This window comes from Paenibacillus sp. FSL R5-0887 (assembly GCF_038002305.1).
GTDB classification, from domain to species: Bacteria; Bacillota; Bacilli; order Paenibacillales; family Paenibacillaceae; genus Paenibacillus_AQ; species Paenibacillus_AQ odorifer.
Genome location: NZ_JBBOCE010000001.1, coordinates 3,112,784 through 3,343,469, shown reverse-complemented (window position 1 = coordinate 3,343,469; position 230,686 = coordinate 3,112,784). Strand labels below are relative to the sequence as shown.

General features: G+C 45.5%; 190 protein-coding genes, 2 tRNA genes, 1 other RNA gene, 2 pseudogenes and 1 other annotated feature (2 of these 196 cut by a window edge). Of the genes and pseudogenes, 171 read left to right on the top strand and 24 right to left on the bottom strand.

Annotated features, from left to right (window positions below):
- The 9 genes from dtd to MKY14_RS14860 form a co-directional block, all read left to right on the top strand.
- Window positions 1-393, top strand: the 3' portion of a protein-coding gene (gene dtd, locus MKY14_RS14900) for a D-aminoacyl-tRNA deacylase (protein WP_036677641.1). The gene continues 51 nt to the left of window position 1, outside the view; only the last 393 of its 444 coding nucleotides appear in the window; its start codon lies off the left edge, out of view; it ends in the stop codon at window positions 391-393.
- Window positions 394-526: 133 nt separating this feature from the next.
- Complete coding sequence (locus MKY14_RS14895) at window positions 527-682, top strand: hypothetical protein (protein ID WP_175617366.1); 156 nt, start codon at window positions 527-529, stop codon at window positions 680-682.
- Between the two features lie 150 nt (window positions 683-832).
- The gene (locus MKY14_RS14890) at window positions 833-1,342 is read left to right on the top strand and encodes a type 1 glutamine amidotransferase domain-containing protein (protein WP_076105448.1); all 510 of its coding nucleotides are present in this window, start codon (window positions 833-835) and stop codon (window positions 1,340-1,342) included.
- Between the two features lie 48 nt (window positions 1,343-1,390).
- Window positions 1,391-1,840: a hypothetical protein gene (locus MKY14_RS14885; RefSeq protein ID WP_036677637.1), complete on the top strand. Its 450-nt coding sequence runs from the start codon at window positions 1,391-1,393 to the stop codon at window positions 1,838-1,840.
- Between the two features lie 367 nt (window positions 1,841-2,207).
- Window positions 2,208-2,345, top strand: coding sequence for a hypothetical protein (locus tag MKY14_RS14880; protein ID WP_175617365.1), 138 nt, complete (start codon window positions 2,208-2,210; stop codon window positions 2,343-2,345).
- A 192-nt stretch (window positions 2,346-2,537) separates the two neighbouring features.
- On the top strand, window positions 2,538-3,791 hold the full coding sequence (gene hisS / locus MKY14_RS14875; RefSeq protein ID WP_076304246.1) for a histidine--tRNA ligase: 1,254 nt from the start codon (window positions 2,538-2,540) through the stop codon (window positions 3,789-3,791).
- Between the two features lie 55 nt (window positions 3,792-3,846).
- Window positions 3,847-5,631 (top strand): aspartate--tRNA ligase, encoded by a 1,785-nt coding sequence (gene aspS, locus MKY14_RS14870; protein WP_340976739.1) that lies wholly within the window; start codon window positions 3,847-3,849, stop codon window positions 5,629-5,631.
- Between the two features lie 61 nt (window positions 5,632-5,692).
- Window positions 5,693-6,448 carry a tRNA threonylcarbamoyladenosine dehydratase gene (locus tag MKY14_RS14865; protein WP_340976738.1) on the top strand — a complete coding sequence of 252 codons (756 nt, stop codon included), beginning with the start codon at window positions 5,693-5,695 and terminating at the stop codon, window positions 6,446-6,448.
- Window positions 6,449-6,687: 239 nt separating this feature from the next.
- Window positions 6,688-7,986, top strand: coding sequence for an NCS2 family permease (locus MKY14_RS14860; RefSeq protein WP_036677630.1), 1,299 nt, complete (start codon window positions 6,688-6,690; stop codon window positions 7,984-7,986).
- A 55-nt stretch (window positions 7,987-8,041) separates the two neighbouring features.
- Here the strand turns inward: MKY14_RS14860 and MKY14_RS14855 are convergent, their stop codons facing one another.
- Window positions 8,042-8,554 carry a hypothetical protein gene (locus MKY14_RS14855; protein WP_139330071.1) on the bottom strand — a complete coding sequence of 171 codons (513 nt, stop codon included), beginning with the start codon at window positions 8,552-8,554 and terminating at the stop codon, window positions 8,042-8,044.
- Window positions 8,555-9,101: 547 nt separating this feature from the next.
- On the opposite strand from MKY14_RS14855, the gene MKY14_RS14850 reads away from it, so the two are divergent.
- The 10 genes from MKY14_RS14850 to MKY14_RS14805 all read left to right on the top strand — a co-directional run bounded on the left by MKY14_RS14850 (window position 9,102) and on the right by MKY14_RS14805 (window position 25,684).
- Window positions 9,102-11,285: a HelD family protein gene (locus MKY14_RS14850; protein WP_076129666.1), complete on the top strand. Its 2,184-nt coding sequence runs from the start codon at window positions 9,102-9,104 to the stop codon at window positions 11,283-11,285.
- A 391-nt stretch (window positions 11,286-11,676) separates the two neighbouring features.
- A complete protein-coding gene (locus MKY14_RS14845) occupies window positions 11,677-11,958 on the top strand; it encodes a CD3324 family protein (protein ID WP_076129667.1) in 282 nt (93 codons plus the stop codon).
- 294 nt (window positions 11,959-12,252) lie between these two features.
- On the top strand, window positions 12,253-13,557 hold the full coding sequence (locus tag MKY14_RS14840) for a replication-associated recombination protein A (protein WP_076129668.1): 1,305 nt from the start codon (window positions 12,253-12,255) through the stop codon (window positions 13,555-13,557).
- 379 nt (window positions 13,558-13,936) lie between these two features.
- Window positions 13,937-14,953 (top strand): ABC transporter ATP-binding protein, encoded by a 1,017-nt coding sequence (locus MKY14_RS14835; protein ID WP_076129669.1) that lies wholly within the window; start codon window positions 13,937-13,939, stop codon window positions 14,951-14,953.
- Window positions 14,940-15,875: an ABC transporter ATP-binding protein gene (locus tag MKY14_RS14830; protein ID WP_036677615.1), complete on the top strand. Its 936-nt coding sequence runs from the start codon at window positions 14,940-14,942 to the stop codon at window positions 15,873-15,875. The genes MKY14_RS14835 and MKY14_RS14830 overlap by 14 nt, the downstream gene beginning before the upstream one ends.
- A gap of 4 nt (window positions 15,876-15,879) precedes the next feature.
- A complete protein-coding gene (opp4B, locus tag MKY14_RS14825; RefSeq protein WP_036677612.1) occupies window positions 15,880-16,842 on the top strand; it encodes an oligopeptide ABC transporter permease in 963 nt (320 codons plus the stop codon).
- A 27-nt stretch (window positions 16,843-16,869) separates the two neighbouring features.
- Window positions 16,870-17,775 carry an ABC transporter permease gene (locus MKY14_RS14820; RefSeq protein WP_076129671.1) on the top strand — a complete coding sequence of 302 codons (906 nt, stop codon included), beginning with the start codon at window positions 16,870-16,872 and terminating at the stop codon, window positions 17,773-17,775.
- Between the two features lie 19 nt (window positions 17,776-17,794).
- Window positions 17,795-19,642, top strand: coding sequence for an oligopeptide ABC transporter substrate-binding protein (locus MKY14_RS14815; RefSeq protein ID WP_076218485.1), 1,848 nt, complete (start codon window positions 17,795-17,797; stop codon window positions 19,640-19,642).
- A 292-nt stretch (window positions 19,643-19,934) separates the two neighbouring features.
- Window positions 19,935-22,667: a glycoside hydrolase family 9 protein gene (locus MKY14_RS14810; RefSeq protein WP_340976734.1), complete on the top strand. Its 2,733-nt coding sequence runs from the start codon at window positions 19,935-19,937 to the stop codon at window positions 22,665-22,667.
- Between the two features lie 32 nt (window positions 22,668-22,699).
- On the top strand, window positions 22,700-25,684 hold the full coding sequence (locus MKY14_RS14805; RefSeq protein WP_340977054.1) for a glycoside hydrolase family 48 protein: 2,985 nt from the start codon (window positions 22,700-22,702) through the stop codon (window positions 25,682-25,684).
- Between the two features lie 368 nt (window positions 25,685-26,052).
- Here the strand turns inward: MKY14_RS14805 and mnmA are convergent, their stop codons facing one another.
- Complete coding sequence (gene mnmA, locus MKY14_RS14800) at window positions 26,053-27,174, bottom strand: tRNA 2-thiouridine(34) synthase MnmA (protein ID WP_076193287.1); 1,122 nt, start codon at window positions 27,172-27,174, stop codon at window positions 26,053-26,055.
- A 294-nt stretch (window positions 27,175-27,468) separates the two neighbouring features.
- Between mnmA and cymR the strand changes: the two genes are divergently transcribed.
- Window positions 27,469-27,888 (top strand): cysteine metabolism transcriptional regulator CymR, encoded by a 420-nt coding sequence (gene cymR, locus MKY14_RS14795; protein WP_036677599.1) that lies wholly within the window; start codon window positions 27,469-27,471, stop codon window positions 27,886-27,888.
- Window positions 27,889-28,090: 202 nt separating this feature from the next.
- Here the strand turns inward: cymR and MKY14_RS14790 are convergent, their stop codons facing one another.
- The 3 genes from MKY14_RS14790 to MKY14_RS14780 are packed head-to-tail and all read right to left on the bottom strand — an operon-like array spanning window position 28,091 to window position 29,676.
- The gene (locus MKY14_RS14790; RefSeq protein WP_076179368.1) at window positions 28,091-28,546 is read right to left on the bottom strand and encodes a GNAT family N-acetyltransferase; all 456 of its coding nucleotides are present in this window, start codon (window positions 28,544-28,546) and stop codon (window positions 28,091-28,093) included.
- Window positions 28,547-28,588: 42 nt separating this feature from the next.
- On the bottom strand, window positions 28,589-29,233 hold the full coding sequence (locus MKY14_RS14785) for a YczE/YyaS/YitT family protein (RefSeq protein WP_340976732.1): 645 nt from the start codon (window positions 29,231-29,233) through the stop codon (window positions 28,589-28,591).
- Window positions 29,230-29,676: a GNAT family N-acetyltransferase gene (locus MKY14_RS14780; protein WP_076185499.1), complete on the bottom strand. Its 447-nt coding sequence runs from the start codon at window positions 29,674-29,676 to the stop codon at window positions 29,230-29,232. The genes MKY14_RS14785 and MKY14_RS14780 overlap by 4 nt, the downstream gene beginning before the upstream one ends.
- A 128-nt stretch (window positions 29,677-29,804) precedes the next feature.
- On the opposite strand from MKY14_RS14780, the gene MKY14_RS14775 reads away from it, so the two are divergent.
- Entirely contained in the window at window positions 29,805-30,257 is a 453-nt protein-coding gene (locus MKY14_RS14775) for a MarR family winged helix-turn-helix transcriptional regulator (protein WP_076105880.1), read from the top strand.
- Window positions 30,258-30,422: 165 nt separating this feature from the next.
- Here the strand turns inward: MKY14_RS14775 and MKY14_RS14770 are convergent, their stop codons facing one another.
- The gene (locus tag MKY14_RS14770) at window positions 30,423-30,866 is read right to left on the bottom strand and encodes a carboxymuconolactone decarboxylase family protein (RefSeq protein ID WP_340976730.1); all 444 of its coding nucleotides are present in this window, start codon (window positions 30,864-30,866) and stop codon (window positions 30,423-30,425) included.
- A 271-nt stretch (window positions 30,867-31,137) separates the two neighbouring features.
- Here MKY14_RS14770 and MKY14_RS14765 point away from each other — a divergent pair, with 271 nt between their 5' ends.
- The 3 genes from MKY14_RS14765 to MKY14_RS14755 all read left to right on the top strand — a co-directional run bounded on the left by MKY14_RS14765 (window position 31,138) and on the right by MKY14_RS14755 (window position 34,002).
- Window positions 31,138-31,512 carry a hypothetical protein gene (locus tag MKY14_RS14765; RefSeq protein WP_076129677.1) on the top strand — a complete coding sequence of 125 codons (375 nt, stop codon included), beginning with the start codon at window positions 31,138-31,140 and terminating at the stop codon, window positions 31,510-31,512.
- Window positions 31,513-31,670: 158 nt separating this feature from the next.
- Window positions 31,671-32,879 (top strand): glycosyltransferase family 2 protein, encoded by a 1,209-nt coding sequence (locus MKY14_RS14760; RefSeq protein WP_076185497.1) that lies wholly within the window; start codon window positions 31,671-31,673, stop codon window positions 32,877-32,879.
- Between the two features lie 64 nt (window positions 32,880-32,943).
- Window positions 32,944-34,002, top strand: coding sequence for a glycosyltransferase family 4 protein (locus tag MKY14_RS14755; protein WP_254849017.1), 1,059 nt, complete (start codon window positions 32,944-32,946; stop codon window positions 34,000-34,002).
- Between the two features lie 113 nt (window positions 34,003-34,115).
- On the opposite strand, the gene MKY14_RS14750 is transcribed toward MKY14_RS14755, so the two are convergent.
- A complete protein-coding gene (locus tag MKY14_RS14750; protein WP_076129680.1) occupies window positions 34,116-34,784 on the bottom strand; it encodes an SOS response-associated peptidase in 669 nt (222 codons plus the stop codon).
- Window positions 34,785-34,940: 156 nt separating this feature from the next.
- On the opposite strand from MKY14_RS14750, the gene MKY14_RS14745 reads away from it, so the two are divergent.
- The 6 genes from MKY14_RS14745 (at window position 34,941) to leuS (ending at window position 41,729) form a co-directional block, all read left to right on the top strand.
- The gene (locus MKY14_RS14745; RefSeq protein ID WP_076129681.1) at window positions 34,941-35,396 is read left to right on the top strand and encodes a DUF523 domain-containing protein; all 456 of its coding nucleotides are present in this window, start codon (window positions 34,941-34,943) and stop codon (window positions 35,394-35,396) included.
- A 128-nt stretch (window positions 35,397-35,524) separates the two neighbouring features.
- Entirely contained in the window at window positions 35,525-36,676 is a 1,152-nt protein-coding gene (locus MKY14_RS14740; RefSeq protein WP_076129682.1) for a cysteine desulfurase family protein, read from the top strand.
- Window positions 36,677-36,768: 92 nt separating this feature from the next.
- A complete protein-coding gene (locus MKY14_RS14735) occupies window positions 36,769-37,290 on the top strand; it encodes a PRC-barrel domain-containing protein (protein ID WP_036677560.1) in 522 nt (173 codons plus the stop codon).
- 14 nt (window positions 37,291-37,304) lie between these two features.
- Entirely contained in the window at window positions 37,305-37,514 is a 210-nt protein-coding gene (locus MKY14_RS14730) for a hypothetical protein (protein WP_036677557.1), read from the top strand.
- Between the two features lie 179 nt (window positions 37,515-37,693).
- Entirely contained in the window at window positions 37,694-38,761 is a 1,068-nt protein-coding gene (locus MKY14_RS14725) for an AI-2E family transporter (RefSeq protein ID WP_036677553.1), read from the top strand.
- 517 nt (window positions 38,762-39,278) lie between these two features.
- The gene (leuS, locus tag MKY14_RS14720) at window positions 39,279-41,729 is read left to right on the top strand and encodes a leucine--tRNA ligase (RefSeq protein ID WP_076303081.1); all 2,451 of its coding nucleotides are present in this window, start codon (window positions 39,279-39,281) and stop codon (window positions 41,727-41,729) included.
- A gap of 61 nt (window positions 41,730-41,790) precedes the next feature.
- Here leuS and comER read toward each other — a convergent pair whose 3' ends face one another.
- Window positions 41,791-42,642 (bottom strand): late competence protein ComER, encoded by an 852-nt coding sequence (gene comER / locus MKY14_RS14715; RefSeq protein WP_036677548.1) that lies wholly within the window; start codon window positions 42,640-42,642, stop codon window positions 41,791-41,793.
- Window positions 42,643-42,829: 187 nt separating this feature from the next.
- Between comER and MKY14_RS14710 the strand changes: the two genes are divergently transcribed.
- The 7 genes from MKY14_RS14710 to MKY14_RS14680 all read left to right on the top strand — a co-directional run bounded on the left by MKY14_RS14710 (window position 42,830) and on the right by MKY14_RS14680 (window position 52,831).
- Entirely contained in the window at window positions 42,830-43,531 is a 702-nt protein-coding gene (locus tag MKY14_RS14710) for a ComEA family DNA-binding protein (RefSeq protein WP_340976728.1), read from the top strand.
- Window positions 43,532-43,644: 113 nt separating this feature from the next.
- Entirely contained in the window at window positions 43,645-44,163 is a 519-nt protein-coding gene (locus tag MKY14_RS14705) for a deoxycytidylate deaminase (RefSeq protein ID WP_076137388.1), read from the top strand.
- 115 nt (window positions 44,164-44,278) lie between these two features.
- Window positions 44,279-46,954: a ComEC/Rec2 family competence protein gene (locus MKY14_RS14700; protein ID WP_340976726.1), complete on the top strand. Its 2,676-nt coding sequence runs from the start codon at window positions 44,279-44,281 to the stop codon at window positions 46,952-46,954.
- 936 nt (window positions 46,955-47,890) lie between these two features.
- A complete protein-coding gene (locus tag MKY14_RS14695) occupies window positions 47,891-49,954 on the top strand; it encodes a glycosyl hydrolase 115 family protein (protein WP_339169378.1) in 2,064 nt (687 codons plus the stop codon).
- Between the two features lie 133 nt (window positions 49,955-50,087).
- Window positions 50,088-50,627 carry an RNA polymerase sigma factor gene (locus tag MKY14_RS14690; RefSeq protein WP_340976724.1) on the top strand — a complete coding sequence of 180 codons (540 nt, stop codon included), beginning with the start codon at window positions 50,088-50,090 and terminating at the stop codon, window positions 50,625-50,627.
- Window positions 50,624-51,742, top strand: coding sequence for a hypothetical protein (locus tag MKY14_RS14685; RefSeq protein ID WP_076185491.1), 1,119 nt, complete (start codon window positions 50,624-50,626; stop codon window positions 51,740-51,742). The genes MKY14_RS14690 and MKY14_RS14685 overlap by 4 nt, the downstream gene beginning before the upstream one ends.
- Window positions 51,743-51,814: 72 nt before the next feature.
- On the top strand, window positions 51,815-52,831 hold the full coding sequence (locus MKY14_RS14680) for a LacI family DNA-binding transcriptional regulator (protein ID WP_076179378.1): 1,017 nt from the start codon (window positions 51,815-51,817) through the stop codon (window positions 52,829-52,831).
- Window positions 52,832-53,343: 512 nt separating this feature from the next.
- Here MKY14_RS14680 and MKY14_RS14675 read toward each other — a convergent pair.
- Complete coding sequence (locus MKY14_RS14675; protein WP_340976722.1) at window positions 53,344-54,294, bottom strand: sugar kinase; 951 nt, start codon at window positions 54,292-54,294, stop codon at window positions 53,344-53,346.
- A gap of 346 nt (window positions 54,295-54,640) precedes the next feature.
- Here MKY14_RS14675 and MKY14_RS14670 point away from each other — a divergent pair, with 346 nt between their 5' ends.
- From MKY14_RS14670 to MKY14_RS14645, 6 genes are all read left to right on the top strand, one after another.
- A complete protein-coding gene (locus MKY14_RS14670; RefSeq protein ID WP_038572952.1) occupies window positions 54,641-55,282 on the top strand; it encodes a bifunctional 2-keto-4-hydroxyglutarate aldolase/2-keto-3-deoxy-6-phosphogluconate aldolase in 642 nt (213 codons plus the stop codon).
- Window positions 55,283-55,520: 238 nt separating this feature from the next.
- Window positions 55,521-55,757: a hypothetical protein gene (locus MKY14_RS14665; protein ID WP_038572950.1), complete on the top strand. Its 237-nt coding sequence runs from the start codon at window positions 55,521-55,523 to the stop codon at window positions 55,755-55,757.
- 308 nt (window positions 55,758-56,065) lie between these two features.
- Window positions 56,066-56,614: an RNA polymerase sigma factor gene (locus MKY14_RS14660; RefSeq protein ID WP_036677530.1), complete on the top strand. Its 549-nt coding sequence runs from the start codon at window positions 56,066-56,068 to the stop codon at window positions 56,612-56,614.
- Window positions 56,611-57,867 (top strand): anti-sigma factor family protein, encoded by a 1,257-nt coding sequence (locus tag MKY14_RS14655; protein ID WP_340976720.1) that lies wholly within the window; start codon window positions 56,611-56,613, stop codon window positions 57,865-57,867. Before MKY14_RS14660 ends, MKY14_RS14655 begins: the two co-directional genes overlap by 4 nt.
- Window positions 57,868-58,143: 276 nt before the next feature.
- The gene (holA, locus tag MKY14_RS14650; RefSeq protein WP_036677525.1) at window positions 58,144-59,163 is read left to right on the top strand and encodes a DNA polymerase III subunit delta; all 1,020 of its coding nucleotides are present in this window, start codon (window positions 58,144-58,146) and stop codon (window positions 59,161-59,163) included.
- A gap of 37 nt (window positions 59,164-59,200) precedes the next feature.
- Window positions 59,201-59,689, top strand: a complete 489-nt coding sequence (locus tag MKY14_RS14645; RefSeq protein ID WP_076185489.1) for a hypothetical protein — start codon at window positions 59,201-59,203, stop codon at window positions 59,687-59,689.
- A gap of 149 nt (window positions 59,690-59,838) precedes the next feature.
- Here MKY14_RS14645 and rpsT read toward each other — a convergent pair whose 3' ends face one another.
- On the bottom strand, window positions 59,839-60,111 hold the full coding sequence (rpsT, locus tag MKY14_RS14640) for a 30S ribosomal protein S20 (protein ID WP_036677521.1): 273 nt from the start codon (window positions 60,109-60,111) through the stop codon (window positions 59,839-59,841).
- Window positions 60,112-60,351: 240 nt separating this feature from the next.
- Here rpsT and gpr point away from each other — a divergent pair, with 240 nt between their 5' ends.
- From gpr to dnaJ, 16 genes are all read left to right on the top strand, one after another.
- Window positions 60,352-61,353 (top strand): GPR endopeptidase, encoded by a 1,002-nt coding sequence (gene gpr / locus MKY14_RS14635; RefSeq protein ID WP_036677518.1) that lies wholly within the window; start codon window positions 60,352-60,354, stop codon window positions 61,351-61,353.
- A 156-nt stretch (window positions 61,354-61,509) separates the two neighbouring features.
- On the top strand, window positions 61,510-62,847 hold the full coding sequence (locus tag MKY14_RS14630; RefSeq protein WP_076129693.1) for a stage II sporulation protein P: 1,338 nt from the start codon (window positions 61,510-61,512) through the stop codon (window positions 62,845-62,847).
- Between the two features lie 35 nt (window positions 62,848-62,882).
- Entirely contained in the window at window positions 62,883-63,368 is a 486-nt protein-coding gene (locus MKY14_RS14625; protein WP_340976718.1) for a hypothetical protein, read from the top strand.
- Between the two features lie 140 nt (window positions 63,369-63,508).
- On the top strand, window positions 63,509-65,323 hold the full coding sequence (gene lepA, locus MKY14_RS14620; RefSeq protein ID WP_036677511.1) for a translation elongation factor 4: 1,815 nt from the start codon (window positions 63,509-63,511) through the stop codon (window positions 65,321-65,323).
- A gap of 105 nt (window positions 65,324-65,428) precedes the next feature.
- The gene (locus tag MKY14_RS14615) at window positions 65,429-67,234 is read left to right on the top strand and encodes a sensor histidine kinase (RefSeq protein ID WP_248549491.1); all 1,806 of its coding nucleotides are present in this window, start codon (window positions 65,429-65,431) and stop codon (window positions 67,232-67,234) included.
- A complete protein-coding gene (locus MKY14_RS14610) occupies window positions 67,219-67,986 on the top strand; it encodes a response regulator transcription factor (RefSeq protein ID WP_076141556.1) in 768 nt (255 codons plus the stop codon). The genes MKY14_RS14615 and MKY14_RS14610 overlap by 16 nt, the downstream gene beginning before the upstream one ends.
- Before the next feature lie 95 nt (window positions 67,987-68,081).
- Entirely contained in the window at window positions 68,082-69,386 is a 1,305-nt protein-coding gene (locus MKY14_RS14605; RefSeq protein ID WP_076185485.1) for an ABC transporter substrate-binding protein, read from the top strand.
- Window positions 69,387-69,477: 91 nt separating this feature from the next.
- Window positions 69,478-70,362 (top strand): carbohydrate ABC transporter permease, encoded by an 885-nt coding sequence (locus tag MKY14_RS14600; RefSeq protein ID WP_249267723.1) that lies wholly within the window; start codon window positions 69,478-69,480, stop codon window positions 70,360-70,362.
- Between the two features lie 63 nt (window positions 70,363-70,425).
- On the top strand, window positions 70,426-71,253 hold the full coding sequence (locus MKY14_RS14595) for a carbohydrate ABC transporter permease (protein WP_076129699.1): 828 nt from the start codon (window positions 70,426-70,428) through the stop codon (window positions 71,251-71,253).
- A 19-nt stretch (window positions 71,254-71,272) separates the two neighbouring features.
- Window positions 71,273-73,549: an FAD-dependent oxidoreductase gene (locus MKY14_RS14590; protein WP_340976715.1), complete on the top strand. Its 2,277-nt coding sequence runs from the start codon at window positions 71,273-71,275 to the stop codon at window positions 73,547-73,549.
- Between the two features lie 185 nt (window positions 73,550-73,734).
- Window positions 73,735-74,907, top strand: a complete 1,173-nt coding sequence (gene hemW, locus MKY14_RS14585) for a radical SAM family heme chaperone HemW (protein ID WP_076141559.1) — start codon at window positions 73,735-73,737, stop codon at window positions 74,905-74,907.
- A 93-nt stretch (window positions 74,908-75,000) separates the two neighbouring features.
- Window positions 75,001-75,492, top strand: coding sequence for an N-acetyltransferase (locus MKY14_RS14580; RefSeq protein ID WP_051490987.1), 492 nt, complete (start codon window positions 75,001-75,003; stop codon window positions 75,490-75,492).
- 103 nt (window positions 75,493-75,595) lie between these two features.
- Window positions 75,596-76,627, top strand: a complete 1,032-nt coding sequence (gene hrcA / locus MKY14_RS14575; RefSeq protein ID WP_036677493.1) for a heat-inducible transcriptional repressor HrcA — start codon at window positions 75,596-75,598, stop codon at window positions 76,625-76,627.
- A gap of 48 nt (window positions 76,628-76,675) precedes the next feature.
- On the top strand, window positions 76,676-77,257 hold the full coding sequence (gene grpE / locus MKY14_RS14570; RefSeq protein WP_036677491.1) for a nucleotide exchange factor GrpE: 582 nt from the start codon (window positions 76,676-76,678) through the stop codon (window positions 77,255-77,257).
- Window positions 77,258-77,432: 175 nt separating this feature from the next.
- Window positions 77,433-79,280 (top strand): molecular chaperone DnaK, encoded by a 1,848-nt coding sequence (gene dnaK, locus MKY14_RS14565; RefSeq protein ID WP_339244538.1) that lies wholly within the window; start codon window positions 77,433-77,435, stop codon window positions 79,278-79,280.
- A gap of 253 nt (window positions 79,281-79,533) precedes the next feature.
- A complete protein-coding gene (dnaJ, locus tag MKY14_RS14560; protein ID WP_036677487.1) occupies window positions 79,534-80,658 on the top strand; it encodes a molecular chaperone DnaJ in 1,125 nt (374 codons plus the stop codon).
- A gap of 1,810 nt (window positions 80,659-82,468) precedes the next feature.
- Here the strand turns inward: dnaJ and MKY14_RS14555 are convergent.
- Window positions 82,469-87,031 carry a S8 family serine peptidase gene (locus MKY14_RS14555; protein WP_340976713.1) on the bottom strand — a complete coding sequence of 1,521 codons (4,563 nt, stop codon included), beginning with the start codon at window positions 87,029-87,031 and terminating at the stop codon, window positions 82,469-82,471.
- Between the two features lie 283 nt (window positions 87,032-87,314).
- On the opposite strand from MKY14_RS14555, the gene MKY14_RS14550 reads away from it, so the two are divergent.
- The 4 genes from MKY14_RS14550 to MKY14_RS14535 all read left to right on the top strand — a co-directional run bounded on the left by MKY14_RS14550 (window position 87,315) and on the right by MKY14_RS14535 (window position 89,966).
- Window positions 87,315-87,674, top strand: a complete 360-nt coding sequence (locus MKY14_RS14550; protein ID WP_036683926.1) for a hypothetical protein — start codon at window positions 87,315-87,317, stop codon at window positions 87,672-87,674.
- Between the two features lie 38 nt (window positions 87,675-87,712).
- Window positions 87,713-87,892 (top strand): YfhD family protein, encoded by a 180-nt coding sequence (locus tag MKY14_RS14545; protein ID WP_036683923.1) that lies wholly within the window; start codon window positions 87,713-87,715, stop codon window positions 87,890-87,892.
- 97 nt (window positions 87,893-87,989) lie between these two features.
- Window positions 87,990-88,364 carry a hypothetical protein gene (locus tag MKY14_RS14540; protein ID WP_076128956.1) on the top strand — a complete coding sequence of 125 codons (375 nt, stop codon included), beginning with the start codon at window positions 87,990-87,992 and terminating at the stop codon, window positions 88,362-88,364.
- A gap of 690 nt (window positions 88,365-89,054) precedes the next feature.
- Entirely contained in the window at window positions 89,055-89,966 is a 912-nt protein-coding gene (locus tag MKY14_RS14535) for a methyl-accepting chemotaxis protein (RefSeq protein ID WP_312151002.1), read from the top strand.
- Between the two features lie 286 nt (window positions 89,967-90,252).
- Here the strand turns inward: MKY14_RS14535 and MKY14_RS14530 are convergent, their stop codons facing one another.
- Window positions 90,253-90,585 carry a hypothetical protein gene (locus MKY14_RS14530; protein WP_340976709.1) on the bottom strand — a complete coding sequence of 111 codons (333 nt, stop codon included), beginning with the start codon at window positions 90,583-90,585 and terminating at the stop codon, window positions 90,253-90,255.
- 154 nt (window positions 90,586-90,739) lie between these two features.
- Between MKY14_RS14530 and MKY14_RS14525 the strand changes: the two genes are divergently transcribed.
- The 7 genes from MKY14_RS14525 (at window position 90,740) to mtaB (ending at window position 97,794) form a co-directional block, all read left to right on the top strand.
- Window positions 90,740-91,300 (top strand): RNA polymerase sigma factor, encoded by a 561-nt coding sequence (locus tag MKY14_RS14525; RefSeq protein ID WP_076192119.1) that lies wholly within the window; start codon window positions 90,740-90,742, stop codon window positions 91,298-91,300.
- Window positions 91,260-92,936, top strand: coding sequence for a DUF4179 domain-containing protein (locus MKY14_RS14520; RefSeq protein WP_340976707.1), 1,677 nt, complete (start codon window positions 91,260-91,262; stop codon window positions 92,934-92,936). The genes MKY14_RS14525 and MKY14_RS14520 overlap by 41 nt, the downstream gene beginning before the upstream one ends.
- Before the next feature lie 104 nt (window positions 92,937-93,040).
- A complete protein-coding gene (locus MKY14_RS14515; RefSeq protein WP_340976705.1) occupies window positions 93,041-93,619 on the top strand; it encodes a DNA-3-methyladenine glycosylase I in 579 nt (192 codons plus the stop codon).
- A gap of 145 nt (window positions 93,620-93,764) precedes the next feature.
- Window positions 93,765-94,817, top strand: a complete 1,053-nt coding sequence (gene prmA, locus MKY14_RS14510; protein ID WP_036683907.1) for a 50S ribosomal protein L11 methyltransferase — start codon at window positions 93,765-93,767, stop codon at window positions 94,815-94,817.
- A 2-nt stretch (window positions 94,818-94,819) separates the two neighbouring features.
- Complete coding sequence (locus tag MKY14_RS14505; RefSeq protein ID WP_076128966.1) at window positions 94,820-95,503, top strand: site-2 protease family protein; 684 nt, start codon at window positions 94,820-94,822, stop codon at window positions 95,501-95,503.
- Window positions 95,504-95,682: 179 nt separating this feature from the next.
- Entirely contained in the window at window positions 95,683-96,447 is a 765-nt protein-coding gene (locus MKY14_RS14500; protein ID WP_076185272.1) for an RsmE family RNA methyltransferase, read from the top strand.
- A 3-nt stretch (window positions 96,448-96,450) separates the two neighbouring features.
- Window positions 96,451-97,794, top strand: coding sequence for a tRNA (N(6)-L-threonylcarbamoyladenosine(37)-C(2))-methylthiotransferase MtaB (gene mtaB, locus MKY14_RS14495; RefSeq protein WP_076302452.1), 1,344 nt, complete (start codon window positions 96,451-96,453; stop codon window positions 97,792-97,794).
- A 342-nt stretch (window positions 97,795-98,136) separates the two neighbouring features.
- Here the strand turns inward: mtaB and MKY14_RS14490 are convergent, their stop codons facing one another.
- On the bottom strand, window positions 98,137-98,463 hold the full coding sequence (locus MKY14_RS14490; RefSeq protein WP_076304270.1) for an AzlD domain-containing protein: 327 nt from the start codon (window positions 98,461-98,463) through the stop codon (window positions 98,137-98,139).
- Window positions 98,454-99,189: pseudogene (locus MKY14_RS14485) on the bottom strand (AzlC family ABC transporter permease). Before MKY14_RS14485 ends, MKY14_RS14490 begins: the two are co-directional and overlap by 10 nt.
- A gap of 209 nt (window positions 99,190-99,398) precedes the next feature.
- Between MKY14_RS14485 and MKY14_RS14480 the strand changes: the two are divergent.
- The 4 genes from MKY14_RS14480 to MKY14_RS14465 all read left to right on the top strand — a co-directional run bounded on the left by MKY14_RS14480 (window position 99,399) and on the right by MKY14_RS14465 (window position 104,951).
- On the top strand, window positions 99,399-101,624 hold the full coding sequence (locus MKY14_RS14480) for an Ig-like domain-containing protein (RefSeq protein WP_340976702.1): 2,226 nt from the start codon (window positions 99,399-99,401) through the stop codon (window positions 101,622-101,624).
- Window positions 101,625-101,775: 151 nt separating this feature from the next.
- The gene (locus tag MKY14_RS14475; RefSeq protein ID WP_076128974.1) at window positions 101,776-102,336 is read left to right on the top strand and encodes an ECF-type riboflavin transporter substrate-binding protein; all 561 of its coding nucleotides are present in this window, start codon (window positions 101,776-101,778) and stop codon (window positions 102,334-102,336) included.
- 81 nt (window positions 102,337-102,417) lie between these two features.
- Window positions 102,418-104,124: an ABC transporter ATP-binding protein gene (locus MKY14_RS14470; RefSeq protein ID WP_076281217.1), complete on the top strand. Its 1,707-nt coding sequence runs from the start codon at window positions 102,418-102,420 to the stop codon at window positions 104,122-104,124.
- Window positions 104,121-104,951: an energy-coupling factor transporter transmembrane component T family protein gene (locus tag MKY14_RS14465; RefSeq protein WP_076128979.1), complete on the top strand. Its 831-nt coding sequence runs from the start codon at window positions 104,121-104,123 to the stop codon at window positions 104,949-104,951. Before MKY14_RS14470 ends, MKY14_RS14465 begins: the two co-directional genes overlap by 4 nt.
- 54 nt (window positions 104,952-105,005) lie before the next feature.
- Here the strand turns inward: MKY14_RS14465 and MKY14_RS14460 are convergent, their stop codons facing one another.
- Window positions 105,006-105,992, bottom strand: coding sequence for a Na/Pi cotransporter family protein (locus tag MKY14_RS14460; RefSeq protein WP_076218327.1), 987 nt, complete (start codon window positions 105,990-105,992; stop codon window positions 105,006-105,008).
- A gap of 99 nt (window positions 105,993-106,091) precedes the next feature.
- On the opposite strand from MKY14_RS14460, the gene MKY14_RS14455 reads away from it, so the two are divergent.
- The 30 genes from MKY14_RS14455 (at window position 106,092) to rnpB (ending at window position 144,523) form a co-directional block, all read left to right on the top strand.
- Complete coding sequence (locus MKY14_RS14455; protein WP_076281218.1) at window positions 106,092-107,516, top strand: class I SAM-dependent rRNA methyltransferase; 1,425 nt, start codon at window positions 106,092-106,094, stop codon at window positions 107,514-107,516.
- A gap of 780 nt (window positions 107,517-108,296) precedes the next feature.
- Window positions 108,297-111,809, top strand: a complete 3,513-nt coding sequence (gene addB, locus MKY14_RS14450) for a helicase-exonuclease AddAB subunit AddB (protein WP_340976695.1) — start codon at window positions 108,297-108,299, stop codon at window positions 111,807-111,809.
- Window positions 111,810-111,811: 2 nt separating this feature from the next.
- Window positions 111,812-115,855: a helicase-exonuclease AddAB subunit AddA gene (addA, locus tag MKY14_RS14445; protein ID WP_340977051.1), complete on the top strand. Its 4,044-nt coding sequence runs from the start codon at window positions 111,812-111,814 to the stop codon at window positions 115,853-115,855.
- A 40-nt stretch (window positions 115,856-115,895) separates the two neighbouring features.
- Window positions 115,896-117,077, top strand: a complete 1,182-nt coding sequence (locus tag MKY14_RS14440) for an exonuclease SbcCD subunit D (RefSeq protein WP_076136581.1) — start codon at window positions 115,896-115,898, stop codon at window positions 117,075-117,077.
- Window position 117,078: 1 nt separating this feature from the next.
- Window positions 117,079-120,495 (top strand): AAA family ATPase, encoded by a 3,417-nt coding sequence (locus MKY14_RS14435; RefSeq protein WP_340920311.1) that lies wholly within the window; start codon window positions 117,079-117,081, stop codon window positions 120,493-120,495.
- Between the two features lie 354 nt (window positions 120,496-120,849).
- Complete coding sequence (locus tag MKY14_RS14430; RefSeq protein ID WP_036683863.1) at window positions 120,850-121,209, top strand: histidine triad nucleotide-binding protein; 360 nt, start codon at window positions 120,850-120,852, stop codon at window positions 121,207-121,209.
- A 139-nt stretch (window positions 121,210-121,348) separates the two neighbouring features.
- Window positions 121,349-121,522, top strand: coding sequence for a 30S ribosomal protein S21 (gene rpsU / locus MKY14_RS14425; protein WP_036657994.1), 174 nt, complete (start codon window positions 121,349-121,351; stop codon window positions 121,520-121,522).
- A gap of 15 nt (window positions 121,523-121,537) precedes the next feature.
- Window positions 121,538-121,981, top strand: coding sequence for a GatB/YqeY domain-containing protein (locus tag MKY14_RS14420; RefSeq protein WP_036683862.1), 444 nt, complete (start codon window positions 121,538-121,540; stop codon window positions 121,979-121,981).
- Between the two features lie 118 nt (window positions 121,982-122,099).
- Window positions 122,100-123,485 (top strand): NfeD family protein, encoded by a 1,386-nt coding sequence (locus tag MKY14_RS14415; protein ID WP_076185264.1) that lies wholly within the window; start codon window positions 122,100-122,102, stop codon window positions 123,483-123,485.
- A gap of 55 nt (window positions 123,486-123,540) precedes the next feature.
- Entirely contained in the window at window positions 123,541-124,545 is a 1,005-nt protein-coding gene (gene floA, locus MKY14_RS14410) for a flotillin-like protein FloA (RefSeq protein ID WP_036683849.1), read from the top strand.
- 18 nt (window positions 124,546-124,563) lie between these two features.
- Window positions 124,564-125,142 carry a hypothetical protein gene (locus tag MKY14_RS14405; protein ID WP_076304276.1) on the top strand — a complete coding sequence of 193 codons (579 nt, stop codon included), beginning with the start codon at window positions 124,564-124,566 and terminating at the stop codon, window positions 125,140-125,142.
- 170 nt (window positions 125,143-125,312) lie between these two features.
- Complete coding sequence (gene yqfC / locus MKY14_RS14400; protein WP_036683844.1) at window positions 125,313-125,606, top strand: sporulation protein YqfC; 294 nt, start codon at window positions 125,313-125,315, stop codon at window positions 125,604-125,606.
- Entirely contained in the window at window positions 125,603-126,784 is a 1,182-nt protein-coding gene (gene yqfD / locus MKY14_RS14395) for a sporulation protein YqfD (RefSeq protein WP_076128997.1), read from the top strand. Before yqfC ends, yqfD begins: the two co-directional genes overlap by 4 nt.
- A gap of 15 nt (window positions 126,785-126,799) precedes the next feature.
- The gene (locus MKY14_RS14390; RefSeq protein ID WP_036683834.1) at window positions 126,800-127,771 is read left to right on the top strand and encodes a PhoH family protein; all 972 of its coding nucleotides are present in this window, start codon (window positions 126,800-126,802) and stop codon (window positions 127,769-127,771) included.
- A 14-nt stretch (window positions 127,772-127,785) separates the two neighbouring features.
- Window positions 127,786-130,041 (top strand): HD family phosphohydrolase, encoded by a 2,256-nt coding sequence (locus tag MKY14_RS14385; RefSeq protein ID WP_076185262.1) that lies wholly within the window; start codon window positions 127,786-127,788, stop codon window positions 130,039-130,041.
- Window positions 130,038-130,535 (top strand): rRNA maturation RNase YbeY, encoded by a 498-nt coding sequence (ybeY, locus tag MKY14_RS14380; RefSeq protein ID WP_076129001.1) that lies wholly within the window; start codon window positions 130,038-130,040, stop codon window positions 130,533-130,535. The genes MKY14_RS14385 and ybeY overlap by 4 nt, the downstream gene beginning before the upstream one ends.
- A complete protein-coding gene (locus tag MKY14_RS14375; protein ID WP_076129003.1) occupies window positions 130,535-130,930 on the top strand; it encodes a diacylglycerol kinase family protein in 396 nt (131 codons plus the stop codon). Before ybeY ends, MKY14_RS14375 begins: the two co-directional genes overlap by 1 nt.
- 241 nt (window positions 130,931-131,171) lie before the next feature.
- The gene (locus MKY14_RS14370; protein WP_076129005.1) at window positions 131,172-131,591 is read left to right on the top strand and encodes a cytidine deaminase; all 420 of its coding nucleotides are present in this window, start codon (window positions 131,172-131,174) and stop codon (window positions 131,589-131,591) included.
- Between the two features lie 668 nt (window positions 131,592-132,259).
- On the top strand, window positions 132,260-133,153 hold the full coding sequence (era, locus tag MKY14_RS14365) for a GTPase Era (RefSeq protein ID WP_036683823.1): 894 nt from the start codon (window positions 132,260-132,262) through the stop codon (window positions 133,151-133,153).
- Window positions 133,154-133,266: 113 nt separating this feature from the next.
- Window positions 133,267-133,410, top strand: coding sequence for a YqzL family protein (locus MKY14_RS14360; RefSeq protein WP_076098533.1), 144 nt, complete (start codon window positions 133,267-133,269; stop codon window positions 133,408-133,410).
- A 36-nt stretch (window positions 133,411-133,446) separates the two neighbouring features.
- Window positions 133,447-134,202: a DNA repair protein RecO gene (recO, locus tag MKY14_RS14355; RefSeq protein ID WP_036683821.1), complete on the top strand. Its 756-nt coding sequence runs from the start codon at window positions 133,447-133,449 to the stop codon at window positions 134,200-134,202.
- Between the two features lie 420 nt (window positions 134,203-134,622).
- Window positions 134,623-135,510: a glycine--tRNA ligase subunit alpha gene (gene glyQ, locus MKY14_RS14350; RefSeq protein ID WP_036683820.1), complete on the top strand. Its 888-nt coding sequence runs from the start codon at window positions 134,623-134,625 to the stop codon at window positions 135,508-135,510.
- Window positions 135,503-137,578: a glycine--tRNA ligase subunit beta gene (gene glyS, locus MKY14_RS14345; protein ID WP_312151246.1), complete on the top strand. Its 2,076-nt coding sequence runs from the start codon at window positions 135,503-135,505 to the stop codon at window positions 137,576-137,578. Before glyQ ends, glyS begins: the two co-directional genes overlap by 8 nt.
- A 162-nt stretch (window positions 137,579-137,740) precedes the next feature.
- Complete coding sequence (locus tag MKY14_RS14340; RefSeq protein WP_076103766.1) at window positions 137,741-138,220, top strand: YaiI/YqxD family protein; 480 nt, start codon at window positions 137,741-137,743, stop codon at window positions 138,218-138,220.
- Window positions 138,221-138,259: 39 nt separating this feature from the next.
- Complete coding sequence (gene dnaG / locus MKY14_RS14335) at window positions 138,260-140,080, top strand: DNA primase (RefSeq protein ID WP_036683805.1); 1,821 nt, start codon at window positions 138,260-138,262, stop codon at window positions 140,078-140,080.
- Window positions 140,081-140,120: 40 nt separating this feature from the next.
- Window positions 140,121-141,254 (top strand): RNA polymerase sigma factor RpoD, encoded by a 1,134-nt coding sequence (gene rpoD, locus MKY14_RS14330; protein WP_036683799.1) that lies wholly within the window; start codon window positions 140,121-140,123, stop codon window positions 141,252-141,254.
- 110 nt (window positions 141,255-141,364) lie between these two features.
- Window positions 141,365-142,189, top strand: coding sequence for a hypothetical protein (locus MKY14_RS14325; protein ID WP_036683797.1), 825 nt, complete (start codon window positions 141,365-141,367; stop codon window positions 142,187-142,189).
- 5 nt (window positions 142,190-142,194) lie between these two features.
- Window positions 142,195-142,965, top strand: coding sequence for a tRNA (adenine(22)-N(1))-methyltransferase (locus MKY14_RS14320; protein ID WP_340921549.1), 771 nt, complete (start codon window positions 142,195-142,197; stop codon window positions 142,963-142,965).
- Window positions 142,941-144,056 carry a Nif3-like dinuclear metal center hexameric protein gene (locus MKY14_RS14315; protein ID WP_076098536.1) on the top strand — a complete coding sequence of 372 codons (1,116 nt, stop codon included), beginning with the start codon at window positions 142,941-142,943 and terminating at the stop codon, window positions 144,054-144,056. Before MKY14_RS14320 ends, MKY14_RS14315 begins: the two co-directional genes overlap by 25 nt.
- 64 nt (window positions 144,057-144,120) lie before the next feature.
- Window positions 144,121-144,523: RNase P RNA component class A (rnpB, locus tag MKY14_RS14310), an RNA gene on the top strand.
- Window positions 144,524-145,801: 1,278 nt separating this feature from the next.
- On the opposite strand, the gene MKY14_RS14305 is transcribed toward rnpB, so the two are convergent.
- Window positions 145,802-147,022 carry an aminotransferase-like domain-containing protein gene (locus tag MKY14_RS14305; protein ID WP_340976692.1) on the bottom strand — a complete coding sequence of 407 codons (1,221 nt, stop codon included), beginning with the start codon at window positions 147,020-147,022 and terminating at the stop codon, window positions 145,802-145,804.
- A 93-nt stretch (window positions 147,023-147,115) separates the two neighbouring features.
- On the opposite strand from MKY14_RS14305, the gene pdxR reads away from it, so the two are divergent.
- On the top strand, window positions 147,116-148,546 hold the full coding sequence (pdxR, locus tag MKY14_RS14300; RefSeq protein WP_340976690.1) for a MocR-like pyridoxine biosynthesis transcription factor PdxR: 1,431 nt from the start codon (window positions 147,116-147,118) through the stop codon (window positions 148,544-148,546).
- Window positions 148,547-148,551: 5 nt separating this feature from the next.
- On the opposite strand, the gene MKY14_RS14295 is transcribed toward pdxR, so the two are convergent.
- Window positions 148,552-150,486 carry a S8 family peptidase gene (locus MKY14_RS14295; protein ID WP_076129017.1) on the bottom strand — a complete coding sequence of 645 codons (1,935 nt, stop codon included), beginning with the start codon at window positions 150,484-150,486 and terminating at the stop codon, window positions 148,552-148,554.
- 316 nt (window positions 150,487-150,802) lie between these two features.
- Here MKY14_RS14295 and MKY14_RS14290 point away from each other — a divergent pair, with 316 nt between their 5' ends.
- The 6 genes from MKY14_RS14290 (at window position 150,803) to thiI (ending at window position 155,526) form a co-directional block, all read left to right on the top strand.
- Complete coding sequence (locus MKY14_RS14290; RefSeq protein ID WP_340976688.1) at window positions 150,803-151,300, top strand: YpuI family protein; 498 nt, start codon at window positions 150,803-150,805, stop codon at window positions 151,298-151,300.
- A 46-nt stretch (window positions 151,301-151,346) separates the two neighbouring features.
- The gene (locus tag MKY14_RS30840; RefSeq protein ID WP_370510774.1) at window positions 151,347-151,688 is read left to right on the top strand and encodes a DUF1540 domain-containing protein; all 342 of its coding nucleotides are present in this window, start codon (window positions 151,347-151,349) and stop codon (window positions 151,686-151,688) included.
- A 12-nt stretch (window positions 151,689-151,700) separates the two neighbouring features.
- The gene (locus MKY14_RS14280; RefSeq protein ID WP_038572882.1) at window positions 151,701-152,111 is read left to right on the top strand and encodes a hypothetical protein; all 411 of its coding nucleotides are present in this window, start codon (window positions 151,701-151,703) and stop codon (window positions 152,109-152,111) included.
- Between the two features lie 186 nt (window positions 152,112-152,297).
- The gene (locus MKY14_RS14275; RefSeq protein ID WP_076129019.1) at window positions 152,298-153,002 is read left to right on the top strand and encodes a lytic transglycosylase domain-containing protein; all 705 of its coding nucleotides are present in this window, start codon (window positions 152,298-152,300) and stop codon (window positions 153,000-153,002) included.
- A gap of 82 nt (window positions 153,003-153,084) precedes the next feature.
- Window positions 153,085-154,236 (top strand): cysteine desulfurase family protein, encoded by a 1,152-nt coding sequence (locus tag MKY14_RS14270; RefSeq protein WP_076129021.1) that lies wholly within the window; start codon window positions 153,085-153,087, stop codon window positions 154,234-154,236.
- A 3-nt stretch (window positions 154,237-154,239) separates the two neighbouring features.
- Window positions 154,240-155,526, top strand: coding sequence for a tRNA uracil 4-sulfurtransferase ThiI (gene thiI, locus MKY14_RS14265; RefSeq protein WP_081386858.1), 1,287 nt, complete (start codon window positions 154,240-154,242; stop codon window positions 155,524-155,526).
- 67 nt (window positions 155,527-155,593) lie between these two features.
- Here the strand turns inward: thiI and MKY14_RS14260 are convergent, their stop codons facing one another.
- Window positions 155,594-156,286 carry a TerC family protein gene (locus MKY14_RS14260; RefSeq protein ID WP_076129023.1) on the bottom strand — a complete coding sequence of 231 codons (693 nt, stop codon included), beginning with the start codon at window positions 156,284-156,286 and terminating at the stop codon, window positions 155,594-155,596.
- A 171-nt stretch (window positions 156,287-156,457) separates the two neighbouring features.
- Here MKY14_RS14260 and MKY14_RS14255 point away from each other — a divergent pair, with 171 nt between their 5' ends.
- The 6 genes from MKY14_RS14255 to MKY14_RS14230 all read left to right on the top strand — a co-directional run bounded on the left by MKY14_RS14255 (window position 156,458) and on the right by MKY14_RS14230 (window position 162,057).
- Window positions 156,458-157,117 carry a TerC family protein gene (locus MKY14_RS14255; protein ID WP_076129025.1) on the top strand — a complete coding sequence of 220 codons (660 nt, stop codon included), beginning with the start codon at window positions 156,458-156,460 and terminating at the stop codon, window positions 157,115-157,117.
- Window positions 157,118-157,337: 220 nt separating this feature from the next.
- Complete coding sequence (locus MKY14_RS14250; protein ID WP_340976687.1) at window positions 157,338-157,847, top strand: hypothetical protein; 510 nt, start codon at window positions 157,338-157,340, stop codon at window positions 157,845-157,847.
- Between the two features lie 205 nt (window positions 157,848-158,052).
- Window positions 158,053-159,894, top strand: a complete 1,842-nt coding sequence (gene typA, locus MKY14_RS14245) for a translational GTPase TypA (RefSeq protein ID WP_076129029.1) — start codon at window positions 158,053-158,055, stop codon at window positions 159,892-159,894.
- A gap of 129 nt (window positions 159,895-160,023) precedes the next feature.
- Complete coding sequence (locus tag MKY14_RS14240; RefSeq protein WP_076179286.1) at window positions 160,024-160,320, top strand: YlaH-like family protein; 297 nt, start codon at window positions 160,024-160,026, stop codon at window positions 160,318-160,320.
- Between the two features lie 82 nt (window positions 160,321-160,402).
- Entirely contained in the window at window positions 160,403-161,503 is a 1,101-nt protein-coding gene (locus MKY14_RS14235) for an LCP family protein (protein ID WP_076129031.1), read from the top strand.
- Window positions 161,504-161,604: 101 nt separating this feature from the next.
- Entirely contained in the window at window positions 161,605-162,057 is a 453-nt protein-coding gene (locus MKY14_RS14230) for a pyridoxamine 5'-phosphate oxidase family protein (protein ID WP_076129033.1), read from the top strand.
- A 55-nt stretch (window positions 162,058-162,112) separates the two neighbouring features.
- Here the strand turns inward: MKY14_RS14230 and MKY14_RS14225 are convergent, their stop codons facing one another.
- Window positions 162,113-162,688, bottom strand: a complete 576-nt coding sequence (locus MKY14_RS14225) for a YhcN/YlaJ family sporulation lipoprotein (protein WP_076129034.1) — start codon at window positions 162,686-162,688, stop codon at window positions 162,113-162,115.
- Between the two features lie 107 nt (window positions 162,689-162,795).
- Here MKY14_RS14225 and MKY14_RS14220 point away from each other — a divergent pair, with 107 nt between their 5' ends.
- Both MKY14_RS14220 and MKY14_RS14215 read left to right on the top strand, forming a co-directional pair.
- A complete protein-coding gene (locus MKY14_RS14220; protein ID WP_036683710.1) occupies window positions 162,796-164,127 on the top strand; it encodes a PhoH family protein in 1,332 nt (443 codons plus the stop codon).
- A gap of 380 nt (window positions 164,128-164,507) precedes the next feature.
- A complete protein-coding gene (locus MKY14_RS14215) occupies window positions 164,508-165,734 on the top strand; it encodes an extracellular solute-binding protein (protein WP_340976686.1) in 1,227 nt (408 codons plus the stop codon).
- On the opposite strand, the gene MKY14_RS14210 is transcribed toward MKY14_RS14215, so the two are convergent.
- On the bottom strand, window positions 165,726-166,853 hold the full coding sequence (locus MKY14_RS14210) for a coiled-coil domain-containing protein (RefSeq protein ID WP_254857085.1): 1,128 nt from the start codon (window positions 166,851-166,853) through the stop codon (window positions 165,726-165,728). The two genes, MKY14_RS14215 and MKY14_RS14210, sit on opposite strands and share 9 nt — an antisense overlap.
- A 140-nt stretch (window positions 166,854-166,993) precedes the next feature.
- A complete protein-coding gene (locus MKY14_RS14205) occupies window positions 166,994-167,230 on the bottom strand; it encodes a DUF2626 family protein (RefSeq protein ID WP_036683705.1) in 237 nt (78 codons plus the stop codon).
- 344 nt (window positions 167,231-167,574) lie between these two features.
- Here MKY14_RS14205 and MKY14_RS14200 point away from each other — a divergent pair, with 344 nt between their 5' ends.
- The 37 genes from MKY14_RS14200 (at window position 167,575) to MKY14_RS14020 (ending at window position 210,193) form a co-directional block, all read left to right on the top strand.
- Complete coding sequence (locus MKY14_RS14200; RefSeq protein WP_036683702.1) at window positions 167,575-168,225, top strand: RsfA family transcriptional regulator; 651 nt, start codon at window positions 167,575-167,577, stop codon at window positions 168,223-168,225.
- Window positions 168,226-168,332: 107 nt separating this feature from the next.
- Entirely contained in the window at window positions 168,333-169,295 is a 963-nt protein-coding gene (locus MKY14_RS14195; protein WP_340976685.1) for a ketopantoate reductase family protein, read from the top strand.
- A 21-nt stretch (window positions 169,296-169,316) separates the two neighbouring features.
- Window positions 169,317-169,703 (top strand): DUF3397 domain-containing protein, encoded by a 387-nt coding sequence (locus MKY14_RS14190; protein ID WP_076129040.1) that lies wholly within the window; start codon window positions 169,317-169,319, stop codon window positions 169,701-169,703.
- Between the two features lie 150 nt (window positions 169,704-169,853).
- Window positions 169,854-171,563, top strand: coding sequence for a peptide ABC transporter substrate-binding protein (locus tag MKY14_RS14185; protein ID WP_076129042.1), 1,710 nt, complete (start codon window positions 169,854-169,856; stop codon window positions 171,561-171,563).
- A 221-nt stretch (window positions 171,564-171,784) separates the two neighbouring features.
- Window positions 171,785-172,717: an ABC transporter permease gene (locus MKY14_RS14180; RefSeq protein ID WP_036683691.1), complete on the top strand. Its 933-nt coding sequence runs from the start codon at window positions 171,785-171,787 to the stop codon at window positions 172,715-172,717.
- A gap of 3 nt (window positions 172,718-172,720) precedes the next feature.
- Window positions 172,721-173,656 carry an ABC transporter permease gene (locus MKY14_RS14175; RefSeq protein WP_036683689.1) on the top strand — a complete coding sequence of 312 codons (936 nt, stop codon included), beginning with the start codon at window positions 172,721-172,723 and terminating at the stop codon, window positions 173,654-173,656.
- Window positions 173,657-173,667: 11 nt separating this feature from the next.
- Window positions 173,668-174,663, top strand: a complete 996-nt coding sequence (locus MKY14_RS14170; protein ID WP_036683686.1) for an ABC transporter ATP-binding protein — start codon at window positions 173,668-173,670, stop codon at window positions 174,661-174,663.
- The gene (locus tag MKY14_RS14165) at window positions 174,660-175,580 is read left to right on the top strand and encodes an ABC transporter ATP-binding protein (RefSeq protein ID WP_036683682.1); all 921 of its coding nucleotides are present in this window, start codon (window positions 174,660-174,662) and stop codon (window positions 175,578-175,580) included. Before MKY14_RS14170 ends, MKY14_RS14165 begins: the two co-directional genes overlap by 4 nt.
- Window positions 175,581-175,810: 230 nt before the next feature.
- On the top strand, window positions 175,811-177,442 hold the full coding sequence (gene bshC, locus MKY14_RS14160) for a bacillithiol biosynthesis cysteine-adding enzyme BshC (RefSeq protein WP_340976684.1): 1,632 nt from the start codon (window positions 175,811-175,813) through the stop codon (window positions 177,440-177,442).
- 166 nt (window positions 177,443-177,608) lie between these two features.
- A complete protein-coding gene (locus tag MKY14_RS14155; protein WP_170914265.1) occupies window positions 177,609-178,880 on the top strand; it encodes an adenosylhomocysteinase in 1,272 nt (423 codons plus the stop codon).
- Between the two features lie 263 nt (window positions 178,881-179,143).
- The gene (gene mraZ / locus MKY14_RS14150) at window positions 179,144-179,581 is read left to right on the top strand and encodes a division/cell wall cluster transcriptional repressor MraZ (protein ID WP_036683674.1); all 438 of its coding nucleotides are present in this window, start codon (window positions 179,144-179,146) and stop codon (window positions 179,579-179,581) included.
- 36 nt (window positions 179,582-179,617) lie between these two features.
- Complete coding sequence (gene rsmH / locus MKY14_RS14145; RefSeq protein WP_036683671.1) at window positions 179,618-180,571, top strand: 16S rRNA (cytosine(1402)-N(4))-methyltransferase RsmH; 954 nt, start codon at window positions 179,618-179,620, stop codon at window positions 180,569-180,571.
- Between the two features lie 23 nt (window positions 180,572-180,594).
- Window positions 180,595-180,987 (top strand): septum formation initiator family protein, encoded by a 393-nt coding sequence (locus MKY14_RS14140; RefSeq protein WP_036683668.1) that lies wholly within the window; start codon window positions 180,595-180,597, stop codon window positions 180,985-180,987.
- A gap of 46 nt (window positions 180,988-181,033) precedes the next feature.
- Window positions 181,034-183,268, top strand: a complete 2,235-nt coding sequence (locus tag MKY14_RS14135; protein ID WP_076217859.1) for a penicillin-binding transpeptidase domain-containing protein — start codon at window positions 181,034-181,036, stop codon at window positions 183,266-183,268.
- A gap of 79 nt (window positions 183,269-183,347) precedes the next feature.
- On the top strand, window positions 183,348-185,273 hold the full coding sequence (locus tag MKY14_RS14130) for a stage V sporulation protein D (RefSeq protein WP_076136530.1): 1,926 nt from the start codon (window positions 183,348-183,350) through the stop codon (window positions 185,271-185,273).
- Between the two features lie 55 nt (window positions 185,274-185,328).
- On the top strand, window positions 185,329-186,816 hold the full coding sequence (locus tag MKY14_RS14125; RefSeq protein ID WP_038572864.1) for a UDP-N-acetylmuramoyl-L-alanyl-D-glutamate--2,6-diaminopimelate ligase: 1,488 nt from the start codon (window positions 185,329-185,331) through the stop codon (window positions 186,814-186,816).
- Window positions 186,813-188,219 (top strand): UDP-N-acetylmuramoyl-tripeptide--D-alanyl-D-alanine ligase, encoded by a 1,407-nt coding sequence (locus MKY14_RS14120; RefSeq protein WP_076306391.1) that lies wholly within the window; start codon window positions 186,813-186,815, stop codon window positions 188,217-188,219. Before MKY14_RS14125 ends, MKY14_RS14120 begins: the two co-directional genes overlap by 4 nt.
- 21 nt (window positions 188,220-188,240) lie before the next feature.
- Window positions 188,241-189,206 carry a phospho-N-acetylmuramoyl-pentapeptide-transferase gene (mraY, locus tag MKY14_RS14115; protein ID WP_036683653.1) on the top strand — a complete coding sequence of 322 codons (966 nt, stop codon included), beginning with the start codon at window positions 188,241-188,243 and terminating at the stop codon, window positions 189,204-189,206.
- A gap of 3 nt (window positions 189,207-189,209) precedes the next feature.
- Window positions 189,210-190,631, top strand: coding sequence for a UDP-N-acetylmuramoyl-L-alanine--D-glutamate ligase (gene murD, locus MKY14_RS14110; protein WP_340976682.1), 1,422 nt, complete (start codon window positions 189,210-189,212; stop codon window positions 190,629-190,631).
- A 49-nt stretch (window positions 190,632-190,680) separates the two neighbouring features.
- The gene (gene spoVE, locus MKY14_RS14105) at window positions 190,681-191,778 is read left to right on the top strand and encodes a stage V sporulation protein E (RefSeq protein ID WP_036683647.1); all 1,098 of its coding nucleotides are present in this window, start codon (window positions 190,681-190,683) and stop codon (window positions 191,776-191,778) included.
- A 5-nt stretch (window positions 191,779-191,783) separates the two neighbouring features.
- Window positions 191,784-192,896 (top strand): undecaprenyldiphospho-muramoylpentapeptide beta-N-acetylglucosaminyltransferase, encoded by a 1,113-nt coding sequence (gene murG, locus MKY14_RS14100; RefSeq protein WP_076136524.1) that lies wholly within the window; start codon window positions 191,784-191,786, stop codon window positions 192,894-192,896.
- A 205-nt stretch (window positions 192,897-193,101) separates the two neighbouring features.
- Window positions 193,102-194,385: a UDP-N-acetylglucosamine 1-carboxyvinyltransferase gene (gene murA, locus MKY14_RS14095; RefSeq protein ID WP_036683642.1), complete on the top strand. Its 1,284-nt coding sequence runs from the start codon at window positions 193,102-193,104 to the stop codon at window positions 194,383-194,385.
- 65 nt (window positions 194,386-194,450) lie between these two features.
- Window positions 194,451-195,206: a cell division protein FtsQ/DivIB gene (locus tag MKY14_RS14090; protein ID WP_076192056.1), complete on the top strand. Its 756-nt coding sequence runs from the start codon at window positions 194,451-194,453 to the stop codon at window positions 195,204-195,206.
- 343 nt (window positions 195,207-195,549) lie between these two features.
- The gene (ftsA, locus tag MKY14_RS14085) at window positions 195,550-196,812 is read left to right on the top strand and encodes a cell division protein FtsA (RefSeq protein WP_340976680.1); all 1,263 of its coding nucleotides are present in this window, start codon (window positions 195,550-195,552) and stop codon (window positions 196,810-196,812) included.
- A gap of 61 nt (window positions 196,813-196,873) precedes the next feature.
- Window positions 196,874-197,995, top strand: a complete 1,122-nt coding sequence (ftsZ, locus tag MKY14_RS14080; protein ID WP_076129065.1) for a cell division protein FtsZ — start codon at window positions 196,874-196,876, stop codon at window positions 197,993-197,995.
- A gap of 269 nt (window positions 197,996-198,264) precedes the next feature.
- A complete protein-coding gene (gene spoIIGA / locus MKY14_RS14075; RefSeq protein ID WP_076129086.1) occupies window positions 198,265-199,212 on the top strand; it encodes a sigma-E processing peptidase SpoIIGA in 948 nt (315 codons plus the stop codon).
- A 92-nt stretch (window positions 199,213-199,304) separates the two neighbouring features.
- The gene (gene sigE, locus MKY14_RS14070; protein ID WP_036683937.1) at window positions 199,305-200,027 is read left to right on the top strand and encodes an RNA polymerase sporulation sigma factor SigE; all 723 of its coding nucleotides are present in this window, start codon (window positions 199,305-199,307) and stop codon (window positions 200,025-200,027) included.
- Window positions 200,028-200,105: 78 nt separating this feature from the next.
- A complete protein-coding gene (gene sigG / locus MKY14_RS14065; RefSeq protein ID WP_036683631.1) occupies window positions 200,106-200,888 on the top strand; it encodes an RNA polymerase sporulation sigma factor SigG in 783 nt (260 codons plus the stop codon).
- 130 nt (window positions 200,889-201,018) lie between these two features.
- Complete coding sequence (locus tag MKY14_RS14060; RefSeq protein WP_036683628.1) at window positions 201,019-201,363, top strand: YlmC/YmxH family sporulation protein; 345 nt, start codon at window positions 201,019-201,021, stop codon at window positions 201,361-201,363.
- A 104-nt stretch (window positions 201,364-201,467) separates the two neighbouring features.
- Entirely contained in the window at window positions 201,468-202,325 is an 858-nt protein-coding gene (pgeF, locus tag MKY14_RS14055; protein ID WP_340976679.1) for a peptidoglycan editing factor PgeF, read from the top strand.
- 3 nt (window positions 202,326-202,328) lie between these two features.
- The gene (locus tag MKY14_RS14050; protein WP_036683622.1) at window positions 202,329-203,015 is read left to right on the top strand and encodes a YggS family pyridoxal phosphate-dependent enzyme; all 687 of its coding nucleotides are present in this window, start codon (window positions 202,329-202,331) and stop codon (window positions 203,013-203,015) included.
- A gap of 11 nt (window positions 203,016-203,026) precedes the next feature.
- Complete coding sequence (locus tag MKY14_RS14045) at window positions 203,027-203,467, top strand: cell division protein SepF (RefSeq protein WP_036683619.1); 441 nt, start codon at window positions 203,027-203,029, stop codon at window positions 203,465-203,467.
- A gap of 7 nt (window positions 203,468-203,474) precedes the next feature.
- Window positions 203,475-203,741: a YggT family protein gene (locus tag MKY14_RS14040; protein WP_036683616.1), complete on the top strand. Its 267-nt coding sequence runs from the start codon at window positions 203,475-203,477 to the stop codon at window positions 203,739-203,741.
- A gap of 9 nt (window positions 203,742-203,750) precedes the next feature.
- The gene (locus tag MKY14_RS14035) at window positions 203,751-204,533 is read left to right on the top strand and encodes a YlmH family RNA-binding protein (protein WP_340976677.1); all 783 of its coding nucleotides are present in this window, start codon (window positions 203,751-203,753) and stop codon (window positions 204,531-204,533) included.
- Window positions 204,534-204,760: 227 nt separating this feature from the next.
- Window positions 204,761-205,273 carry a DivIVA domain-containing protein gene (locus tag MKY14_RS14030; RefSeq protein ID WP_051491297.1) on the top strand — a complete coding sequence of 171 codons (513 nt, stop codon included), beginning with the start codon at window positions 204,761-204,763 and terminating at the stop codon, window positions 205,271-205,273.
- Between the two features lie 185 nt (window positions 205,274-205,458).
- Window positions 205,459-205,733, top strand: a binding site (T-box leader).
- 741 nt (window positions 205,734-206,474) lie between these two features.
- Complete coding sequence (gene ileS / locus MKY14_RS14025) at window positions 206,475-209,567, top strand: isoleucine--tRNA ligase (RefSeq protein WP_340976676.1); 3,093 nt, start codon at window positions 206,475-206,477, stop codon at window positions 209,565-209,567.
- 335 nt (window positions 209,568-209,902) lie between these two features.
- Window positions 209,903-210,193: a DUF5665 domain-containing protein gene (locus tag MKY14_RS14020; protein WP_282579970.1), complete on the top strand. Its 291-nt coding sequence runs from the start codon at window positions 209,903-209,905 to the stop codon at window positions 210,191-210,193.
- A 92-nt stretch (window positions 210,194-210,285) separates the two neighbouring features.
- On the opposite strand, the gene MKY14_RS14015 is transcribed toward MKY14_RS14020, so the two are convergent.
- Window positions 210,286-211,008, bottom strand: a complete 723-nt coding sequence (locus tag MKY14_RS14015; RefSeq protein WP_076098553.1) for a TraR/DksA C4-type zinc finger protein — start codon at window positions 211,006-211,008, stop codon at window positions 210,286-210,288.
- 245 nt (window positions 211,009-211,253) lie between these two features.
- On the opposite strand from MKY14_RS14015, the gene lspA reads away from it, so the two are divergent.
- The 15 genes and pseudogenes from lspA to MKY14_RS13940 all read left to right on the top strand — a co-directional run bounded on the left by lspA (window position 211,254) and on the right by MKY14_RS13940 (window position 228,588).
- Window positions 211,254-211,766 (top strand): signal peptidase II, encoded by a 513-nt coding sequence (gene lspA / locus MKY14_RS14010; RefSeq protein ID WP_036683603.1) that lies wholly within the window; start codon window positions 211,254-211,256, stop codon window positions 211,764-211,766.
- Window positions 211,759-212,730 (top strand): RluA family pseudouridine synthase, encoded by a 972-nt coding sequence (locus MKY14_RS14005; RefSeq protein WP_076192046.1) that lies wholly within the window; start codon window positions 211,759-211,761, stop codon window positions 212,728-212,730. Before lspA ends, MKY14_RS14005 begins: the two co-directional genes overlap by 8 nt.
- A 205-nt stretch (window positions 212,731-212,935) precedes the next feature.
- Window positions 212,936-214,189, top strand: a complete 1,254-nt coding sequence (locus MKY14_RS14000) for an LL-diaminopimelate aminotransferase (RefSeq protein ID WP_076098555.1) — start codon at window positions 212,936-212,938, stop codon at window positions 214,187-214,189.
- Between the two features lie 1,005 nt (window positions 214,190-215,194).
- A complete protein-coding gene (gene pyrR, locus MKY14_RS13995) occupies window positions 215,195-215,758 on the top strand; it encodes a bifunctional pyr operon transcriptional regulator/uracil phosphoribosyltransferase PyrR (protein ID WP_036683379.1) in 564 nt (187 codons plus the stop codon).
- Window positions 215,759-215,762: 4 nt separating this feature from the next.
- Window positions 215,763-216,668 (top strand): aspartate carbamoyltransferase catalytic subunit, encoded by a 906-nt coding sequence (locus MKY14_RS13990; protein WP_036683376.1) that lies wholly within the window; start codon window positions 215,763-215,765, stop codon window positions 216,666-216,668.
- 109 nt (window positions 216,669-216,777) lie between these two features.
- Entirely contained in the window at window positions 216,778-218,061 is a 1,284-nt protein-coding gene (locus MKY14_RS13985; protein ID WP_076128828.1) for a dihydroorotase, read from the top strand.
- 115 nt (window positions 218,062-218,176) lie between these two features.
- Window positions 218,177-219,358, top strand: a complete 1,182-nt coding sequence (carA, locus tag MKY14_RS13980; RefSeq protein ID WP_051491286.1) for a glutamine-hydrolyzing carbamoyl-phosphate synthase small subunit — start codon at window positions 218,177-218,179, stop codon at window positions 219,356-219,358.
- Window position 219,359: 1 nt separating this feature from the next.
- Complete coding sequence (carB, locus tag MKY14_RS13975) at window positions 219,360-222,587, top strand: carbamoyl-phosphate synthase large subunit (protein WP_339188125.1); 3,228 nt, start codon at window positions 219,360-219,362, stop codon at window positions 222,585-222,587.
- Between the two features lie 111 nt (window positions 222,588-222,698).
- Window positions 222,699-223,445, top strand: a complete 747-nt coding sequence (gene pyrF / locus MKY14_RS13970; protein ID WP_076185241.1) for an orotidine-5'-phosphate decarboxylase — start codon at window positions 222,699-222,701, stop codon at window positions 223,443-223,445.
- Window positions 223,442-224,080 carry an orotate phosphoribosyltransferase gene (pyrE, locus tag MKY14_RS13965; RefSeq protein ID WP_076128834.1) on the top strand — a complete coding sequence of 213 codons (639 nt, stop codon included), beginning with the start codon at window positions 223,442-223,444 and terminating at the stop codon, window positions 224,078-224,080. Before pyrF ends, pyrE begins: the two co-directional genes overlap by 4 nt.
- 1,478 nt (window positions 224,081-225,558) lie before the next feature.
- Window positions 225,559-227,046, top strand: a complete 1,488-nt coding sequence (locus tag MKY14_RS13960; RefSeq protein ID WP_340976675.1) for an ABC transporter substrate-binding protein — start codon at window positions 225,559-225,561, stop codon at window positions 227,044-227,046.
- Window positions 227,047-227,158: 112 nt separating this feature from the next.
- Entirely contained in the window at window positions 227,159-227,323 is a 165-nt protein-coding gene (locus tag MKY14_RS13955) for a hypothetical protein (RefSeq protein ID WP_167347621.1), read from the top strand.
- Between the two features lie 82 nt (window positions 227,324-227,405).
- A tRNA-Met gene (locus MKY14_RS13950) sits at window positions 227,406-227,482 on the top strand.
- Between the two features lie 44 nt (window positions 227,483-227,526).
- Window positions 227,527-227,600: transfer RNA gene (locus MKY14_RS13945), tRNA-Ile, on the top strand.
- A 476-nt stretch (window positions 227,601-228,076) separates the two neighbouring features.
- Window positions 228,077-228,588 (top strand): annotated as a pseudogene (locus MKY14_RS13940) (DUF3189 family protein).
- Window positions 228,589-229,224: 636 nt separating this feature from the next.
- Here the strand turns inward: MKY14_RS13940 and MKY14_RS13935 are convergent.
- Window positions 229,225-230,361, bottom strand: coding sequence for a sialidase family protein (locus MKY14_RS13935; protein WP_254847654.1), 1,137 nt, complete (start codon window positions 230,359-230,361; stop codon window positions 229,225-229,227).
- Window positions 230,362-230,475: 114 nt separating this feature from the next.
- Window positions 230,476-230,686: the 3' portion of a hypothetical protein gene (locus MKY14_RS13930; RefSeq protein WP_339244497.1), read on the bottom strand. Its footprint extends 155 nt past the window's final position; 211 of the gene's 366 nt are visible here — the last part of the coding sequence; its start codon lies off the right edge, out of view — the gene reads right to left on this strand; the stop codon is at window positions 230,476-230,478.

The following is a 230,686-nucleotide window of genomic DNA, read 5'->3' as shown; positions in this document are numbered from 1 at the left end:
ACAGTGACCGGAGCGATTGGCAATGGCCTGATGCTGCTTGTCGGCGTTACCCATGAAGATACAGAGAAGGATGCCAAATATTTAGCGGATAAAATAGCTGGACTGCGTATTTTTGAAGATGATGCTGGCAAAATGAACTATAGTGTCACGGATACTAACGGAGCTATTCTTTCAGTGTCCCAGTTTACTTTATACGGAGATTGCCGTAAGGGAAGACGGCCGAATTTCATGGGAGCTGCAGCTCCTGCGGAGGCCGAGCGTCTTTATGATTATTTTAATCAAGAGCTTAGAGCTGGAGGTCTTCAGGTGGAGACGGGCATATTTGGAGCGATGATGGATGTGTCGCTGACCAATTGGGGCCCAGTTACTCTCATTCTGGATAGCCGCAGCTAACGAAATAGAGGATGTCGAAGATTGCTTCTGGCCGGAGCTAACTTTCGACATCTTTTTTTTATGCGGATAGAGCTTCTTTGGGCTGGATAAACTAAATGCAGGCAGATATCACGCATAAGGCAGGAGTTTAAGAATGAGACAATCACAGAAGGCATGGGTATGGAGAAGTATCCCGGCACTACCGACTGGGAGTCCTATGGAAGCCTGTGCATTAGCCAAAAAGCTAGACGGCGAGACCGAACCACTAGTGATGAAAGGAAGAAGCCGCAATCTCTTGCCGCGTACCTGAAGCGGGTGGAAAATGCGGCTTTTTCGGTGTTGTGAAGGAAGCCTTTTTTCCGATTAAAGGTTAGAAAGCATCCTCATAAGGGTAATAGACCACAAGAAAGAATAATTAGAACATCATTAATTGCTAAAGACAGAGAGGAGAAACTATTACATGAGTAACGTTGCTTTCTTACTGGCTAATGATTTTGAAGATTCTGAAATGAAGGTTCCTTATGATGAAATTATAAAGGCAGGACATCAAGCTGACATTATTGGTTTGAAAAAAGGGGAGACCTTGCTAGGTAAAAAGAAAGAAGTCTCCTACGCAGCAGACAAGGCGATCGCCGATGTTCAAGCAAGTGATTATGACGCGATTGTCATCCCGGGTGGTTCTTCCCCCGAGAATTTACGGCAAAATGCTGATATTTTGAAGTTTGTAAAAGAAGCAAATGAAGCAGGCAAGCCTATCGCCTCTATTTGCCACGGACCGCAAATTCTGATCAGTGCAGACTTGCTTAAGGGACGCACCATTACCTCTTATCCTCCGCTGAAGGATGATGTTGTGAATGCCGGCGCGGAGTTTAAGGATGAGGAAGTAGTGGTTGATCGCAATTACATTACTTCGCGTACACCAAAAGATGAGCCTGCATTTGTTCGTGAAATATTGAAGGTCCTGAAATAAATAAGCATTTTTTATTTTAGAGTCTTATAATCCAAGGAGGTAATGGCAATGAGCAGAAAAATCCAAGCGTATTTCAGAACTGAAAATGAAGCAGAAGGCGCAAAAACAGCATTGATTAGCTATAAGGTGGATGGCTTGGAGGTTTGGCCACTCACAGACCCTATCGGCAATGATCGTAATATTCTGTTTCCAATCATTCCACTGGATAGTGCATCTGTAGTCGCAGGCACAACTGGAACGCTTGGAACGGCTAGCACACCTGCAGCTGGAGCTATGCTGGTTCCTGGCATTGCCGCTTCCGACACTCGGGCTGACCCTGAAACACATTATAGTGTGAATGAAGATCAGGTTAGTGCGAACGTGGCAGAAGGAGATCTCGAAGATGGGGATTTAAGTGAACTTCGTTATGTGATGGAGCTAAGTATAGCAGAAGAAAATTATAATGAAGTTGTGGAAATCCTTCGGGGCAAAGGGGCCTATGTTGAACAATTCGAATAGTATTCTATTAAAAATAAACCGCTTTCATGGAATGTAATATAATCGTAATATTACGTACATGATTCCTTAATATAGCGTGTTTATAATAAAGGCATGACCCCCTTTTTAATAATATATGATGATGGACCTGCAGCATTCGGCTGCAGGTCATTTTTTTTGTTACAATATAATTGCTGAATAAAAAACTCGGAAGCTGTCAAAATTTATACTAGGCATCCTTTTTACTACCTTGACTTTAATGCAGTAGTTCAGTAGAATGTTAACAATATACGATTTTATCATATGGTTTTGATGACGGGACCAAGTAATTCGAGAACCCACAACTCCAGAGAAGAATCCCTTGTCGATTCGGATGACATCTACTTAAGTGGATGATGAACCGGTATCGCTTGGCTGCAAGGATTCTGTTGATGAGCGAATGAATGACCTCCCCGAGAACGTACGGCGAAAGTGGGCAATGTTGATTGCCGCGATCAGTAGCCGTTTACGCGTAGGCGGGCGTTAACCGCTTTGAGCGGCTTCAGTATATTTTTACTGATCCGGAATGTGGGTGGTACCACGTGGTGTATTATTGGTTATGATAATCCCTCGTCCCTGTTTTTTTATAAAACAGGGCGAGGGATTTTTTGCTTTTTCTGCAATAGAAACAGATGAAGAGAACAGCTTTAGAGGGGTTATTTTTTAGGAGGGATAGACTGTGGCTAAAGAAAGATTCGAGAAACCAACAGGAACGCAGGACGTGCTTCCGGGTGCTGTGGAGAAATGGCAGTATATTGAGGGGAAGGCCAGAGATTTATGCCGCCGTTTTAACTACCGGGAAATTCGCACACCTATGTTTGAGCACACAGGGTTATTCGAACGTGGAGTAGGCGAAACAACGGATATTGTGGAAGGCGAAATGTATACGTTCAAGGACAAAGGCGACCGTGATTTGGCTCTTCGTCCAGAAGGAACGGCTGGTGTCGTGCGGGCTTACGTTCAGAACAAGCTATACGGTGAACCTGATGTAAGCAAGCTGTATTATATCGGACCTATGTTCCGTTATGAGCGTCCGCAGGCCGGAAGATATCGCCAGTTCCATCAGTTTGGGATTGAGGCGTTTGGGGCCGTGGATCCGGCTATTGATGCAGAAGTAATCTCTATGGGCTATCAATTCTATAAGGATCTAGGTCTTAAGGATGTAAGAGTGGAGCTTAATTCCGTGGGTAATGCACCAAGCCGTGCGGCTTACCGGGAGAAGCTGCTGGGATTCCTTAGACCGATGAAGGATAACCTCTGCAGTGACTGTCAGCGTCGAATCGAGCGTAATCCGCTTCGTGTGCTGGATTGCAAGGTGGATCAGGATAAATTTACAGATGCGCCTTCCATTTTGGACAGTTTGGATGATGAATGCATAACTCATTTTGAGAAGGTTAAGATGCATCTCGACATTATGGGTGTGGAGTTCACGATTAATCCTCGTCTTGTACGTGGTTTGGATTATTACACGCATACTGCGTTTGAATATAAAGCAGCTGGCATTGGCTCTATTGATACCGTAGGCGGCGGAGGCCGTTACAACGGTTTGGTTGAAGAAATCGGTGGACCGGATCAACCGGGTATTGGTTTTGGGATCGGGCTGGAGCGTATTCTTCTTATTCTGGAAGATCAGAAGGTAGCACTGGAGACTGCAAAGCCACTGGATGTGTATTTTGTAGCTCTTGGCGAAGAGGCTGACATTGAAATTTCCAAGCAGCTATACTTTCTGCGAAGCCAAGGGTTCTCGGCAGAACGCGACTACCTCGGCAGGAAGATGAAGGCACAGATGAAGTCAGCTGACCGTATGTCGGCACGTTATACTGCGATTCTTGGCGAAGACGAGCTGAAGAATGGTGTAATTGCGCTGAAGTCGATGAGCACAGGGGAACAGCAGACTGTGAAGCTCGAAGAGCTGGCTCAGGCGTTGGTATAGAAGAAGACTTTTTAAGTAGAAATGTATTTTTAAATAAAAAGGGGAATGGTGAATTATGCAAAGAAGTCATAACTGTGGGCAATTAACACCAGAACATATTGGACAAACGGTAACCTTGAACGGATGGGTCCAGACCCGCCGCGACCTTGGGGGCGTACTTTTTATTGACCTGCGTGACAGAAGCGGTATTGTGCAAGTTGTATTCAACCCGGACTACTCCGGCGAAGCACTGCAAATTGCGGATAAGGTTCGCAGTGAGTATGTTTTGGCTGTCAAAGGAAAAGTGGTTAAACGTGATGAAGAAACCATTAACCGCAATCTGCCAACAGGTGAGATTGAAGTTCAAATTACAGATATCGAAGTGCTGAACGCTGCTAAGACCCCTCCATTCTTCATCGAAGATGGAGTGGAAGTAGACGAATCTCTTCGCCTGAAATATCGTTACCTGGATCTGCGTCGTCCAGAAATGCAAAAAACGCTGTTGCTACGCTCGAAAGCTTCTAAGATTTTCCGCGATTTCCTTGACAGTGAAGGATTTATTGACGTAGAGACGCCAATCCTAACTAAGAGCTCACCGGAAGGTGCGCGTGATTATTTGGTGCCAAGCCGTGTGCATGAAGGCGAATTTTTCGCATTGCCACAATCTCCACAAATCTACAAGCAGTTATTGATGGTGGGTGGCATTGAACGTTATTATCAAATTGCTCGTTGTTTCCGTGATGAAGATTTGCGTGCTGACCGTCAGCCGGAATTTACACAAGTGGACATCGAGACTTCATTCCTGTCTCAGGATGAGCTGCTTGGCATGATGGAGAACCTGATGCAACGTCTGTTTAAAGAAACTGTAGGAGCGGATATTCAACTTCCATTCCAACGTTTGACTTATGCTGAGGCTATGGGCAAATACGGTTCAGACAAACCTGACCTGCGTTTTGGATTAGAGCTTGTGGAAATGAACGATATTGTTGCCACAAGTGGCGTAAAGGTATTCGCTTCCGTGATCGAAAAAGGCGGAGAAGTGAAATGTCTAAATGCTAAAGGCTGTGGGACTTGGACTCGTAAAGAAATCGATGATCTCGGACCTTATGCTGCGCGTTATGGAGCGAAAGGTTTGGCTTGGATTCAAGTGAAAGACGGCGAGTTCAAAGGGCCGATTGTCAAATTCTTCACTGAAGAAGAAATTGCCGCTGTGAAGGAGCGTACAGGCGCTGAAGAAGGCGACCTACTGTTGTTCTCCGCTGATACCAAAAAGGTTGTAGCGGACGTTCTAGGTGCCCTTCGTGTCAAAATCGGACGTCAGCTGGGTCTGATCGACGATAACGTGTTCAAGTTCGCTTGGGTGACTGACTTCCCATTGCTTGGTTATGATGAAGATCAGAAACGTTATGTAGCAGAACACCATCCGTTCACTCGTCCACGTGAAGAGGATCTGCATCTGTTCGACACAGATCCAGGTGCAATTCGTGCACAAGCCTACGATATCGTTCTGAACGGTTATGAAGTAGGCGGCGGCTCCATGCGGATTTACAAACGTGAAGTACAGGAAAAAATGTTCCAAGCTCTCGGCTTCTCAAATGAGGTTGCTTACGAGAAATTTGGTTACCTGATGGATGCGTTCGAATATGGTACACCTCCACATGGTGGTATTGCCTTCGGTTTAGATCGTCTAATTATGCTGCTGGCGGGTCGTACAAATCTACGCGAAACCATCGCATTCCCGAAAACGGCAAGTGCAACGGACCTGCTTATGGATGCACCTGCACCAGTAGACGGTTCACAATTGGAGCAACTGCATATTAAGCTGGCTCTTAAACCAAAGAAAGAAAAAGAAAAAGAATAATTAAATAAAGCGGGCGAGGCAGATTTCTGCTTCGCCATAGCTTTTGAAGGAGGCTGACCTCATGCTGCATCAGTTCTCACGTACGGAACTGGCGATCGGACCGGAAGGTCTGGAGATTATGAAGAACAGCACAGTAGCGGTACTTGGTATCGGCGGTGTTGGCGGTATGGCTGTTGAGGCATTGGCTCGTAGCGGGATCGGCAGACTGATTCTGATTGATAAGGATTCCGTCGACATTACCAATGTGAATCGGCAGATCCACGCACTTACTACAACGGTTGGGCAAAAGAAGGCCGAACTGATGGTAGACCGTGTGAAGCTGATTAATCCGGAATGTGAAGCAATTGCGCTGAACATGTTCTATACGGAAGAAACCTATGAGGAACTGTTCAAGCTGAAACCGGATTATGTGATCGATGCCTCGGATACGATTATCTACAAGGTCCATTTGATTAAAGAATGTCTGGCACGTGGAATTCCTATGATTTCAAGCATGGGCGCTGCCAACAAAATGGATCCTACAAGATTCCAGGTAGCGGACATTTCCAAAACAACGTATGATCCGATTGCCCGGGTCATTCGCCAGAAGCTGCGTAAGGATGGGATTAAGAAAGGCGTGAAGGTGGTTTTCTCTACGGAGCCGCCAATGAAGCCACGTCAGGATGTTACGGACAAGATTGTTCCGGATAATGCGCCGGATCGACGTAAAGCGAAACAACCGCCAGCCAGCAATTCATTTGTTCCACCGGTAGCCGGCCTAATTATGGTCAGCGTTGCCGTGCGTGATTTGCTTGAGGCTGGAGGCGTCAGCTTGTAAGTGAATCGCTGAGCTGAGGCTGTTTCAATTATAGTTATAGGATTAGAGTAATGGACAAAAGGGCGAGTAGCTGGAATCCGGCTGCGTACGCCCTTTTGTTGTCGTTAAACAGGCGGGGTCTGCAAGAAGCAGGCCACAAATAGGCATAATAGCTGAACCGGGATCAACGGCTGATTATTAGATTTATAATCCGGGTAATATCCGCCTGCGGAACTTAATATCAGTGGAGGTTTTTATACATGAAATCGAATTTTTGGCGAAATAGTGTGGGGCTTGCGCCTGAGAATGACTGGAAACGGGAATGGGCTGCAGGGATTCTCTCCTATTTTGCTTCAGTTTATATTGTTATGGTGAATGCGACGATTCTCCATGATGCGGGGATGCCGCTTAGACCGGCAATGGTGGCTACACTGTTGACCGCAATTACCGGCTGTCTGCTGATGGCTTTTGGCGGGAAGACGCCTATCATCGTGGTTCCCGGGATGGGGATTAACGCATTTTTCACTTATACGCTTGTTCATTCCATGAAGCTGGACTGGAGAGAGGCGCTTACTGTAGTTGTTATAACAGGCGTGTTATTCGCTATCGTGGCCTTTACATCACTTTATCGTATTCTTAGTGAGGCAATTCCCCAAAACCTGCAGCATGCCATTACAGTCGGTATAGGGCTGTTTCTGACCTTTATAGGGCTGCAAAAGAGTGGGATAGTGATTGCCCATCAGACTACTTTTGTTGCCATAGGACATTTTAGTGATCCTGCAGTTATTACATCCTGTGTGACTTTATTGCTGGCTTTAGTGTTATTTATCCGGGGAACTAACGGAGGCCTGCTGATAAGTATGCTGGTCGGTACAGGACTTGCCTACCTGCTGGGAGCTGCACATGCACCGGAAAAACAGGCCTCAGGGCATGTATTCTCAGGTTATGGCGGCCTATTTTTCGGAATGGACTGGAGCGGCATTGTGAGCCTGGTGTTCTGGATTGCTGTATTCCTGTTATTGTTAATCGTTGTATTTGAAAATATCGGTCTTGTAGCCTCGCAGACGATGATGGCAGGCCGTCCAGAACGCTTCAAAAGCAGCCTGCGTGCGCTCTCGCTTGCTAATATCGCCGCAGGTCTTTTCGGAAGCAGTCCGGTCGTGGCCGCTGCAGAATCTAATGCAGGAATAGCTGCGGGCGGGCGTTCGGGTCTCACCTCGCTGGTAACAGGGCTTCTATTTGGGGCGACCTTTTTATTCCTACCGCTGTTATCCTATATTCCCGACAGTGCGATCGCACCGATCCTGATTGTGATCGGCGGACTAATGGTACAAAATGTGCGTGAGATGGACTTGAGTGATTTGACCGAGCTGTTCCCGTCTTTTCTAATCATGGTTATGATTCCATTCACCTATAGCATCGTGGACGGTATGGCTTTTGGTTTTATTACCTACCCAATTGTGAAGCTGGCGCTGGGCAAAGGGAAGGAAGTGCCACCTGCGTTGTATGGAATTGCTGGTTTGTTTGTGGCTAACTTTATTTTGCAGGCTGTGCTATAGTGCGGCATCCGGTTTCTTTGATTGCGAGGGACCTGTTACACACTTATTAGCTCTATTAGCCCGCGTTGAAATCAAAGAGGTAAATGCGTGTGCCGCTGATTGGAGTCAAATGTGCGTAGACGTCGAAAACAGAGGGATAAATGCGGCTGATTGGAGCTAAATGCGTGTAGACGACGAAATCTACGGGATAAATACCGTTGAATGGGGCTAAATGTGTGGAAGCCTCGAAAACAAAGGGAAAAATACCGTAGATGGAAGCTAAATGTGCCTGGACGTCGAAATTAAAGGCAAAAATGCCTCTGATTGGAGCAAAATGCGAGCGAACGCCGAAAACAGAGGCGAAAATGCCTCTGATGCGAGCTAAATGTGCCTGGACGTCGAAATCAAAGGCAAAAATGCCTTTGATCGGAGCTAAATGTGTGCGAACGCCGAAAACAGAGGCGAAAATGCCTCTGATGCGAGCTAAATGTGCCTGGACGTCGAAATCAAAGACAAAAATGCCTTTGATCGGAGCGAAATGCGAGCGAACGCCGAAAACAGAGGCGAAAATGCCTCTGATGCGAGCCAAATGTGAGCGAACGCTGAAATTAAAGGCAAAAATGCCTCAGATTCGAACTAAACGTGTGCGAACGTCGAAAACAGAGGCAAAAATGCCGTTGATTCGAGCCGAACGTGTGCGAACGCCAAAACCAAAGGCAAAATGCCTCAGATGCGAGCCAAATGTGAGCGAACGCTGAAATTAAAGGCAAAAATGCCTCAGATTCGAGCTAAACGTGTGCGAACGCCAAAACCAAAGGCAAAAAAGCCTCAGATTCGAGCCGAACGTGTGCGAACGCCGAAACCAAAGGCAAAAAAGCCTCTGCTCGGAGCTAAATGCGTGCGAACGCTGAAACCAAAGGCAAAAAAGCCTTTGGTTTGTCCCAAACATTCGACGCTTGTGCGAGCTAAGGAGCACCAAAGTGCTTTAGGTTGGAGAACTTATAAGTTTAGTCAAATCATTTGAAAGATTTGGTATTTAAGTGCTGATTGTGCTACAATGGGTATCCTTTTGCGTGAGAAATGGGCGTAGGAGCATGAAAATTTAAGCTCGATAAACTTTTAGGAGGTAACTGAAATTGGAAGACAACTTTCAAAGTGCCTATCAAGAGGAAGAAGACAGGCTGAATCAAGCGCTTACTGAAATTGACACTTTGCTGGAGAAGCTCCAGCAGACACCAGTGTACACGGGACATGACTATACGGAACAGGTGCTGGAAGCGAACCGTGATCAGAAGCGCAAAGATCTTGCCAAGCTTAGGCAGGAGCCTTATTTCGGACGGCTTGATTTTCAAGGCAATGATGAGAATGAACGGAAGGCACTCTATATAGGCAAAATCGGCGTAGACCGCGAGCAGGTAAGCGACCGTCCGCTAGTCATCGACTGGCGCGCACCGGTAGCAAGCCTGTTTTATTCGTTTACCGGCGGTACCGAGCCAGCCTCCTATGAAGCTCCTGAGGGATTAATAGAGGGGCTGGTATACCTCAAACGCAACGTGGTGATTCGGAAGCAAATTCTGGAGCGGGTCGCGGATACGTACAATCGGGAAAGCGATGCACCGATTGTATCAGATGAGTTTCTCGTCTATCGACTTGGGGAGAACAAGGATAATCGTCTACGGGATATCGTATCGACCATTCAAGAGGAGCAGGACAAGATTATCCGTGCTGCCAAAAATACAGCGCTAATCATTCAGGGCGTGGCAGGAAGCGGTAAAACAACCGTTGCACTGCACAGGCTTGCTTTTCTGCTGTATCAATACAAGGATCAGGTTTCTGCGGAAAAAATGATCATTTTTGCACCAAACCGGATGTTTTTGGATTACATCTCGGACGTATTGCCTGAGCTCGGGGTAGGTAATATTGCTCAAAGTACATTTCCGGATTGGGCGGCTAATGTACTAGGACTGGAATTGCCGGAACAGGATGCGACAGAGACGATGAACCGCTGGTTCGAAACCCCTGGCGGCATGCCGGTAATTACAGAAGAGACACCAGGGCGCTTCAAGGGTTCCACGGTGCTGATGGGAATCATAGATTCCAGCATCGAGCTATTAGAAAGCAGCTCTGTACCTGAGGGTGATTTTAGCCCGTGGGAGGGTGCGGTGCTACGCCGTTCTATGATTTTGCGCTGGCATAATGAGGAGTATGCTCCCTATCCTCCAGCCAAGCGCAAGGAACGGGTAATGGCGCGGATTCATCGCTGGATTGAGATGGAACTGAAGAAGAGTCCTTCAGCTGCTGCTATGAAGGATCGCAAGAAAAAAGGCGCGCAGCGAGAGAAGGCTTATAGTGCCAAATGGCCTAAATATGATCCATTAACGATCTATAAGCAAATTTTCCGAGCAGCTAAACTTCCTGAGGATTGGCCGGTTGAACCGCCAGAGGAAATTCCGGCAGCTGTGTTGAAGGAAACGGCAAAAGAGCTGAAAAAAGGCATCATACGTGAAGAGGATTTACCTCCGCTGCTGTATATCCATTATCTTTTGAATGGTGATGAGGGCGTTACTCGCTTTGACCATGTAGTAATCGATGAGGCTCAGGATTTTTCACCTTTCCAAATTGCCGTTCTGGATTTATATGTGCGAGGCCATTCCTTTACGATCCTGGGTGATCTCTCGCAGGGCATACATGCCTATAAAGGCGTACACGCGTGGGAAGAGATGCAGACGTTGTTTGCCCCTGAGAACACGGCTTATCACGCGCTGACACGCAGCTATCGTTCTACTATGGAAATTATAGACTTCGCTAATGGAATTCTATCTTCAGGTGTGGAGAGCTCATTGCTGGCTGTTCCTGTGTTTCGTAGTGGAGATCCCGTGCGTATGATCGCCTATGGCGAGGATGCCGGGGAACTGGTGGCTGATGAGCAAGCTCGCTTGCGGACAATAACCTCTGCACTGAAGTCTCTGTCAGGAAGGGAATACCGTACGGTGGCTGTCCTAACAAGAAATCTTCATGAGGCTGCAGAACTATATGCGGAGCTGGCACAGCATTTTGAAGATATTCATCTGATTGATGGCAGTATGACGCAATATCAGGGCGGGTTATCGGTGCTGCCTGTCTATTTATCAAAAGGTTTGGAGTTCGATGCGGTGATCTTAGCAGATGCCGATCAAGACCATTATGGAGCGACGGCTTGGGACGCGAAGCTGATGTATGTCGGCTGTACACGTGCTCTCCATGAGCTGTGGCTGCTCCATAATGGGGAAGTTCCTTCCTATGTGCAAACGGCGGCTGGAAGCGATTCTGAGGGAGAGTAAGACTGGTGGAGAATGGTTATAACTGTTCTTGGTCTTGTAACTCCCCCATAGGTATGGCTTAATAATAAGTGTCCGGCCGGGCAAGAACACTTCTGGAAGGAGGCTGATTGAAATGATTTCAGTATACGAGGTGGTTTCCGTTTAAGACGGAAACCTGCTTAAAGCGAGGAGGCCTTACGGCCTCCTTATTACTAACATAAGAAGTACCACACTTATCCATAAGAACGAAATTTATGAAATCGAATGTAGACGCTACCAAAAGGTTTTTATATAATGAAATTACGGATTTTTCCAAATATGAGGAGAAGAAAGGAGGCAGGTGACGTGATTATAACTAAAAACTTAGTTGACCGACGCATAGGGACACACCTGTTGAAGGAGGAAATGCAAGTTGAGTTATGTAAATGGGAAGGATGTGCTCCCCCCTGGCTTGCTCGAAGAGCTTCAGGGATACATCCAAGGTGAACTGCTCTACATCCCAAAGAAGACGGAAGAGCGGGTTCGATGGGGCGAGAACAGCGGTTCGAGGAAAGAAATAGCGAACCGGAACAAGGAAATTTTCAGTTGTCATCGAAGCGGTGATTCCGTAGCGGAACTTCAGAAGAAGTACCATCTATCGGAAGAAAGCATTCGTAAAATCATATCAAAAATGCGGCTGGCAGTAAATTGCTAGCTTGCAATTCAAGCATAAACGCCTCTGGTGTCCTTAGAAGGACGGTAAGCGTTATGCGAGAAATCATAAGGATAAAGTATAGCGTGAAACCTATACTTTCTTATATTTTGAAAAAAGAGCATGGCTCCCGCCTTTCTAAGACGAGATCATGCTCTTTTTATTTTGGCGTAAAATAAGTCTATGCTGATACTGTTACCTTGACCCGGCAGGGCATCCTAATCCTTCCCTGTGATATGGTATGATAGAGAGGATTTACATTGAGCTTTTACAAGAATATAGCAAGGAAGTGGAGTTATGGATTTATTTTCTTTCGGAGAGGACACCGGGGGCGGACGGCTGCTTGCGGACCGGATGAGACCGGAGAATCTTGATGAATATATTGGTCAAGAGCATATCATAGGTCGGGGGAAGCTGCTGCGAAGAGCGATTGAGGCGGATCAAGTCTCTTCGATTTTGCTCTATGGCCCCCCGGGATGCGGCAAGACGACACTCGCGCATATTATTTCTCATCACACGCAAGGAGAGTTCGTACGTCTGAATGCGGTGGAAGCTACCGTGAAGGATGTACGGGAGGTTATTGAGCGAGCTCAGAACAATCAAACATTGTACGGCACTAAGACGATCCTGTTCCTGGACGAGGTGCATCGATTTAATAGCTCACGCCAGGATGCGCTTTTGCCAGCAGTAGAAAAAGGGACTATTACCTTCATTGGAGCGACTACAGAGAACCCGTTCCATTATGTTAATGGGGCGCTTATGAGCCGCTCCACCTTATTTCAGCTGGAGGCATTAACGAGTGAACACAGCTTGATCGCGATGCGCAGAGCCTTGGCGGACAAAGAGAAAGGTCTTGGATTTATGGAGCTTCAGGTCGATGAGGAGGCTTTGTTGCATATTGCAACAATGGCTAATGGAGACATCCGGCGGGCACTAAATGCACTGGAGCTGGCAGCCCTGACTACCGCACCACAAGTTGATGGAAGTGTTCATATCACGCTGGAGGTGGCGGAGGAATCCATTCGGCGCCCCATTGTGAAGGCTGATGAATCTACGCAGTATGATGTGCTATCCGCTTTTCATAAAAGTATTCGCGGTTCCAGCGACGCCGCGTTGTTTTGGTTTCTGTATGCGGTAGAAAAGCTTGGAATGGACCCTATGACTTTTATTCGGCGCCTGATTGCAGCCAGCAGTGAGGATATCGGCTTGGCTAATCCCCAAGCTATGGTTCAAGCGGTGAGTGCGCTGGATGCGTATCGAAACAATGGTTGGCCAGAGGCGAAGCTGAACATTGCCCAAGCTATTCTTTTTGCAGTGGAAAGTCCGAAGTCTAATGCTGTGGTTATGGCTATTTCCAATGCAATGGCAAGTATGGATGAGATCAAATCAGCGGAGGTACCGCTGCATCTGCGTGATACGCACTATAAAGGTGCAACTGCGTTAGGGCATGAAGGATATCAATATCCGCACAATTTTCCGGGGCATTATGTGAAGCAAGAGTATTTGCCTAAGGAGATTTCTCAGCGTGTTTTTTATCAAGCTACTGAGCAAGGCAATGAGATTAAGATTCGTCATAATCAAAAGCTTCGGCGGGAGCAGTGAGCCGCTAGCGACTGTAATACCTTCCAATTTCATGCTGGAAAGCCAAAGATTTTAACTTTCAGTCGAACTAAATAATTCCCAAAAAAAGGCGGCCTAGAGCCGTTTTTTTGTTGCCTACGTTACTTTTAATCACATCGATTGAAAATTTTTTATAGGAAAAGATTGATAATTTACCATAAGTTAATTAAAATGAACTACAAAGTTACGAGATGTTCATTTTTATTTCCGATTGAACTACTGGTAGTATTCTTAACAGTGTTAATTATCATCACATTGGTTATTTCAAAATGTTTCATGAAAATCAACACTATTTATATCAAAATTTACATAATATTTTCATTGTGTTAATTTTGAAATCCTTGTCGTTAGGGTGATGAATATGGGCGAAGAACTACTAGAAATCAAAAATTTGTCGACATCGTTCAGAATTGCAGACGACTATTATGCTGCGGTTGATGATGTTACCCTGTCTGTTCGCAAAAATGAAATTCTGGCTATCGTTGGAGAATCTGGTTCAGGAAAAAGTGCGCTCGCCTTTTCCATTATGGGGCTGCATACCAGAGCCAGAATTGACGGACAAATCAAATACAAGGGCCAGGACATCGTTACTATGTCTCCTGCTGCACTAAACAAGCTGCGCGGCCAAGAAATGTCTATGATTTTTCAAGATCCTTTATCCGCTTTAAACCCGCTAATGATCATCGGTTCACAGATTGAAGAAGTACTTATCCTACATGATTCCAAGCTTTCTAAGAAACAGCGAAAAGAGAAGGTCATTGATCTTTTGACCAAGGTTGGAATTTCCCGTCCAGAGCATACATATCAGCAGTACCCCCACGAATTATCCGGTGGCATGAGGCAGCGGGTGGTTATCGCCATTGCGATAGCCAATGGACCCAAGCTTTTGATCGCCGACGAGCCTACCACAGCACTAGATGTGACTATCCAATTACAAATCCTTGAACTTATTAAAAAATTAAAAAACGATATGGAAGCAGGCATTATCTTAATCACTCATGACTTAGGGGTTGTAAGCGAAATGGCTGACCGTGTTGCGGTGATGTATGCCGGACAAATCGTCGAAATCGCAGATATTTTTACGTTGACGTCTAATCCGAAACATCCATATACGAGATCCTTATTAAACTCCATTCCAACGGCAAAAGAAGAAAAATCCAGGTTGCATGTGATTCAGGGGATTGTTCCACCACTGCAAAACCTTCCGCGTAAGGGCTGCCGTTTCTCGGCACGGACGCCTTGGATTCCTGAATCGGAGCATGAGGAGAACCCACAGCTGCATGAAGTCGCACCCGGACATTTCGTTCGCTGCACCTGTTATAACAATTTCCATTTCCCTGATACTAACGAGGAGGCAATCCACAATGGGACTTCTTGAGGTTAAAAATTTAGCAGTACATTTTCCGATCCACGGCGGTGTTTTTCGAAGGGAAGTTGGCGTAGTTAAGGCTGTCGATAATGTTAATTTTACCATTGAAGCTGGGCAAACCTATGGTCTGGTTGGTGAATCTGGTTCCGGAAAGACGACAACGGGTCGCGCGATTATAGGTCTTAATTCTATTACTAGCGGCAGCGTGATTTTTGAAGGGCAAGATTTGGCCTTGAGGGGTGTACGAAAGCAAAGAAATGTCCGCAAAGACATTCAGATGATCTTTCAGGATCCGTACTCTTCCTTAAATCCTAAGAAGCGTGTACTCGATATTATTGCAGAACCGTTGCGTAATTTCGAAAAAATGTCTCCAGGGGAAGAAAAACGCCGGGTGCAGGAATTGCTTTTACAAGTAGGCTTAAGTCCTGAGAACATCCTGAAATATCCGCATGAATTTTCTGGCGGCCAGCGGCAGCGGATCGGAATTGCCAGAGCAATTGCACTCAAGCCAAAACTTATTATTGCTGACGAGCCGGTATCTGCGCTAGATGTCTCAGTACAGGCACAGGTGCTTAACTTCATGCAGGACATTCAAAAAGAGCTGAATCTTACTTTTCTATTTATCAGTCATGATCTCGGGATCATCAGGCATATGTGCGATCACATAGGGATTATGTATAAAGGACGACATGTGGAGCAAGGGACTGCTAAAGATATTTTTGACAATCCTCAGCATATTTATACCAAACGACTCATTGCCGCCATTCCTGATATTGATCCGAAACAGAGAGAAAAGCAGACGGAATTCAGAAAATCAGTAAGCAAGGAATATGAACAAGCGCACCGGAATTATTTTGATGAAGAAGGCATGGCTTATCCATTAAAATCAATTTCCGAGACTCATCTGGTAGCCTTGCCTGAGAAAGGTTGAGAATATGTGGAAGATTATCGTTCGTAGAATTCTTATAATGATCCCTCAAGTAGTTCTATTAAGTATTCTTGTTTTTCTTATGGCGAAGGCGATGCCTGGTGACGCACTCTCAGGAATGCTCGATCCGAATATTGATCCGGCGGCCATTGATGCGATGAGAGAAAAGCTCGGTCTAAATGATCCATGGTACATCCAGTACTGGGATTGGATCACTAAAGCGATACAAGGGGATTTCGGCCAGTCCTTCCGTTTCAAAATGCCGGTCTCAGAGCTAATCGGACAACGCCTGATGAATACACTTTGGCTGGCCATTGTTACGCTGATTCTTACATACCTTATTGCTATCCCGCTTGGTATTACCAGCGGACGTTATAACGATTCGTGGCTGGATCGCTTGATAACTGGCTATACCTATATTGGATTTGCTGCACCGTTGTTTATTTTTGCACTTTTAATGGTATGGGTTTTCGGATTTCATTTTCATTGGTTTCCTACCAGCGGCAGTGTCAGTCCCGGGGAAGTTCCAGGTACACTAAGTCACTTCTGGAGTAAATTCTATCATCTGCTTCTGCCTGCGCTATCTATGGCGCTAATTGCAACGGTTGGGACCGTACAATATCTGAGAAATGAGATCATTGATACGAAGCAAAAAGATTTCATTCTCACTGCTAGAGCTAAAGGGGCTTCGGAGTCACGCGTATACAATCGTCATATTTTGAGAAACTCCTTGCTGCCGATCGCTGCATTTTTTGGATATGAGATCACTGGGTTAATCGGTGGTACGGTGTTCGTTGAAACGATCTTCAGCTATCCAGGAATGGGTTTGCTGTTTCTAAGTTCGATAACGATTCGGGATTTCAGCGTGGTAACAGCCCTCGTTCTTCTGTATGGGGTTGCTTCCATCGTCGGTGCGTTGTTATCAGACATTATTTTAAGTATCGTAGATCCTCGTATCCGGATTAAATAAGAAGATGAACACTTTGGGGTGAATGAAATGGCAAAGACGAGCGCAGAGATAGCTCTGCTGCAGGAAACTGATAAAAGTCCATCGGGCTTCAAAATTGTTTGGCGGGAGATGGTGCGGGATAAGCTGGCACTGGTCTCGTTGATTTTCCTATTTACGATTATTGCTGCTGTATATGGGATCTCCTTATTTTTAGATCAGAAAGAAATTGTCACGGTTGACTTGTTCGCCCTATATGAGAAGCCTTCGGCTGTGCATTGGCTGGGGACTGATTATGGAGGACGGGATGTATTCGGTCAATTAATTATAGGAACACGAAATTCCATGTCTATTGCCTTTATGGTTACATTTTTTACGGGAATTATCGGTATTCTGGTAGGTTTAGTCTCAGGTTACTTTGGGGGAACGGTAGATAATGTCGCGATGCGTATTGTAGATTTCTTCATGATTCTACCTTTTCTAATGATTGTTATAGCTTTTGTCAGCGCAGTTCCTAAATACAATACGTTGACCTTCTCCTTTATCATGACAGCATTTCTTTGGATGGGGATTGCCAGGCTCATTCGTTCCAAGACATTACAAGAGAAGGAATTGGATTATGTTCAGGCATCTAAGACCCTAGGCTCCTCCAATCTAAAAATTATGTTTACGCAAGTTCTGCCGAACTTAAGCTCAATCATTATCGTAACAATGACCTTGAATCTGGCAGCTAATATTGGATTGGAATCAGGCCTATCCTTTCTAGGTTTTGGTTTTCCAGAAAGTACACCCAGTCTGGGTACTCTAGTAAGCTATGCGAGAAATCCGCAGACTCTTGAGTTCAGATGGTGGATCTGGTTACCCGCATCATTGCTGATCCTGGTATTGATGTTGAGTATAAATAATGTGGGTCAAGCGCTAAAACGTGCGACCGACGCAAGACAAAGAAAAGGATAATAAGGGAGGAAATGATTAAATGAGAAAAGCCATTCGTTCAAAAGCTTTACTAGTTTCATTAATGTTTGTAATGTTGTTCGCTCTTGCGGCTTGCGGCTCCAAGAACAACAACGAAGCGGCTGAATCAACAGCAGCTCCTAACGCCAGCGCACCTGCGGCAACCGCAGAAGCAACGGCCGCGCCTGAGGCAGAAGACGGACTTTATAACATTAAAGATTTCAGTAACGTTAAGACTAACCAAGGTGAAGCTATTGACGGAGGGACAATTACATTTGGACTTGTTTCCGATAGTCCATTTGAAGGCACTTTGAACTGGAACTTCTATTCTGGAGATCCAGACGCTCAAGTTCTGAACTGGTTTGATGAAGGTTTGTTAACTTGGGATAAAGACTATGTTTATACTAATGATGGTGCGGCTACTTATGAAGTTGCAGAAGATGGACGTACCTTTACCTTTACGATTCGCGACAATGTAAACTGGCAGGATGGTAAGCCAGTAACGGCTGAAGACTGGTTGTTCGCCCATGAAGTTATTGGTAATCCTGCTTATGATGGTCCTCGTTACGGTTCTGACTTCACTAATATTGAAGGCATGGATGAGTACCATTCCGGTAAGGCCAAGACCATATCCGGGATTAAAGTGCTGGGTGATAAGAAACTGCAAATTACTTATAAGCAATCTACACCTTCCTTGTTAACGGGTAGCGTATGGATTTATCCATTAGCCAAACATATCTTTGGCGGCATGGATGTTGCCAAAATCTCCTCTTCCCCTGAAGTCCGCCAAAAGCCAATTGGCTTCGGAGCTTTTAAAGTAGAGAGTATCGTTCCTGGTGAGTCTGTAGTATTTGTTAAGAATGAAGATTACTGGCGTGGAGCCCCTAAACTGGATAAAGTAATTTTGAAGGTTATCAACCCAACAACGATTGTACAAGAACTGAAATCTGGTGGAGTTGACTTGGTGGATTCCTTCCCTATTGATCAATTCCCTGATAATGCGAAGCTATCAAATGTTGAGTATCTCGGGGCGGTTGACCGTGCGTATACGTATATTGGATTTAAGCTTGGCAAATGGGATGCAACGAAAAAAGAGGTTGTTACCGATCCTAAAGCTAAAATGGCGGATGTGAATCTTCGTAAAGCAATGTGGGCTGCGGTTGACAATGATACTGTTGGTAAAAAGTTCTATAATGGTCTGCGTTGGAATGCGACTACCTTGATTCCACCATCCCATCCAGAATTCCATGATACTACCAATCCGGGCGTAGCTTTTGATCCAGAAGCAGCTAAAAAGATCTTGGATGACGCTGGTTACAAATTAAACGGTGAATTTAGAACGAATCCAGATGGCAGCGAGCTGAAGATTAATTTCATTTCGATGACTGGTGGAGACATTGCTGAGCCGCTGGCTCAATATTATGTACAATCCTGGAAAGCGATTGGTCTGAATGTAACTTTGGAAATGGTAGAGTTTAATACCTTCTATGATCGCATAGGTCAAAATGGTGAGGATGATCCTACTGTTGATGTGTACCAAGGTGCTTGGGGGGTAGGGATTGACGTTGACCCATCAGGCCTGTACGGTAAAGATGCAATCTATAACTTCCCACGTTACTCCAGTGCAGAGAACGATCGTTTGCTCGCCGAAGGGATCTCTGAGGCTGCATTTGATGTAGACAAACGTAAAGAAATCTATAAAGAGTGGCAACAATTTATGGTTGATGAGATTCCAGTATTCCCAACACTTTATCGTGCTGTGATTGTGCCGGTTAATAACCGTGTTCTAAACTTTGCAATTGGTGATGGAACCGGACTCTATTATAACGACATTGCGGTTTCTGCAGATAAAGCTGCGGTGGCTCAGTAAGAGGGGATTAATGAACAGCAGTTCAAGGAGAAATCCTGAGCTGCTGTTTTTTATTTTCCGTTAAATTAACAATTATTCCTATATTTTGTGCATTATTTACTGTAAAAATATAGTGTTTTAATGAAAGATATGGTATATTTTGGGTGAGAGCGAAACTTTCGCTTAAATATAGCTCTTAGAGTGAGGTGAGTGGATGATCGCAATGACAGGTACCTGATTCGAGTGAGGGAGGTGTTACGGGACTGAGGTGTAATCTTTCTTGTGGCATTCACTGAAGAGAGGGGCAGTAGAAATGATCAAGAGGTATAGGAAACAAGGACTGGTGTTCAGTTTGTTGTTTACGCTTACATTTTGTTCAAATGCTGCATTTCAACCGGCGATAGCAGAGGCAGCGGCCGGAGACTACAACTATGCGGAGGTTCTACAAAAATCTATTTATTTCTACGAAACCCAGCGGTCTGGTGAATTGCCAGATAACAATCGGGTGGAATGGCGGGGCGATTCCGGTCTTTTGGACGGGGCGGATGTGGGACATGATCTGACTGGTGGTTGGTACGATGCCGGTGATCACGTTAAATTCGGTTTGCCTATGGCTTATTCTACAACGATGCTGGCGTGGTCGGTTTATGAGTACAAGCAAGGATATGAGGGGTCTGGGCAGCTGGAGGAAATTTTAGACAATATTCGCTGGGCAACCGATTATTTTGTGAAAGCTCATACCGCTCCTAACGAGCTGTGGGGACAAGTTGGTAACGGAACAACCGATCATAATTGGTGGGGACCCGCAGAAGTCATGCAGATGCAGAGACCTTCCTACAAAATTGATGCCACTCATCCCGGATCAGATCTTGCCGCAGAAACAGCTGCAGCGTTAGCTTCAGCATCCATTATTTTCAGGGATACGGATGCCGTATACGCGGACAAGCTGCTGCTGCATGCTAAACAGCTTTACAATTTTGCAGACACTTATCGCGGCTCCTATTCCGACAGCATTACCGACGTCAAACAATATTATAATTCTTGGAGCGGTTACGCGGATGAATTGAGCTGGGGGGCTGTCTGGTTGTATTTGGCGACTAACGATCAGCAGTATCTCAATAAGGCTATTGCAGCAAGCGATCAATGGGGAACGAATCAGGCTGGAAACTGGGGGTATCAGTGGACACAGTCTTGGGACGACAAGCATTATGGCGCTCAATTACTGTTGGCACGAATCACCGGGCAGACCAAGTTCATTCAATCCACTGAACGGAATATGCAGTATTGGACGACTGGAGTGGGTGGAACAAGTGACCGTGTTGCCTATACACCTGGCGGACTAGCCCATCTCGATCAATGGGGCGCATTGCGTTATGCAGCCAATCAGGCTTTTATGGCCTTCGTTTACTCAGACTGGGTGAGCGATCCGGTGAAGAAAGATACGGCGCGCTCTTTCGCGGAGAGACAAATTACGTATATGCTTGGTGACAATCCACGAAACAGCAGTTATGTTATCGGTTTTGGTAACAATTCTCCTCAGCATCCCCATCATCGAACCTCACATGGATCATGGAATGATAGTCAGAGCGTTCCGGTAAATCATCGCCATGTCTTGTACGGAGCGCTAGTTGGAGGTCCGTCCAAAACAGACAGCTACACCGACTCCATTAACGATTATGTCTCGAATGAAGTTGCAACCGATTACAATGCAGCTTTTACAGGAGCTATTGCAAAAATGGTGCTGCTGCATGGACAAGGGCAACAGCCGCTTGCACAATTTCCACCTGCAGAGACACGTGAAGATGAGATGTTTGTCGAAGCCTCTGTGAATGCTAGTGGCAGCAATTTCGTAGAGATTCGAGCATTGCTGAATAACCGTACGGGCTGGCCGGCAAGGGCCAGTAAAGAGATGTCTTTTAACTATTATGTGGATCTTAGTGAAGCGATAGCGGCTGGTTATGGTCCTGAGGATATTACGGTTACAGCGGGAGGCTACAATCAGGGTGGAACGGTGTCTGCACTTCAGCCTTACGATGCAGCTAACCATATCTACTATACTAAGATCGATTTTACAGGTACTTTGATTTATCCGGGTGGACAATCTGCTCATCGTAAGGAGATTCAATTCCGAATTGCAGCTCCGCTGAACACTAACTTCTGGAATAATGCTAATGATTTTTCATTCCAAGGGGTGGCAGCTCAAGGAGTAACTCCTGTAAAAACAGCGAACATTCCGGTGTTTGATGCAGGTGTACACATGTATGGAGAACTTCCAGCGGGTGGCGGACAACCTGGAGAACCTCAAGTCCCTGCACGTCCGACTAATGTTCAGGCTGTAGCAGGTAATGGGACTGTCCATTTGACTTGGAATGCGATTAGCGGGGTCAGTGAATATACCGTTAAACGCAGTGAAGTGAGTGGAGGCCCGTATACGGTGCTTGAGAATGTCACGGGAACGGATTACATGGATAGTGGACGGGTGAACGGAACCACTTATTATTATGTGATCACTGCCACGAATAGTGTAGGGGAGAGCTTGCCATCTATACAGGTTAGTGCTAAACCCCAAGAACCGACACAGCCCACAACGGGAAATTTGAAGGTGCAATATCGTACGAATGATACGAATGCCAGTGATGGACAGTTGCGCCCTCAGTTCCGAATTATGAATACAGGAACCGAGTTTGTGGCACTTAGCGGCTTGAAGCTGCGTTATTATTTCACTGTGGATGGGGATAAACCACAACAGTTTCATTGTGATTATGCTGTAGTGGGCAGTGGTAATTTAAGCGGCAGTTTTGTTAAGCTGAATCCCGCCAGTACGGGCGCGGATTATTATCTGGAGATTTCTTTTGGTGCAGGGGCTGGAAGTATAGCGCCTGGTGGAGATAGCGGCGAGATTCAGGCTCGCACCAATAAGACGGACTGGACGGCTTATAATGAAACGGATGATTATTCCTACAGCGCGGTTCAGCAGACATTTGCCGATTGGAATAAGGTTACACTTTATCAAGGTGAAACACTTGTATGGGGCTTAGAACCATAAATATATCCAAGAGAGGGAGCTTGCCTAAGATGATGAAATTGAGCTTAATAAAGAAGCCTGTTTCTGTAATAATGGCCGCAGTCCTGTTTCTCTCACTCATGACCGGTCTATTTAATTTTAGACCTCAGACTGCTCACGCTTCAACTACGGAGCAGACGCGATTTCTGCAATTATATGCGCAGCTAAAAGACCCCGCAAATGGTTATTTCTCTGCCGAAGGAGTACCTTATCATGCGGTAGAGACCTTGATGAGTGAAGCCCCTGATTACGGACATATGACGACCTCAGAAGCTTACAGTTATTGGATGTGGCTTGAGGTACTCTATGGTTATCACACAGGGGACTGGACTAAGCTGGAATCAGCTTGGGACAACATGGAGAAATATATCATTCCTATTAACGAAGGTGATGGCAAGGAAGAACAGCCAACCATGAGTTATTACAATCCGAACAGCCCGGCTACGTATGCAGCGGAGCATGCTCAGCCGGATCAGTATCCAAGTCAGCTAGGTGGCCAGTATACAGCAGGTAAAGATCCGCTAGATGCTGAATTGAAGGCGACGTATGGCAACAACCAGACCTACTTGATGCACTGGCTGGTAGACGTGGACAACTGGTACGGCTTCGGCAACTTGCTGAATCCTACGCATACAGCCGCTTATGTGAATACATTCCAACGGGGTGAACAAGAGTCCGTTTGGGAGGCGGTCCCTCACCCGTCTCAAGATGACAAAACGTTCGGAAAAGCAAACGAAGGCTTCATGAGCCTGTTCACAAAAGAAGCTAACGTGCCTTCCGCTCAATGGCGTTACACGAATGCTACAGATGCCGATGCACGGGCAGTGCAAGCAATGTACTGGGCTAAAGAGCTCGGCTACAACAATACAGTGTATTTGAATAAAGCTAAGAAAATGGGCGATTTCCTGCGGTACGGTATGTATGATAAATACTTCCAAAAAGTAGGAAGTGCAGCTACTGACGGCACCCCTGATGCCGGGACTGGCAAAGATTCCAATCAATATCTTCTGGCTTGGTATACCGCATGGGGCGGTGGACTTGGAGCAACAGGAAACTGGGCTTGGAGAATCGGTGCGAGCCATGCCCACCAAGGGTATCAGAATGTCGTGGCTGCCTACGCACTTTCTGATTCGGATGGTGGTCTGATTCCGTCATCAGCTACAGCTGGGCAGGATTGGGAAAACTCTCTGAAACGTCAATTGGAATTTTATACTTGGCTGCAGTCCTCTGAAGGGGCAATTGCCGGTGGAGCGACCAATAGTTATCAAGGCGTCTACAAGGCTTATCCAGCTGGAACCAGTACTTTTTATGGCATGGCCTATGACGAAGCTCCAGTCTACCACGATCCTCCATCCAATAACTGGTTCGGAATGCAGGCATGGAGTGTGGAGCGGGTAGCGGAGCTGTACTATATCCTTGCTTCTAACGGAGACACTACATCTGAAAACTTCCAAATGGCAAAACAAGTTATAGAAAATTGGGTAGATTGGTCTAAAGATTATGCCTTTGCCAACAAACGTCCAGTTACGGATGCAGAAGGTTACTATCTGAACAGCCAAGGAAATCGAATTCTTGGAGGCGCCAATCCACAAGTGGCTACAGTCTCTGCACCAGGAGAATTCTGGATTCCAGGTAATGTGGAATGGACAGGACAACCTAATACGTGGAATGGCTTCAGTGGTTCTGCCGCAAACAGTAACCTGAAAGCCGTAACTAAGAGTCCAAGCCAAGATACAGGTGTACTGGGCAGCTATATTAAGGCACTTACCTTCTATGCGGCTGGCACCAAAGCTGAACATGGCAGCTACAGTACTCTGGGAGGAGAAGCTCAGGTACTGGCTAAATCTTTGTTAGACACGGCATGGGGTTATAACGATGGAATTGGTATTGCAACTACCGAAAGCCGTGCAGATTATTCTCGCTATTTCACTAAAGAAGTCTATTTCCCAAGCGGCTGGACAGGTACATTCGGCCAAGGAAATACGATCCCTGGTACATCAACAGTGCCTTCCGATCCTGCTAAAGGCGGAAATGGGGTATATGCAAGCTATACCGATATCCGTCCAAATATCGTAAATGACTCCAAGTGGCAATATCTGCTGGACAAATACAATACTTCTTTTAATAAAGTGACTAAAACTTGGGACAATGGAGCCCCTGAATTTACCTACCATCGCTTCTGGTCGCAAGTAGATATGGCAACTGCTTATGCAGAATACGATCGACTGATCAACAGCAGCGTGCCTACTGAGCCAGTAGCTCCAAAAGCACCTTCTAAACCAAGTGCGGTCGCTGGTAACCAAGTTGTAGATCTTAGTTGGAACAACGTAACTGGAGCTACAAGCTATACTGTGAAAAGAGCTGCAACAACTGGCGGTCCTTATAGCGATGTGGCTGTTGTCACTCAAGCTACTTACAGTGATGCTTCCGTGGTTAACGGTACGGATTATTACTATGTAGTTAGTGCTTCCAACGTGGTTGGGGAGAGTCCGAATTCCCCTGAGGCACACGCCAAGCCTATGGATGTACCGATTCCGGCACAAGGAGATTTGGTGGTGAAGTATCGGACAAGTGATACCAATCCGGGAGATAATCAGTTCCGCCCGCAGCTGCAAATTGTTAACAATGGGGATACGGCTGTAGCGCTTAGCGATGTAAAGCTGCGGTATTATTACACGATTGATGGCGATAAACCTCAACAATTTAATGTTGACTATGCTAACATCGGTGGAAGTAATATACAGGGAACATTCGTGAAGGTAGACCCTGCCAAAACTGGAGCGGACTATTATTTAGAAATCTCCTTCGGCGCAGGTGCAGGCAGTCTTGCACCGGGAGCCAACACGGGTGATATCCAGATCCGGGTCAACAAAACGGACTGGAGTAATTACAACGAGGTTGGAGACTACTCTTATGACCCTACCAAAACATCGTACACGGAATGGAATCATGTGCCGTTGTACTTGAATGGTGCTCTAGCATGGGGACTTGAGCCTTAAAGTCTAAATGAGGGAAGCCCTAGCCATTTGGCTGGGGCTTTTTTTGTTATTGGCTGGTTAGCGACTGCACTGCGACTAATTGTGGCTTCATGTCCATTTTAATTGTATTTCCTACAACTAAAATAGGCTCTAGCCGCGCCAACGTAATTTAATTGCACTTCATACAACTATTTATCAGTATATGGATACTTATTGAGATATAAGCTCAGTTTAACTGTACAATGTGCAACTAAAACCCAAAAAGAAATAAAAAAGCACGAAATAGCTGTATTAAATACAACTATTTCGTGCTTTTGGTATGTTAGTTAGATATTGTGAGTTACTACGAATACTTGTAGATCAAGCTTTTATAGAAGCTTGGTTTACATTCACACTTGTGCTGAAGGAACAACCTTCTCCGCGTATTCTATCGTTCCGCCGCCGAGACATTGCTCACCGAGATAGAAGACAACGGCTTGACCAGGGGTGATCGCTTTTTGTGGAACATCAAAGGTTACATTAATCGTTCCATCTTCACGCGCTGTAAGGGTCACGCCTTGATCTGGCTGGCGATACCGGAATTTGGCGGTGCATTTCAGCGGCTCTTGCCCAAGCGCTTGACCGTCAATCCAGTTAACACCGGAAGCAATCAGGCTAGTGGAGTACAGGCTGTGGTGCTTGTCTCCTTGTACTACATAAAGAATGTTGCGGCTAAGATCTTTTTCAGCTACAAACCACGGTTCGCCGTTGCCAGAGCCACCAATACCAAGGCCTTGGCGTTGGCCTAACGTGTAATACATAAGTCCGTCATGGCGGCCTTTGATCTCTCCAGTTACTATGTCAACCATATCGCCAGCTTGTGCCGGGAGATATTGGCTGAGGAATTCGCGGAAGTTGCGCTCGCCGATAAAGCAGACGCCTGTGCTATCTTTTTTCTTGGCAGTGTAAAGTCCTGCTTCTTCAGCAATTCTCCGCACTTCAGGTTTCGGCAGATGTCCAATAGGGAACATTGTTTTAGAGAGTTGATGTTGCCCCAGTGCATTCAGGAAATAGGTTTGATCCTTATTGTTGTCTACGCCGCGGAGCAGCTTGTACACACCATCTTCTTCTATAACACGTGCGTAATGTCCAGTTGCGACATAATCGGCACCAAGCTGAAGAGCTTTGTTCAAAAATTCTCCAAACTTAATCTCGCGGTTGCACATGACGTCAGGATTTGGCGTCCGGCCGGCCTTATATTCATCGAGAAAATAAGAAAATACCTTATCAAAGTATTCCTTCTCGAAATTAACGGTATAGTAAGGAATATCAATCTGCTCGCATACGCGGCGAACATCCTCTGCATCGCTTTCGGCCGTACATACTCCGAATTCGTCGGTATCGTCCCAGTTCTTCATGAAGATGCCGATGACGTCATAGCCCTGCTGCTTGAGCAGAAGCGCCGTGACGGAGGAATCGACCCCTCCGGACATGCCGACGACGACACGGGTGTCTTGTTTTGCTTTTGTCATCGTAATCACCATTTCTGTACCCAAAATACCGGTCATTCATGGAACACCCGGCTCAAAATGTATTATAACATACCTGTCTACTCTAAACCTCTGAAATAAGAGACTGGAAACAACAAAATGTCCACCTGGGGTGAACATTCTCGTAAAATGTTTTGTTTTCCATTTCATTTGTGACTTCGGATATGATAACATAAACTGAGAGTAATTATCGGAATACCTTGATATGACAATCCAAATGACTTGCCGAATCAATAGTATACAATAATCAGACATTAAACTGAAAGAGGTGCCCCTTTGAAAATATCAACCAAAGGTCGTTACGGACTAACAATTATGATGGAGCTTGCACTGAAATTTGGTGAAGGACCAACTTCACTTAAGAGTATCGCTGAGAAAAATGGTCTTTCCGAGCATTATCTGGAGCAACTAATTGCTCCTCTGCGCAATGCAGGACTTGTAAAAAGTATTCGTGGAGCATATGGCGGATACATTTTGTCGCGTGAGGCGAATGCTATCACTGCCGGTGATATCATCCGTGTGCTGGAGGGTCCTATCTCTCCTGTAGACTTCACGGAAGAGGACGATGCAGCGAAACGGGATTTATGGTTGCGTATTCGCGACAGTATTGCCGATGTGCTGGATTCCACAACACTTTATGATTTGATTAACTACAAAGAAGAAAGTTTGGCTGACAATTACATGTTTTATATTTAGATCTCCAATGAAAGATAACTCAACAGTATTATGAATCAACCTTTAGGCTCCCATTTGGGAGTCTTTTTTTATCTTTTATTATCTGTGATTCTATTTGTTCTTACGTTTATTAAGGAGCGCAATCCAGCAGCAAAAGGCTCCGATGAACGCTGCGAGAATCGGTATCCATTGATTAGAAGTCAAGTTAGCACCTCCACAGTACTTATAATTCTTTCGTCATAAAAACACTATAGGGGTCTTCAATGTAATCTGCAAACGGACTACAGTATTCAAACCCATATTGTTCATATAGTTTTCTAGCCGCTTCGAACCCTTCAGTGGATCCGGTTTCCAAGCTCAGCCTCCGATAGCCTTGTTGCTTAGCTTCTTTAATAATATGGGCAAGCATTTTAGATGCAATGCCCTTCCTAAGATGCTTGGTAGAAGTACGCATGGATTTGATTTCACCATGATGGCTACCCATGTCTTTAAGAGCACCGCAACCTAAGAGTTCGCCCTGCTCCCAGGCACTCCAGAAGGTGATTTCTGGTGTTTTTAATTTATCTAAATTTAACGCATGTACACTCTCTGGGGGAGATTGCTCAAACATGCTCTGAAGATGTTCACTGATCAATGCTATGATTTCGGTTCCGGTTAAGTTATCGATTCTAATCTCCAAATTATTCACTCCCAATGATAAGATTATGGTTTGTTGTATACATCAAGTTTCTTTAGCGGAGTTCGCTATTATATGTTGTAGCAATCGGTCCAAGGCTTTCTGTGTAAGTGGCATAAAGTAATTAAGAATTAAGCCGCCTAAACTAATGGTAAGTAGAGTGCCAATCCCAATAGGCCCATTGAAAATAATGGCGGCAAATAAGAAAACAAGATAAATGATTGTTCTAGTAAATAGTATACTAAGCCTAGTTATCGTTTGCAGTACTAATGTTAGCCGGTCCACTGGAATCGGTGCGAAATTTGCGTATAAATAAATGGATGTACCTAATCCAATTGCGATTAAGCCTAAACCATAAAAAGCAATTTTACTGATCCACAGATTAGGCTCGATCAGATGGTTAAACAAAAAAAGCCACATATCAATACCTAAGCCTGCTATGAATGCAGTTACCAGCCCTAATAATTCCGGTCTTTGCTTGGATAAACATGAATTACATCCAATCAATAGGCATGCGATCAGCACTTCCCAACTGCCTACTGTAAGACCGACATTTTTGGATAGACCCACTAAAAGTGCATCAAAAGGTGACGCTCCAAGGTCAGAGATTATTGTTAGTGAAACGCCTAGGGTTAAGATGAAAATCCCGCAAGTGAAAATGGAAAACGTAGTTACACTAAACTTCTTCATTCTTTTGAAGCAGAAAGATCTTTAGTCATTAAAAGATGAGGGATGCCATCCTCCATAAATTCAGTAGATGAAGCCCGATAACCAAGTTTTTTATAGAAGCCCTCCGCCTGAGTTTGCCCGTGCAATTTAACTTTTTGATGTCCCTTTTCAACCACGATCTCTTCTAATGCAGAAATGATTTTTTTCCCAATTCCAAATTTACGATAAGGTTCTAGGATGCAAATACGCTCTAACTTACCTATACCATCAAGAACGCGGATCCTTCCTGTGGCAACTGGTTGCCCATCATAATAGGCCAGGACATGTTCACATTCTCCATTCAGTGTATCGAATTCATCAAATTCATCATTAAGGGGAACGCCTTGTTCCTCAACAAATACTTTTTTTCTGATTGAAAATGCAGCTTCAAGTTCCTCGATTATTGTAATTCTTTTAAGATTCATTCTTGCTTACTCCATTCTGTATTTGTTTTTTTTAGGAAAAACGTCATAATGAATTAACGACAATTATAAGTATATATACAATCAATATTGTTGTAAATACAACAATATTGGAACTGGTAGGTGATTGAATGAAAGAGATCCTTCGTGAAGTTGGAATGATAGCGAGGGCATTAGATTCCATAAGTAATATAGAGTTCAAGGAATTAGAGCTTACAAAGGGGCAGTATTTATATCTGGTCCGGATATATGAGAATCCGGGCATTATTCAAGAAAAGCTGTCGGAAATGATAAAGGTGGACCGAACAACAGCAGCGCGTGCGATTCAGAAGCTTGAAATCCAAGGTTTTATTGAAAAGAAAGACGATGAAACAAACAAAAAAATAAAAAGGTTATTCACAACTGAAAAAGGTAAACAAGCCTACTCTTTTCTGAAGAGAGAAGGGGACCATACCGACTTGGTTGCGTTAGCAGGATTATCTGAAAAAGAAACGGAAGTCTTGTTTCAACTTTTGCAAAGAGTTAGGAAAAATGTTGAGGTTGAGTGGGAATACGTAAAGAAGGGAAATAAAAGAGAGTACTAAAATCAGCAATTGTTATTGAACTAACCCAACACGATTGCATAAAAAAATGCCTTGCTAGTGATATACTGGCAGGGCATTTTAATAAGATGATTCATATATCAACGGAGCCGTGGAACGTACGGAGCGGAGAAAAAAAGAACACCCTAAGGAGTTCTTTGGGGGTAATTATTGTGCTGCAGGGGTATTTCCCATTGCAATAGAAATTCTGTTCCAACTGTTGATTTGATTAATAATCAGCACAAGATCAACATATTGTTTCTCATCGTAATGTTCACGTACTTGTTTATATAGCTCATCCGGAACTCTTTTGGAAGGGATTAGCGTAATATGCTCAGCTAGTTCTAGAGCAACCTTCTCTTCAGATGTATAAAAAGTACATTCCTCCCAAACATTTAAACAATAAATTCGTTGTTCAGTTTCACCCATTTTACGAGCTTCGGATGTATGCATATCTATACAGAAAGCACATCCGTTAATTTGAGAAACTCTGATTTTGATAAGTTCTCTTGTAGTCCGATTAATCGTAGATTTTTTGGTGTACATCTCCATATCCATCATGATTTTCATACCCTCAGGTGCAACTTCATTGTAAGCAACTCTTTGACTCATTAGGCAAGACTCCTTAGGCTTTAGTTTAGGATTAGTATAACTTTATTTTAACACTATTATTCTTTATATGCGAACATTTGTACTTATTTTTGTTTATAAGAAGGCAGAAATCACCCGCCGACATATCCTCAAAGCGGAACGGAAATGATATCAATATAATCTTCTACCTGTCTAATTGGCTGTTATTCCACGAGTTTCCCCTTCCTCTTGCCTCACAACTATCGGCTTCCTGGTGAATAAGTTGATAGAAACCAAGAAGAGGAGTGAGGAAATGCCTTATACAACAGGTCTTATTACAAATACAAGAGCAACTGGTACTGCAGCAAGTAATGTAGTAGTCAGTGTTCGTAACACAAGTAATGCGAGTGCAATGATGATCGTCGAAGTTTTTGGTGTTCCATATTCGATGCCAGCTCTTACTCCGCTTTATGTCACAGGGTATTACGTTCCTGCAAAGAGTTCTGATATTAGAGAGTTTTTCATTGGGGGCAATTTGGCTTACGAGGTACAAATTAGTAGTCCTTTTCCTTTGGCAGAAGTAGTTACCTCCGTGTATGGGCTGGACGAGTTCGGAAATCTAGTTACTGATCAGCGAGTGCTTCAATCTGAATTGACGCAGATTACCGCATTATCTATCCCTATATAATAGTAACGTTTAGACCATTAAGCAGCAGTCGCTGAAAGAAATAGGGCGATTGCTGCTTTTTTAGGCGCAATAAAGTATTTTAGGGGCATTCACACAATCATATGAGAGGAATCAAAATATACTGATTTTATACTCCAATGTAGAGAGAGGTAAAAATCATGGCGGATGTAGGAGTAGTTATGCCTGTGTATACCCAAAAGCCGGAGTTTCTGCGGCAAGCTCTGCAGTCTGTTCTACACCAATCTTTTACCAATTTTCGGCTGGTTGTTGTGATCGATGGAGCACCAGATATGGAACCGCTCGTGAGATCCATTATTGTCGAAGATCCGAGGGTAACGGTTATTTCTTACGCACAGAACAGGGGTATAGCACATGCACTGAATACTGGCTTTGATCTTTTGTTTAGTGAGCCCAGTATTCAATATTTGAGTTGGGTTTCCAGCGACAATGTTTATGAACCCCGTTTCCTCGAAATCCTTCGGGGGGCGCTAGTTAGAGGTCCACAGGAGTTAGGCATCGTGTTCAGTTCTTTTCAAAGCATCGATAACGAGGGAAAGTTTCTTCACAACGAACATCAATTGGCTACGCAGCGTAATTATCAGTCACAGCCCAAAGAACGATTGCTGGATTATTCGCTCATTGGCGTATCTTTTATGTACAAAACACAGATTGCGAAGCTTGTTGGAGCTTATGGAATGGAACCGGTGGAAGATTATGATTACTGGCTGAGACTGGCTGAACATTGTGAGATTCGCTTTATACCGGTGGAACTGGTGAATTATCGTGTAGATTCTACCTTTAGTGTATCTGCCCAGTTACATTCGGTTGAAAATCATCGTAGATGGAGATATGCCTATCATTTGACCCGCCATCAGGCGCGGTTTCGCAGAGGGATTCCGGCGATGATTACCGTTTTATATCCTGTAGTGAATGCTTGTGCGGATGAAATAACGAGGATAGAGAATCTGTACGAACAAACGTATAGCAATTATGAATGCCGGGTGCTGGATTTATCAACTACACGTCAGCCATCAGCTCTATTGGAAACCATACCTCATCCTGCGACAGCGTTCGCTTGGCTGCCTGGGGCTGTGGAGTCACACGCGATTTGCAGTGCTATTGAGCAGCTATCCACCCCATTTACGATAGTTTTAGGTCCAAAGGTTTTTATAGGAGCGCTCGATATTGAGTACATGCTGGAAGCTTTGATTACTACGGGTGGCGATACGATCTCCAACTACTACACGGATGATCATAGCTTGATTGGATTTCGACACAGACATGTCCCCTCGACCAAAAGCCACTATTATAATGAGCTGTTTCGCAGCGCAGATTTGTATGATTTGTTGAAGACCTCTTTTACCTAAAATAATTTGCGAATGAGTGATCATGATGAAGATTTTGTTCACTTTTTATAACCCGAGTGGAGGTATGCAAACTCTGAACCGAGTTCGCTGCCAAGCGTTATATGCTCGCGGTGTAGAGTGCCATTTACTGTATACACACCATGGAAAAGGACAGCAGAATATCCGTAACATTCAAACGCATATTACCAATAGTGATGACGAGATCAGGGCAATGCTTGCTCGTGAAGCATTTGACTTAATTGTAGTGTGTACGGATATTAACTTAGCAGAGCGGATTCGAGGGTTTGGGTATAAAGGGCCGCTTGTTTTTGAAGTGCAGGGTTTAGGTACCTTAGATGAAGCTGAGCAGGTCGTTAATAATTTTACAGAGCGCATTTACAGGCTCACCGATGCACTGCTGTATCCGGAAACAACCCATTTGCAGGCGCTTTTCAAAGGCGGATTTCCAACCATTCCACAATATTGTTTTGATGATCCGATCGATTGCGATCAGTTTGGATATACCAATTATCCCGCGAAAAGTTTCCCTATCCTCGGTTGGGTAGGACGCATTCAAACGAATAAGAATTGGCGGGAATTTCTGCAAATCGGGCAAAGGCTGCTGACGATCCATCCCGAGCTTTATTTATGGATTTTTCAGGATGATACGTTGTTTGATCCAGAGCAAAAAGAAAGCTTTGATCAATTTGTAGCTGAGACAGGGATTTCTTCACGGTTAATTTCGTATTCCAATATTCCTCATGAGCAAATGGCAGATTATATGAGCATTATTGGTGATTCGGGAGGTTTGCTCCTTTCGACCTCAATTTTGGAAGGATTTGGATACGCGGTTGCTGAGGCGATGTTATGCCGTTGTCCTGTACTTACTACAGATTCAGACGGCGTTCGAAGACTTGTCATTAATAATCACACTGGAAAAATATACACGAGAGGGCAGCTGGATGAAGCTGTGAATGCTGCTCTATCCTTAATGGATGATCCGGCACTGCGGGCCAGAATCAGGATGAATGGAGAATGGCATATCCGGACTAACCTGTCCTCCGAGCTGTATGCAGACAGATTTCTACAGATGTATCATCAATTGATGGGACGTAGAATTCAAATTGAGCGGCGCTGGTCTTAACTCTGCGGTTAATCTGCAGGGTTAAGATGTTTTTTCATGGATTAACAACGAGGTCAGAATTAGTGTCAATAAAAGGGTTACAATCATTCCCACCATTTGAATAATATTGTTTTCTATATCTCATTGATTAATTCCTTCGTATTATTCCGGACATTTCCCACTGCAGTGGAAACCGGATAGGCTCTCATTTGATGCTGATCATAGGGTTTAAGAAGCTTTATTAACGAAGTTGCGTCCTGATTGCTCCGGCTTAGCCATTCAGGCTCATCCTCAGGCTTCAAAATAACTGGCATACGGTTGTGGATTTCAGCCATAAGTTCATTTGGGGTAGTCGTTATAATCGTGCAGGTACTTAATTTATTACCTTCAGGGTCCATCCAAATATCATACAATCCGGCCATTGAAAAAATACCCCCATCGCGCATCACGATTCGCATGGGTTGTTTGCTGCTGCCCTGTGCCTTCCATTCATAGAAACCATCAGAAGGGATGATGCAGCGGCGGGAGCTTACTAATCGCTTGAAAGAAGGCTTCTCAAGGAGTGACTCTGCCCGGGCATTGATCATTTTACTGCCGATTTTATCATCTTTGGCCCAAGAAGGAACCAGACCCCAGCGCAGTTCCCCAAGTTTATTGCTGGACCCTGTGTTAATGACTGCCGGAATTTGCTGCATGGGTGCTGCGTTATATGTTGGAGCATAGTGGATAATGGTAGAATCATTGGCAAAATATCTGACCATCAGCTCTTCCATGGTGACTGTTATTGTATATCGTCCGCACATTTTATACACTTCCCATTCGGTCGTTTTTGAGGCTAGATTTGTTTACAGCTTGTAATCAGCATGTTATGCTCGAAATATTTCTTAGCTTGAACGGCTGTTGAGGGTTGTATCTTATTATAAACGAAGCACAATGAATGAAGAAAGCGGTGCATATAGGTGATTTTGGTAAGCTCTTGTTTAGCTGGCATGAAGGTAAGATATAATGGTACGGATTGTTTGGATGAGAAAATTCAGAAGCTATTGAATGAGAATCAGGCTATTGCTGTGTGTCCGGAATTATTAGGGGGATTCTCTACGCCTAGAGAGCCAGCTGAAATTGTCGGCGGGGATGGTGAGGATGTGCTTGCAGGAACGGCAAAAGTAGTGGACCGGTCGGGAACAGATGTAACAGAACTATATTTAAAAGGGGCCTATATTACGCTTGAAAAAGCTCAAGAGGTTTCAGCCACGATGGTAGTCCTCAAGGAAAACAGTCCTTCTTGCGGCAGCACCATGATTTATAACGGAGAGTTCAAAGGGAAGAAGATCGCTGGCAACGGCGTGACTGCGGCTTTACTTAGAAAAAACGGCATAGAAGTTACCTCTGAAGAGAATTGGCTGTCATTATCCTAGCCTATATAGGGAATTGATTACAATATTGTGTTCTTTAGTTTGTGGAAAACTAACTTCTCGCGCGGTATAATTTAATAGTTCTTAAAAACGAACTATTGTACTATACCCTAGAAGTGGAGAAATGAATGATGAAAACCATCTATTTGGACCACGCCGCATCAACTCCGGTTCATCCCGAGGTGGCCAAGGTCATGCTGAATATAATGACAGAACAATATGGAAATGCGTCCAGTGTACATCAGTTCGGACGTTCAGCCAAGAAAATATTAAATGGGGCGCGCGATACTATCGCCGCCTTTTTAGGCTGCTCGCCGGAAGAGTGGGTGTTCACTGGCGGCGGAACCGAAAGCGACAATCTAGCCCTCTATGGAGCTGTCGCTGCTGTTGCCCAGAAAGGCAATCATATTATCACCTCTGCGATAGAGCATCATGCAGTGCTACATACCTGCGAAGAGCTGGAGAAGGAAGGCTTTAAGGTTACTTATCTTCCTGTGGATTCTACAGGCCGAGTATCCGTTGCAGACGTAGAAGCAGCGGTGCAGGAAGACACGGTGCTAATCAGTGTAATGTATGCCAATAATGAGGTAGGAACCGTTCAGCCGATTCAGGAAATTGGCCAGCTTGCCAGAGAGCGGGGAATTCTGTTCCATGTTGATGCTGTACAAGCTCTTGGTGCCTTACCGATCACACTGCGGGAGCTTCCGGTAGATTACATGAGCTTTACAGCTCACAAAATCAATGGACCTGGGGGGATCGGTGGCCTTTATGTGCGGAGTGGAGCACCGCTGCATCCAAGACTCCACGGTGGCCTTCAGGAGCGCGGCAGACGAGCCGGAACAGAAAATCTAGCAGGTACTGCTGGATTTGCCAAGGCTGTTGAGATAGCAGTTACAGGTCTATCAGAACGTCGACAAAAAGTGCAGCTCCTGCGCAATAGACTACTTGAAGAGCTGGATACGCTGATTGGACGGGAAAGTTATTCGATTAACGGCAATACCGAGCATTTTTTGCCAAGTATACTGAATTTGAGCTTCCCGGGAGCTAGAACAGATGTTATGCTGATGAACCTGGATATGGACGGGATTGCGGCGGCAAGCGGTTCAGCCTGCACGTCAGGATCACTGGAAATATCCCATGTTCTGAGAGCAATGGAGCTTCCAGAAAATATTTTAGGGTCCGCGATTCGATTTAGCATGGGTTTGGGTAATACTACTGAAGAAATTGAGTACGTTGCTCGAAAAGTTGAAACCATTCTGAATCGGCTGCGTATCAGAGACTAGTTACTTCTAGGCTATGATAGGTATCCTGATCATTCGGGCTTTCACTTTTTGAGAACTCGTAATTACACTCAAAGTGAGGAGACCGAGCAGCCATGAAACTTCAAGATCTGATCGGCTTGGCTGTATATGAAGTTGAAGAGGGTAACGCAATCGGCAAAATTGTCGATATTTTGCTCGATTCAAACTGGAATATTACGGGTATTGAACTGGAAAGCAAATCTTTTTTTGGTGGCCATGTGAAATTTGTGGCATGGGAAGATATTGTGGCCTACGGCGAGGATGCTGTCATGATTCGTAGTAAAGAGTCGATTGATAAGATAGATGCCGATCATATACCTTGTACTTTTCTACTTGGAAAGAACAAACTTAAGGATTTAAAAGTGCTAACTACAACTGGAACTATACTCGGACGAATATCTGATGTTTATTTTGACCAAAAGTTGGGAAACACAATAGGAGCGCTGGAAATTAGTGACGGGCTTGTCACTGATTTGATCGAAGGCCGCAAATGGCTGCCTTGTTCTGACGAGATGTCCATTGGTGAGAATGCATTAATGGTTCCTGCGATGAGCGAAGAACGGCTACAAAAAGCCATTAATATTGTTAACGGATAGGTGGAATGTATTATATGAAGTGTCCAAACTGCAACTCCAAAGATATCGGAAAGATCGGTTCCCACCAGTTTTATTGCTGGGGCTGTTTCATCGAATTGACGGTAAATGGCGAGAAAATGTCGGTTTATCAAGTTGAAGAAGACGGCACACTAAGCTCACTGGACGACCTGTTCTCCGGGGATGATATGACTCAGGATTTCCCGCAAATTCATGCGTCGTCTTAACTATGAATCTTGCTTTGTAAGCAAGACTGCTCTATGTACTTAAGCGTCAATTTCCTTTCAGCTGAAATCAGTTGCAAGGTTATTGACGCTTTTTTGTGTGTTTGATGGTTATTTTGCTGCGGCCATACATATACTTATTTACGAAGCTAGTCCAGGCTCTACCGCAGGAGGGTACTCTCATGGAACAATGGTCCCAAAGTAAATGGTTCCGCTGGATGATCGGAGTGCTGCTATCCCTGATCATTTTGTATTTTGTTTGGTTGCTTCGTCCGATGCTGCAGGGGATTTTTGTATTCTTAAAGGCAATCCTCGCTCCATTTCTGGCAGCTATGATTATTTCCTATGTGCTGAATCCCGTGGTTAGTATGCTGGCCGGACGGAAGATGCCGCGTAGCGTAGCTGTTCTACTTATATATGCAGTGTTTCTAACGGCGATTACCGTGATCGCCATCAACCTTATCCCGATGTTTATTGAGCAGCTTGAAGAGTTAAATGAACATCTGCCTGAGATCACACTGCAAGCCCAAGGCCTGATGAGCCATATGAATACAAGGCTAATACCACCTGGGGTTGAAATGGGGATGAACAACTGGTTTTTTCAACTGGAGAATCGTCTGGCCGAAGGGATTTCTCATTTTCTCGATAACATAGGGACAACGATTAACTTGCTGTTCAATGCTTTTATCGTGCCGTTTCTGGTGTTCTATATTCTGAAGGATTTTGACGTATTTGAACGGACGGTGGTCTCTTGTCTGCCCCGCGCACGCCGCAAGTCTATTGTTACTTTGTTAAAAGATATTGATGCCGCGCTCGGCAATTACATTCGCGGACAATTTCTGGTCTGCATCATTATAGGTGTGCTCGCCTATATCGGCTATGCTATCGTCGGAATGCCTTATGCCTTACTGTTCGCCAGTGTGGTGGCAGTATTTAATATTGTTCCGTATATGGGTCCTTTTCTAGGGGCTGCACCTGCTATTGTGATGGCTTCGACCGTCTCTTTTCGATTAGTTCTACTGGTTGCTGTGGTAAACACTTTATGCCAAATTGTGGAGAGCAATATTATTTCTCCACAGGTAGTAGGCAGGACGCTACATTTGCATCCGCTGCTTATTATCTTTGCATTGCTGGTAGGTGGTGAGCTGGCAGGGATGATTGGACTGATCCTTGCTGTACCGTTCTTTGCAGCTGCAAAAGTCGTTATTCAACACTTTATGGCGTTTTTAATCAAACGAAAGCCTGTATAAAGGGATAATCATTGACTATTGATAACAGTTTTGTATATAATGTTGGGGAATATTACTGATGACTCAGTATATAGTTGTTCGATGATGAGGATTATTAATTCTATACCGTTATTGCAGAGAGCCGGCACTAAGGTGCGAGTCGGTTAACGGAACAGAGTGAACTCACCTCGGAGTAACGGTGCAAGTTTACAGGATATCCATAAGAGATAATGGATGTCATGAATGAACCGCCGTCGCCTCACCCCCGCTAAAGGGTGCAAAGTGAGTGGCAGAATAAAGTATATTCAGCCGCTAACTAGGGTGGTACCACGGGAATTATAACCTCTCGTCCCTAGCGATAATACGCTAGGGATGGGAGGTTTTTTTGTAAATATAAGAGAGTATACGTTTCACGCAATACTTCATGTCTTATATTTCCCGCATAAATGCTTACTGTCCTTATAAGGACACCGAGGGCGTATATGCTTGGTTAAGAAATAAGAAATCTAAGAAGTAACACTCCAAGGAGGAGCAGACAATGAGCGACAATCAAACAAATAGCATACCCGCTACTGGTTACCGGGCGCAGGCTATTGAGCCGAAATGGCAAAAGTTCTGGGATGAGAACAAAAGCTTTAAGACAGGAGAAGATCCTGAAAAACCCAATTTTTATGCACTGGATATGTTTCCGTATCCTTCAGGTGCAGGACTGCACGTAGGTCATCCAGAGGGTTACACAGCGACGGATATCGTTTCTCGCTACAAACGGATGCGCGGTTTCAACGTATTGCATCCGATGGGCTGGGATGCTTTTGGACTTCCGGCAGAGCAGTATGCGATGGATACCGGCCAGCATCCACGTGATTTTACCGATAAGAACATCGATAATTTCCGTCGTCAGATCAAATCGCTGGGTTTCTCCTACGATTGGGACCGCGAGATCAGTACGACAGATCCGGATTATTATAAATGGACACAATGGATTTTTATCCAGTTGTATAACAAAGGCCTGGCTTATGTAGCAGAAGTACCTGTTAACTGGTGTGAGGCACTGGGTACGGTACTTGCCAACGAAGAGGTTATCGATGGTAAAAGTGAGCGCGGAGGTCACCCTGTCGTGCGCAAACCGATGCGTCAATGGATTCTGAGAATTACAGAGTACGCTGAGCGTTTGCTGGAGGATCTGGAAGAGCTGGATTGGTCCGAAAGCATCAAGGATATGCAGCGCAACTGGATCGGGAAATCAACAGGTGCAGAAGTGAACTTTAACATTGAAGGTCACGAAGCTAACCTGACCGTGTTTACTACACGTCCAGATACACTGTTCGGAGCAAGTTACTGCGTATTGGCACCAGAGCATGAGCTTGTTGATGTGATTACAACTGAAGCACAGCTTGCTGCTGTGGCAGAATATCGTGAAAAAGCTTCACGTAAGAGCGATCTGGAGCGTACGGATTTGGCGAAAGAGAAGAGCGGTGTCTTCACAGGCGCATATGCAATTAATCCTGTGAATGGTGCGAAGGTGCCAATCTGGATTGCAGATTATGTGCTTGCTGGTTACGGAACGGGAGCAATTATGGCAGTTCCGGGTCACGATACTCGCGACTGGGAATTTGCTAAACAATTCGGCCTGAATATCGTGGAAGTCGTTCAAGGCGGCAACGTTGAAGAAGAGGTTTATTCCGGAGATGGTCCGCATGTCAATTCTGATTTCCTGAATGGACTCAAGAATGAAGAAGCGATTGCTAAGATGATTGCTTGGTTGGAAGAGAAGGGCGTAGGTAAAGGCAAAGTAACCTATCGTCTGCGTGACTGGCTGTTCAGCCGTCAACGCTACTGGGGAGAGCCCATTCCAATTCTGCATTTGGAAGACGGCACAATGAAGACTGTTCCGGTGGATCAGCTGCCGCTGGTACTGCCAGATGTAGAGGCAATCAAACCTTCGGGTACAGGGGAATCTCCACTTGCGAATGTAACAGAGTGGGTGGAAACTATCGATCCTGAGACTGGCATGAAGGCTCGCCGTGAGACGAACACCATGCCGCAATGGGCGGGCAGCTGCTGGTATTACCTGCGTTATATTGATCCGAAAAACGATCAAGAGCTTTGCTCCCCTGAGAAGCAAAAAGCATGGCTTCCAGTAGATCTGTATATTGGTGGAGCAGAGCATGCCGTGCTTCACTTGCTCTATGCACGTTTCTGGCACAAGGTGCTTTATGATCTCGGCGTAGTTGAAACAAAAGAACCTTTCCATAAGCTGGTTAACCAAGGTATGATTCTTGGAAATAATAATGAAAAAATGAGTAAATCACGCGGAAATGTCATCAACCCTGATGAGATTGTAGAAGCATTTGGTGCAGATACGCTGCGTGTGTATGAAATGTTTATGGGCCCTCTGGAAGCAACCAAACCTTGGAATGAAAAGGGTGTAGAAGGAGTTCACCGTTTCTTGTCCCGTGTATGGCGCCTGTTCGTGAGTGAAGATGGTAAGCTGAGCACCAAAATCACAGCAGACGGTGGCACTGACGAGTTCAAACGCACTTGGCACAAGACCATTAAGAAGGTCACTGATGATTTCGAGCATCTGCGTTTCAATACCTCAATTAGCCAATTGATGATTTTTATTAACGATGCTTATAAGCAAGAAACTTTGTCCCAAGAAGCTGCTGAACACTTCGTACAAATGTTGTCACCACTGGCGCCTCACATCGCTGAAGAGCTGTGGCAGCTGCTCGGTCACGAAGGAAGTATCAGCTACGTGGCTTGGCCAACGTATGATGAAGCATGGACGGTGGATGCTGAGGTTGAAATCGTTATTCAGGTAAATGGTAAAATCGTACAACGCGCATTGATCCCGCAGGATATGGGTCAAGAAGAGATGCAAGCTCATGCGTTGTCACTCCCGAATGTGAGTGCAGCAGTAGAAGGTAAAACCGTACGCAAGATCATTGCGGTTCCTGGCAAGCTTGTAAATATCGTAGTGGGTTAAGCGAAGAACGCAATATTGCCCGCAGCAACGGAGAATTCCGTGCTGCGGGTTTTATTGTTTTCTAACGGTCTACGGGACTTTGAATAATACCGTCATGCCCAAATAACGCATCCAGCTTGGTAACATCCTCATCGTATTTATCATGGGTAGTCATGATGAGACGTTCGAATACGCCCTCAAGGCTAATGCGAAGATGGTTCAGTGCCTCTGCGGTAATCCCACCACGGACAGCTACACGTTCTTGAAGCTCTTGCGGGGTGAATTCTCCTTCTGTTAGCAGCTTGCCTGTTCCAAGCAGCATTTCACCTGCAAGCCGGCTGATTAACGTCTCTTCAATCCCGGTAACTTCCACCGCAGCTTCAATCCAGCGTTCAATGAAATAGCTCAAGAACGCAGGTCCGCAGCTGGAGAAATCAGAAGCGATTCGGGTATGGGCCTCTTGAATTTCCAAAGGAACACCTATGAAAGACAACAGCTGCAGCAGCACGAGCCTGTCTTCTTTATTAAGCCTGCTGCCAAATATGCACAGTGATGTCCCACTTTTGACACAGTGTGTAATGCTGGGGATGATCTTGGCTATTTTGGACGGCAAAGCGGATTCCAGATGTTGCAATTGAACGGGACTTGTAATGGATACGACGATTTGATCGCTACGGAGATAAGGGCCGATCTCATCTGTTAAGGTTTTGAATTCCAGCGGTTTTACACATAAAAAAACAATGTCACTTCCAGTCGCTGTTTCACTATTGCTTCCGCATAAGTTTATGCCGGGATGACGATCTTCTAGCTCCAGCAGTTTATTCAGACTGCGGTTGCTGGCGAGTACATCGCACGGATTCAGGGCTCCGGAAGAAAGAAAGGCGTCAATCAGCAGGCTGCCCATGCTGCCTGTTCCGATAAATCCAACTTTCACCTGTGGTTCCTCCTTTCTAGCGTTGCTTATTTACTAACTGACATGAATGCTCTTCGTTATATGTATGCAGGATAGACTTGGACAGATGACAGGTTTTGTATGAATAATTAAAGGAGTTTCCAGCCGCAGGAATGTATGAAGATTCACAAAAAGGCATAAGAAGAATTTTTGTGAGGAGGAAAGTAATATGAATAAAGGAAGTATCGTACTCGGAGTGGCTGCTGCTGTAATAGGAAGTGGGCTTTTATGGGCGGCAGGGAGCAAGGGCGATTCCGGGATTGCCGGGTGGGAGACTTTGAATGTTGGTATGGAGCAAGCGGTTGGAATCGCTGAGTCTGGTGCCGCTCCAGCTGCTGGGGGCAGTGAGGGAGGTCATCAGACGAAGGGAAATAAGCTACATTTAGAGAAAGATGCAGGGCAGGCTGAAGCTGCTGGGAATGCTGAAGAAGGTGAGAAGGTTAAGGAGGCAGCGCGAGCAGAACAAGCTGATCAAACTTCGGCAGCTGAAAAAGCTTCGACAGCAGTTGCGGGGGAGAGAGCAGAAGGAGCGGGCCAAACGCCAATGGCAGAAGGCCAAACACCAGCAGGGGCAGAAGTTCAAATGCCAAACATTGCAGGGAAGCAAACGCCGGCAGGGGATAAAGTTGTTGCGGCTAAGGAGACAACTGAGCTTTCCATATCAGCAGCTTCACAGGAAGGTAAAGTAAATGTGAATACTGCGGGTGTTAAGGAGCTGATGGATCTTCCGGGCATCGGAGAAAAGAAGGCTCAGGCAATTATGGATTACCGCAACCGTGCAGGGACCTTTCGCAGCCTGTCTGATCTGGGGAAGGTAAAGGGGATAGGACCTAAAATGCTGGAGAAGTTAAAAGCTTTAGTAATATTTTGAAGATAAATAAGAAATGAAGATCGTTGGAAGTGCCACAACCGTTGTCCTAGTGAAAACTTGCGGGGATGTGCTACAATAGTTAACAACTATTTAGAAGGATATGGAGATTGATTATGACTACTGCCTATCGTAAAGACTGGGATACTTATTTCATGGACATTGCCTGTATGGTCTCAACTCGTTCACGCTGCTCACGACGACATGTAGGTGCTGTACTGGTGCAAGGCAAGAAGCTGCTTGGTACCGCGTACAACGGGGCGCCAATGGGCGTACCTGATTGCTCAGAGGCAGGTTGTATGCTCTCGGAGCAATATGAGATGGAGATCGTGGATGGCGTAGAGACTATGGTGAAGAAACAGCGCTGCATTCGCACGATTCATGCCGAACAGAATCTTTTGCTATTCACAGACCGGATTGACCGGGAAGGCAGTACCGTCTACGTGACGGATGAGCCTTGCTGGACCTGTGCAAATATGCTGGCTAATAGCGGTATTGTGGAGATTGTGTATTATCGTCCTTACCGTAAGGATATGGAAAAGGTAGAAGCAATGATGGCTGCCAAAGGCATCGTATTTCGCCAATTGGAGAACTATGAGCCGCCAAGTGAAACGATGATTAAAGTAGCGGAGTAGCTGTATTGTACAACCCTAATTGAATAAGATGGCTTGAGGAAGAACCTCTCGTGCGCTTTTATGGCGTATGCAGAGGTTCTTTTTTTTTATCTTGCGAAAGGAGGAGAATGGAGGCTTGAAGGAGAGACCCTTATTAGGTTTTACAGTGTGCTGGATTGCTGGAAGCGCAGCAGCGTGTTTAGGTTCAGGGTTTAGAACGTGGTTGGCGTGGGCTGGTTTATTAATTTTACTGGTGAGTATGAGGGTTTGGGTGAACATGAGCTGGAAACAGCTGGCGATATTTTGTTTGGCGATTAGTTTATCCGCTGGATATTGGGAATGGAATGAAGGCCGTAATTTAAGTCACCTGCCTGAAGCGCTAGGGAGATTATTGTCGGAGTTGAATGAGACTGCCGTGGAGGCTAAGGGGACGATAGTTTCCGTGGTGGAACGGGACGGGGACCGGGTTGATTTTACGATGAAGCTCTCAGAGTTATCATTGATTACAGAGGAAGATGCCGCTTCACCTGATCCGCGGGACGAACAAGATAAAAGAGTGCATGGGGAGTTAATTATGGTGCAGATCAAACTACTTGCCGAGCAAGAAATCGCTATTGCTGCGGAGTGGCGCAGAGGGGATCAGGTGTCGCTAAACGGTGTACTTGAAGAGCCAGCAACAGCGCGGAATTACGGAGGGTTTGATTATCGGGCCTATTTGCATACGCAGAAGATTCACTGGCTTCTAAAGAGTCAAGGTGCAGAAAATGTACAAGCAACTGCTCCAGATTCATGGAATCCGTTAATGATCTTACGCTGGAATGATAAAGCGCGGGCAGTTCTTGGAGCGGAGACGGATCGGCTGTTTCAAGCGCGCCACTCTGGATATATGAAGGGTTTGGTGATTGGGATGCAGGATGATCTCGATCCGGATACCTTTAAGCAGTTCTCACAACTTGGTTTGACACATATCCTCGCCATTTCAGGTATGCATGTTGCGGTGTATGTTGGTGTTCTTTTATTTATATTCAGGCGCTTACGGATGACAAAAGAAACCACGCTAACAGTCACCTTAGTGCTCGTTCCTGTATACGTCCTGTTGACAGGTGCGGGTCCGTCTATCGTGCGTGCGGGATTAATGAGTATGATTGCATTGCTCGCTGCACGAGTTGGCATGCTGAAGGATGGACTGAATATTTTGGCTGCAGCGGCACTGGTTATGCTGATTTGGAATCCTTACATGCTGCTCAGTGTCAGTTTCCAGTTGTCGTTTCTGGTGACCTTAGGATTAATGGTCTACGTTCCGCTTATGGACCCTCTGCTGAGCGCACTGCCACGCTGGCTTAAAAGCGCCGTCTCTGTGACTCTAGTTGCCCAGTTGGTCTCATTTCCATTGACGATTTATTATTTTAATCAATTTTCTCTGCTGTCTTTAGTGGCTAATCTGGTTTTTGTGCCCTTTATTACTTTTATCGTATTGCCGTTAGGAACGCTTGCGCTACTGCTTGGACGATTGTGGGGAGATGCCGCGATTTTTTTGGCACATATTACGGAGCTGCTGAATAACGTTACTTTTTATGCGGTTGAATGGATTAATGGTTTTGCTGGCGGAGTTCTGATTTGGCGCTCGCCTTCACTGCTGTGGATCGGAGTGTATTATGTCTTATTGTATGGGCTGTTGTATGCTGCCAAGCTAAGAGTAGAAGCCCGCGCAACACCTCAGTATATGGAGGATGAGACGAGGCCGTTAGCTGAGATTGGTTTATCTGTGAACAAGCACGGCGGGTTTGGGAGAACGGGGAGCGCACAGTATTTTTTGGATGAACCTAAGATTGTACGTTGGAGCGGAGCGATTGTTCTACTATCTGCGGTTGGACTGGGCCTAATGCTGTACAAGGGTTATCAGTCAGAACGTCAGGCGGGTAAAGGGACGATTAGTTACCTGGATATCGGGCAAGGCGACAGTATCCTCATCACTACACCAAAAGGAGCTCATATTCTTGTAGATGGTGGAGGAACGTTAAATTTTGGGCAAAAAGAAGAATGGCGCATTCGCCGCAGCCCGTTCGAGGTAGGGGCTAAAGTGTTGGTGCCTTTGCTTAAAAAACGTGGGATCCACCGTCTGGACGCGATTATTTTGACTCATGGGGATCAGGATCATGCCGGGGGACTCCAAGCCGTTATGGAGGCAATTCCGGTTTCGGCACTGCTTTTTAATGGCACACTCGCTGACCGTGAATCTTATATGGAGATGATGCGGACTGCGCTGGAGAACAATGTTCAACTGTATGCCGTACATCAGGGAATGAGGCTTTCCCCGGATGATAAGACGGAGCTGTCCTTTTTATGGCCGGAAGAACAAGATAGAGAGGGAGCAGCGTCAGGTTCTTCTATGCTGAATAGCATCCCACTGTTGGAGGATCAGAACCACGATTCTGTAGTTTTTCGTCTAGAGATGAACGGAAGAAATTTTCTATTTACCGGAGATATGGATCTGGAAGCCGAGGAGGAGATTGTGCAGCAAGCCCTGCAAAAGGGCATTAACGCAGGACCTGCCATTGACGTTTTAAAAGTAGCTCACCATGGGAGCAAAACTTCAACAGGCGAGTCTTGGCTGCAGTTTTGGCAACCAGCTGCTGCGGTGATTTCTGCGGGAGTAAATAATCTATATGGTCATCCGAAAGCTGAGGTATTGGAACGTTTGGAAGTTAATCAAGCTGCTGTTTTTAGAACGGATCGGCAAGGGGAGATCCAGATGCGTGTGCGGGCCGACGGGATTATTGTGCGTCATAAGTTGGCGGAGGGAGCGGATTAGGGAGGTAGTCGAGTAATGTGATTTAGTGCTGGTGGTGTATGTTAATTTTCGCAGACTCTATAAAGTCCCTTTAAAGCTCCTTTAAAGCTCCTTTCGTGGTCTTTTACACCACTATAAAACTAAAACCTTGTTTAGTTGCACTTTGTGCAATAGATCGCAATTTAAAGTAGCTGGTTCTTCATTTAGTTGCACTTTGTACACTTAAAATCTGGAAAAACGCCTATTTTCTAATTTTGAGCAGAAATAGTTGCATGAAGTGCAACTAAATCACTTTATGAGCTGGAAAGATCTTTTTTAGTTGCACAAAGTGCAACTAAACGCTCCATATGAACATATCAAAGCACCTCAGTTACATATTATCGTTGTAGCGATACTAACTTTCACATAAGTTCCTGTTACTTGCTGATGATCCCAGTTTATTTGTTCTAGCACCAGCTGCTCTAGTAATGCAGATGATATCCTGTTTAGCACCTGCTGTTCTAGCGCAGTAGCTACTGTCCCTGTTCTAGCACCAACTACTCTAATACTGTAACTGTTGTCCTGTCTAGCACCAACTGCTCTAATACTGTAACTGTTGTCCTGTTTAGCACCAGCTGCTCTAATACTGTAACTGTTGTCCTTTCTAGCACCTGCTGCTCTAACGCAGTAACTCCTTTCCCTATCTAGTGGCTGGTGCTCTAACACAGTAACTGCAGTCTCTGTCTAGTATCTGTTGTCCTATCTAGCACCAGCTGCTCTAATCCAGTAGCTCCAGTAGCTCCAGTAGCCGTCGTCCTCCTCCAGTAATTATTACGCATGCACAATCTATGTAAACGCTTTATAATAGAGATGAAAGATTCTGGTAAACTCTATGCTTACTTAAACTATGTTGCAAAGTGCGGTGGTGAGAAGCTTGTGTCCTCCGTGTTTTGTAGCGAATTAGGAGATGAAGCGATAGTGAATACATATGCAGAATTTAGAGTAACAGCGGAAAGTGTATATGATGTTCAAGTAGAACGCAGTAATCCAATTGGATATGCTTGGCGGATGATCGCCAGGGATCATGAGCAGGTGTTCGGAAAAGCTCCGGTACAAGGAGCGGCAGCTACTGTAATTATTCGTTATGCGACAGAGGATGATGGCTGCCCGGAATGGGCGGAGGGTTTTTGTTTGCGTTTTACAGGTAGTGAAGAGGATCGGATCTTGCATATTATCGGCCGCGATGAATTGGGCATTATTTATGGGATGCTTCATTATAGCCGCCACGTGCTTGGTGTCGATCCCTTCTGGTTCTGGGCGGAGCTTCCTCCTGTTAAGAAAGATGCGATCAATTTACCTATTTCTGATTACAACAGCATTCAGCCAAAGGTGCGTTACCGAGGTTGGTTCGTGAATGATGAAGTGTGTCTTATCGGCTGGAAGGAGGATTATCCTCCGACGGCGGAGGTATGGAAGCCTGTTTTTGAAGCGCTGCTGCGCTGTGGTGGAAATATGGTAATCCCCGGGACGGATTTGCCGAGAAACGGAATTCATCATCAGCTTGCGGTGGATATGGGACTGTGGATCACACATCATCATGCGGAGCCGCTTGGCGCGCAAATGTTCCTGCGTGCTTTTCCGGGCAAGCAGGCCAGCTATAAAGAATATCCAGAATTGTTTGAACAGCTGTGGAGAGAAGCTATCGAGCGGCAAAAAGATGAAAAAACACTCTGGGTGCTTTCCTTCCGCGGACAGGGTGATAAACCTTTTTGGGAGAATGATCCCTCTTTTGATACTCCGGAGAAACGGGGTGATTTGATCTCATTTGTAGTTCGCAAGCAATACGATATGATCTGTGAATATGTGGACCAGCCTGTGTGCTGTATGGCGATGTACGGAGAAATTGCAGAGCTGTATAAACAAGGAAAGATCGAAGTGCCAGAAGGTGTTATTAAAATATGGGCGGATAACGGATACGGTAAAATGGTGTCGCGACGACATGGCCATCTGAATCTGCGCGTGCCTGCTCTACCCGAGGCAGGAGATCAAGGCAAAAACGGGGTATATTACCACGTCACCTTCCACGACTTGCAGGCCTCCAATCATCTAACACAATTCCCAACGGATCCGTCCTTTATAGTGGAGGAATTACAGGGGGCATTTGCGGCAGGGGCTAGTGAATATCTGCTAGTGAATTCAGGGAATATTTTGCCTCATCTCTATACATTAGATCTGACAGCAAAGTTGTGGATGGATGGAACAGCAGATGCTGATGAACAGCTTCAGACCTTCGTTAACCGTTTCTACACAGCGCAGCAGGGGCGAATTGCACAATTGTACAAAAGCTACTTCAAAAACACCATAGTATATGGTCCTAATGCTGACGACCGCGCAGGCGATGAATTCTATCATCATCCGGCAAGGCAGATTATAGGGCATTGGCTGCAAAATAAGACGGAGAGCGATGAGCGACTGCGCTGGGCCGCAGGGGATGTTCCTTTTGTAGAGCAGGTTCGATGGTTCAGGGATCGAGCTGAGCGAGTTGTACTAGTTTGGTATCTGCTGCGAAAGCAGTGCCAAGAGGTGATGGAACTTTTACCCGAAAAAGAGAGAAACAGGCTGCATGTTCAACTGCTAGTTCAAATTGAGCTGCATTGGAGCGGGTGCAGCGGGTTATCCTCTCTTTGCCAGGCGTATATGTGTTACCAAGAAGAGCGATTTCCAGAGGCATTTATCGAAGCTTCTCATGCGGTTTGGGATTATAAGGAGGGCCAGCAGGCTCTTTTACGGGCAGAGATCGGCCAGTGGAAGCATTTTTATCGGGCTGATTGGTTGACCAATATTGCCAACACTATAGATCATGTAGAAACGGCCCGTAAATTTTTGCGGATTCAGGGGGATAGTCCGGATATGTTTCTATGGTATAAGGAATATTTGATGCCCGAGACCGAAAAGCATATCTATCTGGAAAATACGCATCGTAATCCGTTACCGGACGATGAGCTTGCACGGCGGCTGGAGGAGAAATTCAGCTCTCTTTAAAAAATATCCACACACCACTAGTGAACGCTTAAACGTTCATCGGTGGTGTTTTTTTATGAATGACCTATTTTTTATTTTACAGGGAACTTTTTCAAGTTTGGAAAGTCTTATTAGGCAAGGGGTGAGGCGAAAAATGCTAAGCGAAGATATACCATATACAGCAGCGTACGCGCCCGCAATGAGTTTGCGGGAAATGATGGAGGCGTATGGCTCGGATGTGTGGAATTATGCTTTTTTCTTAACTAGAAGTCGAGAGCAGGCAAATGATATCAGCCAAGAAGTGTTTTTGAAGGCGTACAAGAATGTTGGAAAATACCGGGGGCAATCTTCGATGAAAACCTGGCTGCTTACGATTACCAGAAATACGGCCTTCAGTTGGAGCAAAAATAGCTTTTGGCGCAGATTCATAGCTTTGGGTGATCAACCTACTGCTGTTAATGCACCTTCTGCGGAAAAAGAAGCCCTTGGCAATCAGTATGCGAACCGGATCTGGGAAATTATTATGACCCTTCCAGAGAAGAACAGAGAGGTGCTTGTGCTAGATATTCAACATGGATTATCCATTGCCGAAATGTCAGATTTGCTGAATTTAGCACAAGGAACCGTGAAATCTCGGCTCGCGCGGGCGAGAGAGAAGGTTAAAGAGGCTATCCAGAAGGAGGAGAGGGAATGAAACGCAACACGGATGATAGTAATCCAGTGATGATCGGGCAGACGGATTGGTATGCGCAAGCAGGCAAAAATCCTTTCATTGAAGATGGTTTTACGCCTGAGTTAATGATGCGGATCGAACAGGCTGCTGCGAATAAAAGTTCAGCTTACAAACGTTATTGGATAAATAAAAATGTGGTGTTGACCAGTCTGGCTACGATTTTGTTGATAGGTGCGCTTACCTTCCCTATGGGCATATGGAAAAACACAGGGCCAATTCATTCGTCATCCGTTCAGTCACAAGGCGCAGGCATACTGCCTTCTTCTAGTCCTGCAACTAATGATAAAGCAATAGAGCCTCCGACAAGTCCAGTAGAATTTGAGATTAGCGGTAAGAAATACTACATGCCTTTGCCAATGAACAGAGATAAGAGTAAAGCGTATGCCGTTGAGACAACAGCGGGAATCCTTTGGTCGCCGCCACCCCCGATGGTGGACTACAAGAAGCCAAAGTACACACATCCTACAGAACCGTTCACTCTTTACCTGAGCTCGAAGGACCAGACGGAATTATCGGCTTCTTCAGCTACTAGGATTTATACTTTACCTCTTTATGCAGGAGGGGCAAGTACTTATCAATATTTGAGTGGATTTTTTGGAGCGGGCGATTACGCTCTGCTATTTACCTATACGAAGACTATAGGTTCAGGCATTATGGAGAATGGTAGATTTTTTATTCTAAATGTTAAAAAAGCAGCGACAGGAGAATCTGTGGTACCGAAAGAGCTTACGTCCTTTGATTGGGAGCTATTAGAATATAAGTCAATAATCGCAGTGGATAAGGAGCATGACCAGATCGTATTTAGTTACCTAGAATACCCGGTAGATAAGACATACCAAGATAAAACAGTGCTTTATGATATGGAGACCTTAAGCATTCAAACACCTGCATCGACCATTGGATTTAGAGACATTAATGGACAATCGTTAACCATGGAATATGAGATGAATGGGGAACTTTGTAAAGCGGATATTCTTACGAAAGGTGGACCAGGGTGGATAGATGAAGATTGGGCATTTTTATCAGAAGAGCGACAAAATGAGCTGTATCAGGAATTTTACAGTCAGACTCCCTAGTAGATAATTCACTAAATAAAAGCTATACTTTTTGATAAAGTATTTTCTTTTGAGAAGAGTGGAGCCGAAGCGATGAAGAAGTTAACGATTGATGATGTGGCTCAAAAAGCGGGAGTTTCGAAAAGTACGGTCTCCCAATTTTTGAACAAACGTTTTAAATATATGAGCGAAGCGACGAAAAACCGGATTGAGGCCGTAATTGAAGAGCTTAATTATCAGCCAAATGGTCTGGCGCGCAGTCTGAAGCAGAACCGGACGCATATGGTCGGGATCATCGTAGCTAATATTGACTACACGCTGTCAATCCAATGTATCCGGGCGATTGAGAATGAGCTGCAGCATCACGGAATCCAAGTGATCATATGCAACGCAGATGAGAATGCGGAGAAAGAAAGCAAATATGTAGAAACCTTAATCGCTCGTCAGGTGGATGGGCTGATTATTTTTCCTACAGGGAATAACCCGTCTGCCTATAGCAAGCTGGTAGAGGCTGATTTCCCGCTAGTCTTTATGGATCGTCTAGTAGATGGAATCACCACGCAGAGTCTATTGCTGGATAATGAAATGGCGGCAAAGATAGGCGTAGGGCAGCTAATTCAGCAAGGCCATGAGCGGATTGCTCTGGTGTCCCTTCCAATTGGGGAGCATGCGATTACCCCTCGGAAAGAGCGGATTAGTGGCTACAAAAAAGCGATGGAAGAAGCGGGCATAACGCTGCGTGAGGAGTATATTTGCAGTGTATCCAAAGAGGAATTAGCTTCGGGGCTGGAACACTTATTAGCACTGCCGGAGCCGCCAACTGCACTGCTGGCTACGAACGACATCACACTAGCGGAAATTCTGAAATATGCGAATCGAAATGCCATCTCTATTCCAGAACAGTTGTCGGTCATCGGGATAGATGATGCGGAATTCGCGCAAATTTATAATCCGGTCATTACGACAATCCGTCAGCCTGCTTACGAGATGGGGATGCAGGCTGCCAAGATTATACTCTCTTGTATCGAGGATAAGGGAGCTTCTGTTCCAATTACATATCGTTTCCCGCCGACCTTGCAGCAAGGGCAGTCGGTGAAGTCTTACAAATAAGTTTGAACTATAAAAAGGGGAGTGCCCAGCAGCTATTTCTTAGCTTGCTGGGCACTCCCCTTTTATTGGACCTAACTTTATCTAAACACTAAACTTGGGTTTGATTGGTAATATTTTCGCGTAAGAAGTCGCTATCGGACTCAGCTGACCTTATATGCACTATAATCCCATATTTGGAGTGCTATCGGACCCCATCGCAGCTATCGGCATGGAAAACATGCTAAATGCCCTTTTTCATAAGGAATAGTGTCACTGGAGTCCGAAACTACGCCGCAAAGGTGAAAAAATTGCAAATAGCGTCTTCTGGGTCCGAAAGCCCTGAGGTACGTGATTACACTGCTGAAGCATAGCAATAGCAATAGCAATAGCAATAGCAATAGCAATAGCAATAGCAATAGCATAGCCATAGCAAATAGCATAGCCATAGCAATAGCAGCCAATCAGCGACCCAAAAAGCAGAGCAGCGCTCCTCCAATAACGGAGAATCGCTGCTCTGTGTCTTTTTGCAATTATTAGACTTCTTGTTGCATAAACTTCGCAAGTTCCTCACGGGTGGGAAGTCCGTCCATATCGCCTGGCGACATGACGGCTAACGCACCGATCGCATTGCCGCGTTTGACGGCCTCAGCAATCGGATGCTTTTCCAGCATCGCACTGATTACGCCAACCGCAAATCCATCACCTGCACCCACCGTATCAACAACCTGCTCCACCTTGAATCCGTCCACGTAACCTTCCCCAGCAGAGGATTTATAGTAAGCGCCTTCAGGGCCAAGCTTGATGACGACTAAGCTTATGCCACGCTCCAGGTAATAGTCTGCAATCTCTTCGGGTGTGCTCAGTCCGGTAAGGATTTTACCTTCACCGAGTCCCGGCAGGAACCAGTCGCAGCGTGGAGCCAGATCATTGATGGTACTCACCATTGTTTCTGTATCCGGCCATAAGCTGGGACGCAGATTAGGATCCAGAGAGATCGTCTTTCCTTTACTCTTCATAAATTCCATAGCGTGAATAGAAAATTCATGACAGCTCTTGGACAAAGCGGCGGAGATACTTGTAACATGCAGATGTCCTGCGGAATTGAAGTAGGCCTCGTCGAAATCCTCCAGACTAAGCGTGGAGGCCGCGGAGTTTTTGCGGAAGTATTCGACCTTTGGATCGCCGGTAACCACTTTCGATTTGATAAGCATACCTGTTGAATACTCTTTAGTAAAAGTAATATTGTCCGTATTAATGTTCTCGTTCTTCATCGCCTGTGCAATGAATGTGCCAAAGTTATCTTCGCCAAGCTTCGTAACATAACCTGTAGGATGATTCAAACGCGACAAGCCTGTAGCCACGTTGCTTTCTGCACCTGCTAATGCTTTGGAGAACGAAAATACTTCATGCAGAGGACCGGCCTCATTCGCATAAAACATCGCCATCGGCTCCCCGAAAGTGACGGCATCCAGCTGTTTACTCATTTTTAGTTCCTCCTAGGGTAATGATTTTATCCCAGTATAATGATTTGTAATTTGAAATTATCACATAAATCGGTTTTGTACAATAAAAGAATAATTGTTAACCAAAAAACTTTTTTCGTAAAAAGAAAATAATGTTTCCATAAACCCTTGTTTTATAAAGGTTTTTCTTAAATTTTATTACTTATTTTCACCTGATGTAATAAAAATGTATTGACTGTTAATCGTATTGTTATTACTATTTCCTTATAGAACAAAACGCAATAATTAGTAAATTTAATAAAAAAGTTTATCTAAAAAAGTATTTCCTGTTTATCTATGATCGTACCAAGAGAAAGGGAGTCTACTGATGAAGAAAATGAAAGTATTGCAGAATGTGGCATCCGTCGGGGTTGTAGCGGTTATTCGAGCAGATAGTGCTGAGGAAGCTTTTAAGATGTCCGTTGCTTGTATAGAAGGCGGTCTAAATAATATTGAGGTAACTTTTACTACACCAGACGCGGATGTGGCGATTAAGAGATTGGTTGCTGAGTACGGAAGTCGTGCGGTGATTGGCGCCGGAACTGTCTTGGACCCCTTAACAGCTAGAATAGCCATTCTTGCAGGTTCAGAGTTTGTGGTTAGTCCCTCTTTTGAAGTGGAGACAGCTAAGATGTGTAATCTTTATGGCATTCCCTATATGCCTGGTTGCATGACATTAAATGAAATGAAGGAAGCGCTGAAGTACGGCGTGGATGTGCTTAAATTGTTCCCTGGCAGTGCTTTCGGGCCGGATTATGTAAAAGCGGTTAAAGGTCCTATGCCACATGTAAATATTATGCCGACCGGTGGCGTGGATTTGAACAATATGGAGAAGTGGATTGCAAACGGCTGCATGGCTGTGGGCATTGGGGGGAATTTGACTGCACCGGCGAAGAATGGCCGATACGATCAGATTACTGATCTTGCTGCCCAATATGTGGCGAAGTTTAAAGAGATAAAAGGGATTTAATGTATAGTTTGAACGGAGATTGAAATCCTGATTTGCGTTTTTATTTATAGGCTGTGTGGCTGACAGACGTTGGCCATGCAGCCTTTTTATGTTGATTTTCTTTGAGCTGTCAATATTCCTTTTATTCTATGCTTTTTAGAAAGTATAGAATCGGGATAAAGATAATAAACTATATAATAGAAGAGTAGTGATACATGGACTGAACGTCAGGATTTATTATCCAGCCGGGAGTGAGTATATGCCTGCTTATAATGATAAAAAGCTGTATCAAGCAGCGGATGAAGATGATGCTGAGTACGTAGAAATTGAGTCGGCATTCCATGGTTGTAAGGTGACGGAAGGGCAGATCTACAGATTAGAGCGCAATTACAATAACCCTCAATTATTTGAGAATGGAGAAGCCTATGTGGTGGATGATGAGACTAGGGAAAACTACGCGGTCTTCATGCTCTGCAAAATTGCGCTCTATAAATAGAGTTTCTTGCTCGATACCGGAGGGTAATATTTAAGACAGACGGCTTCATTTCCGACAAGGGGATAGGCCGTTTCTTTTGATGTCATTTTTGTTACTAAGATAGTGAAAAAGAGTATTTGAATGATTGTTGTTTCCCCTGTATGCTTAGTAGGAATTATTGGCTGTGCAATGCGGGATAGCGCGTTGTAACGGCTGGCTTAACATGACGTTCTAAGAAAAGTTTGGTATTCTAAAAATATTAATTACACGGTTGCAACAAATTCGCAGTCTTGCGCGTCAGTAAGATTGCATAGAGAGGGGGAACCTTCGTGGTGGAGCAGGGACTCATCAGAGCCGCTCAAGCGGGCGATCGCGACGCTCTAATCACCCTATTGCGAGAAATTGAAGGACATGTATATAAAACGGCCTTCTACATTTTGCATAATGAACAAGATGCGCTAGATGCATCTCAGGAAGCCTTGATCCGGGTTTATACAAAAATCGGCTCATATGAGGAGAAGGCCCAGTTCAAAACGTGGGTTCAGCGAATCGTCACTAACATTTGCATTGATAAATTCAGAAGAACTAAACCTACAGTTTCTATTGATGAACATGAAATGGTGTTTCAGGATAAACACAATGTGGAACGTGAGGTTCTATCCTCTTATTTAGCTGAGGATATACGCGAAGCGATTGATCAATTGCCCGAGCATCATCGGACAGTCATCGTCCTGCGCTATTTACAGGATTTTTCTTACAACGAGATTGCAGATTGTCTGGATTTGCCCTTGAATACAGTGAAATCATACTTATTTCGGGCTAGACAGCAACTGCAGAATAGACTTCAGGAGTACCAGAAAGGTGGTGTATCGGGATGAAATGCGCGGAGGTGATGGAATGGATGCACCGCTATTTAGACAAAGATTTGAGTCAAGATGAGATTGTTGAGATGTTCCGTCATATCGATAATTGTCCTTCCTGCGCGGAAGTCTTTGAGCGCCTGACACTTCTCTCCAATGAATTGGAGCAGTTGCCAGACGTGAAACCCCCGTTTAGTCTGGTTGACTCTATTTTACCTCAGCTTGCAGAATTGGATCGAAGCAGTCGTGAACAGAGTGCTGTGAGATCTGAGGAGCCGGTTGTTGTCCCATTTTCACGTGAAAGCTCCCGCGGTAAACCTTCCAAGGGAACCTCTATAGCAACACGGACAGGCATTGGAGCTATTGCAGCTGCCGTTCTATTAGGGATCGCAATATTTAATATGCCCGATAAAATGCCTGGGGCAGAAGTAGAACAAAGGATGCAGGATAGTGCTAAAACAGCCAGCGATGATACTAAGGATACAGCAATGGAATCACAAGCTTCTATTACTGCTAACTCTGATGGAGCTTCTCCTGCCGCTGGTGGAGAGAACGAGGGCGCTGCGCAGTATAAGACGGATGCACCGGTAATGAACGAAGATAACGCCGCTTTAGATAGAGCGACAGGACCAGTGGACCCTACCTCGATGCCAAGTGCACCGGCGGATGCAGCTGATGCGGGAGCTGGAGCTGGAGGGCGGTCGATCACCGAACCGCCTCAAAGCGCAGATCCTAAGCCTACAGAGAAAATTGTTTCGCCAAAGCAGGATATCGCCACGAAATCTCATAATTCAGATTCTAGCAACGCCAGTAGCAATCAGCTAAAGGTGGATAATAAGGAGCAAACTGCTGATATGAATTTAGACAGCGCAGCCGATTCTGCTCCGCTGATGGAGGATTCTTTAGAGATTCCTTATGACTATGGACGGGAAGTTATGAGCTTAAGCAGTTCTGATGAATCTAATGTGCAGACCTGGACTTCCCCTGATGGTCAGTATGCTATAGAATTTATTGGATTGCAGCTTGTGATTTATAAGAAGTCGCCAGCGGGCTCAACGGAAGAACGGTTAGCCGTAAACTCTTATCCGCTGGAAGGAAATTGGATTTCTGGTGAATGGTCTGCGGACAGCTCGAAGTTTACGTACGTGACTGAAAAAGATGGTGTGAATGTAACCAAGGTGTACACTGTACAGGAAGCAGTTTCTTCAAGTCCGGCTGCATCCCCTGGGGCGACACCAACGAACACTCCAACCTCATCTTCAACAAATTAAAGTGGGGTTGGAACTTTTTTCGAAGTTTCTGAATATACTATATCAACAGGACAGGAACTAGAAAGTATAGGTTTTGCAGAACATCGGTATGACCGCCGGATGCGGAGTTTCTAGAGCTTCGCACTCCGTCGTTTATATAGATGCGCCGCTTAAACGGAGAGGCTTTGGCCATGGCTGCCAGAGTTTCTCCGTTTTTGCATGCATTTTTGTAGTTTTTTTTGCTACAATAGAACTCTGGACAAAATGGGCTAGATGAATGGAAAAGGAAGTGGCGGGATGGATGCCAAAACGGCGATAAAAGAAATCAAACAAGGGAAGATCTCACCGTTATATGTTTTATATGGCAGTGAGAAATTTCGAATGAATGAATTCACGGCACTGCTGGAAGAACAGCTGATTGCTAAAGAGGATCGTGATTTCGCAGTTATTCCCTTTGATCTCTCTGAGACGCCGGTGCAGGCTGTGGTAGAAGAAGCGGAGACTGTGCCATTTATGGTAGAACGTAAATTATTGCTGGTGCGGGATGCCTCGTTATTTACAGCGGGCAAAGAAAATGCCAAACTGGAGCATCGTATAGATCTTTTAAGTGACTATTTGCAGCATCCTGTAGACTTCAGTGTAATCGTCTTTATGGTGAATAATGATAAGCTGGATGAGCGTAAAAAAATTGTGAAGACTGTCAAATCAGTGGGCACAGTATTAGCCTTTAATCCGCTGGGAGCAGAAGAGCTGCTGCGCTGGGTGGAAAAAGGAATTCGTGAGCGGGGTTGTGTAATGGCACCTGGCACGGCAGAAATTCTTATAACGAATGCAGGCACAGGCTTGCAAGGTTTATCTGCAGAGATGGACAAGCTTTGTTTATTCGCTGGTAAGGGCGGCACTGTGGATGCGGGGGCCGTAGAGAGTCTGGTACACCGTGGAACAGAACAAAATGTGTTTACGCTTGTTGAGGATATCGCTAATCTGCGTCTTGATAAGGCGCTTGATACATTATATGAGCTGCTGAAGCAGCGTGAGGAACCGATCAAGATCGCAGCGCTGGTTGCGCGGCAGTTCCGCATTATTTTGCAGGTTAAGGATTTATCAGCACATAGTTATTCGCAGGGACAGATTGCGTCACAGATCGGATTGCATCCATATGCGGTTAAGCTTGCTGGGGAGCAGGCCCATAAGTTCTCCAGTGAACGATTGCGGCAAATCTTAAGTGCATTGGCGGATCTGGATTATAAAATGAAAACAGGGGCTATAGACAAAGTGCTAGGGCTGGAGCTGTTCATGCTGCGTTTAGGTGTCTGAGCTAAGAAGGGGAAAAAGTATTGGAGATGATCTGACTATGAAAAGAATATTTCAATATTCGGCACTGCTGTTACTCGTTCTATTAATTAGTTCCTGTGGCAAAACGGATACTAATTCACCGTCAGATTCAGCTTCTGAGTCGCCTGCGAATACGAATACCTCTGCAGATGCACCTTCTTATTTTGGGGAATGGAGTGTACAAGGTCTAGTAGGTTCTACACCTGTCTCGGCAGCGGAGGATGAAAAGCTTATTGGAATGCGGGTAACTTATTCGCAAGAAAAGGCATCTTTTGATAAAGATGAAATTATGAACCCTGAATATAAGGAAGAGAACATAACAAAGGATGACTTTTTTAACGAATACAGAAATGAATTAAGCGACCTTGGCATCGAGACGGAATCGGTTATGACGGTATCTATAAATAATTGGACGAATCCCGGTAGCAGTTTTATTGTTAAAGACGATCAAACGATGATTTTTTTATGGGATGGTAACTATTATGAAATGAAAAAAGAGAATAAATAAATGAAAGAAGACCGCCTCTCTGAGGGGGTCTTCTTTCATTTAATAAACATCTCTTAAACACTACTTATTATTAATTAATAGACACAAAAAAACCTAACCGTATGAAGCATAGCGGTCAGGTTCTTCAATTGCTCATTATGAATGTCGTCTTAGGCTTGAGCCGTAAGAGCGTTCAATTTCTTCGCCAAGCGGGATTTTTTGCGGGCAGCCGCATTTTTATGAACCAGACCTTTACTTACGGCCTTGTCCAGCTTTTTGGAAGCAGCTAGGAAAGCAGCTTGAGCAGTTTCTACTTCCGTACCAGTCAGAGCTACATCAGCAGTTTTCACAGCTGTACGAAGCGCGGATTTTTGGGAAGCATTCAGTGCACGGCGTTTTTCGTTCGTGTTTACGCGTTTAACCGCGGATTTAATATTTGGCATTGCATTCACCTCCTGTAAGACATTCGAAATCATTATCAAATGATTCACAACTTAAAATAGTTTAGCATGACCGGTAGCAAAAAGCAATACTTAAAGCTTTCAAATTAAACCTCCGTATCCTGCATAAACATTGGCTTTCTCTCGCACACTATCGACAAAAGAGCATAGGCAGAAGCTTGCCAAATGAGGATGAACTCATGGAAGTGTATGCTTACAAAACTTTTAGGAGGCTGGTACACAATGGAACCGGATCTGCAGCTATATTCTGTGCGCACCGATTTGGCATTAGAGGCAAAGGAAATGGCTCAAGGCCCACAAAGAACGCCGATCCCTGGTGTGAACGAAGAAGTGGAAGAGTCTGATGGGATTAAAGTGACCCGTCTTGGTGTAGCTAATGCTGCCGGATCACAGGCAATAGGACGCGCAATTGGCAACTATGTAACCCTTGAGGTACCCGCTCTGCGTGGCGGAGATACAGGCTTGCAGCAAAAGGTGGCAGAAGTTTTTGCCCGCGAATTTGAGGACTTTTTGATCAGAATTGGGATTGGCAAGGATGCATCTGTGTTGATTGTTGGTCTTGGTAACTGGAATGTTACACCGGATTCACTGGGTCCTTTAGTGGTGGAGAACTCACTCATTACGCGGCAGTTCTATGAGCTGGTTCCGGATCAGATCTCCCCTGGTTATCGTAAGGTGAGCGCTATTGCTCCTGGAGTGCTTGGGCTGACTGGGATTGAGTCGAGTGAAGTCGTGCAGGGAATCGTGGATCGAACGAAACCTGAGCTCATTATCGCCATAGATGCGTTGGCATCCCGGTCACTGGAGCGTATCAATACGACGATTCAAATTGCCGACATTGGGATCCATCCCGGTTCGGGAATTGGCAACAAGCGACGTGGATTAACCCAAGAAATTCTGGGTGTTCCTTGTATCGCAATCGGAGTGCCCACTGTCTGCTATGCCTCAACTATTGTGAATAATGTGCTGGAGATGATGAAAAATCACTTCGGGCAAGGAGCAAACCATACGAAGGAAATCATGGGGATGCTGGACGATATCTCTGAGCAGGAACGCTTGTCATTAGTGAAGGAAGTGCTTGAACCTCTGGGGCACGATTTGATCGTCACTCCCAAGGAAATCGATGAATTTATTGAAGGGATCGCGAATATTGTGGCCAGTGGTCTGAATGCGGCTTTACATGATGCGGTTGATCCTGAGAATGTTGGCGCGTATACCCACTAACTGAATTATGGTTTGTTTAGCCCGGCGGGATGCTGAATTAAGGTATCCTGTACGGGCTTTATGTCTATTCTCTCATTTTCGGTTCTAGTATTGCTCTTGCACTCATAGATTTGGAGTATAAGAGATTACAGAGGGCTGGAGGAGGACATAACTACAATGAATAAAAAATGGTTTCAGCTTTGGAACATCGGCCGTTTAAGGGGAAAAATGCTGGATGTTTTATCGCTGGGGAGAACGATGCTGCTGTTGGCCGGAGGTTCACTAGTATTTTTTATGCTGCTTGGAGCCGGTGGATTGGCCGGACAGAAGCTTAGCTCTTCACCCATTCCTTCAATGAAGGGGCTTGCCGCCTCCCTGTCCAGTGGTTTTTTCATGGAGCTGCTGGGGATGGAGGTGCCGCATTTACCGCAGGGTAAAGAGCCTTCCGCTTTTTCAGGTGAAAAGGTAACTTCTTTCGTATTTCAGTTGCTAACCAGTGTGAATCCAGGTGACCCTAAGAGTCTAGTCTCTCGTGAAGTGCCGGGGATGGCGGCGGATGATCCATTTCTTTTGCGGAAAGGTTCGGGTGGATCTACAGGAGCACCAGTGGATTATCATCCTGGGACTGATGAACTGGCTGAGGGTGGTGAAGATGCAGAAACTTCTGTTCCGGACGAAGGGGACAAGCATGGAGATACTACAACACAGCAGCCTGAAGCGACGGTTGCACCATCCCCTGAACCATCAGCGGAGGAAGGGACGGATAAGAGTGATCCGCAAAGCGGCACAGACAGCACTAAGGATACCTCCATCAAACGGATTCTAATCTATCATTCACATCCTAGAGAGGCCTACAATCCTCTGTTAGGGGCAGCAAATGAAAATCCCAGCTCCGGAGTTTCAACTAAAAATGTAATGCTGGTAGGATCATATATTACGAAAAGACTGGAACAGCTCGGGATTGGTACGGTTCATGCCAAAGAAGATTTTCCAACCAAAATCACCGACTATAACTGGAACTTTTCCTATAAATATTCCCGGATCTTGGTTAAATCAGCACTCAGCGCAAATGAGGAAATGGATAGTTTTATCGACATTCACCGCGATTCGCAGCGTCATAGCAAAACAACAGCTGTTATTGACGGGAAAAGCTACGCACAGGTCTATTTTATTATTGGACATGCAAATAAAGACTGGAAGAAGAACGAAGAGTTTGCCAATAAGATTCATCAACAGCTTGAAAAGAATTACCCGGGAATATCTCGTGGGATATGGGGAAAAGCTGCGGGTAAAGGCAACAACGGAGAGTACAATCAGACCCTGTCTCCCAATAGTGTTTTGATTGAAGTGGGCGGAATTGATAACTCGGCTGAGGAATTAAAGCGTACGGCTGATATTTTGGCGGATGCTATCGCTGATGTTTACTGGAGCAGTCATGACGCTGAGAAGGTGAACGCACCTGAAAAAGTGGCGAATCCCACTACAACACCAAAGAAATCAAACGGAGCTTCTTAAAATAAATTACCAAGGATTAAAAAGGAGTGGTGTACATGTCGCGTTTCGGAAAAAAACTGGTTATGGTCGGGATTTGGGCAGGGATTGGCATCCTCTTAGGGATACAGTTCGGCGGAAGCGGTGGTTCAACAGTCTCTAAGATTCTGCCCGGCTGGAATGCCAGCCCGACTACACCCACCAGTCAAGTAACAGGCATGCAGCCACAGCCACAACTGCAAAAGAATGGTGTGACACAGGGTGGGCAGACTTATGTATATGTGCCAATGGTGATCGATCCTGTCACAGGTGCTTATACGGCCGTCTCTCCTTTGCCTCAAAATAGCAATACAACGCCAGCCGCAGATCCTCCTCAACAAGTTGTGGATGATTATAGTACGAAATCTCCGGAGCAAATTCTAATTCCTGAGGAGCAAAAGCCTACAGTCGATGTTCTGGCAGATAAGACGGCAGGTCTCTTGCAGCAGGCTTCCCAGAAGGGAATCCGCTGGGTAGTTTCATTGTTCGCTTCGGCAGAAAATTAACAGCAAATTTAGAAGAAACGGTTATTTCACGGGATCGTGTATAGCTGTTTCTTTTGTTTTGGGCCAGCGCGGGATTGATGGAGTAAGCTTGTACTGTTATAATAAGTGGATTAATATCAGGCTGTCTGTGGGGGTAAGGAATGACTGACGTTCAGAAAAGACAACAACAAATTCGCAATTTCTCGATTATTGCACATATAGACCATGGTAAATCGACACTAGCTGACCGCATTTTGGAATACACGGGGGCACTAACCACGCGTGAAATGCAGGAACAGGTACTCGATCAGATGGATCTGGAGCGCGAACGTGGTATCACAATAAAGCTGCAAGCCGTGCGTTTAACCTATCGTGCAGACGATGGTGTAGAGTATTATCTCAACTTGATTGATACACCGGGGCACGTCGATTTCACCTATGAAGTTTCCCGCAGTCTTGCAGCATGTGAAGGCGCACTGCTGGTTGTGGATGCGGCTCAAGGAATTGAAGCACAGACGCTGGCCAATGTGTATTTAGCACTGGATAATAACCTGGAAATCCTACCTGTGCTCAACAAAATTGATTTGCCAAACGCTGACCCTGACCGGGTAAAGCAGGAGATTGAGGATGTTATCGGGCTGGATACCAGTGAAGCGGTTATGGCATCTGCCAAAGCCGGTATCGGAATCAAGGAAATTCTGGAGCAGGTGGTGAAGCAGGTTCCTGCGCCATCCGGTAATTCAGAAGAGCCGCTTAAAGCATTGATCTTTGACTCTCACTACGATCCATACAAAGGCGTTATCGTCTATGTGCGCGTAATGGACGGGAAGATCCGTGCGGGTTCGAAGATTAAGATGATGGCAACTGAGAAGACCTTCGAGGTCATTGAAGTTGGCGCATTTATGCCACGTATGACCATTGTCGATGAATTGAACATCGGTGATGTTGGCTTTATCGTAGCTGGGATCAAGCATGTTGGAGATACCCGTGTCGGTGATACTGTCACTGACGCAAAGAATCCTACTGCTGAGCCGCTTCCGGGTTACCGTAAGATCAATCCGATGGTATATTGCGGGTTGTATCCGATTGAGACTTCCGATTATAACGATCTTCGTGAGGCACTGGAGAAGCTCCAGCTAAATGATGCTTCGCTAAGCTTTGAGCCGGAAAGCTCAAGCGCACTTGGATTTGGTTTCCGTTGCGGTTTCCTTGGACTCTTGCATATGGAGATTATTCAAGAGCGGATTGAGCGCGAGTTCAATTTGCCGCTAATCACAACAGCGCCGAGTGTTATTTACCGAATTATGCTGACCAATGGCGAAATGATCCAAATCGACAACCCGTCACATTATCCGGAGATCGGTACGATTGACTACATTGAAGAGCCGTATGTTAAAGCAGCGATCATTGTGCCTAACGACTTCGTGGGTACTGTAATGGAACTGTGCCAGAACAAACGCGGCGAGTTCGTAAATATGGAATATCTAGATACTAATCGTGTAACGATTACGTACGAGATTCCGCTGTCAGAGATCGTTTATGATTTCTTTGATCAGTTGAAATCCGGTACGAAAGGATATGCTTCTTACGACTATGAAATTTGCGGATACCGTCGTTCGAATCTGGTCAAGATGGATATCTTGCTTAACAATGAGCAGGTCGATGCCTTGTCCTTTATCGTTCACCGCGATCGTGCCTACAACCGCGGACGTATCATTTGTGAGAAGCTGCGGGGGATTATCCCACGTCAAATGTTCGAAGTGCCGATTCAAGCCTCTGTGGGTACGAAGGTGGTTGCGCGTGAAACCGTTAAGGCGATGCGCAAAAACGTACTTGCTAAATGTTACGGCGGCGATATTTCCCGTAAACGGAAGCTGCTGGAGAAGCAAAAAGAAGGTAAGAAACGCATGAAGCAAGTGGGTAGTGTAGAAGTACCACAAGAAGCGTTTATGGCAGTACTGAAGATCGACGAGTAGAAAATAGGTAGAGCCGGGAGAATATCCCGGCTCTATTTTTTTAAGCAGGAGCAGATTACAATAGGGGGAAGGATTGTAAGCACATACAAAGTGAGGGGAGTCCTCGTGAAGCGATTATATTTGAAACTTACGCCAAGTACCTTTAAGAATCGGATTTTGTTAGCTTTCTTGCTGTTGGTACTAACACCCATTGCCATACTCGTTCTATATAACTTTAAAGAGACAGAACAAATGCTGCAGGATAATGCGGAAACGAAGAATATAGAGCAGCTTATTGGTATTAAGAATGGTTTTGTTGATCTCATGAGTCTCGTGATGAAAACAGGGTCATTACTCGAACAAGATACGACGATTTTATCGATAATGAAGAATCCCGAGCAATCTGATGAAATCACGAGAAAAAAACTCGTTGAAAACAAGTTTGGAGCGATTGAAAATACATTCTTTATGAGTGGAGCGACGGTGTACTATACATTAATCGACCTTCATGGAAACGCATACACTTCCTTTATGCCAAAGGAAACCTTAAGCTACGACGAAATTCAATCGGAGGATTGGGTTCAAGCCTTGAAGCGAGAAGGAACGAATCGATATATATGGAATCCGAATGACAAGAATAATGTGGTCCGGGAAAGTACAACAAGTAAGAAAATGCTTAGTCTCTATGAGGTTATGCGTGATAATGGTTTGAATATTTATGCCTATGCAAGATTAAGTATCGATTATGAGGAGTGGTTTACCAGATCAACGTTAGGGAGTAAACAGGAAGGGGCTTTATTTCTACTCGATGCCTTGGGGGGTGTGATGCTTAATCCGCTTAAGGATGAGACTTTTTCCCCTGATATTGCGCAGAGTATTGTGAAGAGCGCCAACCAGCGGCAGACGGGGCGTGCTGCATCCATTGTCGACCCGAAGGAGGAAAGTTTATACACATACAGCTACATCGAGGAGTTAAATGGCTATGTTGTTAAAAAGGTGCAGCTAGCACAGCTATTTCTTGAGGTAGACAAGCAGAAACGACGTTTTTTTGGTGGATTTGGAATCATTCTGCTGCTATTTGTTCTATTAACTTATTTCATATCATCGACGATTACAGTACCGCTTAAGAAGCTACAGAAGAAGATGGAAATGACCGCTAAGACGAATCTCAAAATGAAATTACCCGAGCAAGGGCGGGGAGAGATTCTTGCCCTGACTCAGAGTTTCAATATCATGATCCATGATTTAAATGAGCTGTTGCAGCGACTTCAGCTTGAAGAAAAACAGAAGCAATTCGTTCGATTTCAGGTATTACTTTCGCAGATGAACCCGCATTTTCTACTAAATACATTGAATACGATAAAGAGCATTGCCTTAGATAAAGATGATGATGAAATTTATGGAATTTGTGTTGCACTAGGAAAAATATTGGAGACAACCTTAAATACTGAAGTCGATTTGATCCTGTTAAAGGATGAAATCGTACTAATAGAATCTTACATGGAGATACAGCGGCAACGTTTTGGACATGGGATTGAAATTCAATATGATATCAACGAGGAACTGCAATACGCATTAATCCCTAAATTTTGTCTGCAGCCCTTAATTGAAAATAGCTTGATTCACGGCTTCGGTCAGTCTGTAAAACAAGGGAGAATTGATATCTCCGCTAAAGTGACTGAGCAACAGCTGTATCTAAAGGTTAGAGATAACGGCATGGGGATAGAAAGAGCACAGCTGAATAAGGCTATACGGAAACGTAAAGGAATCGGTGTTCAGAATATTAGGGAGAGCTTAGAACTGTTGTTCAAGAATCAACGGACAGGTATGGACATTGTGTCATCAGACACAGGAACTGAAGTGATCATCCATTTTCCATTCCTTATTTCAAAACCTTACGATGGAGGTAAGCTCACATGTGGAGAACGTTAATTGTGGATGATGAACAACCTGCGGTTAAAAGTATACGGAAGCTATTCTTAAAGGCTGGAATCCCGTTTGAAATTATAGGTGAGGCGGAGAATGGAGAAGTAGGCTTGCAAATGATTCGTGAGCTGCAGCCTGATGTGGTAGTGACGGATATCAATATGCCAGTGATGGATGGGGTGAAGCTTCTTCAAATTGCGCGAGAGGAAGGCTTCGACTGCCGGTTTGTAATGTTAACTGCATTGAGTGAATTTGAATACGCCCGGCAGGCGCTCGTATTTGGGGCTTCGGACTACATTTTGAAGTTATCTTTAGATCTCCAAGGTTTGAAGCAGACGATGGGTAAGGTTCAGGCCGAGCTGGAGCGAATGGTGAAGATGAAGAAAGCCGATAAATGGTTTCCTGAGAAGCAACAAACGGGACCGACAGATCATGTGGAGATGAACAAAATTATAGCTTATATTGAAGAACATTATGCTGAGGACATCTCGCTCAAATCCATGTCAGAGTTGATCCGGATGGATGCCAGCTATATAAGTGACTTATTCAAGAAAAAGACAGGGAAAACGTTGACCAATTATATTCAAGAGCGTCGGATTCAGGCTGGGAAAATGCTGCTTGCAGAAACGAAGCTAACAATTAGCGAGATTGGGCAGCAAGTAGGCTTTGAGAACGATAATTATTTTATAAAAATCTTCAAAAAGTGGTGTGGTGTCACGCCAAATGAATTCCGTAAAGAACCAAAAAACGTTCTATAAGTTCCCAAATGTAGTTCATCCCCCAGAATCCGCTCTGATGATAAAGTTATAGATGTAGAGCACAACACATAATCCTTCCAAGGGGGAAGCTATCTATGAAGAAAAAGTGGTATCCTGCATTGCTTTCTGTCTTATTAGCAGGTACGATGCTGGCTGGTTGTGGGAGTGGTGGAAGTAATGAATCGCAGGGCAGTGCAAATGGAGAAACAGCAAAGGAGAAAATAAAGCTTACGATGTGGGGGGCAGTTCCTGCAGAAGCCGGGCCTCAAGCTGTAGTTGATAACTGGAATAAAGATCATCCAGATATTCAAGTCGAGTATATCCGTAATGTAAATGACGATGCAGGCAACTTAAAGCTGGACACTGCTTTGATGACCAATCAAAACATAGACCTTTTCATGAACTACGATCTTGCTCATTTACAGAAACGTATGGATGCAGGCGTTGCCTTGGATCTAAGCACGAAAACAGATTATGATATCGACAGCCAGATCGGCGAGGACGCAGCGATGTGGAAAATCAATGATAAATACTATGGGATTCCTACAAAGAAAAACATGGCGTTTGTATGGTTGAACAAAGATATGCTGGATGCAGCAGGATTACCAATTCCTGCGGTGGACTGGACTTGGTCAGATCTTGAGGAGTATGCGAAGAAGCTAACGAAACCTGGTGTGTACGGATTATTGCAGGCAGATTCCTCCTTCGCAACAACGATGGACGGTACGCTTGCTGGAATGGGTGTGAAACAGGCGGATGGTACTTCAAACTTTGGAAATGATCTCTGGAAACAGCAACTGGAAATATTGCATAACATGATGTTCGTGGACAAATCCACACCGGAATATGGGGAGCAGCTGACCAGTAAAATGCCGGTTGATACCATGTTCCTGCAAGGCAAAGCGGCAATGCTGGCAGCCGGTGAGTTTATTTTCCGCAATGCGAACAACTTGAAGGACTATCCGCATGATTTCAAAACCGCGTTCGCCGCTATTCCAAAAGTGAATAAAGATCAAAAGGATTATAAATATTCGGGCGGTGTGGGCGACATGCTTGCTCTTAATGCAAAGTCCAAGAACCTGGATGCGGCTTGGGAGTTCGCAAAATGGTATGCGGATGGCGGTATGCTGCCAATGGCAAGCGGGGGGCGTATTCCAGCCTCTAAGAGTGTAGACAGTAAGGAAGCGATGAGCCTTCTCTTGAATGGTGTAGAAGACAAATATGATACAGATTCAATGAATAATATTGTATTCGGCAAATTCCCATCCTTCCAGCTAAATGTACCTCAACAAGCCATTGATGCACGTAAAGAAGAGTATGAAAAATACTTCTTAAATAAGCAAGATATTGATACCACGATGAAAAATATGCAAACCCGTTCGCAAGAGTTAATGAAATAAAGAAATAGCTGGCACAAAAGAGAAGGAGGAAGAATTCTTCGTTCTTCTCTTTCGTGTACCCATTTTTCAGCATACGAAAGGCGGCGATACCGTGAAGCGGAGAAGCTGGATGGACAGACAAGGCTGGATCGGCATGACTTTTATTCTCCCGAATATGATTGGTATTCTCTTATTCTTTGTGATTCCTGCAATCTTTTCCTTTGTCCTGATGTTTACGAATTATCAATTTTCAAATCCGAATTGGCAATTTACCGGGCTGGATAATCTCAAACGGTTGTTCCATGACGATAATTTCTATGCCTCGATCAAATATACGGTGATATTCCTGATATCGGTTCCAGTATCGATGGTGCTCGCTTTTATTGTGGCGCTATTTCTAAACCGCAGTGTGTATCTTAAAGGATTATTGCGTGGAATGTTTTTCCTGCCGTATATCTCTAGTGGAGTAGCCGTTGCATTTGTCTGGATGCTGCTATTTCAGCCTTCACAGGGGCCCATCAATGAACTGCTTCGCTGGATTGGCATAACATCGCCGCCAGGGTGGTTTGCGGATACGGAAACCGCAATGTATGCCATTGATATCGTACAGATCTGGCTGATGCTTGGCTACAATATGATCATATATTTAGCAGCACTACAGGAAATTTCGACAGAACAGCTGGAAGCTGCCCGGATCGATGGTGCAAGCACATTCAAAACAACATGGAAAATTGTATGGCCTCTTGTTAGTCCAACAACTTTTTTATTAATGATTACCGGATTAATTATGACGATGAAATCGTTCTCGATTATTCAAGCCATTACGGCTGGAGGACCTAGCGGAAGTACGACGGTCTTATCACTATTCGTTTATAAAACAGCATTCAGTTATTACGATATGGGATATGCTTCAGTCATTTCATGGTTCTTGTTCGCCGTCATTCTCGTCATTACAGTCATTCAGTGGATCGGCCAAAAGCGCTGGGTTCATTACTAAATAACCCTACAAAGTGGTGCTTTGCGGGAGACCCCGAAACCATAAATTAAAGGAGCAGGCGGTATGAATGAAAAAGCAGGAAACATGAAGGTGAAGCTGCCAGTAACGATCATCATGTTTGTTCTAGGACTATTTATGATTGTGCCTTTTCTATGGATGCTCAGCACATCTTTCCAGACACCTGCCGAGGTGTTTAACGAATGGCTGCCTTCATCTCTCAACTGGAGCAATCATATTCGGGTGTGGACAGGAAGTTATGATTTTGTTCCGTATTATTTAAATTCACTTAAGATATCGATTATTGGAACTGCGGGAGCTGTGTTTCTATCTGCCCTTGCCGCTTACGGATTTTCACGTACTTCGTTTAAAGGGCGGGATGGCCTATTTGTCATATATCTATCCATGATGATGGTTCCACCGCAGGTGCTTTTTGTTCCTAAGTTTATCATGTTTAACTGGGTTGGGATTTACAATACGCATTTGGCCCTAATCCTTCCAGCCATGTTCTCGATCTTCGGTGTATTTATGCTTCGGCAGTTCTTTATGGGCATTCCTAAGGAAATTACGGAATCTGCTTTTCTGGATGGAGCCGGTCATTACAAAATATTTTTCCGCTTAATTCTGCCATTAGCGAAGCCGGCAATCGCTACGTTTGCTATTCTTGATTTCTCCTGGCAATGGAATGATTATGAGAATGCGCTTGTATTTTTGCAGAGCCCTAAGCTATATACCATTCCGCTTGGATTGCAGAATTTTATTCTTGAGAACAATGTGGATTACAACGGGATGATGGCCGCTTCGTCGGCTGCGATCATTCCAATGATTGTTATCTTCTTCATAGGTCAGAAATATATTATTCAAGGAATTTCTAGCTCGGCTGTGAAAGGCTAACTATAGGAGGGATACTGACATGAGAACAGAAACGGTTAAATCCGATGTGACAGTGGTCGGGGGTGGACTTGCAGGGATGAACGCGGCGATTGCTGCAGCACGTCTTGGGTTAAAGGTAGCACTGGTACAGAATCGTCCTGTACTTGGTGGTAACTCGAGTTCAGAGGTTCGGGTATGGGTATGTGGTGCAACAGGACATGGTGTAAATCGCTATGCACGTGAGACAGGCATTATGGGTGAGCTGTTCATCGAGAATCAATACCGGAACCCGGAAGGGAATCCATATCTATGGGATCTAACCTTGCTCGAAGCGGTGAAGGTAGAATCGAATATCAGCTTGTTCCTAAATACCGATGTACGTGAAGTGGAAGCGGAAGGTGAGGCAGAGGAGCGTACGATTCAGAGTGTGACCGGCTGGATGATGGGATCTGAGCGTTTAATCACGTTCGAGAGCGATGCTTTCATCGATTGTACGGGTGATGGTTTAGTGGGCTTCCTAGCAGGAGCGGATTTCCGATTAGGACGTGAAGCCCGTCATGAATTTAATGAGGAATGGGCACCAGAAGTGCCTGATAATATTACATTAGGCAGTACATTATTATTCTATACACAGGATACTGGAAAACCGGTACGTTATGTTGCACCCTCATTCGCGAAGGATATTACAACAACGTCTATCCCGATCCGCCGGGTCATTCGGAGTGGGGATTCAGGCTGTCACTATTGGTGGATTGAGTGGGGCGGCGAGCTTGATACGGTGGATGAGAATGAACGTATACGTGATGAACTATCCTCTGTTATTTATGGGATTTGGGATTACATTAAAAACTCAGGTCATTTTGATGCCGAAAATATGACGCTGGAGTGGGTTGGCTCAATTCCGGGTAAACGTGAATACAGACGGTTTGTTGGCGATACGATCTTAACGCAAAATGATATTCTTGCGCAGCGTGAATTTGCAGACCGGATTGGATTCGGAGGATGGTCGATTGATCTGCATCCACCGCAAGGGATGTACGCAGAAGAGAGTGGCTCCAAGCATCTGCATGCGGACGGGATCTACCATATTCCATTTGGTTCGCTATATTCGAAGAATGTGCGGAATCTATTCTTCGCGGGTCGTAATATCAGTGCATCTCATGTGGCTTTTGGAACCACACGTGTTATGGCAACCTGTGCGATCATGGGTGAAGCAGCTGGAGCAGGTGCAGCTTTATCCGTCATCAAAGGTGTGACCCCACGTGTAATTCGCGAGCATCATATGCATGAATTACAACAGGTGATGTTAAAGCAAGATGCTTCGATTATTGGATTACGTAACGAAGATCCACTGGACCTCGCCAGAAAAAGCGAGATTCATGCATCCAGCACGTTGAATGGTATCCTGCTGGATCGTCCAGCCGAAGCTTATGAGCTTTCTCATGATGTAGGGATTTTGTTTCCGGTTGAAGGAAGTATCCGTGGGTTAAGGCTGCTTGTGTCAGCAACTATTCAGACGCAGCTGACCGTGGAGATATGGACGACTGGACGCGCGGAAAATTACGTGCCGGCGGAGTGCAAACAGGTTGATGTTATACCAGTACAGGCTGGAGAGCAGCAATGGATTGAAGTACCGATACAAGAGGAGAAATGTAGTCTTATCGGTGAATGTAATATCTTCGCTATTATTCGAGCTAATGAACACCTTCAATTGCATATTTCACAAACCCCAATCACAGGTGTCATTACATTTGAGCGCGGTGCTAAATCCGTTGTTGATTCAGCGCTGGAGGATCATCAGCCAGATCAGCCGGTGATAGAGTGGAGCATGAAACAACTTGTACGCAGGCATTTCTGCTTTGCAGTAGAAACATCGGCATATGCTGCATCTAAAGTCATTGATGGATATGTTCGACCTTTCGCGGGGCCGCATAGCTGGGTTTCTGAGCCGATGACCGCGGGTAGATCGGAGTGGGTAGAGGTGCGTCTCCCGGATGCTGCTCCAGTCTCCGAAATCCACTTCACCTTTAATGATGATGTCAATGAAGATCTCATCAACTTACATCACCATGAAACGCCATTTCTAGTGATTCCTGAACTGGTAAAGAACTATGATGTAGAGCTGCTCATTGATGGCGCGTGGCAAGTCATGCTCCGTGTCAAAGATAACCATCGCCGGAAGAATGTTCATCGATTAGAGACGCCTGTCCTTACAGATGCTGTCCGGATCGTTATTCATGAAACTAACGGTGGAGTACATGCCGAACTTGTGGAAATGCGGATTTATCAAGAAGCAACGGCTTTGCCGTCCTTATAGGGACGGTATCCGTTTCTGCGGGAAATACAAAATATATAGGATAACGTAAAACTTATACTTTCTTATATTATAAAATAGAGTTCATTTATAAATGAACGCCCTCGGAGGGAAGCCGTCAGGCTTCCCTTTTCTTGTTTTTTAGATTACACTATTCAAACGATATTTTTATATAAAGGAGACAGCTAATGACAACGAAGACTAATGGCCGTCCCCCTGAGGCTGTATACATTCATATCCCTTTTTGTACCAATAAGTGCTTTTATTGTGATTTCAATTCCTATGTACTCAAGGATCAGCCAGTTATGGATTATCTCGAAGCTTTGGATCGAGAGATGGAGCAGACCGTCAAGAACACCCCTCCGGGTGTTATCAAAACGATCTTCGTCGGCGGAGGCACACCCACTGTTTTAAAACCTGATGAAATGGCTTATTTCTTAAAGTCTGTTCGCACGCATTTCCCAAACTGGGATAAAGATATTGAGTTCTCTATGGAAGCTAACCCTGGAACAACGGATCTGGACAAGCTGACGGTTATGAAAGAAGGCGGCGTGAACCGGGTGAGCTTTGGTGTTCAAGCATTTCAGAACGAGCTGCTCACAGGCATCGGCCGGATTCATAATGTAGATGATGTATACCGGAGCCTAGAGAATGCACGTGCAGTTGGACTAAATAATCTTTCGGTTGACCTGATGTTTGGGCTGCCTAATCAAACTGTTGAGATGTTGGGCGAAAGTATCACCAAGGCGTTGGAGCTGGATCTACCCCACTATTCTATTTACAGCTTGAAGGTGGAGGAGAATACTCTTTTTCACACGCTGTTTAATAAGAACAAACTTCCTCTTCCTAATGAAGAAGATGAATTGCAAATGTACCTCCTGTTGATGTCCTCTATGAAGGAAGCGGGTTACAATCAATACGAGATCAGTAACTTCGCGAAACCAGGAATGGAGAGCCGCCATAATATCACCTACTGGCGTAATGAAGATTATTATGGTCTAGGAGCAGGAGCGCATGGATATGTGGGACGTCAGCGGCATATTAATGTTAAGGGCGTAAATCCATATGTAGAAGCCACACGTAAAGGGCTGCCACGACTGGATGCATACCCAATCTCAGAAGCAGAAGCGATGGAAGACTTTATGATGGTCGGCTTGCGTATGCATGAGGGCGTCTCTAATGAAGCTTTTCAGGCGCAATTCGGGCGTTCAATAGAGGAAGTATTCGAGAAATCCTTGCATAAAATGCTGCATGCAGGGCTGTTGGAACAAGAAGCAGGGGTTTACCGACTCAGCAAGCAAGGAATCTTGTTTGGGAACGATGTTTTTGCTGAATTTGTAGGCGCCCTGACAGAAGTTTAATTTTAAAATACCCCTTGAATTGTAATTCACTCTGTTGTATATTTATTCATATTATCAACAGAGGGGTGAACCAAAGTGCTTGCCAAGACGGAAATGATTCGCCATTCGTCTCCAGCGGGAGACGCACAGGTGATTTGTAGAAATGCTGTGGTAGAAGACGTTGAGCCATTGTATCTAATGATAGAAGAGTATGCCCAGCGCGGCATCATGTTGCCCCGTTCCCGGCAGGCGCTGACACGCCAGATCGATCAATTCGTAGTTGCCGAAATCGAAGGCAGATTCGTAGGCTGTGGTTCACTTTTCAAGCTCGGGAATGATCTCGTAGAGATTCGTTCAATTGGATTGAATGATGAAGGCAAGGGTAAAGGCGTAGGCTCCATGATATTGGCGAAGCTGGTCGAGGAAGCTAGGAACCAGAAAATCCCAAAGGTTATGGCACTAACCTATGCTGTTGATTTTTTTCTTAGAAATGGATTTGAAGTTGTCCAGAAAGAGATTTTCCCTGAAAAAGTATGGACAGATTGCGTGAATTGTAAAAAGCAGCATGCCTGCGATGAAATAGCAGTGCTTAAGATACTGAACTGACTTGACAATGTCAATGTCAGTTTGGTATTTTTGTATTAGTGGTTAGCACTCATCTGAGTCGAGTGCTAACGAATCGGAGCCACAGCCGATAGGAGGGAATAACATGTTAACTGATCGCCAGAGAATGATACTAAATGCAATTGTGGATGATTATATTTCATCGGCAGAGCCAGTAGGATCTCGCAGCATTTCTAAACGGGGAGATGTAGGATACAGTCCGGCTACGATTCGAAATGAAATGGCTGACCTAGAGGATTTAGGTTATCTCGAGCAGCCTCATACATCGGCGGGAAGAATTCCTTCCCATAAAGGATACCGATATTATGTGGATCATTTGGTACCGTGGAATTCCGCCGAAACGGCAGAAATGGGCACGATCCGCGCTTTTTTTGCCGAGAAGCTAAATGCAATGGAGCAGGTAATCCAACATGCGGCGATGATTCTTTCCAATATGACGAATTATACTTCCATCCTGCTGGGACCGGAGGTTTTTCATACTTCATTGCGTCATTTTCAGTTGTTACCACTAGATGATACAACCGCTGTGGCCATTATCGTCACAAGTACGGGGCAAGTTGAGAATCGTACGGTGAACATTCCGCCGGAGATTTCTGTTTCCGAGATGGAGAAAGTGGTTAACCTACTGAATAGTAAACTGGTCAATGTACCACTCTATAAGCTGAAGACTCGGCTCTATTCCGAGCTTGGCGAAGAAATGCAGCGTCACATCTCACATTATGAAGAATTAATGCAGGTGCTGGACACCGCGCTGGAAAGCGATCAAGAGCAGCGCATCTATCTCAGCGGAGCAACGAATATGCTGACACAGCCTGAGTTCAAAGACGTAGACAAGGTGAAGAGTATTCTTGATCTGCTGGAAGAGACACCGACACTGCTCAAAATGCTGGCCCCTACAGTGGGTGGCACAGGTATTCAAGTACGAATAGGAACAGAAAACAATCACGAAGCGTTCGCTAACTGTAGTCTGATCACCGCCACTTATTCACTTGATGGGCAGGCACTAGGAAGCATTGGGATCCTTGGGCCGACCCGTATGGAATATGCAAGAGTGATGGGGATCTTGGGCATTTTATCCCGAGATTTGACAGCGATGCTGGCGCACTGGTATAAGTGAACAGAGTCAACATGATTTCGTGAATGATTTTAAGGAGGTGAAGACAACTTGAAAAAGGAACAAGTTCAAGATTCTAATGAATTCAAAGAGGAATTGATCAATGAGGAGCCTGTGGCTGAAGTAGTCTCAGATGCCGACTCATTTACAGCTGAAAACGTTAGTGAAGGTGCTTCAGATACAGGTGCTGAGGTGAAACGCCTACAGGATCTTGCTGATGAATATCAAGGTCGTGCACTGCGTGCACAAGCTGATTTTGATAACTTCCGTCGTCGTACCCAGAAGGAAAAAGAAGAGTTGGCTCAATATGCTACCTCCAAGCTCCTGACGGAATTGCTTTCCGTGCTGGACAATTTCGAGCGTGCGTTAGTCACTACTCCAGCTAATCCTGAATCCGAAGCTTTCGCGAAGGGCGTTAATATGATTTTCCGTCAGCTGGATGGGGTATTGAAGGCTGAGGGGCTTACAGCTATGGAAACAGTAGGACAGCCTTTTAATCCTGAATACCATCAGGCTATTATGCAGGTTGAGAGCGAGGAGTACGAAGAGGGTATCGTTACAGAAGAGGTTCAAAAGGGATATCTTCTGAAAGATAGAGTTCTTCGTCCGGCCATGGTCAAAGTCAGCATGTAGTCTGTCTATATAGGACGGGCAGTTTCTGCTCGCCATAAAGCAGCAGTGCTTTTGCCTACTATTTATCCGATTGCAGGCTGTTGCCCGGATAGTTTATTATCAATCGAATTTTTTTGATATTTTTATAAATTTATTGAGCTTAGGCTCCATATAACTTTAGAGGAGGCAAATTATTGTGAGTAAAGTTATCGGTATTGACTTAGGAACCACGAACTCTTGCGTTGCCGTTATGGAAGGCGGCGAAGCCGTAGTAATTCCAAACCCAGAAGGCGCGCGTACAACCCCTTCGGTTGTAGGCTTTAAGAAAGACGGCGAGCGTATCGTCGGTGAAACGGCTAAACGCCAAGCAATTACTAACCCTGATCGTACGATCAGCTCTGTTAAACGTCACATGGGTACTAACCACAAAGAAAGCATTGATGGTAAAGACTACTCCCCACAAGAAATTTCGGCAATGATTCTGCAAAAGCTGAAATCCGATGCAGAGGCTTATCTTGGCCAAACTGTTACTCAAGCAGTTATCACTGTTCCTGCTTATTTTAATGACAGCCAACGTCAAGCTACCAAAGATGCAGGTAAAATTGCAGGTTTGGAAGTTCTGCGTATTGTGAACGAGCCAACAGCAGCAGCTTTGGCATATGGTCTGGAGAAATCCGAAGATCAAACCATTCTAGTCTATGACCTTGGTGGCGGTACTTTTGACGTATCCATCCTTGAACTTGGTGATGGCTTCTTCGAAGTAAAAGCTACAAGCGGCGACAACAAGCTGGGTGGCGACGACTTTGACCAAGTGGTTATGGATTACCTGGTATCCGAATTCAAAAAAGAGCAAGGCATTGATCTGAGCAAAGATAAATCTGCTGTGCAACGTTTGAAAGATGCAGCTGAAAAAGCGAAAAAAGAATTGTCAGGCGTACTGACAACAACTGTATCGCTTCCGTTCATCACTGTGGTTGACGGCGTACCTCAGCACTTAGAGATCAACTTGACTCGTGCGAAATTTGATGAACTGACTGCTGGTCTGGTAGAACGTACATTGGGACCAACTCGTCAAGCATTGTCTGATGCTGGCATGACCCCTGCAGACCTTACTAGAATCGTTCTGGTTGGTGGTTCTACACGTATCCCAGCTGTACAAGATGCTATCAAAAAGCTTACTGGCAAAGAACCACACAAAGGTGTGAATCCGGATGAAGTAGTAGCTCTTGGTGCTGCTGTTCAAGCGGGTGTATTGACTGGTGATGTTAAAGACGTTGTATTGCTTGACGTAACTCCGCTTTCCCTGGGTATTGAAACTGCAGGTGGCGTGTTCACGAAGATGATCGAGCGTAATACTACGATTCCTACAAGCAAATCCCAAGTATTCTCAACCTTTGCTGACAACCAACCTAGCGTAGAGATTCACGTGCTGCAAGGTGAGCGTCAAATGGCAAATGGCAACAAGACACTGGGACGCTTCATGCTGAACGAGATTCCACCAGCACCACGTGGCGTGCCACAAATCGAAGTTTCTTTCGATATTGATGCCAACGGTATCGTAAATGTATCTGCAACAGATAAAGGCACGAACAAGAGCCAAAAAATCACTATCACTTCTTCCAGCGGCCTGAGCGACGCAGAAGTAGAACAAATGATGAAGGATGCCGAGCTTCACGCTGAGGAAGACCGTAAGCGTAAAGAACTGGTGGAAGCGAAGAACGGTGCTGACCAACTCGTGTATTCTACTGAAAAAGTAATTAAAGACCTTGGCGATAAAGCTGATGCTTCTGATGTTGAAAAAGCAAATGAAGCTAAAGATAAAGTTAAAACAGCACTTGAAACTGACAATCTTGAAGAAATCAATGCAGCTACAGAAGCATTGACTGAGATTGTACAACAGTTGTCCATGAAGCTGTACGAACAAGCTGCTCAAGCTGAGCAAGGTGCTGAAGGTGGCGCTGGAGCCGCTGAAGGCGCTCCTAAAAAAGATAATGTAGTTGACGCTGACTATGAGGTTGTTGACGAAGATAAGAATCAAGGGTAACCTTATACGATAAGTGTAATAGGAAACTGATAAATTCTTATATAGTTAAGAAGGGAAGGTCAAAACCGGGTCATCCCGTGTTTTGACTTTCCTTTTGTAATATCAGATTGCACACTCTTTGCGAATGCGCCTTCTGATATTGTAAGAATAAACATCGCTGAATCTGGATGGTCAGATCCTGAGGTTTTATCGTATAATGGTTTGTTTGACAGGTAATAAGGAATTTGAGTATGTATGCACGGAGGTGAAAGCAGTGGCAGATAAACGCGATTATTATGAAGTGCTTGGCCTTAGTAGAGATGCTTCAGACGATGAGGTGAAAAAAGCGTACCGGAAATTGGCGCGCCAATATCACCCAGACGTGAATAAAGCAGATGACGCTGAAGCTAAGTTTAAGGAAGTAAAAGAAGCTTATGATGTTCTTAGTGATGGACAACAGCGAGCTAGATATGACCAATATGGCCATATTGACCCTAACCAAGGTATGGGCGGCTTCGGAGGCGGCGGTGGTGGCGACTTCGGAGGGCTTGGCGATATCTTTGATATGTTCTTTGGAGGCGGCGGACGCCGTGATCCTAACGCACCGCAGCGCGGTGGGGATTTGCAGTATACCATGACCATTGAATTCAAGGAAGCGGTATTCGGCAAAGAAACCGATATTACTATTCCACGTACAGAAACTTGCGATACCTGCTACGGCTCCGGGGCTAAACCGGGCACTAAACCAGAGACTTGTTCCGTATGTCATGGTAGTGGACAACAGGAATTCGTACAGAATACACCGCTTGGACAGATGCGTAATCGTCGTCCTTGTTCACATTGCAGTGGTACAGGTAAGATTATTAAGGAAAAATGTACGACTTGCGCCGGACAGGGTAAGGTTAAAAAGCAACGCAAGATCCATGTGCGCATCCCGGCCGGTGTTGATGACGGTGCACAGCTGCGCATGACTGGCGAAGGCGAAGGCGGCTTACGCGGCGGTCCTGCTGGAGACTTGTATATTGTTATCCGTGTTAAATCGCATGATTTCTTCGTGCGTGAGAACGATGATATTATGTGCGAGGTTCCGCTTACGTTTGCACAGGCAGCACTTGGTGATGAGATTGAAATTCCAACCTTAACCGAAAAAGTGAAGCTGAAGATTCCTGCCGGAACGCAAACAGGCACTTTCTTCCGCCTCAAAGGTAAAGGTGTTCCACGTCTGCGTGGATCTGGCCAAGGTGATCAGCATGTACGGGTAATTGTTGTGACACCTAGCAAGCTCAATGAAGAGCAAAAAGAATTGCTACGCCAGTTCGCTTCTCTGAACGGAGAAAACACACATGAGCACGAGCAGTCCTTCTTTGATCGTGTGAAACGTGCGTTTCGCGGGGACTGATATCCTAACTCATTCATTCAGTAAATGAATAGAAAAAGACAGCAGAGCAGCGACCTCCCGTTCTTGGGGGATCGCGGCTCTGCGTTTTTGTTTAGCATGAGATTAGGGCAGGGCCAGTTAACTAACCTCATGCAAATCTTTGGAGGAGCTGTGATGCTTGAACCTGCGGAATTCTGCGTGTTTGGCTAACTCGGCCAATCCCGTAACCTCGGTAAACCTGGTAACCCCGGTAAATTCGGTAACCCCGGTAACCCCGGTGAACCCGGTGACCCCGACAACCCCGAACCCCGAACCCCGAACCCCGAACCCCGAACCCCGAACCCCGAACCCCGAACCCCGAACCCCGAACCCCGAACCCCGAACCCCGAACCCCGAACCCCGAACCCCGAACCCCGAACCCCGAACCCCGAACCCCGAACCCCGAACCCCGAACCCCGAACCCCGAACCCCGAACCCCGAACCCCGAACCCCGAACCCTTAACCTTGGAACCCCCGACTGGTCTCCAGCTTTTTTAAACACACTAAATGCTTTGAATTATCTACGTGGGCTTGCGGACCCAGAAGACGCTATTTGCAAATTTATCGCCTTTTGAGCGAAGTTTCGGACTCCAGTGCAGCTATTGCCCAGAAAAGCGCTCGTATTTGGTGTTTTTCGTGCTAATAGCGACTATGAGGTCAGTTGGTATGGCAAATGTCGCATAATTCAGCGTTTAAGTGCAACTGTGTCCGATAGTGCCGAGCATAATCTTCTGCGTGGATAGGACCCAGAAGAATCTGGAGGCTTACGGACCCAGATGACGCTATTTGCAAATTTTTCTCCTTTTGAGCGAAGTTTCGGACTCCAGTGCAGCTATTGCCTAGAAAAGTGCTCATATTTGGTGTTTTACGTGCTAATAACGACTATGGGGTCCGTTGGCATGGCAAAAGTCGCATAAATCAGCGTTTAAGTGCAACGGTGCCCGATAGTGCCGAGCATAATCTTCTGCGTGGATAGGACCCGGAAGAGGCTGGAGGCATACGGACCCAGAAGACGCTATTTGCAAATTTATCGCCTTTTGAGCGAAGTTTCGGACTCCAGTGCAGCTATTGCTCAGAAAAGTGCTCATGATTGGTGTTTTTCGTGCTAATAGCGACTATGGGGTCCGTTGGCATGGCAAATGTCGCATAAATCAGCGTTTAAGTGCACCTGTGTCCGATAGTGCCGAGCATAATCTTCTGCGTGGATAGGACCCAGAAGAATCTGGAGGCTTACGGACCCAGAAGACGCTATTTGCAAATTTTTCTCCTTTTGAGCGAAGTTTCGGACTCCAGTGCAGCTATTGCCTAGAAAAGTGCTCATATTTGGTGTTTTACGTGCTAATAGCGACTATGGGGTCCGTTGGCATGGCAAAAGTCGCATAAATCAGCGTTTAAGTGCAACGGTGTCCGATAGCGCTGAGAATAATCATCTGAGTGGATAGGACCCAGAAGAATCTGGAGGCTTACGGACCCAGTTGATGCTATTTGCACATTTATCGCCTTTTGAGCGAAGTCGGACTCAGCTGATGCAATTTGCACATTTTTCTCCTTTTGGGCGAAGTTTCGGACTCCAGTGCAGCTATTGCCCAGAAACACGCTCATATTTGGTGTCTTTCGTGCCAATAGCGACTATGGGGTCCGTTGGCATGGCAAATGTCGCATAATTCAGTGTTTAAGTGCAACTGTGTCCGATAGTTGTCTCGTATGCGCCGCAGAAGTGACCTTAAGACGAGAAAGCCCCAGCAGCCATTTGGCTGCTGGGGCTTTCTTTGAGAGTTCAACTAGATACTGTTTAAGAACGTAGGTCCTCAAACACACGGCTCAGAATGGTTGCTGCTTGTGCACGAGTCAGAGTGCCTTGTGGATTGAAGTTGTCCGCACCAACGCCCTTGAGATAACCTTTGCTTACAGCATAGGCTACGGCGTTACGTGCTTCTGCAGCGATGTTGTCGGCATCCTTAAAGCTCAAAGGAGTCTTAGCTACTGTAAGATCAGCGCCTAGGGCCTCAGCAATGATAAGGGCTGCTTCTTCGCGAGTCAGCACATCGCGTGAACCACTTTGTTTGATACGAGTATTCCATGTGTCACCTTTTCCGAGTAGACGGTCGAAGAGCGTTAACAGTTCCGCTTGATTTAAGGTGTCAGCAGGTTTGAAGCTGCCATCGGTTCCTTTGCCGGCAATGATGCCATGAGCAGCAAGAACTTCGATATCGCCTTTAGCCCAGTGTGTGTCGATATCCTTGAAGCTTACATTATGGGATGCAACGCTATAAGAGCCGTCGCCAGTAACTGTAAACTGTAGAATACCTTCTTTAGAGAAAGATCCAGGTTGCAGATAGGACCATTTATGATCCTTTGTTTCTGCATAGGCGGCAGTTTTTCGAGCATCACGTAGACTGCTGTCTTTTAGATTAAGCTGAAGGGTAACCGGCTTTCCGGTTGTCCAACCATTTTTGATGGTAAGAATGGAAGAACCAATATTGATCGCAGCTGAGCTTCCTGATAACACTGCTGCATCACTAGCATCAGCCAGACTTATCGTAAGCAACAAACCACTGCTGCTAATGAAATCCGGAAGGGTTGCCGCTGGAATAAGAACATTGAATCCATTACCGTTAAGGCTGAGTGCATTCTCCGATTTCTTCAACTGTTCAGCTTGCGCCGGGGTAAGCGTAATAACAACTTGGCTATACTTATTGAAATTCACATCGCTAAGATCAAGTACAGAAGTCTTATCTTTTGCATTCTGAATCGAATTTGTTAATGCAGTATCTAAGATATTAAACACCGCTGAAGCTTTACCACCAGCTGGATCGGCTGTCTCTACTAGCTTCCCGGATTTCGAAGAAGGTCCAGGAGTGGGAGTGCTGGTTGCTGTAGGTACATACGACTCAGAAGATGGAGGCGATGTAGGCGATGGTGTTGGTGTCGGTGTTGGTGTTTCTGTTGGATCTGGCGTTGCTGATGGCGTTGGCGTTGGTGTCGGTGTCGGTGTCGGTGTCGGCGTTGGTGTAGGTTTTTCAGGTGTGTTTACAGTTACACTTACTGTTCTCAAACCAGATGGGATAGTTGATGTTGTGGCATCATTCCAAATCTGGACATCATATAGCTCAAAGGAATAATCTCCTGCTGTTGCTGGTTCGAAGGTTATTTGGGCTAGTGAGCCAGAGCCGTGATAAGCACCTCCTGACAGATTGACACTATATTGTGTCAGTTTGTGGCCGTCTCCAAGATCATACGTTTGTGAATATTCTGTAAGTGGAACACTAGAGAAATGCTCCTCTTGATACGTAACCAGCTGTACGCTTGGCTGGATTACCGGTGTTTCAAGGGAATCATCGTATATGACACCGAATGAAGCCCCATAGACGCCATAAACCTCGTCTGTCACGGAATAATCTAAATCAACGGTCACAGATTGTCCTACTTCAATGGTGGATGCAGAAAGAGCCGGAGTTACTGTGAAAGTACCGTCCCCTGTGCTATAAAGCAGCCGCTGTACGTAATCATCGTCGTCTGCACCATTGCCTACTTTATCGACCACATGGACTTTGTACTCATTTAGCCCCTCGTTAACAGGAACATCAATGGTAAAGGCACCGTTATTTGCAATCACACCGCCAAATTTATAAGCATTCCCATCATAATGTTTGCCTTCGGCATATACGGTAAACCAGTTTCCAATAGGGTTTGTATTAGAAATATAATAGGCCATTAGGTCATCATCAATGAAACCACTAATTTGTGCCACGCCAGGATCGGTTGGCGCTTCGCGTTCATACTCCTCAATGGTGATGCCGGAAACTAGTGGCTTCTCGGTATCAATTGTGAACTCGGCCTTTTGTTTCTCGAGCAGTTGCCCATTGGGAAGCACAGGAATGATGTAGTAGTGACCATCTGCTAAAGTAGACTTGGCGGAGGTCTCCAGGTCTGTTAATGTTCCATCCCAATTTGGAACTTCGTATACACCACGATAGATCTTCTCATCGATCGCATAAACTTCACCTAAAACTGTTGCAGGAGCATCTTTTGAAGAGGCAACGAAACTTATGCCTTCCAGCTCTTCATTGACAGAAAAGGTAAATGTGGTGTCGTCTGAGCGACCATCACCATTAGGTGAAATTTGTGGACTTTCAAAAGAGAGCTGATTAATAGGTGCTACATTAAATTGGTCACCTACAACAACGTTAAATGGCAGACGAAGGGTTTCTGTATCAGAGGTAAGTAACAGGATGCCTTCATGTGCGCCCTCTTTTGCTGTTTTAGATACATTGAGTGTAAATTGTGCATATTGATCTGCCCCTGAGGTAACGCTGTTTGGTGCAAAATCAATACTAATATCAGTAGGAGCTTCTGTCAGCCATTTGGTGGACAGGGTGTATGTTTCTCCATTCCCTTTAAAGTCCTCTACATAGACAGCTTTCGTTACAGTAACACCCTTTGGCTGTAAGCCGAAGGATAAGGAACCTGTGTAATAAGGAATTTCAACAGTACCCGGAAGACCGCTGTTAAGGATCTCACCGACTTTAGCAATGGATTTAGCGTTTATCGACTTCTCCAGATTAATTAAACCTGCACCTTGTTGGTACAAGGAGTAAGAATTCCCATCACGGTTAAAAATAGGATCAGCATTGTTCATCAGCAGAGCTTTAATTTCATTTGGCTTCAGATCAGAGTTTTTACTCAGTAACAAAGCCACAGCTCCTACAACATGTGGGGTTGCCATGCTAGTACCATTTTTTAAGCCGAAAGCATGGTCATAGTTCCCATCCCAGCTAGGGATCGTTGAGTTGATATTGACTCCGGGCGCTACAACATCAGGTTTTATTAGATAATCGGGCATCCCTGGACCCATAGAACTGAAGTTTGCTAACTGATTTACTTCAAGCGCTATATAGTAACTGATTATATCTTTAGCAGCAGCCATCTGAGTTTTTATTTTTTTGCCATCGGCTTGACTGATTCCGTAGGTAGGAATGTAATCCCCAGGCGCACCAAGGGTGGGGCTGATTTCACCAGGCTCATTATTGGCAATCAGCAAAAGCTTCGCACCCGCAGCTTTGGCATTAAGAGATTTGTCTGAGAAGCTCAGCGAGCCCCGATCAACAAGCACTACCTTATCTTTGACATCCAGATTTTTGTAATCGGAAGGACTCCCAAGACCAGCGAAAACGATCTTACTGCCAGCAATATTATCGATTAAATCTGGGGAGTAACTGGCTAATGTCCCGGGAATCTTTTTAACATCACCAATATCAAAGAAAGGGGTATTTATCGGAGTGGTAGAAGCTCCAACACTAAGCGCGAGTTGGGCACCAGCGGGCTCGCCCAGTGTTCCTGCATCCGGTCCAGCGTTACCGGCGGCAATAATAACGTTCACGCCCGATTTTACGGTATTGTCTATCGCGATTGAACTCGCGGAATAGCTTTGGTTGACACTAGAGCCTAGAGATAGGTTAATAACATCTGCTCCGTCATCGACTGCTTTCTCAATACCCGCAATTACATCCGCTGTGGAACCAGATCCATAGGGACCAAGTACGCGATACGCATACAATTCTACCTCAGGTGCCACATCTAAAATTGTCCCGGCAACGTGTGTACCATGCGAGGTTTCGTAAGGAGTACCTGCTCTTGGAGGGAAGTTAGCATCAGGGGCTGTTTCAGCCGGATCATCATCCTGATCATATACATCATAGCCACCCTTATAATTATCTTTTAACAAAGGGTGATTCTTATCAATACCAGTATCGACAACAGCTACCTGTATATCTTTGCCTGTGTAACCTAAATCATGTAGTTTGTCCGCGCCTATTAGCTTGCCGCTGTCTGAATAGGAACGTGTAACAGGTAATGTCGCTACTTCAACACTGTCTGCTAGTGCATGTACTTCTTCATTTGGATAGATAGCCGCAACGCCTGGAAGCTCTAACAGCTTGTTTACTTGATTGGCTGGCAGCGTAATGGAATACCCGTTAAAAATCTCACTGTATTCAAAACCGATATCGGCATCGATTTTCTGTGTTGAGGAAATAAAGCTTTTATGCTCTGAGATAATTTTACTGCGTTGTGAGGAGACTGAGGATCGTAAAGAATAAGTTTTTGTCTCATTTACATACACACTGACTGGTTTATTAGTCAATTCCACAATTACTGAAACTGGTGCTGAACCTTTGAGTATTCCAGCATAGTTATGAGGGGTTACACTTTGAGACTGTATATCCGTAACCAGGGTTGAAGATTCAAGGGATGAGTTCGCAAATGCAGCTGATGGAAAAAGAACAGACACAGCCAGTCCGAAGCTTGCCGCTCCAATACCGAATCTTTGAATAGAGTGTTTAAAGGTACGTTTCAAATAAGTTCATCCTCCCAAATGAATTTTTTGTATTGCAATGTGTCTGTGGTTCTCCTCCTCAAAATAAAATGTAAAAAATTATGAAAATTAAATTTATTCTACAGCTATAACTTCAAATCGAATATACAACTTTAGTACCATATTGCAGCGAAGCGTTGAGGAAAATGTCGAATTCCCAGTAGATAAGTGGAATATAAGAAAATCAGAGCATAAAACAAATGAAATTAAGACAATATAAATGAATGCAACAGATATCTGAATTTCAAGCGAGAGCGGGGATAAGATGTCGGAAAGATATATTTTGGCATATTTTAAAAGTCCAGAGGAAGCCGAAGGCGTCGCGCGCAAGCTTCGTGCACTTCGGGCCATTGAAGTTTCCATTGATCGCTTCAGTAGATATGGAGGTACCAGCTTTAGCTCAGGGGTAAATCCGGTGACAGGCAATGTGGCCAGAATGGACTCCATGACTGCTGAGCATGCACACACAGGCATACTTGCAGCTGCGGACACCAGCTCTAGCGGGATGAGTCATGGTGGTAACGGTGGTCCAACGGGGAGAGATATTTTGCTTACGGTTATTGTGCATACGGAGTCCTACGATCAGGCTCTGCGCTTAATTGAAGAAGCAGGCGGGATGGTCTGATCAGGCACTTCATTAAGTAAGAAGAAAGGAGACGAACAATGGATAGAGAGAACTCACAAATCTTCTCCAAGACGGAGAAATTGAAAATGTTATACGAAGCTAAAGCGGAGGATGTAGAATTCTCGGCGGCGGAAGCCGATCTTGATGATATTGAAGCTCAGGATCGCGCACAAGAAGCGGACAAACGTCAGCTGAATGAGATTATGAAGAAAGAATAGCAGCTAAAAAAGCTAAGGCGGATACCTCACTTTGTGGGGTATTTTTGCGTTTGGGCATGTATAATTAGGGTGAAGAGCTTAAGTGTGGGGGGAAAAGATGGATAACGTTATTTTGTGGACAGGGTTAGCCTTATTGATCGCATTATTAACCTATTTGAACCAGAAGCAGTTGTACTCTCCAAAAGTAAAACGCGCCTATCGTGAGTTGCGGGAGCTGACAAAGAAGGTTCGTATGGAGCGCTCTGAGGCGAGCGATTTGTATCGATGGGAAGCAGAATTAACCGAACTAGAGAATCATCCGAATGAACTGAATAAATTGGATGCCGAAATTAGGTTTCATCACGCATTTTTGTTATATCTTGAACGTCACTACCCTTCAGACCCAAGGATTATTGGTTTGAAGCAAGCTGACGCATATCAGAAGGATATGGTTTTGGGGATTAAAATAAAAGATTATAAATCCAATAAGTAAGATAATTTTGAATGTGTGTACAATGGGAAAAGGAAAATATTCGTACAGGTCGCAGACAACTGTTGCATGAAGGTGAGGGTAGGCGTGGCTTGCTGCGCCGCAGTCTGGCTGGAGTGCATTTGAAAACGGAGGAACTTCCATACTTTGCTAAATGGGATTGAGAATGATAGGAATTTGAAAATGAAATTGAGAGTTTGAACCCTAGCTGATATTGCAGCTGGGGTTTTTGTTATTAGATCAGTAAAAATGAACTAAGTTAGGCAAGTTTTTAGTTTATAAGTAAAGCTACCGCTAAGAAGAATTTGAGGGTCTCATAGTCGACGTAGCTGTAGATGCTTTTCTGTTGGAAAATGAAATTAGGGAAAACCTCCCTCTATTTTTCTCTAAATGCTCGAAAAAAAGAGATTTTAGGGAAAACCTCCCTGAAAATCCCCTGAAAAGATAGAAAAAGGCCTGATTTCATGAGTTTTTGGGGAGTATTTCCCTAAATGATAGATCAACCTTCTAATCTTGCACATCATTAGGGATGTTTTCCCTAATTATCATCATTTCGAGTATATTAACGTCTGCAGATGTTATAAATATTTTAAGTAAAATAGCTAATATCACACTACAGATTAAGGATGTATAATTGTTCGAATATACTAGCTACGACCAATCAACTATTGAATTTTTTCAGGGGGAATTAGAATGGGGCTGGTACACTCTCAAGGAGTTACTGATGAGCTTGTTGTTAGATCTTTAGAAAGAAATTTAGCTATTATCCGGTTTGACCTTGATCGCCGGGTAGCTTATGTGAATGAAGTTTTTGCAAATTCCATGGGATATAAAAAAGATGAAATGTACGGAATGCATCATAAAGAGTTCTGTTTTCCACATTTCGCAGATAGCCCAGGTTACGAACGGTTTTGGCAGGATCTTTTTACAGGGAAGAGTTTTCAGGATAAGATCGAACGAATGGATTCGAAAGGAAATGCGGTTTGGCTTGAAGCTACCTACATGCCAGTGTTTGATGAAAGCAATGAACAAGTCATCGGAGTATCTAAAATAGCAACTAATATTACCCAAAGACAAAGTAACATGAGTAATGTTGTGCAACGGATGCAAGAGATGGCAGACAGCTTGAATCAAAGAGCAGATTTAGGTATTGAGCGCAGTCAAGAATTATTACGAAGCATCAACAAAATCGCCGAAGTATCGATAGAAAATACACATACTCTAGCTAATCTTGAAAAGCAAGCTGTATCGATTCATAGCATCGTGCAAACGATTCGCGATATTGCTTCGCAAACGCAATTATTAGCCCTAAATGCAGCTATTGAAGCAGCTCATGCGGGGGAGTATGGGCGAGGTTTTGACGTAGTGGCAAAAGAAGTAAGGAAATTATCTTCCATGGTACAAGATTCGATCATAAAGGTACGGGATAGTGTGGATGCGATCACGCTGGAAATTGGAAAGATCTCTATAGGAACAAATCAAGTGCAAGAAAATATAGAAGATAGTCAGCAGCAGGTTCTGGTAGCGTTGGAGGATTTTTCGAAGATTGCTTCTTCTGCACAAAATCTCGACACACAAGCGCGCGAGGTTATGGATATCCTTTAATTGTTAATATGTATGTTGATAGATTGAATATCAGCAAAAAAGGGTCGGTCTCCTACTTAAAAGAGATGGACCCTTTTATTGTTGGTATTATCCGATTTTGTTAACAATCAAGGTAGGAATCATATATCTATGATTTGTGATGACTCCGTCTACAGTAACACTAACCTTAGTAACTCCGGTGTCCCCAATCGCCCCATCAGAGCCAGTCCCACCTTTAGCCCCCCCGTCACCCCAGTCGCTCCAGTTGCCCCAGTTGCCCCATCATATCCAAGTAATTCTGCTGTAGCTAATCGATGCGGGCTACTAATTTCTCTGCACTGTCTTTACCCCAAAATGAGATTTGGATTGGATGGTCTGGCAAACTAGCAGTTGTGAAAAAAAATTCGAAGGTATCAAAATCCGCAAAATAATTTTTAGTTATTACCTGATTTGGCATCACATCTAGCAGATCGCCTACATATTGAATTCTTTCTTCATTCATGTAGTAGCCTTCGATCAGAACTGTGGAAGCAATCTGACCGCTACCATTAGCAGTTTTGACAGTGACCTGTTGTGTAAGTCTTGTGTTATTTTCTGAGTTAACATTGTTTTCTATCGGACCAGTAGTTAAAAGAGTCATTGTCCTTCCTCCATTTGCTTCATTCAGATTATTAAGCCTGTTTGATTTTCTCTATGTCTTTAAGAGTAGCGATAGTTTATGCTCAGAAAAACGAACCTTTTCCAAGGATTGGTTGTCATATAGATATCTCAGTCAAGAAAGGAGGGCGTAAAATTTGGAGAGTAACCGGGAGTTATTTGAAACCTACAATAAAGATGTATACCGGACTTGCTACTATATGGTGCATGACGCGGCGGATGCAGAGGATTTGACTCAGGATGTCTTTATTACCGTATTTCGCAGTAATCGTGAGCACGTGGAGCATATCAAGGCTTGGATTATGAAAATAACGGTCAACCATTGCCTCAATCATTTGAAACGAAAACGGACTTTACAACAGAAGATTACGGACAACCTTCATTTCTTTAATAAAACGGCAGAAACAGCTGTGGAGCAGCAGATTGAGCAGCGTGAGACGGAGGTCGAGTGGGCGCAATATATGAGCAAGGTCCCTATCAAACTTAGGATGGTGCTCACACTTAGGTATATGCATGATTTCAGTCTGGCTGAAATTTCGGATCTGCTGTCCATTCCACTTGGAACGACCAAATCTAGGCTGCATAAAGGGCTAACGGTAATGAGGAGAATCCTGCAGGAGGCTGGGGTTCAACTTGAACTAAAGGAGGGCGAAGCTTTTGAAAAAGTTAGAAAATATGCTGGAGCATCGTTTAAATGAAGATAAAGGCGTGCCTTATCCAGATTTTGAACGCATGTGGGGACGTTTAGAGCAAGAAAACAGTACAATGACTCCCCTACAACTTCGTATGGCGAATGGTAGCGGGAACAGAGGGAGAAACTGGAATAAAATAGCTGTGGTGGCTTCATTTTCAGTACTTATTGCAGCGGCACCCGTATATGCAGCAGTGCATTATGATTGGGATAATTTGCTCCATGGGAGAGGAGGCGTTCAAGCAGCGCTGGCCCAAAATCTCGGACAACAACTGAACCAGTCAGTGACGCAGGATGGAGTAACTCTGAAGCTACATACAGCGATTGTGGATGAGAATCGGACGGTTATCTTATTCACTTTGGATGTAGGAAAACGCTTGGAAAATGAAAATTGGAATGTTAATGGAATGACTTTGAAGGGCGCAGATGGGGCGAATGGTCCTAGTGAGTTCAGTTATGTGTTATGGGATGAGAAAAATCAACATTACAACGGATATTTCGAGAGTGATTGGACACCGAAAAAGGATACTGTGAATGTGCAACTAGTTGCAGATAATCTGCAAGCCTTTAGCACACAGGAGTTAGATTTACCGCTGGATATCCAATCGCAGGAGACACAAAATTTTCCTATTGGACAGGAAGGAATGCGCAGCATAGAGGTGAAACCTTTTACCCAAGGACAAGAAAAAATATTATTCTCTTCAGCGATCATTTTTGATCAGCCAGAAACAAAAGAATGGGCCTTTCCAAATATAGTCGCTTACAAAAACGGAACGCTCATAAATTCGCTGGCTGGAGGTGCTTTCGGTACACCGGGAGAAAACGGGGAATATACGTCCCAGCAATATTTTAAGGCGGCTGATATTTCCAGCGGAGAAGTGAATTACAAGCTGCAGTACATGAAACAAGAGAAAAAGGTTGAGGGGCCCCTAGCTTTTGATCTTCAACTAAGCAAAAAGCAGATGGAGAGCGGAACCATAAATACCTCATTGAATCTGCCGCTAGAAGAGGGCGAACCTAATTACACGCTGGAGAAAATGGTAGTGACGCCTACTCAAATTCGAATCGCTATTAGAAGTAAAGAGAAAGGCAATAATTTCCCGTATCAAAAGTCTACTCTTGAAGTAGCAGGCAAGACGCTGGAGGGCAATTTCTGGAGATCTCCAGAAGGTGAGCCGGAATTAACAGTGCTTCGTTTTGAGCGGCCAGTTGACCTTGAAATCACAGAAGAGACGCCAATTACCTTTGTTGCTAAATACAAGGTGACTCAGCACGGCAGCTATAAAATTAACAAGGACGAAAAAACACCACTTCTGTTGACGAATATATCTGATAAGAAACAGACGCTTATCCAGCAGCTTAGCGGATATCCGGTAAAATGGACGTACTATATGCAGGGTGCCGATCTTTATGTAGAGACTGAAAGTGAAGATGCTCGCTTCGGTGGAATTAACCAGACCCATATCGGACTGGGGAAAGAGCGTATTTTAGGTAAACCTCTGACCGTTAATTTCACTGGGGATGGAAACAATAAGGCCATTGATGTTTACAAGGGTTTCAAAGGTACAGAAGCTTCTATTTATATATTCTTCTATACGACTGACGATCCGGATAAAGAAACAAGAGTGCAGCTGCGGCCATAGAAAATCTTTTTTAGGGAGGAACCTTGTGTTCTTCCCTTTTTTTCGTTTACAGTGAGTAGATGCTGAGTGGACTCAGCGAGGATTAGCGTAAAGGAGAGAAAAGGATGGAAATCACTCGCTGTGTTTGGGTTAATGAGGATCCTTTATATATCGCATACCATGATGAAGAGTGGGGAAAACCTCTGTATGATGACCGGAAGCTGTTTGAATTACTTATGCTCGAAGGCATGCAGGCAGGGTTAAGCTGGTACACCGTCTTAAAAAAGCGGGCACATTACATAGAGGTATTTGATGGATTTGATCCGGAAAAAATTGTGCATTATAATGAGCCGAAAATTGCTGAGCTGATGATCGATCCCGGGATTATTAGAAATCGCTTAAAGATTGATTCTATCATTCGTAATGCAAAAGTATATTTGCAAATTAGTGCGGAAACAGGCAGCTTTTCAGATTATCTCTGGAGCTTTGTGGGGGGCGCGCCTACGCTTAACCATTGGAAGACACGTGCGGATGTTCCTGCTTCGACGGCTCAGTCTGACGCAATGAGTAAAGCATTAAAAAAGCGAGGCATGAAGTTTGTCGGCTCTACCATATGTTATGCTTTTATGCAGGCATCGGGGATGGTAGATGATCATTCGCTCGATTGCTTTTGCAGGAGCAGCCCGGGCATGGCAGAGCGTTGATCTGTAGTTTGGCGTTACCCCAAGAAGAAATGTTATACTATGAAGCGAATGCTCACAAAACTAAGTCTATGCTTACGAAGCCAGTTTTGCACGAAGTTAATCAATGAAGCTAACGCTCACAAAACTTTAGGAGGATCACATAAAGATGTTATGGCATGAAGTGACGATACATACAACAGAAGATGCACAAGAAATGATTTCGAATTTTTTATATGAAGCAGGAGCGGGTGGGGTTTCTATTGAAGAATCCGGAACACTCAGTAAAGAACGGAATACGCGTTACGGTGAATTATACGACCAACCCTTGAATGATATCCCAGAAGGGGAAGCGGTAATCAAAGGTTATTATGCCGATTCCACGGATATGGATGCTGTTATAGAAGAACTGACTCCACGGGTAGCAGAATTGCGTGAGTACGGCATTGATCCGGGCAAATCGCTGATTTCTTGGAAAACCGTAGATGAAGACGAATGGGCGCATGCTTGGAAGCAATATTTTAAACCGCTCAGGGTATCGGAGCGTCTCACGATTAAACCAACTTGGGAGGAATATACACCTGAGAGCCCAGATGAAGCAATCATTGAGCTGGACCCTGGTATGGCATTTGGTACAGGGACTCACCCTACAACAGCTTTGTGCCTGCGTGCGCTCGAGAAGAATATTAGCGGCGGCGAAGAAGTAATCGATGTTGGTACGGGTTCAGGAATATTGGCTGTAGGTGCAATGCTGCTCGGTGCGAAATCCGTGCTGGCGTTAGATTTGGACCCTGTAGCTGTTGAAAGTGCGCGCGAGAATGTAGCACTGAATAAACTTGAAAAGTTCATTACGGTAAAAGAAAGCGACCTGCTCTCCTTGCTAGGCGGTGAAGGTGTAGCTGACACGGCTGCTGGAGAAATGTGGCCATCCGCTAGACCGGGTCACACTCTTGAGGGAACACCTGCGGAGCAAGTAACAGAGGATAGCCTCGGCGTTACACTCCCGGTGAAGATTGTAGTTGCGAATATTTTGGCAGAAATCATCGTATTGTTTACGGATGATGTGTATCGTGCACTTCAGCCAGGAGGCTTGTATATTACCTCTGGTATTTACAAGGATAAAGAAGGGCTTGTGGCTAACGCACTACAAGAGTCCGGCTTTGAGATTATGGAAGTATCCCGTGAAGAAGATTGGGTGGCATTTACAGCCGGAAAGAGGTAAAAATGGATATATTGCAAAGTATAATACGTGTAGATCTGGATCAGCTTCCTTTTCTGCTCATTACGATTTTAATTGCTTTTACAGTACATGAATTCAGTCATGCTTATTTCGCAAATAAGTTCGGTGACCCTACCGCTAGATTATTAGGACGTATGACGCTTAACCCTGCTGTACACTTCGATTTTTTTGGTATTTTACTGCTGCTGGTTGCTGGTTTCGGGTGGGCACGTCCAGTTCCTGTAAACCGTGATAACTTTAGCCGCCCCCGTCTGATGGGAGTCATTGTGTCTGCTGCGGGCCCAATCAGTAACCTGTTACTAGGGATTATTGGTGCTTTAATATATGGGGTGCTTGCGGCAACCGGTGTATTAGAGTCGATCTCCAATGATCGCGTTTTAGAGGCAGTGTATCTGTTTTTTGGCACCTTTATTCAATGGAACTTCTTTTTATTCTTGTTCAATCTGATTCCATTGCCTCCGCTGGATGGCTACCGGATTGTGGAGGATATTGCTCCTCGCTCCATTCGGGGCAGATTACAGCAATTTGAGCAATGGGCTGTATTTATCTTTTTATTAATTCTGTTTATTCCAGGGTTACGAACCTATACCATCGATCCTCTTGGCCACTGGGCTAGTGAAATGTCGAGAACATTTGTGCAGCTATTCCTAAGAATGTTTGGCAGCTAAGGTAGGGACTGAAGTCTGGTCAACCCTGCTTAAACATTGTATTATGTAATTTGTTGAAAAATAGGATAGTTAAATTTCGCCTGATCCATAGTTATATTTCTCTAAGAAACGGGTGACGTCTTTATTAAGGCGTCTTTACCGTTTCTTCTTACTGAATTCATGAACAGGATGATGAAGAGATGCAGCGATATTTTGTTACACCGGAGCAGTTTGGTGCAGATAACGTTAGAATTGACGGGGAAGATGCAAGGCATATTGCCAAAGTCATGCGCGGTAAGGTTGGGGACAAGCTTATTGTCAGCGATGGCGTCTCCCGTGAAGCGTTAGTTGAGATTGCTCAGATCGAAATAGGGGAAGTGACAGTGAATATCCTGGAAACCCTGGAGATGACGCATGAACCGCGGATAAAAATCACAGTGGCTCAGAGCTTACCCAAGGCCGATAAGATGGAAACTGTCATTCAAAAGTGTACAGAAATTGGAGCCGTTGGTTTTATTCCTTTTCTGTCGGAGCGCACGATTGTACAATACGATGAACGCAAGGAAAGTAAGCGGCTGGACCGCTGGCGTAAAATTTGTAAAGAAGCTGCCGAGCAGGCACACCGGAACATCGTTCCGGCTGTAGGCTCACCGTTATCCTGGAAGCAGCTGCTACAGACTTTTAGTGAGTATGATGCTGTTTATTTCTGTTATGAAAAAGAAGAAGGCTTGCAGCTTCGCAGCAGTGTTGCCCCTTGGTTATCCTCGCTTTCACCGCAGGCTGGTGGGAAGGTACTGATTGTGGTAGGTCCTGAAGGGGGTTTTACACCAGAAGAATGCCAAAAGGCAGAAGAAGCTGGTGCAGTTTCCGTAGGACTAGGACGGCGTATTCTGCGCTGTGAGACAGCGGGTATGGTTGCCGCTGCTTGTATTTTATATGAATCGGGAGAAATGGGAGGAGCTTAAGAGATGCCATCCGTAGCATTTTATACTTTAGGTTGTAAAGTGAATTTTTATGACACCGAAGCCATCTGGCAGCTATTCAAAAATGAAGGTTACGAGCAGGTCGATTTCGAGGGACCCGCCGATGTATATCTGATTAATACTTGTACTGTAACTAATACAGGTGACAAAAAAAGCCGTCAAATGATTCGTCGTGCCGTTCGCCGCAATCCGGAAGCTATCGTGGCGGTTACTGGCTGCTATGCGCAGACCTCTCCTGGTGAGATTCTTGATATTCCTGGTGTCGATCTTGTTATTGGTAACCAGGACCGCGATCAGATCATGACGCATGTAAAGAACATTGAAGCCTCACGTCAGCCGGTCAACGCTGTTCGTAATATTATGAAGACACGTGAATTCGAAGAGATGGATGTACCTGGCTTTGCGGATCGGACGCGTGCTTTTATGAAGATTCAGGATGGCTGCAACAACTTCTGCACATTCTGCATCATTCCATGGTCGCGTGGACTTTCCCGCAGCCGTGATCCCAAAAGTATCGTAACCCAGGCACATCAATTAGTAGAAGCAGGGTATAAGGAATTTGTGCTCACGGGTATTCATACCGGCGGTTACGGTGATGATCTTGATAATTACCGTCTAGCCGATTTGCTGTGGGATCTAGATAAGGTGGATGGACTGGAGCGGGTACGTATCAGTTCTATCGAAGCTAGCCAGATCGATGAGAAGCTGCTGGAGGTGCTGAACCGTTCCTCTAAAATGTGCCGTCATCTGCATATCCCGCTGCAAGCCGGACATAATGATGTGCTGAAAGCGATGCGCCGTAAATATACGACAGAAGAATATTACGCCAAAATGCAGCTGATCCGTCAGGCGATGCCGGATGTCGGGATTACTACGGATGTTATCGTTGGATTCCCGGGGGAGACCGATGAAATGTTCCGTGCCGGCTACGACTTCATGAAAGCTATTAATTACTCCGAGATGCACGTATTCCCTTACTCCAAGCGGACGGGCACTCCGGCAGCGCGGATGGAGAATCAGATCGACGAAGAAATCAAAAATGTACGCGTGCAGGAACTGATTGATCTTTCGGAAGAAATGCAAATAGCTTATGCTCGCAAATTTGTAGGCCAGACATTAAGTGTTATTCCGGAAAGAGCTGCTAAAGGGGCGCCGGGGCGCAATATCCAGCATGGATTTAGCGACAACTATTTGCAGGTGTTCTTCGATGGTGAAGATTCACTCCAAGGAGAACTTTGTCAGGTGAGGATAACGGAAGCTGGCGTGAACGAATGCCGCGGTGAGTTGGTCGGGGTTAGTCAGACTGGGCTTCAGCAGGCTGTCCGTTAAGCAATTGATATCCGTTAAGCAATAGATATTAGTAAAAGACAACAGAGCAGCCATTTTCCCGTTAGCGGGGAAGGGCTGCTCTGTTTTTAAGTTGTTGCTGTCTAGACCACCAATTCATAACAATCTCATGATGCTTTCGGACCCAGCTGGCGTTATTTGCATTTTTTTTGCCTTTTATGCTTAGTTTCGGACTCCAGTGCAGCTATTCCTTAGAAAGTGGTTCATAATAGGTGTTTTTCATGACAATAGCGACTATGGTGTCCGTTAGTGTTCCAAAAGTGGGATAATGCTGCGAATAAGGTCAACTGTGTCCGATAGTGACTTCATACGCGTAGAAGTGGATCAAAAAAACATCCGTAGGATCATGATTGAAACAATCCCCGCCAGTACAGTGCCTAGCAAGCTCCGGGTTTTTATCGCAATCAAAAAAGTAGGCAATGCCGCAAAAAGCTCAATGTTATTAGCTAAAGACGAAAATTTCCCATCATTCAAAAAAATCTCCTGACCTATTAATGCTGCCATAACAGAGATAGGAACATAGTTTAACCAGCGCATTCCCCATTCTGGCAATTCAAACCGGCTAAGGATCATGAGCGGAGCCACCCTGGGAATAAAGGTCACAAAAGCTGCTCCTAGAATGATCAGAAAGACATCCCATCTCACTTCCATTTTTCAAACACCATCCCTATCATTGACGCAATGACTGTAGCGATAATCACTCCAACACTGCTGGAGAATAGGAAGGAGCTTCCTACTGCTATGATCACGGCAAGGATTGCGACAACCAAATCTAGTTTGATTTTATTACGGTCAATCATGGAAATTACAAGAATGCCAATAAACATCGCAGGTAAGGCGAACTGTAAACCGAATTGATCAGGGTCTGAGATCCACTGGGCTAAAAAAGCTCCCGCTACATTCGCAAGAAACCAATTTAAATAAGCGGTGAGATTTAGACCGTGCATCCATTTTTCACTGATTTGCTGCTTATTCAAAGCTTGATTGATGGCAACTCCAAAGGTCTCATCAGTCAATAAAGAACCAACCAGCATATTTCTCAGTGGGGAAAGATGGCGGAAATAAGGTGAAAGAGCTGCACTAAGCAAAATATGGCGAAGATTCACGATAAATATCGTAATAATAATGGCCGCAGGCGAGCTGCTGACAGCTATCATTCCAGCAGCTATAAACTGAGCTGAGCCCGCGTAAAGAATCAAGCTGATTAAGGCAATCTCAGCAATGCTGAGCCCGGCTGTCTTTTGAACAACACCTGCTGCGAGTCCGATTGCTTAAGTACCCTAGTAGTGTGGGAATACAATCTTTTACCCCTTTAAGGAAGCTATCTTCCTGTTTAGGAGACGGGATTGCTTCTAGTTGGACGTTCTCTGCACTCATCGTAGCCCCCTTGTTTCAAGAAAGAATTTAGTAGTTAGCATATTACTTCCTAATATTTTGATCAACCTTTACCGTATTATCTAGTCTGAAAGTCCCGAATTTCGCTTTATAGAGCCAGGGGGTAAACACTTAGGGTACAATTGTCGATATAAGTAAAAGAGTGTGGGGATAAACCACCGAACGACATTATAGCCTAAGGGAGAGAACAAATGACTGTGTACAGGAAAATGACGAAAATGCTCCTCATCATGATATTGTTAGCTACTGCGGTTTTTCCGGTAAGTGTCTTTGCAGCGACCGGCGATATCAACTCGATTGAATTCGAAAGCTCCGCTAAAGTAGAGCTTACGGTTGGACAAACACCAAAGCAACTTAAGGTATATGCGAATGTGGAAGGGTCCTCATCTAAAAGAGATGTGACAGGTGCAGTTGTATGGAATTCTTCTAACACAAACGCTGTAAAGGTAGTAAATGGCCTATTGACTCCGATTGACAGTGGAAAAGCTATTATTACAGCGACTTATAATCATGCACTTGCTACCATTGAAGTTGAGGTAGCCCATCCTGTTAAAGAACTGAAGCTCGAATATAGTTCTGAAGGGAACTACAAATTGGGTGATGATGAGGATAAACTGCTGGTCAAAGCCAATGCGATTGGTGGAGAAACAGCGACTTCTGCTAAGGATGTAACGGCTGATACTACTTGGAGCAGCTCCAACACAAGCGTGTTGACCATTGCAGAAGGTAAGATCACTTTGGCTGGTGAAGGTACAGCAACGATCACTGCCAAATACAAGACCTTAACAGCAACCTTTAAGGCTGTAGTGAAATTGCCTTATTCTGAAATTGAGCTTAAACATGACGACAAAATCGTTAAAGAACTAGAGATGCTAGTCGGAGATGCACCTTTGAAGTTGGTTGCAGAGACTAAAGAAACTACAAAATCCAGCGCAAATGATATTTCAGAGAAAGCAGAATGGTCCTCTTCTAGTGCTAGTGTAGCTACAGTAGACAAAGGCGAGATCAAAGTGTTGTCTGCTGGTAAAGCTGTAATTACAGTATCCTATCTAGGGATTACACAAACAGTAGACGTATATGTACGTGCTCCTTATGAAGCGCTACTACTTACTCCTACAGGAGATCAATTCCTGTTTATGGGCGAAACCCTGAACGTTAAAGCTGAGGTTCGCGATGCTGCGAATTCTACTCCGAACATTTCAAGCAGCGCAGTATGGACTTCGGATAACCAATTGGCGGCAACCGTTACGCCTGGTAGCGATACTGCGGCAGTGACTGCTAAAGCAGTGGGAACTTCGGTTATTAAAGCAGAGTACAGAGGAATTAATAAAAGCTTTAAGCTGACAGTGTATCCTACGATCACAGAACTGGCAGCCGACAAGACGGAATTGGAGCTTTACACAGATGACACCGTAAGCCTTCCAAAAGTAAATGGTACAAAGCTTGACGGAACAAAGCTAGATCTTAGCAGTGATATTGAGTGGACCTCTGCGGATGATGAGATTGCCACCATTAAAGACGGCAAGATTGTAGCTGAATCGGCAGGTATTGTGAAGGTTATCGGTAAAATAAAATCAGAAAACCCAACGACTTCAAAAACTGCTGTAAGAGAAAAAAGTGTTGAAGTAAAGGTTACAGTGAAAGATAAAGTCCTTGTCTTGCTTGGACCAGAAGAAAACCTGGTGATTGTTACTGGTGAAGAGAAGGCTGTTCCTGAAGTAAAAGCTGTGATGGAAAACGGCAGTGAACTTGATGCTACTGCAACTATGGAATGGGAGCTTACCGGTACGAATGCGATTATCAAGACAACAACTTCCGGTAAGGTAATCAAAGGACTGGTGAAGGGTTCTGCTACTTTAAAGGGAACTTACGCTAATAAAACCATCAGTATCCCAGTTACCATTGAACAAAAGGTTACTAAGCTAGTTGTAGAACCTACTGCTATCGAAATGAACATTAAAGGCTCTAAAGCGATAAAGGTAACGGCTTATTATTCTAATGGTAAGACAGGGAATGTCTCCAGCAGTATGAATTGGGAGTCCTCAAACGAGGCGGTTGCTACAGTTAAAGCTACAACCGTTAAAGCAGTAACAGAAGGTACTGCTACGTTGACAGGATCTTACCAAGGGATTGCTGCTAGTGTCAAAATTACTGTAGTTCCTAAATTAACAAAGCTGACCGTTAATGAAAGCAGACTGAAAATGGCTCCGGGAGCCGTTCAGAATGTAGTCGTGACTGCACAGTATGATACTGGTAAGACTGCTGTTGTTACTGGAAGTGCGGTATGGACCAGCTCCAAGCCTTCTGTAGCGAAAGTATCTGCAAGTGGTCAGATTGTAGCTGTGAGTAAAGGAACGACATCCATTAAAGGAAAGCTAGGCGGCAAAACAGTTACAGTATCAGTGACAGTGAAGTAATAGAGAATAAGATCTGAATTATCAACTATGAATCTGCAAAGCCAACATTATGTTGCTTTGCAGATTTTTTTATTTGGATTCTATAGTAATTCCGACTATTCCGATGTATAATCACATAAAACATAATAGATGCGTTGGGGGAGATGAAAACATGGCAAAACAAAAGGTGTTGTCGATCAAGACGATAGTAGCGATTGGTATTGGTTCTGCTTTATTCGTTATATTGGGGAGATTCGGCTCGATTCCTTCGGGTATTCCAAACACTAATATCGAGACTACATACGCATTACTGGCATTGTTCTCCCTATTGTACGGCCCGTTTGCCGGATTATTTATAGGCCTGATCGGGCATACCCTGAAGGATACGATATCTTATGGGTCGCCTTGGTTCAGTTGGGTCATATCATCAGGAATTGTAGGGCTGGTTATTGGCTTGTTAGTAGCTAGAATCGCTATTCATGACGGGGAATTCGGACGGAAGGAAATAATACGCTTTAATCTGGCTCAGATTGCAGCAAATGCTGTAGCTTGGTTCCTTGTAGCCCCAGTGTTGGATATTCTGATCTATGCAGAACCCGCTAATAAAGTATTTACGCAAGGACTGACCGCAGGTGCATTAAATATAGCTTCGGTGGCAGTGATCGGATCTTTACTAGCCATTGCGTATGCTAAGACAAGAACGAAACAGGGCAGCTTGACTAGAGAAGCTTGAGTGGAATACATATCCAAGCTAAAAAGCCGGTGGAAATCACCGGCTTTTTTCTCTTCACATTAACCCAGAGGAAGGTCTCAGATGAAAAAAGTAATGATTGAATTTAAGGATTTCAGCTTTCAATATCGGGCGCAGCAGGAACCCACACTACAGGGGATTAACTTAACGATTGTTGAAGGGGAGAAGGTGCTTATCGTGGGACCCTCAGGTTCTGGGAAAAGTACACTGGCTCATTGCATTAATGGTCTCATCCCTTTTGCTTACAGAGGGGAAATATCAGGTTCATTACGGGTTATAGGCCAGGAGCAGAAGGATCTGAGTATCGCAGAGCTGTCCAATCAGGTAGGTACCGTATTGCAGGACCCGGATGGACAATTTGTAGGATTAACGGTTGGTGAGGATATCGCCTTCAGTCTAGAGAACCATGTGGTTCAGCAGACAGAAATGAAGAGCAAAGTGGCGGCTGCCGCAAGAGCGGTGGATATCCACGACTTTCTGGCCTCTTCTCCTCAGGAGTTATCGGGTGGACAAAAGCAAAAAACGTCCTTGGCAGGTGTACTGGTAGGTGATGTGGACATCCTGCTCTTTGATGAACCGCTGGCAAGCTTAGATCCTTATACCGGTACAAAAGCGATTGAGCTTATTGATCGAGTGCATAAAGAGACAGGTAAAACCGTTATTATGATCGAGCATCGTCTTGAAGAGGTGCTGCATCGGGCGGTGGATCGTATTATTGTGATCCATGAAGGACGTATTGCGGCGGATATGCCGGCTGCAGAGCTGTTGAGCACAACGTTGCTTTCAGAAGTTGGCATTCGGGAACCTCTCTATTTAACGGCTTTGAAGTATGCCGGATGTTCGATTACAGCAAATATGAATCCGCAGCATGTGAACAATATTCAGTTGGAGGCGTGTTCTAATAAACTTAAGATCTGGTATGAGTGCAATCAATCACGCCAGGATAAGCTGGAGAGCCCACCCATCCTTGAACTGCAAGATATTTCTTTTGGATACGAAAAAAATCAGCAGGTGCTGGATAAGCTCAATCTCTGTATTCATAAAGGAGAGATGGTCTGTATAGCGGGGCGAAATGGGGCTGGGAAATCTACAGTTTCTAAGCTGATTTGTGGCTTCTATAAACCTACTTCCGGATCAATACGGATGCATGGGCGTGATATTGCTCAGGACACGATTAAGGAGCGGGCAGAGCGGATTGGTTTTGTTATGCAAAATCCCAATCATATGATTTCTAAGACACTTTTATATGATGAGGTTGCCCTAGGACTAAGACTCCGAGGTTGCCCTGAGGAGCTCGTTCGTGAACGCGTCCATCAAGTCTTGAAGGTGTGCGGACTTTATGTTTTTCGCAGCTGGCCGATCTCGGCGCTCAGTTACGGCCAGAAGAAACGGGTCACGATTGCCGCCATTCTGGTACTGGAGCCGGAAGTGATCATTTTGGATGAACCGACTGCTGCTCAGGATTACAGGCATTATAACGAAATGATGGAGTTTCTCTTGACGCTGCGGGGGCAGGGGATGACGGTCATTATGATTACGCATGATATGCACTTGATGCTGGAATATGCCGATAGAGCTATAGTGTTAGCTGATGGCGTGAAGCTTGCGGATGATAGCCCTGAGCGAATATTAACGAATACTGATGTGGTGAAAAAAGCGAACTTGAAAGAAACCTCGCTTTTTGCCCTAGCTATAAAAGCTGGATTGAAACAACCGGAGGAGTTCGTTAGAAGGTTCATTGCGTATGATAGGAGGAGCCGAGGCGGATGAAGGCCAAAATGTTAACTTTTACGAAGCAGGATTCACCTATTCACCGTCTTACCGGCGCTACGAAGTTGATTTTATTTGTAGTGTGGTCTGTGACGGGGATGATTACATATGATACAAGATGTCTAATTGTGATGCTGTTATTTAGTTTGCTTGCCTTTAGAATTTCCAAAGTTCAATTTCAGGATTATGCTTTCGTATTATATTTCATCTTGATTTTCTTTTTGCTTAATCATATAGCTATCTTTATCTTTTCTCCTTTGGAGGGCGTACGTGTTTACGGGACACGTCATGATATAATGCATATTGCAGGCCGGTATACGGTAACTTGGGAGCAGCTATTTTATCAATTCAATATTGCCCTGAAATATGCGGTGGTCATTCCTATGGCATTATTATTTCTTCTAACGACCAATCCCAGTGAATTTGCAGCATCCTTAAATAGAGTTGGAGTGAACTATAAAATTGCATATTCTGTATCGCTGGCACTGCGGTACATTCCGGATATTCAACGAGATTATGAGAATATATCGTTTTCTGCTCAAGCAAGGGGAATAGATATTTCTAGAAAAGAAAAGCTGCCTAAGCGGCTAAAAAATATCATTTCGATTCTGATGCCCCTAATTCTGACTAGTATCGAACGGATTGAAAATATCAGTACCGCTATGGAGCTGCGCGGCTTTGGCACTGAGACCAAACGAACTTGGTATAGCCGTCGCCCGTTCACGAGAGACGATTATTTTGCATTGGCTTTGTTTGCGCTGATTGGAATTTTCTCGACGGTGATCACTTTTTACGACGGTTCGCGGTTTTATAATATTTTCGATTGAAGTATAATAGTACAGTTGTGGAAAGCTGGGATTATAATAAACGGCACCTTTTTGTTAAGACTGAAGACGTTTCTCCAGTTTTGACCATATAGGCAGGTAGCATAATGGCAGTGCTAGAAGTGAGCAGACTACGTTGAAAATGGTCTGGGCGTGGGCGATTTGTGAAGCAGGGCCTCCACCAATCCATGCAGCACTTGCTTGTAGCAGCCCGATCATGGGCAAGAATAATAGTGCACCACCTACATTAAGCGCAACATGGGACCAAGCGACGAAGACGCCGGATGGCGTGCCGCCGATGGAAGCGATGACCGCTGTAACACAGGTGCCTACGTTGGCGCCCAGCACAATGGCTATACCTAGCTCAGGCGGCATGGCACCCGAGGCGGCAATGCTCATAGCCATAGCTATGACAGCAGCGCTGCTATGGAGCATGGCTGTTAGGCACGCTCCAGCGGCGAGCCCCCATAAGGCACTAGTAGCGGCATGGTTTAGGAACCAGAGGAATAAGCCACTTTCCTGAAGTATTCCGCCGATAGACTGCATGACAGCGATGCCCCATAGGACGAGGGCGAAGCCTGATACAGCCAGACTGATAAATTGCAGCGGCGGGGATATTTTGTGGCAGAGCTCTGCCACTCGTGATGTAGGCGGCAGTTCGCCTGCAATAACTGCCGCTGCCCACAGACTGAGCGAGGCTGCCAGCAAGGGCGTGGCCATGGTATTGATCTGAAGTCCGATCAATTCTGTAGTTAATGTGGTGCCGATGTTGCTGCCCAGGATAATGCCAAGTGTGCGGGCATAGGTAAGCAGGCCGGCATTGACCATGCCGATAGTCAACACCGTTACAGCAGTACTGCTCTGGAGTAAGGCGGACAACAGGCTGCTGGCAATCATTCCTTTAATAGGGGTTGAGGTAGCTCTATTTAGGCTTGTAGTTAATAGAGGGCCTGCTAGCTTGGACAACGCCGTTTCCATCAGCTTCATGCCGGCTAGAAAGATAACAAGACCATATATGATAGGGAACAGCAAATCACTGAACATAGGGCATACTCCTTTGGACGAGGGTTGTACACCAATATATGAATGTATTGCATGGGACATGTATAAAAACATTTTTAGAAAAACAGGGAGTTGAAGTCATTGCCATCGGTTATTTTAGAACGCAATCGCAAAAAAAGACTGGAACAGGGCCATCCGTGGGTCTATGCAGGTGAAGTCGCATCGGTAGAAGGAAATCCGGAAGCGGGGGGATTAGTAGATGTCCTTAATCATCAGGGCCGATTTTTGGCCGTAGGATATTACAATCCAGCGTCACAAATTCGGGTAAGAATTGTATCGCAGGGACCCCTTGCGATCATGGATACAGCCTTTTTTGCAGAACGGTTTGCGAATTGTCTGCAACACAGAAATCGTTTCCTTCCGGGTGCGGATGCTTATCGCTTGGTTTATGGTGAAGCGGACTTTTTGCCGGGGCTTATTGTAGATCGATTCGGAGATATTTTGGTTGTGCAGCTGCTTACCCTCGGAATGGACAAGCGGCGTGCAGAAATCGTCGAAGCATTGGTGCAGGTTATGGCACCGCGCGGAATCTATGAGCGCAGTGATGTTAGTGTGCGCGAGCTTGAAGGTATGGAGCAGACAACGGGTGTGCTGTACGGGGAATGTCCAAGGCATGTAACCGTGAGCGAGAATGGCCTGAAGCTGGTCGTTGATATTGAAGAGGGCCAGAAGACAGGTTACTTCTTTGACCAACGTGAGAATAGAGCTTCCATTGCTCCGCTCATGAAAGGCTGGGGAGGACGAAGCGGCATTACGCTACAGGAAATTGAAACTGAGGATGGTTCACTACAGACCTTACCAGTTAATAAGAGCGGCAAACATGTAACGTTCCCTTATTGGGACGGTGCGACAGTGCTGGAATGCTTCTCGCATACGGGCAGCTTCACGCTGCATGCCTGCAAGTATGGCGCGAAAAAAGTAACCTGCCTTGACGTTTCAGCACACGCCATTGAGAGTGCCAAAGTGAATGTGGAGCTGAACGGCTTTAGCGATCGTGTTGAATTCGTAGTGGATGATGCTTTTGCATATCTACGGAATCAGGTTAAAGGACTAGAGGAACGTTCTGAACGGGCGACAGTTGCCAGTGGAACAGATACCGCAGCAGCTGCTACAAATCCTAAATCCGGAGGCAAAACAGCCAAAACCGACACATCCAAGCCGATGACGGCAGGTGGAGGAAGAACTTGGGATGTAGTCATCTTGGACCCTCCGGCGTTTGCCAAAACCAAAAGTGCAGTAGCTGGCGCTTGCCGTGGTTACAAGGATATCAATCTGCACGGGATGAAGCTGGTGAACGAAGGCGGCTATTTGGTTACCGCAAGCTGTTCTTACCATATGCAGCCAGATCTGTTCCTCGAAACGATTGCCGATGCAGCTAAAGATGCTGGCAAGGTGTTGAGACTTGTAGAATGGCGGGCCGCAGGCAAAGACCATCCACAAATACTTGGCGTTAACGAAGGACACTATCTGAAGTTTGCGATTTTTGAAGTGCGGAGTAAAAAATAAGCCTGAAGGTCAAAAAGGTTTACAGTGCCAAGTAACAAATAAGATAAAAGGGCTGGTCGTAGGGTGGCCGTGAGTCGACTGTAAGGCAAGGAGTTGCCAATGGACTCAGATGACTCTATTTAGCGTAAACAGCCCATTATTGAATTCTTACGGACCCTAAAGGCGCTATTGCCCCAATAACACCCGTAATGCAGCACATTTTCGAAGAATAGCGTCAGTGGGGTCCGAAAAGTTGCCATAACAGCACTGAATCCACGAATAACGGCTCCTGGGTCCCTAAGTAATTAATGAAACAAGCCTAGCCGAAATGTTGAGTGTTAAATTCGGAATACTAAATAGTAAACAACGAATGATGCTTTATTGAATTATGATATGCGGAATGCGGATTACAAAACGATCGGCGTAGAGTGCTAATGTTGAGTGCGGGGTGTTGAGTATTGAACGCTGAACGCTGAACGCCAACAGTCTAACATTGACCCTACGCTCCGACATTGGCAGCTCCTATCTAACGTTGCACAACTGGCATTAAAAACAAACTAAACACTCTAAAAAGCAAGCCGCCAAAATCCGGAGGTTTGCTTTTTTTATTTGTACTCATAGCTGTTTATCCTTTGTAAAACATTAGAAAATACTAGCAAACACATGTTCCGATTAGTGTGGTTATGATATACTGAGGGGACGAGGAATCACTGAACTTTTTTAATTGGAGTGTAATCAATGGGTGGATATTTCACCCTGTATTCTATATATTTTCTCCGCTACGGAAGGAGTCTATCATTTATGCCGGTAACCTTTTTACTAGGCCGCTCGGGCAGTGGCAAGACAACAAAAATATGGGAATCTATCTCTTCTTCCTTAGAAAAGGAACCGCTTGGTGCGCCGATTATTATTCTTGTGCCAGAGCAAGGTTCTTTTGGAGCAGAACGGGGGCTTCTGACCGTAGGGAATGTGAAGGGAAGCCTTCGGGCGCAGACACTGAGTTTTTCGCGGCTTGCCTATCGTGTGAAGCAGGAAACTGGTGGCAGTGCAAGTCTGCCAATCAGTGAAGAAGGTAAGAAAATGTTAATTTACAAAATCATCAGTCGCCGCAAAGAGGAACTGAAATTATTCGGTGCCTCAGCAGACAGACCGGGTTTTGTGGAACGTCTGAACCAACTGCACACGGAGATGAAGCGTTGCTGTTTGGGTTCCACTGATTTAGAGGAACAGTTGTCCTCTATGCGAGGAGCTATTGCAAGAAGTCCTATTCTTGAGGGTAAGCTGGATGATTTACAGCTGGTATTTAGCGATTTAGAGAAGGAAATGTCCCGTCTTTATATCGATGAAGAGGATCGTTTAGCAGAACTGGCTGAGCATATTCCAGATTCCTCCTACATTCGCGGGGCAGAGATTTGGGTAGATGGGTTCCATGGATTTACTCCGCAGGAATTCGTAGTGCTTCGAGAATTGATGCAGCAAGCTTCGAGGCTGACGGTTTCGCTTACAATTGATCGTCCTTACCCCTATGGAGATCAGTTGAATGAGCTTGAATTGTTTCACCCAACTGCGGTTACTTACATTAAACTGCGTGGAATTGCTGAAGAGCTGGGCATTGATGTATGGGACGAGCTGCTGGAGCCAATGGTTCTTCCACGTTTTGAAGAAAGTCCAGTACTTGCGCACCTTGAACGGGGATATGATCGCCGGAAGGCTTGGATAGATGCGGATGAACTGGCAAGAGAGGCTATATCCATAGGCGCCGCAGTTTCGCACAGAGCAGAGGTTGAGGGAGCCCTGCGCGAAATGACTAGACTGGCGCGGGATGAAGGTGCAAAATATGGCGAAATGGCCGTATTGATGCGCAATATTGGCGATTACGAGCAGCTGGTTCAGCCGTTGTTCCAAGATTATGGAGTGCCATTTTTTCTGGACCAGAAGGTGAATGAGCTGCATCATCCGCTAGTGGAGTTTATACGTTCCGCATTGGATGTAGTGCGTCGTCGCTGGCGTTATGAGGATGTATTCCGTTGCGTAAAGACGGAGCTTCTGCTTCCGCTAGACGGTAGTATTACGCGTGATGATATGGATGCTTTAGAAAACTATGTGCTGGCTTGTGGGATTCAGGGGTACCGCTGGACAGATGGCCGCTCCTGGAAAGGTATTCCTAGCTTGTCGCTGGAAGGCGGCAGACAGATGGATGATGAACTGCTTGCTACTATGGAACGATGCCGTGCTAGTATAACAGGTCCATTATTTGCTTTTGAGAAACGAATCCAGAAAAGCCGAAGCGGCCTTGAACTATGTACGGCAATGTACAAGCTGCTTGAAGAGACGGATGTTGCACGGAAGCTGGAGAAACTCAGTGTTAAGTCTATGGAGAAGGGCCAACCCGAGAAGGCTAGGGAACATAGCCAGTTGTGGGGTGAGGTACTTGATCTGCTAGATCAGATAGTAGAAATGATGGGCAATGAAAGACTTGAGTTTGAAGTGTTCACTGGAGTTCTAGAGACAGGTCTTGCTGAACTTAAAATGGGACTAGTTCCGCCCGCACTGGATCAAGTATTGGTCGGCAATATGGATCGGACTCGCCCAACGGGGGTTAAATACGCTTTTTTGCTTGGATTTAATGAAGGTGTTGTGCCTGCGCAGTTTAAGGAAGATGGAATTCTCTCGGAAGGTGAACGCTCCGTACTAGAGAATGCTGGAATGGAGCTTGCTCCCGGCGCTTCTCGTAAACTGCTGGACGAGCGGTTTCTGATCTATAATGCACTAACGACAGGAAGCCGAAAGCTCTGGATTAGCTACGCTACAGCGGATGATGAGGGCAAAGCTCTCCTTCCCTCTGAGGTTATCCGGCATTTGCATAGAATGTTCCCAAGGGTTCAAGAGCACAGCTTGTCAGCACTTCCCCCCTCGGGACTACCTATAGAAGTCGGAAATCCTATCCATCTCGGTTTCATTGGTCAACCAGAACAGAGTCTTCGCGCATTGATTATGCAGCTGCGGCAGTGGCGCCAAGGAACAGAAATTCCGGAGCTATGGTGGGATGTGTATAACTGGTTTACTAAGAACGAAGATCGTAAATTTCAACTGGAACGTTTGCTAAGTTCACTGTTCTATCGTAATGAGGGAACGAAGCTAAAGCGTGGCACAAGCCTCAGATTGTATGGTGGCTCAACACTGCGGGGCAGTGTGTCCCGGATGGAGAAATTTGTTGCGTGCTCATTTTCCCATTTTGCGTCCTACGGACTAAGACTGAAAGAGCGCCAGTTATATAAGCTGCAAGCACCTGATATTGGACAGCTGTTCCATGCTGCGCTAAGTGATATGGCGATAAGACTGAAACAAGAGGGACGGGGCTGGGGCAGCTTATCTCCGGATGAATGTCGGCGTGAGGCCAGTGAGACAGTAGAACGGCTATCTCCGATGTTGCAGGGTGAAATTCTAATGAGCTCCAAACGTTACGGGTACATCTCCCGTAAGCTTAAGAATATTGTTGGACGTGCTTCTGTGATTCTGGGCGAGCACGCCCGCCGGGGCAGCTTTGAGCCAGTAGGGCTGGAGCTGGATTTTGGACCGGATAAGGAGTTGCCGCCTTTAAGAATTACGCTGCCGAATGGCTGTGTGATGGAGGTCGTTGGCCGGATTGACCGTGTAGACATGGCTCGTGGAGAGAACGGTATTCTTCTGCGGGTAATTGATTATAAATCGAGCCAAAAGGATCTCAAGCTGCATGAGGTGTATTATGGCTTGTCGCTGCAAATGCTGACTTATTTGGATGTGCTGCTGACATATTCGGAGCAATGGCTGGGGCAGCCGGCACTTCCAGCAGGCACACTTTATTTCCATGTGCATGATCCGTTGTTAACTTCATCCAACGGGATGAACAAGGAACAGGCTGAGCAAGAGCTGTTGAAACGCTTCAAGATGAAAGGACTGCTTACAGCAGATCGTGAGGTTGTCTCCCTGATGGATACGACTTTAGACAAAGGGTATTCTTCTATCGTGCCTGTAGCAGTAAAAGCTGACGGCAGCTTTTATAGCAGTGCCTCAGTAGCTACACCAGAGCAGTGGGGCCATCTATTATCCTCCGTTAGAGGGACGATCTCGGATATCGGGACACGGATAACAGAGGGTGATGTAGCGATTGAGCCGTACCGAATTGGGCAGGAGACCGCCTGCACATTCTGTTCCTTTAGACCTGTCTGCCAGTTCGATGAAGCTGTGGAAGGTAACAGCTATAACAATCTGGGTAAGCCAGGGAAGGACGTTATATGGGATCTGCTGTCCCGCAAAGGAGGAACTACACCTTGAGTATGAAGGCTGAAATAGAAGCGAAACCGGAAGGAAGTATATGGAGTGATGACCAGTGGCGCGCCATTGCGGAGAGCGGTGATGACATCCTCGTTGCTGCGGCAGCAGGTTCCGGCAAGACGGCGGTGCTGGTAGAACGGATTATTCGAAAGATCAGTAAGGAAGAGAACGGCTTCAGTGTAGACAGGCTACTAGTAGCCACGTTTACCAAAGCTGCGGCTGCCGAAATGCGGCAGCGGATCAGGGAAGCCCTTGATCGGGAGCTGGAGGAGAACGGGGAGAACGACCATTTGCGCCGTCAGCTATCCCTGCTGGGCAAAGCTTCGATTACAACGTTGCACTCCTTCTGTCTGGAAGTGATCCGGCGTTATTATCAAATGATTCCGATTGATCCGGGTTTCCGCATATTAAATGAGCATGAAGCGGAGATGATGCGGCAGGAGCTGCTCGAAGAGTTGCTGGAGGAAAAGTACGGTGAGGTAGGTGCGGATGGCGAGGATAGCATATTTGTGCAGCTCGCTGATTGGTTCAGTGGTGAACGCAGTGATGATGCAGTGCATGCGCTCATACAGCGATTGCATGATTACGCCCGCAGCCATCCTTGGCCAGCGCAATGGCTCCGTGATACTGCAGCTGATTTCTCATTGCCAGACACCGAAAGTCTGGGTGGAACGCCATGGGTGCTGAGCATTCTTGAAGAAGCGAAGCTGACACTTGCGGGTGCAGCCAGTCAGCTGATGCAAGGCCGGGAGATTGCACTACAACCGGGTGGTCCGGCACCCTATGCTGAGAATTTAACCACTGATCTTGAGATGGTAAATGCACTGCAGGATGCCGTTAACGAACGACCTTGGGCAGAATTATATGATATTTTTATGGAAGTATATTTTGGAAAATTAAAGGCTTGTAAGAAGGATTCGACAGATCCTAGACTGCAGGAGATGGTGAAGGAACTGCGCGACAGTGTGAAGAAGAGTATTTTAGATCTTCAGAAAGCATTGTTTGGCCGTCCGCCTGAGGTTTTTTTGAAAGAGCTGAACGAAGCGGCTCCACTGATGGCAGAGCTTGCAGAGACAGTGATAGCATTCGGTGAACGTTATAGAATTGAAAAAGCAGGAAGAGGTCTAGTCGACTTCAGTGATTTGGAGCATTATTGTCTGCAAATTCTACGCCATCCGGACTCTACGCCCGGTCATTCCCTGCCTTCTGATGCAGCTATGGAATACCGTGCTCAATTCGATGAGGTTCTGCTGGATGAGTATCAGGATACGAATAGTGTGCAAGAGGAGATTGTGCGGCTAATATCCCGTGAAACACCCGGTAACCGGTTTATGGTCGGAGATATGAAGCAAAGTATCTATCGATTCCGTCTGGCGGAGCCGGGGCTATTCCTGGATAAATACCGCAGCTTTGGCTCACACCCAATCGATGATCCATCTGAAATTACTAATGAATCGTCTAGCGGTTCGGTTATCGATCTGGCCCGTAATTTTCGCAGTCGCATGGAGGTTGTGAATGCCGTTAATATGATCTTCCGGCAGATTATGAATGAGACGGTAGCGGAGATTAATTATGACGAACGCGCTGAGCTTGTTTACGGAGCGAATTTCCCAGGTGCAGCAGAGAAGGGTCCCGATACCTTTTTTGCACCGGAGTTATTATTGATAGATCGTGGTTCAACAACAGGGAAGTCAGAAGAGACTTCTGAAGACGGTGAGGCGCCACTTCAGGAGAGTGAAGCCATTGAGAGCGAGACGGCGCAGCTGGAAGCACGGGCAATTGCCCGGCGTATTTCACAAATGACGGGGATGACCGGTGGATCGCCGCTGCTTATCTACGATAAAGGACTCAAGATTATGCGCCCGGTTATTTACGGTGATATCGTAATCCTGCTTCGCTCGGCAAGAATCTGGACCCCTCTGATCATCGAAGAGCTTCGGATGGAAGGAATCCCTGCTTATGGTGATCTGAATAAAGGTTATTTTGAAGCTACAGAAGTGGAAATTGCACTCTCCCTCTTAAAAATAGTTGATAATCCTCAGCAGGACATTCCGCTGGCTGGCGTACTTCGTTCACCTGTGGTCGGATTAACGGAAGAAGAATTGGCTACGGTGCGTATGTGTAGTCAGGGTCCTTATTTTCAAGCAGTACAGATGGCGGTGGATATGCAAGATGCAAAAGAGGCTGAAGAAGAGTATGACCTCTTCTCGGCTCCTGTGATTGAATCCGCAAGCACCGTCGAGAATAATGTTTTACCTGATAAAGATCTGCCGCAGATCAGTCCAGAACTGAAGCGCAAGCTTAGACATTTCCTAGAACAGCTGGAAAGCTGGAGAAATGCGGCTAGACAAGGTAGTCTCAGTGAGCTGATCTGGCGTATCTATGGGGAGAGCGGCTATCTGGAATGGGTTGGAGGACTGCCTGGAGGCTCGCAGCGCCAGAACAATCTTAAAGCTTTGTATGATCGGGCTGTGCAATTTGAGAATGACACCGCAGCGCGTGGATTGTTCCGTTTTCTGGGGTTCATTTCACGGCTTCGTGAGAACGGCGGAGATCTGGGTGTAGCTGGCGGTGGCGGTGAAGAAGGCAATGGCGTCAGAATCATGACCATCCATAAATCCAAAGGGCTGGAGTTCCCTGTTGTTTTTGTAGCCGGGATGGCAAAACAGTTCAATCGACAAGATTTGCATTCGCCATTTCTTATGCACAAAGAGCTTGGCTTTGGGCCGCGTTTTGTGGAACGGGAAACGCGAGTTAGCTACCCAACACTTCCTTATCTGGCTATTAACCGGCGTACACGGCTTGAATTATTAGCGGAGGAGATGCGTGTATTATATGTAGCGTTAACTCGTCCGAGAGATAAAATGATTCTAGTAGGCACTGTAAGAGATTTGCCGCGCAAAATCGCTAGCTGGAGCAGCGTACAGAACCGGGATGAGCTGCTGCTTGCAGATCATCTGCTGGCCCGAGGGCGCAGCTATTTGGACTGGGTTGGACCGGCATTGATCCGGCACCCTGCGGCGGCGATTCTTCGTAAGCTGGGCGGTTCAGAAGGTACCGTCTCCACGGTGCTGCACAACGATGTCTCCAACTGGAGCATCAGTGTGCAAAATGCTTCCGAACTTAATTCTGGGGCGTTCCTGCCAACGGATCAGACTGAGGAGAAGGTAGAGGAACGGCAAGCTGTACTCGAAGCACTGCATAAGGGTGAAGCTGTAAATATATATGAAACAGAGACTAGCGATGAAATTGCTAGAAGACTGGAATGGAATTATCCGTATGCGGCAGCCTCAGGTATTCCGGCTAAAACTTCTGTTACGGAGTTAAAAGCGTTGTTGTCGTTGCAGGAGCAGCCCTCTTTTGATCTGCTGGAAGAAGGCAATTCTACAACCTCAATAGAAACCGATAAACGTCCAAGTGTTGCAGGTGCGGACAGTCTTCATTTGCGGCGTCCGAAATTTATGGAAAAACGCAGTCTAACCCCAGCGGAACGCGGGACAGCATACCATACAGTCATGCAGCATATTCCGCTGGAGGGTTCAGTTGATCCTAGGGTTGTGGAAGAAACCTTAGCCCGACTTCAGAGAGTGGCTATTCTAACTGCTGAGCAGGTGGAGGCTGTAGCTCCCGATCAGATAGAAGCTTTTTATACTAATGAACTTGGACGTAGATTAATAGCTTCTTCTTGGAAGCTTAGAGAAATGCCGTTCAGTTATATGGTTCCCGCAGGTGAGGCTTATCGAGGGCTCGGTTATATGAATGAAGCCGTCTCGGAGCTTTCCCCTGAGAACAATAAGGAAGGCTTTAGTGAGGCTGTACTGATTCAAGGGGTCATTGACTGCCTGTTCCGAGAAGAGGACCGGATTATTCTGCTAGACTATAAGACGGACTCTGTATTAGAACATCAGGGCGGCTTAGAGGCACTTAAGGAAAAATATCGTTTTCAGCTAGAGTTATACAGCAAGGCATTACATGATATTTTGGGAGAACCGATCAGCGAGATTTGGCTGTACTTTTTTGACGGCGATCATGCTGTGAAATTATAAATTATTCATTGCCGCATAGGAGCGGGGAAAGAGGACGAAGATGCGGATATTGCATACGGGGGATTGGCACTTGGGCCGTACGCTGGAGGGAAGAAGCCGCCAGAAGGAGCAAGAGCAGTTCATAGATGAATTGGTGGAGATCGCCGATTTTCATAAGGTGGATTTGATTATGATGGCGGGAGATGTGTACGATTCCGTTAATCCGCCAGCGGCTTCGGAGCAATTATTCTATGAGGCTGCTGCCAGGCTGACTTCAGGGGGCAGGCCCCTTGTGGTGATTGCCGGCAATCATGACCAACCGGAGCGCGTATCTTCAGTCTCCCCGCTTGTATTAAGGCAGGGGATTACCTTGGTAGGACTTCCAACCTCAGAGCCAGTGACAGTTCATGCTGCGCGGACAGGTGAGATTGCCAAAATCGCAGCCCTTCCCTATCCCTCTGAGGCACGTCTCGGTGAGTTGCTTGCTGGGGACAGCGGGGAAGAGGAGCTTCGACTAGCTTACAGCGCACGGGTAGGCAAACTTATGCAACTGTTGGGACGGGAATTTACGCCACAAACCGTGAATTTGGCGATGAGCCATATTTATGTGCTTGGAGGTGTAGAGAGTGATTCGGAACGCCCGATTCAGGTGGGCGGGGCTTACACTGTAGACCCTTCTGCCTTATCCTGTGGAGCGCAATATACTGCACTAGGCCATCTTCATCGCGCTCAGCGTGTAAAAGGGGAAGGGATGATCCGTTATAGCGGATCCCCGCTGGCATATAGCTTTTCGGAAGCAGGACAAGCCAAGTCGGTGACGCTGATTGATGTTGCGCCGGGCGGTGAGCCGACCTTCGAAGAAATCTATCTTCGCTGTGGGCGTCCACTTGTAAGATGGAGCTCTACGGGGGGATTGCAAGAGGTATATAACTGGTTGGATGAAGGTAGAGATGCTTCCGCTTTTATAGATTTGGAGATTCGGCTCAGTGAAGCTATGTCGATGAATGATATTCAGCGCCTGCGTAAATCACGTGAGGGGATCATTCATATTCGTCCGATTTATCCGCAAATGGAGCTGGAGCTCGAACAGATTTCCCGTTCACGTATGCCTGTACAAGAATTGTTCCGTAAATTCTATCAGCGCCAGACGGGCGGGGCGGAGCCGGAGGATCGTTTGATTGAGCTGTTCTTACAGCTAACCGAAGAAGAACGGCAGCAGCCGGAGGAAGGAGAGGAGAACTAAGGTGAAGCCTATTTTATTAAAAGTTGCAGGATTGCAGAGTTATAGAGAAATGCAGGAAATAGATTTTGAAAGTCTGTGTGAGACCGGGCTGTTTGGGATTTTTGGACCTACGGGCAGCGGCAAGTCCAGTTTGCTGGATGCTATTACTTTGGCGATGTACGGCAAAGTGGAGCGCGCCGTTAATGGAACACAGGGGATTATGAATCACTCTGAGGATTCACTCAGCGTGGCGTTTACCTTTGAACTCACTTCTTCCGCTGGGGCACATCGTTATCGCGTTGAACGTAAGTTCAAGCGGACAGGTGAGCAAACAGTCAGTAACACCATTAGCCGTTTCATTGAAGTTACACCTGACGGGGATAACGTTATGGCGGATAAACTCGCAGATGTTACACGTTGTGTGGAAGAGCATATTGGGCTCAAGATGGATGACTTCACGCGAGCAGTTGTATTGCCGCAGGGGAAATTCGCCGAATTCTTATCGCTTCGGGGCGTAGACCGCCGACAAATGCTGCAGCGCCTGTTCCATTTGGAACAGTATGGCGATCAGCTTGCGTTGAAGCTTAGCCGACGGGTGAAGGAGAATGAGGCTGCGCTCCGCGCACTCGAAGCGGAGCAGCAGGGGCTTGGCAACGCAGGCAAAGAGGATGTAAAGGCAGCGGCGGAGCGCCTCGAACAAGCAGCCCAGCATGCTGCGGAATGCCGCCGCAAGCTGGAGGCGGCACTGCAGGTCGCGGAGCGTTTCACGCGCATTCGCGAGCTGCAAGAGGAACGGACCCGCCGCGAATTGCAGCGGCAGGGACTGCTCTCCAAGGAGGAGGAGATTCTCCTCCTTGAACGGAAGCTCGGCCAAGCTGACGAGGCCGAGGCTAGGCTTCCCGCGCTGAAAGCATGGCGAAGCGCGGAAGATGCCTTCAAGAGCCGATTGACCCGCGCGGAGGGCCAAGAGGTGCTGGCCGCCGCTGCCGAGCAGGAGGCGGCGCATGCCTCTGCGGCCGCGGCTGCTGCGCAGGCCGCGCTTGCGGCGGAAGAGCCGGCCCTCCGGCAGGGGGCCGACACCTACCGCCGCGCGCTCGAGCTCGAGTCCGAGCTCGGCGCCCTGCGGCGCGAACTCGCGGCTCTGCGCGAGCGCCGCGAAGAGGCCTCCCGCAAGCTGGCGGAGCTGCGGGAGGGCATGGCCCGGGAGCGTGAGCTTTTGGCCAAGGGCCAAAAGCGCCAGCAAGAGCTGCAGCAGAGCTTGCAGCCGCTCGGTGTCCGCTCCCAGGAGCGGCAGTCTCTGCAAGAAGCGATGCAGAGACTGCAAGGGCTGCACTCCGCCGAATCCCAGTGGGATAAGGCGGAGAAGGAGCGCCGCGAGCGTGCCGCTGCACTCGCGGCTGCGCAGGCGCGCCTCGCGGAGGCCGAGGGCCGTCGCGGGCAGCAGGAAGCTTCTCGCGGGCAGCAGATCCGCGAGGCGGCGATGCATCAAGAGAAGCTGCTGGCGACAGAAGAAGCTGCGTGCACCGCAGCAGAAAGTCTGGAGCAACATATCAGTTCTTTGGAAGCGGCCCTCAAGGGGCATGAGTTGCACAGACTGTCGCTTGGATTGGCTAAAGAATTGGAAGCAGGACAACCTTGCCCTGTATGTGGCAGCGAACACCACCCGGCCCCTGCTGTATTGCAGGATAACGTAGAGCAACAGGAACTGGAGTTAAAGCTTCAACAGGCTCGGGTGTTGTCCAGACGTGCTTTGGAAGCACGCCATATGTTCCGTGGTCTGCGGGAGCAGGACCTGGTTTGGCTGGAGCAGGTGTTTGGTGATGGAGCTTTTGATACGGTAAATCATCCTGCAGCGGCAGGCTCAGAAGTCAGCACTACTGAGGTTTCCTCTACCGATAAGTCCATTCCAGATGAAAAGGCTTTGGCAGAACTTGATGCTGCATTTTTAGCATTAAAAAGCCAGTCTGGAGAACTGCGCCGTACAGCGATACAGTGGCAGCAATCGATGCAGGAAGTTCAGCAGCTATGCCTCAAAGAAGCAGCGGGTGCCGAAGGTGAGCGAAGCTGGGTAGAAGGCCTAACCGCCAAAGCCGAGGAACTGAGTGGCCAACTAGCCGCATTGCGGCAGAACTGGGTACAGCAGTTCCCTGATTTGGCACCGGAAGAGGTAGAAAAAGCTTATCGTGAGCTGTTAGCCAAGGATGCTCAAGCTGAGGAAATTAGATCCCGACTGGAAATCAGTGTCAAGTTTCTGGATGAGAAAAGCGCTTCGGTGCAGAATCTTCAGGAGACCATCACCGGACTCGATAAAGAGCTTACTCAGTGGAATACACAGATGGAAGGCAAAGAAGAATTGCAGCGTGAAAAAGAACGGCGTCTTTTGGAGTGGACTAATGGCCGCGCTGCTGCCCCTCTTCTAGCAGAGTGTGAGCGTCGTCTGCAGGAATTGTTAGCAGCTGTGGAGACCAGCCAACGATTACATCTCACGGCAGCTGAAAAAGCGCAGCATGAGATCAAGGAGGCAGCGATTACCCGCCAGGCTGCAGAATCTGCTCGAGAGCATTATGTGACTTCAAGCCATCTGTGGGAGCAAAGCTTAACCTCTTCACCTTTTAGTTCCGCCGCTGAGGTTGAAGGAGCAGCTCTCGCACCTGAAGAGCGGGAAATTTCTTCTTCTCGGGTACATGCCCATCGTGCGGAAGAAGCTGAAGTTTCATTGCAGCTGCGCAATATTGAAGAGAAGCTTGACGGAGCCAACTTAAGTGAAGAGGAGTGGCAAGTTAGCCAGGAGAGCTTAAGCGTGTGTAAGTCAGAGGATGAAATGTCGCTGCAAGCAAGAGCGCGCGCAGAGCGAGATCTGGAGGATCTGCGGCATCGGCATATTCGCTGGATGGAGCTCGAAGCCCAGCGGCTAGAACATGCTTCTCTACAGGATCATTTGTCCAAATTGCAGACGGTTTTACGTGGAAATGCTTTTGTTGAGTATATTGCGGAGGAACAATTGATGCAGGTATGCCAGTCTGCTTCACAGCGGCTTCGTTTCCTGAGCAAACAGCGTTATGCGCTGGAGGTTGATTCGGGTGGTGGCTTTGTAATCCGTGATGATGGAAACGGTGGTGTAAGAAGACCGGTCTCCACGCTTTCCGGCGGAGAGACGTTCTTAACTTCCTTGTCACTTGCACTTGCACTTTCGGCACAGATTCAGCTGCGGGGGCAGTATCCATTGCAATTTTTCTTTTTGGACGAAGGCTTTGGTACGCTGGATCCGGAATTGCTCGATACGGTAATCACCTCACTGGAAAGACTGCATAACGACCAACTGTCTGTCGGCATTATCAGCCATGTTCCAGAGCTTCGGGCACGACTGCCACGCAAGCTGGTAGTAGTACCTGCTGAGCAGGGTGGAGGGGGATCTCGGATCCTTTTGGAAAAAATGTGAAGATCTACAATGTGTGTGATTCTTATCACAGATACAGTATCAACGCGCTGTTATAATACAGCTAAGCCGACATTACTTTAGAAACACCTCGGCGGACGTATGGCAGGGAATGAACTCCTTTTCATACGTCCGCCGCCGAATCAGCTTTATAAGCTGTGAAGGGTGTTTCTCTTTTTTTTGTCTTTTTTAGGCCTAACGGTGTTGATATATTTATTTAATGGTTCATTCTGTAACAGATACAGTTTAGGGCAGATTATGCTGAGTTTGCTTGCTGCTTTCGTAATTGATGATTATCCTGTATGATTATCTTATGATGAAGTGGAATTTCACCAATTTTTAGGAGGCAAGCACTCTATGGAGACCGTGTTTAGCAAAATTATTGAGGGTACTATTCCTTCCAAAAAAGTATTTGAGAATGAACGTATTCTTGCATTTTACGACATCGAGCCGGCTGCACCGGTACATGTGTTGATCATTCCCAAGAAGTTCATTGCTTCAATGAATGATGTTACACCTGAGGATCTTCCGCTAATTGCTGAAATCCACAGTGTAGCCCAACAGATCGCCAAAGACCTTGGAATTGCTGAGTCTGGTTATCGTTTAATCAATAATTGCGGACCTGATAGTGGACAAGCTGTGCCTCATCTTCATTATCACCTGCTGGGTGGAGCCAAGCTGGGTGCGCTCACTGGAAACTCAGCTTCGCACGCATAGCATAATCATTTAATGTTGAAGAACTTGCCAGAAAAAAGAATAGCACGAAGGTTGACACGTTATTTCCGTTTGACCTATAATGGAGTTTGATAAACCGTGTTATGCTCTTGGACGGTATGGTCGGAGGGAGGGGAAACCTGTGTCTGAAACGAAAGTTCGCAAAAACGAGACAATTGATGCTGCACTTCGTCGCTTTAAACGTTCCATCGCAAAAGATGGTGTCTTGGCTGAGGTGAAGAAACGCAAACATTACGAAAAGCCGAGCGTTAAGAAAAAGCTGAAGTCTGAGGCTGCTCGTAAGAGAAAGTTTTAGGAGGATTACCCACGCATGAATCTTAGCGAGAGATTGAACGAAGATATGAAGCAAGCGATGAAGAGTAAGGACAAGTTCACGCTCTCCACGATTCGAATGGTTCGTTCTACAATAAAGTATCTTGAAATAGATCTGAAGAGAACATTGGACGACAACGAAGTGCTTGATATCCTTAGTCGTGAAATCAAACAGCGCAAAGATGCCCTCCAAGAATTTGAATCAGCGGGTCGCGACGAGCTTGCCGCGAGTACAAAAGCAGAAATCGAGATTATTATTAAATATCTTCCCGAGCAACTTTCCGAAGAAGAAATTAAAGTAATTGTACAGCAGACCATCCAGGAAACCGGTGCTTCTTCGAAGAGCGAAATGGGGAAGGTCATGAGCGCACTGATGCCTAAGGTCAAAGGTCGCGCTGATGGTAAACTCGTGAACCAGGCGGTTCTGCAATTTCTGCAATAATATAGCACTAGCACCCCTTGCAAAAGGGGTGCTTTTCTATGTTATGAAACGTAAATCCAATTTCAGCGTATTAAAGGTTATGAGTTCTGGGTCAAGCTAAAGAAGGGAGGTAAAATCATTGAGAAGATTACGGAAAATACTGTTAGCTAGCATTCCTGTGGTCCTGCTGTTACTCCTCCTGACACCCTTTGCAACGAATGTAAGCGCTGACGGGACAGCCCCGAAAACACCGGGGGTTACGAACAGTGAGCTGAAAAAAGGTCCCGTGTTTATTATTCCGGTAGATCAAAAGATTGAACGGGGTTTGCAAAGCTTTTTGGAAAGAGGATTTGAAGAAGCCGCTAATTATGGAGCAGTCCTTATTCTACTAGAGGTCGATACACCTGGAGGGCTGGTGAAATCGGCAGAAGAGATTGGGACGATGGTAAGAGAGAGTGAAATACCAACAGCTGCCTATATTAAAGGTGATGCCGCTTCTGCAGGCAGTTACATAGCACTTAATGCAGGTGCAATAATCATGAAGCCGGGCAGTATGATCGGCTCCGCTTCCTTGGTAGACATGAATGGTCAAAAAGTCGATGATGCCAAAATGATATCCTACTGGAGATCTAAAATGATCGGCGCTGCTGCTCTGAATGATCGTGATCCAGACATTGCTGCTGGAATGGTGGATAGTAATTTGGTCGTGGATAAGCCAGAGCTTGGAGTGACTAAGACACAGGGAGAAATCATTGCCTTGTCTAGTGAAGAAGCTTTAAAAGCTGGTTACGCTGATCAAATTACAGATACCCCTGAAGAGGCAATTCAGTGGCTTGGATATACTACAGACGACATCTTTCGCGTAGAGCATACCGGTGCGGAAAAAATGTCGCAATTTCTGACCAATCCGATTATTATGACGATTCTGCTGTTCATTGGGATTACAGGCGTTGTCATTGAACTGATTGTTCCAGGCTTTGGTGCGCCAGGAATTATCGGGACGTTGGCTTTTGTGTTATATTTCTTCGGCAACTATGTTGCAGGATTCGCCGGAGCGGAAACTTGGCTCTTGTTTATCATTGGGCTTGTCATGCTTGTGCTGGAGCTCTTTGTGCCTAGCTTCGGAATATTGGGGCTCCTAGGTTCTGTCAGCCTTGTAGCAGGTGTTGTACGAGCTGCTTACAGCTATAAGCATGCACTGCTCAGTCTAGGTATCTCTTTCGTAGCTGCGACTATAGTTGTAGTAATTGTTGCGGTCATTTTTAAAGAACGAGGGATATGGAACAGATTTATTTTGAAGGAAAGCCTTACTAAAGATCAGGGATTTGTGCCTGTAGAAGAGAAGCTTAGCTTATTAGGCACTACAGGAACCAGTATTACTCCACTTCGTCCCTCAGGAACAGCTATGATAGGCGGCGAACGTGTGGATGTTGTTACGGAAGGTAGTTTTATTAGTGCTAATGCACCGGTCTCTGTTATTAAAGTAGAGGGCGGACGGATTGTTGTGAAAGAAATCAAGGAATAAGGTAAACACTGGAACCAATAATAGTTCTACAACAAATTTACGGAGGTTATATAGTATGGGTGAAGCATCTTTGATTCCTATTCTGTTCATCGCGGTAGTGGTGATTATTGTATTGAGCGTGTTTTTAAGTTTCTTCCCGGTTATGCTCTGGATTTCAGCATTAGCATCGGGCGTTAGAATCAGTATTATTACGCTGGTGGCGATGAGACTGCGTCGTGTAACCCCAAGTCGTATCGTTAACCCAATGATTAAAGCGACTAAGGCAGGTCTTGGACTGAACATTAATCAACTGGAGAGTCACTATCTCGCAGGTGGTAACGTAGACCGTGTTGTTAATGCGCTTATTGCAGCACAACGTGCAGATATTCCTTTGGAATTTACTCGCGCAGCAGCCATTGATCTTGCAGGACGTGATGTGCTGCAGGCTGTGCAAATGAGCGTTAACCCTCGTGTAATTGAGACACCGGTTGTTGCGGCTGTTGCTAAGAACGGGATTGAAGTTAAGGTAAAAGCGCGCGTAACTGTTCGTGCCAATATCGACCGCCTCGTGGGTGGTGCGGGTGAAGAAACGATTATTGCCCGTGTTGGTGAAGGGATTGTAACGACAGTAGGTTCGAGTGATTCCCATAAAGATGTCCTTGAGAACCCGGATTTGATTTCGCGGACGGTATTGTCCAAAGGGCTTGACTCAGGTACTGCTTTTGAGATCCTCTCCATTGATATTGCGGATATCGATGTAGGCAAGAACATCGGTGCTTATCTACAAACCGAGCAAGCAGAAGCAGATAAACGCATTGCCCAAGCCAAAGCGGAAGAACGCAGAGCGATGGCTGTCGCTCACGAGCAAGAGATGAAGGCGCGCGTAGTAGAGATGAAGGCGCTTGTTGTGGAAGCTGAATCTCAGGTGCCTATGGCAATGGCTGAGGCGCTCAGAAATGGCCAAATCGGCGTGATGGATTATATGAATATCAAAAACATCGAGGCAGATACCCAAATGCGGGGCTCTCTCGGCAAAATGAATGATCAGGACGATAATAACCGTCCTAACAATAATAAATAAAAGGGGATGTGAATCTCCATGAGCTGGATCTATATTATTGCGGTTATTATATTCGCGATCGTATCCAATGTGAATAAAGCAACTAAAAACAAGCCCAAAGGAGCTCCTCGCGGGGGAATGCCTACTTTTGGGGGCGGAGAGGATTCTCCGCTCCGCCGGGTAAAACGCCCGGATATCGATGGAGGGCGCCAAGCGGAGTCTGGCAGTGGATTTCCTGCTCCTGTTAGCACCTCTTCCCGGCAGTCGAGGTCAGAGGATAACCGGGAGTATGATGCCTCTCCTGCCTTTCCAGAACCCGCGTATATACCAACTCCAGATTATTCTACTGGAGAAGGAATGTCTTTGGAGCATGCCGATGACGGAGTTGAATTACGCACACAAAGAATGCAAGAAGAGGTACGGCGCCTTCAATCTGCTTTTGACGGGATAGCGGGTGCAGATACCAAAAGATCAAATAAGACTAAGAACACAAACTCACCCTCTGCGGGAGACCAGACACATGGAACAGGGAGTCGTGACGACCTGCGCAATGGTGTAGTCTGGGCAGAGATTCTGGGACCACCGCGTTCTCGTCAGCCGCATTCCACCCGAAGATAATATTTACGGATCATAGTAACAATAAAGCCTCGGTTCCTATCTTTACGATAGGTTGCCGGGGCTTTTTTGCTTTTTTCACACTGGAAGGGTCCTCCTTTGTTACTTCTTCTCATAAAAAAAAGCGTTGCCGCATAAGGTGTACAGAAGGCAGGAAGGGGGAACGTCTACTTATGACCCGTATTGGCCGCAGGCTGCGGGGATGGACAAACGGGGTACTGGATCTACCACAGGACTTATTACAGGAAATGCCCCGGATCACCCTGATCGGCAATAAGGAACTGCATATTGAGAATCATCGCGGCGTGCTGCATTTTTCCTCTGGTCAGCTTAAGCTCGCGTTAGCTAAAGGATCGCTTGAAATCACAGGCGAGGGACTTGTCATCCGAAATATTCTAGGCCAGGAATTGGCTGTAGAAGGCGTTATCGGGGAGATCAGATATAACGAAAGCGAGGAGAGATCATGAAGGAGCCACCTCTGTCATCACTGCGGGGGTTCGTTACACTGCATGTGACGGGACCTCAGGTGGAGCGATTTATTAATTTCATTTCTGAAGCAGGAATCATGATTTGGGATGTGAGGCCCGCTGAGGGCGGCGCTTCCCTTAAGCTGCTTCTGGATGATTTTTATGTCCTCCGGCCGATTTTAAAAAAGACAGGCTGTCGTATGCACGTTACCGGTAGAAGCGGACTTCCATTTCTTATGGCGCGGCTGTGGAAAAGGAAATTTTTTGGCATAGGTATTTTAATGTTTGGAATTACACTTTTTATGTTATCTACGATGGTATGGAGTATTAGAGTCGAAGGGAATGAAAAAATTGCCTCTGAGGATATATTGGCTGCTGCTCGCCAGGAGGGTGTGTATCCTTTTCAGTGGATATGGCGTCTGGAGGAGCCGGACAAGCTCTCTAAGGGGCTGCTGGCCCATTTACCGGGTGTTTCTTGGATAGGGCTGCAACGGACGGGGACGAGCATCAAAATTCAGGTTGTAGAGGCTAAACAGCCCGATATCAAACCTTTGCTTAGCCAACGGCATTTAATTAGCCGAACAGATGCGGTGGTAACAGAAATATATGCGGAGCAGGGCAGACCGGTAGTAGCGCGTAATTCGCGTGTGAAAAAAGGGGATATCCTGATTTCCGGTGCTCTTGGAGACGAAGAAAATGTAGAGTATGTGGTAGCCAAGGGTGAGGTTAAGGGGTTGGTTTGGCATGAGTACAATATCGAGGTTCCGCTTGAAACAACCAATAGCACCTACACTGGGGAGCGTAAGGATCGCACCTATCTCGTGTTGGGGAAATGGGCTATTCAGCTGTGGGGTTATGGCAAATCCTCCTTTGAAAATTCAAAGACGCTCACAGAGCATGATCCGCTGTCTTGGCGCTCTATTGAGCTGCCGCTGGGCCTGATGACTGAGAAAGAAATGGAGATCAATGAAACAAAGGATACGATAACTCCAGAAGCTGGAGTAGCGAGGGGAATTGAGCGGGCGAAGAATGATATTTTAGCTCGATATGGTGTTGATAGCGTCATCAAAAGTCAAAAAGTTTTGCATGAGAAGAAAGAGAATGGTAAAGTTTATATGAAAGTGATCTTTGAAGTAGAAGAAAAAATTTCCGAAGAACTGCCAATAGTAAACAATTGAGGAGAATGAGGCTACTTGTCAGAACAGACTGCAAGCATTCGTATATCTTTGCAAAATGCGGGAGAAGCGCAATCGCTGTTTGGCCCGCAGGATGGATTCTTAAAAATCATCGAGAGTGAAATTCCCGCCATTATTGATTCGCGTGAAGCAGAGCTAACGATTCGTGGAGCTGAGCGGGAAGTAGACATGCTGGGGCAATTGTTTAATGTGCTACTGTCCCTCATTCGGAGCGGTTACATACTTACTGAACGTGATGTGCAGTACGCTGTGGAACTGGCGAAAGATTTTCGTGCTGATCAATTGCTCGATTTGTTCAAAGGAGAAATTACTACAACTTTTCGCGGAAAGCCTATCCGTGTCAAAACGGTCGGCCAGAAGCATTATGTGACAACGATCAAGAAGCGTGATATTGTATTCGGAATCGGTCCTGCAGGAACGGGGAAGACCTACTTGGCAGTGGTGCTTGCAGTTACGGCACTGAAAGAAGGTTCGGTTAAGCGTATTGTTCTTACGCGTCCCGCAGTAGAAGCAGGAGAGAGTCTAGGATTCCTTCCAGGGGATTTGCAAGAAAAGGTAGATCCATATCTGCGTCCGCTTTATGATGCATTATACGACGTTATGGGGCCCGATCAGGTGGCTAAGGCACTTGAACGGGGATTGATTGAGATTGCTCCGCTGGCTTATATGCGCGGACGTACATTGGATGATTCATTTATCATCTTGGATGAAGCGCAGAATACAACACCTGAGCAAATGAAAATGTTCCTGACTCGACTCGGCTTCGGGTCCAAAATGGTGATTACAGGTGACGTTACCCAGATTGACCTGCCCCGCGGCAAGAAATCCGGTTTGATTGAAGCCAAAGCGATTTTATCCGGCATAGAAGAACTTGGCTTTGTCTACTTCGCGGAACAGGATGTAGTACGGCATTCCCTGGTGCAGAAAATTATCGTTGCCTATGACCGCTCTGCCGAAAACCTCCAATAAAGGGGATTGTCTTCATGGCTTCAAAGCAACCATCTAAATTAAGCGGATTTGTATATACGAACAACGGATGGAAGTATAGCGCAGTGACACGCTATGCTCTTTTCCTGTTACTCGGACTAGTGTTCTACTTCAGCTTGTCGCCAGAATTGCTACCTAAGAAATATGATATTAAAGAGAATACTTACAGTGCAAAGGAAATAACGGCACCGAAACAAATTAAGGACACCAAAGCTACGTTAAAAGCGGCTGAGGAAGCGGCCGAAAGCGTATCTCCCAAGTACAAAATTATCCCGATGAGGGCAGACAACCTAGTGACCTCGCTGCTGGATCGGATAGATCGTCTCAATCAGGATGATCTGATCTCGCAAAGCGATAAGACGGGGATTTATCGTGATGAAATCCCGCAGAGAGCCAGCGATTTCATCTTGAATTTCGTAGCTTCCAATCGGGGCAGCGCTACATATTCAGATCACCTCTTGGATGAAATGCAATCTGTCATCAAAGAGCAGACCTATGTCATTCCGGAAGAGACTTACATTAAGATTCCGCGCCTGACCTCTCAGGACATTATCGAGATGAAGCCTGTCGCCCGAGATATTGTAACTAGGCTGATGAATGATCAGATTACGGATGCGCAGACCGCTCGCGCCAAGGTAGCGGAACAGGTCAGTATTAGTTCTCTAAGCCAGCGTACAGCGCGTGAGGTTGTTCAGGAGCTTGTGCGTCTTGTGATCACAAGTAACAAGTTCTACGATGAGGATGCTACCAAGGAAGCGAAGGTACAAGCCCGGGAGAACACACCTGATGTATTCATCGAGCAAGGGGACACGCTTGTTGCTAAGGGGCAGCTAATTACTCCAGAGCTCTACACTCTTTTGGATGAGAATGGACTACTAAGCAATGAGGTGAATTACTGGCCCCAATTAGGCCTATTGATTCTCTCTGCGATGCTCTCCGTCGGTTTGCTTGCGTTCATTCGTTATTCAGGCGGCACCTCAGGCTTTAAGTACAACAATTCTCAGCTATTGATGCTGGTGCTTGTATTTGTTATAACTATTATCTCTATGCGGCTGGCCGCTGTTTTGCAGACCGATGTCCGATCTTATATCGGATTCCTAGCACCGGTGGCGATTGGCGCAATGTTAATTGCAATGCTTCTGGACATGCCTTTGGCCTATTTCTGCTCCATTCTATTCAGTGTACTGGCGAGTGTTATTTTGAATGTGCAGCAGAACTCAATCTTTGATTTTAATTTTGGTTTCTTTGCTATCGTGGTTTCGTACGTGGCTATCTTTGCGACTCACCGTGCGGGTCAACGCTCCACGCTCCTTAAAGGCGGGATTATGGTATCGCTTTTTGGCTGTCTGACAGTCTTTATGCAGATACTGTTAGGTGGAGGAGCATGGAAAGAGGTAGGTACCTTGTATTCGGTTGGTTTTGCTTTTGCAGGGGGACTATTGACGGCTGTACTTGTGATTGGGCTAATGCCTTTTTTCGAGGCAACCTTTGGTATTCTATCGGCATTGAAGCTGGTAGAATTGTCTAATCCAAACCACCCGCTGCTGCGCAAACTGCTTACCGAAACGCCGGGAACCTATCACCATAGTGTAATGGTAGGTAACCTGTCAGAAGCTGCCGCGGAAGCGATTGGAGCAGATGGCTTATTGTGCCGGGTTGGATCGTATTATCATGATATTGGCAAAACAAAACGTCCGTTTTATTTTATCGAGAATCAAAATAATATGGAAAATCCACATGACTCTATTGAACCGAAGCTTAGTAAATCTATCATCGTTGCCCACGCCCGTGACGGGGTGGAAATGCAACGAGAATATAAGCTGCCAAAACCAATCCGTGATATTGCGGAGCAGCATCATGGAACAACGTTCCTGCATTATTTTTACCATAAGGCACTGAAGCTGGCGGAAGAAAAAGGTGTCGAGCCTGATTTTACCGAGGAAGATTTCCGTTACCCTGGACCGAAAGCCCAGTCGAAGGAAGCGGCTGTAGTGGGAATTGCCGACAGTGTCGAGGCTGCAGTGAGATCATTGCGTAAGCCAACTGTTCTGCAGGTGGAAACGATGATTGAGAAGATTATTAAAAGTCGACTGGATGATCATCAGTTTGACGAATGTGATTTGACGATTAAAGAATTGGATATTATTGCACGGACTCTGAAGGAGACGGTTATGGGGATTTTCCATTCACGGATCGAATATCCAGAAGATGTGCGTAAGCCGAAAAAAGAGGAAGGGGCACCTAACCCATGAGTTTGGAGATCGTTTGGGATAACGAGCAGGAAGAATATGAGATAAAGGACGATCTCATTACGCTGCTGGAGAGCATTTTGCAAAAAGCAGGTGAAGCGGAAGGGATCGATCGGGGCGAGGTAGCTCTTACTTTTGTCGATAACGTTCGTATACATGAGTTGAATTTGGAATATCGGGGCATTGACCGTCCGACGGACGTGCTTTCTTTTGCTATGAATGAAAGCGGAGAGGACGAGCTGGACATTATATACGAGGTAGAGGAAGGCGAGGCGCTGGAAGATGTTCCAGACGTACTTGGGGATATAATCATTTCCGTAACTCGTGCGCAGGAGCAGGCGCTGGAATATGGCCATTCACTGGAACGAGAGCTTGGTTTTCTTTTCGTTCACGGATTTCTGCATTTGTTAGGATATGATCATCAAGATGAAGCTTCAGAAGCAGAGATGATGTCCAAGCAAGAAAAAGTACTATCTCAGGTTGGGTTGACGCGCTAATGGTGAAGAACACGGCGGTAGGGCACAAGAAGTTCTGGCACTCTTTTCGGTTTGCATCGCAAGGCTTAGTGTCGGCATTCAAATCCGAGCTTAACATGAAGGTGCATTGCTGTTTAGCGGTGGTTGTGCTAATAGCCGCTGCCGTGTTCAGACTTCCGCTGGCCAGTTGGATGTTGCTGCTGTTCTCGATCACGCTTGTCCTAACTGCCGAATTGCTCAATACGGCGATTGAAGCGACGGTTGATCTGATCTCGCCAGAGATTCATCCACTGGCTAAGAGAGCAAAAGATACCGCCGCAGGAGCTGTGCTTCTCACGGCGGTGTTTGCTGTCTTAGTTGGGATCTATGTTTTTTATCACCCTGTGATGGACTGGATTAGCGGACTTATGTCATAATCAGGATACAAAATCAATTCAGGGGAGAGGCGGACCCGCGTTTTGCGATTCCGCCTCTTTCGTTACTGAATAATTTGAAGTGAGTTATGTACCCGAATATATCTCATGAAGTACACTGATAAAATTTAGCGCACGCTGAAAAAATAACGATAAACGAAACTAATTAGATGTTTACGAAGTAAGTTTTGTGAGAAGAAAAATCAATGAAGTCAATACTCACAAAACTTTAGGAGGTCAAAATATGGATTCTACTCTTCTTATGCAAGAGGCGATTAAAGCACGAGCAAAAGCTTACATTCCATATTCCCGATTCGGAGTGGGAGCTGCCCTTCTTGATCAGGATGGTCATATTCACCACGGCTGTAATGTGGAAAATGCTGCTTTTGGGCCAACCAACTGTGCGGAACGGACAGCACTATTCCGTGCGATTGCGGATGGACACGCTGTTGGTTCTTTTAAAGCAATTGCCGTAGTAGCTGACTCTGACGGCCCCGTTTCACCTTGCGGTGTGTGCCGGCAAGTAATGATTGAGTTGTGTTCGCCGGATATGAAGGTTATTCTTGGGAACATGAAGGGTGATATCGTTGAGACTACGGTGGGAGAATTGCTTCCAGGCGCTTTTGGTCCCGTAGATCTGAAGCAAGGACAAGCTCCAGAATAAAATGAGGTTTTGATTTAATGCCTGTGCCTGTTTAAGGGCAAATCAGGCATAGTTAGACGAAGGTTGCTACTTTAATTGCACAATGTACAGTTAAATTGCTACTCTTTCGCGACAAAAATGAATTTAGTTGCAGATAGTACAATTAAATTTATGATAAAGCCCATATTTGGCTCTTAAGACAGGATTTAATTGCACAAAATACAACTAAAACACCAAAAACATAAACTCAACCTAAAATTAGTTGTACAAAGTACAATTAAAAGTGTTCTAGTTCTACCAAGTTGGGCTAAACTGGTGCAAACTATGTGTTTTTAGAGTAACATTACGAGGTAAGCGCCACGGCAAAAGCCGTCAGCGATTTTAATTACGTAAGGTTACTTGTAACACAGCCTAAAGCCAATCATCTCAGTAATCTTTATTCATGGTGAGGGCAATGCGAACCGTGTGAATAAGTGACAGTGTAGTGTGTCCCCAACAGGGCACAAAAGCGCTCCTGCACGACCGTCCCTCTAATCCTGCCGAACGTTGCAGGTGCTCCTATTTCCGGGTGTCCAGAGGACCGGGACCCGTGGAGTCCCCCTTGGCTAAGGGGGATTTAGGGGGATCGAAAAAGATCTTAAAAGATTTTCAAACGCAAATTTAGAAGGTAAGTATGGAAGGAAGATAATATGAAATTCAAATCAGGCTTTGTCGCAATTATCGGCAGACCAAACGTAGGTAAATCAACACTCATGAACCAGGTCATTGGCCAGAAGATTGCTATTATGTCGGATAAGCCACAAACAACCAGAAACAAAATCCATGGTGTTTACACAACAAACACTTCACAAATCGTATTCCTGGATACACCGGGGATTCATAAAAGACAGTCCAAGCTAGGCGACTACATGAACCAGACTGCAATGAGTACACTGGGTGAAGTAGAAGCAGTGTTATTCCTTGTGGATGCGTCAGAGGGCTTGGGCGGTGGAGACCGTTACATTGCCGAGCAATTAAATGGTCTGAAGACACCGGTGATTCTAGTGCTCAACAAGATCGATAAAATAGAGCCGGAAGCTCTGCTCCCGCTTATGGCTCAATATAACAAGCTGCATGATTTTGCCGAAATTATTCCGATTTCTGCGAAGATGGGCAGCAATGTTAACACGCTGTTAGAGCAGGTTGCCAAGTACTTGCCGGAAGGCCCTCAGTATTATCCGGAAGATCAAATCACGGATCACCCCGAGCAATTTGTCTGCGCGGAATTAATCCGGGAGAAAATTCTGCATTTGACTCGTGAAGAAGTGCCGCACTCTATTGCTGTAGCCATCGAAGATATGAAGGTTGAGCCTAATGGAGTGGTGCATGTTTCAGCTGTTATTTTTGTTGAGCGTGATTCGCAAAAGGGAATTATTATCGGCAAGCAAGGGGCAATGCTGAAAGAGGTCGGCAGACGGGCTCGGACAGATATTGAGAACCTGCTGGGTTCGAAGATTTTTCTGGAGCTATGGGTAAAAGTGAAAAAAGATTGGCGCAATCAGGACCGCGTTCTGCGGGATTTGGGCTTCCATAAAGACCTTTAAGTTAATTCCGTTATTCCTCGTTTGGTAGGAATTGCAAGGATAGAACCTGCTCCATCGCACCATCCTAATTCTTGATAAGAGACATCGTCTTTCCCAAGAAAGGATGAATACGAATGCGAAACTTTTCGTGGAAGTATTTTGCAATGACAGGAGACGTCGATGCTTACCTGCTGTATAAGGAAGCTGGCCATCCGCTTGAAGATAGTGGATTACAGCTAGTGGAGGAAGAGAAGGCCTGTGATGAAGAAGCGCAATAAGGACTGGTTGCTTGCCGAATGGTTGGGGGAAGAGGCATGCTACACAGGGTGGAAGGGATCGTCATCCGCAGCATGGACTACGGCGAGGGGAACGCAATTATTACGCTTTGCACCGAGAACGCGGGAAAAGTAGGGGTTCTGGTGCGTGGCGCAAAGAAGGTCAAAAGCCGCCATGCTGCATTGATCCAACTGTTCACCGTTGGGGAATTTGTTTTTTTTAGAAATAATGGAGGACTTGGGACACTGAATTCTGGCGAAATTACGAAGTCGCACCATCCGCTGCGTGAGGATTTGATCAAAGCTGCTTATGCGTCTTATGCGTGTGAACTGCTTGATCGTGTTCTGCATGATGAGGAAACGGGAAGCTTCTGGTTTCGCCAGCTTACGGCCTGTCTTAATGCACTTGAAGAGGACAAGGAACCCGGCGTTATCATAAATGTCTTTGAAATGAAAATCTTACAGGCAGCCGGTTATGGTCCTGAATTCGATTCTTGTGTAATTTGTGGTGCCGAGAAGCCGGATGATCAACTGCTGGTCAGCCCTCGCCTTGGTGGAGCACTGTGCCGCAGTTGTAAACATAATGACCCTCCAGCCATGGAGGTCTCTGCTCGTGCGTTGAAGCTGCTGCGATTATTCGCCAGACTTGACCTGACTAGACTAGGCAATGTGGATGTAAAGGAAAGCAGCCGGGATGAGCTGAAAAAAATTATGCGGGCCTTTATGGATGTGCAACTCGGATTAAAGCTGAAGTCACAAAGTTTCCTAGACCAGCTCGACAAGTACAAGATTTGACGAAAGCTGATTTTTCCGTTACTATAGGATCAGTTTATTATATGATCGTCGTTATGCTCCAATTGGGGAGAGGCGTGCATTGATCGGGAAAGTAGTGGACTGTATTGTCGTTATTCAGCGAGCTGGGGGCAGTGGAAGCCTAGCGGGACAACGTTCATGAACATGGCACCCGGGAGTACGAATGCGGCGAATGAAAGTGGATTTCGTTCTTGTCTTGGCAGCAAACTTGCTCATACAAGGTATGAAATCAAGTAGGGTGGAACCGCGGGAGAATAAGTTAAGCTCTCGTCCCTATGTCTGTTAATCAGGCATGGGGGCGGGGGCTTTTTGTTGCTGTCAGGAGCTAAAAGTGCCGCCTCCATGGTAGAAAGTTTTAGGCAAGCTGTTGTAAAAAACTTGTAAAGCGAAGGAGACGGTATTATGAACTTCCAGCAGATGATTTTGACACTGCAGCAGTTCTGGGCTGAACAGAACTGTATCATCGTACAGCCTTATGACACAGAAAAAGGCGCCGGCACGATGAACCCTATGACTTTTTTACGCTCGCTAGGTCCTGAGCCTTGGAGAGTGGCTTACGTAGAGCCTTCACGTCGTCCCTCCGATGGTCGTTATGGAGAGAACCCGAACCGTCTGTATCAGCATCACCAATTCCAAGTAATCATCAAACCCTCACCAGATAACATTCAAGAGATCTATTTGGATAGCTTGAAAGCACTCGGTATTGATCCGCTCTTGCATGACATCCGTTTTGTAGAGGATAACTGGGAGAATCCGTCACTGGGCTGTGCGGGTCTGGGATGGGAAGTATGGCTGGACGGTATGGAGATCACTCAATTTACTTACTTCCAGCAGGTAGGTGGCATCGAAGCTAACCCTGTTGCTGTAGAAATCACTTACGGTATGGAGCGCTTAGCCTCTTACATTCAGGATAAAGAAAATGTGTTTGATCTTGAATGGGTAAGCGGTATGACTTATGGTGATGTTTTTCATCAGCCGGAGTTCGAGCATTCTACCTACACTTTTGAAGTATCGGATGTAAAAATGTTATTCTCGCTGTTCAACATGTATGAAGAGGAAGCACGTAGAGCGATGGAGAAACATCTTGTGTTTCCAGCCTACGATTATGTGTTGAAATGCTCACATAGCTTTAATCTACTCGATGCGCGTGGGGCAATTAGTGTAACTGAACGGACTGGATTTATTACCCGAGTGCGTAATCTTGCCCGCTCCGTAGCGGCAACATATCTTGAGGAACGCGAGAAGCTTGGCTTCCCGCTGCTGAAGAAAGAAGGTGCTGACCGTGTCTAAAGATATCCTGTTTGAGATCGGTCTGGAGGAAATTCCTGCACGTTTTATCCGTGCTGCGATGGAACAGCTGCAAGATAGAATGTCCAAGTGGTTGGATTCTGCACGTATAAACCATGCTGGAGTTACTGCATATGCTACGCCACGTCGTCTCGCTGTATTTGTTAAGGACGCGGCTGAGAAGCAAGAGGATATTAGCGAAGAGGTCAAAGGACCTTCACGCAAAATCGCGCTGGATGCTAACGGCGACTGGAGTAAAGCTGCGCTAGGGTTTGCCCGCAGTCAAGGTGTATCTCCAGAGCAATTTACATTTAAAGAGCTAGCTGGCGTGGAATATATTTATGCCACAAAAAATAGTGCGGGTGTAGAGACTGCTTCTTTGCTCACAGAAGGACTTCTGGGTATTGTAAATGCAATGACTTTCCCGAAGAACATGCGCTGGGGAGCTTACGATTTTAAATTCGTTCGTCCGATTCGCTGGATGGTTGCTCTTTTTGGTAAAGAGATCATTGATTTGGAAATTACGGATGTAAAAGCGGGTAATGTGAGCCGTGGACATCGTTTTCTGGGTACAGAGACTGTAATCTCGGAGCCTGCGCAATATGTGGAGAGCATGCGTGCGCAGCATGTACTTGTGGATGTGAAGGAACGGGAAACGCTTATCCTAGATCAAATTAACAAATTGGCTGAAGAGAAAAGCTGGACGATTGCGATTAAAGAAGATCTTTTGGAAGAAGTACTGTTCTTGGTAGAAACACCAACCGTGCTCTTTGGAACCTTTGATCCATCTTTCTTAGAGATTCCTCAGGATGTGCTGATTACCTCGATGCGTGAGCATCAGCGTTATTTCCCTGTTTTTGATGCAACTGGCAAGCTACTGCCATTCTTTGTAACTGTACGTAACGGGAATGCAGAATCCTTGGATGTTATCGCTAAGGGAAATGAAAAAGTGCTTCGTGCTCGTCTATCAGATGCCAAATTCTTCTATCAAGAAGATCAAAAGATGAAGATTGACGATGCGTTAGCCAAGCTTGAAAACATTGTTTACCATGAAGATTTGGGCAGTGTAGGGGATAAGGTGCGCCGTATTCGCCAAATCTCTGATCGTCTGGCTGTGAAGCTTGGACTGTCAGCTACTGCTGTGTCCGAAGTAAGTCGCACTGCGGATATTTGTAAATTCGACCTTGTAACACAAATGGTTTATGAATTTCCTGAGCTGCAAGGAACAATGGGTGAAGATTATGCACGTAAAGCAGGCGAGCCTGAAACTGTGGCAAAAGCGATCTTCGAGCATTATCAGCCACGATTTGCAGGAGATGCTGTACCTTCAACAGAAGCAGGTTCAGTTGTCAGCATAGCGGACAAAATCGATACGATTGTTGGCTGCTTCTCCATCGGCATCATTCCGACAGGATCTCAAGATCCATATGCCCTGCGCCGTCAGGCTGCAGGTATTGTCCAAATTGTGCTTGAGCATAAATTGCCAATTACGCTGCGCGAAATTTTTGAAGCGGCGATTGAAATTCATGAAAATTCAGGAAATACGAAACATTCTGGAGATGAACTACGTATAAACCTGTACGAGTTCTTCGGTCTGCGTGTAAAACGTCTTTTATCTGACAATGTACGCTATGATGTTGTGGACGCTGTTACAGCGGCTGGTTTTGACGACGTGGTAGATGTTGTGGGCAGAAGCCGTGCTCTTATGGCTGCTGTGTCCGACCAAGCAGATTTCAAGATTACCGTAGATTCGCTTACTCGTGTCAGTAATTTGGCAAGTAAAGCAACCAGTGAAGTGATTGATCCTGCTTTACTTAAAGAAGATGCTGAATTGCAGCTTTTTAATACATGGCAGGAGCTTCACGCACCTTACCTTGAAGCTATGGCGGCAAAAAATGCCGAAGAAGCACTTCGGATTCTTTCGGGTCTAAAAGACGCCGTTACAACATTTTTTGATTCCGTTATGGTTATGGCGGAGGACGAGCAAGTGCGTGCTAACCGTTTGGCTCTGCTTGCTGGTATTGATGCTGACTCCAAGTCGTTCGCTGATTTTGCGAAGCTTGTCTGGTAATTTTAATCAAGAAAATTTGAATCTTATGGTATAGAATGTTGGTTTGGGGTATAAATATACGGAACGGTGCCAATGCGTCATTTGACATCCGTTCCGTATTTATGCTTAGAAAGAAGGATTTCTTGCGGAGAGGGCGTATATATATTACACGGGAAATTGGTGATGATCATGGAGAAGTCCCAGTCTAGAACGATAGTGGTGGATGGGGATGCTTGTCCGGTCAAAAAAGAGATCGCTGAGGTAGGTCGCACCTTTGGTGTTCCGGTACTTATGGTATCTTCTTATGACCATGCACTGAAAGCTGAAGAGGGTGTAACGGTTGTGCAGGTGGATCGAGGAGATCAGAGTGCCGATCTATATATTGCCAATCATATTACTGCTGGAGATGTGGTATTGACTCAAGATTATGGTCTTGCGGCACTTGCATTAGGTAAAAGGTGCAGTGTGCTTTCATTTCGTGGTCAGGAATACGACAATTTCAAGATGGATTTTATGTTGGAGGGTAGACATGCCAGGGCTGTGGAACGAAGACGGGGACATTATTCCAAGGGTCCAAAACCCATAACGGCAGAAGAAAAAACTTATTTTCAACATAAACTGACAAAACTTTTAATACTTTTGCAGGAGAATGTGGAGCAATAGCGAATTATATTTATTTGTTAAGAGATGAAGGTGGTTGAAGTGGCTAGCGGACACGGCAATATTCCGGAAGAGGTTATCGAAAGCGTGCTTGCGCGTCATGATATAGTCGATACAGTCGGTAAGGTTGTTCATTTGTCCAAGCAGGGGAAATATTTATGGGGCCTCTGCCCGTTCCATTCGGAGAAAACCCCTTCCTTTACTGTTACCCCCGACCGGGGAGTATTTCATTGCTTTGGCTGCGGTATGGGTGGAAATGCCATCAAATTTAGGATGGAAATCGAAGGATTAACCTTCCCCGAAGCTGTCAGAATAATGGCTGAAGAAAGTGATATTCCCGTTCCAGAAGGTAAGGGAGGTATGATGTCTCCTCCTGATCCGGAACGCGACCGGTTGATTCAAGCTTATGAATGGTCGGCAAAGTTCTATCATTACTTGCTGAAGAACACGGAACACGGCAAAGCCGCTATGGACTATTTAAGAGGCCGGAACTTCAGTGATAAAATGATTGATCAGTTTCAGATCGGATATGCTCCGGACCGCTGGGATACTTTGCTGCAGTTTTTGGAGAAACGAAATTTTGATCTTGCGGAAATGGAGAAAGGCGGACTTCTGTCAGCCCGCGGTGAGGGCAAAGGCTATTTGGATCGTTTCCGTGGCCGGATTATCTTTCCGATTGCCAACCGTACAGGCAAGGTAATCGCATTCGCCGGAAGAATACTTGGAGAGGGTCAACCTAAGTATTTAAATTCTCCGGAGAGTAGGTTGTTTAACAAAAGCCGGATATTGTACAATTTGCACCAGTCCAAAGCATCCATTCGCAAAACTCGACAAATCGTCCTGTTTGAAGGATACGGAGATGTCATCTCATCCTGGGAAGCGGGTGTGCATAACGGCGTAGCAACGATGGGAACGTCCTTGACGGAGGGTCATGTGGCACTGATGAAAAGCCTGGCTGATGAAATTATACTGTCTTACGACGGTGACCGGGCGGGACAAGCAGCAGCCATGAAGGCCATTCCGATGCTTGAAGGCAGCGGCCTGCGTGTAAAGATCGCCTTACTGCCAAGCGGGGTGGATCCGGATGAATTTATCTCCAAGCATGGAGGAGAAAGATTTAAAGATCAGGTTATTGATTCAGCAGTTTCATCCATAAAATTTAAGCTTATATATCTGAAAAAAAACCATATACTCCTAGAGGAAGATGGCAAAATCGCCTATGTCAAGGAAGCCTTAGAAGTTATTGCTTCACTGCATTCCTCAACAGAGCGAGAGGTTTATCTGAAGGAAATCGCTGCTGAACTCGAACTTTCCTATGATAGTTTGAAGCAGGATTGTAATTTACTTAGGGCATCGATGCAAAAAAACATCCCTGAAGGGGATAATAACGACAAAAGGTGGAATAATGGTAGGCATAAAAAAGGGCAGGTGCAGACACCGACCTTACTACCCGCTTATCATGTCGCGGAACGGCGTCTATTGTCCTTTATGATTCAGGACCCGGAAGCCGCCACGTATGTAGGCGAACGCCTCGGAGAAGATTTCAACATCGTTGATCATGCGGCAATTGCTGCTTATCTATATGCCTATTACGCGCAAGGCAAACCACCCGGCATTAGTCGGTTTCTATCATCACTTCAGGATGATCGTCTGGAGAAAACTGCGACATCAATATCCATGATGGATACCCCTCCGGACTGGAATATGCAGGTTCTAGATGATTGTATTCGTGAAGTGCGGAAATACCCACTGCAACGCAAAATGGAACAGAAGCGTGAAGAGATGATTCAGGCTGAAAAGTCAGGTGACTTTTTGCGTGCGGCACAAATAGCAAGTGAGATTATAGCCCTAGAGAGACAATGACATGTTGACAGGATGTACCTAGGGAGGAGGGAGTCGAATTATGGCGAACGATCAGCATACTGAATTGGAAGCAGAATTTACTTTGGATCAGGTTAAGGATCAGCTCATTGAGCAAGGTAAGAAAAGATCATCATTAAATTACAAAGATATTATGGAGAAATTATCGCCGTTTGATCAAGACCCCGAGCAAATGGAGGAGTTCTACGAGCAACTCAGTGATTTGGGAATTGAGGTTGTAAACGAGAACGATGAAGAGGTTAACAGCCTCCGACCAAGTGAGGATAATGAGGATAAAGACAGCGATGATTTCAGCTTTGATGACGATCTGTCGCTGCCACCAGGGATCAAGATTAATGACCCTGTCCGTATGTATCTAAAAGAAATCGGACGCGTTCCTTTGTTGTCGGCTGACGATGAAGTTGAGCTTGCTATGCGGATTAAGAATGGCGATGAAGAAGCTAAACGCCGTCTTGCAGAAGCGAACCTGCGTCTCGTAGTAAGTATCGCGAAACGTTATGTCGGACGCGGTATGCTGTTCCTGGATCTGATTCAGGAAGGTAATATGGGTCTGATCAAAGCAGTAGAGAAATTTGACCATAACAAGGGATTCAAATTTAGTACGTATGCGACTTGGTGGATTCGCCAGGCCATCACTCGTGCGATTGCGGATCAGGCGCGTACCATTCGTATTCCTGTACACATGGTGGAAACGATCAACAAGCTGATTCGGGTTTCTCGCCAATTGCTGCAAGAACTGGGACGCGAACCTTCCCCAGAGGAAATTGCGGCTGAGATGGAACTGACGGTGGAGAAAGTTAGAGAGATCATGAAGATTGCCCAAGAACCTGTATCCTTGGAAACACCAATTGGTGAAGAAGATGACTCTCATCTAGGAGACTTCATTGAGGATCAGGAAGCATTGGCTCCTGCGGATGCAGCGGCTTATGAACTCCTGAAGGAACAGCTGGAGGATGTGCTGGACACGCTCACGGAGCGTGAAGAGAATGTACTTCGTCTGCGTTTTGGCCTTGATGATGGACGGACAAGAACGCTTGAAGAAGTCGGCAAGGTGTTTGGTGTTACCCGGGAACGGATCCGCCAGATCGAAGCCAAGGCATTGCGCAAACTTCGTCACCCTAGCCGCAGTAAACGGCTTAAGGATTTCCTCGAATAGTATTTCATGAACTGGACCTTCTGCTGCTCAGTGGCAGGAGGTTCTTTTATTTGAATTTACGCTGGTAAAAAATGTGTTGACCTTGTGTATCTGGAAAGAAGGATGAGCCAGTGAATTTGGAAAAACGCGACATCATTATAAAAGAGATTCAGTATTGGAGAAAAAGCCGGTTGCTGCCAGAGCAGTATTGCGATTTCTTAACCAATCTGTATGACGATGAGGATGCGAATAAGGATAACAATCCAATATCGCTGAGAAATTTACAGCAGGGAAGCATCAAAATTTGGCTGTTTTCTTTTGGAATTATTTCCTTGATTTTCTTGATTAGTCTTTATTTTAGCGTTTTTCCCTGGCCTTTGCAACTTGCAACCGCACTATCTGTATTAATTATTTGTTATGGATACTCCGCCGTTTATAAGGACCGGAACAATGTTATCAGTCTTATCCTAGCGGGGCTGGGCAGTGTTTTAACGCTTGGTTTTGGGCTATGGCTGATTGATTTGCATGATCTGGATCCTCAGCTCTGGAGGCCTATTCTAATTGGGTGCTGCGGCTTGTTATGGTGTATTTTGGGATTTTTACTCCGGATAGGTTTGTTGCAGTACTGTGGTTTTGCTTTTTGGGCATTACTGTATGCAGGGTTCTTCGGTGGAAGAAGCCCGGAGGCCTCTATATTTGAACTGGAGTTCCTATGGCTGCCATTGTGTGTGCTGATGGTATGGTTAAGCTGGCTTTTGCATCATAAGGTAAGAGGTGTTGCCAGTGTTTATTTTGCAGTGGGAGTATCGCTTTGGATCATGCCAGAGCTTGACGCTCTTTTATTAAGACAGGATTATCCGCAGTGGATTTCATTGATGCTGATCCTAAAGATTGCAGCAGGGTTAGCTTTGTTGTTTGGGTTTCGAAAAAAATGGATAACGTGGGTGGCAACATGAACAATGTGAAATTATCAGATCGGCTTCAGCAATTGCTGGAGCAAATTCCGCAAGGAAGCAGATTAGCAGATATCGGTTCCGATCATGCCTTGCTTCCTGTGGCCGCTGTCGAAAGCGGTAAGGCTGTGTTTGCAATTGCAGGTGAAGTAAACCCGGGTCCCTTTGATGCTGCTTGTAAGGGCGTTGCAGAGGCTGGACTAGGGAAGGTGATCTCGGTGCGCCGTGGAGATGGCCTTGAGGTTCTGGAACCTGGTGAAGTCAATTGTATCACGATTGCTGGCATGGGAGGCGCATTAATTGCCGCGATTCTGGACCGGGGTCAAAGCCAGGGGAAGCTAAAAGAGGTTACAACCCTTTTGCTTCAGCCGAATGTAGGCGAGGATATTTTGCGCCGCTGGTTATTAAATAATAAATGGGTACTCGTAGCTGAGAGAATTTTGGAAGAAGACGGGAAGCTATATGAAGTATTGACGGCTGTACCAGAAAATACGGAAGCTGGAATTACAAATGAAAGTGTATATCGTGAATTAACCTTGGGGGATTCCGCTAAAGTCCTTGGGCAAGAGGCCTTGCTTCAAATGGGACCATGGCTGCTTCAAGCGCCAAATACTGTGTTTTTTGCTAAGTGGCAGGGTGAGATTCAGAAATTGGAAGGCATTTTAACATCGTTGTCACGTTCAGAACTAGAATCTGCTGAGAATAAACGGAAACAGATTCAAGGTCAGATCAGGGAAATTACGGAGGTGCTACAATGTTTGCCAAGGGACAAACAGTAATTCAGTATATGGAGCAACTGGCTCCTAAGCATTTAGCTGAGGATTGGGACAAAATTGGCCTTCAACTGGGCACGCTGCAAAAAGAAATCACTAATGTATTAGTTGCTTTAGATGTGAATGATGAGGTAGTTGAAGAAGCGATTCGTCTAGGCTGCAATTTGATTATTGCGCATCATGCGATTATTTTCCGTCCATTGCAAGGAATCCAGACAGACACACCGGCGGGCAAAATGTATGAAAAATTAATTAAGAATGACATTGCGGTGTACATCAGCCACACGAATCTGGATGTCACCGAAGGTGGAATGAATGATTGGATGGCTGAAGCTCTTGGCATAGAAAACGGAGTACCCATCAAAGACATTCACTCCGAGCAATTATCAAAGCTGGTAGTATTTGTGCCGAAGGATCATCATCAGAAGGTTCTGGATGCTATTCTGAATGCTGGAGCAGGGGCAATTGGCAACTATAGTCATTGCAGCTTCAATATCGAGGGATACGGTACTTTTATTCCAGGAGAAGGCACGGATCCTTATATCGGGGAAAAAGGTAAGATGGAACGTGCCGAGGAAATTCGTATTGAGACGATCGTCCCGCACTCCATCCGCAATAAAGTGGTGCAGGCTATGCTTAAGGCCCATCCTTATGAAGAGGTTGCCTATGATTTGTACTCAATGGATCTTAAAGGCCGCAGCTTAGGACTTGGGCGGGTAGGAAAGCTCAAAGAGCCTACAACCCTTGGACAATTCGTGGAGACGGTAAAAAAAGGCCTGAAGGTAGACCATGTACGGGTTGTTGGTGATTTGGACCGTCCGATTCGTAAAGCTGCCGTTCTCGGCGGCTCGGGTGGAAAGTATTATAACAGTGCTATTTTCCGCGGTGCGGATGTCCTGGTTACTGGGGATCTGGATTATCATACAGTTCAGGATGCTGCGCTCGCCGGAATCACTCTGATTGATCCGGGACATAATGCGGAGAAGATCATGAAAGAGAAAGTAGCGGAGTGGATGGCTGGAAAATTGGCCGAGCATAAGTATGATACAGCTGTGCATGCTTCGCAGGTGAATACGGAGCCATTTAAGTTCCTATAAAATTGCCATTTAATAATGCTTGTGCCAGACATGTGATGTCTGTATAATATATAATGTTGTTCGGAAAGTTTGACAGACAATCGCCGGTGACGTGAAGACGTCACGGGAGGAAAGTCCGGGCTCCATAAGGCAGGATGCTGGATAACGTCCAGTCGGCGCGAGCTGAAGGATAGTGCCACAGAAATGGACCGCCGATGGCCGCCTTAGGGCGGCACAGGCAAGGATGGAACCGAGGTGTAAGAGACCCCGAGGAACGCTGGTGACTTCGTTCCTGGTAAACCCCATCTGGAGCAAGACCTAATGAGACGCAGCTGAATAAGCAGCCTTAGCCTGAGGCGCGTCTAGGTTGGTCGCTGGAGCTGTGCAGTAATGTATGGCCTAGATAGATGATTGTCGCTTATGGTGGGAGGGTAGTTCCCGATCGAACCACGACGAGCACAGAACCCGGCTTACGGCAAACTTTCCTAACTGCAACGTTATAATAACAACACCATACAAACGGCGACGTATCCCGGTAACCCGGCTTACGCCGCCTTTTTTGTTGCAAACAAATGCGGATACGGCAAATATATAAAGCGGTGAATGCGATAACATGAAGGGATTTGGAACGTGATATGCAGAAATTAGACTTTTTAGAAGAATTGCTAGCGGCTGATGGGCTGATGAGCAGATGGCTGGTGGTTGATGAGCAGATGGCTGGTGGTTGATGAGCAGATGGCTGGTGGTTGATGAATAGATGGCTGGTGGTTGATGAATAGATGGCTGGTGGTTGATGGTTGATGGTTTGATGAGCTGATATGCTAACGGACCGAGATGCAGCTATTTGTGTATTTTATGCCTTTTTGGAGGAGTTTCGGACTGGAGAGCCGTTATTCGGCATAAATAGGGTGGATATCGGGCGTTTTGGATCGAATAGTGACTATGGGGTCCGATAGCAAACCAAATGAGCGGAATTGATGCAAATAAGAGCGCTGGGGTCCGATAAAAACCTCCAGAACTCCAGAACTCCAGAACTCCTGAACTCCATGGTTACTTTGACGCCAGAATTAGACTAGTAGCTAGCAAACTGTAACAATGCGGAGCTTGGCTAATCTTCTGCGGAAAGATTGGTATCAGAAGCATCATATCAATAAGAACCTCTGGCTGTACTTCGCTGTGAAATCGGAGTTAATTGAGTGGTAGATGTGTTGAGTAACTAGAGGATGTTTGGTGATGCGGAAAGCGAAATGTGGGAAATGGAATATATGACGTGCAAATTTGCTGAATGCGAAATGAGATGTGTAGAAATACGAATGTGGAAATGCGAAATGAGATGTGTAGAAATGCGAATGTGAAAATGCGAAATGAGATGTGTAGAAATGCGAATGTGAAAATGCGAAATGAGATGTGTAGAAATGCGAATGTGGAAATACGAAATGAGATGTGCAGGAACGCTGAAATGTGGAAATACGAAATAAGCTGTACAGAGGCGCTGAAAAGTGGCAATTCGAAATGTGACGAGCAAAAATTGCTGAATGTGAAATGTGAAATGTGAAATGTGAAATGTGAAAATACGAAATGAGCTATGTAGTCACAAAAGTAGAAATACGAAAATGAGATGTGCAGAAATGCGTAAAGGTCACATTCTGCAAATGCGCAAAAGTGAAAGCTCAGAAATCTGCTCACAAAAAACGGTTTCCCCGTCCAATAAAGGATGGAGAAGCCGTTTTATTTTGCCATCGTAGGTATTGATTACGAGCAGTTGTTTACGACCGAACGATGTTTTGATTTTGCTGCCATTGTACCAATGCTTTCTCTAGACGCTGGACAGCAACAGGAACTTGCTCTGGTGGCGTGTGTGTGAAGTTAAGGCGCATTTTGTTTTTGTGAGGCTCCGCTGAATAGAATACCTCTCCGGGTACGAACGCTACTCCGTTTTCCACTGCCAGCGGGAGTAATTCCTTAGTATTGATCTCTTTGGAAAGGGTAAGCCATAGGAACATGCCGCCTCTTGGCTCGAGGAAATGTGCTCCTTTCCAGTTATGTGATCTGAGTTCCGCGGACAGGAGCTTCATACGCGAATGATACTCTCTTGAGATGAGGCGGATATGCTGCTCAATATCAAAATGCAACAGCAGTTCATCTAAAGCACGCTGGTCGATGGTGCTGGAATGCAGATCGGCTGCTTGCTTTGCCTTGGCGATGGTCTTGATTAGTTCGGAATCGCCGATAATCCAGCCGGTGCGTAGGGCAGGGGCGACGATCTTGGAGAAGGTCCCTGTGTAGACTACACAATGATCCCCGCCGCAGCTTCTATCGATGGAGGCTAGTGAGGGTGGATATAGAGTTTTATCTTCATCAAAGGTTATTTCTCCATAGGGATTGTCCTCTAGAATAAGAACACCGTAACGGCGGCAGATTTCAACCACCTTCTCGCGGCGCTCTTTACTCCAGGTTGCTCCAGACGGATTGTTGAAGGTCGGAACTGCGTATAGCAGTTTTGGCCGATGTATCCGAATCTGCTCTTCCAACTGATCCGGCAGAATGCCATGTTCATCATTTGGTATCGAATGAATAGCAGCCCGGTAAGAACCGAGCACTTGTAGTGCTGCCAGATAGGTGGGCGCTTCCACAAAAACTGCATCGCCGGGATCCAGCAATATTTTGCATAACAGATCTATAGCTTGCTGTGAGCCTGTAGTCAATACCATCTCAGAGGCTGTAACCGGGATGCCTTGCCGGGTAAGTCTTTCAGCGATTTTGTCACGTAGTGGAGTAAAACCCTCGGTAAGCCCATATTGAAGCGCTGAGGTGTCGCTGGAGAGCACACGATTATAGGCATCACGTACGGCCTCCAAGGGAAACAAATCCTCCCCAGGCAGCCCGCCTGCAAGTGAAATAATGTCATTGCCTTGTGTAACTTTTAGAATCTCCCGAACTGCTGATGATCCTAGATGATTGGCTGCCGTTGAGTATTTGATATCCATAAATTAGTTCTCCACCTTTCGATTTGATGCTATCATAATAGGAGTGCTGTATAACAGTAAAGCGTTGAATATAACAGTGGAGGTGAAGGGTTCATGCATATCGATTTGAATCGCAGCGGCAGCAAAACTCTGCCCCATCAAATTAGTGAAACCCTCAGTCAGCGGATCTCATCAGGACTGCTTCAGCAAGGTGTCCGGCTGCCCTCCGTTAGAAGTCTAGCTATAACCTTGAACGTGAGTCAGGTTACAGTAAGCAAGGCTTACGATATGCTTGAGAAACGAGGACTTATTTACTGCAGACAGGGTAAAGGCTGCTTTGTAGCCGATCCAACCCATAATAGACGTCAAGAAGAGGGTTGCTGGCAGGATTTATATGATGATTATTTGCCGCGGGCTCAGCTTTGGCGGAATTTTGATGTTTCAGAAGTGAAATACCCCTTTCATTTAGCCGCCATCCACAGTGAGCTGCTGCCACTTCAAGATATTGGTGACACCTATGCATCTTTGGTCAAAGAGCAACCGGAGCTTATGGCAACCTACGGGAATTTTCAGGGAGATCTTGAGCTGCGGAATGTCATGAGAGAACATTTGAAATCGCGTGGGGTTTCACTCACTTCTTCCGATTTGATGATAACCAGCGGGACTCAGCAAGGCATTGATCTGGTGGCTCGTACATTTGTTGGTCCTGAAGATACAGTCTATCTTGAGGCGCCTAGCTATACTGGTGCTATTGATGTTTTTGCGGGACGAGGTGCAGAGATGATTTTTGTGCCTACCGATAGTGAAGGGATGCGAGTGGATGTTCTTACAAAAATGTGTGATCAAAGACCTCCAAAGCTAATTTATACCATCCCTACTTTTCAAAATCCAAGCGGCGTAACTATGAGCATCACAAGAAGACAACGACTGCTGGAATTAGCGCGCAGCTACCGTTGCCTCATTGTTGAGGATGACCCATTTAGTGATTTATATTTCCATGCACCACCACCTAGGGCGATTAAATCAATGGATCCCGATGGACATGTAGTCTATATGAAAAGCTTTAGCAAAATACTTGCACCTGGTTGCCGAATCGCCTGTGTGGCTGCAGAAGGAAATATTCTGTCCCGGCTGATCGCCGCTAAATCTGCGAGTGATCTAGGAAGTCCCTTGCTGACACAGAAGGCCGTATTACCCTTCATCGCTGAAAAATACGACGCCTACGCAGCACAGCTACGAATTACACTCCGTGGTCGTATGGAAAAGGCGGCGAAGCTTCTGAAGCTGTACGCGCCGCCTGGAGTGAACTATATTCTACCAGAGGGAGGACTTAATCTCTGGCTGGAGCTGCCCCCTTCTCCTGATATCGCAAGCCTGCATGACTTGGCGGAGCAGGAGAGCATTTCTTTTTTACCCGGTGATGTCTGTTACTCTGCGGAAACGCCTTCCCGCCACATCCGTCTTTGCTATTCGCAAATGAAGGAATCGGAAATGGAGGAAGGATTACAGCGGTTTCTGCGCTTACTTGGCCGGTTTTTGCAATGACACGGTTATGGGGTGTTATTTGTTCTTTGTTTTAATTGATTCATTTGCTGGCGTACATGTTGAGGAAAAAGCTGCAATGGAACTTGATTGCCGCTTGCCGCTTGTAGCGTTTTATAAATATCGACCTGACCCCAGCCAAAGTATTTATCATGGCCGGAAGTTCCCAGATCAACAGCGTTTTTGGTCATAAGGTCCATAACTTCCTTATTCGTCAGATTAGGATTCAGTGAACGTACCAGACCCGCCAGCGCAGCGACATGGGGACTGGCCATCGACGTGCCGGATAAAGCGGCATACTGGCTGTCCGGATAGGTGCTTGCGATGCTTTCTCCGGGTGCAGCGACATCAATATAATCGCCGTAGTTGGAGAAGGAGGCTTTTTCCCCTGAAGCATTTGTAGCAGCCACTGCAATCACTTCGGGATAAGCTGCAGGGTATCCAGGCCGTTCTGTATTATCATTGCCTGCTGCAGACACAAGCACGATGTCCCGGTCATAGGCGTATTTAATCGCATCATGGAGGAACTGCGAGTCGGCATAATTCCCTAAACTTAAGTTAATAACCTTTGCGCCATTGTCAGCTGCCCATATGATACCTTCTGCTACGGAATAAGTCGTTCCGGCACCTGAGTTATCTAGCGCTTTTACAGGGAGGATCTTATTGTACCAGCTGATGCCAGCTACACCTTCCCCGTTGTTAACAAGTGCGCCAATGATTCCAGATACATGTGTACCGTGACCTACATCATCCTCGGGTGTGGAACCATTGGTAATGGCATTGTAACCAGTCAAAAGCTTACCTTGTAAATCAGGATGATTAATCTGCACTCCCGTATCGACTACGGCTACAACCACTTCTTTGCTGCCTTTGGAAAGATTCCACCCTAGCTCAGTTTCAATCGCCGGGAGGTTCCATTGGTAAGTGGAGAATAACATGTCGTTAGGCGTGACAGTTCCTTCAGCGTTTTTAGTGATGGTATCATTGGTTAAATACATATAGTGAGGTTCCGTATACTCGGGATGCCATTTGTTGGTGAAATAGGATTTCAGCTGATAATAGGTCATCTTCTCAGAGCGAAAGATATAGGCATATCCCAGCTTGCGTGGCTGCTTGCAGTGGATATCGGCGGTTATCGTCTGGAGCTGTCCCTGAGTCGGAGCATTTCCCTTAAAACGGACTACAATTTCATTCTCATAAAAATGGCTGGCATTTTCGTTATCATGGCCGGTCTTGACTGTAATGTCCTTTAAGTTATCGGTATGGACTGATTCCACATGGTATTTGCCTTCCTTAGGATACGGAATGAGACGCAGGTTCTTCAGCTGATGGTCTGCCACACGCCCAAGCACCTTTTGGTTAATAAGAGCAATAATCCCTACATTTTTCTGTTTGTTCCGCTGAGCGATAAAGTAATATTTTTCTTTACCGATTGTAAACGTTGGAGATTCATAGGATTGATGACCGTGGATTGCTGATTTTGCCGTATTGAGATATTTTAGAAGCTGTTTGTTCTCCTGTTCGGTTCCTTTTGGAAAAGACGACTTAAAGGTCTCAGTCTTTTGTGTGCGGAAATCGATCCACATCAGCATGGAGATAAACCCGTGGTCTTGCTGCAATCGTTTAGCATACACTGATTTATCATGAATCGAAGACATCCCGTCTGTTTCAGACAGGAGTTTAGTTAAGTGTCTACTGACATCGACTCTATTCAGATGATCTGTCGCCTCCACATCCTGGCTTAAGGAGGTTTTCTTTAATGTTTTTTCCTGAGAGGGATTTGGAGGTGAATGCAAAGCTGAAGTTGGAGCCGGATTCTGAACAGCGACTTTTGCGACATCTCTGGTCGTCCCATTAGTGGCAGGGCGCAGGGCAAAGGTAAGTAACCCAACTGTAAAAGCTGCTGTAACCAAACCTGCAACTGTTAGATTTTTTCGTGACATGATTTCCGCTCCTCTATGCAATGTAATGTCTATAGGTTTAGAAGAGAGCGTATCTTTTATGCATCTTAGAAAAGGATACCTTCCTAACGTTTTTTATGATAATATCAGAGAGAATAAGTATCTCGAATTGTCTTCTTGATTTTGTAAGAGATACCTCATTAGATGTTGTTCTTAATAATTGTTCAGAAGGTTAGACTTCTCTGTGTTCACATCCTGATATTGCAAGAATAAAGAGATACGTCTTTAGGGCGGTTTCTTTCAGAGGATTAACTTTATTGACTACAAGAGCAGGGAATAATAAGGAGGAGCAACCGCTATGTCAGCAGCCAATGTGCAGAAATTATGTGAATCGACGAGAGATAAACTTAAAGTGGTAATCGACAAAATGGAAGTATTTCTAAATGAGCATGCATTGCCTCAGCTTGTAGTTGAGGGAGATGAGGAAACCGTACAATTTTACCAAGGTTTTCTGTCCGATCTTCGTCACCTATTAGTGTTCTCGGAAATGTCATATGAGAAATTAGGCGTTGCGCTGCGTCGTGCGACATTCGATGAATCTTTTGCACAGAAAGCGCTTTATAATGTATATCACTATGGCGTGAACAACTTCTTTTATCCGAAAAATGAAAGCTATTCTGAAGATGGCCGTTACGCTTATACTGGTCAGGATGCAATCCGTTTCCGCAAAAATCCAGTACGTCCCGCACGTGATATCATCCTAGAAATCACCAAAACGTATGAAGATCTTCGCGATGATCTCATTTATTATGAGAACGACTATTTGACCGAGAAACGTATGCAAAATCAGGTTTAACTTCTAAATAGTGATCTAAAGGGATCAGCACTTTGTCATTTTTGTAATGACGATGAGCTGGTCCTTTTTTGCGTGGATTAAAAGCCTGTCTCGATACATCAACTGGAAACCACTCTGTCGAATAGCGGGTAAATGGAGCGGACATAATGAAGCCGAGGTGATAATTATGTCGAGTGAAAAACCATTAGTAAAATGTAGCGTGAGCAATTGTCATTATTGGGGCGAGCATAATTTATGCCGGGCTGAAGAAATTGTCATCGAGATCGATAAGCACGTAGGCAATGGTTATAAGGAAGAATATGCTGAAGAAATGACAAATGAAGGTCACCGCGATCATGCCAGTACATCATCTGCAACATGTTGTCTGACGTTTAAGCCGAACGCTTAGGAGGCCGCCAGAATGGACACAGAAAAGGATAATGAATCAAGCTCATCACGGGAACAATCTGGTCCGAGAAAAGTCATTCTTCGTCCGCGGAGAGTGGACTATCCTCGTCGGGACAGAGAGCATCGCGAAGAATACGCTGCTGAGGTAAATCCGGTTCCAATGCAGGTTCGGGATGCCCCGCGGATAGTGGAAGAACGCAAGGACAGTGAAGCGGAATATAGTGGAAGCCGGGTAATGGGGTATGTTGGACTGGGGATGGGGATCGCCTCATTGTTCATCTGGTCCTTTATTCTCGGACCCATCGCTGCCGTAGTTGGTTATTATTCCTATGTTAAAGAGCAAAAAACGCTTGGGGCATGGGCAATGGGCTTAGGGATTGTTGCGACACTAAGTTACTTCGTGATGATTCCCTTTGCGCGCTAAAAAGAACTGAATGGCTTTGATCTAAACAGGCTTTTAGACCTAAATATCAGGGTCTGAAGTCTGTTTTTTCATTCCAACATATAGCAATAATCTCAGATAAAATGTAAGATTAAGCCGTAATTCATCGAAATTTCAACGCGAAACCTTATATATGATTCGAGTAGGACAAAAAAGGAGTGCGCCAGCATGCAGATCAATCCCGCTGTAACCGACGGGTTAGGGCAGCTTAAATGGATCAACCTTAAGGCTACAACCGAAAAAACTAGCTCCGCGAATGGAAATGAACGGTCAACGGGAGTTTCAGCTTCTGGATTTGCGACAATGCTTCAGGCAATGTCAACGAGTAGTGAAAGTTCAAGCTATTTGACTCCTCTCCCGGATGCAACTTCAGTCAGCAGCTTGTTATGGCAGCAGATAGGCGGGACAACAGAAACCTTCAATAACATAATTTCCGGGGAAATAACGGGTTCCACACCTACGAGCTATGATGATCTCATCCAGAAGGCGAGTGCTAAATATGGCGTGCCGATTGATCTGATCAAAGCAGTGATTGATACTGAATCTTCGTTTAATCCTAATGTGGTCTCTTCGGCAGGGGCTAAAGGTTTAATGCAGCTTATGGATGGGACCGCGAGCGGTTTAGGGGTTACTGATTCGTTCGATCCGGCGCAAAACATTGATGGCGGCGTACGTTATTTATCTTATCAACTGAAACGCTTTGGCGGAGAGGAAAAGATGGCACTTGCAGCGTACAACGCAGGGCCGGGACGGGTAACAGATCTGGGAGTAACCAATGATCAGGAATTATTGGAGAAACTTAGCCTGCTTCCAAAAGAGACACAATCTTATATCTTTAAAATAGAACGCGCTCGCGCTCAATACGCGGTATAATAAAAAGGATCAAACGGGAAACACCGTTTGATCCTTTTTCGATAATAAGTTCACTCAACGAAGTAAAGGAGACATTTGACATATGCTTTACTGGGATTATGCCGCCGCTACACCGCCCTATGAAGAAGTGGTGCAGACGATGGAACAAATTATGAAGCTGCATTATGCGAACCCTTCCTCTTTGCACCGTGCGGGCAGTGAAGCGGGTAAGCTGATCAGACGGTCGCGTGAAGTATGCGCTACTGCTTTATCTGTACAACCGCAGGAGATTCTATTCACTTCTGGTGCAACGGAAAGCAATAATTTGGCGATAAAAGGCGCTGCTCTGCAATATCAGACTAGAGGCCGCCATTTGGTAACTACAAAAATAGAGCATCCCTCTGTATATGAGAGTTTCCTGCAATTGCAGCGAATGGGCTGGGAGGTTACTTTTGTAGCACCCGATAGCACTGGCGTTGTTGATCCTGAGCGCGTAGCTGCTGCTGTCCGGCGCGACACAGTGCTTGTTAGTGTGATGCATGTCAATAACGAGATTGGAACGATACAACCGCTTAAAGAGATGGGGAAGCTGATTAAAGCTGTGAATCCGCGAACCTTATTTCATGTAGATGGTGTTCAGGGATATGGTAAGCTTGCAGTTGACTTAAAGGATTGGCAGGTGGATCTTTATAGCCTGTCTCCTCATAAGCTTCGAGGCCCACGTGGAGTGGGATTACTGTATATCAAAGAGGGAATTAAGCTATTCCCATTGCTTACAGGGGGCTCTCATGAAGAAGGACAACGCGCTGGAACTGAAAATGTACCTGCGATTGTCGCATCCTCCAAAGCTATCCGCATGAGTGGTGAGCAGCGCGAAACCTTCGTTGCCCAGTTGGTTCCACTCCGAGATCGATTATTACGCTTCTTGCGCACCGTTCCTGAATTTGTTATAAACAGCAGAGAGGATGGAGCTCCCCATATTGTGCATTTCTCTTACCCTGGCATGAAGGGAGAGGTATTCGCCCGCAAGCTGGAGGAACTGGGGATGGCTGTCTCCACGCGTTCGGCCTGCTCCTCACGACTGGCTGAGCCTAGTCGTGTATTATTGTCTATGGGTAAAGATGTCTCCAGTGCTTCAGGTGGGATTCGTATTAGCCTTGGCGACAGTCATACAGATGAGGATGTCGCTGCGCTTGAGCAAGCATTAACCACTGCGGTACAAGCTTTAAAGATTGCTGAAGGAGGAATGAAGTAACAAATGAGCATGATGAACAAGGAATCTGCAGAAGGCAGAGCCCATAGTATAGAATACGCTGATATGCTGCTCCTGCGTTTTGGAGAGTTTACTTTAAAGGGCAAAAATCGTACCCGATTTGAAAAAACCGTACTGCGTCATGTGAAGGAATTGATTAAGCCTTATCCAAACGTAGTTCTGAGCAAGGAATTCGGAAGAATTTACGTGGAATTGAACGGGGAATCTGCGATTGAATTGGTACAAGCACTGAAGAATGTATTTGGCATTGCTTCAGTTAGTCCAGTGAAGGTTTCTAAGTCAGAGCTTGAGGATATTGTAGCGGTCAGCCGTCAATTTTTGGAGATAATCGCGCCTGCTCCGGGCACCAGATTTAAGGTTAATGCTCGGCGGGTATGGAAAGAGTTCCCTTACGGCTCCATTGAGATGAATAAACGGATCGCGACACCACTATTGCAAGGATATCCTGGCCTCACCGTAGACGTTAAATCGCCTGAATTAGAGCTGAGGGTCGAAATTCGTCAGGGACATACTTATATTTTCTGTGAAAATATTGCCGGTGTAGGTGGATTTCCATTAGGCACTAACGGAAAAGCGATGTTATTGCTGTCCGGTGGCATTGATAGTCCCGTAGCAGGCTGGTCATCCATGCGGCGCGGACTTGAAGTGGAGTGCGTGCACTTCTACAGTTATCCTTATACAAGCGAGCTTGCTAGACAAAAAGTTGTGGATCTTGCGCGGGTATTGTCACGTTATGCGGGTGTAATCAAGCTGCATCTGGTACCCTTTACTGAAGTGCAGACTTCCTTTACCGGCATCGGCCAGGATAATCTGATTATTACACTGATGCGGCGGGCAATGCTGAGAATTACTACCCAGCTTGCTGAGCGCGAAGGTGCATTGGCGATTGTAACCGGGGATAGTCTGGGACAAGTCGCTAGCCAGACCTTGCCAAGCATGAACGTGATTGGCCGGGCGACAACCCTGCCCCTTCTGCGTCCGCTGGTAATGATGGACAAAAGTGATATTGTGGACCTGTCGAAGAACATCGGTACCTATGATTTGTCTATCCTTCCTTATGAGGATTGCTGTACTTTATTTGTTCCAAAATCACCTACAACAAATCCGAATTTACGGATTGTGGATAAGATAGAGGCTACGCTTCCGGGATATTCTGAACTTTTGGAAGCGGCGATTGAAGCCACAGAGACCGTGTTAATCACTCCCTATGGAGATGAGAAGCCTAGTGATGTTGTAAGTGTCGAGGCTGGATTACAGGAAGAATGGTTCTAAAATAATAAACCAAAAAACTGCCTTGAAGCGTAGTGAAATCTACGTTCTGAGGCAGTTTTTTTGTGGTTTAGACGATTGTGCCCTCCTGAGGCTCTTCTGGTTTTGATTGGCGTTTCCAATGTCCCGCTGCCAAAATACCTATAATGATCACGATTATAAACAGATATTTGAGCAGCGGATGATGATCAAAAAATGGCGCAAGCTGATGTTCATCCGTAATCATACTTGAAGCAGTGAAACCTAAGACAGCAGAACCAATATAAATGATCCATGGATATTTGTTGATTAATTTAATAAAAAGGGTACTTCCCCACACAACGATGGGGACACTGATCAGCAGTCCTATGATAACCAGTGAGATATTATGCTTGGCAGCTCCGGCAATGGCGATCACATTATCAAGGCCCATGGCAGCATCAGCTAAAATGATTGTCCCTACAGCGGACCACAAGCTTTGACCTGCCTTGATATCTGTTGAAGCGTTCTCACTGGTTAACAGCTTATAGGCAATCAGAATGAGTAAAATCCCTCCGGCAAGCAGTAACCAGGGGATTTTCAACAGCCATACGACCAGAATCGTTGCGAAGATCCGCAACACTACAGCACCTGCTGTTCCAAATACGATAGCCTTCTTTTGCGTGTCTGACGGTAAATTACGCGCCGCAAGACCGATCACAATGGCATTATCTCCCGCCAAAATAAGATCTAGAAAAATAATGTTGAGCAGCGATAATATAAACTCCCAAATGGATGTATTCAAAGCAAAGTCACTCCCAAGTTTGTTAGATTGAGCTTCAAAATATGCTTAGTTTTGTATACGCAAAAAAAGGAGCCAACATGCGTTCACGCTCAAAAAAAGTTGGACAGGAAGCATAGCTTGTCATTTCCGAACATACAAGTAGTTACATGTGACTCGGGGAGGTAAGTGCGAATGGATTCAATATTGCTCCTTGGTGAAATATTGATGATTAATCTGGTGCTGAGCGGAGATAATGCAATGGTTATCGCAATGGCCAGCAAGGATCTTTCGGCGAAGCACCGAAAGACTGCAGTATGGTGGGGCTCAGCAGGCGCAGTTGTTCTGCGGTGTTTGCTTACTTTTGTTGCGGTATTGCTATTAAAAATCCCTTATATTCAGGCTGGAGGGGGAATGCTGCTGCTATGGATAGCGTTCAAGCTGCTTTTGGAGGAAGAGGAGGATCTCAGAGTAAGGGAATCATCCTCAGTCTGGAAAGCAATCCGAACGATTCTTGTAGCAGACTTCATTATGAGCCTGGATAATGTACTAGCTATTGCAGGAGTAGCTAAAGGAGATTTGGCTTTAATTGTCATCGGGATTGCCCTTAGCATTCCGATAGTAGTGTGGGGAAGCGGCATTATTGTAGGCTGGCTGCACCGGTTTCCAGTGCTCGTATTTATCGGTGCTTATATATTGGCGTTTACAGCAGGGGATATGTTGCTTCAGGATGCAAAATTAGGGACGATGCTCTCCTTTTTGTTCCCTTCCTCACATTCCTATTTGCCCATTGCCTTAGGAATATTAGTTGTCGTTACGGGAGCAATAAAACGCAGAAAAACATCTGCAGGTTAATAAATTGCAATAAAAGGCAATACTAAACGGACATCTCCATAAATTGGAATTGTCCGTTTTTTTTGCGTGATCAGAAGCGGTTATCGACACTGATTAATCACAGGGAGTGATGGCATTTTGTGTATGTTTCGGATAATATATGAGTAAGAATCCTGTCGCTTTCAGGCTATAAGGTGACGAGGAAATGAGGTAGACGTGAAATTGAAGGGATGGGTGAAGGATGTCTTCAAAGAAAGATATACAGCTAGGAATTTTTATTGTTGCTGCTGGCATCGTGATTTTATTAGGTAAGCTGGGCGTCTTCGGATTTTTGGGGCGCGCGCTTTGGCCTCTAGTGATTTTAATTCTAGGAATAGTACTACACATGTTATTTTTCAGCCGTCGTGCTTCGGCCTCGGTATTGGTTCCTGCCGGGATATTAACGGTGTATGGTTTGTTGTTTGGTCTTTGCAATATTTGGGGATGGGGGCTTATGAGAAGCTTATGGCCTGTGCTGTTGCTTGGTCTTGCCGTGGGCTTGTATGAATACTCCATCTATGAACCTAGACGGACGGGTGGCCTGTCAGCAATTGCTGTAACATTAGGCTTACTAAGCCTTGCGCTTTGTATTTTCAGCCTTATGGGCACCGGCGCGATCTACCTGATCGGGATTGTATTAATAGCTGTAGGAATTTGGCTGATTACCGGTCGAGGCAGAGCACGTGGCCGGAATAGATGGTATCGAAGCTAATTGCTGTAGGATCTTGTGAAAAAAAACGGAAATTGGTAACTGTTTTTTCATAAAAAGACTTGCTTTTCATGGTACTTTCACTATAATATTAATGTTATGTTGAAGCGTCGGCTTTCTGCCTGGCGCTTCTTTTGTGAGACTGCCGTGACATGCTATGAATTTTAACAGTTTTAATTTGATAAATGAGAGGATTTGGATACAAATCATGCATTCAAGAAAAGATATTCGCAACATTGCGATCATTGCCCACGTTGACCATGGCAAAACAACACTCGTCGATCAGCTCCTTCAACAATCGGGGATCTTCAGCGCCCATGAGCACTTGCAAGAACGTGCTATGGACTCTAATGATATCGAACGGGAACGTGGAATTACAATCCTAGCTAAAAATACAGCAATTACTTATAAAGAGTTTTTGATCAACATTGTGGATACACCTGGACATGCTGACTTTGGTGGCGAAGTAGAACGGATCATGAAAATGGTTGACGGTGTATTGCTGGTTGTTGATGCTTATGAAGGTTGCATGCCGCAAACGAAATTCGTTCTGCGTAAAGCATTGGAACAAAAACTTACACCGATCGTTGTCGTGAACAAGATTGACCGTCCAGCTGCTCGTCCTAAGGAAGTTATTGATGAAGTGCTCGATTTGTTCATCGAACTTGAAGCAAATGACGAACAATTGGAATTCCCTGTTGTTTATGCATCTGCTCTTAATGGTACATCAAGCATGGTTCCTGAGAAACAAGATGAAACGATGCTTTCGCTCTACGAAACCATTGTTGAACATATTCCAGCTCCAACCGAAAGTGTTGAAGAACCGCTTCAATTCCTCGTAACGTTGATGGATTATAACGAATACTTGGGTCGTATTGCGATTGGACGTGTTAACCGCGGTGTGATCAAACAAGGTCAATCTGTAACAGTTATTATGCGTGATGGTAAGAGCAAAACTGCACGTATCGAGAAATTGTTCGGCTTCCAAGGTTTGAAACGTATTGAAACAGAGCAAGCGGGCGCAGGGGATATCGTTGCTATTGCAGGGATCAAGGACATCAACATTGGTGAGACCATTGCTGATCCTGCAAACCCTGAAGCACTTCCGGTTCTGAAGATTGACGAGCCAACCATGCAAATGACATTCCTAGTGAATAACAGTCCTTTTGCTGGTAAAGAAGGTAAATGGGTAACTTCCCGTAAACTACGTGAGCGTCTATTTAAAGAACTTGAAACAGACGTGAGTTTGCGTGTGGAAGAAACTGATAGTCCTGATGCATTTATCGTTTCTGGACGCGGTGAGCTTCACCTTGGTATTCTGATCGAGAATATGCGTCGTGAAGGTTATGAAATGCAAGTTTCTAAACCACAAGTAATCATTAAAGAAATCGACGGTGTCAAAATGGAGCCGCTTGAGCGTCTAATGATTGATATTCCAGAAGAGAGCATGGGCTCTGTTATGGAGAGTCTGGGTACTCGTAAAGCCGAAATGGTCAATATGATTAACAACGGTACGGGTCAAGTACGTCTGGAGTTCCTGATTCCTGCACGTGGATTGATTGGTTACAACACTTACTTCTTGACTTTGACACGCGGTTACGGCGTTATGAACCATGCTTTTGACAGCTACGCTCCACTGGTTGCTGGTCAAGTTGGCGGACGTCATCAAGGTGTGCTTGTAGCAAGTGAGACTGGATCAACAACTCAATATGGAATCGTGGGTGTTGAGGATCGTGGTATTCTCTTCTTGGATGCAGGTACAGAAATTTATGAAGGTATGATCGTAGGCGAGCATACCCGTGATAACGATATTATCGTTAACATCTGTAAGGAAAAAGCACTTACCAACATGCGTACCTCAGGCAAAGATGATACTGTAAAAATGAAGACACCACGCACCTTCTCTTTGGAAGGCGCACTTGAATATTTGAACGATGATGAATATTGTGAAATTACACCTAAATCTATTCGTTTGCGTAAAAAGATTCTGAACAAAGGCGAACGCGAACGTGTAGAGAAACAACGTAAAACAGCACAAGCCAACGCGTAAACACATGCTTATGAATAAGACCGCCGGATTATTGCATCCGGCGGCTTTTTTTAATATAAGAAACAAAAAATTCCCCTACTGATGATATAATGTAAACGTATCTTAAATTTGGGAGGAGTGCGGTTATCTATGCAGGTGTGGTTCGCTGAGCATCCAATCGTCGCTTATATTGTTATCTTTATATTGCTTACTTTTGTTTATAATCAAGTCTTTCGTGTGAATCAAAAGTTATCGATTGGCAAGGAAATCATGCTCTACATAATGATGGCGGTTGGCTCTGGCATGCTCCTCATTTTCCAACATGATAAGCTTCCGATTATCCAGTGTCTGTTGGTTGCTGTCGGATTAATGCTGATGGTACGGATACGTTATATAGTAGAAGCTCGACAGAAGAGAAAGGCTGCGGCAGCAGCGAAGAGATCGTAATCGCAACTTTTGTACCTTAAGGATCGTCTAATTAATGTAGCAATTCTAATTCTAAATGAAATGAAAAGGACTTTATTCTATTATGAGTACAAGAAACAGCGGTTTACCTCCAAGAGCAAACGGGCAACAACCTACTAATAGAAAACAGCCTGTGAAGGGTGCTTCTAAGAAAAAAACGAAAAAGAAAGTGAAAAAGAGAGGTTTTTTTGGCAGATTAGTTAGAGTATTGTTAACTTTGCTAATTATTGCGATCCTCGGCGTGCTGGGTTATGGCGGTTATCTGTATTGGAAGCTTGAACATGGCGTATTTAATGCAGGGGTTGAGGGTACGGTTGCTCCAGGGCATTCCGCTTCAGAAAAACCACTGACAATGCTTATACTGGGAACGGATAACAGACCTAAACACGAGTCTTATTTGACTGACGTGATCATGGTTGCAGCACTTAATCCTAAGACTAAATCAGCGACTATTGTTTCGCTTCCTCGTGATACCTATGTGGAGCTAAGCGGCTATAAGAAGACGAAAATTAATGAATTTTATGCTCGCTTCAAGGGTAAGGAGAAATCCTCTGGTCTACTGGCTGAAGATGAGATGAAGACGATGATGGGTAAGTATTTGGATATTGATGTAGATTATACAACGATTCTTGATTTTCAGGGCTTCCGTGATGTAGTGGACGAGCTTGGGGGAGTCGAAGTAAATATTAGTGAAAATATGTGTTATACAGACACTGTGGATGGCACGAATATCAATCTGAAAAAGGGTCCGGCAGAGCTGGATGGAAAAAATGCACTGGACTATGTGCGGTATCGTAAATCCAATTGCAAGCCTAAGACCAACGCATCAGATGATTTTGATCGCAACAAACGCCAGAACGAAGTTCTGAACAGTCTGGTGGATCAGATGCAATCGCTTGGTGGCGTATTAAAAATCGGCAAGGTGCTTGATGCAGTGGACAGTAACATGAAGACAGATATCGAAAATTCGCAAATCAAAGATATGATTGCGACGTATTGGAAGATTTCCAAAGAGAATATCGAATTCAAGCCGGTTACTGGAACGTGGCGAAGTCCATATGTATATATTAATGATGAGGAGTTTGAGGCCGCTAAGAAAAGCTTGCAGGATCGAATTGCAGGAATTTCCACTGGAGCTGATTCGACAGCTGCTGAGACGCCTTGAGGACCTTAATATCTTCCATAGCTAAAATTGAATGCAAGTTTCAGCCTGTGCTATAATATAATAAATCGAATGAATTAACGTCGCATAGGGGGCCAGTACTTATGTCCGAAGCCGTTGCTCAGCTGAATGAAACTTTGCTATCGATGCTGCAATCGGAAACCTTTGTTCTTTTAAACACAGTTGATGCGGAGACAGGCGGTCCTACATCCACAGCTATTTCGTGGCTTTATGCTGTTAGTCCTAGTACTGTGCGTTTGGCTATTGATCATCGTTCAAGACTTGTGAATAATATGAAGGTTAATCCATTAATAACTATAACTGTGTTTGGTGAAGGAACTGTCTATGCCATTAACGGTAGTGCTGCTGTAAGGCAGGACCCGCTAGAAGATGTTCCTTTTAAGATGTGCTGTTTTGATGTTGAAATTCAAGCGGTCCGCAACGCGCTTTTTTACGGCGCGCAGCTGGACTCCGCCCCAAGATATGCGAAAGTTTATGATGGACGTGCCGCTGAGAAGTTGGACGGACAAGTATTTGCTGCCATGAAAAAAGCCTAGTGAAAATATCACTGGGCTTTTTTTGAACTCAAAGAACATCTTTTGTTCTTAACCTCTACTGTGCATTTTTTTGCGGCTTGGTATCCTCTGGCAGCTGTGGCATGATTCGTCCGATAATATCAGCCAGCTCGGATGAGAAACCGGATATCGGATGTCCCTTGGAGATATGGCGGCTCATTTCCGCTAATCTGCTGGAGAGATCCATATCCGCAGTGACAAGCGCCCGTACACTTCTTGGGTCTTTGCGGATGGCTTCCGCTACAGAATATTTGATGCTTCCTACACGTGAACGGCCCAGAGAACCTTCTACATCAAGACCAACAATGGCAACTTTGTTCATGACTACACAGTGTGCGCCGTTTACACCGGGAACTCTTTTGGCCAACTGTTCAAAATGATCCTTAAGTGCAATTTCACTTTCTCCATTAACATTGACGGCTTGACCAGCTTTTGAGGTGGCTTTAGGATTAGTCGCACCATCATTGGACAATTGCCGAACCTCATGGTTCCCCGTACCCTTTACAGCATTCGCAGATTGTTTATTCTGAGGAGAGGGTGATGTCTTTTTATTAGCGATACCGCAGCTTGTCAGTAGCAGCAGTACCAGCAACAGACATATTGATTTTCTCATATGTGATTACTCCTTTCAGCCAAAGAATCGTTTCTGTACCATATCTTTTCCCTTGGCGGAAAGAGTTATGTATGATCAATCAAACCAGGCGCTGTGGAGGGGATAATATGAACAAGATATTTGTGCTAGATACCAACGTGCTTTTGCACGACCCCAATTCAATTTTCTCTTTCAAGGAGCATGAGGTGGTTATTCCGGCTGTTGTGCTGGAAGAAATCGACTCCAAGAAGCGCAATGCTGACGAAATCGGTCGGAATGCCCGTACAGTATCCCGATTGCTTGATGGACTCCGGGAACTAGGTCATTTGCATAGTGGTGTGGAACTGGAGCATGGAGGCAAGCTGAAGGTAGAACTTAACCATCGCAGTTTTGTGAAGGTACAGGAAATGTTTGGTGAGGTGTCTAACGACAATCGGATTTTGGCTGTTGCTCTCAATTATTTAAATGAAGAGAATGAGAAGCCCGATCCGCGTCCCGTTGTGCTTGTGAGCAAGGATGTACTGGTTCGTATTAAAGCGGATGTACTGGGAATTACGCCAGAGGATTATTTGTCAGATCGTACTGGAGACTTAAATGAACTATACACTGGTTACCAATCTCTGCAGGTTCATCCCGCATTGATTGATGAATATTACAGTCACCGCTCTCTGACGGTAAAACAGCTTGCGTTGTCGTATCCGTTGTACCCTCATGAATTTGTGATTCTCAAGGATGAGATTGGCACTGGCAAATCAGCTCTTCTCAAAGTGAATAGTGATGCCACACGTCTGGAGCCACTCTATCTGGGCAATGATTCGGTTTGGGGGATTAGCGCCCGTAATGCTCAACAACGAATGGCACTGGAGCTGCTGCTAAATGATGAAATCCCACTCGTAACGATCACGGGTAAGGCTGGGACAGGGAAGACGTTATTGGCGCTTGCAGCCGGACTATTCAAAGTGGAGGATGAACATAAATACAAAAAATTGCTTATCGCCCGTCCGGTCGTTCCTATGGGTAAAGATATTGGGTATTTGCCCGGTGAGAAGGATGAGAAGCTTAGACCCTGGATGCAGCCTATTTATGATAATCTGGAATTCCTGTTCGATACCAAAAAAGCTGGCGATATCGATAAAATCTTAATGGGGTTAGGAAGTATACAGGTAGAAGCCTTAACCTATATTCGCGGCCGTTCAATCCCATCACAGTTCATTATTATTGATGAGGCGCAGAACCTTTCCCGCCATGAGGTGAAGACCATTGTCTCCAGAGCGGGAGAAGGAAGTAAAGTCATTCTAATGGGCGATCCGGAGCAAATCGATCATCCATATCTGGATGCTGCGAGCAACGGACTGAGCTATATCGTCGAGAAGTTTAAACAGCAAGGGATTAGCGGACATATTACTTTGGAAAAAGGTGAGCGTTCCCGCTTGGCGCAATTGGCCGCGGATCTACTCTAACGGTTCATCAATCCTATTTTCAGCCGGGAGAAGCAAACACTCCCGGCTTTTTCCTGCCCGCCCGGAAACGGCAGAGGAATTTAAAGTTGGTTGTGGTGATTAGAGCCATGGAAAGAAAGTTTGGAACTGTAGAAGCGAAGCGTTCGCCTTTATCCTCGGATTTTAACCGCATGATGCGGTAATTAGATCAGGAAATCTGAGGATAACAGCGATCGGAAGTCCAAAGCTTTCTTGTAATGGCGGTCAGATCACCTTCCTATTTTTAATGCCTCTGGCGTATCACCCATATAATAGAAAGAGAACGGTTTCACAAACTAAAGACAAGCACCGGAGGGTTTGGTAAAATAGGGGAGACCAATCAAAAGGGAAGGTGGGAAATCGTGCTGAAACGCAAAAATTATTGGCTGCTTTTTGCAATTTTACTACTATCGCTGACAAGCCTGTCGCCCAGTATGGAATTGAGTACCAGTAACGATCCACGTCCTATGAAAAGACCACAAAGTCAGTCGACTCATCCCTCTTCCGGAGATGAGGGAACTATAGATAGCTTACACATAAGAGTATCTTTAAATAGCGAAGAATTTAGTGAACTGGAGCTCCTTAGCAACAGTTATACCTTAGAAAGTGGAGTAAAGGTTATTTTAAGCAATGTGGATATGGAGGATGCCGATGAGGTATTGAAGCATGATTTAACGATCGGGGACAGCCCGGATATAGTCATGGCAGATGGACGAAGCATTCTGGACTGGGCCACACGTGGATATTTATTGCCGATGGATGTGTATCAGAGCGTTCCGGGGAGTGCACCGTTAACACAGTTGATCCCCTGGATGCAGTGGAATGGATATAATTGGGGAGTCCCGTTAGATATAGATCCTTACGTGCTTGTTTATTCCCCACAACGGCTGGCGGAGCTGGGTTTTAATGCATTACCCAAAAGCCTCGAAGAGTGGAATATCCTGCTTCAGAATGTGCTAAAAGAGCAAGGGAAATATTTACTTGCGATGGATACCCGCAATCCTTATGGATTGTCAGCGGTAATGGAGAGCATGAATAGCAGCTTGTTAGCAGATAACCAAAATGTGTTGAATTGGATTCAGAACGCCCGCAGTTATTTTTATCTCACCAGCCGCTACAATAAAGATGTCTGGGATATGCTCCAAGGAGGTAGTGTCGCCGTTGCTTCATTACCGTTATCCGAGTGGCAGAAGCATGGAAATTCATCCCTTGCTGCTGTACCGGTCCTGACTGCTAATAATGGGGGTGGGTTTGAATCCTGTTACAGTCGATCTTTTGCCCTTCCAGCTCAATCCCAAAGTCCAAAGGAAGCTGTGAATTGGCTGACCTTTATCACCTCAGAGGATGCTCAGCTGGATTGGTTGGAGAATACGGGGAGCTTGCCGGCGCTTGATGTTCTTTATCGTTCGGAGCATGCTTTTAAATACAAGCTTCCCTTCGATGTTGAGCTATTGCTGACAGAAGAAACCGCCCCGGAGGATGAGTCACAGGGCGGCTGGAGTAAGGTTGTTGAAGCTGTATCGTTACTATTAACAGGGCAGATAGATGCGGAAGGCTACAAAGAATTTCTAAAAGAAGGCCTAAAATGAAATGGAAAGCTTAACATGCAAGACGCCCTCTTGGCTATCTACTGCCGTGGCACGAAGGAAAGATACTATTTTGCCTGGATAAAAGCCTAAGTCAAATTCTTCTTCCAACGTTTTTCTTGTTGTGTCAGGCAATTCAAGACCGTTAAATACAATATGATCGACTTGGAATATAAGGCCGTTGATCGGTTCTTCCTGAATGGTATAGTGACCGGTCAGTGAAAGGGCTAGCGCTCCGCTTTTTCCAGTGGCAGTAATCGATCCGTCATTGAAATGAAAGGCGAAGTCTTTAAACAGCGAATTCTGCGATTGCAAAAATTCATTCAGATCCTCTTCCTTCAGGTTTAGCTCATAAGTCATTCCTTTTCGGGTCAGTACACCCTCTCGATTCTGAACAAACTGTGGTAGTTTATTCATTGCGGAGGATAACGCCTTGAAATAAGTTTTTACCTCGTGCAGGCCGATATTCTCCCAATATAATGTGAATTCTTTAAGTAGAGTACTCATATTTTCAGGATCGCTGCTATTTTTAATCCCACCCTCAATATCCTTGTTGAGCGCGTTTACCCGAACTTGCTGTTCCTCCAGAGCCGTACGCAATCGGGCGAGCTCTTCCGAGTTTCGCTTCGCAGTCTGAAGGGTATCCTTCAAATCCTTATATTGTTCTTCATATTGTGAGAGAATATCGCGGTCATTTCCAATAATAATCTCATAATAATCGAACAGAGCCAGGAATCTGCTGATACTTTTTGCTGAAAAAAACGCGGCCAGAAGATTATCTCTATCCCCCATATAATAAGAACGCACAACTGCACCTGCCCGTTCCTGTTGGTCCGCAATGGCTGTTTTTTTCTGGGTAGCTTGTCTGTTCAGGCTTTCTACCTTTTGTTCAAGCGCTTTTTGTTCGGCTGTAATCTTGATGATTTCACGTTCAATTTCTGCAGAAGACAAGGTCTGTTCAAGTAGTTTACGGGTTTCTTCATTATCTGGTATAGCAGAGTTGAAAAAATCACCGCTAGGGTCGGCAGACAAGTACTTCACAGGTTGTAACGGAAACAAAGTACAGCAGAAGAGAATTAGTATGGTTGCAATCATGCGGCTTTGTAAATTGCGGGAGCGCACCACACCACCACCTTTTTTTTGAAATGATATATGTATGTACTAATAATATGTTTAACCCTTCTAAAATAGCATACAAACAAAAAAACGGAAGTGATCCTTATAAGATAAGGACCTCATCCGCTCCAAAAGAGTACTGCAATTTATAGTGGAAGACCCATTTGAAAGATCGTCCAATAACTAAATCCGGTGAAAGTCAGAATCATGTATGCCCAGAAGAGAAGAACATAAGTTTTTTCAGTAAATTTCATATAGCCAAGTATTACGAAAAATGCAGTTTGTAAAAAGAAAAGCAAGGCCATTTCTGTTAGACCTCCGGCGAAAGCCATCAATCCAATAGCTAATGTGAAAAAACCTAATACCCGAAACATGCGGTCCAAGAGAGAGTCCCCCTTCCAGTATGTATCTCACGAATATTCCTTCGATTTATTATACCCTCAACATAATTATGTGTAAACGAATTCATTGAAAAAAATGCACTAATCTTCAAAAAATGTGATTTTTATAATTGACCTGAGTGATTAGTGCTTTAAAAAAGAGAATTTATAGTTTATGCGTATGATGTACGCAGATAATGGAAATACAAATTAGTATCAAATAGATTCTATGAACTCTATGAGAAGCATAGAAATGGAGTAAGCAGCTTTTATCCCTATTCACTACCCGGCAGAACTGCCGGTTATGGAGATGGTTATTTCATGACGTTGTTAGGAGGTTTGGCTTTATGACAGCCGTTAGACAGGACGCTTGGAGTGCAGAAGATGATCTAATATTGGCAGAAGTAACTTTGCGACACATTCGGGAGGGCAGCACACAGCTTGCCGCTTTTGAAGAGGTGGGTGAAAAAATCGGCAGAACTTCGGCCGCTTGCGGATTCCGCTGGAACAGTTGTGTTCGGAAAAGTTATGAAGGTGCAATCGGTATTGCTAAAGGGCAACGTCAAAAGCGTAGCTACCTGAAAAAGCAGCCGTCAGTAAGAGGAGCGCAAGTAGCTGGTCTGATTCTGGGTGATGTCGATGAGGAATTTGGGCGCGGTGAGGGATTAAGTGAAAACACATTATCCATTGATGCGGTCATTCGTTTCTTAAGACAATGGAAGGGTACGATCCAGGAAGCAGGACGTCAGCTGAAAATGCTGGAAAGAGACCTGCGCGAGAAGGAAGATGAATTAACAGAATTACGATCTGAGAATGAGCGGTTGTCTAAAGAGGTTAATCTTGCTCAAAGCGACTACCGGGTAGTCAACGATGATTACAAAGCTTTAATTCAGATTATGGATCGTGCTCGCAGGCTTGCTTTCTTAAATGAAGAAGAAGAAGAAATGAAGACTCGTTTCAAAATGGATGGTAACGGAAATTTAGAACGCATTGAATAAACGATAGGTTAACTAACAATCCCGCAAGTGGTCTGCTTTTTAAGCACCACTTGCGGGGTTTTTGGTATACTTAGAAAAATTGTGCTTAAGATCAGCAGGAGGGTTATATGAAAATTGATATAATTGGTGCAGGTTCACTCGGGCTGCTGCTGGCAGGGAGACTGATCCAAGCCGGGAATGATGTGAGACTGTGGTGCCGAGGGATAGAACAATGCCAACGATTAGGGCGTGATGGCTTAACGGTTACCTACGAGGATGAACGCGAGCCGATAACAATCTCGGAAGATCAGTTTGTATCCGCGCCAATAGGGGAGTTCGCTGGTGCTTATCTAGAAGAGCCGAGTGATTGGATCGTGGTGACGGTTAAACAGAATACTCTACATAATGATTTGCCTGAATTTCTATCCCTACTTAAGGAAGAGCGAGTACATATGATTTGTTTTCAGAATGGTACAGGACATATGGAGATGTTAGGAGGCATGTTGCCAAACGCCAATTTATATGTAGCTGTGACTACGGAGGCTGCGAAGCGCAAATCCTTAACTGAGGTCATTCATGCAGGAGCAGGGGAGGTGTGGATAGGAAAATGGAGCTTAGGGGATGGACAAGCTCTTAGCATACATAATGATTTAAAAGCGAATAATTTAATAGAAGTTCTCATAATGGCAGGATTCGCAGCCTTTTTGTCGAATGAAGTGGATACCATGATTTACCGGAAGCTCTTGATCAATGCCGTTATAAATCCACTCACGGCGATTTGGCGTATTCCAAATGGGGAGCTGTTGTCTTCAGAGCAACGCCTCCAATTAATGAAGGAAGTTTTTGAAGAAGCAATAATGGTGTATGATTTCTGTGAAATTACTTATGATAAGGATGCTTGGGATAACATCCTTCAGGTGTGCCGGTTAACGTCTGGCAATATTTCATCTATGCTGGCAGATGTACTTGCTTCAAGAACCACAGAAATTCGTTGGATCAATGGAAGTCTTGTAGAAATGGCAGAACGATCTGGAGTGTCGGCACCATTAAATCGCTGGCTCTGCCAATTAGTAGAAGGTATTGGGGTATGATCTCTGGGGAGAGGTGAAGCTATGGGACTGCTGATGGATTCGGTTATTACTTTAAGCGTTATTCCGATTGTGCCGTTTTTGATTGTTTTTTTCATTGGAAAGGGCTTAAAAAAAGATAAAAAGAAAACTTTTATGCTCGCTATGGACGTGACCACATTTTTTTTATTATTGTCGGTCTCCGCATTGTTTAATAACATCTTTAATTCCGGTTTTGGGTTTTACCTTATACTAATTATTGTATTAATATCCGCTGGACTGATTGGCGGAGCTCAAAATCGGATGAAAGGAAAGGTAGATGGGAAGCGGTTATTTCGGGCAGTTTGGAGACTTTCGTTCTTTTTTATGAGCTTCGGATATTTATTATTTATGTTTGTTGGGCTAATTACCTACATATCACAAGCGATGTAACGTTCCACTGCTTCGGTGAAGCGTCAACGTCACAAAAGTTTAAAGTTTTAAAAAAAAAATATTTTCTGAAAACATTGCACTAGATTTTTTTGACCACTGGTTGTATAATCATAAACCATATACCACATTCTATTTAGGGGGAACTGCTAGATGAAGAAGAGTAAAAGTCTATTGCTAATGATTGCATTAGTACTTGTTATCGGCACAGTGCTTGCTGGCTGCGGCGGAAACAATGCAAACAGCGGCAATAAAGGTAACAATGCTAACACTGGTAACACGGCAACTGGTAATGCAGCTACAGAAGAAAAATTGGCTGCTGACCAAACATTGAGAATTAACCTTAGTTCTGAGCCTCCAACATTTGACCCAGGATTGGCTCAAGATAGCCAAGCTCACACTGTCCTGACAACAATGTACGAAGGTCTGACTCGCATGAATGCTGAATCTGGTCAAGCTGAACCAGGTGTAGCTGAAAGCTGGGAAGTTTCCGCTGACGGTCTGGTATATACTTTCAAACTCCGTGATTCACAATGGAGTAATGGCGATCCTGTAACAACAGAAGACTTCGTTCGCGCTTGGAAACGCGTGCTCGATCCTGCTGCTGCATCCGCTGCACCTTACGCTTATCAATTGTACTACATCAAAAATGCTCAAAAGTTCTACAACAAGGAAATTACCGATTTCAGTCAAGTAGGTGTCAAAGCGGTTGATGAGAAAACTCTTGAAGTTACTCTTGAAGCCCCAACTCCTTACTTCCTTGGATTGCTTTCCTTCTACACTTATTACCCTGTACACAAATCCATTGAGAGTAATCCTAAATGGGCAACAAGCAAAGATACTATGATCGTTAACGGTGCTTTCACTCTTACAGAGTGGACTACAGGTCAAACACTTGTTGTAACTAAAAACGATAAATATTGGGATAAAGATTCCATTAAACTTAACAAAATCGACTTCTCCCTTGTAAACAGCGGTGCAACTGAGCTGCTCAGCTACAAGAACGGTGAATACGATCGTGCCGGTGGACCAACTGGTGAAATTCCATCAGAACAAATTCCAATCGTGCAAAAAGAACTTCCTAACGAATTCAGCCGTAAAGGTATTGCTTCCGTATACTACTACGAATTCAATATCACTGAAAAACCTTTCACAAACGCTAAAATCCGTAAGGCTCTTGCAATGTCCATTAACCGTCAAGCTTTGATTGACAATGTAGTACAAGGTGGACAATTCCCAGCCTACGGTTATGTACCTCCGGGTATCGCTGGTGCTGATGGTGAATACCGTACAGCAGTTAAAGATAGCTACTTCACTGAAGATCTAGAACAAGCTAAAACATTGCTTGCTGAAGGTCTGAAAGAAGAAGGTATGGATAAACTGCCTACATTCTCCCTGACTTACAACACAAGTGAAGGTCACAAGAAAATCGCTTTGGCGATTGCTGATATGTGGAAAAACAATCTTGGTATCGACGTACAAACCGTTAACCAAGAGTGGGCTGTATTTATTGAAAACCGTCAAAACCTGAACTACCAAGTTGCTCGTGCTGGTTGGACTGCGGATTACAATGATCCAATGACTTTCCTTGATATGTGGGTAACAGGTGGCGGTAACAATGATACTGGTTACGCTAACCCTGAGTATGACAAATTGATCAGCGAAGCTAAAACAAGCACTGACTTGGCAGTACGTCAAGAAAAGTTTGCTGCAGCTGAGAAATTGCTCATTGAGCAAGATATGGTTCTGATTCCTTTGTACTACTACACTAACAACTCCCTGACTAAAGAGTACCTTAAAGGTGTTACTCTTGACTTTAGTGGTGCAATTGACTTGACTCGCGGATACTTGCTTGAGCACTAAGATATTGCTTTAGTAATTACAACAGAATAGTTAGTTGACTGAAGTTGCAGAATACTTCGGGATATATATGTGGAATTCCATATATATCCCTTTTTTTTGTATTCCTGTCTATTTGTTAATTAATGTTATTAATAACATATATAGAAAATAGACAAAAATCCGTTTTTTTCATAAAATCATTATTATGTGTATCAAAAATTGTCGGAGGAGGTGTGATGGGGATGGTTCGTTATGTCGCAAATAAGTTTTTCTATATGTTGGTTTCTCTATTTGTATTGATTTCAGCTACCTTTTTCTTGATGAAAGCTATTCCGGGGGATCCGTTTACTTCTGAAAAGAAGGTACCGCCAGAAATTAAAGCACGTCTGATGGAACAATATGGTCTGGACAAGCCGCTCTCTCATCAGTATTTTAAGTATTTAGGTGATATTATCCAAGGTGACCTAGGTGTCTCAATGAAACGCCTAAATCAAGATGTATCACATTTGATCAGTCAAACCTTTTCAGCGTCGCTGAAGCTGGGACTCGTCGCAATCGTTGTGGCGGTTATTGTCGGAGTATTTCTCGGCATGTTGGCGGCACTCTATCACAGAAAGTTTATTGACAGCGCAGCTATGGTGCTGGCAGTTCTGGGGATTGCGGTTCCGAGCTTTGTAGTCGCGTCATTACTGCAGTATGTATTTGCTTTCAAACTGGGTTGGGTACCGGTTTCAGGTTTTAAAGGGCCAATCTATTATTTCTTACCCGTGGCCGCGCTCTCGGCACAGCCGATCGCCTTTATCGCCCGCTTGACCCGTTCAAGTATGCTTGAAGTTTTGAATGCGGATTATATCAAAACGGCTAAAGCAAAGGGATTGAGCTGGATGGCTATTCTGAGCCGCCATGTACTTCGTAACGGAATTCTACCTGTTGTTACTTATATGGGTCCAATGACAGCTAACATCGTAACTGGTTCGGTTGTTATCGAGCAGATCTTTGGTGTTGGGGGTATTGGTAAACAGTTCGTGGAAGCGATTGGTGTCCGTGACTATACCGTTATTATGGGGATAACCATTTTCTATGGTGTATTACTCATGGTTGCCCGCTTTATTACGGATATTGCTTATGTATTAATTGACCCACGTATGAAATTAAGTGGAGGAAAGGAGGGCTAAATAGTGGCTACTGAAAATAACTTGCTAAATCTAAAACCGGAAGATTTTCAAAAAGTCGGTGTAGATGAAAAAGAAGCCGAAGTTATCCAGCGTGAGAGTCTCTCTGCTTGGAAAGACTCTTGGCAACGGTTGCGTCAAAATAAAATGGCGATGACTGCGCTCGGTATCCTGGGTTTGATTGTACTTGCAGCGATTTTTGCACCTTTTATCTCGAAATATAACTATTATTCTAATGATTTGATGAGCACCAATAAGCCCCCTTCCTCCGATCACTGGTTTGGAACGGATGATCTTGGTCGTGATATCTTTGTTCGTACTTGGTACGGTGCACGGATTTCCTTGATCGTTGGTCTTGCTGCGGCAGCCATCGACTTGTTCATTGGTGTTATCTACGGAGGCATTATGGGCTTCTTCGGCGGCCGTGTAGATAATATTATGAATAAATTCTCTGAAATTTTGTATTCTATTCCTTATTTGCTGGTTGTAATCTTGCTCTTGGTCGTTCTTGAGCCAAGTCTTGGAACAATCATCCTAGCTCTAACCATTACAGGCTGGATTACGATGTCGTGGATTGTGCGTGGAGAAATTATGCAGCTCAAGAATCGTGAATTCGTATTGGCGTCCCGTTCCATGGGTGCTGGTTCTGCGAGACTGTTGTTCAAGCACCTTCTGCCGAATGCGGTTGGTCCGATTATCGTAACCATTACACTGTCTGTACCAAATGCTATCTTTGCTGAGGCCTTCCTAAGCTTCTTGGGTCTTGGTGTACAAGCTCCTGTTGCTTCACTTGGATCGATGATCAATGACTCACTCACCGGCTGGTTGTACTATCCATGGCGCTTCTTGTTCCCTGCGATCCTAATCAGCTTAACAATGCTTTCTTTCAACATTTTCGGTGATGGTCTTCGTGACGCGCTTGATCCTAAGCTGAAGAAATAGGAGGAATATGGATGGAACCTATTTTACAAGTCAAAGATTTGCATATTTCCTTTTTTGTTAAGGGCGGAGAAGTACAAGCTGTCCGTGGTATGAATTTTGAAATTGGCAAAGGCGAAACGGTTGCCATCGTCGGCGAGTCCGGCAGCGGTAAGAGTGTAACTGCTCAATCGATTATGCGGTTGATCCCTTCTCCACCTTCTAAAGTGAAAAAGGGAGAGATTATTTTTCAAGGACAGAATCTGCTAGACAAAAGCATGAAAGAAATGGAATCTATTCGCGGTAAAGATATTGGCATGATTTTTCAAGACCCGATGACTTCTCTGAACCCAACCATCAAAGTGGGCAAACAGATCACTGAAGTTTTGATTAAACATCAGAAAATGTCAGCGGCCGAAGCGAAAAAGCAAGGTATGGAGATGTTGAAATTAGTAGGCATCAAAAATGCGGAGGCTCGCTTTAACCAATATCCCCACGAATTCTCAGGCGGTATGCGCCAGCGTGTAATGATCGCAATCGCGTTAGCTTGCCGTCCGGCTTTGCTGATAGCAGATGAGCCTACAACAGCTCTAGATGTAACCATTCAGGCGCAGATCATGGAAGTTATGAGAGAGATGCAGCAAAAACTAGGTACCTCCATTATTCTGATTACACATGATCTGGGCGTAGTTGCTGGCATGTGTGATCGGGTGATTGTAATGTATGCAGGTGAGGTTGTGGAGACCGGAACAAGATGGGAAATCTTTAAAAATCCACAACATCCATACACCAAAGGTCTGCTGCGCTCAATGCCGCGTCTGGACCAAAAGAAAGGCGAGCCGCTTATTCCGATCATCGGCACACCGCCAGATCTGATCAAGCCGCCGATCGGCTGTCCGTTCACTGCTCGTTGTAATGAAGCGATGCATGTGTGCGAACAAATCGATCCCGGCGCCACAGAATTCAGCGAAACGCATATGGCGCGTTGCTGGAATCTGCATTCGATGGCCAAGGAGGTGCAGTACTCTTGAGTAAGAACCTAATAGAGGTAGAAGGTCTTAAGAAATATTTTAATGTAGGTAAAGGTAAGGTTCTTAAGGCTGTTGATAATATTAACTTCACGATCCGTGAGGGCGAGACACTTGGGATGGTAGGTGAGTCCGGTTGTGGTAAGACTACTGCTGGACGTACGATTCTTCGCTTGTATGAGCCTACTGCTGGAAGTGTGAAATATAATGGTACAGACATTTATAAATTGCCTGGAAATCAAATGAAGGCTATGCGCCGTGACATGCAAATGATTTTCCAAGATCCGTACGCATCGCTTAACCCGCGGTTTACGGTTTCTGATATCATCGGCGAGGCACTGGACATTCACGGAATGGCTGGCAGCCGTGCAGAACGTAAGAAACGGATTGAAGAACTGCTGGATATGGTTGGTCTTAACCATGACCATGCAACCCGTTATCCGCATGAATTCTCCGGTGGACAACGTCAACGTATCGGGATTGCCCGTTCGTTAGCGGTTAATCCTAAGTTCATCGTTTGTGATGAGCCGATTTCCGCACTTGACGTATCCATTCAAGCTCAGGTCGTTAACTTGCTTAAAGAATTGCAAGATCGTCTTGGATTGACTTATCTTTTCATCGCGCATGATCTGTCCATGGTTAAACATATCAGTGATCGCGTAGCAGTTATGTACTTGGGTAAAATGGTTGAGTTGGCGGAAAGTGAAGAGCTGTATGCAAATCCTATCCACCCTTATACTAAATCCCTATTGTCGGCTATTCCAGTTCCGGATCCGGAAATTGAAGTCAACAAAAAACGTATTCACTTGCATGATGAGCTTGGCAGCCCTATTTATTCTGCTAACGATAAGACCAATGACAGTGACTTTGAATTAGTAGAAGTATCTAAAGGCCACTTTGTCAGCAAAAAATTCGCATAATTTATACTTAGGTTTTCAAAGGCGGGAGCATTATGCTCTCGCCTCTTGTATGTATTTAGGATATTATTTAATGAATTTATAGTATAATTGAACAGTTGGCTGTACCTATGTTGCTGATATCAAGACATGTTTTACTTTGACGCGGCTCCTGACTTTGGATACAATCATAGAGAGTTTTTACGAACTTGGATTTACATATAACTGCTTAGTAGAACTGGAGGCACTAGCAAATGAATATTGTAACGGAACCGCTCAAGGGTGGATCTGCACTCTCGCGCGACTATATAGATCATTTTGAAAAGGTTAGTCATTTGTACGGTGGGGATTTCCGCAATAAAGAAAGTAGAAGTAGAAGGGCAGAGTGGCTAGACGGCAGAGAAAGCCTTCGTGCCGACCGGACTCAGATTGCTGAGTGTCTACGTCAATATAATGAAAAGCATAACTCGCATGATGCGGTGATGGCTTCGCTGGCTCTCTTAGAGCAGCCGGGGACATTAGTGGTGACAGGTGGGCAGCAAAGCGGACTATTTACTGGACCCCTGTTAGTGGTATATAAAGCTGCAACTACTATTATGGCGGCAAAAGAAGCAGCTGAACAACTCGGCCGACCGGTAGTTCCTTTATTCTGGATTGCAGGTGAAGATCATGACTGGGATGAAGTGAATCATACGTATGTACTGAATCGTACGCAGGAGATTACTAAGATTAAGATAGAAAAGTCAGAAGAGAAACGCTCCTCAGTAAGTGATATTCGTGTAGAAGAGGAAAGCTGGCAGCAGGTAGTGGAACAGTTAGACGGTCTGCTTCAGGAAAGCGACTTTAAGCCGCAGATTATGGAATTCATTCGCACTTCTTCTTTTAGAGCAGATAGTATGACAGATGCATTTGCCAAGCTGATGGGTTCATTATTTGGTAAATTTGGTCTAATTCTGCTTGATTCTGCTGATCCCAACTTACGTAAGTTAGAACAGCCATTTTTCACTTCGCTAATTATGCAGAATGATGCACTGGAAACAGCGTATATGAATTCTGCTTCTGATATTGTGGGCGCCGGATATGAGCTTCAGGCTGATGTTACAGCTGGCAATGCCAACCTCTTTTATATTCATGAAGGTACACGGCTTCTGCTTCACAAGAAGGACGGAATCTTTACGGATCGCAAGGGTCAGGTATCCTTTTCCCGTGATGAATTACTTGAGGAGGTGCAGGCACATCCGGAACGCTTTAGCAATAATGTGCTGACACGTCCACTTATGCAGGATTATGTGTTGCCTGTTCTGGCAACGGTGCTGGGTCAAGGTGAGATTGCTTACTGGGCCATTCCGCGTCGTGCGTTTGAGACCATTGGGGGAGAAATGCCGTTAATTATCCCTAGAATGTCTTTTACAGTCGTAGAAGGTACGCTGCACAAGCATATGGATAAATATCAACTTAGCTTTGAGGATGTAAGACAAGGACTGGATCACAAAAGACATGAATGGCTGGCCGCACAGGATGAGCTGGGGATTAAACGTCGTTTTGAAGAAACCAAGACCTCATTCGCCGCCATGTACGAACCGCTGATTGAGCAGCTTGGAACGGTTCAGGCCGGTCTGCTTAAGCTGGGGAATAACAATAAAGAGAAGATTCTAGATCAAATTACTTTTTTACAGGCGAAAGCCCAAGATGCAATGGCAAAACAGAACGAAGCTGCAATCCGGCAATGGGAGCGAATCGAGCTGTCGTTAATGCCACTGGGTAAACTGCAGGAAAGAGTGTACAATATCATGTATTACTTGAACCGGTACGGGCTTGCTTGGCTGGATGAGTTAATGACGGTTGAACCGGATTACAGTGGAACACATCGCATCATTTATATGTAATGGAAGTATCGCTTTCCACAAAACTAAGCTTTTGCTTACGAAGTGAGTTTTGTACGAAGCAGATCACTGGAGTAACGCTCACAAAACAAAGCGTATGCTTACGGAGCAAGTTTTATTGCGAAGTGGATCATAGAAGTATAGCTCCACAAAACTTTTAGGAGGTTTCATAATGAGTTCATCTAAACAAAATAGTATCGTGGCTGATATGTCACTCGCACCGGAAGGGCATTTGAAAATCGACTGGGTTCGCCAGCATATGCCGGTACTGAACCGTATTCGTGAGCAGTTTGAAGCAGAACAGCCATTTAAAGGTCTGAAAGTATCGATCACATTGCATTTGGAAGCTAAAACCGCTTATTTGGCGAAGGTTGTCAAAGCTGGTGGTGCAGATGTAACCATTACAGGTTCGAATCCACTTTCTACACAGGATGATGTTTGTGCAGCGCTTGTGGAGGATGGAATCACAGTATTTGCTAAATACAATCCGTCTCCTGAAGAATTTAAAGCCCTTAATATCAAAGCACTGGAGAGCAAACCGGACTTGATTATTGATGACGGTGGGGATTTTGCTACATTGCTGCATTCGGAGCGTCCTGATCTGATGGAGAATATTCGCGGGGGTGCTGAAGAAACAACTACCGGGATTATTCGTTTAAAAGCTCTGCAAAAGCAAGGCGTATTGAAGTTCCCAATGGTCGCGGTTAATGATGCCTACTGCAAATATTTATTTGATAACCGTTATGGCACTGGCCAATCGGCATGGGATGGAATTATTCGCACAACCAACCTTATCGTAGCGGGCAAAACAGTAGTTGTTGTCGGTTACGGCTGGTGTGGTAAAGGTGTTGCCATGCGCGCCAAAGGACTTGGAGCAAAAGTAGTTGTCACAGAAGTTGATGCGATTAAAGCCGTTGAAGCACATATGGACGGTTTTGAAGTAATGCCAATGCTGGAAGCAGCTAAGGTTGGTGATTTCTTCGTTACAGTAACTGGTAACCGTTATGTAATTCGCGGTGAACATTATGATGTGATGAAGGATGGAGCAATCATGTGCAACGCGGGCCATTTCGACGTTGAAGTGAATAAGCCTGAGCTGTCGGAAAGATCCGTATCCCAACGTACCGTTCGCAAAAATATCGAAGAGTACCAGCTTCGTGACGGACGTAAATTATATCTGCTTGCTGAAGGCAGACTTGTAAATCTGGGTGCTGCTGATGGTCACCCTGCTGAAATTATGGATACAACCTTTGCACTCCAGGCACTGTCGCTGAAATATGTAAATGATAATTATAAGAGCATTGGCGTAAAAGTTGAAAATGTTCCTTATGAGCTGGATGAGCAAGTAGCACGTTATAAGCTGGAAAGTCTGGGCATTAACATCGATAGCCTCACTCCGGCACAAGTGGATTATTTGGACAGCTGGAATTTGAACGATTAATAACCGAACGCATAACAATAAAGTGTATTAACCAGTGTACCTTGAACTGAAGCAACTTTTTTAACAAAGCCATGCAACGGACAAGATTCCGATTGTATGGCTTTTTTCTGTGGAGAAATGTTTTTCGGGAAACGAGCTATCTGATTTAGGAAAAATTTCCTTGGCCAGAAAAAGGTTTTTGATTTTTAATGGCGAATCTATTATGCTTAAGTGGTGAAAAGTGGGGTAAAGTGGGGATTCGGGGATTAGGGGTGGGAAAAAGGATGTTCATGGGAGAGTATCAACACAGCATTGACGACAAAGGCCGAATCATTATTCCGGCTAAACTCCGTGAATTGCTCGGAACCTCCTTCGTGACGACCCGCGGCCTAGACTCCTGCCTGTTTGTTTATCCCATGGAAGAATGGGCAATCATGGAACAAAAGCTTAAAAGCCTTTCGCTGATGAAATCAGATGCCCGCGCATTTAGCCGCTTTTTTTTCTCAGGTGCAACTGAATGTGTTTGGGATAAGCAGGGAAGGGTAAATCTGCCGGCCAATTTACGGCAGTATGCCAAACTGGACAAAGACTGTGTCATTCTGGGCGTTTCGAACCGGGTGGAAATCTGGAACAAAGAGCTTTGGGAACAGTACTTCGAACAGTCCGAGGAATCGTTCAACGAAATCGCTGAGAAATTGGTGGATTTCAATTTTGATCTATAAAACACAATAACGAATACTGTCCTGGAGGGATGCAGCTTGTTTCACCACATCACGGTGCTTAAGGAAGAAGCGACAGAAGGGCTGCACATCAAAAAAGACGGAATCTATGTAGATTGCACTCTCGGTGGAGCGGGTCACAGCTCACTTATCGCTTCCAAACTTAGCGGCGAAGGCCGTTTAATCTGTTTGGATCAAGATGATTGGGCTTTGGAGAACGCCAAAGAAAGATTAGCGGAATACGGAGACAAGGTTGTGACTATTAAGACTAACTTCCGTGATCTGGAGAGTGTACTTAAGGATGTGCCCTTTGTGCCACAAACAGATGGTATTCCCCAAGTAGATGGAGTGCTCTTTGATCTTGGCGTATCCTCTCCTCAGTTTGACGAAGGGGAACGAGGCTTTAGTTACAATCATGATGCTCCGCTGGACATGCGCATGGATCAGTCAGCACTTTTGACGGCTGCTGAAATTGTGAATACATGGTCCGAGCAGGAGATTGCCCGTGTTCTTTTCCAATATGGAGAAGAGAAATTCTCGCGGAGAATCGCTAGAAAAATTGTAGACAGAAGAGAAGAAGCTCCTATTGAGACAACAGGAGAATTAGCAGAACTGATCAAGGAAGGTATCCCGGCAGCTGCTCGAAGAACAGGCGGGCATCCCGCTAAACGTAGCTTTCAAGGATTAAGGATTGCTGTGAATGACGAATTGGGTGCTTTTGAAGAAGGGCTACATAGTGCAGTACGTTGCCTTGCACCAGGAGGCAGAGTATCCGTCATCACCTTTCATTCGCTCGAAGACCGAATTTGCAAGCAAATTTTTAGCAGCTATTTAAGCAGATGTACATGCCCGCCTGACTTTCCGTTTTGCGTATGCGGCGCGAAAGGCACGCTTAAGTTAATCAATCGTAAACCGCTTGTGCCTTCTGAAGAAGAGCTTGAGCTTAATACCCGAGCCCGCTCAGCTAAGCTGCGCATTGCAGAAAAATTGTAATTGACGATAAAGGAGAGTCAGAGATGGCCTATACCCGCGGCAATTTAGCAGTTCAGCCCAAAAGAAAAGAAGAGGTAAACCCCCTTTACCGCGAGAAGACAAAAGTAGTTACCAGACGAAGAGTACTTCCGCTGCAAGAGAAACTTTTGTATATGCTGACGCTAGGAGTATGCGTTCTGGTGGCGATCACCCTGATTTCACGTTACGTCCAAATTTATGATTTGAACTTGCAGGCTCAGAAATTAGATCAGGATATTGCAACAGCCAAGAAGCAGATTTCTACGTATCAGATGGAAAAGCAGAATCTAGAGCAGAAAGTCGCCCAAAAAGCACGGGATCTTGGTTATGTGTCCCCGGATGAGAATGCAACAATCTATATTCCGGCAAGCTCGGCAACGACTCCAGGTGATAATTAGTGAGCGATTGGCAAGATCGCAATAAAAAAAGTTGTGAGGTTCGCTTATGCTGAAAAGAATAAAACTTCGCACGCTGTTTATAGGAGGGTGTATTACCCTCTTTTTTCTTGTTTTGATCGTTAGAGTGTTCTGGATTCAAGTTATGCAAGGTGAGGAATGGCAGGAAAAGGCCGCCACACTTTGGGCGCATACCTCAACTATCAAAGCGGAGCGAGGTACGATTTCTGACCGTAACGGGAGTGTGCTCGCTAGCGATGTCCCTGCTTATACCGTGGTGGTGAATCCTGAAGTGATTCAACAACAAGGCATCGGGGAAGAGGTCATCACAGGATTACACGAATTGCTCGGCAAACCAGAGGATGAGCTGCGTAAGCTGGTTGAAGCCAAGGACGAAAAGACGGGTGCTTACCTCAAGAACCGGGAAATTCGTAATGAAGGCTGGAAGATTGATCAGGAGCTTGCCGATAAGGTGAAAGAATTTTATGTAGCCCTAGGTAAAGAACATAAAATTCAAGAGACCGGTATTGGACTTGTTAGAGAGCAGAAACGATATTATCCAAAAGATGAATTAGCTGCACATATCTTAGGTTATACAGATAGGGACGGCAATGCTATCATGGGACTGGAAAAATACTTTGATACGGAGCTTAAGGGTGCCGATGGCAAGCTGCTTTATCAAAGTGACGGTCAAGGGGTAAAATTGCCGGATTCACAAGATACCTATAAGCCAGTAGTAAATGGAAGTAATTTCAAGCTTACAATCGATAGTACGATCCAGCATTATATAGAAGAGGCCATGCAAAAGGCGTATGCGCAATATAAGCCAAAAAGTATGAGTGTCATTGCTGCTGATCCGAACACGATGGAGATTTTGGGATTAGCCAATATGCCTACCTATAATCCAAATGAATTTTGGAAGACCGGGGCCGATGGGGCGGGATTCTATAATCATGCTATTAAATCTAAATACGAGCCTGGTTCCACTTTCAAAATTGTAACGCTTGCCGCCGCAGTAGAAGAAAAGCTTTTTGATCCTGTTGCGACATTTTTGTCCGGGTCCATCCGGATAAAGGGATATAGTAAGGCACTGCATGATATTAATCATGCTGGATGGGGGCAAATCAGTTTTCTTGAAGGTGTGAAACGTTCTAGTAACGTTCTATTCGTTAAGCTATATGAAATGCTCGGACAGGACAAGCTATTACAGTATATCAATGATTTTGGCTTCAATGAGAAAACGGGAATCGATCTGCCGGGAGAAGTAAGCGGGGTCGTTAACCCTAACCTTGGACGTCCTATAGAAATTGCGACACTCGCATATGGACACGGTAAAGTGCTAGTAACCCCACTTCAACAGCTAGTTGCCGTATCTGCTATAGCTAATGGGGGGAAGTTGATGACTCCGTATGTAGTTAAGGAGGTCACAAACCCTAACACTGGTGAGACAAAGGTTACTCAGCCTAGTGTAGTGCGTCAGGTGATTGATGAGGAAAGCGCCAAGAAAACGGGTGAATATTTGGAGCAGGTTGTTGCTGACCAAGTAAAAGGAACAGGCCGCAACGCTTATATTGACGGCTATCGCGTGGCAGGTAAGACAGGAACGGCTATCAAGGTTGAAGGTAAGGATTATGTGAAATCCAAAGTACTTGTCTCCTTTATTGGTTATGCTCCTGTTGATGATCCAAAGATCGCTGTTATTGTCATTATTGACGAACCGAACGTTGAGGTTGGCGGCGGTAAGGCAGCTGCTCCAGTATTTAAAGAGATTGTATCCCAGTCTCTGCAATACATGGGAGTACCTAAGCTGGCGTCTGAGGCTAGTGATAGCAGCAGCAAAAAGCCGGCTAAGACTGAAACAGTCGCACTTCGGACTACACCAGATCTAACAGACAAGACGATGAAGGAAGCAAGAGAAGCACTTTTGGATCAAGGCTTCGATTATGTAGTGGTCGGTGAAGGATCTACTGTAGAGAGTCAATATCCTGAGGCAGGTACGAAGCTTGCTACAGGGCAACGGATCTATTTATTAAGTCCGCAGGGGGCTCAGCCTACCATTCCAGATTTAAAAGGGGAATCCCTGCGTGATGCACTTGAAATTCTAACTCTACTAAAAGTAGAGATTGCGGTAGACGGTGAAGGTTACGTCTCAGAACAGATTGTAGGCACGCAAAATGGCAAGACCTTGGTCACTTTGAAAATGAAGCCATTAAATGATTATGGCGAAGATATTCCCGTGGCCCCGCCTGCTGATGAGGGGACAGATTCCGAGAGCGGAACATAGCTTGTTCTAACCCCTGTTTGTCCCGAATAGTCATGAAGATAAGAGCTCATGTCTATTGTTGAAAGTGGGGGAGAACGGAATGAAGGTTTCCAAAGTCGTAACACGGCGGAGAATGCTGTGGACATTGCTGGGACTGGCAGTGTTATTCGGTTCGCTGGTCGTGCGTCTTGCGTATGTGCAATTATCTCAAGGCGAGGAACTGACTGCGAAGGTAGAAGATTCCTTGCGCCGCAATATTCCTTTTACCGCTAAACGTGGTGAAATTATGGATCGTGAAGGTGTGCCGCTCGTTTCTAATATCACCACACCTACAGTGTATGCAGTACCGGTGCAGGTAAAAGAGAAGCAAAAGACAGCACAGCAATTAGCTCCACTGCTTGGGATGACTGAGGAGAAGCTGATGACATTGCTGTCCAAAAAAGAAATGTCGGTGAAACTTCAGCCCGGCGGCCGCAAAATTACGATGGATCTTGCCGCGAGCATCCGTGATTTGCAGCTGCCGGGCATCGTTGTCGCTGAGGATAGCAAAAGGTATTACCCTTACGGCGATTTAGCCGCGCATATTCTAGGCTTCACAGGTATAGATAACCAGGGTATTACAGGAGTAGAGAGTATATATGACAATCTGCTCAAAGGTATAGCCGGCAATATTTCTTATTTGTCTGATGCGGGCGGAAGACTTATGCCTGGCTCATCTGAGAAATATTCTGCCCCTCAAGACGGACTTAATCTGGAGCTGACGATTGATAAACAGATCCAGTCCATTATGGAACGTGAGCTTGATCAGGCTATGGTAAAATATCAGGCGCAGGGTGCTTGGGCTATAGCTATGAATCCGAAGAATGGTGAGATACTAGCCATGGCTAGCAGACCGGGGTATGAACCAGCATCATACAAGGAATATGATGCGCAGATTTACAACCGGAATCTGCCTATCTGGATGACCTATGAACCTGGTTCAACGTTCAAAATCATCACTCTGGCTGCTGCGCTGCAGGAAGGTAAAGTAGATCTTCAGAACGATCATTTCTATGATCCGGGTTTTATCGAGGTGGCGGGCGCAAAGCTGCGCTGCTGGAAAAAGGGCGGTCATGGTAGTCAAACCTTTCTACAGGTAGTTGAGAACTCTTGTAACCCTGGGTTTGTCGCCTTAGGGCAACGGCTGGGAAAAGAATCACTTTTCAAATATATTAGGGATTTTGGTTTTGGGAGCAAAACGGGAATTGATCTGAATGGGGAAGCTAATGGTATTCTGTTCAAGCTTAATCAAGTAGGTCCGGTAGAGCTTTCGACTACAGCCTTTGGTCAAGGGGTTTCGGTTACGCCTATTCAGCAGATTGCTGCGGTATCCGCGGCTATCAACGGCGGTAATCTCTATAAACCTCATGTAACAAAAGCATGGGTTAACCCGGTTACTGGAGAGACTGTATCAGAGGTGAAGCCAGAGCTTGTGCGGCAGGTCATTTCGGAGGAAACATCCAAGAAGGTGCGGGCAGCACTTGAGAGCGTGGTTGCCAAAGGCACAGGACGGCCGGCTTTTATTGACGGCTATCGTGTAGGTGGCAAGACGGGTACTGCACAGAAGGTTGTAAATGGACGTTATTCTCCAACAGAGCACATTGTTTCTTTTATTGGCTTTGCGCCAGCGGATGATCCTCAGATCGTTGTGTACACTGCCGTGGATAATCCGAAAGGGATTCAATTTGGGGGTGTGGTTGCAGCTCCAATCGTGCAAAATATTTTGGAAGACTCGCTGCACTATATGAAGATTCCGGAGCGCAGTGATCAGCTTCCCAAAACTTATAAGTATGGCGAAACTCCGATAGTGACCGTACCTGATCTTACCGGAGCAACGGTGCAGGATATCTATGAGGATTTAAATATGAATTTTAATCTTGCACGTTCAGGCACAGGAAATACGGTCATCAATCAAGCTCCTAAGGCTGGGGCCAGAGTAGAACAGGGCTCAACCATCAGGATTTATATGGGAGCATCTAGTGAATAATGATTAAGGTATAAGGTTTCAGCTCGTATCCGAAAATGTAGAGTGAGGGATTACTATGAAAGTTAACGAATTATCTGCTTGTCTTGCTACTTCGCAACTATACGGGGATGGAGATGTGGAGATTACTGATCTTCAGACGGATTCCCGCCGTGTAGGCCCGGGAGATCTATTCATTTGTTTGCCTGGCCACACCGTGGACGGGCACAAATATGCGCCGCAAGCAGTAGCCTCCGGAGCGGCGGCTATTGTATGTGAGCACAAGCTGGAGCTTGATATCCCGCAGATTGTTGTGGATGACTGCCGGTTTGCGATGTCTGTCATGTCGAATGCTTTCTTTGGCTCACCTAGCAGCCGGATGAGAATGATCGGAGTGACGGGCACAAACGGCAAAACAACAACGACTTATCTCATTGAGCGGATTATGCAGGATCAGAATATGAAGACAGGTCTGATTGGAACGATTCAAATGCGCTATGACGGCAAAAGCTACCCTATGTCAGGCACAACTCCAGAATCGCTAGATCTGCAGCGTTCCCTTCATGATATGGCTTCCAAAGGTGTGGAATGTTGCGTAATGGAAGTATCCTCTCACGCACTTCAGCAAGGACGTGTGAAGGGTGCGGACTTCCGTACGGCAATTTTTACGAACTTAACCCAAGATCATCTGGATTATCATCATACAATGGAGGAGTATCGGGCGGTTAAAGGGCTCTTTTTCTCCAGATTGGGAAATGTGATCTCTCCGTGGAAGGAAGAACGCAAATATGCGGTGTTGAACGCGGATGATGAAGCCAGTCAATATTTTGCAGCCCAAACTGCGGCGGAAGTGATTACATATGGCATTGATAACAACGCTAATGTCCGAGCTTCGCAAATATCGATCACCGCAAAAGGAACTTTTTTCCATGTAGATACGTTTAAGGGGAAGACGGACATTTCGCTCCGTATGGTTGGTAAGTTCAATGTCTACAATGCACTCGCGGCGATTACAGCTGCTTTATTGGAAGATGTCTCTCTGGCTGATATCAAGACTAGTCTTGAGGCAATCGATGGTGTAGCTGGACGGGTGGAGTCAGTGGATGAAGGTCAGGAATTTGCTGTTATCGTTGACTACGCACATACACCAGACGGGCTAGAGAATGTATTAAAAACGGTCTGCGAATTTGCTACCGGCAAAGTGCTTACAGTATTTGGCTGTGGCGGTGACAGAGACCGGACGAAACGTCCATTAATGGGGAAGATCGCTGCACGATATAGCGACATGGTATTCGTAACTTCTGACAACCCCCGGACGGAGGACCCTCAACTAATCTTGAAGGATATAGAAGCAGGACTAGTAGAGGATGGAGTCACCTCTGACCGGTATCATATGATTGTTGATCGCCGAGAAGCTATCGGGAAGGCTATTGAAATGGCAAGCCCTGGCGATGTAGTATTGATTGCGGGGAAAGGTCATGAGACCTATCAACTGATTGGCGGAGTGGTTCATGATTTCGATGACCGCATCGTCGCTAAAGAAGTTATAAGGGGCCGAAACTATTGATTACAAGAACGCTTGAAAATATTGCTGCCATGTGCGCAGGGGAACCTGCTGCTGTCGAAGCTATGAATACAACCCTTACGGGAGTCGTTACCGACTCCCGTAAGATCACACCCGGCTGCCTGTTTGTGCCTCTATCTGGAGACAAATTCGATGGTCACCACTATGCTGCCGCAGCACTGGCTGCTGGTGCGGGTGCAACCTTGTGGCAACGCGATAAAGGACCGGTACCTGAAGGTGGCGGAGTTATTATTGTTGAAGATACACTAGAGGCTCTTCAGAAGTTGTCCGCTGCTTATCTGAAGGAAGTGGCTCCACAGGTTGTCGCTGTTACGGGCAGCAACGGGAAAACAACAACAAAAGATATCATTATGTCTCTGCTTGAAGTGCAGTTCAAAGTGCATAAGACAGCAGGGAATTTCAATAATCATATCGGTCTTCCGCTTACTATTTTATCCATGGCTGAGGATACAGAGATCGCTGTACTTGAAATGGGGATGAGCTCGCGGGGAGAAATTGCTCTGCTGGCTTCTTTGGCTGAACCAGACGTAGCGGTAATTACTAATGTAGGCGAGTCGCATTTACTGCAGCTGGGGTCACGTAAAGAAATAGCCCGCGCCAAGCTGGAGATTGCTGAAGGGCTGAAGCCGGGGGGATTGCTGATTTATAATGGTGACGAACCGCTGCTGACTGAGGTAATGCAAGAGTCCACTTTTAAGGCTCCAGAAGGGATGAGAACCTTCCGATTTGGTCTAAATGAGGATAATGATGATTATCCAACAGGGATGATGTCCCATACTGGTGGCATGACGTTCACGTCAAGCCGTCATAAGGAACATGCTTTTACATTACCGCTGCCAGGTCAGCATAACGTTGTTAACGCTCTGGCTGCACTAGCGGTTGCTCGTCATTTTGGGGTTACGGAGCAGAATATGAAGGAGGGTCTCAGCAGGCTCAAGTTGACGGGCATGCGGATTGAAGTGATTCGGACTTCCTCCGGACTTACGCTTTTAAACGATGCTTATAATGCCAGCCCTACTTCTATGAAGGCGGCTATAGATGTCCTGCAATCTATGAAATGCAGTGGCAATAAAATCGCTGTGCTCGGGGACATGCTGGAACTTGGGCCGGAGGAAGTAGAATTTCATCAAGAAATAGGCTACTACCTTGACCCTTCATTAACTGATTTTGTATGTACTTACGGACCATTATCCGTTCATATTGCCAAAGCAGCAGAAGAGAAATTCGGCAAAGAGCGCGTAAAAGCTTTTACAGATAAAGCGGAACTAACCGCTGTCCTTCTAGAGAAATGCAGTGCTAAGGATATTGTTCTATTTAAAGGATCAAGAGGGATGAAGCTCGAGGAAGTGCTTCAGAGCCTAAATAAAGATATTCAACAGACCTAAATCATTGGAGGGGGTGTACCCATGGATTATCAACTATTGTTATTGACTATTGCTGTTTCCTTTATCCTTGCGGTCATTGCCGCTCCGCTCTTCATTCCGCTTCTGCGCAGGATGAAATTCGGACAGCAGGTGCGAGATGACGGACCGCAAACCCATTTGAAGAAAGCGGGAACGCCGACTATGGGCGGTATCGTGATTATCGTAGCTTTTACCTTGTCTTATCTGAAATTTTCTGTGGTGAATACAGATTTTTATGTACTGCTTGTAGCTACGCTTGGTTTTGGATTGATTGGATTTTTGGATGACTATATCAAAATTGTGTTTAAGCGTTCCTTAGGGCTCACAGCACGTCAAAAGTTATTTGGACAGCTGCTGGTTGGTGCTTTAATGTGCGGTCTTCTGATCTATGCCGGACACAGTACAAGTATCAGCGTTCCAGGTACTGATTTCAGCTTTGATTGGGGTGGCTGGTTCTATTATCCATTCATCATTATTATGATGATGGCAGTGACGAATGCCGTTAACTTTACAGATGGAGTCGATGGACTGTTGTCTGGGGTTAGTGCCATTGCTTTGGCCGCATACGCGGTGGTGGCAATGCAGGCTACGTCTATTGCGGCAGGTGTATGTGCTGCGGCCATGATTGGTGCTGTACTTGGCTTTCTTGTGTTTAATGCCCACCCTGCTAAAGTATTTATGGGGGATACGGGTTCGTTTGGTATTGGTGGCGCGATAGGTGCTATTGCTATTGTCACGAAGAGTGAGCTGCTGTTTCTCATCATTGGCGGTGTTTTTGTAATTGAAATGTTGTCCGTTGTGATTCAAGTCGTTTCATTTAAAACCCGTGGCAAACGTGTATTCAGAATGAGCCCGATTCACCATCATTTTGAGCTTGGTGGCTGGTCGGAGTGGCGTGTGGTAATTTCGTTCTGGGCGGTTAGCTTGGTGTTGGCTGCTGTGGGACTATTTATTAGCAAGGGGTTGTAGAGAATGAAACATCCAGATAAGTATCGTGGTGAAGAAGTTGTGGTTCTTGGGCTTGCTAAAAGCGGTGTCCAGGTGGCTAAAGTGCTGCATGAACGCGGCGCTGTAGTTACGGTGAATGATAAAAAGGAAAGAGATCAAAGTCCCGAAGCTTCCGAATTGGAATCTTTGGGAATTTGTGTTATATGCGGTGGGCATCCGGAAGGTCTTATTCATGAAGGTGTAAGTCTGGTAATCAAGAATCCAGGCATTCCTTATTCTGCGCCTCCTGTACAAAAGGCAATTGAGCTTGGAATTGAAGTGGTCACAGAGGTAGAGGTGGCATATCGACTTTGTGCAGCGCCGATGATCGGGATCACGGGTTCCAATGGTAAGACGACAACGACGACCTGGGTAGGCCATATGCTGGAAGCTGCGGGAATGAACCCTATAGTTGCGGGCAACATTGGTACGCCTCTCTGTCAAGCTGCACAAGAGGCTACCGAGGATAACTGGATGGTAGTTGAGCTTAGCAGCTTTCAACTTAAAGGTACGGAGACCTTCCGGCCTAAGATAGGCTGTCTGCTGAATATTGCAGAGACCCATCTGGATTATCATGGAAGCATGAAAGATTATGTGGATTCCAAAACCAAGCTGTTCGCTAATCAATTAGCTACGGATACAGCAGTGCTGAACTGGGATGATCCTGTCTGCCGGGAACTTGTACCCTATATGAAGGCTTCGATTCTTCCATTCTCCTTGTTTGAGGAGCTGCCTCATGGAGTATTTGTTAGCCCGTCCTACATTACGGGGCAAGATGATGAGCTGAAGCGCCACATTATCTATCGCGAATCTGCGGACAAGGAAACGATAATCGCGGATGTGGATTCCATCGCCCTTCCGGGTCGCTTTAATGTGGGGAATGCGCTGGCTGCCTGTGGTATTGCTATTGCCGCTGGAGCTGCCCCCTCTTTATTAAGCGGAGTGCTTTCTTCTTTTCGCGGTGTGGAGCACCGGCTGGAGTATGTAGCTGATAAGGCTGGAGCCGCTTATTATAACAATTCCAAAGCAACGAACTCCAAAGCGACAATTACGGCTTTGACATCGTTTCAGCGGCCGGTGGTATTGATCGCTGGCGGATTAGACCGTGGCTCCGATTATATGGAGCTGCTGCCTGTCCTGAGCGGACGCGTCAAAGCTTTGGTGGCGTTAGGACAAACCAAGGACAAGCTAATAAATGTAGCACAGCTGGCAGGATTAAAGCAGATTATCTCCGTCGATAATGGGGAGAGCGCCGCCGCCGTGCTGCAAGCAGCTGTGCGGGAAGCTTCCGCTCTGGCGGAAGAAGGAGATATCGTTCTCCTGTCTCCTGCATGTGCTAGTTGGGATATGTTTACATCCTATGAAGAGCGCGGGTGTATTTTTAAAGAGGCGGTGCATAACCTTTAAGTAGGGGGGTGGATAAGCCCCTACTACGGATGCAAGAGGTGTGCTCCTGATGAACAAAACTCGTCATGCTCCCGATATTTGGTTGCTGATTCCCATTCTTTCTCTGCTGGTGATCGGCATGGTGATGGTATACAGCGCCGGATCTGTTTTAGGCTTCCGCAATTATGGAGATTCGTTTTACTTTGTAAAGAGGCAGCTTTTGTTTGCAGGACTGGGACTTGTTGCAATGTTTGTTACAGCGAATACAGACTACAAAGTGTTAAAAAAGCTGGCTAAGCCGGCACTGATTGTCTGCTTTATCCTGCTCGTTATGGTGCTTATTCCCGGCATTGGTGTAGTTCGCGGGGGAGCGCGCAGCTGGCTCGGAATCAGTTCCTTCGGGATTCAGCCCTCCGAGTTCATGAAGATGGGGATGATTCTATTTCTGGCGAATTGGCTGGGAAAAGAAGAGTATGATATCACCTCCTTCACTCGTGGCTTACTTCCACCGTTAGCGCTTATCGGGTCAGCTTTTGCACTGATTATGCTCCAGCCGGATCTGGGTACAGGTACCGTTATGTTTGGCGCAGCCTTGATGATGGTCTTTACAGCTGGGGCAAGAATGAAACATCTACTCTCACTAGGAGTAGCTGGGGTGGCTGGTTTTGTTGCTTTGGTTGCCGCAGCACCTTACCGGTTGCAGCGGATCACCGCTTTTCTTGATCCTTGGTCCGATCCCCTCGGTGCAGGCTACCAGATTATTCAGTCGCTATACGCGATTGGGCCTGGAGGGCTCGGGGGTCTCGGACTTGGAATGAGCCGGCAGAAGTACAGTTATGTACCTGAGCCGCAGACCGATTTTATTTTTTCTATATTGGCCGAGGAACTGGGGTTTATCGGTGGTTTGGCAGTGTTGATCCTGTTTCTTATTCTAATCTGGCGCGGAATGAAGGTGGCGATGAGTCTGCCTGACCGTTTTGGAAGCTATTTGGCCGTTGGCATCGTCTGTATGGTGGCTGTGCAAGTCATTATTAATATTGGTGTGGTCATTGGTCTGATGCCTGTAACAGGCATTACGCTTCCTCTGATTAGCTATGGAGGTTCTTCGCTTACACTGATGTTAACCTCCCTGGGCATTCTATTGAACTTATCCCGTTATGCGAGGTGAAAGACATGCGTATCGTATTAAGCGGCGGAGGCACAGGTGGTCATATCTATCCCGCAGTCGCTGTTGCTAGACAACTGGAATCAGAAGATAGTGAATCTACCTTCCTGTATATTGGTGGAACGCGTGGCTTAGAGAGCAAGCTTGTACCCCAAGAGAATATCCCTTTCAAATCTATCGACATCACTGGCTTTCGGCGCAAGCTGTCCATGGACAACGTCAAGACGGTGATGCGTTTTTTAAAGGGCGTTAAGGCTTCCAAAGAAATGTTAAGAGAGTTTAAGCCTGATGTTGTAATTGGTACAGGCGGTTATGTATGTGGTCCAGTCGTTTACGCTGCATCCCGGCTGGGCATCCCAACCTTGATCCATGAGCAAAATGCTATCCCTGGTTTAACAAATCGTTTTCTAAGTCGTTACGCGAGTACAGTGGCCGTAAGCTTTGAAGGGACAGAATCTGCTTTTCCGGGGAGCAAGCACGTAATCTACACAGGTAATCCTCGGGCAACGACCGTTACTACGGCTAGTCCACAACGGGGGTTTGCCTCGCTGGGCATTCCGGATAACAGCACGGTTGTTTTGGTTGTTGGCGGCAGTCAAGGGGCTAAGGCTATTAATAAAGCCATGATTGAAATGGCCCCATTTGTGGGTAAGGGTAATGGTGTTCATTATGTTTACGTTACAGGTGAGCCTTATTTTGAGGATACCCGTGCTGAATTGCGTCAGAAGCTGGGTAGCACACCGAACTGGCTGCATGTCCTGCCTTATGTTCACAATATGCCGGAGGTCTTGGCTTGTACCTCCTTAATCGTAAATCGGGCGGGGGCATCCTTTCTCGCTGAGATTACAGCGCTGGGTATTCCTTCTGTACTTATCCCTTCTCCTAATGTGACGAATAATCACCAAGAGGCGAATGCAAGACAGCTGGAACGCGAAGGGGCCGCTGTGGTGCTGCTTGAGAAGGATTTGAATGGTAAGGCGCTTTATGAAGCTGTGCAAGCAATCATTGGAACTGAAGCTGTACGCCAAAAAATGTCCGAGGCTTCCAAACGACTGGGCAAAAGGGATTCTGCTGCCATTGTCACTAACGAACTCCGAAGACTAGCCGGTAAACAGTCTTAAGCCATTAACCTTTGAGAGGTTTTTCCTTATTGGCAGCTCTCTGTCACACACTTGGAGGAACGAACATAGGATAATCCTATAATCGTGACAATCACCCAGGACACTTCCTAACCTGAAAGGTAGTGCAGGATAATCTTGTACATTTCATATGACCTTGTATCGGAAGTGTTTGTGGTGGGTGAGCGGTAATCTCGGAGGTGATACATTGGACAAATTGGTGATTGAGGGTGGAAGTCCCCTGTCAGGCACCATTCGTATCCATGGAGCAAAAAATGCGGCGCTGCCGATTCTAGCGGCAAGCCTGCTGGCCGAAGGAGTTCACTCACTGCATAATGTGCCGAAGCTGCTGGACATCGAGACTATGCTAGACATCTTGGATCGGCTGGGCTGCAGGTGCGTGCATCAAGAGGATACGGTGACGATAGATACGTCAGCCGTGGGGACATCTCATGTACCTGAGGATTTGATGCGGCAGATGAGATCTTCCATTTTTTTAATGGGACCGCTGTTATCCAGATTTGGTGAGGTAACGATCTATCAGCCTGGTGGCTGTGCGATCGGGGAGCGTAAAATCGATCTTCATTTGCAGGGTCTTAAAGCACTGGGGGCGGAGATCGAGGAAAGCAACGGACGAATATCCTGTCGGGGCTCAAAGCTTGTAGGGAGTGATATTCATCTCGACTATCCAAGTGTTGGAGCCACGGAGAATATTATGATGGCTGCCGCCAAGGCAGAGGGGACAACTACGATATCGGGAGCAGCAAGAGAGCCAGAAATACAGGATCTACAGCAATTTTTGAATAGTATGGGTGCTCAGATTATCGGTGCAGGCACGGATACCATTACGATCCAGGGTGTCAAAAACTTATATCCCTGTACGTACGAGGTAATCCCAGACCGGATAGTGGCTGGAACTGTAATGATTGCTGCGGCAGCTACACGTGGGAATGTGACCTTGACACATACGAACGCCGGGCATCTGACTTCGCTTATTCATGTGCTTAAGCGGGCTGGTGTTCAAATCACAGTATGCAATGATATAATTAATGTCAGCTGCATGGGGCGTCCGCGTGCGGTTGAGAGAATTGTAACCTCTCCTTATCCTTCTTTCCCGACGGATCTGCAATCTCAGGTCATGGTGCTGCTGTCGCTCGCCGATGGTTTTAGTGTGATCAAGGAGACGGTGTTTGAGGGACGGTTCAAACATGTGGAAGAAATGGCCCGGATGGGTGCTGACATTTCTATCGATTTGAATCGTGCGTTTATTCGCGGCGTTCAGAGATTGTATGGTGCTACTGTGGAAGCTACTGATTTGCGGGCGGGTGCAGCTCTGGTCATTGCCGGGCTTGCTGCACAAGGGACTACGGTCGTTGAGCAAGCGCATCACATTGACCGTGGTTATGATGGAATAGAGAAGCTGTTTCAGAAGCTTGGCGCGCGTATAAGCCGTAAGGTGCCTGTAACGGATCCACTTGATTTGGCCAATTAAAGCTCCCTGTCTCCTTCCAGCTCTCCCAGAGAAGGAGACAGGGCCTTATTACGGAGAATATGAGAATGACTACAACCCGATTACCTCTTCTTAAAGAGGACAAGCCTAAGAAAAAAATGAGCCGTAAGATTACGGCGATCCTGCTGCTGCTGTTCACTGCGCTTCTTGCTGTGATTTTTTTTAGATCGTCTATTAGCCATATTACAGTGATAGATTTTCAAGGTAGTAAGTATTCTACTAGTGAAGAGTTACTCTCACAAAGTGGAATTAAAATAGGTGGGCAATTCTTTGCTGTATCAACGAAAGATGTGGAAGAATCTCTGCTGAAGCTTAAGACGATTAAAGACGTCAGCGTGCAGAAGGATTTCCCCGGGGTGATCACAGTGAAGATTGAGGAATTTCCAGCGGTAGCCTATGAACTGGAACAGGGAGGCCTCTTAAAGGCGATTCTGTCCAGTGGAGCTGCAGTGCCTGTTAATGAGACTGGAATTGCTGTTGAGAAACCCATATTAACGAACTGGGACCCGGAAGATCCGAATAAGGCTAAGCTTTGTCAAGCATTAGCAAGCATTCCTAATGAATTGACAAGTGATATCTCTGAGATTGTTCCCTCGCCGACCTTGTCTTTTCCAGACCGGATCAAGCTCTATACTAGATCCCGTTTTGAGGTGATTACAGCCATCTCATTGCTAAAGAGCAAGGTGTCCTATTTGAATCAGATTATAGAGACTGAACAGCCTGGACTGATTAAAATGCTAGAAGCCGATTCATATGTTCCCTTTCAGGTTGTAAGCGATGAAGAAGATGTTGCGCAAGAGTAGTGTGGAGGTAAATAGTCCCTACTAATAGAGTTAAAAAAATGCTACAATCGGAGTTACGGGCAAGAAGCTATATCCCTCTTTTTTCTTCGATTTTTTTGAGATATAGTACTATATTTGGTTGAAATGACCAATTAGGCCGATATTTCTTGTGATAATTGCTATTTTTACAATAACATATGAGTAACTATTCACATTTGGGGATGTTGGAATATTATTCCGTTCAAAAAATTTGTAGAAAAAAGAGGGAAAGGATTAGGTATGTTGAATATGTACAGAGAAGTTTCCCGGGACCGGGATAAGGTAATGCAATTAATTATGATTATAACAGGAGGTGCCATAGGACTTGAGCAACAATGACATCATTGTTAGTTTGGACATCGGTACATCCAAAGTTCGGGCAATAATTGGGGAAGTTACCAATGGAACCTTTAATATTATTGGCGTTGGATCTGCCGATTCGGAAGGAATACGTAAAGGCGCGATTGTAGATATCGACCAAACTGTGCAATCGATCAAAAGTGCTATAGATCATGCAGAGCAGATGGTGGGTATTCAAATATCAGAGGTTTATGTAGGCATTTCCGGTAATCATATTGGCCTGCAATCCAGCCACGGCGTTGTGGCCGTTCAGAATGAGGATCGTGAAATCGGCGATGATGATATCGATCGCGTAATTAAAGCTGCGGAAGTCATTGCTATGCCTCCGGAGCGTGAAGTGATTGATGTTGTTCCCAAACAATTTATCGTCGATGGTCTTGAAGGAATTCAAGACCCGCGCGGAATGATTGGTGTTCGTCTGGAAGTTGAGGCAACAATCATTACGGGTGCTAAGACGCCAATACATAATCTACTACGCTGTGTTGAGAAATCAGGGCTGAAGGTAAAGGATCTTGTGCTGATGTCTCTTGGAGCTGGTGGATTGGCGCTGTCCAAGGACGAGAAATCGATGGGATCTGTTCTGGTTGATATCGGTGCGGGCTCAACAACAATAGCCATATACGAAGAGGGTTCTCTTAGTGCAACCTCCACGATTCCGATCGGAGGAGAATTCGTAACCAATGATATTGCCTACGGACTTCGGACACTTACTGATCAAGCGGAGAAGGTAAAACTTAAATATGGTTGTGCTTGGATTGACGATGCAGCCTCAGACGTTGTCTTCAAGGTATTGCGCATTGGCAGTAACGTGGAGAAGGAATTTAACCAAGAGGATCTGGCGGCCATTATCGAGCCAAGGGTGCAAGAAATATTCCACCTGATTCGTCAAGAAGTTAAACGGCTTGGTTACAGTGAACTGCCTGGAGGTTATATACTAACAGGTGGGACTGTCTCGATGCCGGGTGTATTGAAGGCTGCTCAGACTGAGCTGGCTGCATCTGTACGCATCGCCGTGCCGGATTATATCGGTGTACGGGACCCTGGGTTTACCGGCGGTGTCGGTATTCTGCATAATGTTGTCCGTAGTTTCCGTGGAAGAAACAGTGGTGGAAGCAGCAACAAAAAGACGGTCAACCGGAGCAAGCAGAACACCACTCCGAGTCAGGAAACTGTTCAGAAGCCCGGATTTGTGGAGCGTCTAAAAAATATGTTTAGCGAGTTTATATAAGTGTAAGTCCAGATATACTTGGACCGGCCATCCAAGCACATTGAGGGGGAGATGGAACAATATGTTAGAATTTGATTTTGAAATGGAGAGCTTGGCGCAAATAAAAGTCATCGGCGTGGGCGGCGGAGGTAGTAATGCTGTCAACCGGATGATTGAAAACGGCGTTCAGGGTGTAGAATTTATTACGGTTAATACAGACGCCCAAGCGTTGCATATGGCCAAATCGGAGCACAAGCTGCAGATTGGGGACAAGCTGACCCGCGGTTTGGGTGCAGGCGCCAACCCTGAAGTCGGTAAGAAAGCAGCGGAGGAATCCCGTGATCTGATTTCGAATACCCTTAAAGGTGCAGATATGGTATTTGTTACTGCAGGAATGGGTGGCGGTACAGGTACAGGTGCGGCGCCAGTTATAGCTGAAATTGCTAGAGAGTGTGGAGCCCTGACTGTGGGTGTAGTGACTCGCCCGTTCACATTTGAAGGAAGAAAACGTTATAACCAGGCAATGCTTGGAATCGAAGCTTTGAAAGAAAAAGTCGACACGCTAATCGTCATTCCAAATGACCGTTTGCTTGAAATTGTTGATAAGAAAACACCGATGTTGGAAGCTTTCCGTGAAGCAGATAATGTTCTCCGGCAGGCTGTTCAAGGTATCTCTGACCTAATTAAGGTTCCTGGTCTGATTAACCTTGACTTTGCGGATGTAAAGACGATCATGACAGAGCGCGGTTCAGCGCTTATGGGTATTGGTATTGCAAATGGTGAGAACCGTGCGTCTGAAGCAGCACGTAAAGCCATCATGAGCCCACTCTTGGAAACGTCTATTGAAGGCGCCCGCGGCGTAATCATGAACATTACGGGAGGATCTAACCTCTCTCTATACGAAGTCAATGAAGCGGCTGAGATTGTTACATCCGCCTCTGATCCTGAAGTGAATATGATCTTTGGTGCGATAATTGATGAAGGCCTGAAGGATGATATCAAAGTAACAGTAATTGCTACTGGCTTTGAACATAAACCATCGCCTGAAGCTCCAGGACGCCGTCCGGTCTCGACGAATAACGAGCCAGCGGCAGCACCGGATAAGAACGCTGCTAATCTGCGTCCGTTCGGGAATCAGAACACGTCAGATCAGTTAGATATTCCGACGTTCCTGCGTAACCGTAATCGTGGCAACAATGACTAATTAAATATTTTTATTAAGAGATATGAGGCACCGTATTCCCCAGCTAATAGAGCTAGGGCAATGCGGTGCTTTTTTTTATGTGAAATGCTGTTCAGTAGGAATAAAACCCTCCCGCGCTATAACTCGACAAAAAAACCTTAAGAATGCCCCCCAAGTTTAGACAGACTTTGAATGCGAGACTTTTTATACTAATCATATCGTCCAAAAAAACAGAGCCTGATCCATTTTGGCTACAGGATAGATTCCGCCATAGTAAGCAGGTGAATGCACTGGTTGTTTATATTGACTTGATATTCGCCGCCAATCTAGTGATCGACGGAATTCTTTTGTGGCTGACAGGCTGGATGGTCAAGCTGAGGATATCATGGTGGCGCTTAGTCCTCTCAGCTCTGGTTGGTGCGCTGTATGTGGTGATGATGTTTGTGCCGGAGTTGTCTTTCATGTATACCTTCCTCATTAAGTTTGGCTTGTCGGTGGTTATGCTATGGATTGCCTTTGGTTTTGGGAGTCTGCAAAGCTACCTTCGCACTATGGGAGCTTTTTATATTATCAATTTCGCAGCAGCTGGTGGGATTGTAGGTATTCACTATTTGCTGCAGAGCTCCGGTGATATTTGGAATGGTATTATGTTCACTGCTTCAGGAGGGCATGCTTACCGCCTAAAGATTGGCTTTTGGTTTGTAATTGCAGTATTTCCCCTGGTGTTAATCTGCTTCAAGGCAGTGCACTCCTCACGAATCAGAAGGGAGCAGCTTGAAACCTATATCGGTGAGGTGGTAGTAGAAATTGATGGAGTGACTGTTTCCTGTCCCGGCCTGCTAGACACAGGTAACCGGCTTTGTGATCCTTTGACCCGCATACCGGTGATGGTTATGGAATCTTCGCTCTGGGAGGGACATCTGCCTGAAACATGGAAAGGTAGACTCACTCAGGACGGAGCGGACAAACTTTTACTAGAAACGGACGGGCAGTCGTTTGCTTGGCAGGACAGGATGCGACTGGTGCCTTACAGGGGAGTTAACCGGGGGGCATCATTTATGCTCGCACTGAAGCCTGATCAGGTGACGATAAAGCTTGGTGAAGATATCTTTTATTGTAAAAGAGTCTTGATTGGGCTGGATGGTGGGACATTGTCGGGGGATGGAGCCTATCGGGCTGTAATACATCCTGATTTGACTCAAAAAGAGAGCGCTACTGTTGCAGCACTGCCTTCCTAATCTTTAAAGCTAGCTAAACCAAACTTCTGATGGCTGAAAGCGGGATTTGAAAGCTTCACACGCGAACCGTGCACTTCTTGGAGGAGGAACAAATAATGGTCAAATGGAAAATTGCTCTGCAGCTGCAATATTACCGCATGCTGTTTCTACTAGGGCTGAAGAGTCAGGAAATCTATTATATTGGCGGGAGTGAGGCACTTCCTCCACCGCTGACACGGGAAGAAGAAGAATATCTGCTTCAGCGGCTGTCTAGCGGCGATGCAGCTGTTCGTGCGATGTTGATTGAGCGCAATCTTCGCTTGGTAGTATATATCGCTCGTAAATTTGAGAATACCGGCATCAATATCGAGGATCTGGTTTCGATTGGCGCTATTGGCTTAATTAAGGCTGTGAACACTTTTGATCCTGAGAAAAAAATAAAACTGGCTACTTATGCATCCCGCTGCATAGAGAATGAAATCTTGATGTATCTGCGGCGGAACAGCAAGACACGGAGTGAGGTTTCTTTTGATGAGCCGCTTAATATTGATTGGGATGGCAATGAATTATTGCTTTCTGACGTATTAGGAACGGAAAATGATACCATTTATCGGAACATAGAAGAACAGGTTGATCGCAAGCTGCTGCAAAAGGCACTGGAAAAGCTGAGTGACCGAGAAAGACTCATTATGGAGCTGAGATTTGGCCTGCGCGGAGGCGAAGAAAAGACACAAAAAGATGTGGCTGATCTGCTTGGCATCTCCCAATCTTATATTTCGCGGCTGGAGAAAAGAATTATCAAGCGGCTGCGCAAGGAGTTTAACAAGATGGTGTAAGGTGAAATTAGCAAGGAATAAAATGGCGAGCCCGGGAGATAATGTACAGTAATGTTTCTCCTTGGGAGGTAAATCATCATGACCCGTAATAAAGTCGAGATTTGCGGTGTGGATACTGCTAAGCTGCCTGTTCTAACGAATGTGGAAATGCGGCAACTGTTCACTTCGCTGCAGCAGCAGGGCGAGCGATCCGCCAGAGAGAAATTGGTAAACGGTAATCTTAGACTTGTTCTAAGCGTTATCCAGAGGTTCAATAATAGGGGAGAATTTGTTGACGATTTGTTCCAGGTGGGTTGCATCGGTCTGATGAAAGCCATCGATAATTTCGATTTATCACAAAACGTTAAATTCTCCACATATGCAGTTCCGATGATTATCGGTGAGATTCGGCGTTACCTGCGTGATAACAACCCGATTCGGGTATCACGTTCTCTCAGAGATATCGCCTACAAGGCGCTCCAGGTACGTGATAGTCTGACCAATCAGAACTCACGGGAACCGACGATATTCGAAATATCAGAAGCGCTGGGTGTGCCGAAGGAAGATGTTGTATTTGCTCTTGATGCCATTCAGGATCCAGTGTCCTTATTCGAGCCGATCTATCATGACGGCGGCGATCCTATTTATGTAATGGACCAGATTAGCGACGATAAGAATAAGGATGTGTCGTGGATCGAAGAAATTGCATTACGTGAAGCGATGCGTAAATTAGGACAAAGGGAGAAACGAATTTTATCCATGCGGTTTTTCGAAGGGAAAACACAGATGGAGGTCGCAGATGAGATTGGCATTTCACAGGCACAGGTCTCACGTCTTGAGAAATCTGCGATTCAGCAAATGCAAAAACACGTGAAATCTTAGAGCAGTAGCCATGAGGAGATATTCCAGAATCCGGTTTAAGGATTTTGGGCTGTCTCCTCTTTTTAATGCATGTTGACAAGCTTCCGGATCATATATTGGACTATAGGTCGGATTGTACAGGGGTGGTGAGATGAACGAGGATTATCAAGGGTCTGCCAAAAAAATGAAAATCTCTGATTTTCAGACGAAGGATGTTATCAACATTGTAGATGGCAAGCGGTTGGGGCAGATTAGTGATCTGGAGCTTGATTTGCGCCGTGGTGTCATTGATGCCATCGTTATACCCGGATACACTCGGTTTATGGGATTGTTCGGAGGCGGGACAGATCTGATTATTCCATGGCGGAATATAGTCAAGATCGGGTCCGATGTTGTGCTCGTGAAGATTGAAGAGTCGCGGATGTCTCCGGGACAGGAAGAGCGTGAAACGATGTATCTGGAACGGGGAGATCGCAGCGAACGGCGCACTTATTAATTAGGTGCGTTTTTTGTTTTTTTATTTAAGAATTTAGGCGATCAGGCTTAACCGTCACTTTGTACGGGTATTTACATGTGGTACACTAAGGCGGAGGTGAGGAAATGGAACCGTTTGTGCAGGGGAAAGAAATGCTTATGCTGCTCCATCTGGAGCCTTGGCGAGTGGAGCATAACGAAATTACAGCGGGGTTTACTGGTAGACAGGGAGGGGCTAGCAAGGCGCCCTATGACAGCCTGAATTGTGCGTTTCACGTTGGGGATGCTCCTGAAGATGTCCTGAGCAATCGGAGAGCGCTTGCCGAAGCTCTTGATTTCAAGCCGGAAGCATGGACCTGTGGAGAACAAACTCATGGGGCAGAGATAGCTGTAGTAAGGGAAGTAGACCGTGGGCGGGGACAACAGGACAGAGCATCGGCATTTCAAGCTACGGATGGTCTGCTGACGGATGTGCCTGGGGTTTTGTTGACTTCTTTTTATGCGGATTGTGTGCCCCTTTATTTTTATGATCCCGTGCGTAGAGTCGTCGGTCTTGCGCATGCAGGCTGGAAAGGAACGGTGGCTCAGATTGCCGCAGCTATGGTGAGTAAGCTGCAAATGGTATACGGCAGCCATCCACATGATATTGTGGCAGCGATCGGTCCATCCATTGGCGACTGCTGTTATGAGGTGGATGATTATGTGATGGAGCATGTTCGGCAGCTGGAGGGCAGCTTGAATGAGGGGATAGAAACTTTCGATGCTGTGGAGCTTTACAGAGCCTCAGAGACTGATCAGAGTAAATACTTGCTAAACTTGAAAGAAATGAATCGACGCATTATGATAAAAGCAGGAATATTGCCGACTCATATCGAATGTACAACATGGTGTACAAGCTGTAATCGTGATTTGTTTTTTTCTTATCGCAAAGAAAACGGTATTACAGGCAGAATGACGAGCTGGATCGGAATAAAGGAGAGTTGAAAGTTGTCTTTAACACTGCAGGAGAGAATTGCTGAGGTAGAGGAACGTGTAGCACGTGCCTGCGCGGCAAGCGGCCGGGATCGTAATGACGTCAAGGTAATTGCAGTGACGAAATATGTTTCTCTGGAAATGGTATCCTCCGTATTGGAGGCAGGCCTAGAGCATGTTGCTGAGAGTCGCTGGCAGGATGCTGAGCACAAATGGAAGGTTTTAGGGGACAAAGGGACATGGCATTTTATCGGGCATTTGCAAACCAATAAGGTTAAAGACGTTATTGGCAAATTTCAATATATACACTCTTTGGACCGGATGTCTCTGGCGCAAGAATTACACAAAAAGGCGCTTGCTGCTGATCAGGAAGTGAATGTGTTTCTTCAAGTGAATATCTCTGGCGAAGATACGAAGTTTGGTCTGTCACCTGAGGCAGTACCTGGATTTTTACGTGAAATCGCTAGTTTGGACCGCGTTAAGGTAATTGGACTTATGACGATGGCACCTTTAGAAGGTGATCCGGAGCTTACCCGTCCTGTATTTCGCGGACTTCGTGAGCTGCGCGATGAGCTTAATCAACTTGCTTTGACACCTGAGCCGATTACGGAGCTGTCCATGGGAATGTCGAATGATTTTGAAGTGGCGATACAGGAAGGAGCCACCTGGGTACGCCTGGGTACGGTGTTAGTAGGCCATTAGGAGGGATCGTGATGAGCGTTATGAACCGATTTATGAGTTTTTTGGGCTTGCAGGAGGAAGAGGAAGTTGTGGAGCGGGAGCAAATCCACGAAGAGGATGAGTATGAGCCGGCCCCTGTAGAAACCCGCAAAAATCAGAGGGGCAACGTTGTCAGTATCCATTCGCAAAAAAATGTCAAGGTTGTATTATATGAACCACGTTCATATGATGAGGCACAGGAGATTGCTGATCATCTCCGTTCGCATCGGACGGTAGTAATTAACCTGCAGCGTGTTCGCAATGATCAAGCAATGCGAATTATTGATTTTCTCAGCGGAACTGTTTATGCCCTTGGGGGAGGAATCTCTAAAATTGGGGGCAATATATTTATGTGCACTCCAGATACTGTTGAAATTCAAGGCTCCATTACAGAAATCCTAGGTGACGATCAAGACTATAACAGAATGAGGTGAATGGGCTTTGCTTCAAATTGATTACATTATCGATATTTTGTTTAACATTTATTTTTACATGATTATTTTCTATGTGCTAATGTCCTGGTTACCCAACGTTCGTGATAACTTCATTGGAGAACTGCTAAGCAAACTCGTAGAGCCGTATTTAACACCTTTCAGACGGTTTATTCCACCGCTCTTCGGTACACTTGATATCTCTCCAATTATTGCATTACTTGTCTTGGAATTCGCGGCAGGCGGACTTAAATCTATCCTGCATTTGATTTTTTAGGCAATTGTGATGAAGAACGAAGTTTACGGGCATTTTCATCCCGATGAACGTCAATTTGTGGACAAGGCCTTCGAATGGGTTACCAACGCTGGAGAATATCATGAGACTAAATTAACTGAATTTCTCGATCCCCGCCAAGGTTTTATTCTGCAAACTTTAGTTAACCGCCATCCTGATGTGATTGTTAAATGGGAAGGTGGACATGCTGAGGCAGAGCGGAAGCGAGCGCTTGTCGCTCCTGATTATCGTGACCTGGATCAGGAAGACATGGAGCTGAAGGTGCTTGCAATAACCTCAGGGGAGCAGAAGTTTCTGGCTCTGGAGCATGGGGACTACATGGGTTCTATTCTGGGGCTGGGCGTTAAACGAGGCAAAATCGGTGATATTCATGTTCTGGACGATGGTTGTCATGTTGTAGTCGCTGCTGATATTGCAGATTATTTAGCTATGAATTTAACTGGAGTGCACCGGATACAGGTAAGTACGGAAGTATTCCCCCTTTCCGCCTTGCGTAATAGTGAGGTTAAGCTGGAATTGATGGATTTGACTGTAGCATCCCTGCGATTGGATGGCATTGCCGCAGATGTAACACGGCTTAGCCGAAGCAAAATTCTTGCTCCCATCAAGGCTGGACGTGTTCGGGTAAACTGGAAAGTGGAGGAAGACCCATCCTGCGGTCTTAAGGATGGTGACATGGTATCTATTCAAGGCTTTGGTCGCTTCAAGGTTCTAGAGGTCGGCAGTTTGACGAAAAAGGGCCGATACCGTGTTCAGATTGGTAAATTTGTGTGAATCCCTTGCAGGAATACGGTCTTACTTGTCGAAATTGATTATTTCGAGGGAATCAAACATTTTTTAAGCTGGACGCCGATACTTTTAAGAAGAGGCGGACCATGAATGGCAGGCGGAACACAGGAACACCTTCTGCCTTTACTTGAAGTACAGTCTTTCTTCTTTGTCTGCCGCTTAGTTGCGATTTAGAGATAAAGAAGGTCCGAAATTTCTAGGAGGTGCACAGCATGCCATTAACACCGCTCGATATACATAACAAGGAGTTTTCTCGGAGACTTCGCGGTTATGATGAGGACGAGGTCAACGAATTTCTGGATCAAGTGATCAAGGATTACGAAAGCGTCATCCGTGAGAACAAGGAACTGCAGAATCAGCTTTTGTCTATTCAAGAGCGTCTGGATCATTTTGTGAATATTGAAGAAAGTTTATCGAAGACGATCTTAGTCGCTCAGGAAGCGGCGGATGATGTGAAGAACAACTCCAAGAAGGAATCCCAGCTCATTATCAAGGAAGCGGAGAAAAACGCCGATCGGATTATTAACGAAGCGTTATCCAAATCCCGTAAGGTTGCTATTGAGACTGAAGAATTGCGCAAGCAAGCTTCGATCTATCGCACTCGTTTCCGGACATTAGTGGAAGCTCAGCTGGAGCTGTTATCACAGGATGACTGGAATGCCTTAGAGAGTCGTGAGGCGAGCGAGAACGTAGCTTTCAAGGATGATGTTCTTCATCGCATCTAAAGGTTTCAGACGATAATTGGCTAAATAGAGGGAGCTATTCCCTCTATTTTTATTTTCCGATAAAATAGACCATAATAAAGTGAACTCCATGCGCAAGTACGCTCATAATAGCTAGATTGGGTGAATGGTTGTTGACATTTAGATTCAAAAAGTCTATAAATAGAACATATCTGTATAATGTTTATATGTATTCGATGACGGGACAAGTACGACAAGGTAACGTTCTCCAGAGAGTCGGCGATTGCTGCGAGCCGATTGTTCGAACCCTGCCGGAAGATCTTCCCCTAGAAGTTAAGCTGAAGCGTTGATCGTGCGTAAGCCTAACCGTCTGCCGGACGTTACACCGGACCTGTGCACAAGATTTACGCGCAGGACTGAGATTGTGCTGAATACACTCCCCTTAAGGATGTGTTCATGCGCAGAATTAGGGTGGTATCGCGAGCGTCGTCTCGCCCCTTTGGGGGTGGGATGACGCTTATTTTGTTGTTCCGGGGCGGCCATCCCCCTAAATCCCCCTTTCTAAGGGGGACCCCAAGGGCTGCTGCCCTCTGGACACCCGCAAAGTAAAGCCTCGTGCAAACTAGGTACGGTGGTGGAAACGAACGGATTCATGTGGCTGAAGGAGCGGCCCTTCTTAGGCTCCCCTGGCGGGTTCGCCTGCGGGGCCTTTACGGCAAGAGCGGTGAGCGCCCAGCTGCGCAAGGTCGCCCATTGGCGCCCCGAGCGATTGCTGCCCTGCGGGATCGCGGCTCGGGAGCCAGGGCAAGAGCGGTGAGCGACCAGCTGCGCAAGGTCGCGTATGGCGCCCCGAGCAATTGCTGCCCTGCGGGATCGCGGCTCGGGTGCCCGGGCAAGAGCGGTGCGACCAGCTGCGCAAGGTCGCCCATTGGCCCCCCGAGCAATTGCTGCCCTAACGGAATCGCGGCTTGGGAGCCAGGGCAAGAGCGGTGCGACCAGCTGCGCAAGGTCGCGGAATGGCGCCCCGAGCGATTGCTGCCCTGCGGGAACGCGGCTCGGGAGCCAGGGCAAGAGCGGTGAGCGACCAGCTGCGCAAGGTCGCGAAATGGCGCCCCGAGCAATTGCTGCCCTAACGGGATCGCGGCTCGGGAGCCAGGGCAAGAGCGGTGCGAACAGCTGCGCAAGGTCGCCCAAAGATCGAAAAGAGCTTTATAGACTAATCCATGAAAGGATTGACCATCACATGCAAAAAGTAGATGTCAGAGAAAAGGCGCGGGCAAGAGATGTCCGCATATTAAAGAAATGGAGCGACGAAAATACGTTCCGCAAGTCCATGGAGAACCGTGAGGGACGTCCAAATTATGTATTCTATGAAGGTCCGCCTACAGCAAACGGTGCGCCGCATATCGGACACGTGCTGGGACGGGTAATCAAGGATTTCATCGGTCGTTACCAGACGATGAAAGGTTACCGCGTGGTACGTAAAGCGGGCTGGGATACACACGGTCTGCCAGTAGAACTAGGCGTACAAAAGAAGCTTGGCATCTCCGGCAAACAAGAGATCGAGGAATATGGCGTAGAAAAATTCATCCAGGAATGTAAAGACAGCGTCTTCGGTTATGAGAAGCAATGGCGTGAATTTACAGAAGCAATCGGATACTGGACGGATTTAGATAATCCTTATGTAACCTTGGATAACACCTATATCGAAAGTGTATGGAACATCTTGGCTACAGTGCATGAGAACGGGTTGCTTTACCGCGGACACCGTGTTAGCCCGTATTGCCCGAGCTGCCAGACTACACTAAGCTCACATGAAGTTGCTCAAGGCTACAAAACCGTTAAGGATCTCAGTGCGACCGCGAAGTTCAAGCTGGATGACAGCGGAGACTACGTATTGGCTTGGACGACAACACCTTGGACCTTGCCAGCCCATATGGCGCTAGCTATGAACCCGGACATGGATTATGTACGTGTGCAACAAGAAGATGGTGTGTACATCGTTGCTAAAAACTTGGTCGAAGAAGTAATGAAAGGTGAGCACACAGTCCTTTCTACACATAAAGGTTCCGAGTTTATCGGTAAAACTTACGCACCTCCATTCGGATATATTAAGGCAGAGAAAAGCAATGTTATCGTAGGCGCTTCTTTCGTTACAGATTCCAGTGGTACAGGGATCGTACACATGGCACCAGCACATGGTGAAGATGACTACAAGACTTGCCGTGAGAATGGCATCAGCTTCGTAAATGTGGTTGATAATTCCGGTAAGTATACAGATGTAGTCTCTGATTTTGCGGGACGTTTTGTTAAGGATTGCGATCTGGATATCATTAAGGTTTTGTCTGAAAAAGGATTGCTTTACGGTAAAGAGAAATACGAGCACAGCTATCCGTTCTGCTGGCGTTGTGATACACCACTTTTGTATTACGCAACAGACAGCTGGTTCATCAACACTACAGCGATCAAAGATCAGTTGATTGCTAACAACAACAGTGTGGCTTGGTACCCTGAGCATGTACGTGAAGGTCGTTTCGGGAAGTTCTTGGATGAACTGGTTGACTGGAATATCAGCCGTAACCGTTATTGGGGTACACCCCTCAATGTCTGGGTATGTCAAGAAACGGGCAAAGAGTTTGCACCACACAGCATTGAAGAGCTAAGAGCGATGGCGATTGGTGAGGTTCCTGAAGATATCGAACTGCATAAACCATTCGTGGATAAGATCAAGCTGCGCAGTCCGTTTAGCGAAGGTGCAGAGATGGTTCGTACATCGGAAGTGATCGACGTATGGTTCGATAGTGGCTCGATGCCTTTTGCACAAAGCCATTATCCGTTTGAGAACGAGGATAAGCTGGATGATCAGTATCCGGCAGATATGATCTGTGAAGGGATCGACCAGACCCGTGGATGGTTCTACAGCTTGCTTGCAGTATCCACCTTGTTCAAGGGTAAAGCACCTTATAAAGCGGTAATTGCTACAGGCCATATCCTCGATGAGAATGGTCAAAAAATGTCCAAATCCAAGGGCAATGTTATTGATCCTTGGGAAATCATGAATGAGTATGGTACGGATGCTTTCCGTTGGGCTATTTTGTCCGACAGTGCACCGTGGAATAATAAACGTTTCTCGCGTGGTCTTGTAGGTGAGACGAAATCTAAAGTAGTGGATACGCTGGTAAATACACATGCCTTCTTGACGCTGTATGCGGGCATTGATGGTTACGATCCAGCCGATCATCCTTTTAAAGTATCAAGACATAAGCTGGACCGCTGGATTCTGTCCCGTCTGAACAGCTTGATTCTTTTGGTGGATAAAGGACTTGCGGTAAATGACTTCGTGAATACATCTAGAGCTATTGAGAACTTTGTTGATGAGCTGAGTAACTGGTATATCCGTCGTTCCCGTGACCGTTTCTGGGGGAGTGGCCTAGGTGAAGATAAACTGGATGCTTACCGTACGTTGACTCATGTGCTTTTGGCGACAGCAACTTTGATGGCTCCATTTACACCGATGTTGTCCGAAGATATCTTCACGAACCTTGGCGGCGGAGAAAGTGTGCATTTGGCAGACTACCCGGTTGCTGACGAGAACTTGATCGATAAAGAGCTGGAAGAGGATATGGAAAGTGCAAGACAGATCGTTGAGTTGGCGCGTAACGTACGTAACGAAACAGGCATTAAGAATCGTCAACCGCTGTCCGAGCTGATCGTTTCGATGAACCGTGACTTCCATTTGGCTGAGTATGAAGAGATCATCAAAGATGAGATCAACATCAAGAACATCGTGCTGGAGAACAGTGACAGCGGATTTGTTGATTTCACACTCAAGCTGAATCTTAAGGTAGCCGGTAAAAAATACGGTAAAAATGTAGGCTTCCTGCAAGGCTTCCTGAAAAGCCTCGACAGTGATTCTACCCGCAATGCGGTACAGGACGGTAAAATTGCAATTGCGACACCTGAAGGTGAAGAGCTTGTAATCACTTCTGAAGAGCTGCTTGTTGAAAAACAAGCCAAAGCAGGTTTCGCCGCAGCTTCCGGATATGGAGTTACGGTTGCGCTCAATACCGAAATCACGCCTGAGCTTGAACAAGAAGGCTGGGTTCGTGAGATCATTCGTGCGGTTCAAGATTACCGTAAACGTCTGGATCTGCCGATCGAGAAACGGATCGCACTCACCTTGAAATTAGATGATGAGCTAAAAGCAGCTGTTACAGCATTTGACAATGTATTGCGAGACAATGTTCTTGTGACTACGGTTGATTTTGATGGAGAACATGCTTTTGAGACGGTAGAAGTCGGTGATAAATCCATCGGTATCCATATCGAAGCATAATTCTGCATTACCTGTCCCAAAACAGCATATACTAGCGGCATAAGTGTAAACGGAGATCTTCCGTTTATGCGGGAAATATAGTCTTTATATTTCGGCGCAAAACTAACGAGTCCCGAGCTTAAGGAGATGAATTCTCTTTGGCCGGGCTCGTTTACTTTGTAGCGAAGGAAAGACATATGAGAGGAGCCGTAGCTGTGGAGGGAAATAAGAGGAGAATCTCCATTAAGACATCCGGCAATAAGAATAACCCAGACAAGGAAAAGGAGAATAAGGCTTTTCCTGAAGTTAATCCTGAGTATCTAACAGCAGATCCGCGTAATCCCGAGGATATTCCGCTGGAAGAAAAAATGAATACGATGTACCGTTTGACCTTTGAGTGGGCTCATATTTTGGAAAAATCCCGAATTTATCAATATACGGATCTGCTATATTCACCTTGGCGGTTGATTTGGAGAAATATTTTATTTGGAGCAGCTCGGGGAGTTGGGATTGCACTGGGTTTTACTTTTTTTGCGGCAACGATTATTTATATCCTTCAGGGACTAGGCGCGCTCAATCTACCGATCATTGGTGATTATATTGCGGATATTGTGCGGATCGTACAACGTCAGCTAGAGTTCAAATAGCCATCGAAACGTTAAGATTAAAAACAGCGAACCATTCCTCAAAACTGGAACAGTACGCTGTTTAAATGTTTTTGTGTTGGGGACATCTGTGTTTAGTCTTCGTCGAGAGGATCTAGGCTATGGGTTGCCTCGTCACTGTCCAAATAACGCTGGTAGCTCCGTCCCGGCACTACAATTAGATTGTTGCCCGTGATATCAGTGGCGATAAAGTTCTCCCAAGGCTCTACGCAGCCTTCCAGCTCATCGGCTTCAATCTCCATATCATTATAAGAATCAATATTGTTGCCCTCCGCCATGGCGGGAGAATTCGAGGTACCCCAGCTTTCAACAATCTGCCAGGCATCCTCACCGTCAAAACCGTTTTGATCGTCGCGTTCATCCAGACTGGTGCGTCCAAAAGGTGGAGATAACAGCTCCTCTTCCACTGGACGAGTGAAAGGTGCGTTTTGCCGCGGGTTGTGCTCTTTACAATAAAGTGTGGAAGGGATAGCAGATAAACGTTCAAAAGGGATCGGCTCACCACTAGCCTTGCATATCCCATAGGTGCCATTATCCATAGCGGATAAAGCAGCTTCAATATCGTCCAGCTCATGCTCGTCCCGCTCTAACAGTGAAATGTCCATGGAGCGATTATACAAATCGGTGGCTGCATCTCCTGGATGGTTGTCATTCTCGGAAAGTTCTCCGGAGCCATCCCGCATGGATTCATCTAAGCCGTAATGTTCATTATTCTGAAGCCTGTGCTGAATCGTATCCCGATCTTTTTCCAATCGTGCGCGTAACTCTGAGAGCTGCTGTACTGTCAGGTGCGTCATAATGAGAAAGCTCCTTTCTGTACCTTTTATAAGAATCATTCCGACTTGCCGGATAACACCGGATGGTTCTCTGTTAGGTTGACCGGAGAGCAGGGATTTTAGCGCTGGAAAATAGTCCCCAAGATTGAACTTAGCGGATGTCCCGCAATAGACGATTCTTTAAGGGCTGTGCTACAATATACAAGTCTTTAAACAGTATTCGTACCGCATTTAGCGGGAAAAATAAGAACGGAGTGACAACTTCTGTGGTGTACTATTTGATTGCTCTTATTGTATTTTTGGTGGATCAAGGGACAAAGTATCTCATTGCTACACGTCTGGAGATCGGAGAACAGATTTCTGTTATCGGAGATTTTTTCCTGATTACCTCTCATCGCAATCGCGGGGCTGCTTTTGGGATTCTCGAAGGTCAGCAATGGTTCTTCTTTCTAGTTACGGTTGTAGTGGTTAGTGGTATCGTTTGGTATTTGAACAAGACTAGACACTCGCGGAAGCTGTTATCTGTTGCCCTAGGGCTTGTACTGGGTGGAGCTATCGGTAACTTCCTGGACCGGATAATCAATGGTGAGGTTGTTGATTTCCTTCTGTTCAATTTTGGGAGCTATAGCTTCCCGATTTTTAACGTGGCGGATTCTTGTATTGTCATTGGGGTTGGATTGATTCTTTTGGATTCTTTTCGTGACCTTAAGAATGGCGAAGAAATTACGGAAATAAAAGAAGTAAAAGAAGCAAAGGAAGTAAGAGAAGGGAATGAATGATTTGAATAAAGACGTCAATCACCAAGCGGCATCTACGAGCGAAGAAGAGAGGGACGTCACGGAATGGACCGTTTCGGCAGAGAACGCGCGGGAGCGAATCGATAAATATATTACGGAATCATGGGAAGAAGAAATTTCCCGTTCTCAGGTGCAGCTGTGGATCAGCGGCGGTAACGTTACGGTTAATGGCAAGCCAGTGAAAGCCAACTATAAGTTATCGGAAGGCGACGTGGTTAGCGTTGTTGTCCCTGAAGCAGAAGTAACGGATTTGATCGCGGAGAACATTCCTCTTGAAGTTGTATATGAAGATAGCGATGTCATTGTGATTAATAAACCCCGGGGCATGGTTGTGCACCCAGCTGCGGGACATCCGTCAGGCACCTTAGTAAATGCGCTGATGTATCACTGTAAGGATCTGTCCGGCATTAACGGTGAGATTCGTCCAGGTATTGTACATCGGATCGATAAGGATACCTCTGGTCTTATCATGGTGGCTAAGAATGATGCCAGTCATGCCTCGCTTGCCGCACAGCTTAAAGAGCATAGTGTTACGCGCCGATATATTGCAGTCGTACACGGCAACTTGTCGCATGATAAGGGCACTGTTGACGCACCGATTGGCAGAGATCCACATGATCGCAAGCTATACACAGTAACTGAAAAGAACAGCAAGAAATCCGTAACCCATTTTACAGTAATGGAACGCTTCGGAGATTGTACACTGCTGGAGCTGCAGCTGGAGACTGGCCGCACGCATCAAATCAGGGTACATATGAAGTTCATTGGCCATCCACTTGTAGGTGATCCGATATATGGACGCAGCAAGGGCACTACGATGAATGGACAAGCGTTGCATGCGGCGGTGCTTGGATTTGTTCATCCTACCACAGGTGAATATAAAGAATTCAGCAGACCTATTCCAGAGGATATGGAAGAAGTGCTGTTCACACTACGCAGCAGATAAGTACAAATGAAGTGATAATTAGTCTATGGTATTGAACACTACTTTACGGCATATTTAAAAACATAAGGATAAAGAAAGGGTAATGCCTTATTCTTTATCCTTATTTTTATAATGAAACGGATATCTGGAAACATACGCCATCCAAGGGACGGCGAAGCCGTTTCTTTTAAAAGTAGAATAGATATTCAGGAGATGAGATGACAGTATGAGTATTGAACAATACCAAGATAGCTTCATTCAGACTAATTTTGCAGACCGCATCGGCGGTGCCAATTATGGCAAAGACACTTCGATTTATAAATTCGAGAAAATCAAACGTGCTAAAGCATCCGCAAAACAGGATTTTCCTAACATTGAACTAATTGATATGGGCGTAGGCGAGCCGGATGAGATGGCTGATGCGGGTATCGTAGCTAAGCTTGCTGAAGAAGCAGCGAAGGAAGAAAACCGCGGATATGCGGACAATGGAATTGCCGAATTCAAGACTGCTGCTGCTGAATATTTGCGGGAAGTTTTCCGGGTGGAAGGAATTGATCCAGACACGGAGGTAGTTCACTCCATCGGATCGAAGCCTGCGCTGGCTATGTTGCCATCTTGTTTCATCAATCCAGGTGATATCACGATTATGACCGTGCCGGGTTATCCAGTCTTGGGTACACATACTAAATATTTGGGTGGACAAGTATTTACAGTGGAGCTGAAGAAGGAGAACAAATTCCTTCCAGATCTGAATGAAATTCCGGAAGACATTGCTCGTAAAGCTAAGCTTCTTTATCTAAACTATCCAAACAATCCAACGGGCGCTAGTGCCACTCCTGAGTTTTTTGCTGAGGTCGTTGCATGGGCGAAAAAATACGATGTAGTGGTTATTCATGACGCACCTTATGCTGCCTTGACCTATGACGGTTTGAAGCCACTTAGCTTCCTCTCCGTTCCAGGTGCAAAGGATGTGGGTGTAGAGCTGCATTCTCTTTCTAAGTCTTACAATATGACGGGCTGGAGAATTGGTTTTGTGGCTGGTAATCCGCTAGTGGTTAAAGCCTTCAGCGATGTGAAGGATAATAACGATTCCGGCCAATTTATCGCGATTCAAAAAGCAGCGGCTTATGGTCTTGCTCATCCGGAGATTACTGAAGCGATTGCAGATAAATACTCCCGTCGTCACAACCTGCTGGTTGATGCACTGAATAGCCTCGGCTTTAAAGCTGAGAAGCCAAAAGGCTCCTTCTTCCTGTATGTCGCTGCACCTAAGGGAATCAAAGACGGCCGTCGCTTTGAATCCGGTGAAGATTTCTCCCAATTCCTGATTCGTGAGAAGCTGATCTCCACTGTGCCTTGGGACGATGCAGGTCCGTTTGTTCGTTTCTCCGTTACCTTTATTGCTAAAGGTGAAGAGGAAGAGAGACGTGTCATCTCTGAAATTCAAAGACGTCTTAGTGATGTGGAATTTGAGTTTTAAGCATTGTTATTGAAATTAATGAGGCTGTCCCAAAAGTAGTGAATTCTACTTGGGGGCAGCTTCTTTTTTATGGAATAGGAAATGTTGTAGATGTTACTGTGCCCTATGACTATATGCCACGTGTTGTGTATTGTAGTGCATTTTAGTGTAGTGTTCTGTTATTCGGGTGGGTGGTGGTTGACTGCAATATTTGATTTTCGTACAGCTTGCAGTAGATGATTTGTGGTAGCCGTGACGGTGGAATTTGTGCAGTGGACTTTCTGCGGTGGGCTTGTGTGGTGAGCGATATGCGTTCTGTGTTTGTGCGAAGTAAAGAGTGGGTTATAAACTAATTAGGGAAAAACTCCCTGAAATTAGCCGATATTCGCTCTAAATGTACGAAATCAGGGAAAAACTCCCTAATAATTAGGTGGTTTTCTATATTAATCACTGAATCGGCCAACAATTAGGGAAGTTTTCCCTAATAACAAGTTTGATGAACAGAAAGCACTGAATTTCAGGGAGAAATTCCTTAATTACTATATAAGTACCTCACCGATTGCATCATTTTCAGCATTACTAGGTGCGCCTTTTGAATCATTTGGACATTAAGTAGTGTTAAGAACATAAACGAGGCTGTCCAAAAAGCCATGAAACGGCAACTTGGGACCAGCCTCGTTTTTTATGCAGATATACTGAGTACCGCCTCCCCCTTGTTGTTAATAGAAGTAAGGAAGAGAAGTGCAAAAGTTTAGGCAGAGAAAGTTGACATGAGGGGGTTGTTCTGTCATAATTCTTGTTAAATGAATAGCGCCTTTAATTCAGTCCTGTGAGGCTGGCAAGGTAACGTGAATCGAGGTTCGCGACTCTTAGAAAGGTATCCGTGTGTAAATACGGAACTGTCTTTTTATGCGCGCGGCCGTCATCTTCCTCATCTGCGGATTTCACTCCTTGCCTGTTATAGGCAAGGAGTTTTTTGATTTCCGGGAACTTGAATAGGCGAACAAGCTGGAGGGTGACAAGATTATGGTTACTGAGAAAAATGTCATTATGGATGAAACGGCGATCCGCCGGGCCTTATCGCGTATTGCTCATGAGATTTTGGAGAAGAACAAAGGTATCGAGAATTGTCTGCTGGTCGGCATTCGGACACGAGGTGTGTATCTGGCACAGCGTATCGCTGAGCGCATCAAGGAGATTGAAGGCGTCGAGATTCCATACGGTGAGCTGGATATCACACATTACCGGGATGACCGTGAAGTGGAAGGCAGTGAAGCAGTAGTGAAGAGCAACGTCGTTATTACTTCAGGAAGTGCTGGCATCCATGATCAGAAAGTCATTTTGTTCGATGATGTACTTTACACCGGACGCACCATCCGCGCGGCGATGGACGCTTTGATGGATTGCGGACGCCCACGAATGATTCAACTGGCAGTACTGGCTGACCGCGGACACCGCGAGCTGCCGATCCGGCCGGACTACATCGGTAAGAATGTACCTACCTCAAAGCACGAGCAGATTGAAGTGGCGCTGAAGGAATACGACGGCAAAGATGAGGTCTACATTATTTCAAACCGGGAGGAACGATAACATCATGACACTTACCAAGGTAAAGGAACGTAGTCTGCTGGGAATCAAAGAGCTTGACCGGTCGGAAATTATCCAACTGCTTGACAGAACAGCATTTTGGGACAATCAAAGTGAAAAGCTAACGCCCATCTTGAACTCCCATTTTATTTCTAACATGTTTTTTGAGAACAGCACACGCACACGCTTCTCTTTCGAGATGGCAGAGAAACGACTAGGTGCGCAAGTACTTAATTTTACGGCTGCAGCTTCTAGTGTAGAAAAAGGGGAGTCGATCTACGATACAGTGCGAACACTGGAATCGATGGGGATCGATGCCGGAGTTGTGCGTTTGAAGCCTGCAGGTGTGCTGCAGCAGTTAGCTGAGAAGGTGTCCATACCGCTTATCAATGCGGGCGACGGCAACAATGAACATCCTACGCAGGCGCTACTTGATTTATACACCATGACCAAAACCTTTGGGGAACTAAAGGGCCTGACAGTCTCCATCATTGGGGACATTATGCATAGCCGCGTAGCGCGTTCTAATCTCTGGGGGCTTACGAAAATGGGGGCCAAGGTGCAGTTCTGCGCACCGGATAATATGAAGGCTCCTGAGCTTATGGAGTATGCGCCTTACGTAACTATGGAAGAAGCTCTTAAAGCGGATGTAGTAATGATGCTTCGAGTACAGCTTGAGCGCCATACTTCCGGCATTAAGCTGTCTGCCGAAGATTACCGTAGCCACTATGGTCTAACAGAAGAGCGGGCAGCTAAGCTGGCCAAAGACACAATCATTATGCATCCAGCTCCGGTTAACCGGAATCTAGAGATTGATGATGCAGTAGTTGAGTGCAGTCAATCGCGGATTTTCCCGCAAATGTCTAATGGCGTACCGGTCCGGATGGCGGTTCTCGAAAGAGCTTTACTATAAGCTTACAGAATGCTAACGTATAGAGACTAATAAATATACACAAAGATGAATTTTTATTATATAATAACGAGAGGGCCCGCAGCTGTGATCTGAGGGTAAAGGTAGAATCATGACAGTGATTATTAGAAACGCCAGCGTATTGAATAAGGAAGGCTTGCTTGAGCGCAAACACATCGAACTTCAGGAGGGTGTGATCTCGGCTATAATCGACGGAAATGAAGCTATCGGAGAAGCCACGGAGATCATTGATGCTGAAGGTAAGCTGCTCATTCCGGGACTCATTGATATGCATGTGCACTTGCGTGAACCGGGATTTGAACACAAGGAAACAGTGGAAACCGGAAGTCGCTCAGCTGCTAAAGGCGGATTTACAACCATTGCATGTATGCCAAATACTCGTCCGGTGACAGATAGCCCGGAGATCGTGCAATTTGTGAAAGACAAGGCGCGTGAAGCAGGACTAGTTAAAGTGCTTCCTTATGCAGCCATTACGAAAAATGAGCTCGGACGTGAGTTGACGGATTTTGCGGCGCTCAAAGAGGCTGGAGCTATTGGATATACAGACGACGGTGTGGGCGTACAAAGTGCTCAAATGATGAAAGATGCAATGAACATCGCAGCATCGCTCGATATGCCAGTCATTGCCCACTGCGAAGATAATTCGCTGGTTGAAGGCTGCTGTGTAGCTGAAGGTGAGTTCGCTAAGAAGCATGGCCTCAAAGGAATTCCGAATGAGTCAGAAGCGATCCATGTTGGACGCGATATTTTGCTGGCAGAAGCGACAGGCGTTCATTACCATGTATGCCATGTCAGTACTGAACAGTCGGTGCGGCTGATTCGCCAAGCAAAAGAGATCGGCATTAAAGTAACTGCTGAGGTATGTCCGCATCACTTGCTTCTTGCTGAAGACGATATTCCAGGCCTGGATGCCAATTGGAAAATGAACCCGCCGCTGCGCTCCCGCCGCGATGTTGAGGCGTGTATCGAAGGGTTGCTTGATGGCACACTAGATATGATTGTTACAGATCATGCGCCACATAGTGAAGAAGAGAAGGCGAAGGGAATGCAGCTGGCACCTTTTGGTATCGTTGGATTCGAGACAGCTTTCCCACTCTTATACACAGCGTTTGTAGAAACCGGAAAATGGGATTTATCCTTACTAGTACAAAGAATGACTGCCGATCCTGCACGGGTATTCAGATTGAACACCGGGGTTATGGAGATCGGAGCTCCTGCAGATTTGACACTGATCGATCTGGAGCAGGAAAAAGAAGTAGATCCAAGTTCCTTCGCAAGCAAAGGACGTAACACTCCTTTTGGCGGCTGGAAGCTTAAGGGTTGGCCAGTAAAAACTTGGGTGGACGGCAAAGCCGTATGGACTGAGAAAAACTAGCGGACTGGTGAGGCGAAATTGCTGATCTTTACAGATCAGCAATTTGAACGCGTACACTCCGGAAGGCATGCAAGGCATACGTATTAGACTACAGAACATGAAGGAGTGGAAGGGAATGCAGGCGAGATTGCTGCTTCAAGACGGAACTTTATTTACAGGTACCGCATTTGGCGCTGAAGGTGAAAAGACAGGCGAGGTTGTTTTTAACACAGGAATTACAGGATATCAAGAGGTGCTGTCTGACCCTTCATATTGCGGACAAATCGTTACCATGACGTACCCATTGATCGGGAACTACGGGATTACGCGGGATGATTTCGAATCTGTTCGACCTTTCGTACACGGTTTTGTAGTGCGTCGTCATGAAGAGGTTCCAAGTAACTGGCGCGCAGAATACAGTGTGGACGACCTGCTGAAAGAATATGATATTCCTGGAATCAGCGAGATTGATACCCGGATGTTGACGCGGATTATTCGCCACTACGGAACAATGAAGGCGATCCTGACTACCTCTAACAAACGTGTTGAGGAATTGATGGAAATGATGGGCGACACCTCAATTGAAGAATTGCGCAATCAGGTAGCTCGCACATCTACTCCAAGCATGTACAATAGCCCAGGAACCAAAGAGCGCATCGTCTTGGTAGATTACGGCGCGAAGGCTGGCATCTTGCGCGAGTTGAACAATCGCGGTTGTGATGTTGTAGTTGTACCTCATGACGTAACCGCTGATGAGATTCGTCGCCTCAATCCAGATGGTATCCAGCTGTCCAACGGCCCTGGGGACCCGAAAGACGTCCCACACGCAGTGAAGACGATCTCGGAATTGCTTGGTGAATACCCAATTTTCGGCATCTGCTTAGGTCACCAGCTGTTTGCACTGGCTTGTGGCGCGGATACAGAGAAGCTGAAATTCGGGCACCGTGGAGGTAACCATCCGGTTAAAGAATTGGAGAGCGGACGTTGCTTCATTACTTCTCAGAACCATGGCTACACAGTGAATGAAGATTCTGTGAAGAGCACGGATCTAGAAGTTACTCACATTAATAATAATGATAAGACCGTTGAAGGACTTAAACATACCCGTTACCCTGCATTTTCAGTACAGTACCATCCAGAAGCAGCACCGGGACCTCATGACAGCAGCTATTTATTCGATCGTTTCTTACAGATGATCGCTGATCATAAAGCTAACACACCTGTAAGCTCGCGCCAGGCGCAGCTTGCGGCAAACGCCAGAATCACGGCGCCAAAACCTACAGTAAAACAGCTTGAAGCCGTGAAAGGAGCTCTATAACATGCCTAAGAATGAAAAGCTTAAAAAAATATTAGTAATTGGTTCTGGACCGATTGTTATCGGGCAAGCCGCAGAATTTGACTACGCCGGAACTCAGGCCTGTCAGGCCCTGAAAGAAGAAGGCGTGGAAGTTGTGCTGATCAACAGTAACCCAGCGACTATCATGACTGACACCAATATGGCTGATAAAGTTTATATCGAGCCGATTACCCTTGAATTCGTAACTGGCATCATCCGCCAGGAGCGCCCGGATGGCTTGTTGCCAACTTTGGGAGGACAGACAGGTCTTAATATGGCTGTAGAATTGGCTCGTGCAGGAGTACTAGAACAAGAGAATGTTAAGCTTCTAGGTACCCAGCTTGAATCCATCGAAAAAGCAGAGGATCGCGATTTGTTCCGCGATTTGATGCGCGAATTGGAACAGCCTGTACCAGAGAGCACTATTATTACCACAGTAGATGAAGCGATGAAATTCGCTGAGGAAATTGGTTTCCCACTGATTGTACGCCCAGCCTATACGCTTGGCGGCACCGGCGGCGGGATCTGCGACAACGAAGAAGAGCTGCTTGAGACTGTCAAAGCAGGTATTCGTTATAGTCCAATTGGACAATGTTTGGTGGAGAAAAGTATTGCCGGCATGAAGGAAGTTGAATACGAGGTTATGCGTGATGCGAATGACAACTGTATCGTTGTCTGCAACATGGAGAACTTTGACCCGGTAGGTGTGCATACGGGTGATAGTATCGTTGTGGCACCTAGCCAAACTTTATCCGACCGTGAATATCAAATGCTGCGCAGCGCTTCACTCAAAATCATTCGTGCGCTGAATATCGAGGGTGGCTGCAACGTGCAGTTCGCACTGGATCCGCAAAGCTATCAATATTATGTAATTGAAGTAAATCCACGTGTCAGCCGCTCTTCGGCTTTGGCTTCGAAAGCAACTGGTTATCCGATTGCCAAAATGGCTGCCAAAATCGCACTTGGTTACACACTCGATGAAATCGTCAATCCAGTTACTGGACAGACCTATGCTTGCTTCGAGCCTACACTTGACTATATCGTAAGCAAAATCCCACGCTGGCCGTTCGACAAGTTCATTCATGCGAACCGTAAGCTGGGCACACAAATGAAAGCAACTGGAGAAGTTATGGCCATCGGTCGTACCTTTGAAGAGTCCATTCATAAAGCAATTCGTTCCCTGGAAATCGGTGTACACCGTTTCCGTCTGCCGGGCGCTGAGGATCTGGAAGAAAGCGTCCTGCGTGAACGTCTGGCAAAACCTGATGATGAGCGGTTGTTCTTGATCGCTGAAGCTTTCCGCCGCGGATTTGGCTTGCAAGAGATTCAAGACATTACTAACGTAGACTGGTGGTTCCTGTCCAAAATCGAGGGACTGATCAACTTTGAAGAGGTCATCCGTGGGGATGAAAGCTTATCAGAAGAAACCTTGTATCAAGCTAAACGCAGAGGTTTTACAGACCGTGCGATTGCTGAGATACGTGCAGAAGGACAAGCGAACGGTAAATACACCAAAGAAGCTGATGTACGCGCGCTTCGTTTAGAGCGAGGATTAACGCCTGTATTCAAAATGGTAGATACCTGTGCAGCTGAGTTCGAAGCTTCTACACCTTACTACTACTCTACTTATGAGACTGAAAATGAGGTCATTCATTCCGATAAACAAAAGGTTATCGTGCTTGGATCGGGTCCAATCCGGATCGGCCAAGGGATTGAGTTCGATTACTCCACTGTGCATGCGGTGTGGGCGATTCAGAAGGCAGGTTATGAAGCGGTTATTATCAATAATAACCCTGAGACTGTATCTACCGACTTTAATACTTCGGACCGGTTGTATTTTGAACCCTTGTTCTTTGAAGATGTAATGAACGTAATTGCGCAAGAGAATCCGATTGGGGTTATCGTACAGTTCGGAGGCCAAACAGCCATTAACCTTGCTGCACCACTAAGTGCGGCTGGCGTTAAGATTCTCGGAACTAGCCTAGACAGTATTGACGAAGCTGAAGACCGGAAGAAATTCGAAGCTTTGTTGGCTCGTCTGGATATTGCCCAACCAAAAGGAAAGACGGTTATCAACGTAGATCAAGCAGTAGAAACTGCACAATCGCTTGGATATCCGGTGTTGGTACGTCCTTCCTATGTACTGGGTGGACGCGCAATGGAAATTGTATATAATGATGCGGAATTGCTTAGCTACATGGTAGAAGCGGTTAAGGTAAATCCGGAGCATCCGGTATTGATTGACCGTTACATGTTAGGTAAAGAGGTTGAGGTAGACGCAATTTGTGACGGTGAGACGGTAGTTATTCCAGGGATCATGGAGCATGTTGAGCGTGCCGGTGTTCACTCCGGTGACTCCATCGCTGTATATCCTCCGCAATATCTGGATGAAGGTCTGAAAGCAAAAATTGCTGAGATCACAATCAAGATTGCTAAGGAATTGAAAACGATTGGTCTGGTCAACATCCAGTTCGTAATCTATCAAAATGAAGTGTACGTAATTGAAGTAAATCCACGTTCATCGCGTACGGTTCCATTCTTGAGTAAAGTAACTGGAATTCCAATGGCGCATCTGGCAACCAAAATCATTCTCGGCGGCAAGCTGAAAGATGACGGTTATACAGAAGGTCTATGGCCGGAAAGTGATTATGTATCGGTTAAAGTGCCGGTGTTCTCTTTTGCCAAGCTGCGTAGAGTAGAACCAACGCTCGGACCTGAAATGAAATCGACGGGTGAAGTTATGGGCCGAGATAAATTGTATGCAAAAGCTTTGTATAAAGGTCTAATCGGAGCAGGAATGAAAATTCCAGCAACCGGCGCTATCATCGTTACAGTGGCAGATAAAGATAAAGCAGAAGCTGTAGAGCTTATGAAAGGCTTCCACTTGCTGGGTTACAAGATCATTGCTACCGGAGGCACCGCTCAAGCGCTTGAAGAAGCAGGTCTCAACGTAATGAACGTAAACAAGCTGGATGAAGGTGCGCCGAACATTCTCGACTTGATTCGTGGTGGGCAAGCCAACTTCGTCTTTAATACACTGACTAAAGGGAAAACACCAGAGCGTGATGGATTCCGTATCCGTCGTGAAGCGGTTGAGAATGGCGTCGTATGTATGACATCACTCGATACAGTAACGGCACTGCTCAGAATGCTGCAGACGATCAACTTCTCGTCACAGTCCATGCCTGCTTTTGTCGGTCAATTAAACTAATCTCATAAAGATGTATAGGGCGGTTTGCGTTTACGCAGACCGTTCCGCTATGCCTAGGGGCTAATAAATGAAGAGTGTGGATTTAAGTCTGCACTGGATGGGAGAACGGTTATGGGACAGGGAGATGCAAAGTGGAATGAAATGGCGAATCGCTTGATGATCGCCTTAGATTACCCTGATGTTGCAGGGGCAAGAACCTTGATTGACAAGCTGGAAGGGATTCCTTGTTATATGAAAGTGGGAATGCAGCTTTTTTATGCAGCCGGACCGGAATTCATTAATGAACTGAAATCTCGGGGGTATTCTGTATTTGCAGATGTCAAAATGCATGATATTCCTAACACGGTAAAAGGCGGGGCAGAAAGCCTTACGAACCTCGGTGTGGATATGTTTAACGTACATGCCGCAGGAGGCTCAGCGATGATGGCTGCAGCCCGGGAAGGCGCTGCTTCAGTAGTTAATGCGAATGCTGCGCTTAAAATGCCTTTGATTATCGCAGTTACACAGCTGACCAGCACGAGCCAAGAAGTGATGAATAACGAAATTGGAATCGCAGGAGAAGTAGAAGATACTGTGGTCAGATACGCTAAGCTGGCAGCCGCTGCAGGTCTGGATGGGGTAGTGGCTTCACCGCAAGAGTCTTCAGCGATCGCAGAGGCTTGTGGGCCCGCATTTTGTACAGTTACACCTGGTATCCGGCCAGCAGGTGCATCCCTAGGTGACCAGTCCCGGGTGATGACGCCGGGCAAAGCCATTCAGCAAGGCAGCCACTTTCTGGTGGTGGGCCGTCCTGTTACAACTGCGGCTGATCCACGTCAAGCAGCACTAAATATTATTGAGGAGATGACCCTAGCATGAGTACATTAAATAGAAGTGAACAAGTAGCAAGTTATCTGCTTACGATAGGAGCAGTGGCACTGCGTCCGCAGGAGCCTTTTACCTGGACCTCTGGTATTAAATCCCCGATCTATTGCGATAACCGTCTGACTATGGCTTACCCAGAGGTACGTAACTATATTGCTGATGCCTTCGCTGAGCTTATTAAAAGCCAGTATCCAGACGCAGAGGTGATCGCAGGTACAGCAACCGCAGGCATTCCTCACGCAGCTTGGGTAGCTGATAAACTTAATCTGCCAATGGCTTATATCCGCGATAAAGCTAAAGGTCACGGCAAGCAGAACCAGATCGAAGGACTGATTAAGCCGGGGCAAAAGGTAGTCGTTATCGAAGACCTGATCTCCACTGGCGGAAGCTCCATCAAAGCAGCTCAAGCTGTGCAAGAAGCAGGCGCAGAAGCGTTGGCTGTATTGGCAATCTTCAGCTACGAGCTGGACCGTGCGGTGGATGCTTTTGCCGCAGCTGAAATGCCATTACAAAGCTTATCCAACTACAGCACATTGATTGATGTGGCTCTTACACAAGGCAAGATCGCAGCTACAGATGTGGAACTGCTGAAATCTTGGAGAAAAGATCCTTCCGCATTTGGCGTTTAAACTAAATATCTGATTATAGTTTGGACGGGCCTCTCACTTTTTGGTGGGAGGCTTTTCTTTTTAACTACATTGAGTGTAATAAAAAGGAAAGCGTAAAGCGCACTCAGCTGTGTAGTTGCATGAAGTATGCTGCTATTTATTGCAAAAAGATGCAATGATCCAGCCGCGGCAGGTGTAAACTCTGGCATTCGGGATTCTGAAACTCTACTGCTATGCGCTATCGCTATACGCTCTGGCTCTGAACACTCTGATACTCTGCTGCTATGCGCTAACGCTCTGACACTCTGCTGCTATGCGCTGTCGCTCTACGCTCTGAACGCTCTGACACCCGGGGATGCCATCGCAATGTCGTCTCAAACGCCGAATAGTTGCAGTTTGTGCACTTAAACTAATCTTCCTTAGAGGATCTGTCGATATAGTTGCACTTTGTGCAATTACATCCGCCAGAAATCCGCCGAAAGCACCTAATAACGTTTTTTAACTGCACATAGTGCAATTAAAAGGAGAAGCACAACACACTCCGCTTTAATAGTTGCACAAAGTGCAATTATCCTGTCGTAGAAGAGGCGATTTGTGCCGGTCACAGGAAAGGTGCAGGTTAGTTAGTAGGTTAGTTAGTAGGGAAGACGAATGCTGTATTGGTAAAAGGAAAAGTAGAGTGGAGAGTAGGGTTTTGGTGTTTGCCTTTACATTCACTTACATTTACAATCAATTTCTGACACTTGGCTGACCTGCGCTCTGTCGTTCTGGTATATTGCGCTCTGTCGTTCTGGTATATTGCGTTCTGTTGCTCTGGTATATTGCGTCTCTGACACTCGGGATTCTGAAACTCTGCTGCTATGCGCTATCGCTTTACGCTCTGAAAGCTCTGAAACTCTGCTGCTATGCGCTATCGCTCTACGCTCTGAAAGCTCTGATACTCTGCTGCTATGCGCTATCGCTTTACGCTCTGAACGCTCTGATACTCTGCTGCTATGCGCTATCGCTCTACGCTCTGCTGCTCTGCGCTATCGCTCTGCGCTCTGAACGCTCTGACACTCTGGAATACTATACTCTGCCCCGGTGATTCCATTGCGCTGTCGTCTCAAACGCCGAATAGTTGTAGTTTCTGCACTTAAACTAACCTTCCTTAGAGGATCTGGCGATATAGTTGCACTTTGTGCAATTAAATCAGCCAGAAATCCGCTGAAAGCACCTAATAACGTTTTTTAACTGCACATAGTGCAATTAAAAGGAGAAGCACAACACACTCAGCTGTAATAGTTGCACAAAGTGCAATTATCCTGTCGCAGAAGGGCATTTCAGTATCCTCAGGAAACTCGCGGAACATTTTTTATAGAAATAATATGAAGAAATCGTAGCATAACTTTAAACAGCCTGTAACTTCCCCTCCTGAATAAAGCTATATACTGTTACTAGAATTATGGGTAATTATTCATAAGGTGGATGGATTGAGTATTTTATGGGAGGGTTCAAGAATGAATCATATAAATAATAATAGAAGGCTATGGCGGGGCTGGTTAAGCTTTGGAATATGTGCAGCACTCCTATTGCCTTTAATTTCTGAAAGCAGGCATACAGCTTGGGCGGAGGCTTCTAAGCCATCTGCAGAACAGCGCGTGTTACGTATTGGCAGCCTCTGGTCTGGAGAGGACGATTCTTCTTTTCGTCAGCAGTTTACAGATATGTATGAATTGCAGCATCCTGAAATCAAACTTGAGATTATTCCAGCCATTAATATGAATGAGCTTAGTTTTGACAGCACGTATCCAGAGGTTAACCCAGATAATCTGGAGAATATCCGAGCAATTATGGGCGGTGCACAGCCGGTTGATGTAATCGTCGGTGATAGTACATTGGTGAAGAGTTTGGTGGAACATAATCTGGTGCAATCGCTGGAGCCGCTTATCGCACGAGATCAATATGATTTAAGCAATATGGCGCCTACGATGCTAAGTGGAGTTCGTGAGCTGGGTGGAGGAAGTCTTTACGCGTTAGCACCGACCTTTATGTCGAGTGCGTTATATTTTAACAAAGGTATTTTTGATGCTGCTGGTGTAGGTTATCCGACAGATGGAATGACTTGGGATGAAATGTTCGCGCTGGCCGAAAAGGTGACCAAGAAATCGACAAATAAAGATAAGCGTATATATGGCTTTTCTATGAACCGTTATATGAGCGATCCTTTCTGGGATATGCAGACCTATGTCTCACCGCTTGAGCTTGCTATGTATGACAACAAGGGACATAAGATGGAGGTAAATCAAACACAGTGGAGTCAAGCTTGGACGACCTACAGCCAATTGGTGAAAAAGCAAATCACACCTGGGTTAAACGGTATGGATTTTATAGAAACAGAACGGAGCTCCTATAGTCCTGTCCAAGGGGATCTCTTCCTTACCGGAAAAGCTGCAATGGTAATTGGAGAATACGATTATCTTAATGAGCTTAAAGGTGTGAGCCGCAATGCAGCAAAGATCAAAAATTATAATCCTGTCGATTGGGGTTTCGTTACCGTACCTACTTTTAAGGAGAAACCAGGAGTGGCTGTAGGTACTTGGGTAGGTAATATGATGGCTATCAACACTATGGCTGCTAATAAGGAAGATGCGTGGAATTTAATCAAGTTCGTCAACAGTAATGAAGTAGCCAAAATTAAAGCCCATACCCGCGGGGAACTAACTTCCCGTAAGGATTACATTACCACGCAGGTACCTTCAGTAAATTTGGAGTCCTTCTATACGCTCAAACCATTACCAGCCAATGATCCTTTGATGAACGTCCTACAAACACAGAAGCCTGGAATTAGCCGTATTAACGATGTTGGGCGTCAACTGTTCACAGAAGTTTATCAGGGAAAGAGAACGGTCGAGAGTGCACTTAAAGCTTGGGAGAAGCAAGGGAATACGATGCTGGGTACGCTCGAAAAAGATCCCACATATTATTTTGACTCCATAGGAGATTGAGTTTTGGAATATGTAGCAGCCACCGGATTTCCGGTGGCTTATTTTGTGGAACTTGGGCATGATAAGTTCAGAGCAGCGTAAGATTAATTTGCGAAAAGGAGAAGAGGGCATCATGAATTGGATATACTTCGCGAAACTGTTCAGAACGAGATTTCAAGCAGGCTGTTTGGCAAAAAGACTGGAGCAAGATGGCTGGATTTATGGCTATCATGACCCAAGTTTTGTGGAGATTTATCGATCCCGCAAAGGAAGATATGGGGTTAGATTTTTACCTTGAGAACTTTTACAAATTCATCCTTGACGTAGACCCATTTTGTACTGTATATTATTTATTGTCGCTGTTTGAATATTATTTCTGACGCGGGGTGGAGCAGCCCGGTAGCTCGTCGGGCTCATAACCCGAAGGTCGCAGGTTCAAATCCTGCCCCCGCAACCAATTTTATTACAACAGCAATTGTACATTCGGATATTTTTAGATCCGGGCCCTTAGCTCAGTTGGTTAGAGCGGTCGGCTCATAACCGATTGGTCGGGGGTTCGAGTCCCTCAGGGCCCACTTATCAAAAACCCTTACTTTGTAAGGGTTTTTTGCTGTCTGTAGGCTTTGTAATATTAAGAAAATAGAATGGATAAAGACCACAATTTTGAGCTTGCTAACGGATTTGCTAACGGAAATTATTTCACTGGTCGTGGAATCTTTTTTTTGATGCCTGCTTTACGTACTAGTACGTTCATACCTTCAGTAATTCGTTTTGGTTTTGTATAACTTTTTGCCAAGGTAGCAACATACTAAATCATTATCCTTATATGAGTCTCCGTATTTTTTAATAAGCCTCAATTTGCGTGTAGCGTTCCTTAAGGTCATTCCTAATATTTGAATATGAAAAGTATAATAATGCCTATTAAATTAAATAGGGTATTTATGATGGGAAGTAAGACCATACTCTGCAATTAGGGTTTGAAATTAATAAAACGAATTACACCATTATAAAATGGATATAATCATAAGAGAAAAATATGAAGGATGATATTATGATTTATATCTATAATGATTATGGTGGGACACATACGACCTCTTTAGCAGCAGCATATCATTTAAAACAAATTACTCAGTCTGAGCGGAAATTAACTACAGAGGAAATATTGAATGTTAATTTTTTAATAAGTTAACGAAAAATGATTTTGGTAAGATTATTTTTCACGGAATTGATGAAAATGGAGACGCAGTTTATACAATCGGTAGGAAGTCATCAAAACTTGTAGTCCCAGCTTTAAGAGACCTGAGTTTATTACTTGAAAGTAAACATCATTTTGAAGAAAAAATAATATTCTCTAATACTTCACCCACGGTGCCCATTCTGATGTCAATCGGAGGGTTCTTCTCAAGAGGATTAATGATTGATTTTATTGGTGTTCCTTTATTAGTAATGGGTGCTAAGCAATGTTGTGATAATATTTTTCGTTTGGTTGAAAATACGAAACAAATAGGGAAGTCCTCAAATGAGGAACAAGTTATTATTTTAGAAAATGAAGTCTATAAGTAATGATTCTGCAAAAGTTCATAAGAACCATGCATCGCAACAAACATTGTGACAACACGCTCTTATAGGCGTGTTTTTATTTTGCAATCGGATCTCCGGGGAGTGTTTTATTTGAGATAGGTAGAGGGGGCGCTTCAAATGTATACGGGTCTGTTTTTGCTTATTCGATAAACCCTGTAAATACTGCTGTCCGCAGCGAGCCAACCTTATGGATGGTTCAGTTCCGGGATAGTATACAATCCTATGTAGACAATGTTATGTTTACGTTGAAATGCAGTAGGTAGTTCTTCCAGCGTGATCACATTTTGGTCACGGCGTTATTAGATCCTCTGGTTTTATCACAGATCATCTGGAAAACGGTAAAAAGTATGTATTCTGTGGAATTGCCCTACTCTTGTAGAGGAAAGGGGACAGTCATGACATATAGACTATTAAGTAGCAAGCACCATACGCCGTAGATTTTGATTGAATTAAAAGCATGTCCAATACGCTGAAATTGATGATTTCTTTGAACAGGTTAATGCTGAATTTTGATAAGAAGCAATAGAGGATGCCGCATATTCGCTCGGCATCCTTTATTGCAAGTAGATATACTAACTTAACAGCCTTTTAATTTATCATCAGAAGTTGATTAATAGCTTATTGATTATCCCCAAACCAGATGTTCTCAGTACCGGTCCGCGTGTCTGTCCATACGCTCACTAGACGGCCTGTTTGGGGGACGATGGCATTACCGATGTAGTCCCCAATTAGGGGGATGCCGGTGACGTCAAAGGAAGTTGTTGTTATCCGGGTGTTTGTATACGTCATACCGCCATCTCTAGATGTTGCTAGATAAACATCAAGGTTGAGGGGGTTGACTCGATTAGTGTAATAGGTAACGAATATTGCACCATCCGCAGGGGATACGGTGATGGCTGGGAAAAAGTTTTGGGAGCCCACCGGACTACCTGTAATGGATATTGGTGCCCCCCAATCCACACCAAAATTGGTGGAAGTGGCAAGAAAAATATCGGAATAACCTTCTCGAAAATCTTGCCATACAGCATAGACATTCCCTCGCGTCGTCGGTGCATTAGAAATATCTGCTGCGAGGGAAGGGTATGTCAGACATCTAAATGTATATCCCGGCAATGGATCTGGTGGGACTACAACGCTGGCGACCATGGTTTCAGGAGTAAAAATGACCCCACCGTCTGAGGATGTGCGAATTTTAAGATCAGTATTACCGGGAGGCTGATTGATCCATCCCACGATAACAATCCCATTTAATGTAATTGCTATACCGGGGAATTCTTCGAATTCTTCGACCGAAGACAGCAGGGAGGGACTGGAATAGGTACTACCGTTATCTAGGGAACGATTGAAGAATATCGTATTTCCCGGTATGAATTGTGTGTTGTAATCATGCGTATAACCAGTATATACATTTCCAAAAAAGGGACTTGATCCAGCTTTGTCGGTGACAACGACCACCTGATCATCATTTACAAACTGCCCAAACCCTTGATTCACGATGACTGGAGGTCCGAATGAAGAGGCATTGTCGGCAGATGTATAGGAAACGATCGACCCGCTGAGACCGTCTGAATCGAAGGCGTGGGCTAATACTACGAAAGTGGTCGGGAAAATATAATCAATATGTGGTGCTTCGATGCCTGCAAATCCTGTCGGTAACGGCAATAACGTTGTTGTCCAAGTGGCACCTGCGTCAATAGATTTGTATAAACCTATATTAGGAGGGCCTAATCGAAGATCTACAGCTACGGCAACCATAACTGAAGGATTAAGCCAATTTACCGCGATGGTGGGCTCAAACTGAACGCTTGCGCTCGGCGAAATTTGAATATTAGCCATGCTAAGCTCCTTTCGTCAGAGAGTTTTCGGTACTTATGGGTTCAGCTGAGCTATGAAAGTAAGTTCGGATTGCAGCACTCTTTGATGGGGAATGACGTTTCCTGACGAATCCGTTCCGAACACCGTGATAATCGTGTCTGCCGGTGCGTTTCCAGTTACGAGAAATTGGACTTCATAAGCTGAATTGCCTGCGATATTAAAACTGAGAAACTGGCTGGTGTTAGCATTAACATTTAATGAGTTG

Bases quoted from the DNA above. Each gene is read 5' to 3' on its own strand.
- MKY14_RS14240 (WP_076179286.1), top strand. From the start codon at position 160,024: ATGCAGGTGTGGTTCGCTGAGCATCCAATCGTCGCTTATATTGTTATC.
- MKY14_RS13935 (WP_254847654.1), bottom strand. From the start codon at position 230,361: ATGGTTGCCGTAGCTGTAGATCTTCGATTAGGCCCTCCTAATATAGGT.
- MKY14_RS14235 (WP_076129031.1), top strand. From the start codon at position 160,403: ATGAGTACAAGAAACAGCGGTTTACCTCCAAGAGCAAACGGGCAACAA.
- bshC (WP_340976684.1), top strand. From the start codon at position 175,811: ATGAATATTGTAACGGAACCGCTCAAGGGTGGATCTGCACTCTCGCGC.
- MKY14_RS14190 (WP_076129040.1), top strand. From the start codon at position 169,317: ATGGGACTGCTGATGGATTCGGTTATTACTTTAAGCGTTATTCCGATT.
- MKY14_RS14545 (WP_036683923.1), top strand. From the start codon at position 87,713: ATGGATAGAGAGAACTCACAAATCTTCTCCAAGACGGAGAAATTGAAA.
- carA (WP_051491286.1), top strand. From the start codon at position 218,177: ATGCAGGCGAGATTGCTGCTTCAAGACGGAACTTTATTTACAGGTACC.
- MKY14_RS14030 (WP_051491297.1), top strand. From the start codon at position 204,761: ATGCCATTAACACCGCTCGATATACATAACAAGGAGTTTTCTCGGAGA.
- MKY14_RS14255 (WP_076129025.1), top strand. From the start codon at position 156,458: ATGGATTCAATATTGCTCCTTGGTGAAATATTGATGATTAATCTGGTG.
- MKY14_RS14460 (WP_076218327.1), bottom strand. From the start codon at position 105,992: ATGTTCAGTGATTTGCTGTTCCCTATCATATATGGTCTTGTTATCTTT.
- spoVE (WP_036683647.1), top strand. From the start codon at position 190,681: ATGAACAAAACTCGTCATGCTCCCGATATTTGGTTGCTGATTCCCATT.
- MKY14_RS14045 (WP_036683619.1), top strand. From the start codon at position 203,027: ATGAGCGTTATGAACCGATTTATGAGTTTTTTGGGCTTGCAGGAGGAA.
- MKY14_RS14625 (WP_340976718.1), top strand. From the start codon at position 62,883: ATGTCGCGTTTCGGAAAAAAACTGGTTATGGTCGGGATTTGGGCAGGG.
- MKY14_RS14185 (WP_076129042.1), top strand. From the start codon at position 169,854: ATGAAGAAGAGTAAAAGTCTATTGCTAATGATTGCATTAGTACTTGTT.
- MKY14_RS14135 (WP_076217859.1), top strand. From the start codon at position 181,034: ATGCTGAAAAGAATAAAACTTCGCACGCTGTTTATAGGAGGGTGTATT.
- hrcA (WP_036677493.1), top strand. From the start codon at position 75,596: ATGTTAACTGATCGCCAGAGAATGATACTAAATGCAATTGTGGATGAT.
- MKY14_RS14665 (WP_038572950.1), top strand. From the start codon at position 55,521: ATGCCTGCTTATAATGATAAAAAGCTGTATCAAGCAGCGGATGAAGAT.
- MKY14_RS14830 (WP_036677615.1), top strand. From the start codon at position 14,940: ATGGGACTTCTTGAGGTTAAAAATTTAGCAGTACATTTTCCGATCCAC.
- rpsT (WP_036677521.1), bottom strand. From the start codon at position 60,111: ATGCCAAATATTAAATCCGCGGTTAAACGCGTAAACACGAACGAAAAA.
- addA (WP_340977051.1), top strand. From the start codon at position 111,812: ATGAAGGCTGAAATAGAAGCGAAACCGGAAGGAAGTATATGGAGTGAT.
- MKY14_RS14840 (WP_076129668.1), top strand. From the start codon at position 12,253: ATGGATTTATTTTCTTTCGGAGAGGACACCGGGGGCGGACGGCTGCTT.
- prmA (WP_036683907.1), top strand. From the start codon at position 93,765: ATGTTATGGCATGAAGTGACGATACATACAACAGAAGATGCACAAGAA.
- MKY14_RS13955 (WP_167347621.1), top strand. From the start codon at position 227,159: ATGAATTGGATATACTTCGCGAAACTGTTCAGAACGAGATTTCAAGCA.
- MKY14_RS14705 (WP_076137388.1), top strand. From the start codon at position 43,645: ATGACTACTGCCTATCGTAAAGACTGGGATACTTATTTCATGGACATT.
- MKY14_RS14835 (WP_076129669.1), top strand. From the start codon at position 13,937: ATGGGCGAAGAACTACTAGAAATCAAAAATTTGTCGACATCGTTCAGA.
- MKY14_RS14810 (WP_340976734.1), top strand. From the start codon at position 19,935: ATGATCAAGAGGTATAGGAAACAAGGACTGGTGTTCAGTTTGTTGTTT.
- MKY14_RS14530 (WP_340976709.1), bottom strand. From the start codon at position 90,585: ATGACTCTTTTAACTACTGGTCCGATAGAAAACAATGTTAACTCAGAA.
- MKY14_RS14610 (WP_076141556.1), top strand. From the start codon at position 67,219: ATGTGGAGAACGTTAATTGTGGATGATGAACAACCTGCGGTTAAAAGT.
- murD (WP_340976682.1), top strand. From the start codon at position 189,210: ATGAAACATCCAGATAAGTATCGTGGTGAAGAAGTTGTGGTTCTTGGG.
- MKY14_RS14710 (WP_340976728.1), top strand. From the start codon at position 42,830: ATGAATAAAGGAAGTATCGTACTCGGAGTGGCTGCTGCTGTAATAGGA.
- MKY14_RS14430 (WP_036683863.1), top strand. From the start codon at position 120,850: ATGGAGACCGTGTTTAGCAAAATTATTGAGGGTACTATTCCTTCCAAA.
- MKY14_RS14090 (WP_076192056.1), top strand. From the start codon at position 194,451: ATGACTACAACCCGATTACCTCTTCTTAAAGAGGACAAGCCTAAGAAA.
- MKY14_RS14405 (WP_076304276.1), top strand. From the start codon at position 124,564: ATGAGCTGGATCTATATTATTGCGGTTATTATATTCGCGATCGTATCC.
- mraZ (WP_036683674.1), top strand. From the start codon at position 179,144: ATGTTCATGGGAGAGTATCAACACAGCATTGACGACAAAGGCCGAATC.
- MKY14_RS14200 (WP_036683702.1), top strand. From the start codon at position 167,575: ATGACAGCCGTTAGACAGGACGCTTGGAGTGCAGAAGATGATCTAATA.
- MKY14_RS14655 (WP_340976720.1), top strand. From the start codon at position 56,611: ATGAAATGCGCGGAGGTGATGGAATGGATGCACCGCTATTTAGACAAA.
- era (WP_036683823.1), top strand. From the start codon at position 132,260: ATGAAATTCAAATCAGGCTTTGTCGCAATTATCGGCAGACCAAACGTA.
- MKY14_RS13985 (WP_076128828.1), top strand. From the start codon at position 216,778: ATGACAGTGATTATTAGAAACGCCAGCGTATTGAATAAGGAAGGCTTG.
- MKY14_RS14865 (WP_340976738.1), top strand. From the start codon at position 5,693: ATGCTGCATCAGTTCTCACGTACGGAACTGGCGATCGGACCGGAAGGT.
- MKY14_RS13960 (WP_340976675.1), top strand. From the start codon at position 225,559: ATGAATCATATAAATAATAATAGAAGGCTATGGCGGGGCTGGTTAAGC.
- hemW (WP_076141559.1), top strand. From the start codon at position 73,735: ATGACAACGAAGACTAATGGCCGTCCCCCTGAGGCTGTATACATTCAT.
- mraY (WP_036683653.1), top strand. From the start codon at position 188,241: ATGGATTATCAACTATTGTTATTGACTATTGCTGTTTCCTTTATCCTT.
- MKY14_RS14775 (WP_076105880.1), top strand. From the start codon at position 29,805: ATGAAAGAGATCCTTCGTGAAGTTGGAATGATAGCGAGGGCATTAGAT.
- pgeF (WP_340976679.1), top strand. From the start codon at position 201,468: ATGGAACCGTTTGTGCAGGGGAAAGAAATGCTTATGCTGCTCCATCTG.
- MKY14_RS14360 (WP_076098533.1), top strand. From the start codon at position 133,267: ATGCGAAACTTTTCGTGGAAGTATTTTGCAATGACAGGAGACGTCGAT.
- ftsZ (WP_076129065.1), top strand. From the start codon at position 196,874: ATGTTAGAATTTGATTTTGAAATGGAGAGCTTGGCGCAAATAAAAGTC.
- ybeY (WP_076129001.1), top strand. From the start codon at position 130,038: ATGAGTTTGGAGATCGTTTGGGATAACGAGCAGGAAGAATATGAGATA.
- gpr (WP_036677518.1), top strand. From the start codon at position 60,352: ATGGAACCGGATCTGCAGCTATATTCTGTGCGCACCGATTTGGCATTA.
- MKY14_RS14535 (WP_312151002.1), top strand. From the start codon at position 89,055: ATGGGGCTGGTACACTCTCAAGGAGTTACTGATGAGCTTGTTGTTAGA.
- addB (WP_340976695.1), top strand. From the start codon at position 108,297: ATGCCGGTAACCTTTTTACTAGGCCGCTCGGGCAGTGGCAAGACAACA.
- sigG (WP_036683631.1), top strand. From the start codon at position 200,106: ATGACCCGTAATAAAGTCGAGATTTGCGGTGTGGATACTGCTAAGCTG.
- MKY14_RS14140 (WP_036683668.1), top strand. From the start codon at position 180,595: ATGGCCTATACCCGCGGCAATTTAGCAGTTCAGCCCAAAAGAAAAGAA.
- MKY14_RS14315 (WP_076098536.1), top strand. From the start codon at position 142,941: ATGTTTGCCAAGGGACAAACAGTAATTCAGTATATGGAGCAACTGGCT.
- aspS (WP_340976739.1), top strand. From the start codon at position 3,847: ATGCAAAGAAGTCATAACTGTGGGCAATTAACACCAGAACATATTGGA.
- pyrF (WP_076185241.1), top strand. From the start codon at position 222,699: ATGGGACAGGGAGATGCAAAGTGGAATGAAATGGCGAATCGCTTGATG.
- MKY14_RS14375 (WP_076129003.1), top strand. From the start codon at position 130,535: ATGGTGAAGAACACGGCGGTAGGGCACAAGAAGTTCTGGCACTCTTTT.
- lepA (WP_036677511.1), top strand. From the start codon at position 63,509: ATGACTGACGTTCAGAAAAGACAACAACAAATTCGCAATTTCTCGATT.
- MKY14_RS14725 (WP_036677553.1), top strand. From the start codon at position 37,694: ATGGAACAATGGTCCCAAAGTAAATGGTTCCGCTGGATGATCGGAGTG.
- mnmA (WP_076193287.1), bottom strand. From the start codon at position 27,174: ATGACAAAAGCAAAACAAGACACCCGTGTCGTCGTCGGCATGTCCGGA.
- MKY14_RS14280 (WP_038572882.1), top strand. From the start codon at position 151,701: ATGGACACAGAAAAGGATAATGAATCAAGCTCATCACGGGAACAATCT.
- MKY14_RS14225 (WP_076129034.1), bottom strand. From the start codon at position 162,688: ATGAGAAAATCAATATGTCTGTTGCTGGTACTGCTGCTACTGACAAGC.
- MKY14_RS14755 (WP_254849017.1), top strand. From the start codon at position 32,944: ATGCAAACTCTGAACCGAGTTCGCTGCCAAGCGTTATATGCTCGCGGT.
- MKY14_RS14130 (WP_076136530.1), top strand. From the start codon at position 183,348: ATGAAGGTTTCCAAAGTCGTAACACGGCGGAGAATGCTGTGGACATTG.
- MKY14_RS14860 (WP_036677630.1), top strand. From the start codon at position 6,688: ATGAAATCGAATTTTTGGCGAAATAGTGTGGGGCTTGCGCCTGAGAAT.
- MKY14_RS14670 (WP_038572952.1), top strand. From the start codon at position 54,641: ATGAAGAAAATGAAAGTATTGCAGAATGTGGCATCCGTCGGGGTTGTA.
- MKY14_RS14515 (WP_340976705.1), top strand. From the start codon at position 93,041: ATGGAAATCACTCGCTGTGTTTGGGTTAATGAGGATCCTTTATATATC.
- MKY14_RS14675 (WP_340976722.1), bottom strand. From the start codon at position 54,294: ATGAGTAAACAGCTGGATGCCGTCACTTTCGGGGAGCCGATGGCGATG.
- recO (WP_036683821.1), top strand. From the start codon at position 133,447: ATGCTACACAGGGTGGAAGGGATCGTCATCCGCAGCATGGACTACGGC.
- MKY14_RS14750 (WP_076129680.1), bottom strand. From the start codon at position 34,784: ATGTGCGGACGATATACAATAACAGTCACCATGGAAGAGCTGATGGTC.
- MKY14_RS13990 (WP_036683376.1), top strand. From the start codon at position 215,763: ATGACACTTACCAAGGTAAAGGAACGTAGTCTGCTGGGAATCAAAGAG.
- MKY14_RS14305 (WP_340976692.1), bottom strand. From the start codon at position 147,022: ATGGATATCAAATACTCAACGGCAGCCAATCATCTAGGATCATCAGCA.
- pyrE (WP_076128834.1), top strand. From the start codon at position 223,442: ATGAGTACATTAAATAGAAGTGAACAAGTAGCAAGTTATCTGCTTACG.
- MKY14_RS14805 (WP_340977054.1), top strand. From the start codon at position 22,700: ATGAAATTGAGCTTAATAAAGAAGCCTGTTTCTGTAATAATGGCCGCA.
- MKY14_RS14680 (WP_076179378.1), top strand. From the start codon at position 51,815: ATGAAGAAGTTAACGATTGATGATGTGGCTCAAAAAGCGGGAGTTTCG.
- MKY14_RS14590 (WP_340976715.1), top strand. From the start codon at position 71,273: ATGAGAACAGAAACGGTTAAATCCGATGTGACAGTGGTCGGGGGTGGA.
- pdxR (WP_340976690.1), top strand. From the start codon at position 147,116: ATGCATATCGATTTGAATCGCAGCGGCAGCAAAACTCTGCCCCATCAA.
- MKY14_RS14740 (WP_076129682.1), top strand. From the start codon at position 35,525: ATGAAAACCATCTATTTGGACCACGCCGCATCAACTCCGGTTCATCCC.
- MKY14_RS14385 (WP_076185262.1), top strand. From the start codon at position 127,786: ATGGCTTCAAAGCAACCATCTAAATTAAGCGGATTTGTATATACGAAC.
- MKY14_RS14420 (WP_036683862.1), top strand. From the start codon at position 121,538: ATGAATCTTAGCGAGAGATTGAACGAAGATATGAAGCAAGCGATGAAG.
- MKY14_RS14760 (WP_076185497.1), top strand. From the start codon at position 31,671: ATGGCGGATGTAGGAGTAGTTATGCCTGTGTATACCCAAAAGCCGGAG.
- MKY14_RS14470 (WP_076281217.1), top strand. From the start codon at position 102,418: ATGAAAAAAGTAATGATTGAATTTAAGGATTTCAGCTTTCAATATCGG.
- MKY14_RS14180 (WP_036683691.1), top strand. From the start codon at position 171,785: ATGGTTCGTTATGTCGCAAATAAGTTTTTCTATATGTTGGTTTCTCTA.
- MKY14_RS14895 (WP_175617366.1), top strand. From the start codon at position 527: ATGAGACAATCACAGAAGGCATGGGTATGGAGAAGTATCCCGGCACTA.
- MKY14_RS14780 (WP_076185499.1), bottom strand. From the start codon at position 29,676: ATGAATCTTAAAAGAATTACAATAATCGAGGAACTTGAAGCTGCATTT.
- MKY14_RS14220 (WP_036683710.1), top strand. From the start codon at position 162,796: ATGAACAAGATATTTGTGCTAGATACCAACGTGCTTTTGCACGACCCC.
- MKY14_RS14440 (WP_076136581.1), top strand. From the start codon at position 115,896: ATGCGGATATTGCATACGGGGGATTGGCACTTGGGCCGTACGCTGGAG.
- opp4B (WP_036677612.1), top strand. From the start codon at position 15,880: ATGTGGAAGATTATCGTTCGTAGAATTCTTATAATGATCCCTCAAGTA.
- MKY14_RS14685 (WP_076185491.1), top strand. From the start codon at position 50,624: ATGAAACGCAACACGGATGATAGTAATCCAGTGATGATCGGGCAGACG.
- MKY14_RS14550 (WP_036683926.1), top strand. From the start codon at position 87,315: ATGTCGGAAAGATATATTTTGGCATATTTTAAAAGTCCAGAGGAAGCC.
- leuS (WP_076303081.1), top strand. From the start codon at position 39,279: ATGAGCGACAATCAAACAAATAGCATACCCGCTACTGGTTACCGGGCG.
- ileS (WP_340976676.1), top strand. From the start codon at position 206,475: ATGCAAAAAGTAGATGTCAGAGAAAAGGCGCGGGCAAGAGATGTCCGC.
- floA (WP_036683849.1), top strand. From the start codon at position 123,541: ATGGGTGAAGCATCTTTGATTCCTATTCTGTTCATCGCGGTAGTGGTG.
- typA (WP_076129029.1), top strand. From the start codon at position 158,053: ATGCATTCAAGAAAAGATATTCGCAACATTGCGATCATTGCCCACGTT.
- MKY14_RS14815 (WP_076218485.1), top strand. From the start codon at position 17,795: ATGAGAAAAGCCATTCGTTCAAAAGCTTTACTAGTTTCATTAATGTTT.
- MKY14_RS14195 (WP_340976685.1), top strand. From the start codon at position 168,333: ATGAAAATTGATATAATTGGTGCAGGTTCACTCGGGCTGCTGCTGGCA.
- MKY14_RS14000 (WP_076098555.1), top strand. From the start codon at position 212,936: ATGAGTATTGAACAATACCAAGATAGCTTCATTCAGACTAATTTTGCA.
- MKY14_RS14490 (WP_076304270.1), bottom strand. From the start codon at position 98,463: ATGGAAGTGAGATGGGATGTCTTTCTGATCATTCTAGGAGCAGCTTTT.
- MKY14_RS14630 (WP_076129693.1), top strand. From the start codon at position 61,510: ATGAATAAAAAATGGTTTCAGCTTTGGAACATCGGCCGTTTAAGGGGA.
- MKY14_RS14035 (WP_340976677.1), top strand. From the start codon at position 203,751: ATGAAGAACGAAGTTTACGGGCATTTTCATCCCGATGAACGTCAATTT.
- MKY14_RS14820 (WP_076129671.1), top strand. From the start codon at position 16,870: ATGGCAAAGACGAGCGCAGAGATAGCTCTGCTGCAGGAAACTGATAAA.
- carB (WP_339188125.1), top strand. From the start codon at position 219,360: ATGCCTAAGAATGAAAAGCTTAAAAAAATATTAGTAATTGGTTCTGGA.
- MKY14_RS14690 (WP_340976724.1), top strand. From the start codon at position 50,088: ATGCTAAGCGAAGATATACCATATACAGCAGCGTACGCGCCCGCAATG.
- holA (WP_036677525.1), top strand. From the start codon at position 58,144: ATGGATGCCAAAACGGCGATAAAAGAAATCAAACAAGGGAAGATCTCA.
- MKY14_RS30840 (WP_370510774.1), top strand. From the start codon at position 151,347: ATGACGATGAGCTGGTCCTTTTTTGCGTGGATTAAAAGCCTGTCTCGA.
- MKY14_RS14605 (WP_076185485.1), top strand. From the start codon at position 68,082: ATGAAGAAAAAGTGGTATCCTGCATTGCTTTCTGTCTTATTAGCAGGT.
- MKY14_RS14170 (WP_036683686.1), top strand. From the start codon at position 173,668: ATGGAACCTATTTTACAAGTCAAAGATTTGCATATTTCCTTTTTTGTT.
- MKY14_RS14465 (WP_076128979.1), top strand. From the start codon at position 104,121: ATGAAGGCCAAAATGTTAACTTTTACGAAGCAGGATTCACCTATTCAC.
- MKY14_RS14250 (WP_340976687.1), top strand. From the start codon at position 157,338: ATGTCTTCAAAGAAAGATATACAGCTAGGAATTTTTATTGTTGCTGCT.
- MKY14_RS14765 (WP_076129677.1), top strand. From the start codon at position 31,138: ATGCCTTATACAACAGGTCTTATTACAAATACAAGAGCAACTGGTACT.
- MKY14_RS14015 (WP_076098553.1), bottom strand. From the start codon at position 211,008: ATGACGCACCTGACAGTACAGCAGCTCTCAGAGTTACGCGCACGATTG.
- MKY14_RS14785 (WP_340976732.1), bottom strand. From the start codon at position 29,233: ATGAAGAAGTTTAGTGTAACTACGTTTTCCATTTTCACTTGCGGGATT.
- MKY14_RS14885 (WP_036677637.1), top strand. From the start codon at position 1,391: ATGAGCAGAAAAATCCAAGCGTATTTCAGAACTGAAAATGAAGCAGAA.
- MKY14_RS14005 (WP_076192046.1), top strand. From the start codon at position 211,759: ATGAATGATTTGAATAAAGACGTCAATCACCAAGCGGCATCTACGAGC.
- MKY14_RS14060 (WP_036683628.1), top strand. From the start codon at position 201,019: ATGAACGAGGATTATCAAGGGTCTGCCAAAAAAATGAAAATCTCTGAT.
- yqfD (WP_076128997.1), top strand. From the start codon at position 125,603: ATGAAGGAGCCACCTCTGTCATCACTGCGGGGGTTCGTTACACTGCAT.
- MKY14_RS14475 (WP_076128974.1), top strand. From the start codon at position 101,776: ATGGCAAAACAAAAGGTGTTGTCGATCAAGACGATAGTAGCGATTGGT.
- MKY14_RS14735 (WP_036677560.1), top strand. From the start codon at position 36,769: ATGAAACTTCAAGATCTGATCGGCTTGGCTGTATATGAAGTTGAAGAG.
- MKY14_RS14890 (WP_076105448.1), top strand. From the start codon at position 833: ATGAGTAACGTTGCTTTCTTACTGGCTAATGATTTTGAAGATTCTGAA.
- MKY14_RS14290 (WP_340976688.1), top strand. From the start codon at position 150,803: ATGTCAGCAGCCAATGTGCAGAAATTATGTGAATCGACGAGAGATAAA.
- MKY14_RS14275 (WP_076129019.1), top strand. From the start codon at position 152,298: ATGCAGATCAATCCCGCTGTAACCGACGGGTTAGGGCAGCTTAAATGG.
- yqfC (WP_036683844.1), top strand. From the start codon at position 125,313: ATGACCCGTATTGGCCGCAGGCTGCGGGGATGGACAAACGGGGTACTG.
- MKY14_RS14730 (WP_036677557.1), top strand. From the start codon at position 37,305: ATGAAGTGTCCAAACTGCAACTCCAAAGATATCGGAAAGATCGGTTCC.
- mtaB (WP_076302452.1), top strand. From the start codon at position 96,451: ATGCCATCCGTAGCATTTTATACTTTAGGTTGTAAAGTGAATTTTTAT.
- MKY14_RS14370 (WP_076129005.1), top strand. From the start codon at position 131,172: ATGGATTCTACTCTTCTTATGCAAGAGGCGATTAAAGCACGAGCAAAA.
- MKY14_RS14595 (WP_076129699.1), top strand. From the start codon at position 70,426: ATGAATGAAAAAGCAGGAAACATGAAGGTGAAGCTGCCAGTAACGATC.
- MKY14_RS14230 (WP_076129033.1), top strand. From the start codon at position 161,605: ATGTCCGAAGCCGTTGCTCAGCTGAATGAAACTTTGCTATCGATGCTG.
- MKY14_RS14540 (WP_076128956.1), top strand. From the start codon at position 87,990: ATGGATAACGTTATTTTGTGGACAGGGTTAGCCTTATTGATCGCATTA.
- MKY14_RS14770 (WP_340976730.1), bottom strand. From the start codon at position 30,866: ATGAGTCAAAGAGTTGCTTACAATGAAGTTGCACCTGAGGGTATGAAA.
- MKY14_RS14125 (WP_038572864.1), top strand. From the start codon at position 185,329: ATGAAAGTTAACGAATTATCTGCTTGTCTTGCTACTTCGCAACTATAC.
- murG (WP_076136524.1), top strand. From the start codon at position 191,784: ATGCGTATCGTATTAAGCGGCGGAGGCACAGGTGGTCATATCTATCCC.
- MKY14_RS14580 (WP_051490987.1), top strand. From the start codon at position 75,001: ATGATTCGCCATTCGTCTCCAGCGGGAGACGCACAGGTGATTTGTAGA.
- MKY14_RS14500 (WP_076185272.1), top strand. From the start codon at position 95,683: ATGCAGCGATATTTTGTTACACCGGAGCAGTTTGGTGCAGATAACGTT.
- MKY14_RS14270 (WP_076129021.1), top strand. From the start codon at position 153,085: ATGCTTTACTGGGATTATGCCGCCGCTACACCGCCCTATGAAGAAGTG.
- MKY14_RS14295 (WP_076129017.1), bottom strand. From the start codon at position 150,486: ATGTCACGAAAAAATCTAACAGTTGCAGGTTTGGTTACAGCAGCTTTT.
- MKY14_RS14505 (WP_076128966.1), top strand. From the start codon at position 94,820: ATGGATATATTGCAAAGTATAATACGTGTAGATCTGGATCAGCTTCCT.
- rpoD (WP_036683799.1), top strand. From the start codon at position 140,121: ATGGCGAACGATCAGCATACTGAATTGGAAGCAGAATTTACTTTGGAT.
- glyQ (WP_036683820.1), top strand. From the start codon at position 134,623: ATGAACTTCCAGCAGATGATTTTGACACTGCAGCAGTTCTGGGCTGAA.
- MKY14_RS14480 (WP_340976702.1), top strand. From the start codon at position 99,399: ATGACTGTGTACAGGAAAATGACGAAAATGCTCCTCATCATGATATTG.
- pyrR (WP_036683379.1), top strand. From the start codon at position 215,195: ATGGTTACTGAGAAAAATGTCATTATGGATGAAACGGCGATCCGCCGG.
- MKY14_RS14645 (WP_076185489.1), top strand. From the start codon at position 59,201: ATGAAAAGAATATTTCAATATTCGGCACTGCTGTTACTCGTTCTATTA.
- thiI (WP_081386858.1), top strand. From the start codon at position 154,240: ATGAGCATGATGAACAAGGAATCTGCAGAAGGCAGAGCCCATAGTATA.
- MKY14_RS14340 (WP_076103766.1), top strand. From the start codon at position 137,741: ATGATCATGGAGAAGTCCCAGTCTAGAACGATAGTGGTGGATGGGGAT.